193 protein-coding genes, 7 tRNA genes, 2 rRNA genes, 1 other RNA gene and 9 pseudogenes (2 of these 212 running past the window's edge) are annotated in these 230,686 nt (G+C 41.0%); 107 read left to right on the forward strand and 105 right to left on the reverse strand.

Features of this window, described 5'->3' with window-relative positions:
• The 6 genes from L6494_RS00875 to L6494_RS00900 all read left to right on the forward strand — a co-directional run.
• A 23S ribosomal RNA gene (locus tag L6494_RS00875) occupies nt 1-17 on the forward strand; it begins 2,815 nt to the left of the window's first position.
• A 67-nt stretch (nt 18-84) separates the two neighbouring features.
• Nucleotides 85-202, forward strand: a 5S ribosomal RNA gene (rrf, locus tag L6494_RS00880).
• A 349-nt stretch (nt 203-551) separates the two neighbouring features.
• A complete protein-coding gene (locus L6494_RS00885; protein WP_237991009.1) occupies nt 552-2,459 on the forward strand; it encodes a Mu transposase C-terminal domain-containing protein in 1,908 nt (635 codons plus the stop codon).
• 5 nt (nt 2,460-2,464) lie between these two features.
• On the forward strand, nt 2,465-3,433 hold the full coding sequence (locus L6494_RS00890; RefSeq protein ID WP_237991010.1) for an ATP-binding protein: 969 nt from the start codon (nt 2,465-2,467) through the stop codon (nt 3,431-3,433).
• 46 nt (nt 3,434-3,479) lie between these two features.
• Entirely contained in the window at nt 3,480-3,737 is a 258-nt protein-coding gene (locus L6494_RS00895; protein ID WP_237991011.1) for a hypothetical protein, read from the forward strand.
• A gap of 151 nt (nt 3,738-3,888) precedes the next feature.
• Entirely contained in the window at nt 3,889-4,044 is a 156-nt protein-coding gene (locus L6494_RS00900; RefSeq protein WP_237991012.1) for a hypothetical protein, read from the forward strand.
• On the opposite strand, the gene L6494_RS00905 is transcribed toward L6494_RS00900, so the two are convergent.
• The 7 genes from L6494_RS00905 to L6494_RS00935 form a co-directional block, all read right to left on the reverse strand.
• A complete protein-coding gene (locus tag L6494_RS00905; protein ID WP_237991013.1) occupies nt 4,038-4,742 on the reverse strand; it encodes a M48 family metallopeptidase in 705 nt (234 codons plus the stop codon). The genes L6494_RS00900 and L6494_RS00905 overlap by 7 nt on opposite strands.
• Nucleotides 4,743-4,844: 102 nt before the next feature.
• Nucleotides 4,845-7,073 (reverse strand): type I restriction endonuclease, encoded by a 2,229-nt coding sequence (locus tag L6494_RS00910; protein WP_237991014.1) that lies wholly within the window; start codon nt 7,071-7,073, stop codon nt 4,845-4,847.
• 39 nt (nt 7,074-7,112) lie between these two features.
• The gene (locus L6494_RS00915; RefSeq protein ID WP_237991015.1) at nt 7,113-7,391 is read right to left on the reverse strand and encodes a type II toxin-antitoxin system Phd/YefM family antitoxin; all 279 of its coding nucleotides are present in this window, start codon (nt 7,389-7,391) and stop codon (nt 7,113-7,115) included.
• A gap of 65 nt (nt 7,392-7,456) precedes the next feature.
• Entirely contained in the window at nt 7,457-8,089 is a 633-nt protein-coding gene (locus L6494_RS00920) for a restriction endonuclease subunit S (protein ID WP_237991016.1), read from the reverse strand.
• Nucleotides 8,090-8,123: 34 nt separating this feature from the next.
• On the reverse strand, nt 8,124-10,967 hold the full coding sequence (locus L6494_RS00925; RefSeq protein ID WP_330911083.1) for a type I restriction-modification system subunit M: 2,844 nt from the start codon (nt 10,965-10,967) through the stop codon (nt 8,124-8,126).
• 6 nt (nt 10,968-10,973) lie between these two features.
• On the reverse strand, nt 10,974-11,183 hold the full coding sequence (locus L6494_RS00930; RefSeq protein WP_237991017.1) for a type I restriction-modification system subunit M N-terminal domain-containing protein: 210 nt from the start codon (nt 11,181-11,183) through the stop codon (nt 10,974-10,976).
• 197 nt (nt 11,184-11,380) lie between these two features.
• Nucleotides 11,381-11,545 carry a ribbon-helix-helix domain-containing protein gene (locus tag L6494_RS00935; RefSeq protein WP_010996845.1) on the reverse strand — a complete coding sequence of 55 codons (165 nt, stop codon included), beginning with the start codon at nt 11,543-11,545 and terminating at the stop codon, nt 11,381-11,383.
• 849 nt (nt 11,546-12,394) lie between these two features.
• Here L6494_RS00935 and L6494_RS00940 point away from each other — a divergent pair.
• The 3 genes from L6494_RS00940 to L6494_RS00950 are packed head-to-tail and all read left to right on the forward strand — an operon-like array spanning nt 12,395 to nt 15,626.
• Nucleotides 12,395-14,254 carry a transposase family protein gene (locus L6494_RS00940; RefSeq protein ID WP_237991018.1) on the forward strand — a complete coding sequence of 620 codons (1,860 nt, stop codon included), beginning with the start codon at nt 12,395-12,397 and terminating at the stop codon, nt 14,252-14,254.
• Between the two features lie 3 nt (nt 14,255-14,257).
• On the forward strand, nt 14,258-15,112 hold the full coding sequence (locus L6494_RS00945) for an AAA family ATPase (RefSeq protein ID WP_237991019.1): 855 nt from the start codon (nt 14,258-14,260) through the stop codon (nt 15,110-15,112).
• A complete protein-coding gene (locus tag L6494_RS00950) occupies nt 15,066-15,626 on the forward strand; it encodes a TniQ family protein (protein ID WP_237991020.1) in 561 nt (186 codons plus the stop codon). The genes L6494_RS00945 and L6494_RS00950 overlap by 47 nt, the downstream gene beginning before the upstream one ends.
• Before the next feature lie 92 nt (nt 15,627-15,718).
• Here L6494_RS00950 and L6494_RS00955 read toward each other — a convergent pair whose 3' ends face one another.
• Nucleotides 15,719-15,988, reverse strand: a complete 270-nt coding sequence (locus tag L6494_RS00955; RefSeq protein ID WP_237991021.1) for a hypothetical protein — start codon at nt 15,986-15,988, stop codon at nt 15,719-15,721.
• Between the two features lie 251 nt (nt 15,989-16,239).
• Here L6494_RS00955 and L6494_RS00960 point away from each other — a divergent pair, with 251 nt between their 5' ends.
• On the forward strand, nt 16,240-16,500 hold the full coding sequence (locus L6494_RS00960; protein ID WP_237991022.1) for a helix-turn-helix domain-containing protein: 261 nt from the start codon (nt 16,240-16,242) through the stop codon (nt 16,498-16,500).
• Nucleotides 16,501-16,543: 43 nt separating this feature from the next.
• Here the strand turns inward: L6494_RS00960 and drmC are convergent, their stop codons facing one another.
• The 6 genes and pseudogenes from drmC to L6494_RS00990 form a co-directional block, all read right to left on the reverse strand.
• A complete protein-coding gene (gene drmC / locus L6494_RS00965) occupies nt 16,544-17,341 on the reverse strand; it encodes a DISARM system phospholipase D-like protein DrmC (protein WP_237991023.1) in 798 nt (265 codons plus the stop codon).
• 5 nt (nt 17,342-17,346) lie between these two features.
• Nucleotides 17,347-19,209 carry a DUF1998 domain-containing protein gene (gene drmB / locus L6494_RS00970; protein ID WP_237991024.1) on the reverse strand — a complete coding sequence of 621 codons (1,863 nt, stop codon included), beginning with the start codon at nt 19,207-19,209 and terminating at the stop codon, nt 17,347-17,349.
• 198 nt (nt 19,210-19,407) lie between these two features.
• Nucleotides 19,408-22,893 (reverse strand): DISARM system helicase DrmA, encoded by a 3,486-nt coding sequence (gene drmA, locus L6494_RS00975; protein WP_237991025.1) that lies wholly within the window; start codon nt 22,891-22,893, stop codon nt 19,408-19,410.
• 163 nt (nt 22,894-23,056) lie between these two features.
• Nucleotides 23,057-23,461 carry an IS200/IS605 family transposase gene (tnpA, locus tag L6494_RS00980; RefSeq protein WP_237991026.1) on the reverse strand — a complete coding sequence of 135 codons (405 nt, stop codon included), beginning with the start codon at nt 23,459-23,461 and terminating at the stop codon, nt 23,057-23,059.
• 426 nt (nt 23,462-23,887) lie between these two features.
• The gene (locus L6494_RS00985) at nt 23,888-28,195 is read right to left on the reverse strand and encodes an Eco57I restriction-modification methylase domain-containing protein (protein WP_237991027.1); all 4,308 of its coding nucleotides are present in this window, start codon (nt 28,193-28,195) and stop codon (nt 23,888-23,890) included.
• Between the two features lie 321 nt (nt 28,196-28,516).
• A pseudogene (locus L6494_RS00990) lies at nt 28,517-29,878 on the reverse strand (DISARM system SNF2-like helicase DrmD); the annotation flags it as partial.
• A gap of 423 nt (nt 29,879-30,301) precedes the next feature.
• Between L6494_RS00990 and L6494_RS00995 the strand changes: the two are divergent.
• The 3 genes and pseudogenes from L6494_RS00995 (at nt 30,302) to L6494_RS01005 (ending at nt 33,295) form a co-directional block, all read left to right on the forward strand.
• The gene (locus L6494_RS00995) at nt 30,302-30,859 is read left to right on the forward strand and encodes a recombinase family protein (RefSeq protein WP_237991029.1); all 558 of its coding nucleotides are present in this window, start codon (nt 30,302-30,304) and stop codon (nt 30,857-30,859) included.
• A 16-nt stretch (nt 30,860-30,875) separates the two neighbouring features.
• Nucleotides 30,876-32,334, forward strand: a pseudogene (locus tag L6494_RS01000) (IS481 family transposase).
• Nucleotides 32,324-33,295, forward strand: a complete 972-nt coding sequence (locus L6494_RS01005; RefSeq protein ID WP_237989512.1) for an ExeA family protein — start codon at nt 32,324-32,326, stop codon at nt 33,293-33,295. Before L6494_RS01000 ends, L6494_RS01005 begins: the two are co-directional and overlap by 11 nt.
• Before the next feature lie 56 nt (nt 33,296-33,351).
• Here the strand turns inward: L6494_RS01005 and L6494_RS30815 are convergent, their stop codons facing one another.
• The 3 genes from L6494_RS30815 to L6494_RS01015 all read right to left on the reverse strand — a co-directional run bounded on the left by L6494_RS30815 (nt 33,352) and on the right by L6494_RS01015 (nt 35,080).
• Nucleotides 33,352-33,483, reverse strand: a complete 132-nt coding sequence (locus L6494_RS30815) for a hypothetical protein (protein ID WP_269139265.1) — start codon at nt 33,481-33,483, stop codon at nt 33,352-33,354.
• Complete coding sequence (locus L6494_RS01010) at nt 33,477-34,349, reverse strand: SNF2-related protein (RefSeq protein ID WP_237991030.1); 873 nt, start codon at nt 34,347-34,349, stop codon at nt 33,477-33,479. Before L6494_RS01010 ends, L6494_RS30815 begins: the two co-directional genes overlap by 7 nt.
• Nucleotides 34,350-34,918: 569 nt before the next feature.
• The gene (locus L6494_RS01015; protein ID WP_015115426.1) at nt 34,919-35,080 is read right to left on the reverse strand and encodes a hypothetical protein; all 162 of its coding nucleotides are present in this window, start codon (nt 35,078-35,080) and stop codon (nt 34,919-34,921) included.
• Between the two features lie 162 nt (nt 35,081-35,242).
• Between L6494_RS01015 and cas12k the strand changes: the two genes are divergently transcribed.
• Nucleotides 35,243-37,150 (forward strand): type V CRISPR-associated protein Cas12k, encoded by a 1,908-nt coding sequence (gene cas12k / locus L6494_RS01020; RefSeq protein WP_237991031.1) that lies wholly within the window; start codon nt 35,243-35,245, stop codon nt 37,148-37,150.
• Between the two features lie 492 nt (nt 37,151-37,642).
• Here the strand turns inward: cas12k and L6494_RS31070 are convergent, their stop codons facing one another.
• The 4 genes from L6494_RS31070 to L6494_RS01035 all read right to left on the reverse strand — a co-directional run bounded on the left by L6494_RS31070 (nt 37,643) and on the right by L6494_RS01035 (nt 40,166).
• Nucleotides 37,643-37,858, reverse strand: coding sequence for a hypothetical protein (locus tag L6494_RS31070; RefSeq protein WP_442946977.1), 216 nt, complete (start codon nt 37,856-37,858; stop codon nt 37,643-37,645).
• Between the two features lie 576 nt (nt 37,859-38,434).
• Nucleotides 38,435-38,507: transfer RNA gene (locus L6494_RS01025), tRNA-Ala, on the reverse strand.
• A gap of 29 nt (nt 38,508-38,536) precedes the next feature.
• Nucleotides 38,537-39,265: an HAD family hydrolase gene (locus tag L6494_RS01030; RefSeq protein WP_237991032.1), complete on the reverse strand. Its 729-nt coding sequence runs from the start codon at nt 39,263-39,265 to the stop codon at nt 38,537-38,539.
• Nucleotides 39,266-39,269: 4 nt separating this feature from the next.
• On the reverse strand, nt 39,270-40,166 hold the full coding sequence (locus tag L6494_RS01035) for a class I SAM-dependent methyltransferase (RefSeq protein ID WP_237991033.1): 897 nt from the start codon (nt 40,164-40,166) through the stop codon (nt 39,270-39,272).
• Between the two features lie 214 nt (nt 40,167-40,380).
• On the opposite strand from L6494_RS01035, the gene L6494_RS01040 reads away from it, so the two are divergent.
• Nucleotides 40,381-41,562, forward strand: coding sequence for an RtcB family protein (locus L6494_RS01040; RefSeq protein WP_237991034.1), 1,182 nt, complete (start codon nt 40,381-40,383; stop codon nt 41,560-41,562).
• Nucleotides 41,563-41,612: 50 nt separating this feature from the next.
• On the opposite strand, the gene L6494_RS01045 is transcribed toward L6494_RS01040, so the two are convergent.
• The 4 genes from L6494_RS01045 to psaA all read right to left on the reverse strand — a co-directional run bounded on the left by L6494_RS01045 (nt 41,613) and on the right by psaA (nt 50,079).
• On the reverse strand, nt 41,613-43,847 hold the full coding sequence (locus L6494_RS01045) for a glycoside hydrolase (RefSeq protein ID WP_237991035.1): 2,235 nt from the start codon (nt 43,845-43,847) through the stop codon (nt 41,613-41,615).
• A gap of 327 nt (nt 43,848-44,174) precedes the next feature.
• Nucleotides 44,175-44,405 (reverse strand): NifU family protein, encoded by a 231-nt coding sequence (locus L6494_RS01050; RefSeq protein ID WP_237991036.1) that lies wholly within the window; start codon nt 44,403-44,405, stop codon nt 44,175-44,177.
• A gap of 1,054 nt (nt 44,406-45,459) precedes the next feature.
• Nucleotides 45,460-47,691: a photosystem I core protein PsaB gene (psaB, locus tag L6494_RS01055; RefSeq protein WP_237991037.1), complete on the reverse strand. Its 2,232-nt coding sequence runs from the start codon at nt 47,689-47,691 to the stop codon at nt 45,460-45,462.
• A 129-nt stretch (nt 47,692-47,820) separates the two neighbouring features.
• Complete coding sequence (psaA, locus tag L6494_RS01060) at nt 47,821-50,079, reverse strand: photosystem I core protein PsaA (protein WP_237991038.1); 2,259 nt, start codon at nt 50,077-50,079, stop codon at nt 47,821-47,823.
• Between the two features lie 534 nt (nt 50,080-50,613).
• On the opposite strand from psaA, the gene L6494_RS01065 reads away from it, so the two are divergent.
• Nucleotides 50,614-52,005, forward strand: a complete 1,392-nt coding sequence (locus L6494_RS01065; RefSeq protein WP_237991039.1) for a hypothetical protein — start codon at nt 50,614-50,616, stop codon at nt 52,003-52,005.
• Between the two features lie 62 nt (nt 52,006-52,067).
• On the opposite strand, the gene L6494_RS01070 is transcribed toward L6494_RS01065, so the two are convergent.
• Nucleotides 52,068-52,979, reverse strand: a complete 912-nt coding sequence (locus L6494_RS01070; RefSeq protein ID WP_442946978.1) for a glutaminase — start codon at nt 52,977-52,979, stop codon at nt 52,068-52,070.
• Nucleotides 52,980-53,021: 42 nt separating this feature from the next.
• Here L6494_RS01070 and L6494_RS01075 point away from each other — a divergent pair, with 42 nt between their 5' ends.
• From L6494_RS01075 to L6494_RS01130, 12 genes are all read left to right on the forward strand, one after another.
• The gene (locus tag L6494_RS01075; RefSeq protein WP_237991041.1) at nt 53,022-54,539 is read left to right on the forward strand and encodes a thioredoxin-like domain-containing protein; all 1,518 of its coding nucleotides are present in this window, start codon (nt 53,022-53,024) and stop codon (nt 54,537-54,539) included.
• Nucleotides 54,540-54,891: 352 nt separating this feature from the next.
• Entirely contained in the window at nt 54,892-57,039 is a 2,148-nt protein-coding gene (locus L6494_RS01080) for a type I restriction-modification system subunit M (protein ID WP_237991042.1), read from the forward strand.
• A 184-nt stretch (nt 57,040-57,223) separates the two neighbouring features.
• Nucleotides 57,224-58,516, forward strand: coding sequence for a restriction endonuclease subunit S (locus L6494_RS01085; protein ID WP_237991043.1), 1,293 nt, complete (start codon nt 57,224-57,226; stop codon nt 58,514-58,516).
• A 32-nt stretch (nt 58,517-58,548) separates the two neighbouring features.
• Complete coding sequence (locus L6494_RS01090) at nt 58,549-58,710, forward strand: hypothetical protein (RefSeq protein ID WP_237991044.1); 162 nt, start codon at nt 58,549-58,551, stop codon at nt 58,708-58,710.
• Nucleotides 58,711-59,005: 295 nt separating this feature from the next.
• Nucleotides 59,006-62,038, forward strand: coding sequence for a type I restriction endonuclease subunit R (locus L6494_RS01095; RefSeq protein WP_237991045.1), 3,033 nt, complete (start codon nt 59,006-59,008; stop codon nt 62,036-62,038).
• A gap of 445 nt (nt 62,039-62,483) precedes the next feature.
• On the forward strand, nt 62,484-63,800 hold the full coding sequence (locus L6494_RS01100; RefSeq protein WP_237991046.1) for an efflux RND transporter periplasmic adaptor subunit: 1,317 nt from the start codon (nt 62,484-62,486) through the stop codon (nt 63,798-63,800).
• 93 nt (nt 63,801-63,893) lie between these two features.
• Nucleotides 63,894-67,058, forward strand: coding sequence for an efflux RND transporter permease subunit (locus tag L6494_RS01105; protein ID WP_237991047.1), 3,165 nt, complete (start codon nt 63,894-63,896; stop codon nt 67,056-67,058).
• A gap of 206 nt (nt 67,059-67,264) precedes the next feature.
• Nucleotides 67,265-67,978 (forward strand): rubrerythrin family protein, encoded by a 714-nt coding sequence (locus tag L6494_RS01110; protein ID WP_237991048.1) that lies wholly within the window; start codon nt 67,265-67,267, stop codon nt 67,976-67,978.
• 134 nt (nt 67,979-68,112) lie between these two features.
• Nucleotides 68,113-69,474: a guanitoxin biosynthesis MATE family efflux transporter GntT gene (gene gntT / locus L6494_RS01115; protein ID WP_237991049.1), complete on the forward strand. Its 1,362-nt coding sequence runs from the start codon at nt 68,113-68,115 to the stop codon at nt 69,472-69,474.
• Nucleotides 69,475-69,529: 55 nt separating this feature from the next.
• The gene (gene brnA / locus L6494_RS01120; protein ID WP_237991050.1) at nt 69,530-69,754 is read left to right on the forward strand and encodes a type II toxin-antitoxin system BrnA family antitoxin; all 225 of its coding nucleotides are present in this window, start codon (nt 69,530-69,532) and stop codon (nt 69,752-69,754) included.
• A 161-nt stretch (nt 69,755-69,915) separates the two neighbouring features.
• Nucleotides 69,916-70,140: a hypothetical protein gene (locus L6494_RS01125; RefSeq protein ID WP_237991051.1), complete on the forward strand. Its 225-nt coding sequence runs from the start codon at nt 69,916-69,918 to the stop codon at nt 70,138-70,140.
• 115 nt (nt 70,141-70,255) lie between these two features.
• Nucleotides 70,256-71,425 (forward strand): homocysteine biosynthesis protein, encoded by a 1,170-nt coding sequence (locus L6494_RS01130; protein WP_237991052.1) that lies wholly within the window; start codon nt 70,256-70,258, stop codon nt 71,423-71,425.
• Nucleotides 71,426-71,524: 99 nt separating this feature from the next.
• Here the strand turns inward: L6494_RS01130 and L6494_RS01135 are convergent, their stop codons facing one another.
• Nucleotides 71,525-72,601 carry a hypothetical protein gene (locus tag L6494_RS01135; protein ID WP_237991053.1) on the reverse strand — a complete coding sequence of 359 codons (1,077 nt, stop codon included), beginning with the start codon at nt 72,599-72,601 and terminating at the stop codon, nt 71,525-71,527.
• A 377-nt stretch (nt 72,602-72,978) separates the two neighbouring features.
• Between L6494_RS01135 and L6494_RS01140 the strand changes: the two genes are divergently transcribed.
• Nucleotides 72,979-73,833 (forward strand): tetratricopeptide repeat protein, encoded by an 855-nt coding sequence (locus tag L6494_RS01140; protein WP_237991054.1) that lies wholly within the window; start codon nt 72,979-72,981, stop codon nt 73,831-73,833.
• Nucleotides 73,834-74,079: 246 nt separating this feature from the next.
• Here L6494_RS01140 and L6494_RS01145 read toward each other — a convergent pair whose 3' ends face one another.
• The 3 genes from L6494_RS01145 to L6494_RS01155 form a co-directional block, all read right to left on the reverse strand.
• Complete coding sequence (locus L6494_RS01145) at nt 74,080-74,406, reverse strand: helix-turn-helix domain-containing protein (protein ID WP_237991055.1); 327 nt, start codon at nt 74,404-74,406, stop codon at nt 74,080-74,082.
• Nucleotides 74,403-74,777 carry a type II toxin-antitoxin system RelE/ParE family toxin gene (locus L6494_RS01150; protein WP_237991056.1) on the reverse strand — a complete coding sequence of 125 codons (375 nt, stop codon included), beginning with the start codon at nt 74,775-74,777 and terminating at the stop codon, nt 74,403-74,405. Before L6494_RS01150 ends, L6494_RS01145 begins: the two co-directional genes overlap by 4 nt.
• 293 nt (nt 74,778-75,070) lie before the next feature.
• A complete protein-coding gene (locus tag L6494_RS01155) occupies nt 75,071-75,700 on the reverse strand; it encodes a TMEM165/GDT1 family protein (RefSeq protein ID WP_237991057.1) in 630 nt (209 codons plus the stop codon).
• A gap of 422 nt (nt 75,701-76,122) precedes the next feature.
• Here L6494_RS01155 and L6494_RS01160 point away from each other — a divergent pair, with 422 nt between their 5' ends.
• Nucleotides 76,123-77,046 (forward strand): transposase, encoded by a 924-nt coding sequence (locus tag L6494_RS01160; protein WP_237988802.1) that lies wholly within the window; start codon nt 76,123-76,125, stop codon nt 77,044-77,046.
• A gap of 345 nt (nt 77,047-77,391) precedes the next feature.
• Here the strand turns inward: L6494_RS01160 and L6494_RS01165 are convergent, their stop codons facing one another.
• The 13 genes and pseudogenes from L6494_RS01165 to L6494_RS01225 all read right to left on the reverse strand — a co-directional run bounded on the left by L6494_RS01165 (nt 77,392) and on the right by L6494_RS01225 (nt 90,710).
• On the reverse strand, nt 77,392-77,976 hold the full coding sequence (locus L6494_RS01165; protein WP_237991058.1) for an ISAs1 family transposase: 585 nt from the start codon (nt 77,974-77,976) through the stop codon (nt 77,392-77,394).
• A gap of 199 nt (nt 77,977-78,175) precedes the next feature.
• Nucleotides 78,176-79,270, reverse strand: coding sequence for a glycosyltransferase family 4 protein (locus tag L6494_RS01170; protein WP_237991059.1), 1,095 nt, complete (start codon nt 79,268-79,270; stop codon nt 78,176-78,178).
• Nucleotides 79,270-80,073 (reverse strand): glycosyltransferase family 4 protein, encoded by an 804-nt coding sequence (locus L6494_RS01175; protein WP_237991060.1) that lies wholly within the window; start codon nt 80,071-80,073, stop codon nt 79,270-79,272. Before L6494_RS01175 ends, L6494_RS01170 begins: the two co-directional genes overlap by 1 nt.
• A 193-nt stretch (nt 80,074-80,266) precedes the next feature.
• The gene (locus tag L6494_RS01180; RefSeq protein ID WP_237991061.1) at nt 80,267-80,431 is read right to left on the reverse strand and encodes a hypothetical protein; all 165 of its coding nucleotides are present in this window, start codon (nt 80,429-80,431) and stop codon (nt 80,267-80,269) included.
• A complete protein-coding gene (locus L6494_RS01185) occupies nt 80,412-81,335 on the reverse strand; it encodes a glycosyltransferase family 2 protein (protein ID WP_237991062.1) in 924 nt (307 codons plus the stop codon). Before L6494_RS01185 ends, L6494_RS01180 begins: the two co-directional genes overlap by 20 nt.
• Nucleotides 81,336-81,360: 25 nt before the next feature.
• Complete coding sequence (locus tag L6494_RS01190) at nt 81,361-83,190, reverse strand: glycosyltransferase (RefSeq protein ID WP_237991063.1); 1,830 nt, start codon at nt 83,188-83,190, stop codon at nt 81,361-81,363.
• Nucleotides 83,191-83,235: 45 nt separating this feature from the next.
• Nucleotides 83,236-86,013 (reverse strand): glycosyltransferase, encoded by a 2,778-nt coding sequence (locus L6494_RS01195; RefSeq protein ID WP_237991064.1) that lies wholly within the window; start codon nt 86,011-86,013, stop codon nt 83,236-83,238.
• Between the two features lie 64 nt (nt 86,014-86,077).
• On the reverse strand, nt 86,078-86,818 hold the full coding sequence (locus L6494_RS01200) for an ABC transporter ATP-binding protein (RefSeq protein ID WP_237991065.1): 741 nt from the start codon (nt 86,816-86,818) through the stop codon (nt 86,078-86,080).
• Nucleotides 86,819-87,613: an ABC transporter permease gene (locus L6494_RS01205; protein WP_442946979.1), complete on the reverse strand. Its 795-nt coding sequence runs from the start codon at nt 87,611-87,613 to the stop codon at nt 86,819-86,821. It abuts the gene before it with no gap.
• Between the two features lie 350 nt (nt 87,614-87,963).
• Complete coding sequence (locus L6494_RS01210; protein WP_237991067.1) at nt 87,964-88,608, reverse strand: Uma2 family endonuclease; 645 nt, start codon at nt 88,606-88,608, stop codon at nt 87,964-87,966.
• 69 nt (nt 88,609-88,677) lie between these two features.
• Nucleotides 88,678-89,052: pseudogene (locus L6494_RS01215) on the reverse strand (DUF874 family protein); the annotation flags it as partial.
• Nucleotides 89,053-89,512: 460 nt separating this feature from the next.
• Nucleotides 89,513-89,902: pseudogene (locus L6494_RS01220) on the reverse strand (Uma2 family endonuclease); the annotation flags it as partial.
• Nucleotides 89,903-89,939: 37 nt separating this feature from the next.
• On the reverse strand, nt 89,940-90,710 hold the full coding sequence (locus tag L6494_RS01225; protein WP_237995743.1) for a Uma2 family endonuclease: 771 nt from the start codon (nt 90,708-90,710) through the stop codon (nt 89,940-89,942).
• 176 nt (nt 90,711-90,886) lie between these two features.
• Between L6494_RS01225 and petP the strand changes: the two genes are divergently transcribed.
• The 4 genes from petP to L6494_RS01245 all read left to right on the forward strand — a co-directional run bounded on the left by petP (nt 90,887) and on the right by L6494_RS01245 (nt 93,840).
• The gene (gene petP, locus L6494_RS01230; RefSeq protein WP_190706141.1) at nt 90,887-91,078 is read left to right on the forward strand and encodes a cytochrome b6f subunit PetP; all 192 of its coding nucleotides are present in this window, start codon (nt 90,887-90,889) and stop codon (nt 91,076-91,078) included.
• An 87-nt stretch (nt 91,079-91,165) separates the two neighbouring features.
• Nucleotides 91,166-92,266, forward strand: a complete 1,101-nt coding sequence (locus tag L6494_RS01235; RefSeq protein WP_237991068.1) for a Get3/ArsA fold putative tail anchor-mediating ATPase NosAFP — start codon at nt 91,166-91,168, stop codon at nt 92,264-92,266.
• Nucleotides 92,267-92,426: 160 nt separating this feature from the next.
• Nucleotides 92,427-93,425: a chlorophyll synthase ChlG gene (gene chlG / locus L6494_RS01240; protein ID WP_237991069.1), complete on the forward strand. Its 999-nt coding sequence runs from the start codon at nt 92,427-92,429 to the stop codon at nt 93,423-93,425.
• A gap of 127 nt (nt 93,426-93,552) precedes the next feature.
• Nucleotides 93,553-93,840: a hypothetical protein gene (locus tag L6494_RS01245; protein WP_237991070.1), complete on the forward strand. Its 288-nt coding sequence runs from the start codon at nt 93,553-93,555 to the stop codon at nt 93,838-93,840.
• Between the two features lie 188 nt (nt 93,841-94,028).
• Here L6494_RS01245 and L6494_RS01250 read toward each other — a convergent pair whose 3' ends face one another.
• The 5 genes from L6494_RS01250 to L6494_RS01270 all read right to left on the reverse strand — a co-directional run bounded on the left by L6494_RS01250 (nt 94,029) and on the right by L6494_RS01270 (nt 99,158).
• Entirely contained in the window at nt 94,029-94,982 is a 954-nt protein-coding gene (locus L6494_RS01250) for an MDR/zinc-dependent alcohol dehydrogenase-like family protein (protein WP_237991071.1), read from the reverse strand.
• A gap of 54 nt (nt 94,983-95,036) precedes the next feature.
• Nucleotides 95,037-95,606, reverse strand: a complete 570-nt coding sequence (locus tag L6494_RS01255) for a hypothetical protein (protein WP_237991072.1) — start codon at nt 95,604-95,606, stop codon at nt 95,037-95,039.
• Nucleotides 95,607-96,042: 436 nt separating this feature from the next.
• Entirely contained in the window at nt 96,043-96,639 is a 597-nt protein-coding gene (locus L6494_RS01260) for a hypothetical protein (protein WP_237991073.1), read from the reverse strand.
• A 260-nt stretch (nt 96,640-96,899) separates the two neighbouring features.
• On the reverse strand, nt 96,900-97,706 hold the full coding sequence (locus L6494_RS01265) for an inositol monophosphatase family protein (protein ID WP_237991074.1): 807 nt from the start codon (nt 97,704-97,706) through the stop codon (nt 96,900-96,902).
• Between the two features lie 24 nt (nt 97,707-97,730).
• Nucleotides 97,731-99,158, reverse strand: coding sequence for a BCD family MFS transporter (locus tag L6494_RS01270; RefSeq protein WP_237991075.1), 1,428 nt, complete (start codon nt 99,156-99,158; stop codon nt 97,731-97,733).
• Nucleotides 99,159-99,431: 273 nt separating this feature from the next.
• On the opposite strand from L6494_RS01270, the gene L6494_RS01275 reads away from it, so the two are divergent.
• A complete protein-coding gene (locus L6494_RS01275; RefSeq protein ID WP_237991076.1) occupies nt 99,432-100,325 on the forward strand; it encodes an SDH family Clp fold serine proteinase in 894 nt (297 codons plus the stop codon).
• A 3-nt stretch (nt 100,326-100,328) separates the two neighbouring features.
• On the opposite strand, the gene L6494_RS01280 is transcribed toward L6494_RS01275, so the two are convergent.
• Nucleotides 100,329-101,135, reverse strand: a complete 807-nt coding sequence (locus L6494_RS01280) for a peptidoglycan-binding domain-containing protein (RefSeq protein WP_237991077.1) — start codon at nt 101,133-101,135, stop codon at nt 100,329-100,331.
• Between the two features lie 265 nt (nt 101,136-101,400).
• Here L6494_RS01280 and L6494_RS01285 point away from each other — a divergent pair, with 265 nt between their 5' ends.
• The 9 genes from L6494_RS01285 to L6494_RS01325 all read left to right on the forward strand — a co-directional run bounded on the left by L6494_RS01285 (nt 101,401) and on the right by L6494_RS01325 (nt 112,386).
• The gene (locus L6494_RS01285; RefSeq protein ID WP_237991078.1) at nt 101,401-102,843 is read left to right on the forward strand and encodes a hypothetical protein; all 1,443 of its coding nucleotides are present in this window, start codon (nt 101,401-101,403) and stop codon (nt 102,841-102,843) included.
• A 621-nt stretch (nt 102,844-103,464) separates the two neighbouring features.
• On the forward strand, nt 103,465-103,926 hold the full coding sequence (gene rimP, locus L6494_RS01290; RefSeq protein ID WP_237991079.1) for a ribosome maturation factor RimP: 462 nt from the start codon (nt 103,465-103,467) through the stop codon (nt 103,924-103,926).
• A 185-nt stretch (nt 103,927-104,111) separates the two neighbouring features.
• On the forward strand, nt 104,112-105,398 hold the full coding sequence (gene nusA / locus L6494_RS01295; RefSeq protein ID WP_237991080.1) for a transcription termination factor NusA: 1,287 nt from the start codon (nt 104,112-104,114) through the stop codon (nt 105,396-105,398).
• A gap of 149 nt (nt 105,399-105,547) precedes the next feature.
• Nucleotides 105,548-105,817, forward strand: a complete 270-nt coding sequence (locus tag L6494_RS01300; RefSeq protein WP_237991081.1) for a YlxR family protein — start codon at nt 105,548-105,550, stop codon at nt 105,815-105,817.
• Nucleotides 105,818-106,307: 490 nt separating this feature from the next.
• Nucleotides 106,308-109,439 (forward strand): translation initiation factor IF-2, encoded by a 3,132-nt coding sequence (infB, locus tag L6494_RS01305; protein ID WP_237991082.1) that lies wholly within the window; start codon nt 106,308-106,310, stop codon nt 109,437-109,439.
• 130 nt (nt 109,440-109,569) lie between these two features.
• Nucleotides 109,570-110,181 (forward strand): low-complexity tail membrane protein, encoded by a 612-nt coding sequence (locus tag L6494_RS01310; protein WP_237991083.1) that lies wholly within the window; start codon nt 109,570-109,572, stop codon nt 110,179-110,181.
• A gap of 6 nt (nt 110,182-110,187) precedes the next feature.
• Complete coding sequence (locus L6494_RS01315) at nt 110,188-110,367, forward strand: hypothetical protein (protein WP_237991084.1); 180 nt, start codon at nt 110,188-110,190, stop codon at nt 110,365-110,367.
• Between the two features lie 147 nt (nt 110,368-110,514).
• Nucleotides 110,515-110,676: a hypothetical protein gene (locus L6494_RS01320; protein WP_237991085.1), complete on the forward strand. Its 162-nt coding sequence runs from the start codon at nt 110,515-110,517 to the stop codon at nt 110,674-110,676.
• 72 nt (nt 110,677-110,748) lie between these two features.
• Nucleotides 110,749-112,386, forward strand: a complete 1,638-nt coding sequence (locus tag L6494_RS01325; RefSeq protein WP_237991086.1) for a DUF1565 domain-containing protein — start codon at nt 110,749-110,751, stop codon at nt 112,384-112,386.
• Nucleotides 112,387-112,826: 440 nt separating this feature from the next.
• On the opposite strand, the gene L6494_RS01330 is transcribed toward L6494_RS01325, so the two are convergent.
• On the reverse strand, nt 112,827-113,093 hold the full coding sequence (locus L6494_RS01330) for a DUF3493 domain-containing protein (protein WP_237991087.1): 267 nt from the start codon (nt 113,091-113,093) through the stop codon (nt 112,827-112,829).
• A gap of 36 nt (nt 113,094-113,129) precedes the next feature.
• On the opposite strand from L6494_RS01330, the gene L6494_RS01335 reads away from it, so the two are divergent.
• From L6494_RS01335 to L6494_RS01345, 3 genes are all read left to right on the forward strand, one after another.
• Nucleotides 113,130-113,201, forward strand: a tRNA-Thr gene (locus L6494_RS01335).
• 178 nt (nt 113,202-113,379) lie between these two features.
• Complete coding sequence (locus tag L6494_RS01340) at nt 113,380-113,613, forward strand: hypothetical protein (RefSeq protein ID WP_237991088.1); 234 nt, start codon at nt 113,380-113,382, stop codon at nt 113,611-113,613.
• An 879-nt stretch (nt 113,614-114,492) separates the two neighbouring features.
• On the forward strand, nt 114,493-114,861 hold the full coding sequence (locus L6494_RS01345) for a hypothetical protein (RefSeq protein ID WP_237991089.1): 369 nt from the start codon (nt 114,493-114,495) through the stop codon (nt 114,859-114,861).
• A gap of 288 nt (nt 114,862-115,149) precedes the next feature.
• On the opposite strand, the gene L6494_RS01350 is transcribed toward L6494_RS01345, so the two are convergent.
• Complete coding sequence (locus L6494_RS01350) at nt 115,150-115,332, reverse strand: hypothetical protein (protein ID WP_237991090.1); 183 nt, start codon at nt 115,330-115,332, stop codon at nt 115,150-115,152.
• A 172-nt stretch (nt 115,333-115,504) separates the two neighbouring features.
• Here L6494_RS01350 and L6494_RS01355 point away from each other — a divergent pair, with 172 nt between their 5' ends.
• The gene (locus tag L6494_RS01355) at nt 115,505-119,722 is read left to right on the forward strand and encodes a CHAT domain-containing protein (protein ID WP_237991091.1); all 4,218 of its coding nucleotides are present in this window, start codon (nt 115,505-115,507) and stop codon (nt 119,720-119,722) included.
• A 433-nt stretch (nt 119,723-120,155) separates the two neighbouring features.
• Here the strand turns inward: L6494_RS01355 and L6494_RS01360 are convergent, their stop codons facing one another.
• From L6494_RS01360 to L6494_RS01380, 5 genes are all read right to left on the reverse strand, one after another.
• Nucleotides 120,156-120,536 (reverse strand): hypothetical protein, encoded by a 381-nt coding sequence (locus L6494_RS01360; protein WP_237991092.1) that lies wholly within the window; start codon nt 120,534-120,536, stop codon nt 120,156-120,158.
• 83 nt (nt 120,537-120,619) lie between these two features.
• Nucleotides 120,620-121,663, reverse strand: coding sequence for a M42 family metallopeptidase (locus tag L6494_RS01365; protein ID WP_237995745.1), 1,044 nt, complete (start codon nt 121,661-121,663; stop codon nt 120,620-120,622).
• A 22-nt stretch (nt 121,664-121,685) separates the two neighbouring features.
• Nucleotides 121,686-122,711 carry an SGNH/GDSL hydrolase family protein gene (locus L6494_RS01370; protein ID WP_237991093.1) on the reverse strand — a complete coding sequence of 342 codons (1,026 nt, stop codon included), beginning with the start codon at nt 122,709-122,711 and terminating at the stop codon, nt 121,686-121,688.
• Between the two features lie 169 nt (nt 122,712-122,880).
• Nucleotides 122,881-124,227 carry an S-layer homology domain-containing protein gene (locus L6494_RS01375; protein WP_237991094.1) on the reverse strand — a complete coding sequence of 449 codons (1,347 nt, stop codon included), beginning with the start codon at nt 124,225-124,227 and terminating at the stop codon, nt 122,881-122,883.
• 47 nt (nt 124,228-124,274) lie between these two features.
• Nucleotides 124,275-125,381, reverse strand: coding sequence for a glycosyltransferase family 4 protein (locus L6494_RS01380; protein ID WP_237991095.1), 1,107 nt, complete (start codon nt 125,379-125,381; stop codon nt 124,275-124,277).
• A 336-nt stretch (nt 125,382-125,717) separates the two neighbouring features.
• Between L6494_RS01380 and L6494_RS01385 the strand changes: the two genes are divergently transcribed.
• The 5 genes and pseudogenes from L6494_RS01385 to L6494_RS01405 form a co-directional block, all read left to right on the forward strand.
• Complete coding sequence (locus L6494_RS01385) at nt 125,718-125,885, forward strand: hypothetical protein (RefSeq protein ID WP_237991096.1); 168 nt, start codon at nt 125,718-125,720, stop codon at nt 125,883-125,885.
• A gap of 515 nt (nt 125,886-126,400) precedes the next feature.
• Nucleotides 126,401-127,354, forward strand: a pseudogene (locus tag L6494_RS01390) (histidine kinase); the annotation flags it as partial.
• A gap of 56 nt (nt 127,355-127,410) precedes the next feature.
• Entirely contained in the window at nt 127,411-127,782 is a 372-nt protein-coding gene (locus L6494_RS01395; RefSeq protein WP_237989128.1) for a helix-turn-helix domain-containing protein, read from the forward strand.
• A 19-nt stretch (nt 127,783-127,801) separates the two neighbouring features.
• Entirely contained in the window at nt 127,802-128,335 is a 534-nt protein-coding gene (locus L6494_RS01400) for an HARBI1 family protein (RefSeq protein WP_237989127.1), read from the forward strand.
• A 154-nt stretch (nt 128,336-128,489) separates the two neighbouring features.
• Nucleotides 128,490-128,753 (forward strand): annotated as a pseudogene (locus tag L6494_RS01405) (ATP-binding protein); the annotation flags it as partial.
• 85 nt (nt 128,754-128,838) lie between these two features.
• Here L6494_RS01405 and L6494_RS01410 read toward each other — a convergent pair.
• Entirely contained in the window at nt 128,839-129,879 is a 1,041-nt protein-coding gene (locus L6494_RS01410) for a response regulator (protein WP_237991097.1), read from the reverse strand.
• Nucleotides 129,880-129,947: 68 nt separating this feature from the next.
• Nucleotides 129,948-130,280: a hypothetical protein gene (locus L6494_RS01415; RefSeq protein ID WP_237991098.1), complete on the reverse strand. Its 333-nt coding sequence runs from the start codon at nt 130,278-130,280 to the stop codon at nt 129,948-129,950.
• A gap of 757 nt (nt 130,281-131,037) precedes the next feature.
• On the opposite strand from L6494_RS01415, the gene L6494_RS01420 reads away from it, so the two are divergent.
• Nucleotides 131,038-131,298 (forward strand): chlororespiratory reduction protein 7, encoded by a 261-nt coding sequence (locus tag L6494_RS01420; RefSeq protein WP_237991099.1) that lies wholly within the window; start codon nt 131,038-131,040, stop codon nt 131,296-131,298.
• A 110-nt stretch (nt 131,299-131,408) separates the two neighbouring features.
• Here the strand turns inward: L6494_RS01420 and L6494_RS01425 are convergent, their stop codons facing one another.
• Nucleotides 131,409-131,957, reverse strand: coding sequence for a DUF2854 domain-containing protein (locus L6494_RS01425; RefSeq protein WP_237995746.1), 549 nt, complete (start codon nt 131,955-131,957; stop codon nt 131,409-131,411).
• Nucleotides 131,958-132,121: 164 nt separating this feature from the next.
• Between L6494_RS01425 and L6494_RS01430 the strand changes: the two genes are divergently transcribed.
• Nucleotides 132,122-132,304 carry a hypothetical protein gene (locus L6494_RS01430; protein ID WP_237991100.1) on the forward strand — a complete coding sequence of 61 codons (183 nt, stop codon included), beginning with the start codon at nt 132,122-132,124 and terminating at the stop codon, nt 132,302-132,304.
• A 229-nt stretch (nt 132,305-132,533) separates the two neighbouring features.
• On the opposite strand, the gene L6494_RS01435 is transcribed toward L6494_RS01430, so the two are convergent.
• The 4 genes from L6494_RS01435 to L6494_RS01450 all read right to left on the reverse strand — a co-directional run bounded on the left by L6494_RS01435 (nt 132,534) and on the right by L6494_RS01450 (nt 137,975).
• The gene (locus tag L6494_RS01435; RefSeq protein ID WP_237991101.1) at nt 132,534-132,950 is read right to left on the reverse strand and encodes a response regulator; all 417 of its coding nucleotides are present in this window, start codon (nt 132,948-132,950) and stop codon (nt 132,534-132,536) included.
• A gap of 154 nt (nt 132,951-133,104) precedes the next feature.
• Nucleotides 133,105-135,318, reverse strand: coding sequence for a polyphosphate kinase 1 (ppk1, locus tag L6494_RS01440; RefSeq protein WP_237991102.1), 2,214 nt, complete (start codon nt 135,316-135,318; stop codon nt 133,105-133,107).
• A 213-nt stretch (nt 135,319-135,531) separates the two neighbouring features.
• Nucleotides 135,532-136,566, reverse strand: a complete 1,035-nt coding sequence (galE, locus tag L6494_RS01445) for a UDP-glucose 4-epimerase GalE (RefSeq protein ID WP_237991103.1) — start codon at nt 136,564-136,566, stop codon at nt 135,532-135,534.
• Complete coding sequence (locus L6494_RS01450; protein ID WP_237991104.1) at nt 136,563-137,975, reverse strand: sugar transferase; 1,413 nt, start codon at nt 137,973-137,975, stop codon at nt 136,563-136,565. Before L6494_RS01450 ends, galE begins: the two co-directional genes overlap by 4 nt.
• A 1,095-nt stretch (nt 137,976-139,070) precedes the next feature.
• Between L6494_RS01450 and L6494_RS01455 the strand changes: the two genes are divergently transcribed.
• The 14 genes from L6494_RS01455 (at nt 139,071) to L6494_RS01525 (ending at nt 154,825) form a co-directional block, all read left to right on the forward strand.
• Entirely contained in the window at nt 139,071-141,284 is a 2,214-nt protein-coding gene (locus tag L6494_RS01455) for a GumC family protein (protein WP_237991105.1), read from the forward strand.
• A 195-nt stretch (nt 141,285-141,479) separates the two neighbouring features.
• Nucleotides 141,480-142,634, forward strand: a complete 1,155-nt coding sequence (locus L6494_RS01460) for a glycosyltransferase family 4 protein (RefSeq protein WP_237991106.1) — start codon at nt 141,480-141,482, stop codon at nt 142,632-142,634.
• A gap of 15 nt (nt 142,635-142,649) precedes the next feature.
• Nucleotides 142,650-143,213 carry an acyltransferase gene (locus L6494_RS30940; protein ID WP_330911062.1) on the forward strand — a complete coding sequence of 188 codons (564 nt, stop codon included), beginning with the start codon at nt 142,650-142,652 and terminating at the stop codon, nt 143,211-143,213.
• Nucleotides 143,200-144,465: a glycosyltransferase family 4 protein gene (locus L6494_RS01475; RefSeq protein WP_237991107.1), complete on the forward strand. Its 1,266-nt coding sequence runs from the start codon at nt 143,200-143,202 to the stop codon at nt 144,463-144,465. The genes L6494_RS30940 and L6494_RS01475 overlap by 14 nt, the downstream gene beginning before the upstream one ends.
• A 7-nt stretch (nt 144,466-144,472) precedes the next feature.
• A complete protein-coding gene (locus tag L6494_RS01480) occupies nt 144,473-145,555 on the forward strand; it encodes a glycosyltransferase family 4 protein (protein WP_237991108.1) in 1,083 nt (360 codons plus the stop codon).
• 23 nt (nt 145,556-145,578) lie between these two features.
• Nucleotides 145,579-146,211 (forward strand): class I SAM-dependent methyltransferase, encoded by a 633-nt coding sequence (locus tag L6494_RS01485; protein ID WP_237991109.1) that lies wholly within the window; start codon nt 145,579-145,581, stop codon nt 146,209-146,211.
• Between the two features lie 80 nt (nt 146,212-146,291).
• A complete protein-coding gene (locus tag L6494_RS01490) occupies nt 146,292-146,939 on the forward strand; it encodes a class I SAM-dependent methyltransferase (protein WP_237991110.1) in 648 nt (215 codons plus the stop codon).
• A 10-nt stretch (nt 146,940-146,949) separates the two neighbouring features.
• The gene (locus tag L6494_RS01495; protein WP_237991111.1) at nt 146,950-147,609 is read left to right on the forward strand and encodes a hypothetical protein; all 660 of its coding nucleotides are present in this window, start codon (nt 146,950-146,952) and stop codon (nt 147,607-147,609) included.
• A 150-nt stretch (nt 147,610-147,759) separates the two neighbouring features.
• Nucleotides 147,760-149,073 carry a lipopolysaccharide biosynthesis protein gene (locus tag L6494_RS01500; protein ID WP_237991112.1) on the forward strand — a complete coding sequence of 438 codons (1,314 nt, stop codon included), beginning with the start codon at nt 147,760-147,762 and terminating at the stop codon, nt 149,071-149,073.
• Between the two features lie 29 nt (nt 149,074-149,102).
• Nucleotides 149,103-150,194 carry a glycosyltransferase family 4 protein gene (locus L6494_RS01505; RefSeq protein WP_237991113.1) on the forward strand — a complete coding sequence of 364 codons (1,092 nt, stop codon included), beginning with the start codon at nt 149,103-149,105 and terminating at the stop codon, nt 150,192-150,194.
• Nucleotides 150,191-151,618 carry a hypothetical protein gene (locus tag L6494_RS01510; RefSeq protein WP_237991114.1) on the forward strand — a complete coding sequence of 476 codons (1,428 nt, stop codon included), beginning with the start codon at nt 150,191-150,193 and terminating at the stop codon, nt 151,616-151,618. Before L6494_RS01505 ends, L6494_RS01510 begins: the two co-directional genes overlap by 4 nt.
• A 46-nt stretch (nt 151,619-151,664) precedes the next feature.
• Nucleotides 151,665-152,780, forward strand: a complete 1,116-nt coding sequence (locus L6494_RS01515) for a glycosyltransferase (RefSeq protein WP_237991115.1) — start codon at nt 151,665-151,667, stop codon at nt 152,778-152,780.
• 86 nt (nt 152,781-152,866) lie between these two features.
• A complete protein-coding gene (locus L6494_RS01520) occupies nt 152,867-153,661 on the forward strand; it encodes a class I SAM-dependent methyltransferase (RefSeq protein ID WP_237991116.1) in 795 nt (264 codons plus the stop codon).
• Between the two features lie 18 nt (nt 153,662-153,679).
• The gene (locus L6494_RS01525) at nt 153,680-154,825 is read left to right on the forward strand and encodes a glycosyltransferase family 4 protein (protein ID WP_237991117.1); all 1,146 of its coding nucleotides are present in this window, start codon (nt 153,680-153,682) and stop codon (nt 154,823-154,825) included.
• A gap of 753 nt (nt 154,826-155,578) precedes the next feature.
• Here L6494_RS01525 and L6494_RS01530 read toward each other — a convergent pair.
• The 3 genes from L6494_RS01530 to L6494_RS01540 all read right to left on the reverse strand — a co-directional run bounded on the left by L6494_RS01530 (nt 155,579) and on the right by L6494_RS01540 (nt 158,321).
• A complete protein-coding gene (locus L6494_RS01530) occupies nt 155,579-156,346 on the reverse strand; it encodes a ChaB family protein (protein ID WP_237991118.1) in 768 nt (255 codons plus the stop codon).
• Between the two features lie 511 nt (nt 156,347-156,857).
• Nucleotides 156,858-157,397 carry a Dps family protein gene (locus tag L6494_RS01535; RefSeq protein ID WP_237991119.1) on the reverse strand — a complete coding sequence of 180 codons (540 nt, stop codon included), beginning with the start codon at nt 157,395-157,397 and terminating at the stop codon, nt 156,858-156,860.
• Nucleotides 157,398-157,970: 573 nt separating this feature from the next.
• Nucleotides 157,971-158,321, reverse strand: coding sequence for a hypothetical protein (locus tag L6494_RS01540; RefSeq protein ID WP_237991120.1), 351 nt, complete (start codon nt 158,319-158,321; stop codon nt 157,971-157,973).
• A gap of 648 nt (nt 158,322-158,969) precedes the next feature.
• Between L6494_RS01540 and L6494_RS01545 the strand changes: the two genes are divergently transcribed.
• Nucleotides 158,970-159,215: a hypothetical protein gene (locus L6494_RS01545; RefSeq protein ID WP_237991121.1), complete on the forward strand. Its 246-nt coding sequence runs from the start codon at nt 158,970-158,972 to the stop codon at nt 159,213-159,215.
• Complete coding sequence (locus L6494_RS01550; RefSeq protein WP_237991122.1) at nt 159,196-159,480, forward strand: hypothetical protein; 285 nt, start codon at nt 159,196-159,198, stop codon at nt 159,478-159,480. The genes L6494_RS01545 and L6494_RS01550 overlap by 20 nt, the downstream gene beginning before the upstream one ends.
• A 167-nt stretch (nt 159,481-159,647) precedes the next feature.
• On the opposite strand, the gene L6494_RS01555 is transcribed toward L6494_RS01550, so the two are convergent.
• The 9 genes from L6494_RS01555 to L6494_RS01595 form a co-directional block, all read right to left on the reverse strand.
• Nucleotides 159,648-160,211: a hypothetical protein gene (locus L6494_RS01555; protein WP_237995748.1), complete on the reverse strand. Its 564-nt coding sequence runs from the start codon at nt 160,209-160,211 to the stop codon at nt 159,648-159,650.
• Nucleotides 160,212-160,231: 20 nt separating this feature from the next.
• Complete coding sequence (locus L6494_RS01560) at nt 160,232-161,770, reverse strand: TrbI/VirB10 family protein (RefSeq protein WP_237991123.1); 1,539 nt, start codon at nt 161,768-161,770, stop codon at nt 160,232-160,234.
• 10 nt (nt 161,771-161,780) lie between these two features.
• Nucleotides 161,781-162,473 carry a hypothetical protein gene (locus tag L6494_RS01565; protein WP_237991124.1) on the reverse strand — a complete coding sequence of 231 codons (693 nt, stop codon included), beginning with the start codon at nt 162,471-162,473 and terminating at the stop codon, nt 161,781-161,783.
• 136 nt (nt 162,474-162,609) lie between these two features.
• A complete protein-coding gene (locus L6494_RS01570) occupies nt 162,610-163,425 on the reverse strand; it encodes a hypothetical protein (RefSeq protein ID WP_237991125.1) in 816 nt (271 codons plus the stop codon).
• Nucleotides 163,426-163,446: 21 nt separating this feature from the next.
• A complete protein-coding gene (locus L6494_RS01575) occupies nt 163,447-164,514 on the reverse strand; it encodes a hypothetical protein (RefSeq protein ID WP_237991126.1) in 1,068 nt (355 codons plus the stop codon).
• 5 nt (nt 164,515-164,519) lie between these two features.
• Nucleotides 164,520-165,275: a hypothetical protein gene (locus L6494_RS01580; protein ID WP_237991127.1), complete on the reverse strand. Its 756-nt coding sequence runs from the start codon at nt 165,273-165,275 to the stop codon at nt 164,520-164,522.
• 96 nt (nt 165,276-165,371) lie between these two features.
• On the reverse strand, nt 165,372-168,119 hold the full coding sequence (locus L6494_RS01585; protein ID WP_237991128.1) for a hypothetical protein: 2,748 nt from the start codon (nt 168,117-168,119) through the stop codon (nt 165,372-165,374).
• Entirely contained in the window at nt 168,067-168,444 is a 378-nt protein-coding gene (locus L6494_RS01590) for a hypothetical protein (protein ID WP_237991129.1), read from the reverse strand. The genes L6494_RS01585 and L6494_RS01590 overlap by 53 nt, the downstream gene beginning before the upstream one ends.
• Before the next feature lie 21 nt (nt 168,445-168,465).
• Nucleotides 168,466-169,083, reverse strand: a complete 618-nt coding sequence (locus L6494_RS01595) for a hypothetical protein (protein ID WP_237991130.1) — start codon at nt 169,081-169,083, stop codon at nt 168,466-168,468.
• Between the two features lie 505 nt (nt 169,084-169,588).
• Here L6494_RS01595 and L6494_RS01600 point away from each other — a divergent pair.
• The 3 genes and pseudogenes from L6494_RS01600 to L6494_RS31075 all read left to right on the forward strand — a co-directional run.
• Nucleotides 169,589-170,566: an SDR family NAD(P)-dependent oxidoreductase gene (locus tag L6494_RS01600; RefSeq protein ID WP_237995750.1), complete on the forward strand. Its 978-nt coding sequence runs from the start codon at nt 169,589-169,591 to the stop codon at nt 170,564-170,566.
• Nucleotides 170,567-170,606: 40 nt separating this feature from the next.
• Nucleotides 170,607-171,431, forward strand: coding sequence for an SDR family NAD(P)-dependent oxidoreductase (locus L6494_RS01605; protein WP_237991131.1), 825 nt, complete (start codon nt 170,607-170,609; stop codon nt 171,429-171,431).
• A 306-nt stretch (nt 171,432-171,737) separates the two neighbouring features.
• Nucleotides 171,738-172,238 (forward strand): annotated as a pseudogene (locus tag L6494_RS31075) (low-complexity protein); the annotation flags it as partial.
• A 1,688-nt stretch (nt 172,239-173,926) separates the two neighbouring features.
• On the opposite strand, the gene L6494_RS31080 reads toward L6494_RS31075, so the two are convergent.
• Entirely contained in the window at nt 173,927-174,088 is a 162-nt protein-coding gene (locus tag L6494_RS31080; protein WP_442947000.1) for a pentapeptide repeat-containing protein, read from the reverse strand.
• On the opposite strand from L6494_RS31080, the pseudogene L6494_RS31085 reads away from it, so the two are divergent.
• A pseudogene (locus L6494_RS31085) lies at nt 174,027-174,152 on the forward strand (pentapeptide repeat-containing protein); the annotation flags it as partial. The gene L6494_RS31080 and the pseudogene L6494_RS31085 overlap by 62 nt on opposite strands.
• Here the strand turns inward: L6494_RS31085 and L6494_RS31090 are convergent.
• A pseudogene (locus L6494_RS31090) lies at nt 174,104-174,208 on the reverse strand (hypothetical protein); the annotation flags it as partial. The pseudogenes L6494_RS31085 and L6494_RS31090 sit on opposite strands and share 49 nt — an antisense overlap.
• Here L6494_RS31090 and L6494_RS31095 point away from each other — a divergent pair.
• Complete coding sequence (locus tag L6494_RS31095; RefSeq protein ID WP_442947001.1) at nt 174,162-174,542, forward strand: pentapeptide repeat-containing protein; 381 nt, start codon at nt 174,162-174,164, stop codon at nt 174,540-174,542. The pseudogene L6494_RS31090 and the gene L6494_RS31095 sit on opposite strands and share 47 nt — an antisense overlap.
• Before the next feature lie 586 nt (nt 174,543-175,128).
• Nucleotides 175,129-175,665, forward strand: a complete 537-nt coding sequence (locus L6494_RS01615) for a nucleotidyltransferase family protein (protein ID WP_237991133.1) — start codon at nt 175,129-175,131, stop codon at nt 175,663-175,665.
• Between the two features lie 25 nt (nt 175,666-175,690).
• Here L6494_RS01615 and L6494_RS01620 read toward each other — a convergent pair whose 3' ends face one another.
• Together L6494_RS01620 and L6494_RS01625 are read right to left on the reverse strand one after the other, a co-directional pair.
• Entirely contained in the window at nt 175,691-176,791 is a 1,101-nt protein-coding gene (locus tag L6494_RS01620; RefSeq protein ID WP_237991134.1) for a glycoside hydrolase family 3 N-terminal domain-containing protein, read from the reverse strand.
• Nucleotides 176,770-177,090: a hypothetical protein gene (locus tag L6494_RS01625; protein WP_237991135.1), complete on the reverse strand. Its 321-nt coding sequence runs from the start codon at nt 177,088-177,090 to the stop codon at nt 176,770-176,772. The genes L6494_RS01620 and L6494_RS01625 overlap by 22 nt, the downstream gene beginning before the upstream one ends.
• A 181-nt stretch (nt 177,091-177,271) precedes the next feature.
• On the opposite strand from L6494_RS01625, the gene pds reads away from it, so the two are divergent.
• From pds to L6494_RS01645, 4 genes are all read left to right on the forward strand, one after another.
• Complete coding sequence (pds, locus tag L6494_RS01630; RefSeq protein WP_237991136.1) at nt 177,272-178,711, forward strand: 15-cis-phytoene desaturase; 1,440 nt, start codon at nt 177,272-177,274, stop codon at nt 178,709-178,711.
• Nucleotides 178,695-179,627: a 15-cis-phytoene synthase CrtB gene (crtB, locus tag L6494_RS01635; protein WP_237991137.1), complete on the forward strand. Its 933-nt coding sequence runs from the start codon at nt 178,695-178,697 to the stop codon at nt 179,625-179,627. Before pds ends, crtB begins: the two co-directional genes overlap by 17 nt.
• Nucleotides 179,628-180,098: 471 nt before the next feature.
• Nucleotides 180,099-180,190, forward strand: a tRNA-Ser gene (locus tag L6494_RS01640).
• Between the two features lie 162 nt (nt 180,191-180,352).
• Nucleotides 180,353-181,672 carry an ABC transporter substrate-binding protein gene (locus L6494_RS01645; RefSeq protein ID WP_237991138.1) on the forward strand — a complete coding sequence of 440 codons (1,320 nt, stop codon included), beginning with the start codon at nt 180,353-180,355 and terminating at the stop codon, nt 181,670-181,672.
• 168 nt (nt 181,673-181,840) lie between these two features.
• Here the strand turns inward: L6494_RS01645 and L6494_RS01650 are convergent, their stop codons facing one another.
• The gene (locus L6494_RS01650) at nt 181,841-182,653 is read right to left on the reverse strand and encodes a hypothetical protein (protein ID WP_237991139.1); all 813 of its coding nucleotides are present in this window, start codon (nt 182,651-182,653) and stop codon (nt 181,841-181,843) included.
• 198 nt (nt 182,654-182,851) lie between these two features.
• Complete coding sequence (locus L6494_RS01655; RefSeq protein ID WP_237991140.1) at nt 182,852-183,796, reverse strand: serine hydrolase; 945 nt, start codon at nt 183,794-183,796, stop codon at nt 182,852-182,854.
• Between the two features lie 6 nt (nt 183,797-183,802).
• Here L6494_RS01655 and L6494_RS01660 point away from each other — a divergent pair, with 6 nt between their 5' ends.
• The 3 genes from L6494_RS01660 to L6494_RS01670 all read left to right on the forward strand — a co-directional run bounded on the left by L6494_RS01660 (nt 183,803) and on the right by L6494_RS01670 (nt 186,878).
• Nucleotides 183,803-184,504 (forward strand): C40 family peptidase, encoded by a 702-nt coding sequence (locus tag L6494_RS01660; protein ID WP_237991141.1) that lies wholly within the window; start codon nt 183,803-183,805, stop codon nt 184,502-184,504.
• 125 nt (nt 184,505-184,629) lie between these two features.
• A complete protein-coding gene (locus L6494_RS01665) occupies nt 184,630-185,598 on the forward strand; it encodes a glycosyltransferase family 2 protein (RefSeq protein WP_237991142.1) in 969 nt (322 codons plus the stop codon).
• Between the two features lie 44 nt (nt 185,599-185,642).
• Nucleotides 185,643-186,878: an MFS transporter gene (locus tag L6494_RS01670; protein ID WP_237991143.1), complete on the forward strand. Its 1,236-nt coding sequence runs from the start codon at nt 185,643-185,645 to the stop codon at nt 186,876-186,878.
• A gap of 95 nt (nt 186,879-186,973) precedes the next feature.
• On the opposite strand, the gene L6494_RS01675 is transcribed toward L6494_RS01670, so the two are convergent.
• Nucleotides 186,974-187,047: transfer RNA gene (locus L6494_RS01675), tRNA-Arg, on the reverse strand.
• Nucleotides 187,048-187,084: 37 nt separating this feature from the next.
• On the opposite strand from L6494_RS01675, the gene moaC reads away from it, so the two are divergent.
• The 4 genes from moaC to L6494_RS01695 all read left to right on the forward strand — a co-directional run bounded on the left by moaC (nt 187,085) and on the right by L6494_RS01695 (nt 188,862).
• Entirely contained in the window at nt 187,085-187,594 is a 510-nt protein-coding gene (moaC, locus tag L6494_RS01680) for a cyclic pyranopterin monophosphate synthase MoaC (protein ID WP_237991144.1), read from the forward strand.
• Nucleotides 187,595-187,715: 121 nt separating this feature from the next.
• Nucleotides 187,716-187,973: a hypothetical protein gene (locus tag L6494_RS01685; RefSeq protein WP_237991145.1), complete on the forward strand. Its 258-nt coding sequence runs from the start codon at nt 187,716-187,718 to the stop codon at nt 187,971-187,973.
• A 120-nt stretch (nt 187,974-188,093) separates the two neighbouring features.
• Entirely contained in the window at nt 188,094-188,402 is a 309-nt protein-coding gene (locus tag L6494_RS01690; protein WP_237991146.1) for a DUF3181 family protein, read from the forward strand.
• Nucleotides 188,403-188,643: 241 nt separating this feature from the next.
• Complete coding sequence (locus tag L6494_RS01695; protein WP_237991147.1) at nt 188,644-188,862, forward strand: acetyltransferase; 219 nt, start codon at nt 188,644-188,646, stop codon at nt 188,860-188,862.
• A gap of 94 nt (nt 188,863-188,956) precedes the next feature.
• Here the strand turns inward: L6494_RS01695 and L6494_RS01700 are convergent, their stop codons facing one another.
• From L6494_RS01700 to L6494_RS01715, 4 genes are all read right to left on the reverse strand, one after another.
• Nucleotides 188,957-189,409 (reverse strand): ABA4-like family protein, encoded by a 453-nt coding sequence (locus tag L6494_RS01700; RefSeq protein WP_237991148.1) that lies wholly within the window; start codon nt 189,407-189,409, stop codon nt 188,957-188,959.
• A 151-nt stretch (nt 189,410-189,560) separates the two neighbouring features.
• Nucleotides 189,561-190,598 (reverse strand): cobalamin biosynthesis protein CobW, encoded by a 1,038-nt coding sequence (gene cobW, locus L6494_RS01705; RefSeq protein WP_237991149.1) that lies wholly within the window; start codon nt 190,596-190,598, stop codon nt 189,561-189,563.
• A 128-nt stretch (nt 190,599-190,726) separates the two neighbouring features.
• A complete protein-coding gene (locus L6494_RS01710; protein WP_237991150.1) occupies nt 190,727-191,980 on the reverse strand; it encodes a GTPase family protein in 1,254 nt (417 codons plus the stop codon).
• Between the two features lie 273 nt (nt 191,981-192,253).
• Nucleotides 192,254-192,931 (reverse strand): sugar transferase, encoded by a 678-nt coding sequence (locus tag L6494_RS01715; protein WP_237991151.1) that lies wholly within the window; start codon nt 192,929-192,931, stop codon nt 192,254-192,256.
• 457 nt (nt 192,932-193,388) lie between these two features.
• Here L6494_RS01715 and L6494_RS01720 point away from each other — a divergent pair, with 457 nt between their 5' ends.
• Nucleotides 193,389-193,691 carry a hypothetical protein gene (locus L6494_RS01720; RefSeq protein WP_237991152.1) on the forward strand — a complete coding sequence of 101 codons (303 nt, stop codon included), beginning with the start codon at nt 193,389-193,391 and terminating at the stop codon, nt 193,689-193,691.
• Between the two features lie 79 nt (nt 193,692-193,770).
• Here L6494_RS01720 and surE read toward each other — a convergent pair whose 3' ends face one another.
• Nucleotides 193,771-194,451 (reverse strand): 5'/3'-nucleotidase SurE, encoded by a 681-nt coding sequence (surE, locus tag L6494_RS01725; RefSeq protein ID WP_237991153.1) that lies wholly within the window; start codon nt 194,449-194,451, stop codon nt 193,771-193,773.
• 60 nt (nt 194,452-194,511) lie between these two features.
• Nucleotides 194,512-195,420 carry a M48 family metallopeptidase gene (locus L6494_RS01730; RefSeq protein ID WP_237991154.1) on the reverse strand — a complete coding sequence of 303 codons (909 nt, stop codon included), beginning with the start codon at nt 195,418-195,420 and terminating at the stop codon, nt 194,512-194,514.
• Between the two features lie 436 nt (nt 195,421-195,856).
• Here L6494_RS01730 and L6494_RS01735 point away from each other — a divergent pair, with 436 nt between their 5' ends.
• Both L6494_RS01735 and L6494_RS01740 read left to right on the forward strand, forming a co-directional pair.
• On the forward strand, nt 195,857-196,006 hold the full coding sequence (locus L6494_RS01735) for a hypothetical protein (RefSeq protein ID WP_237991155.1): 150 nt from the start codon (nt 195,857-195,859) through the stop codon (nt 196,004-196,006).
• Nucleotides 195,987-197,303 (forward strand): site-specific DNA-methyltransferase, encoded by a 1,317-nt coding sequence (locus L6494_RS01740; RefSeq protein ID WP_237991156.1) that lies wholly within the window; start codon nt 195,987-195,989, stop codon nt 197,301-197,303. The genes L6494_RS01735 and L6494_RS01740 overlap by 20 nt, the downstream gene beginning before the upstream one ends.
• On the opposite strand, the gene L6494_RS01745 is transcribed toward L6494_RS01740, so the two are convergent.
• Nucleotides 197,278-198,138 carry a hypothetical protein gene (locus L6494_RS01745; protein WP_237991157.1) on the reverse strand — a complete coding sequence of 287 codons (861 nt, stop codon included), beginning with the start codon at nt 198,136-198,138 and terminating at the stop codon, nt 197,278-197,280. The genes L6494_RS01740 and L6494_RS01745 overlap by 26 nt on opposite strands.
• A gap of 154 nt (nt 198,139-198,292) precedes the next feature.
• On the opposite strand from L6494_RS01745, the gene psb32 reads away from it, so the two are divergent.
• Nucleotides 198,293-199,030, forward strand: a complete 738-nt coding sequence (psb32, locus tag L6494_RS01750; RefSeq protein WP_237991158.1) for a photosystem II repair protein Psb32 — start codon at nt 198,293-198,295, stop codon at nt 199,028-199,030.
• Nucleotides 199,031-199,113: 83 nt separating this feature from the next.
• Here the strand turns inward: psb32 and L6494_RS01755 are convergent, their stop codons facing one another.
• The 3 genes from L6494_RS01755 to L6494_RS01765 form a co-directional block, all read right to left on the reverse strand.
• Entirely contained in the window at nt 199,114-199,497 is a 384-nt protein-coding gene (locus L6494_RS01755) for a DUF4346 domain-containing protein (protein ID WP_237991159.1), read from the reverse strand.
• Nucleotides 199,498-199,588: 91 nt separating this feature from the next.
• On the reverse strand, nt 199,589-200,767 hold the full coding sequence (locus L6494_RS01760) for a GNAT family N-acetyltransferase (RefSeq protein ID WP_237991160.1): 1,179 nt from the start codon (nt 200,765-200,767) through the stop codon (nt 199,589-199,591).
• A 117-nt stretch (nt 200,768-200,884) separates the two neighbouring features.
• Nucleotides 200,885-201,577 (reverse strand): RibD family protein, encoded by a 693-nt coding sequence (locus L6494_RS01765; RefSeq protein ID WP_237991161.1) that lies wholly within the window; start codon nt 201,575-201,577, stop codon nt 200,885-200,887.
• Between the two features lie 514 nt (nt 201,578-202,091).
• On the opposite strand from L6494_RS01765, the gene L6494_RS01770 reads away from it, so the two are divergent.
• Entirely contained in the window at nt 202,092-204,059 is a 1,968-nt protein-coding gene (locus L6494_RS01770) for a sensor histidine kinase (RefSeq protein ID WP_237991162.1), read from the forward strand.
• Between the two features lie 39 nt (nt 204,060-204,098).
• Here the strand turns inward: L6494_RS01770 and L6494_RS01775 are convergent, their stop codons facing one another.
• From L6494_RS01775 to corA, 5 genes are all read right to left on the reverse strand, one after another.
• Nucleotides 204,099-205,139, reverse strand: a complete 1,041-nt coding sequence (locus L6494_RS01775) for a Gfo/Idh/MocA family protein (protein WP_237991163.1) — start codon at nt 205,137-205,139, stop codon at nt 204,099-204,101.
• Nucleotides 205,140-205,217: 78 nt separating this feature from the next.
• On the reverse strand, nt 205,218-205,940 hold the full coding sequence (rnc, locus tag L6494_RS01780; protein WP_237991164.1) for a ribonuclease III: 723 nt from the start codon (nt 205,938-205,940) through the stop codon (nt 205,218-205,220).
• 121 nt (nt 205,941-206,061) lie between these two features.
• An RNA gene (rnpB, locus tag L6494_RS01785) (RNase P RNA component class A) lies at nt 206,062-206,503 on the reverse strand.
• Between the two features lie 47 nt (nt 206,504-206,550).
• The gene (locus tag L6494_RS01790; protein WP_237991165.1) at nt 206,551-207,252 is read right to left on the reverse strand and encodes a hypothetical protein; all 702 of its coding nucleotides are present in this window, start codon (nt 207,250-207,252) and stop codon (nt 206,551-206,553) included.
• A gap of 61 nt (nt 207,253-207,313) precedes the next feature.
• On the reverse strand, nt 207,314-208,450 hold the full coding sequence (corA, locus tag L6494_RS01795) for a magnesium/cobalt transporter CorA (RefSeq protein ID WP_237991166.1): 1,137 nt from the start codon (nt 208,448-208,450) through the stop codon (nt 207,314-207,316).
• A 511-nt stretch (nt 208,451-208,961) separates the two neighbouring features.
• On the opposite strand from corA, the gene L6494_RS01800 reads away from it, so the two are divergent.
• The 4 genes from L6494_RS01800 (at nt 208,962) to L6494_RS01815 (ending at nt 212,056) form a co-directional block, all read left to right on the forward strand.
• Nucleotides 208,962-209,735: a DUF6816 family protein gene (locus tag L6494_RS01800; RefSeq protein WP_237991167.1), complete on the forward strand. Its 774-nt coding sequence runs from the start codon at nt 208,962-208,964 to the stop codon at nt 209,733-209,735.
• Nucleotides 209,736-209,886: 151 nt separating this feature from the next.
• The gene (locus L6494_RS01805; RefSeq protein WP_237991168.1) at nt 209,887-211,707 is read left to right on the forward strand and encodes an ABC transporter ATP-binding protein; all 1,821 of its coding nucleotides are present in this window, start codon (nt 209,887-209,889) and stop codon (nt 211,705-211,707) included.
• Nucleotides 211,708-211,841: 134 nt separating this feature from the next.
• A tRNA-Tyr gene (locus L6494_RS01810) sits at nt 211,842-211,924 on the forward strand.
• 60 nt (nt 211,925-211,984) lie between these two features.
• Nucleotides 211,985-212,056: transfer RNA gene (locus L6494_RS01815), tRNA-Thr, on the forward strand.
• Between the two features lie 462 nt (nt 212,057-212,518).
• On the opposite strand, the gene nadA is transcribed toward L6494_RS01815, so the two are convergent.
• On the reverse strand, nt 212,519-213,493 hold the full coding sequence (gene nadA / locus L6494_RS01820; protein WP_237991169.1) for a quinolinate synthase NadA: 975 nt from the start codon (nt 213,491-213,493) through the stop codon (nt 212,519-212,521).
• Nucleotides 213,494-213,611: 118 nt separating this feature from the next.
• Here nadA and L6494_RS01825 point away from each other — a divergent pair, with 118 nt between their 5' ends.
• The 6 genes from L6494_RS01825 (at nt 213,612) to L6494_RS01850 (ending at nt 217,485) form a co-directional block, all read left to right on the forward strand.
• Nucleotides 213,612-214,562, forward strand: a complete 951-nt coding sequence (locus tag L6494_RS01825) for a TIGR04168 family protein (RefSeq protein ID WP_237991170.1) — start codon at nt 213,612-213,614, stop codon at nt 214,560-214,562.
• A 110-nt stretch (nt 214,563-214,672) separates the two neighbouring features.
• A tRNA-Ser gene (locus tag L6494_RS01830) sits at nt 214,673-214,757 on the forward strand.
• 89 nt (nt 214,758-214,846) lie between these two features.
• Nucleotides 214,847-215,059, forward strand: coding sequence for a hypothetical protein (locus L6494_RS01835; protein WP_237991171.1), 213 nt, complete (start codon nt 214,847-214,849; stop codon nt 215,057-215,059).
• A gap of 474 nt (nt 215,060-215,533) precedes the next feature.
• The gene (locus tag L6494_RS01840; RefSeq protein ID WP_237991172.1) at nt 215,534-216,766 is read left to right on the forward strand and encodes an RNA-guided endonuclease InsQ/TnpB family protein; all 1,233 of its coding nucleotides are present in this window, start codon (nt 215,534-215,536) and stop codon (nt 216,764-216,766) included.
• A 175-nt stretch (nt 216,767-216,941) separates the two neighbouring features.
• Nucleotides 216,942-217,118, forward strand: a complete 177-nt coding sequence (locus tag L6494_RS01845) for a hypothetical protein (RefSeq protein WP_237991173.1) — start codon at nt 216,942-216,944, stop codon at nt 217,116-217,118.
• A gap of 214 nt (nt 217,119-217,332) precedes the next feature.
• Complete coding sequence (locus tag L6494_RS01850) at nt 217,333-217,485, forward strand: FitA-like ribbon-helix-helix domain-containing protein (RefSeq protein WP_237991174.1); 153 nt, start codon at nt 217,333-217,335, stop codon at nt 217,483-217,485.
• 82 nt (nt 217,486-217,567) lie between these two features.
• On the opposite strand, the gene L6494_RS01855 is transcribed toward L6494_RS01850, so the two are convergent.
• Nucleotides 217,568-218,470, reverse strand: a complete 903-nt coding sequence (locus L6494_RS01855; RefSeq protein WP_237991175.1) for a S1 RNA-binding domain-containing protein — start codon at nt 218,468-218,470, stop codon at nt 217,568-217,570.
• 216 nt (nt 218,471-218,686) lie between these two features.
• Entirely contained in the window at nt 218,687-219,436 is a 750-nt protein-coding gene (locus L6494_RS01860; RefSeq protein WP_237991176.1) for a dienelactone hydrolase family protein, read from the reverse strand.
• Nucleotides 219,437-219,670: 234 nt separating this feature from the next.
• Between L6494_RS01860 and L6494_RS01865 the strand changes: the two genes are divergently transcribed.
• The gene (locus L6494_RS01865) at nt 219,671-220,654 is read left to right on the forward strand and encodes a GntR family transcriptional regulator (protein WP_237991177.1); all 984 of its coding nucleotides are present in this window, start codon (nt 219,671-219,673) and stop codon (nt 220,652-220,654) included.
• 99 nt (nt 220,655-220,753) lie between these two features.
• Here L6494_RS01865 and L6494_RS01870 read toward each other — a convergent pair whose 3' ends face one another.
• The 5 genes from L6494_RS01870 to tig all read right to left on the reverse strand — a co-directional run bounded on the left by L6494_RS01870 (nt 220,754) and on the right by tig (nt 226,740).
• Nucleotides 220,754-221,710, reverse strand: coding sequence for a DUF4351 domain-containing protein (locus L6494_RS01870; protein ID WP_237995752.1), 957 nt, complete (start codon nt 221,708-221,710; stop codon nt 220,754-220,756).
• 205 nt (nt 221,711-221,915) lie between these two features.
• On the reverse strand, nt 221,916-222,833 hold the full coding sequence (locus tag L6494_RS01875; RefSeq protein ID WP_237991178.1) for an alpha/beta fold hydrolase: 918 nt from the start codon (nt 222,831-222,833) through the stop codon (nt 221,916-221,918).
• 71 nt (nt 222,834-222,904) lie between these two features.
• The gene (gene clpX / locus L6494_RS01880; protein ID WP_237991179.1) at nt 222,905-224,245 is read right to left on the reverse strand and encodes an ATP-dependent protease ATP-binding subunit ClpX; all 1,341 of its coding nucleotides are present in this window, start codon (nt 224,243-224,245) and stop codon (nt 222,905-222,907) included.
• 9 nt (nt 224,246-224,254) lie between these two features.
• Nucleotides 224,255-224,956 carry an ATP-dependent Clp endopeptidase proteolytic subunit ClpP gene (gene clpP / locus L6494_RS01885; protein ID WP_237991180.1) on the reverse strand — a complete coding sequence of 234 codons (702 nt, stop codon included), beginning with the start codon at nt 224,954-224,956 and terminating at the stop codon, nt 224,255-224,257.
• A 368-nt stretch (nt 224,957-225,324) separates the two neighbouring features.
• On the reverse strand, nt 225,325-226,740 hold the full coding sequence (tig, locus tag L6494_RS01890; protein WP_237991181.1) for a trigger factor: 1,416 nt from the start codon (nt 226,738-226,740) through the stop codon (nt 225,325-225,327).
• A 469-nt stretch (nt 226,741-227,209) separates the two neighbouring features.
• Between tig and L6494_RS01895 the strand changes: the two genes are divergently transcribed.
• The 3 genes from L6494_RS01895 to L6494_RS01905 all read left to right on the forward strand — a co-directional run.
• Nucleotides 227,210-228,250 carry an aspartate-semialdehyde dehydrogenase gene (locus L6494_RS01895; RefSeq protein WP_237991182.1) on the forward strand — a complete coding sequence of 347 codons (1,041 nt, stop codon included), beginning with the start codon at nt 227,210-227,212 and terminating at the stop codon, nt 228,248-228,250.
• Between the two features lie 179 nt (nt 228,251-228,429).
• The gene (gene dapA / locus L6494_RS01900; protein ID WP_237991183.1) at nt 228,430-229,314 is read left to right on the forward strand and encodes a 4-hydroxy-tetrahydrodipicolinate synthase; all 885 of its coding nucleotides are present in this window, start codon (nt 228,430-228,432) and stop codon (nt 229,312-229,314) included.
• Between the two features lie 286 nt (nt 229,315-229,600).
• Nucleotides 229,601-230,686, forward strand: partial view of a ribonuclease J gene (locus L6494_RS01905; protein WP_237991184.1) — the 5' portion only. The gene runs 684 nt beyond the window's last position; only the first 1,086 of its 1,770 coding nucleotides appear in the window; it begins with the start codon at nt 229,601-229,603; its stop codon lies off the right edge, out of view.

Genomic DNA, 230,686 nt, shown 5'->3' on the forward strand with positions numbered 1-230,686 from the left:
ACCGAGGGCTTGACCTCACAACAATTAATCATTCATCTTCTCGCTTTTCTTGCAGTCTTCAGGGTCTCTGACCCAACGGTTTTTCCTGGTGCTTATGGCGCGATGGCACCACACTGACCCCATCCCGAACTCAGAGGTGAAACATTGCTGCGGCTACGATAGTTGGAGGGTTGCCTCCCGCCACAATCGCTCAGTGCCAGGTTCTATTTTTAACTACGATACAAAAAGTCATCCCCGCTAATTATGGAGGGTGACTTTTTGTTTGGCTAGTATTTTTTATATGTTGAAACAACACCTTGAGCTTCTAATACAGATGCGACTTGTAAAATAAACGCTTCATTGTAGGGTTGTCCATTAAATAATTATTGTCCACTTTAAAGAATTTTTGTCATCTTTGCATTGAAGAATAACAATCGCCAAAAGCCTTTATTAGTAAAGGCTTTTGGCGATTTTGTCATCAAATCACTCAATCAAAAATTTTTAAATCAAATGATGTCATAAATAGTGTAAAATTTTAAAGTAAATTATGTCATATTTTTCAAGAGTAGCTTATGCCCAGAAAGTCTACCAGTCAAGCCTTTTCAGTATTTGAGACTGAAGACACAGCACAAACTGAGGAAAAAGAAACAGAGTATCTACTAGTTAACGAAGAATCACCAGAATATCTCAAAAAAGTGGACTTGATCGATGCTATTCGTCAAGCACCTAACAAAGCAGCTCGTAGGGAGGCGATCGCAGATGCAGCGAAAGCTCTGGGTAAAAGCACTCGAACCATTAAGCGCATGATAGAGAAAGTTGAACAAGTAGGAGTGGCAACTCTAGCTGTTGGACGCAAGGATAAGGGACAGTATCGTATTTCCAAGCAGTGGCATGATTTTATTGTGAACCTTCATAAATGGGGTAACAGAGAAGGTTCTCGGATCAATCACAATCAGATTTTTGGATATTTAAAAGCTTTAGCTTCTCAGGAAGAAAAGCTGCGACAACAGAAATATAATGAAAAATTTAAGGAATACTCACAGGTAAGAGAAGATTTAATAATAGGAAATTACCCTTCTCATGTCACTGTTTATAAAGTCATTAATTCCTATTTAGAAGAAAAACATAGTACAGTTCGTCATCCTGGTTCACCTATAGAAGGACAAATTATTCAAACAACTGAAGGTATTTTAGAAATAACCCACAGTAACCAGATTTGGCAGATAGACCATACTAAATTAGATATTTTGTTAATTGATGGAGAAGACAAACAAGTTATTGGTCGTCCATACATCACGTTGGTAATGGATAGTTATTCTGGTTGCGTTACAGGTTTTCATTTAGGGTTTGAAGCTGCTGGCTCACATGAAGTTGGTTTAGCTCTGCGTCATGCAATTCTGCCAAAGCACTACGAAACAGAATATGAGCTTCAAGAAATATGGGAGATTTGTGGAATTCCTGAATATGTAGTGACAGACCGTGCCAAGGAATTTAAGTCAGAACATTTAAAACAAATTTCACTACAATTGAATTTTATACGACGTTTGCGTGCTTTTCCTCAAGCGGGTGGTTTAATTGAATCGATATTTGACAAGATTAATAAAGAAATCCTGTCATTATATGGTGGATACACTGGTTCCAGTATTGAGGAACGTCCACCAGAAGCAGAAAGGACTGCCTGTCTGACGCTGGATGAGCTAGAGAAAAGATTAGTGAGATATTTTGTAGACCACTATAATCGTCATGATTATCCAAGGGTCAAAAATCAAAAACGTATTGAGCGATGGAAATCAAGTTTTCTGCTAGAAGAACCTGAACTTATCGATGAACGTGAATTAGACATTTGTTTAATGAAAATTGCGATTCGCAATGTAGAGAAATATGGTTCTGTAAACTTTCTTGGTTGGGTATATCAAGGCGATTGCTTGCTAAATTATGGAGGCAAGCAAATTTCTTTAAGATATGACAAGCGTAATATTACAACAGTTCTTGCTTATACTCGACCTATTAACGGTGAACCAGGAGAGTTTCTTGGTATTATACAAGCTAGAGATTGTGAACGGGAAAGGATGTCTCTGGCTGAATTGAATTACATTAAGAAAAAATTGCGTGATGAAGGTAAAGAAATTGATAATTCTTCTATTTTGAACGAGCGGCTATCTAGATTTGAAGATGTTGAACAAACTCGTAAGGAGCGACGCAGACAACGCCAGAAAAAAGCTCAACAAAAACACGAGGTTAAGACTAACAAGTCCAAAGTAGTCGAATTATTTCCTGAAAATGAAATACCAGAAGAAGTTACAACTTCAGAAGAAAATTTAATAAACACCAGTTTTGACGCAGATTCACCAAACATTGTAAATTCGATAGATAAGCAATTTACACAGAATAAACCTGATGCTAATGAAATAAGTAAAGCTAGACGACGACCTAGAGTAGATGTCAAAGATTGGAATCAATTCATGAGGGATAATTGGTAAGTGCAATGTCAGAAACAAATTTAGCCCAAGCGAATCCGGAATTTCAGCAGCAGTCTAATGCAGGTTTTCAAACTGCTGAGGAACAGAGGCGATCGCCTGAAGTCCAAACTGAGGTTGAGCGGATTGGTAAAGCTAACACTTACCTTCCCCTAGACCGTGATACAGAATTGTTTGACTGGCTTGATGACCAACGTGATGCAAAACTCTGTGGTTATGTTACCTCCGCTACTGGTTCTGGCTTATTAAAAGCCTGCCAACTGTACAGGACGCAATACGTAAAACGAAGAGGAACGCTGTTAGAAATCCCTGCAACTGTTCTCTATGCAGAAATTGAGCAGCATGGTGGCCCAACCGATTTGTACTGCTCTATTTTGGAAGAAATTGGTCATCCGCTTGCTTATGTTGGAACACTGCGAGATTTGCGATCGCGTGCATGGGGAACTCTTAAAGGATACGGTGTCAAAATACTCATCATTGGTAATGCCGACTACTTAACGTTGGAAGCTTTTAATGAGCTAATTGATGTTTTTACCAAAATGCGAATCCCCGTTATCTTAGTTGGGACTTACTATTTAGGGGACAATATTCTTGAACGGGCAAGTCTCCCATACGTGCGCGTTCATGACTCATTTTTAGAGTCTTATGAGTTTCCTAATTTAATTGAAGAAGAAATTAGTGAAGTCGTAGACGATTGGGAGATAAAATTTCTGCCAGAACATCGTCGATTAAATCTTACGCAAATTGATAGTGCAATTTCTTATTTACGAATCAAGTCTGGAGGTTTGATTGAGCCTTTGTATGATTTGCTTCGTAAGATTGCAATACTAAAAGGCGATCGCATGGTTTGGCGACTGGGCGATAAGCCTGACGGCATGGCTACGCTTACCGCCTTTGTTTTGTTACTATATTGTAGTTACTTGTTACTACTAAAACAAGACCGTTACTACAAAATTTTTCAAACCCTGCAAAATTGAGGTAAATAGAGTTATTACAGATTTAAGGTTTGAAACGATAACTAACATGGTAAAGCGTCAGACAACAAAGCTGAACAATCAAATCATCGTCAGAATGGATGATGAGACGAAGGAAGCTTTTATGGATAAAGTTCAGTCTGAAGGGAAAACAGCTTCGGAATTAATTATGGGATGGATTCGTTCTTACCTTGCGGAAGAACGTCACGAAACGCCAGATTTAACCAAAATGCACAATGAATTGGAGAATCTCAAGCAGCAAGTTGCATTAATTCAGAACGAACTCTTGGAAAAAACCGCAGCCTGAGAGATGAAAATGATTCTCTCAGGCGATGGATAGACGAAATTATTAATTCTGCACCCAGGATTCCAAAAGACCCGTCAGACACATGACGGGTTTGGTTTTCTTAAGGGTAAATTTTGTTATTACTAGTATATATAAGTAGTAACTGATAAGAGTGTTTGCGATCGCTCAAATTATTACTCTTTGTATCTCAGCTTTTATAGAAATTCCTGTAATTCTTTCAATGATGAGTGTAATGACGGCAAGTATAACTGAAGTGCGATCGCCTGCTCCTTATAAACAAAATCTGGCTGAAAGTCTAACTCAATAACTTCCAAGGGGGGAACGGTTTAATTCATCCTTGTAAAATTTCCAATTGGGCAGAAATTTATTCATCAAAGCTACGAAGCGATCGCCATGATGACGTTCTAACAAATGTACCATTTCGTGAACTACGACATACTCTAGACAAAGCTTGTCTTTTTTGGCTAGTTCCAGGTTGAGCCAGATGCGTTTGGCTTGAATGTTGCAAGTACCCCATTTGGTTTTCATCAGTTTTATCCCCCAGTCTTCAACCTGAACACCTATGTTCTTTTGCCATTTGGCGATTAATGGGGGAATCTCCTGTTTTAGTTGCTGTCGATACCAGGACATCATCACTTGTTGGCGTTGCGCTTCATTACTTCCTGGCTTGATATAAAGGTCAATATATGTATTGTTTCTAATTTCTACTTTGGGAGTTCCCTGACAATAGATGACATTTAATAAATAGCGTTTACCTTGAAAATAATGGCTTTCACCAGAAACAAATTCTCTTGGTGATTGGCGTTCTTGTGTGGCAAAGTTAGCTTGATGCTTTTTAATCCAGGCTAATTTGGAGATAGCGAATAAACGCACAGCTTGGTCATCCAGGTGTAAGGGTGTGGCGATACGTACTCGACCATCAGGGGGATATACTGCCAAGTGTAGGTTTTTAATATTTTTTCTGGCAACGTCTATGACGAGTTCACCGACTGTTATTTGGTGCATTTTAATACTCGCTTTGGCTTTTGACTATTTCAAAAATGCGTTCTACATCTTCTGGCAAATTTAGATATTGTTTAATGACATTTTTCACTTCGCGTTCTTTGATTATGCTTCCTCGCCAACTATCTTTTTTGGTTTTGCGAATTGCTCATCTATCGCTAGAGCTAATACTTCATCTTGATTAAGGTTGTCATATAAAGCCCTTTTAGCGGCAGAGTTCAATGATTGAGGATACTGTGATGAGTTGCTAGGTTGAGCAACTTGTTTACTTAACGCAACAATTTTCTGCAAATAGGCTTTATAGTCTTGGCTGGCTGCTTTCCGTGCTTGGATTAACTCATCCAGCAGTGTGGACATTTTGTCGAAATATTTCGGGTTGGTTGGTTGTTGATCGATAATGACTTTGCGTAAGTTGTTTTCGATGGTTTCTGCTACAGCTTTTTGGTTTTGTTTGATGCCTTTGGGTAGTGCGTCAACTGCATTGGCACCGCGTTCGACAATCAACTGAATTAGTGTCATGTCGTCGAAGGCGGAAATTATTTCGCTGTCTTCTGCACCGATGTAGGTATCAATCAAGTGACGCATGGCGGGTTCGTAGGCTTTCAAGTCAATGTAATCGCCACTGGCTAACTTTACTTCTGCGCGTACCTGTTCGTAATGCTTAACTTCTTGTTTAATTACTTCAGTTTCTGCCTTGCTGTATCCTGCTTCTGCCATGTCATTGGATAAATTAGCATAGGCTCGAACTAAAGCTGAAGTGTATTTATAAAGGGCAATGCGCTGTTGTTGATTTTTTTTGATGATATCTGGGTTTTCAGAATCGGCACCGCAGAAATAGCGAATATAGGCATGGGTATCACGAGGTCGCTCTACAGGTTCGCATAGGGCTTTGATGCTTTCTCTCACATCTTCTAGGCGTTCTCTGCCTTTGGCGATTCTATCACTTAATAATCCATCAATGTCGTCTGGTTCGTAGTCTTCAAATGCTTCGCTGGTGTAATCGTTAATTGATTTTTCTAGGCTTTTAAATAGGTCTTTGTAGTCGATGATGTAGCCATATTCTTTATCTTCACCATCCAAGCGGTTAACGCGACAAATGGCTTGAAATAGTCCGTGGTCGCGCATGGTTTTGTCGATGTAGAGATAAGTAGCAGAAGGTGCATCGAATCCTGTCAGCAACTTATCGACTACAATCAGCAACTTCATTTGCGCTGGTTCTTCGACAAATTTCTTTTTAACGTCATCTTCAAATACTTCTGGTGGTTTACCGTTGAGCATTTTTTGATAAATTTCGTACTGGCGTAATTTTTCCGTCAGTTCCTCTTCTCCTGTACTTTTGCCTTTGATGTCTTTCGGGGAAGGTTTGTAGGAGGTGACAATGGCACATTTGCTAAAACCAGCACTTACGAATAACTCGTAATATTTACAAGCTTGGTAAATGCTACCAGAGACGAGCATGGCGTTACCATGACCACTTTGCAAGCGGTCTTTAGTTCTGCCTTGAGTGTGCCAGATAATACCCCCTTCCCGGCGACGGAGGTAAGATTGGGCAGCATTAACCCCAAAATACTGATTGTGGCGGCAAACTTTTTTAATACCCCTGTCAAAAACAATAAAGTCGTGAATTAACTCTAAAAAGCGTTTTTTGGTGCAGAGTTGCAGCAGGTGTTTATCTAAAGGGTTGGCGATGTCATTGTTAGTATCTTCTTTCCAGGTGAGGAAGTATTTTTCTGGGGTTTCAATTGTGGCGTAGCGGAGTCCTTCGGTGTCGTTACCTGCCATGACAAACTGCATGGTATTAAAGAAGGATTTAATAAATATGGATTTTTGGTTATCGAGGTTTTGGCGGATGCCTTCAGATACGGAAACGGTACTGCGTTTAAGTTCGAGTACACCGATCGCAATACCATTAACATAAAGTACGATATCTGGGCGTTTGGTGTTTTCGCCTTTAACTGTGACTTCTTCTGCGATCGCAAAATCATTTTCTAGAGGTTCTTCCCAATTTATCAGCCAAACGGTTTGGGTGTTCTCGCCAACTTCTTCTTTGACATTAACCCCATAGCGCAGGAGGCTATAAACTTGTTTGTTGATGTCATAAAGGCTTTTGGTTTGGTCGCCTGCGACTTTGTTGAGTTCATACAAGGCTTTGGTGATGAGGCTGTTGCTGTAGCCTTGTTTGTCGCGTAGGAAGGTGCTGAGGATATCGGTTTCGATGTTGCTGTTGTTCAGTCGGTCTTGCCAATTACCCAGATAGCGATAGTTTAATTGTTGCTGGAATATCTGCACGATGCGGTTTTGGGTTTGGCGTTCTGGTTGTCCGACTTGGTTCATCAAATTTCCCCCATTGTCTGAATCACGGATTGATACGGATTACAAGATGGCACAGATTCTAACTCCGTGTAATCCTTTAATCTGTCTAATCCGTGATTCAGACGTTTGAGGGATAACTGGAGCAATCACGTCTCCCAATATTTCGCCGCTACCCTTCATTGCTCCAAATGCTGGGCGTTGGGGTTGAGGGGTGGCAGGATAGATAATAACTAAGGGTTCTCCGTCATGGGTGACGGTTACAGGTGTTTTAGTGCGTTGTATTTCTGTAAATATTTGTTGCAGGGTTTCAGGTAGTTCGCTGGTAGCAGTGTGTTCCATAGTAAGGTTTAACTTTTGTTCTTGCTTCTATTCTAGAGATTGGCGGTTGAAAACCCTAACGTTAATCAAGAACTGCTAATTAGTCTCGTTTTTCCGGTGAGAAGTTCTTGCATCATGCCCTGTTTTATGGCTTTGTATTTATCGCGCTTTTGTTCTAAGGCTGTAATTTCTGCATCCATATCGCTGAGGATTTGCGCGATCGCTTTTTGTTCTGGGAGAGAAGGCAAATATGCTTTGTAATTTCCTATAGCTTCTTGTGTTATCCCAAAAAAAGTTGAGCCTGACTTATTAAGGTCAACATAGTCTGCAAACTGCTTAGAACTCAGTTGGTAAAACAGAAATTTAGGTTCATAAGTATGATTTAGCGGACGAAAAACAAGCAAGTGACTATTTAACGATGCTTTGCCAGGAAATGGTATATTTTCTACATACAGTAATTTCCCAATAGTGCCGTCTTTAGTCATTAAAATGTCATCTTCTTTTAATTGAATATTTTTTGCTTCTTGATATCTTTTTTCGGGAATATGGTATACCTCCCCCCATCTAATTTTTCCATCCTTAAAATTCATGCCTGTAATCAAAAAAGGATCGCCTTCATTAAAAGTAAACTCTTCTTGCTTTAAGCCTTGCCAACCGATACGCCCATTCATAGAGCTAACAGTTTTTAAGGGTTTAATTATCCAATCTTCAGGAATCACTCCCACCTCAGTCTGCTTATAGCTGTACCCATCACTAAAACCAGGCTTTTTTGCCCGTGAGGAGTTCCTGCATCGTGCCTTGCTTGGTGTTGCGCTTTTTGGTGATTAGCCGATCGCACTCTGTAATCAAGGCATCGACATCGCTGAGGGATTGGGCGATCGCTTTTTGTTCGGGAAGCGGCGGAAGGGGAATCTTTAAGCCTTCAATATGATTAAGAAATAAATTTGCTTGAGCGCCTTGATTTAAACTTTGTAAAATTTGAATTTGTCCAACTCTGGATTGTAAAATATATTGAATAAAATAACTATTTACTTTAGCTTTATCTGGTTTTATAAGTGCAGCACTTCTAACCATTACACATTCAAGTCCAGACGGTACAATTGATACTCGTCCAATAGTTCCAGAACAGGACAGAACTATATCATCAGGTTCTGGGTTACATCTTTTTCTTATTCTTTGATATTCATCTTCACCAACAAAATCTACATCAGTCAAATCAATGCGTCCATTATGAATATTCCTTGCTGATAGTAAATAGTACCCTTCAGTAGTCCTTCTTGGGGTAGCGTGTTCACCGTCAGTTATTTTTTTAGCAATCTCAGATATATAATAAACTTCCCAATCATTAGGAATAATCCCCACCTCAGTCTTTTTATAACCTTCTGGTATGTCCATGCTCATCACCACACCATCCCCATTTTTTTGAAGATGAGCCTCAACCTTAGTTGTCAAATCCTCAAACTGAGTTGTCAACTGTGGTAAAGGTTTCTCATATCGTTCTGCCAATTCCTTAATCCTCTGCGCCAACCGTTGCGAAATTCGATCCATCTCTGAAGCGATCGCCTGTCTTAACGCCTGCATCCACTTATCATCAACTACTAGGTTTTTAATTTCATCCTCTGTTAATTCCCGATATTTTTTTAACCCCTGATTATGTAAAGATTGGGTAGCCTCTTTAATTTCTTTATTAAGTTCCGCTTCTGACTCAATCAATTTTAAATAAGACTTTAGAACTTTCAACTCATCCACATCCGCAAAAAGAGGATTTTTCTGAATTTCCTTAATGCGAAGATTGATGTTCGCTTTAGTGATTTTCCCACTATCGTTAGTGACTTCTTCCAGCAAACCCTCCTCACCGCCATGTTCTTCTTGCAGTTCCTCCTGCTGGCGGACAAATTCATCCTTTTTCGTTTCCAAAGTTTCAATTGCTGCCTGTTCAGTTTGAAAATAGCGGTTAATCATCAACTCCTTGGGAATCAGTTCGCAGACATAATCTGTTACTACACCTTTCTTATTCGTCACCGCCGTCAGTTCTGCCTTCCAGCCATCTTCTACCAAAATATAAACATCGTCCTTCATGCTTTCCACCCAATAGGTCATTAGGTGCTGGTAAACATCGTATTTATCAATCAGACTTTTACCCGTAAACCCTTGCAGCAAGTCTTCCGAGAGCGCGTAAATAATCGCCTTGGGCTTATCTCCCGGCTGGATGGCTTTGAGCAAAGGCGTGTGTTTCCCTTGCCACGTCTCAAAAACCGCTTGAATGTCTTTCCCATAGCTGATAAATTCAGGATGGGTAAAAATACAAGCTTTGACTTCTGAACCTGGAATTTTGAGCATCAGGTATCCTGGGCGATTCGCTGCCTCAAATAATTCCTGTTGCAGCGTCGGGTAAACCTGCCAGTAATCGCTCAAAGCTTCAATATCTCGCTTCGGTATCCCCCCCAACAGATGCGCCTCAATATCCTGTATATCTTCTTCTTCCTGAGAGTCGATATAACGCGGAATATTCAGGTTGTACTCATTCCCCTCAATTTCCTGAACTGGAACCATCCGCGAATACTTCGCCACCTCAAGCTGTTTGTTGAAGACATCAACAATTTTATGAATGTCCTGCTCCCGCAGACGGTTTTTATTGCCGTCTTTAACAAACCCCTTGCTGGCATCAATCATAAAAATGCCTTGGCGATTCTCGGCATCTTCCTTGTCTAACACAATAATGCAGGCAGGAATCCCCGTCCCATAAAACAGGTTCGGCGGTAGTCCAATAATCCCCTTGATAATGCCCTTGCAAATGAGATTTTTCCGAATATCCGCCTCCGCATTCCCCCGAAACAGCACCCCATGCGGCAGAATAATCGCCCCTTTGCCATTACTTTTCAGGGAGCGCACCATGTGCAGCAAAAAAGCATAGTCCCCATTTTTAGCCGGAGGGATACCATAGTTATCAAATCGTTGAAACTCATCCTTAGCTGGATCAAGTCCATTACTCCAAGCCTTAGAGGAAAAGGGAGGATTAGCCACAGCAAAATCAAAAGTTTTCAGGCTACCATCGGCATCTTTGAAATAAGGACTTGATAAAGTATTATCCTGCCAAATCTCAGCAGTAGGGTGTCCGTGCAGGATCATGTTCATCCGAGCCAAGGCGCGGGTAGCGTTATCCATCTCTTGCCCGTAGATAGTTAAGCCCCGTTCCGCTTCATCCGCCGACTTTAACAACAGAGAACCACTACCACAAGTCGGATCGTAAATCGTCTGACTCTGGCTTTGGGCTGAATTAACGCCAATAACTTGAGAGATGACACGGGACACTTCCGCCGGAGTATAAAATTGACCCTTGCTTTTACCCGATTGCGTGGCAAAGTTCCGCATCAGGTACTCATAAGCATCGCCTAAAATATCATCACCATCAGCACGGTTCTTACTAAAATTCAAAGCAGGGGTTTCAAAAATTGCCACCAAGTTGGAAAGCCTATCCTGCATTTCCTTACCTCTGCCCAGCTTGTCGGCATTATTGAAATCAGCGACATCAATGACACCTTTTAAATCATTGGCTTCGGCTAACTTGGTAATAATTGTGTTGATACGATCTCCGATATCTTTCTATCCTTTGAGAGCAACAATATCCTGAAATCCGCCACCTTCAGGCACTTCAATTAGCGCATCTGCGACCCCAGCATATTTATCAGATACATATTTAACAAATAATAATACCAGTACATAATCCTTATACTGCGAGGCATCCATACCACCCCGCAGTTCATCACAGCTTTTCCATAACGAACTATAAAGTTCACTTTTCTTAATTGCCATTTTGTGTAGCCTTTAAAAGACCTCCCCTGATCAACTTTGCCAGACGTTCTCAAGCCCGTCTGACACTTTGCCTTGAAGTTTTTACATTGTGCAAAGAACCAATAACATACCACGCACAAGGACTTAGCTCATGTAGTGGCTGAGGATATATCGTATCCCAGGAATGCTCAAGTTGGCGTAAATGCAACAGCTACATATTATTGCGGTGGATTCTGCTTCTCTCGCTCTTCAACTGCCTTACTGACAATTCGCACCACAAGATTACTGATGGGACGGTCTTCTTCCTGCGCCCATCTCACCAAAGCATCGTGGATATCTTTGGGGAAATATATCGAAGTTTGCACGCGATCGCTCTGGCTCATTAATTTTTAAAACATTTATCGCCAGTTCATCATAACCCCACTACCTTGTTACAAGGCTAAATAATGTTTAACAATGTTTTACAAGGTTTGCAAATGTTCCGTGATAAACTTAAAACATTGTTGAACATTAAATAAAGGTTCAGCAATGTCAAATTCGGCTATATCTTGAAAGTCCAAGCTATGCGCCACTTAAGTAATATTTGCTACTTAGCTTGTATTAATTTTGAGCAGCTTTCTTCTCTGCAAAGTTGTCAGCAGATTTTGCCGATACTGCCACAACGCCGAAATTTTTAGATGGCGATCGCATCAAGTGGCGATCGTTGTCTGGTGAAGGTAAATAGGTGATTGGTTTTAATCACACAAATAGAAAAGGGTGTATTTGCTGGAGATATTGTCACTATGAGCCGCGATCTTAAAAAGGGTTTCAAGAGTCCAAGCCTAAGAACTATACGATGTCATCTACATACCAACGAAGATGTACTTCGTAAAGTATGGGAAGAAATGACTCAAAAAAATACTCCTTTAATTGTTGAATTGCTGAAGAGTGTGAGCGAACAACCAGAATTTGAAGCTAATAAAGATGTACATTCGCTAATTAAATGTCGCAATTCGCATATAGTGTCGCAATAGCATCTAAATGACTGAAACGTTTGTCCTGCAAGAATTATAGGCTATCTAATAGAACAGAAAATAAATTTGTTTAATTCGCATTTTCTATGTCGTAAATCCTGTATTCTCACATTAAATGTCGTTTGTTAATATTTAGGCGTTTTTCAAATTAAATGTCGCATTCTTAGTCAATTAATGGTACATTAGTACCTTAATTATTCATGAGTGTTTTTCACTCCAATGGCAGACAAACAATTTGAATTCACGGAAGAATTAACGCAGACTCCAGATGCTATTTTTCTTGACAAGAGTAATTTTGTTGTAGATCCATCCCAAATTATTCTGGAAACATCAGATAGGCATAAACTGACATTTAATCTGATCCAGTGGCTTGCTGAATCACCGAATCGCACGATTAAGTCTCAGAGAAAGCAGGCTATTGCAAATACTCTTAGTGTTTCTACTCGCCAGGTAGAACGTCTCCTCAAGCAATACCATGATGACAAGTTATCAGAATCATCAGGAGTACAACGCTCAGATAAGGGAAAACATCGAGTCAGTGAAGACTGGCAAGAATTTATCAAAGCAATTTATGAAGAAAGTATTAAAAACAAACATCCAATTTCACCAGCATCTATAGTTCGCGAAGTAAAGCGACACGCGATCGTTGACCTGAAGCTGGAACCAGGAGATTATCCTCATCAAGCTACTGTTTATAGGATTTTAGAGCCTCTAATTGCACAACATAAACAGAAGACGAAAGTCAGAAATCCGGGTTCAGGATCTTGGATGACAGTTGTAACACGAGATGGACAGCTACTGAAGGCTGACTTTAGTAACCAAATTATTCAATGCGACCATACCAAACTGGATATTCTCATAGTTGATAGTGATGGTAATTTATTGTCTGACCGTCCTTGGCTAACCACTATTGTGGATACTTATTCAAGCTGTATTGTTGGTTTCCGCTTATGGATCAAACAACCAGGTTCTACAGAGGTGGCTTTAGCTTTAAGACACGCTATTTTGCCCAAAAACTATCCTGATGATTATAAGTTAAATAAAGTTTGGGAGATATGTGGAACTCCTTTTCAATATTTTTTTACTGATGGTGGAAAAGATTTTCGCTCAAAACATCTTAAAGCCATTGGAAAGAAACTAGGATTTAAGTGTGAACTACGCGATCGCCCTCCTGAAGGCGGTATTGTAGAACGCATTTTTAAAACTATTAATACTCAAGTTCTCAAAGATTTACCTGGTTATACAGGGGCAAATGTTCAGGAACGACCCAAAAATGCAGAGAAAGAAGCGTGTTTGACAATACAAGATATAGACAAGATCCTAGCTAGTTTCTTTTGTGATATTTATAACCACGAACCATATCCCAAAGATCCCCGCGAAACAAGATTTGAGCGATGGTTTACAGGAATGGGAAGAAAACTACCTGAACCTTTGGATGAGCGAGAATTAGATATCTGTTTGATGAAAGAAGCTCAACGAGTTGTTCAAGCGCATGGATCTATACAGTTTGAGAACCTGATTTATCGAGGAGAATCACTCAAGGCATATAGAGGTGAATTTGTAACACTTAGATATGATCCAGATCATATCCTGACTTTATATATCTACAGTTGCGAAACTAATGATAATGGAGAAGATTTCTTGGGCTATGCTCATGCCGTCAATATGGATACCCATGATTTGAGTGTAGAAGAATTGAAAGCCTTGAATAAAGAGCGAAGTCAAGCTCGTAAGGAGCATTTTAACTACGATGCCTTATTAGCATTAGGTAAACGGAAGGAACTTGTAGAGGAACGTAAAGAAGACAAAAAGGAAAAAAGACGCTCAGAACAAAAGCGTCTACGTTCAGCTTCCAAGAAAACCTCAAATGTTGTTGAACTGAGGAAAAGTAGAGCTAATGTTTCTTCAAAGAAAGATGACAAACTGGAACTATTGCCAGAGAGAGTTTCAAGGGAAGAACTACAACTTCAAAAAATAGAACTGCAACCAGAAGTATCTGGTCAAGCTGACACTCAAGAGCAGGAGAGACACAAGCTGCTTATCCCTAAGCGTAAACAACATTTGAAGAAGATTTGGTAATTTATGGCGCGATCGCAACTTGCTATTCAGTCCTCCGTTGAAACCTTAGCTCCTGAGCTAGATTTAAATGCTCAACTTGCTAAAGTCGTTGAAGTTGAAGAGATATTCAATAATTGCTTCATACCAACTGATCGTGCTTCAGAATATTTCAGATGGTTAGATGAGTTGCGAATATTGAAACAATGCGGTCGAGTAATTGGCCCCAGAGATGTGGGGAAAAGCCGAGCGTCTCTTTACTATCGGGAAGAGGAAAGGAAAAAACTTTCCTATGTAAGAGCTTGGTCAGCATCAAGTTCCAAGCGTCTATTTTCGCAAATTCTTAAGGATATTAACCACGCAGCTCCAACAGGTAAGCGGGTAGATTTACGTCCAAGATTGGCTGGTAGTCTTGAATTATTTGGGATAGAACAGGTCATTATTGACAATGCTGAAAATCTCCAAAAAGAAGCACTGCTAGACCTCAAGCAACTTTTTGATGAATGTCATGTCCCTGTCGTCTTAGTTGGAGGACAGGAGCTAGATAAAATCTTGATCGATTTTGATTTGTTGACTAGCTTTCCAACACTGTATGAGTTTGACCGCTTAGAATACGATGATTTTAAGAAAACACTAAGTACAATTGAATTCGATATTCTGGCTCTGCCTGAAGCTTCTAATTTATCTGAGGGAACTATATTTGAGGTTCTAGCTGAAAGTACAGGTGCGCGGATAGGACTGCTAGTCAAAATACTCACTAAGGCAGTTTTACATTCACTCAAGAATGGCTTTGGCAAAGTTGATCAGGGCATTTTAGAAAAAATCGCTAGTCGGTATGGCAGAAAATACATTCCCCCAGAAAACAGAAATAGCAATAAATGAAGATGATGAAATTCTGCCAAGGTTGGGCTATGTTGAGCCATACCCAAATGAAAGCATCAGTCATTATCTGGGACGCTTGCGCCGATTTAAGGCTAACAGTCTTCCTTCAGGATATTCTTTAGGAAAAATTACTGGTCTTGGTGCTATCACAACGCGATGGGAGAAGCTTTATTTCAATCCATTTCCGAGTCTTGAGGAATTAAAAGCTTTGAGTAAGCTGATTGGTGTGCAGGTCGAGAGGTTATATGAGATGCTGCCACCAAAGGATATGACTATGAAACCCAGACCAATTCGGTTATGTGGTGCTTGCTATGCAGAAGCTCCTTGTCACCTCATTGAGTGGCAGTATAAGGATAAACTTAAATGCGATCGCCACAATTTACGCTTATTAACAAAATGTACTAATTGTGAAACACCTTTCCCAATTCCCGCAGATTGGGCAGAAGGTGAATGCCCTCATTGTTTTTTGTCTTTTGCTAAAATGGCGAAGCTTCAGAAAAAGCTTTCAAAGTAGTGTGATCAATAGACAATCGCACTACCATTCATAAATAAAAAAGAGACGGGTATGAACCACGTCTCCAGGCGATGGGAAAATTTTTTAAGGTTCTATGCTACATCTGCAACCAGCAAGCCATTAACAGCTATGATGAGCAACTGCGCTTGTAAAGGAGTATCACAACAAGGTCTCTTATCTCTATTACAAGGCTGCGCTATCCATTTACCCTCAAGATTTTGATAAAAAGTACCTAACAGTTGTGAACCGTTCCAAACTCGATAAAGTTCTCCAAAATCATCTGTCACAGAGTCAATTTCTATTTCTGGTGGTGTTGGGTCAGTTAGCTGGTAAACATATCCTTCAAACTCTGATTGCGTCAAAGTTTGGTCATCAAATGCCTCTTGTGAATCATGTGAATGACCTCATCGATGGGGTTTTACAAAATGCGATCGCGGACTCTTCCCGGAGAGCGATCGCATTTGTTTTGTCTACCATTTAATCTACGCGACACGTAGATTTACGTCAAGTGTAGATTAATAAAACTTAGAATGTTATATATCTACTTGTTAAATAGAATACTGACGAGTAGATAAATCTACATCTAGCAGCGACTAAACTAGTGATGTAGTCTATGTCTGAGAATCAAGTGATTCGCTGGAAATTAAATGAAGTGATGGCGCGAAAGCGGGTTAAAAATAAGGATTTAGCTATGATACTTGGTATAACTGAAAACTCAATTTATAGATTGCGTAAGGTTGATGAAATGCCAAGATTAGCACCGGAACGATTGAATGGCATTTGCAAGGCGTTGAATTGTCAACCAGGGGAACTATTGGAATATCTGCCAGATGAAGGTGGAGGAAATGTTATTTCTCAGGCTGATATAGTTTAAGTGCGATGGACTTACGCTTCACTGTAGGCGATCGCAAAAACAATCAAATCCCAGGAAGAGGACGCAGTATTTTGTGAGACAACAAACTGTCAAACTGCAAGCGCAACGCTTGGGCTGTTGCTGAGTCAGTGAGCAAAACACCTGCTTCAATATTGCGTTCCTGGGCGGCTTCTGTAAAATTAGCTGAAGTTATCAACACAGATTCCTCATCTACAACAATGCACTTAGCATGGAGAGATGATTTTTGCTTAACATCCACTGCCAGCGATCGCACATCATAATAGACTTCTGGTAATCTCTCCCCTACCCAGATATCGCAGCGAAATGTGCGTGCAAATTCCCTCAATAATACTGACTCTGCTACTTCGCTGTGATGTGGACGTTGGATGTTAAGAAACATTTGTACATATAGTTCTGGGTTGGCATCCATGCGTTCCGCAAGTACCTGGAATAATTTTCTTGCTTTCTCACCTTTATCAATGGCAAAGCTGGAGATGAGAACACTTTTTTTCGCTTTACTAAACAGTTCGCGGACAACAACGCTAGTATCACGGCTTTGAGAACCAGTCACCTCTGGGCCAGTCCATACCAACTCAATGCGATCGCGTATTTGTTGAGATGCGCTTCGTTCTGCTGCTAGCAAGCGGAGGGTATAAGCAATATAGCTGCATTTTACGCCTTCACCAGTAAGATGATTAAGTTCATCAACTACTATTTGACTTAAAGTTGCGGGTACGTAGTTAATGATTGCTGATATCAGAAAAGGAGGGGATAGCCTGCCGTTTTCTAATGCTGTTGCTAGTTTCAGTAAAGTTGGGCGGCTCAGTTGCAAAAAAGCCATTGTGTTTATTCGGGGAAAAACTCTGCTCCAAAACCTTCAACTGTAGAGACAACCAAGGCGCGGTCAAGAAATTCGTTGCGGCGTTCGCAGGATGTTTCTGCAATTAGCAAGCATCCGTGACAAGCCGAACCGTGCAGAAAACGCTCCTCTTGCTCATTATCTGGGCGATGTTGAGCGCATACTGGGTCATTGGAACATAATCTTCCTTGCTCTAGGGCTACTTCTAAATGGTGTTCAATGCGTTTGCCAACTTCTACCAGTCCGCCTAAAGTCCCTTCTGAACCAGTTGAACCAGTGTATAAAAGAATGCCATAACCAGATTCACCAGCATAGATGCGTTCGCGGATGGAACTAGCCGCATAGCCGCATTCTAACGATACAGCCACAATTAATAAATGTGATAGAGAATGCAGCATAATATACGGCAAGCCAGGAAACTTAACTTTTTCTTTTTCCTGGTCGATACCTTTACGCGTACACCAGATATCAAAACCTCTTGATAATTCTCTTCCCCGCTTTTTAACGGCTTCTCGTTTTAACCAATCTTCAATAGCTTCCTGACGGAAAGCAATAAATACACCCTCGCCTTTATTCTCAATTGCAGGAACCCAAGTAGTTTCAATATCCAGCAAAGCACGCCTGACGCTGATATCAAGTTCGCCGTCGATATCTGGCATTTCCGCTTCAAAGCGAGTAAAACCCACCTGGGCAATTACTTCACGTAAACGATGTACTAAAACAATTCGTTCAATGCAGGAGGCAAACGCAGGCTGTAAGTTGTCCAAACTACGCGACCTACCATAAAAATCTTTGTCTGGGACATCTTCCCCAACTTCAAGGGAGCTAGAAAGCAATGTCTCTATTTCCACTTGCTTAATGCTTTTATGTGGTTTTCCTTGCCCACTTTGTCGCCGTTGTACTTCTTCCCAGACGGCTTCATCACTAAATTGTTCTAAAGCTACAGCTACCTTTTGTTTTTTGCGCTCCTTTTTCACATCGCTGACGCTTTCCGCATATTGGAGAAAATCTTCGTAAACTAAATTCACTGCATTTCGTAAACCCTCATCTAGGTCAGGGAGGGAAATAACGCTGAGAATTTGCGAAAAATAAGCGTTGCTGGCAGACCTAACTAATAAGCGGTTGTATTCTGGTAGACCTGTAGATTCACGAATACAGTAAGGTTCTTGGGCAAAAGAACCAAGCCAAGGGCGATGTCCCTGACATGGGCCTAACACTTTACCGTTGCGGACTGTAGCATCGGCAAGGGGACGGCGTTTTTTACAGGCTTCGCAACGCACATAAATCTCAGCGAAGTCGTTACCTGAACCACCTTCGTCTAACCATAGCTGACCTCGACACTTATTTTCAGCGTCATTATGGGCAAAACGATACCAGTCAATATCGCTAATATGACCTTTAACGCAGGCTTGCACAAAGCGGACAGGTACAACTGGTATAGACTTTTTTTCGGCACTCAGATATTTACCACTTACCAAATTACCCCACGGTAACAGAGGGCGAGTGCGGAATGTTTTTTTGGTTTTGGTGTCGTACCAAGTTTCCTTGACTTGGGCTAAAAACCAAGTAGGGAACATGAAAGCATTAATCCCTGTGCGGGGGGCTTTGGGGTCTTGTTCGTCAACTGGCGGCGCATACAGCTTAATATTGTTGACTTCTAAAATTTCAGCAACTCTAGTTGCTAATCGGTCTTCAAAGATGCGCCTTCTCTCACCACGCCAATGATTTAAACCAGCAATTAACACGGAATGTTCGGGTAAGTCTACCATCGCCCCAGGCCCAAAGGTAGAAAGGATTTGGCTTTGGCGCACTTGTCCGGCTGGGGGAATTTTTTTGTGAGATTTATTCATAATATGTATTCAAAAATATTGGGTAGAGTTAGCCAGATAGCCAGAGATTGAAAATCTCTGTCTCATAGCTAAATTCCTCTGGAAGAGGAATCAATTATGATTTTATTTTTCGTTTTTACAGTCGTCTTCAGACGACTTTTGCTTTCAGAAAGGGATTTATAATCCCTGGCTAAATGGATGACAGGATGGCTAGCTAACTCATTTTCCTTTCTCCTCTACCTCATGTCCGTAAGGATTAATTACCCAGAGATTGACTGTTGGTTCGACATCACGCAAACTTCGCTGTGCTTTAAACCTTTGTGCTTTTTGTGGTTGATTCCTTAATTCGGGGTCGAGGGGGTCAAATATTAGTGGTGGTGCTTCGCCTACTTCCCGTTGATATTGCAGGCTAATTTTTCCATTGGCGATACTTGTCCAATCATCGAGTAAATCTATGACTTGATTTTTCACTTTATGGCGTAGTGCTTCGGCTTCATTTGCATCCAGTTCCTTATCGTGCATTTCTGCTCTTTGTGCAATGGTTTCCACAACAAACTCTAGTTCTTGGCGATGTTGGGTAATATCGAAAGCGCGAGTTGGTGCTGTCATTCCTGGATGTCCTAGCCGTGCCAAAGCAACGGTAATGGCGGCAATACCTCGGTCAATAGCGCGGGGAGAAAAGGGCGTTACGCTGGTAGCTTCTACTGCTCGGTAAAATGTTGAATGCCAAGCAAAAAAGCGTTCATAATGAGAGCGATCGCGTGGACGATGAATGTTCAATAACGTCACTACTAAACCCGGTCGTTCCTCATCCCGTCCTACACGGCTGGTAGCTTGGATATATTCGGCGGCTGTCTTGGGTTGACCGAGAACTACCATTAAACCCAAGCGGGTAATATCTAAACCTACGGAAATCATATTGGTTGCTAAAACTACATCAACCTTGTCGTCTTGATCAAAAGTTAATTCCATTCGCCGCTTAGTATCTGCAACTTCGCTAGTGCTGACACGGGAGGTTAGTTCTTCTGGTTCATCATCAATTTTCCGGTCAGCAAATAACCCTGAAGTTTCGTCAACTCGCTGATGCTGGCTGTAACGTAATAGACGAGATTTGACTTCATCTTCTACAATGCGCCGACTACCACCTAGTTCACGTAGGGAGTTAAAGTAACCTAACAGCGTCATGTAAGGGTCGGCTGGGTTCTTATTATTCTTCTTGCCCCCTTGTTCTAGCCAGTGCTTTTGGGCTGCGCCTAACAATGCTAAATAGCTACGCAATAACACTACCTTTAAACTGCGTCCTTGAGCAGCAATTCCTACATAAGTACGGGCATTTTTGACTGTGGCGGGGACGGTTTTAGCAAAGAATGAATCGCGTCTGTCTGGCCCTGGTGGTGGAAATATATCAACTTCACTACGACCGAATAAAGCTTGAATTTGTTTGCTGGCGCGGCGGACTGTCGCAGTGGAAGCAACTATTTTCGGACGAATTTTTTTACCCTCTATCTCTTGGCTACACAAAGCATCAATGGCTGTTTCATATAGACCTACCATTGTTCCCAAAGGGCCGGAAATTAAATGTAATTCGTCTTGGATAATTAGGTCTGGTGGTGGTAAATAACTGCCAAGGGGTTTACCGCGATTTAGTTGAGTGGGTCCGTAAAAACCATCACTGTCGTAGCGGTCTACTCGTCCAAATAATGCACCTGTTTCTCCCACCCAAGGCAGGGTGGCGAATTTATCTACTGTAGAGATAATAAAACAAGGTAGACGGCGGTATAGTGGCTCGTCTACGGTGACTATTGGTAAAGGATTGTCACCACGGAAATTACACCGACGGTTAGCACAAAATACTTGTAAATTGGTTGGTTGGTCGGGGTTTGGCTGTAATTGGAATGAGTTGCGATTAAATTTTGTCCCACACCAAGGACAATTTTCTAAGGGAATGGGTGAGGGGTTGCGATCGTTATTTTGAAAAGCACGAGTACGTTCTCTAGCACTGTTTTCGTCGTTATCTCCCTTTTTACCCATGCGGTTGGGTGTTGCGGCTTGTCCTACCCATAGCCCAATTTCAAACGGCCAAGTTCCTAACTTCTGCGGGTTTTTCTGGCGTTCCAATTCTAAGGCGCAAATCATCGTCGCCGCCCGTCCGAGTTGGTCGAGAGTTAAAAGACGCAGGGTATAGCGCATGAGGACGCTTAAACCAGCCGATTTGATACCGGGATAACGCAGTCGCCGCAGGACAAGGGTAAAGGCTGCGAGTCCTAAGTATGCTTCGGTTTTACCACCACCTGTGGGGAAGAATAGCAAATCGACTAATTCACGATCGCCATTTTCGGGGTAAGCTATCCCTGCTAAGTTCATCAGTAAAAATGCTAACTGGAAGGGTCGCCATTTTGGTGGTGCTACTATTTCAGGCGTGATAGTTTTACCATGAGTAGTACGCTGACGAATGGCTGTAGCAATGGCGCGATTAGCAATGCAGAAAGCTTCAAATATTTGTGGGTCATTTAACGCTTTGATACCAGCGTCGATGCGCTTGTTAGCAATTTCCGCACGACGGAGTAAATCTAGGGCGACATTTAACCGCTTGGGTTCGGTGGGACATTTTGTGCGTTGTTCTTGAATCCAATCAGCGTAAGCATCCACCATTGGACTCAGCATTTTTTGTAATGCTGCTGGTGTGGGTGCATTAGCTAAAGCTTCCATTCTCAATTCAACGTCTTTTAGTTCCTCTTCTGTAGCTATCACCTTTTCCACATCAGTCGTAGGTATCCATGCTGTACGTATTTCTTGACAGCTACTATCAGGATTGGTAAGTGCGATCGCACTAACGTTATGACCCACTGCATATTCATAATCATCGCGGTATTGTAAATCTGCGACGTTTTCATCCCAATCATGATTATCTCGTCCGCGTAAGTTGGGACGGGCTACTAATGGTTCTGGGGTATGGATGATTAAACTGGCTTGAAAAATATAGCTAATATCGCGCTGTTTATCTGAGGTGGAGAGGCGATTATTAACTAGAAATACGGAAACAGAACGAGTTCCAGCCAGGACAAGTTCCTTAGATGTTACAGGACGGATGGAGACGACGAGTTGTAAACCGTTACTATCAGGTATAGGAATAGTTTTGGTCGATTGGCTTTGATGAAGCGGTAATTTTAAAGGAACAGTGATTTGGGCTTGGCGTGGAATCCGCTTCCAGCATCCAGATAAACCTTTATCTGCTTCTGGTTGAGGGATTGTCGTTTCTATTTCCAAGGGTGATAGAATTTCTTCCGCACCAGAATCATTCTGAGATTCTGCTACAGAATTATCTTTGATTGGGAAATAATCACCCCATTGCACTGTGAGATTAAGTTGACTGGCATTTTCAGCAACTAGAAAACTTAAACCCATCGATGAAGGGAAAAAAGCTTTCTTGGCGAATGGTTTGTCTGGGACATTTTCATCTTCTCCCGCGCTACCGCCTTGCATTACGTCTAAATCATCATCGCCAGTATCATCTCCACGCTGTTCGATGGGTGCGCCATGTGGAACAAGAAAACCTGTAAGATACCATTTTGATGGTGCTTGGTCGAGAATTTCTTCTGCGTGGTCAATATCATCGGGGGTGGGGCCTATAAGGTCGAGTTGTAAGGCTTCGATGAGGCGCGATCGCACTTCGTCCGAGGTTAGATTTATCGTTTTATTTATCATTTAATATTTAGCTTTTGCATAACTTAATTTAATTGCGGAGGTTAAAACCCTTAAATTAATTAATCAGTCCTCTTCCAGAGGACTTTAGCTATCAGACAGGGATTTTCAATCCCTGGCTATCTGGCTATCAAATGGTTGGCTATCAATCTGACTATCAATCAATTTAAATATTTTCCAAATGAGAATTTGTTGTCCCTTGTAAATGATGTATTTTTTGATTTTTAACATAATTAATAGCCTGCTCAAGTTGCTTACTACCTAAAGAGAAAACCCCATAACCTTCCTGCCAAGAAAATTTATCCGACGTGGCAGAAATATTATGATTGAAATAATAAGAACTACTGCCTTTAATTTTTTTAACAAAATCTGCAATTGCTAGTGTTGGAGGAATAGAAACAACTAAATGAATATGGTCTTCCATGCCACCTATCCCATGAACAATACAATTTAGTGCATCTGATTTACCAATAATATAATTATGAAGATCAGATTCTTTGCTGGGCATAATCAGAGGTAGGCGTTGTTTTGTTGCCCAGACAATGTGATAGTAAAGCCGCCATAAGGACATATTTTTTCCTAATTAGCACTTACATTTACTAGATTGCCCATATTTAAACAAAAAGCATAAATGTATTTAAACTAGATTTACCACTCGGCAAGATTTAACAGATTTACCATCCAGCCAGCCAGGGGTTCAAAACCCCTGTCTGATAGCTGAAGTCGGATGAATCCGACTCGCTCAAAATTGGAAAACCCCGCCTAGTCCTCTTATAGAGCCAGGGGTTTAAAACCCCTGTCTGATAGCTGAAGTCGGATAAATCCGACTCGCTCAAAATTGGAAAACCCCGCCTAGTGTTCTTAATTTTCTCAGTCCTCTTATAGAGGACTTTCGCTATTAGACAGGGAATTACATTCCCTGGCGGGTTGGCGGGTTGGCGACTGGCTGATGGACTGGCTGATGGACAGGCGAACATTAGGGAAAACATAAAAATTTTCAAATGATTCCTGGTATTGCTGGTGCATTTTCAATAACCTTTTTAGACTTTCTTTGATTAGATTTATTTTTCCCTCCCTTACCCTTCCCCTTCTCCGCACCTTTACCGCCTAAAATTTCTGCTTCGGCGCGTTTTTGGTTTAAATCAAGCAAGCGTGCTAAAACTTCATCGTGGATTTCTTCGCGCCAACGATAACGCCAGGGTTTTTTCTTTTGTCGTCCACTGCTGTTTTCTGTGTCTTCTTCCTCTTCGTAGTCGAGAATAAAATCGCAGTCGGTGGGGATATCTGACCAGCCGTAAGCGTCGAGGACGGCTTTATCCATTGCGGTGTGGAGTTCGCGGAGTTTGAGTATTTCGGGAGCGTACTCGTCGGGGTCGTGGAAGCGGTTGTAGGTGTCGGTGAGTCCTTGGTTGTTGCGAACCATTAAGGCGGCGCGGTATTCGTAGTATTCTTTGCCTATGGTTTCTAGGGTGGGGTTGGTTTCCCAGTTTTTGGGGAAGGGGAAGGTTTGGAAGCAGTCAGACGGAGTATAACGTAAACCATCTCCTAACGTTGAGGAAAAGAACCTAGCCCAAATTTCATGAATATATGATTGCACAATGCAAAAAAATGAATATCTTTGGTCTGCAAAAATACCTAAAGCGTGCGAGAAAACGCAGTTCGCTGGTAAAAATGCAAATAATAAATACTGTGAGTGCAGAGAAATAACTAACACACGTTCGAGAGGTGCGATCGCTTTAAACAATTCTCCTCTTACTCGTTCAAATTGCCACCAAGAAGCAGTTGAATGCTTGCCACGCTTTCCTTTAACCTTTTCTTCTACAATCTGCATCAAATCAGGATATTCTCTAGCCTCAGCCTCACTCATTTCACCAAAATTAATCACATACCGATGATGTTCATGAGTTGGACTAGAGTTAACCTCCTCCCCACCGATATAAGGAAAAATTCGCTCTTGATTTTTAGTGTTTTGTGCAATCAAACGTTGCATTTCTGCAATTGATGTAGCGTCAGGGTTGGAATCATCAAATGTAAAACCCATACCCAGCACATAGCTACCAATAAAACTTTTATCAGCATTTGCTAACAACACAGCAGGGTTTTTATTTCCACCAGACTTAAATAAAAATGCCGAGATGAAATCAACTTTTTTACCGTCGAGAATTGGTTGTAAACGTTTATCATTTTGAGAATCATTTTGATTTGCATCCACACCCGCCCGGAAATCAATTTCCGGTCTAATAGCAGAAGTCGCTTGAAACCGACTAGAATTTTCACCAATATATTCATCAATCCTCTTCAGAGGATTTTCGCTTTCAGACGGGGAATTAATTCCCCGGCTTTCTGATTGTTGATGATTTTTTTCAATTCGTTGTGCATCCACACCCGCCCGGAAATCAATTTCCGGTCTAATAGCAGAAGTCGCTTGAAACCGACTAGAATTTTTACCAATATTTTCATCAATCCTCTTCAGAGGATTTTCGCTTTCAGACGGGGAATTGATTCCCCGGCTTTCTTGTTTAATGTTTGTATGTTCTTGTTTAATAACATTAACCACGCTCACAACAACGGCGGCTAAACCAGGCCACTTTAACCGCTTTTGAGCATTGTAAATAGTACCGCCATTTTCACAAATATATCTCAAACCAGTGCTGCGAGTATCACCTTGAGCAATGGTATTTGTCGCAATCAAACCAAAACAACCTGATTTTCGTAAAAGCGCAAATGCCCTGCGGTAAAAGTGAGCAACTAAATCAGAATTTCCATGTGATTCTGGATTAACCACTTTTAACCAATCCATATATCCATCAGCATGGGCATTTATCGCTGTATTCTTACCCGCAAATGGTGGATTACCGACAATCGCATCAAATCCTGGATTATCCCTATCAAATACCTCTGGAAATTCTAATTCCCAATTAAAAGGATTTACAGGTTTTTCAGCTTGTCGTAATTGCTTACTAATTTCTAAAATTTGCAAATTATTATCTTGATTTATTTGCCAATTTTTAAACTTTAACTCAAAAGCCTTAAGTTCATCTTTTCTAGCTTTATCTTTATCCGCCGCAAAGAAAGAAGCGATAACTAAATCACCTTTAATACGAGCATCATGTAATAATTCCTCTGTTGCTTGATAAAAATCACGCTTCGCATCGTAATTCTCATCACCTAAACTTTGAATTTCATCACGGTTAAACTTAACCTTATTTATATGCTCGTTAAATAAAGGCAGATTTGGATCATCATAAGTAGTATCTTTTTCCCAGTTAAACTTAACAAGTTGGTCGCGGGTTAAACCTACCAACGAATCACCACATTTCAGCGCATGGTCTAAAAATGTAAAAGGATGCTTCTTCGCTAAAGTTACCAACCACAAAGATAACTTCGCCAAATTCACCGCAAACGGGTTTTTATCCACTCCATACAAACAACGCTGCGCCACCAAACGCCGCGCATACAGTAACGGTTCTTCATCCGATGGAACTTCGGAAATCAAGTCATGTTGATTCCAAGCTTCCACCAATTTTTCTGCCAACTGACGACAAGCTTCCACCAAAAACGCACCTGAACCCACAGCTAAATCGCATACCTTCAAAGCCAAAATTTGCTCTGGTGTGGGACGTTCGCCCAATGCTTCTAAAACAGGTCTGAGGGTTTCTTTAACTATCGGTTCTGTCAAAGCACGGGGCGTATAATGAGAACCACTACGCCGCCGTTCTTCTCCTGGTTGCAAATACAATGAACCAGTAGCCAGTAAAGCGGGTGTTTGCGGCGATATCTTCCGTCCTAAAGCTGCAATTAAATCCTCGGCAATTTTCGCTTGCTTTAACTCAGCCAGTGATTTACCGGAGATTTCACAACCTGCAACTTCTTTTAAATACTTCGCCCTGTCATTGGCTTTGGTGTTTAAAACTTCATCAACGCTAACAACGACAGTAACAGAGGTTTTCGCACCCTTGGGTTTACTCCATACACCAATAGATGATGTAGTAGCTTTTTTGACTTCATAGCCCATGACCGCCTCGTAAACCGAACCGATTTGTTCGACATCGAGCGATCGGTATGACAAACGTTCACCATCAAGAACGAGTAACCCTTGCAATACTTTGTGAATTACTCCATCAGAAATGCGTGGCGGTTCAATCAACTCCCATTCTTTATAGGTAGTATGGCGAGAACGACCTTCTAAAAATGCGTACTCATCTGGGTCAAAAAGCTGTCCATGACGTGCTGGCAAATATAAATCAGCATGACAACCGCCATCATAAACTAAGCGAAAAAGACTGAGTAACCAAGCCCAAGCACCATAACGCTGTTCCATTGTGTCAGGATAGTTACCCGCATCCTCGCGCAATCTCTCATACAGTCCAGTTACCGAATAGTTGCGCGTGTAAATCGAACCCTGCGGCATTAAACCTTCATCTTCCGCATACAGCAGAAACACCAACCGCAACAAAACTGTAATTAATCCTCCGTAAATATGCTGAGGTTCGTTTTGAGCAATGTCATCAAGCAAGAATCCTTTAGCATGATCATTTGCAGCTTGAAAACCACGCAGTAATTCCCACAGCGCGTCTAGTACCTGTTCTGATAACTTAGTAGAAACTTCGTTTTGATACTTGCGGCTATTTTGCAGCAACGCCACTAAACGGCGGTCTGTGGGCGCATTGAACACTCGCTGTTCTTCCAACAACATCTGCATTGCACCCAAAATCAACCGTCCCGATACCTCGCACATCGCCTGTACCGGAAAGGTCAGATGTCCAGAAGATTCACCCCGTGGGGCATATACCAAACGTAATTCTGTACCGTTACACAAAATACCTACAGGAATTTCCTTCTCCCGCAACAGTCGCTCAAACTTCGCCTGGGGCGTGGCGTGCCATCCCGTAGATTTGATATTCTCACTGACTCTATCAAGGTCAGTACCAGAGGAAATGACTTGTACCAGCATCAACCAACCACCTTTATCTGGGTCAGGTACGGTATATGTTGGTTGTAAAATTTCACTGTATTCTGGTAGCGATACCGCCAAATCCTCTGGACTCTCGACTAAATCTGTCGGTTGCCAACCCAGAATTTCTACTGTGAAGGTGGGAAAGTCAGAAATTACAGAGGTGTAGTTGCTGCTGTCATCAGGAAAATCTCGGCGAATTATTTCGCTTAACCGTTGCTGTAACTCAACAACGTTGCGATTTACCGACATTTGGGCATTATTTAACGCCGTTGGCGACACTACCAACCCCACTGGCTGAAGGAAGCCCAACCATTCCTTATGCGCTTGAATTTCTCTATCCTTAACCACGACCGCCTCATTTGTTTTTAGGTGTCGTTGTTAGTTTGCCCATCAGTCAGTTAGTAATTACTTAGTTGTGAATTTTCCTGCCAGTTATTTAGTAGTTAATTGTGAATTTCCCCACCAGCCACAGAGCCAGGGGTTATAAACCCCTGCCTGATAGCAGAAGTCGGATAAATCCGACTGTAACCGTTTACACAGTCCTCTTGTAGAGGACTTTCGCTGTGAGACAGGGAATTACATTCCCTGGCGGTCTGGCGATCATCGGGCTATGAATTGGGGAATTACATTCCCTTGCGGTCTTCGGGCTATGCGCTGGGGAATTACTTGTCAACCCGAAACTGGCCATAAATAAATCAACCCCACAGGTTCAACTCGCACCGCCCTAACTTCGTAGGAAGCCTCAATTCGGGCAGGTTCAGAAATAATTTCTTCAGCAAGTGCTTTCAGTCGCTTCTCCCAGTGACGACAGTCTGCGTCTAACTGCCGTTTTTCCTCTACAGGGAACTCTACAAACGGAATCGATAGCTTGGGAATCGGTAACTGGATTGCTTTGGTATCTTCAATTTCCTGCTTACGTTGGCTAATACGCTGCTGCTGCTGTTCGAGAATTTTTTTCATCTCTACAGCTTCTTTTTTGCCCCGTTCGGTTAACTTTTTCTCAGCCCTTTGAGCCAAAATATTGGCACGGCGTTCTAAATGGGGAATCAAATCAGCAATATCTTGGGCAGCATTCTGCTTCAGCAATTCTTTAATCGTCTGGGATGCTTTTTGCAAACGAGGAGAAGCTAAAGAATCTTCCAATAAAGCCAGTACGTTGTCTTTCTGCCCTTCGTTTAAGGGTTGTAGTTTCTTGCGTCCTCTAGCGGCTGGGTCTGACCATTCTGCCGCGATCGCAATTACTTCGTCATGCAGCCGTGATGCACCCTGTCCGTAAACAGATAAACGTCCCAAGGCGATAACTTTAGGAATTGGGTCATCAGTCAAACAAACGCAAGCGCGGGTTAACTCATCATGTAAAAACCCTTGGGCTAAAAATCTCCCTAAAAGACGCTGTACAACTCGGTGTTCTAAATGCAGGTGAACTACATCCCCATCCAATGAACCAGGGTCACGAAATACTACCGGACGAATCGCTGCTTCCCGTCGCCATTCCCAAGGCTTTTGTCCTTTCTGGCGTGGCGGTCTTAAGGTATCAAGAGTATTCGCCCATGTAGGGTCTGCGCGTTGGTCAAGGGGCGGAAGCGTCCAGCGTGCAGTAGCCGAATCTTGACAAGCTTCTTGACTATCAACTGGAGTCAGAGGAGTCGCGCCGAGAATTTCTAAAGAAGCGGAAATAGCATTGCGGAAGTGTTCGTCACTCAGTCCCAACCAATCCCGCGATGTTTTCAGCATCTCTTGCAACTGGGATAATTGCTTGGTTAATTCTTCTCTCCGCAGTCTATTTTCTTCCAGTTCTTCACTAATTACTGATACGTTAGGTAAATCAGCTTGTTCTATAGAAGCAGTAATATTAGTTACCTGATTGTGGCGAATACCACCTTCCAGTAACCGCGATAAATTCTTCTGCACCACTGGCGAAAGCGTCCCCAATTCTTTTTGAATTGTTTCAGTCTTCTTCACCAGCACTTTCAATACTTTGTCCTCTGTCCGTTGCGCTAAAACAAAGTAGTAGCAGTGAACAATAGGTGTAGCGACCTGCAATGCTAATCGCTCAAACCTGCAATCATGACATTTACAAACCAGGATTAAATGCAACTATAATTACGCTTCAGCCAGGATTATTTGCAACTGAGCCAGGATTAATTGCAACCAACCTGCAATCATCGGTTTGAGCCAGGATTATTTGCAACTAACCGAAAGTCCCATCAAACGGTAGGCAAGAAAGTTTGCTCAAAAAACCCTTTGACTTATAAAAAAAAATAGTTGAATTTCAGCCAGGATTAACTGCAACTATAAAGGTAAAAGAAACGACCGTTTTCTTTACCACTATGATTGATATCCAAGTCCCCCTAGAATCGGCTCAAGTTTGGTAACGAAACTCGGTAAAAATATTATCGGCAACATATACTGTGAGGTAACGGGTTTATTTACTGACTTGTTGGGGTTCAAGTAATGTTGATCGGCTACGCGCGAGTTTCAACAGATGACCAAAAATTGAACCTGCAAATGGATGCCTTGCAGCAAGCTGGTTGTGCAAAAATTTACTCAGATCATATAAGTGGAGTGAAAGCAGCAAGACCTGGACTAAACCAAGCACTGGAAGTAGCAAGGACTGGTGATGTCCTAGTGGTGTGGAGGTTAGACCGCCTGGGAAGGTCGCTCAAAGACCTAATCGAAATCATATCCCAGTTAGATGATAGAGGAATTGAACTCTCTAGTTTGTCAGAATCCATTACTACCACTAATAACAGTGGCAGGCTAATTTTCCATCTGTTCGGTGCATTGGCAGAATTTGAACGCAATCTCATCCGTGAACGCACAACGGCGGGTCTTGTAGCAGCGCGTGCGCGTGGTCATAAGGGAGGTAGACCAAAAGCACTAGACCGAGCAAAACGCCAATTAGCAGTAAAGCTTTATACCGAAAGGCAACACACCATTGTTGAAATCTGTAGACTCATGGGGATTTCTAAACCAACTCTCTATAACTACATCGCTGAGATAAAAACATAACATGGCACACAAGGAAATCCCGGTAGAGGCACTCATCAACTTACGCCACCGCCTCGACGGATTACCAAGTCGTTGCCAAGAGCGTCGAATTCTCATTGAACAGACATCTGCTCTATACGGTGTGTCAACAGATACTCTGTATCGCGCTCTGCGTAACTTATCACGCCCCAAATCCATCAACCGCTCAGATAGTGGAACACCTCGAAAGCTATCACAGGCTGAAATGGAACTTTACTGTGAAATCATTGCGGCGATGAAAATCCGCACCAGTAATAAGAAAGGGCGACACCTCTCAACTGCACGGGCGATTGAACTACTGGAAGATTTTGGGATGGATACACCAAATGGCTTTATCCAACCGAGCAAGGGTACGTTAACTAGAAGTACCGTCAACTATTACTTGAAAGTATGGGGATATGACAATGAACGAATGACCCGGCAACCTCCGGCGGTGCGTTTTCAGGCAGAATACAGCAATGAATGTTGGCATTTCGACCTGAGTCAGTCTGATTTGAAACACGTAAAGCAGCCATTGTGGGTGGATGCGGGTAAAGGTAATCCCCTGCTGATGCTTTATAGCGAATGTCATGGACTGCCTAAGAATCAAGCTAGTCACGCATCTGCCCAATGGCAAGGATGGTCGTCGGGTGACAGCTCGTTCCAAGGGCAAAGTAGAAAGACCGTTTCGGACGGTAAAAGAAGCTTACGAAACTCTGTATCACTTTCACGAACCGGAAAACGAGGTAGAGGCTAACCTTTGGTTGCGCCAGTATCTGTTGCTTTACAACGATAAGCCACACCGAGAGTCCCCACATTCGCGCATAGAAGATTGGCTGCGAAATCTCCCCAAGTCAGGTTTACGCGCAATGTGCAGTTGGGAGCGATTCTGTAACTTTGCCCGCGAACCGCAACGTAGAAAGGTTGGTTCCGATGCCAGGGTATCAATTGAAGGCGTAGCTTATGAGGTAGAGCCAGACTTGGCTGGTGAAACTGTCGTCCTTTGGTGGGGTTTATTTGACAACGAGCTATATGTTGAGTTTAGCGATCGCCGCTACGGCCCATTTTACCCGGTTGATGGGCCAATTCCATTACATCGCTATCGCAAACACAAAAAAACTAAAACCGAAGAACGGGCAGACAGGATTGCGGATTTAGCAAAGAAACTGGGTTTGCCACGGACAGCATTGGACAAAAATGCCGATCTCCAATTTCTAGTGGACAAGTATAAAGAACTTGAGCCGACTGTCACACCTTTTAACGACCCAGACCCATTCCAAGAATTTACATATCCCAGCATAATATTCGCTAAATTGGCGATTTCAGATTATCTAGCGCAGCCGTTGGCCAAATTATCTCCTGAACAAATGGCATTTATTAATGCACTGCTAACTGAAACCCTCAACAAAAAAGTGATTATTGACCGGGTAAGGGAGTATTTCCAAAAGCCAAAAGGAGGGGAACAAAATGCTTACTGAGGTCATGGAACACTTTAGTTTGGTTAAGGAGTTTCCCAAAGCTGGGTACTACGAGACTGAACACCAAAAACAAATGTTCAAGGATATTAAAGTGGCAATTCATTCGGGGAAGTTGGTTGCCATTACAGGAATTATCGGGTGTGGTAAAACAACGACTTTACGACGTTTGTTTGACGTTTTGGAGAAAGAAGGTAAAATTACCGTCTCAAAATCGCTTTCTGTGGATAAAGACCGAGCGACACTACCCACTCTGATTGCTGCCTTATTCTATGATTTATCCACAGATAAGGAAATTAAAATTCCGAAAGACGGCGAAAAACGGGAACGGGAATTACGTGACCTGATTAGAAAAGGTAAAAAGCCTGTAGCACTGTTTGTGGATGAGGCTCATGACCTACATTACAGTACGCTGACGGGACTTAAACGTTTAATCGAGGTAGTTGAAGACGGTGGTGGCACACTTTCGGTAGTGCTGGCTGGTCATCCCAAACTGAAAAATGATTTGCGCCGTCCCACGATGGAGGAAATTGGGTATCGGGCGACGGTCTTCTCTTTGGAGGGGATTGTCGGTAATCAACGAGAATATATTGAATGGTTGGTATCTGAATGTACTACGGATGATACTTCTATCAGTGACATACTAGAGGCCTCTGCTATTGAATTACTTGCTGCGCGGTTGAGAACTCCACTACAAATCGAACAACATTTGACACTAGCTTTAGAGGCTGCGTACCGAGTTGCAGTCAAGCCTGTTACTACGGTGATTATTGAGTCGGTGCTATCGAAGCTTCTTGATGATTTGGAACCAACTCTCACTCGGCATGGCTATAACGTGAGGGATTTGGCTGAACAGTTCAATGCCAAACCGGCTGAAATTAAGTTGTTGTTTCGTGGTCAACTTGACCCAATGCGTGCGCGGGAGTTGCAGGAGCAAATGTTGGCGGCGGGATTGCCACTTTGAACTAATTGAAAGCGCAATTTCCAGCAGGTTCATTTATAGTTGCAAATAATCCTGGCTCAAACCGATGATTGCAGGTTGGTTGCAGATAATCCTGGCTCAGTTGCAAATAATCCTGGCTGAAGCGTAATTATAGTTGCATTTAATCCTGGTTTGTAAATGTCATGATTGCAGGTTTGAGCGATTAGCATTGCAGGTCGCTACAATTATGGGGCGTAGCAGAAAGGAACAACTTATGTTCAAAGCGTGGTGCAATATCGCGGACAGTGCGTGTGAGTTGAGAATCGACAGCATACTTCGTACCACTAGCTGGGGCTGCGTTGTGTGCTTCATCGAGAATCAGCATTGATGCGCCTGTAAAATCTCCCAACCAATCACGCAAAGGAGCAGCATAGGTTTCATCACGTAACAAAGCATGAGAAATAATGAAGCGGCTGTGAGTTGTCCAAGGGTTAATTCCATAACCGCGTTCTTGACGACGACTAGCTACAAACTCACGGTCAAAAATCACAAAAGTTAGCCCGAAGCGGCTTTCCATTTCTTCTTGCCATTGCCGTACAACCGATGGTGGACAAGAAATCACAACACGGCGAACTTTTTGCCGCATCAACATCTCTCTTAAAATCAGACCTGCTTCTATGGTTTTCCCTAAACCAACATCGTCAGCAATAAACAAAGCAACTCTAGGCATTAATAAAGCCTTACGTAGCGGTTCAAGCTGGTAAGCTTTGACCTCAATACCTGCACGGTATGGTGCTTGAAACAGTTTTGGGTCAGTTGAGGTAACACAATTCCAACGCAGAGTGTGGAGATAAGCCGAAAATAGACGGGGATTGTCAAAACCTCGGTTTGCTATGGACTCCCACGAAGTTTTACCTATGACTTTGGCATCAACTTCTCTTTCCCAAAGAACTTCTAACTGTTCTCCTAACGCATCATCTTCCAAACACGAAAGGCAAACTAAAGTGTCTTCCTTCACCAAAGGTTTAGCCACTACATCTTCTACAAGATACTGCCGCGATCGCACCCGCACAATTTGCCCAGTAACAACACTCATCCTCTACAATCCTTTGCTCTGCTAAAACCCCTACACCAACTACACAGAAGCTATTTTTTGCATGAAAAATTACCCGTGAAGCGATCGCTTACAGTTACAAATCCGCAGATTTTGATTGAGTATAAAAATTTAAGATTTAACCCACTTGTAAATGTAGTTAGCCAAAAATTAATGTATTTTTTAATACTTAATCTAAGAGCCTATTAATTTACATTCTTTAAACCATTTGAGTCTATTTAATAAAAGTATCGATATATTTTGCCCATCAAAGCCCTACATAATTATGGCTATAAGCGTGAGCAAGCATACCAATTTGTATGTTCAAAATGTAGCAACACATCCTTTTAAAAGCATTAGTATTAATACTGAGTGTTACTATAAATTCAAACTCAGTTAGTCAGACTTATATGTGATTGTGGTAGTCAGATTTGATAAGAAATGGCGATCGCATTGCACCGTCTATTGAGGATTTTGATAGGAATTACCAGAACCAAAACGCTTCCAGAATATAACCGCCATTACGAAGAATTAGTTAATCCACAAACAAATCCTATTGCTCATAACTCAATCTATTTGTCACTAGACGTAGATTCATGTTTTTTCAACCATTCCTTGATAGCCTCCTCTAAAGCCGCAGTCTGCGTCAATTCCAGACGCGCACAGGCAATTTCAAACGCGATTTTTAAGTCTTTAGGGAGTCTCCCCCGAACTTCTCTAGTTTCTTCTGCCATCCTAATTTGAAGCCAAAGCTTGCGGCTTTCATTTTTGCACAGCCTCTCAGCAAAAAAACATTTGCGGCATTGCGCTATTACGTCATTGCGCTATAATATAGTAAGCAAAAAAACAATTAACAACCCTGTCAGTATTACCGAAACCACAAAGCTGAGGACACCATGAGCGTTATTACAATTCAATGTCGCTTGGTTGCTGAAGAAGACATCCTCCGCCAACTGTGGGAACTGATGGCAGAAAAAAATACACCACTTATAAATGAATTATTGGCACAGGTAGGAAAACACCCAGAATTTGAAACCTGGCTAGATAAAGGCAGAATACCTACTGAATTACTCAAAACACTTGTTAACTCCTTCAAAACTCAAGAGCGTTTTGCTGGTCAACCTGGACGGTTTTATACTTCAGCGATCGCTTTAGTAGATTATGTGTATAAATCCTGGTTCGCCTTACAGAAACGAAGAAAGCGGCAAATAGAAGGTAAAGAACGTTGGCTCACAATCCTCAAAAGTGATCTACAACTCGAACAAGAAAGCCAATGTAGCTTAAACGTAATTCGTACTAAAGCCAACGAAATTCTTACCCAATTTACCCCCCAGTCCGACCAGAATAAAAACCAGAGAGAGCGAAAAAAGACTAAAAAATCCCCAAAGCCTCAGAAGTCTTCAATTTTTCAAATTCTTTTAAACAGTTACGGAGAAACACAAGAGACTCTAACTCGTTGTGCGATCGCATATCTACTAAAAAATAACTGTCAAATCAGCGAACGCGACGAAGATCCAGAAGAATTTACTAGAAATAGACGCAAAAAAGAAATAGAAATCGAGCGATTAAAAGACCAACTCCAAAGTCGCATACCTAAAGGTAGGGATTTGACAGGGGAAGAGTGGCTAGAAACTTTAGAAATTGCTACAGCAAATGTACCTCAAAATGAAAAAGAGGCAAAAGCTTGGCAAGCAGCACTTTTAAGAAAAACGGCTGATGTACCATTTCCTGTGGCTTACGAATCTAACGAAGATATGACATGGCTGCAAAATGACAAAGATCGTCTCTTTGTTCGGTTCAACGGCTTGGGAAAAATGACTTTTGAAGTTTACTGTGATAAGCGTCATTTGCATTACTTTAAACGCTTCCTAGAGGATCAAGAAATTAAACGCAATAGTAAAAACCAATACTCAAGCAGCTTGTTTACTCTGCGTTCAGGAAGGCTTGCTTGGTTGCCAGGAAAACAAAAAGGTGAACCCTGGAAAATAAATCAACTACATCTTTACTGTACTTTGGATACTCGGATGTGGACTGCTGAAGGAACTCAACAGGTAGTGAATGAGAAAATTACAAAAATTACCGAAACTTTAACTAAAGCAAAACAGAAAGATGAACTCAACGATAAACAGCAAGCTTTTATCACTCGTCAGCAATCCACTTTAGACCGGATTAATAATCCTTTCCCTCGTCCCAGCCAGCCTAATTATCAAGGGCGACCCTCAATCCTAGTTGGTGTTAGTTTTGGTCTAGAAAAGCCAGTAACACTAGCTGTAGTGGATGTTGTTAAAAATGAAGTTTTAGCTTATCGCAGCGTCAAACAACTGCTTGGCAAAAACTATAACCTTCTCAATCGCCAGCGACAACAACAGCAACGCCTATCTCATGAACGTCACAAGGCTCAAAAACAGAATGCGCCAAACTTCTTTGGTGAATCAGAGTTAGGACAATATGTGGATAGATTATTGGCTGATGAGATTGTGGCGATCGCCAAAACCTATCAAGCAGGCAGTATAGTTATCCCAAAACTCCGCGATATGCGTGAGCAAATCAGTAGTGAAATCCAATCCAGAGCAGAGAAGAAATGCCCTGGTTACAAGGAAGTTCAACAAAAATATGCCAAAGAATACCGGATGAGCGTTCATCGCTGGAGTTACGGTCGATTAATTGAGAGTATTAAATCCCAAGCTGCAAAAGCTGGAATTTCCACTGAAATTGGTACACAGCCAATCAGAGGCAGTCCACAAGAAAAAGCGCGAGATGTAGCAGTCTTCGCATATCAGGAACGTCAAGCCGCTTTAATTTAATTCACTTTAATTCACTAATCCGAACCTTGACAATATAATATTTTTATAACCGCGCCGCAGTTCATGCTCTTTTGAGCCAATGTGCTGTGATAAATCTGGGTTAGTTTGGCAGTTGGAAGACTGTCATGCTTTCTGACCCTGGTAGCTGCCCGCTTCTGATGCTGCCATCTGTAGAATTCTATAGATGGGATAGGTGCGCTCCCAGCAATAAGGAGTAAGGCTTTTAGCCGTAGCCGTTATTTATAACGGTGTGGATTACCAAAGTGGTGGCTACTGAATCACCCCCTTCGTCGGGGGAACCCTCCCAAATCTTTTTTTGGCAGACCATAAGCGGGGTCAAAAACCCTGGAGGTTCGCCAAAACCTTGAATCCCTTGTCCAGTATTAATTTGACTCATTTGAAGAGTGATGAATGTCCTCAATTGAGAGCAAAAAAACAGATATTTTAACAGGTTTGCCAAAATCGCATCTGGAAACCTGTACTGGTAAGGGTCTAGACGGGCGCGGTTTCAACTACCATCCCGACTAGGGGTGGGTTGAAAGTCTTACGATTGGCGATCGCATAGAGATTCAATTGAAGTGTTTCAACTACCATCCCGACTAGGGGTGGGTTGAAAGATACTAGAAATATGAAAAGCCTGTGGCGAATATTCGTTTCAACTACCATCCCGACTAGGGGTGGGTTGAAAGGATTCCCCGTTCTAGACATGATAATCTAGAAATTGGTTTCAACTACCATCCCGACTAGGGGTGGGTTGAAAGGTAACTTCCGATGATAAATTGTTAGCTGCTCAAGCTGGTTTCAACTACCATCCCGACTAGGGGTGGGTTGAAAGAAATCTTAGAAAACAACAATTTTTGCAATTTATCGGAGTTTCAACTACCATCCCGACTAGGGTGGGTTGAAAGGTGAAATTGTATTTGCTATTAACGGCAAACCCAGGTTTCAACTACCATCCCGACTAGGGGTGGTTAAAAATATAGGTTATTGACTTGCGTTAACCATTAGAATGGTTGCAAAGTAGAACTGATCATGGGAGGGTTGAAAGGAGTGCTGCGATCGAACACATACAAATTGACCACATATAAATCGAACATATATAAATAATCAAATAATGCCCTTGCAGCAACAATTTATTGTATAGTCAATGTTAAGTTCAGACGACATTAATTTGCGAAAACTCAGAATAATTAAATTGACTCTGAAAAACAGTCACTGCGACACTAATTTGCGAATAACGACACCAATCTGCGAATTGCGACATATAATTCGCGAATGTACAAATGGAGAATAGGAGACTCGAACCCCTGACCTCTGCGGTGCGATCGCAGCACTCTACCAACTGAGCTAATTCCCCTAACAGTATTGTTAATACATTACCCTATTTTAACATTCAGTTATGCTGGTCTGGGGCTGTTTACCAGAAAATACTTGTTGTATTCGTTCTAGTTCTAATTCACTCAGGTAATCTACCGTCCAGTTACAGCAACGCTGGAGCATATGGAAGGGATAGGTATTAGCTACACCCACTACTTGCATCTGCGCGTGTTTTGCAGCTTGGATACCTGGGGGGGTATCTTCAATCGCCAAACATTCTGGGAGTTGCAGATTTAATTCAGGATATTCTTGATTGAGACGTTTGACTGCTAATAAATACCCATCTGGCTGGGGTTTACTGGTGGTGATGTCATCACCGGCGACGATAACAGTAAAATATTCTGCTAGTTTGGCTCGTTCTAATACCAGTTCAATTTCCTGATGTAGCGCACCACTGACTACAGCTAGCTTGAGATGTTGGGAACGCACCTGATATATCAAGTCTTCTACACCTGGATATATAGGGAGTTTTTCTAGTTTCTCTAGTTCCAACGCATAGGCTTTAGCTTTGCGGTGAAGTAGTTGGGTTAAGTATTCTTCACTCGCCACTCTACCACGATTGACGAGTAATTCTTGAAAACAAGCGCGATCGCTCCGTCCTAATGAAGCTTGACGCTCTTGGACTTTCTGGGGTTGGAGATTTTCCTGAAGGAGAATTTCATCTATCAGTTGTAGGTGGATGCGCTCATCGTTAATGATTACGCCATTAAAATCAAACAGAATTGCCTTTAAACTCATGCCGTTATATGCCGAAAGCTGGAGACTCTAGACCCTCCAAATTATTATTATCTATTGCTGGTCTATATTGTCTCACTTTTCCTTGAGTAGTTGCATCTGTTACGGGAATTGGTTTTACACCGCTAGTTACTTGATGTATCCACCAAACTTCTTCGGTTCGCACAGCCTCAAACCCTACCGCACCCATCCGCGCATCTACACTATCCCCCCCATACTCACGAATGTAAGGCTCTTCAAACACATTATTGAGCCAATCTAATTGACGCAGGGTTTTCTGATTCCCATCGAGAATTAATACTTGTCCACCGGCTACCAACAACCGAAAGCATTCTTGGAGGATGGTTTGGGATACTACAACTGGTGTTTCATGAAATAGCAAAGTACCTGTCACTAAATCAAAGGAAGCATCTGGAAAGCTAGTTTTCTCGGCGTTTCCATGTCGCCAGATGATATCTAAACCCGCATCTTTGGCTTTATCTTCGGCTCTCACCAGCATATAGGGTGATAAGTCCAAACCGATGACTTCAGCTTGGGGGAAAGCTTGCTTTAACATTAAAGTTGTAGAACCTGTACCACAGCCTAAGTCAAGTATGCGCCGGGGTTTGACTTTGACTGCATCAATTAAGGCTTGACGCACCCAAGTTTCATTGGGTGGTAGTACGTATTCGGTAATGGGGTCGTAGGTGACAGCAGCACTAGGATTAAGATATCCCCCCTCAACACCGTGAAAGTTTTGGCTAGTGTAGTATGCAGGAAGTTTAACATCAGCACGCCGGAAGCGATCGCTTTCTTTCTCCCAGTCGATACTTTTAGCATACCGATGCAATTTCTCTTCATCAATTAAAAACCGGACTACAGGCGATAAAAAGCTTTCCCAAATAGTATTTTGACGTGTCGCCATAGGTTTGAGTGAGGCTTGGTCATGGACTTTACAAATTGTAGTATATCTGGCAAAAGTCTGCTTTTTTTTGGCAGACTTAACTAGCCAGGGAGCAGGTTGACATTCAAATTCATCTATACTACACTTGTAACATATAAATAAAATTTACCCATCTAAAACATGACAATTATTCTTTCCTATTCCCCATTCCCTATTCCCTATTCCCTTTAAAAAAATGCCCTACGAAAAGTTAGAAATTAAGACAAAATCACCCGTTTTATCTTGGGCAAATCACCCCTTGGGGTCTGAAGAAACCAAGATGGCTAAAAATGTGGCATCCCTACCTTTTGTATTTAAACACGTAGCATTAATGCCCGATGTTCATTTAGGAAAAGGTGCTTTAGTTGGTTCTGTAATTGCTACAAAAGAAGCCATTATGCCTGCTGCTGTCGGCGTGGATATTGGTTGCGGTATGAGTGCTATTAAAACACCATTTACTGGTGAACAATTAGAAGGCAAACTCAAGAAAATTCGTCTCGATATTGAAGCAGCAATTCCCACAGGTTTTAACGAAAATAAAGATGTCGAAAAATCTGTTACTAATTGGCAACGTTGGCGAGATTTTCAAGACTTGCATCGTGGTGTGCAAGACTTACAAAGTAAAGCGATGAAACAAATGGGTTCTCTCGGTGGAGGTAATCACTTCATTGAAGTTTGCCTAGATACAGAGAACCAAGTTTGGCTGATGTTACATTCCGGTTCACGCAACATTGGGAATAAACTTGCCCAGTGTCATATTAGTACAGCTAAGGAATTAGCGAAAATGGCGGGTAATCATTTACCTGATCCAGATTTAGCCTATTTTATAGCTGGTACACCAGAATTTCGAGCTTACTGGAACGATTTACAATGGGCGCAAAATTATGCGCGAGTAAATCGTGATGTGATGATGACACGTTTCCAGCGCATTATGGAAAAGCATCTAACAGGAGGAAAGGCAATTAAGCCTTTATTGCAGGTAAATTGTCATCATAACTACGCTGAAAAAGAAATACATTTTGGCGAAGATGTCTATGTAACTCGCAAAGGTGCAGTCCGCGCAGATAAAGAAGATTATGGCATTATTCCTGGTTCAATGGGAGCAAAATCTTTCATTGTCAAAGGTAAAGGTAATGCACATAGTTTTTGTTCTTGCTCTCATGGTGCTGGTCGTTTAATGTCGAGAAGTAAAGCTAAAAATGTCTACACTCTCGATGATTTAATTGAGCAAACCAAGGGTGTGGAATGCCGACAAGATAGTGGTGTTTTAGATGAGATTCCTAGTGCTTATAAACCTATTGAGCAAGTCATGGAAAATCAATCAGATTTAGTGGAAGTTGTCGCCACACTCAAGCAAGTTGTTTGTGTGAAAGGTTAATTTCAATGTTTGTAGTGAGGGCTTTAGCCCTCATTCTTACCAAAGATGATTTACGGTACTTCAATCGTAATCAAAGCATTTTCTGGTAAGTATTTTTTGTAACAGCCTTCATCAGCCAGCACTAAAACCAAGCGTAAAGGATAATCTGGCGGTACTTGTAAATCTGCCCAAGGAATTGCCAATTCTAAACAGGTTTCTAAAGCAACTTGAGCGCGACTAGTGCGGGAATGCCATTGATAATTATCTCCAGCTTCTCGAAATTGTACTGATTGGGTGAGTAAATTAATTGCTAAATGGTGGTGGTACAGGTAATTCAGAGGGGCTGTATCCGGCACATCTGCTAAAGGAATAGGGCTGTTGTGCATTGTTCTATCGGGATAAAACCACAGCAAATTTAACTCTGCTGGTAAATCTTTACCTGGTGCAACGCCACTTTTAAAGTCCAACCGCAAATAGAAATTGAGGTGATCGACTCCATACCAAAGACGCTGAATGCTGCTGCTGACGTGCATTGTTCCCCGCGCACCGCCAATTTCTATGCGTCCAGCTTTGTCCCAGTCTTGTTCATCACCTTTACCGTCAATCACAGGATGAATAAAACTTTCGGGAGAATGGTCTGTCCTGGCTTCGTGAACCTCAACGGCGTGTCTGAGATATGGGGGTATTGGTTCATTTAATGCTTTGTAGATACCGCACAGATGTTCGCGAAATAATTGGTCAAAGATGGCATCTTGATTAGAAGAATGTCCTTCCCCAAACCACCAAAACCAGTCAGAACCTTCGGCAGCATACAAAGCTTCCCAGGCTTCGGGGTTGTTTTCTTCTGTCGCTTCGGGATGGCTGGCTAGCATGGCTCTAGCTTCGGTGAGGTACTCCCAAGCGCGGTTTTTAGCAGGATCACCAATCCAAGTGGTAAAGCTACCATCGACCCAAGAACCACTATGTAGTTGCTCGCCGGGGATGGTGGCTGTAGCGGGGAATTGTTCGAGGAATTCGGAGACGGTAACGAGTTTGATGTTGGGTTCGTTACTTAAACGTTGATATAAAGCTTCTAAGAAGGGTTTACCGTCTTGGGGATAAAACTCCCAACAATTTTCCCCGTCCAAAGCGATAGTAACTAACCAAGGTTGTTCGCTGGGACGTTCTCTTTGCATTTTCGCGATCGCTTCTAGATGTCCCACAAGATCAGCTGCGGCTTGTTTTGCTGGCATTGACCCATAGGTAAAGCCAATTAAATCTGATAATCTGTGGTCACGAAAGACAATGGCTAAATCGCCGGCTGGGGTTGTCAGGCGATAGGGCTTGTACATCAATTCTGGTTCTAGGACATTCCCCGCGCCATCTCGATGGAAAAAGTGTTTTAATGTCCACCCCAGAACGGCTTCATCGGAACAAATCCAGTTAAATCCCTGTTTAATAATATACGGCAGGATTTCTGGGCTGACTGACTGTTCTGAAGGCCATAAACCCCTGGGTTCTTGTCCAAATCTTTCTTTATATAATTCCCACGCTTTACGCAAGTGGCGAGGAATATCTTCAGCCCACTGAAAGCGAGACTCTGGTAGTGCCATATGTGGCACTGCAACCCGTCCAGAGTTGGTATCAGCTAGCAAGGGCAAAATTGGGTGAGTATAGGGTGTAGTGGTAACTTCCAATTGCCCTGATGCTTGCATCTTACGATGTTGGGGGATGATGCGGCTGAGGATATCGCGCTGTTTGGAGTAAATGCGCTGGCGATCGCTTAATCTAAAATTACGCCCCTGTTCAAACCAAGCGGCAATTTCTGGGTCATCCCAAAACAGGGGATCTATCCATGCCAAATTATGCCACGCTAGCAAATCACCATACTCAGCCAAGCCCCAATTAGCTAAACACCAAGCTGCTCCTTCTTCTTGCCTTTGATAATACAACTCGGCATAGCGGGGATGGGGATCAATCAAGGTGTGGTGATTAGCATCAAAAAAGTGTTGAATGATAAATTCTTTTTGCTGCTGAGTCAGTTGTTCCGTGGGTGTCAAACTGGCTTTCAGGTAAGGATCAAAAGCAGTCCCAGCAATATAATCTTCTAGTTGCAAGATTAAAGATGGCACTAAATTCACCGTTTGGTGTAATTTAGGGTATTTTTCGAGAATTAACACCAAATCCAAATAATCTTTTGTACCATGCAACCTTACCCAAGGCAGACGATATTGTTGACTTGAAGACGCTGAAACGCCGTTTCCAGGAGATTTATATAAAGGCTGATGTTGATGCCAAACAAAGGCTACATAGAGTGGATGAGACATATGATGTAATTAGGGATTGGGTATTGGTCATTGGGCATTGGATATGGAAAAGAGACAAGTTAGACAAGGTAGAGGGAGGAGACAGGGTAGAATTGCTTCCTTGTTCTCCTTGTCCTCCTTGTCTTCCTTGTCCCCAATCCCTAGTCCCATTCGGACTTTTGGCGTTCTCTCCAAGACTCATAGCGTCCCGCAGGGAAGCCTAGTCCCTACTCCCTAGTACAGATCGACGGAAATAAAGATACCATTCTCAATCGTTCAAAGCCTTAAAATACAGGTCTTTTGACTTTTGATTTTTGACTTTTAACTTCCGCGTAGCGGTACTAGTCCCTAAATTATTTGCTCAACTTCGGCAATTTCAGGAATCATTTCCCGCAGACGGCGTTCAATACCCATTCTCAGGGTCATGGTGGAACTAGGGCAAGAACCACAAGCACCTTGTAACCGCAGTTTAACAATAGGCCCATCGAGTTCTACAAGTTCCACGTTGCCACCATCTGACATCAGATAAGGACGCATCTCATCCAACACTGTTTCAACGTTTTCAGATGTTAATTCCATCGTGTGATACCTACTAAGTTAACAATGGTGATAAGGAATTAATGTGTAGTAGTGCTAAAGTCTACTACAAACCCATGATCCAAAATGTTATTTTTTGGCTTTATTAAATCGATCGTAGATCCAATTGTCACTAGATTGTCTTTTATTCAGAGTTTAGCAAATAGTCAGACCTGACCCAAGAAGCAGGGGGCAGAGGCGAAACATTTCATATTCCCTGACATAGGGTTTTGAGAGGAAAAACATTTATTTCGAGATAGGAAGCCCGTTTGCGTAGCGTCTCGTAGAGAGAGATAAGCCTTGCTTTAGTTGGGAATATTGTAGTGATTCCCGATATGTGAATATTTTGCAGAAGCCACCCCAACCTTGCGGTCGGGGCTACTTTTGCTACACCCCTTGCACTAAATAAATAATACCAGTATCAGCAACATTATGGTTGCCAATTTGGCAAAAACTCGTTTTTGGGCAAGTGACTAATGATATTTTGGCGATTGAGGTTTATTTTCGGCAAAGTAGTATACTTTACTCTGTTCTCGTGCAGATGATCGCAAAGAGTCGCTGAAATTCAACAGTTTTATAGAAAATATGCCGAAAACCCTTGAATAACAGCAACTTAGTTGCGTATTCCGTACTTTAGGCAAGGGATGTTCGCCCTTGGTGTCTCCCCTTGGGAGAAGGCTAATTGAGTCCTTTAGGACTCAGCCATGTTAAAATATTCTCATCAGTACAAGATTTAAAAACCTACCCCCGGACTGGGGGAAAGTCTACGCCCGAAAAACCTTGAGGAGATATCAGCACGCCCTAAAGGGCGAACGTGTTGAGCCTGGGAACCTGAGAAATCAGGATATTAAGAGCGTAATCTCTTAAGAATCTCCGCACCTTTAGGTCGGAGAGTGTCAATCAGAACGTTTGACTCGTGTACAGCATTTGCTCTAAATTAGCAGCTAGGCGATCGCTTCGACATCTTTTAAAATGTGAAGAAAAAATTTACCTAATAAAAAATCCCCTACCGTAAGGCAGGGGATTTTTTTACTTACCTACAAAACTAGCAGCCAGATCAACCGAACTTACCAGCCGTGGAGGCGATGAGGAAAGCAGCGTAGGTGACGACATAGCCAACGGTGAAGTGAGCTAGACCAACTACACGAGCTTGAACGATGGATAGAGCAACGGGCTTGTCTTTCCAGCGAACTAGGTTAGCGATAGGAGTACGTTCGTGCGCCCAAACTAGGGTTTCGATCAACTCTTGCCAGTAACCTCTCCAGGAGATGAGGAACATGAAGCCAGTAGCCCAAACTAGGTGTCCGAATAGGAACATCCAAGCCCAGACAGACAGGTTGTTCACGCCGTAGGGGTTGTAACCGTTGATCAACTGAGCAGAGTTAGCCCAGAGGTAATCACGGAACCATCCCATTAGGTATGTAGAGTTTTCGTTGAACTGAGCAACGTTACCTTGCCAAATACCTAAATGCTTCCAGTGCCAATAGAATGTTACCCAACCTATTGTATTTAAAGCCCAGAACAGAGACAGGTAGAAGGAATCCCAAGCTGAGATATCGCAAGTACCGCCACGGCCAGGACCGTCGCAAGGGAAGGCATAGCCGAAGTCCTTTTTATCGGGCATCAGCTTAGAACCACGAGCATCCAAAGCACCTTTGACTAGGATGAGGGTGGTGGTGTGTAGACCTAGGGCGATCGCATGGTGTACCAAGAAGTCGCCAGGGCCAATTGTTAAGAACAGGGAGTTAGTACCAGAGTTAATGGCATCTAACCAGCCACTCAACCAAACGTTACCGTAGTTGGGGTAGGCTGTGTAGGCAATACTATCTGGGTTAGACAACAAAGCGTCTAAGCCGTAGAGTACCTTACCGTGAGCAGCTTGAACGAACTGGGCAAATACCGGCTCAATCAAGATTTGCTTTTCAGGTGTACCAAAAGCAACTACTACGTCGTTATGGACGTATAGACCTAGGGTGTGGAAGCCCAAGAATAGCGACACCCAGCTGAGGTGGGAGATAATCGCTTCTTTGTGCTGTAACATCCGGTCGAGTACGTTGCCCTTGTTTTGTTCGGGGTCGTAGTCGCGCACTAAGAAAATAGCACCATGTGCAAAAGCACCAACCATCAAGAAGATGGCAATGTATTGGTGGTGCGTGTAAAGCGCTGCCTGTGTTGTGTAATCCTTAGCAATAAATGCGTAAGGAGGCAGGGCGTACATATGCTGCGCCACCAATGAGGTGATCGTTCCCAAAGCTGCCAAGGCTAAAGCCAGTTGGAAGTGCAGGGAGTTGTTAATAGTGTCGTACAGACCTTGGTGAGGCAGGTTGAACTGACCTTCACTCTTGCTACCAGGTACTAAACCGGACTTGGAGTTCAGCATTTCTTTGATGCTGTGACCAATTCCGAAATTAGTGCGGTACATATGACCGGCAATGATAAAGATAACTGCGATCGCCAAGTGGTGATGAGCCATGTCAGTCAGCCACAAGGATTCTGTCTGAGGATGGAAGCCACCCAAGAAAGTCAGAATCGCAGTACCTGAACCAGTGGATGTACTAAATACATGACCAGCTGTATCAGGGTTTTCAGCGTAAACACCCCAGTTGCCAGTAAAGAAAGGTGTCAAGCCTGCTGGGTGGGGCAAAGTGGTCAGGAAGTTATCCCAACCTACGTGCTGTCCGCGAGATTCGGGGATGGCAACGTGAATCAAGTGACCAGCCCAAGCCAAAGAACTGACACCAAACAGAGCTGACAAGTGGTGATTCAGGCGGGGTTCAGCACTCTTAAACCAAGACAGGCTAGGACGGAACTTGGGTTGTAAGTGCAACCAACCAGCAAACAAGAATAATGCTGCCAACAACAACAGACCGACTGAACCAACGTACAGTTCGCTGTTTGTCCGCATACCGATGGTGTACCACCAGTGGTAGACACCAGAGTAAGCAATGTTTACAGGATTACTAGCACCAGCTTGGGTAAAAGCTTCAATAGCGGGTTTACCGAAGTGGGGGTCCCAAATCGCATGGGCGATGGGGCGGACGTGTAGAGGATCTTTGATCCACTGTTCAAAGTTACCTTGCCAGGCTACATGGAACAGGAGGCTGGAAGCCCATAGGAAGATGATTGCCAGATGACCGAAGTGGGTAGCGAAAATCTTTTGGTAAAGATTTTCTTCAGTCATGCCATCGTGACTTTCAAAATCATTGCCCATGGCGATCGCATACCAAATGCGACGCGTAGTCGGGTCCTGTGCGAGATCCTGGCTAAATTTTGGAAATTTTGTTGCCATAGGTGTGATATTTCCTCTGACCTTTAGCCATCAGGTTTCAGCTTCTGGAGTTCTGAGTTTTGAGTCCTAAGTTTTGAGTTTACACTCAGCACTGACTACTCATCACTCAGCACTCCATACAACTGATTGCTATCCTACTGAAAGAATGTGTGCGTGGAAGAATGCCCAAGTGGTAGCAATTCCTCCTAGGAGGTAGTGAGCTACACCAACCGCACGGCCTTGAGTGATGCTCAAAGCGCGTGGTTGGATTGCTGGTGCTACCTTCAGTTTATTATGAGCCCAAACGATAGACTCAATTAGTTCTTGCCAGTAGCCACGACCACTGAACAGGAACATTAAGCTGAATGCCCAAACAAAGTGAGCGCCTAGGAACATGAGTCCATAAGCAGACAGCGCACTTCCGTAGGAGTTGATTACTTGTGAAGCTTGCGCCCACAAGAAGTCACGCAACCAGCCGTTGATGGTGATGGCACTTTGGGCAAAGTTACCACCAGTAATATGAGACACATTACCAGCTGCGTCTACTGTTCCCCAAACATCAGATTGCATTTTCCAACTGAAGTGGAAAATTACAATTGACAAGGAGTTGTACATCCAGAACAATCCGAGGAACACATGATCCCAACCGGAAACTTGGCAAGTACCGCCACGGCCAGGACCGTCGCAAGGGAAGCGGAAGCCTAAGTTGGCCTTATCAGGAATCAAGCGAGAGCTGCGAGCGAATAGTACGCCCTTCAGCAGAATCAGAACAGTTACGTGGATGGTGAAGGCATGGATGTGGTGAACAAGGAAGTCAGCAGTACCCAAAGCGATGGGCATCATTGCGACTTTGCCACCTACAGCCAAGATACCGCCGCCAAAAGCATAGCTAACTGGCTCTAAGGCATTGGGAGCTGTACCACCAGGAGCTAAGGTGTGCAGGTTTTGCACCCATTGAGCAAATACTGGTTGCAGCTGAATTGCTGTGTCGGAAAACATGTCTTGAGGACGACCCAAGGCACGCATCGTGTCGTTGTGGATGTACAGTCCAAAGCTGTGGAAGCCGAGGAAAATACACACCCAGTTCAGGTGGGAAATGATGGCATCCCGGTGACGAATCACCCGATCCAGGACGTTGTTTTGGTTAACAACAGGATCGTAATCCCGCACCATGAAGATGGCAGCGTGAGCGGCACCGCCCACAATTAAGAATCCGCCGATCCACATATGGTGGGTGAACAAGCACAACTGAGTTGCGTAGTCAGTTGCCAAGTAGGGATAGGGGGGCATCGCGTACATATGATGCGCGATGATGATTGTCAAAGAACCTAAGAAAGCTAGGTTAGTTGCCAATTGCGCGTGCCAGGATGTGGTCATGTTCTCATAAAGACCCTTGTGACCTTCCCCGGTGAAGGGGCCTTTGTGGTTTTCGAGGATCTCTTTGATGCTGTGACCAATACCCCAGTTTGTGCGGTACATATGTCCAGCAATGATGAACACTACTGCGATCGCTAAGTGGTGATGGGAGATATCAGTCATCCATAAACCACCGGTCACTGGATTTAAACCACCCTTGAAGGTCAAGATGTCAGCGTACTGACCCCAGTTCAAGGTGAAGAAAGGTGTTAAACCACTGGCGAAGCCGGGGAATTGCTCAATCAATAAGTCTTTGTTCAGGATGAACTCGTGGGGCAAGGGTACGTCTTTTAGGGGTACACCTGCATCCAGCAGCTTGTTGATTGGTGCGGAGACGTGAATCAAGTGACCAGCCCATCCCAAAGAGCCGCAGCCTAGCAGAACTTGCAGGTGGTGATTCAACATCGACTCCACGTTCTGGAACCATTCCAGTTTAGGAGCGCGTTTGTGGTAGTGGAACCAACCAGCAAACAAGAACAAACCTGCTAGCACTAAGCCACCGATGGCGGTGCAGTACAACTGGAAGGAGTTTGTTATACCCCAACCTCGCCATACTTGGAACAAGCCGGAGGTGATTTGAATACCGTGGAATCCACCACCAACATCACCATTCAAAATGTCTTGTCCCACGATCGGCCAAACGACTTGTGCGCTGGGCTTCACATTTAGTGGGTCGGTCAACCAGGCTTCGTAGTTAGAAAACTTCGCGCCGTGGAATATCATCCCGCTTAACCAGATGGTCACAACGGCCAGGTGTCCGAAGTGAGCAGCAAATATTTTGCGGGATATGTCTTCTAAATCGCTTGTATGTGTATCAAAATCGTGGGCGAGGGCATGAAGGTTCCAAATCCATGTGGTGGTTTTGGGACCTCTAGCTAGGGATCTGTCGAAGTGTCCAGGTTGCGCCCATTTTTCAAATGAGGTTGGAACTGGATCTTTATCAACGATCACTCTGGCTTTTTTTTCCTCTCGCTCCGGAGGACTAATCGTCATTCGACCTCCTCTCAAGATAAGGAATGAGGAATCATGAAACCACAAAGAGAACCACTATCGCTTTCCCACAGAATTTTTCTGGAGGGGCGACGAAGACGCTATGTGGAAATGAAATTTGTTTCTGTTGAATTATAAAGTCTTAACTTGTACATTGTTAGACAGATTTTAACAATAATTCAAAATAGCCAGAATAATTGTCTTACTTACCTTTTAACTGCAAACTCTTTTGCAAAAAGTCAATAGTTTATCCATTTAATTTACAAAGCATAACAATTCGTAAAACTTATCTTTTATGACACTGTAAGCCTTACCCACTAGGTCATCTAGCTTTTGGTATATTTGTTTCTCGATACATTTGATATGGTATTCAAATACTTAACCAATAAAAGATGTAAATAAAATAACTCTTACTCTGTAAATTATAAAAATTCATGCTATGCAGGCAGATTTGATTTTTGAGACCATAGCGTGGAGTCAATAATTTCAATCAGAATAATCTATACAGTTGTGACAAACCATCGCTGGGTATAAGCCATGAACCTTTGGCATCGGCAGGCTTTAAAAAAACATTTCCCTAGGAGTTTAGCTATTTTTAAGTGGCTAATTATACTAGTGCTAGTCTTGGGCTTGACTAGTTGTGGAGAAAAAAGCGTTAGTCAGGAAGTGTCTATTAAGAATAAAGACCAACTTCAACAAATTTCTCAGCAATTTTCCGAAGTATCCCCACCAGCAGTTATTCAAGAACTGCGCTCAACTTTGGAAATGTATCGCCCACAAGTCAAAATAGTTACGCCTCTACCTGATGAAATTCTCAATGACAACAAAGTCACAGTCCGTTTTCAGGTTAAGGATCTACCAATTTTTCAGCACCCACAATGGGAACTAGGCCCCCATCTCCACCTAATTGTTGACAATCAGCCTTATATTCCCGTTTACGACTTAGAACAGCCTCTAGTATTTTCGGATTTATCCCCAGGTACTCATACCCTGCGCGTCTTTGCTTCTCGTCCTTGGGATGAGAGTTTTAAAAATGAGGGTGCTTATGCTCAGACAACATTTCACCTCTTTACTAAAACCGACGATAATAATCCCGACACATCTCTACCTCTGTTAACCTACAGCAGCCCTCAAGATAACTACGGTGCAGAACCAATCTTATTAGACTTTTACCTGACTAACGCGCCTCTACACCTGAACGCCAACAATAATGACAACGACACACTCAGTGATTGGCGTATTCGCTGCACAATTAACAATGAAAGTTTCGTATTCGATCGCTGGCAGTCAGTTTACCTCAAAGGCTTTAAACCTGGTATCAACTGGGTCAAGCTAGAATTCCTCGATAACCAGGGAAACCCAGTCAAAAATGCTTTTAACACCACAGTTAGACTTGTTAACTACCAACCCAAGGGTAAAGATACTCTCGCCAGAATCACCAGAGGAGAATTAACAGCTGATCAAGTACGCGGCATTGTAGATCCAACCTACGCTGCTAAACAACCAGTTGCAGAACCTACGCCTGAACCCCAGCCCCAAGAAGAAAAACGACCCACACCTGAATTTACAGAAACACCGCAACCAGAAATAACACCCACCCCTCAACCTACTGAATTACCTGAAACAGCAACCCCCGAACCATCCCCTGTAATTCCTACACAACCAGAGGTAGTTGAGTCACCTACACCTGAGCCACAGCCAGAGGTAACACCCATACCATCACCAACAATTAGTCCTGAACTACAACCAGAGGTAGCACCTGAGCCTCAAGTTCAGGAAGAATCGCCACCATCACCCACCACTACCCCAGAACCACAACCAGAGGTCAAGGAGACTGAATCACCTGAAGAAGCAGTTAAAAAACCTCAAAAAGTCAACTTAGGAGATTATTTCAAACGGCGATCGCATCCCCTACAAACACCAGAATAGACCTCTGTGTCTCCGTGTCTCTGTGGTTAAAAATTCTCTTTAAACACAAAGACACAGAGCTTTTAACCAAAAATACTCAATCCCAAATTTCGAGATAAAGCCTCCACCAAAGCGATCGCCGCGACGGGATTACCTACACTATCCAACGTTGGACTATAACAAGCGATCGCACCTTCCCCCGGTACTATTGCTAATAATCCTCCACCTATCCCCGATTTCATTGGTAGACCAATTTTGACAGCAAATAAAGGGGAAGCCTCGTATAAACCGCAGGTTAACATCACACCATTCACCATCTGACGGTGCTGTAACTGTATCCGCTCATACTCCCAGGTTAAGAGTTTTCCGAGTAAAGCTAAATCTTTAACTTCTCCAGAAAGACAGCATATTTGCTCGTATGTGTCAAGGGATGAGTTAATATTTGTGATATATCTTTTTTCACCCAGATAATTGGCGATCGCCTGATTAGAGGGTGATCGAGATGCTCTCACCGAAGTCAGCATGACTTCATCTAACTGGATGTGACAGCCAGCCAATTTATTTAACCATTGACAAAAAGATTGAGTGCGCTCGGTAGCGGTCTTTCCTGGTAACTTATCAGCCAAGGTAATTGCCCCACTATTAATCATGGGGTTGCGGGGTCTACCGCCATCAGCTATTAATTGTTCTAAGGAATTGAATGGTGCATCCGATGGTTCTACACCCACCCATTGCAGCAGTTGTTCTGCACCAAAGTGTTCTAACAGATACAGTAGAGAGAAAGGCTTGATCAGACTCATGAGTGGGAATACACAAGCCATATCTCCAGTGCTGTAACTTTGTCCAGATTGACAGCAGATGTGAACTGCAAACCAATCAGGATTAGCTAAGGCTAATTGTGGAATGCGATCGCACACTCTTCCCCGATGGGTCTGAGTTTTCGCTAGTTGTACCCAGTTAATTAACTCATTTGGATCTAATTTCTCAAGTTTCATCACAACAGATATAGCCCTGAATTGCCTCATTTTGAATAATTTATGATTCCCCGTGTCAGATCGCCAGAACTACCGCAGAATTACACTTGGCTAAACACTGACAAGCCCTTATATCTGAAAGAACTTAGGGGTCGAGTCGTAATTTTGGATTTTTGGACATACTGTTGTATTAATTGCCTCCATGTACTACCAGACCTTAAGTATTTAGAACAGAAATATAAAAATAGCCTGACAGTTATCGGCGTTCACTCCGCCAAATTTGACAATGAACAAGAAATTGAAAATATCCGCCAAGCTATCTTGCGCTATGACATTGAACACCCAGTTGTAGTGGACAAAGGTTTTCGCGTATGGCAAGAGTATGCTGTGCGTGCTTGGCCTACTTTCATCGTTATTGACCCCGAAGGTTATGTAATTGGTCAGGTTTCTGGTGAAGGTAATCGTGATATTTTAGACCAACTGATTGAAAAATTAATTCGAGAACATCAAAAGAAAGGCACAATAAATTTCCAAGAAATCAGCCTAACTTTAGAAAAACAGCGTCAACCCTTAATCACACCACTAGCTTTCCCTGGTAAAGTTTTGGCTACCCCAGAGGCTTTGTTTATTGCTGACTCTGGACACCATCGCCTTGTAATGAGTTCTTTAGAAGGTGAAATTTTTCATCTAATTGGTAACGGTAAACCTGGTTTAACGGATGGTAATTTTTCAACAGCACAGTTTTTTGCACCCCAAGGAATGGCTTTTGATGCAGTCAATCAGATTCTCTACGTTGCTGATACCGAAAATCATGCTGTGCGACAAGTTGACCTCAAACGCCAAATAGTAGAAACCATCACCGGGACTGGTGAACAAAGCCGCAACATTCATCCTCATGGCGGTGCTGGCTTAGAAACTCCGCTCAATTCTCCTTGGGATTTGGTAAAAGTGGAAAATAGCCTGTTCATCGCAATGGCAGGTTCACATCAAATCTGGCAGATGGACTTGGATAGTGGGATGATATCCACCTATGCAGGTACAGGTACAGAAGGTTGTGTTGATGGTTCACTTCGTGAAGCTGTCTTTGCTCAACCTAGCGGAATCACTACAAATGGAGAAGAGTTATTCATCGCTGACAGTGAAATTAGTTCAATTCGTGGTGTGGGATTAATAGAACCCTACCAAGTCAGGACTATTTGTGGGAGTGGAAATTTATTTGGTTTTGGTGATGTCGATGGACAAGGTGAAGAAGTAAGGTTACAGCACTGCTTAGGATTAACATATGCTAATAATTTTTTATGGGTGGCAGATACCTACAACCATAAAATTAAATTAGTCAGTCCCAAAACAGGTAATTGTCAAACTTTTATAGGTGATGGTTGTGCTGGGTTACAAGATGGTCAAAGTAAGAGTACCCGCTTTTTTGAACCTTCAGGATTGAGTGTTATAGATTCCCATTTATATATAAGTGACACCAATAACCATGCCATCATGTGTGTAGATTTGAATACGCTTGAGGTGAGAACCCTGCAATTACCTGGGTTATGTGCGCCTGATGTTTGTATTCAGAAAAATTTTTAAGCTTACATACAGGGGCAAAGATACACTGATTTAAATAATTTTTTAAACAATTAGATACAGCAATAGTTACTAAAATGCCCTGATCAACTTTGCCAAAGCCATTCTTGAGTGAATGTAAAACTGCCTTAGTGAGTATTTTGACTAGCAGTCCTATCCTTGTAGGAGAGAGGTTTGGAGAGAGGTCAGAGTGTATTGCATATAAATGAGAATCGCTATATCAGCAGTTGCGTCAAAAGTTAGAGAAAAATTAAGACACTTGATATAAAGCAGATACCACTGTACCTTAAACTGTTACAACTATTGGGATGCGATCGCAAAGCTCTCCGTAGGAATCGCCTACTGTACTGACAATATGAATTACACGACACACAACACTATTGTTAATTTTATTTGGGGTATTGCCGATGATGTATTGAGAGATGTCTATGTACGCGGTAAATACCGAGATGTCATTTTGCCAATGACGGTACTACGGCGTTTGGATTGCTTATTAGAACCCACTAAAGATAAGGTACTTGAACTTCATAAGCGGCTGGAAGAAGGCAATTTTGGACAAAATGCCATAGCGCAACAGCTTCCTAGAGTAACGGGTTATGTATTTTATAATACTTCTCAATTTACTTTTAAAACCTTGCTCGACTTTCCTAGCGACATTCGGGCAAATTTTGAAAATTATTTAAATGGTTTTAGCGAGAACGTACAAGAGATTATTGCTAAGTTTAAACTGCGAAATCAAATTGAGACTTTAGTAGAAAGTAATCGGCTTTATGCTCTAATTCAAAAATTTGTGGCTAAGGAAATTAACCTTAGTTCTGAAGCAGTTAAAAATGAGAATGGCGAGATTATTCATGAGGGATTAACTAACCTGGGAATGGGTTATGTGTTCGAGGAATTAATCCGCAAGTTTAACGAAGAGAATAACGAAGAAGCGGGAGAACACTTTACCCCTCGTGACATTATTCAGTTAATGGTGAATTTGATATTTCTGCCAGTTGAAAATCAGATTCAAGGTGGTACTTATTTGGTATATGACGATGCTTGTGGCTCTGGGGGGATGTTGACTGAATCAGAAGCATTTATTCAACAGCTTGCGGAAAAATTAGATAAAAAAGTCACAATTGAATTATACGGTCAGGAAGTTAACCCAGAAACATACGCTATTTGTCAATCAGATATGTTAATTAAGGGTCGTGACCCTGACAAGATTTACTATGGTTCAACCATTTCTAATGATAAATTTGCAGATTTACAGTTCGACTTTATGCTTGCTAATCCTCCCTATGGCAAGTCTTGGACTGTAGACCAGGAAGCTGTGTTTGATGGCAAAAAAAAGGAAGTTAAAGACCCGCGTTTTGCTGTAGAACATCCAGGTTTAAAACCAGGAGAAAAGCTAACTCTGTTACCTCGTAGCAGTGACGGACAATTGTTATTTTTGGTGAATATGCTTTCTAAAATGAAGCAGTCCACCACTTTGGGTAGTCGCATAGCAATTGTTCATAATGGTTCAGCTTTATTTACTGGTGATGCAGGTGGTGGAGAAAGTAATATTCGTCGCTGGATTATTGAAAATGATTGGTTAGAGTGCATCATCGGTTTACCTTTGAATATGTTTTATAACACGGGTATTGCTACCTATATTTGGGTGCTATCTAACCGCAAACCTGAACACCGTCAAGGGAAGGTACAGTTAATTGATGCCAGTGAATGGTATGGCAAGTTAAGAAAGAATTTAGGTAAGAAAAATTGTGAATTAACACAAGCAGATATTCAGCGCATTACAGAAACATTTTTGGCTTTTGAGGAAACAGAACAATCTAAGAGATTTGATAATGAGGATTTTGGTTATCACAAAATCACTGTTGAGCGTCCTTTACGGTTGACATTCCAAGTTACACCAGAACGATTAGAGCAGTTTTTAGCGGGAAGCTTGAGTAATTCATCTCCTAAAAAAGATAGTGGAAAACAACAGGAAATACAGCTAAATATTACCTCTGATACGAAGCATGGGTTAATTTTGGGGATATTAAAAGACTTGTTTGGCTGCGAACCTCACAAAGATTTTAATCGAGTCAAGCAGGAATTTGAGAAAGCACTGAAGGTGGAAGGAATTAAACTGACGGCTAAAGATTTGAAGTTAGTTTATGACACATTCACAGAGAAAGACGAAACCGCAGAACCTGTAATTAAGAAGAAAACTAAGGATGAGATAATTTATGAGTTTGATTCTGAATTGCGAGATACAGAGAATGTGCCATTGAAAGAAGATATTGAGGAGTATTTTGCTCGTGAAGTGCTACCTCATGTACCAGATGCTTGGATAGATTACGAGAAAACGGTAAGGGGTTATGAAATTTCTTTTACTAAATATTTTTATAAGTTTAAACCGTTGCGGAGTTTGGAAGAAATAGCAGCAGATATCTTTGCTTTGGAAGCAGAAACAGAAGGTGTTTTACGCCAGATTGTTAGCGAGGAAAAATACACTCAATCCTCAATGTTATGACCATAATTCCGGTTTTTTGAGATATAAGAAACGCTCATGTCTACCATTTCAGCCTCATAAGAAGTTTAAAAAAGTTGATTTGGATGCACGTCAAAAGCTTTATCAAAAGATTGCTGAGTAAATTTGGAATCCAGAGCGTTTAAACAGGGTAGTTGAGTCGTAATTCTCTTGAGGAAGTCGTGGAATGAAGTGTTATTCAAATTATAGGGATTCAGGTTTAGCTTTTGTCGAAAAAATTCCTCAGCATTGGGACTTAAAACGAGCAAAGTATTTCTTTTACGAAATAGATGAGCGTTCAGAGAAAGGAGATGAAGATTTACTTTCTGTTTCTCACATCACTGGAGTAACGCCACGAAGCGAAAAAAATATCACTATGTTTATGGCTGAATCTTATGAAGGCTATAAAACTTGCATTCCTAATGACTTAGTTATAAATATTATGTGGGCTTGGATGGGAGCGTTAGGAGTATCTAAATATCAAGGAATTATTAGTTCTGCATACGGTGTTTATAGGCAAAAAAATACAAATAACTTTTATACTGACTATCTTGAATATCTTGTAAGAATACCAGAGTACATCGCTGAATATACGCGTAGGTCAAAAGGTATTCGCTCCTCAAGACTACGTATGTATTCTGATGATTTTTTTCAAATACCTATTATTTGTCCTCCAATTGAAGAACAAAGAACGATCGCCCACTTCCTCGATCGCAAATTAGAACAGATAGACCACTTCATCAGCAACAAGCAAAGGCTTATCGAATTACTCAAAGAGCAGAAAAGTGCGATCGCTAACCGTGCAGTAACCAAGGGACTTAACCCCCATGCACCTATGAAACCTTCTAGTATTGAGTGGTTGAGGGAAATACCGGAGCATTGGGAAGCGAAAAGAGCAAAATATTATTTCTATGAAGTAGACGAACGCTCGGAAACTGGTACTGAAGAACTTTTATCTGTTTCTCATATTACAGGGGTTACACCTCGTAGTGAGAAAAACATCACAATGTTTCAAGCAGAATCTTATGAAGGTTATAAAACTTGTCAAGTAGGTGATTTAGTAAGCAATATTATGTGGGCGTGGATGGGGGCTTTAGGTGTCTCTAATTATAGTGGCATTGTTAGTTCTTCTTATGGAGTCTACAGACAAAAAAATCCTGATAATTTTGTATCAAGATATCTTGACTATTTAGTTAGAACAAATTCATACATTTCTGAGTTTATTTGTAGGTCAAAAGGAATTAGATCATCTCGGCTACGAATGTATACAGATGACTTCTTTGATATTCCAATTATTAAGCCTCCTAAAGAGGAGCAAGAAAAAATTCTTAGCTATATAGACGCAGAAAGCGCAAAAATTGATCTTGCGATCGCCAAAATAGAAAAAGAAATCGAACTAATCCAAGAATACCGCACCACCTTAATTTCCAACGCTGTAACGGGAAAAATAGACGTAAGGGAATTGACCTATAGTAGATAGAGAAAATACCAACTCATACCCATGAACCTACCATGACACAAGTTAACATTTCCTTGCCCCCAATAGTAGAAGAATACCTAAACCAGCAAATTACCCAACTAGGCTACAACAACCTAGAAGAATATATATATCAACTAATCTTAGAAGACCAAAAACGCAACAACCGAGAAAAGCTAGAAACAATGTTAATATAAGGTTTAGACAGTGGCGCACCCATAGAAATTACAGAAAACTGGTGGGAACAAAAAAGAGCCGAACTACTCAAAAAAATGCCCTAACCAGAACAATGAACCAACGCATTTTTATTACTCCCAAAGCCAGCCAAGATATAGATGATCGACTTACCAAAAATTCTTGAACTAGAATAAACCATAATAAAAACCCCGTAAAAATTCAAAATTGCTTAATTTCCGACGCTGTGACGGGAAAAATAGATGTACGCGAACCTTCAGCAGTTGAACCCACCCTTACAACCGCAGCAATTTAGCCATGACCACAACTGACACTTCAGAAAAAGGCTTAGAAGCCCTCATAGAAAAAAGCCTACTTACAGAAGCAGGTTACATCAAAGGGCAACCAGTGGACTATGACCGCAACTACTGCATAGATAAAACTCAACTGCTGCAATTCCTCCGCCAAACCCAACCCACCCAAATCACCAAACTAGAAACCAGCTACGGTAAACGCTTTGAAGACAAGCTGTTTCAACGCATCTCAGACCAAATCAAAACCAGAGGTGTTATTGATGTTCTCCGCAAAGGTATCAAAGCCCAAGAAGTCAGCCTGACACTCTACTACAAGCTACCCCCATCCCAACTTAACCCCCAAGCCATCCAAAACTATAACCAAAATATCTTCTCCGTTACTCGTCAACTCCAATTCAGCAACGATAAAAAGCGACTATCCCTAGATATGGGGATTTTCATCAACGGCTTACCCCTCATCACCTTTGAACTCAAAAACAACCTCACAAAGCAAAACGTCCAAGATGCGATAAAGCAGTACAAAACTAGCCGTGACCCCAAAGAACCCCTATTTAACTTTGCCCGTTGCTTAGTTCATTTCGCCGTTGATGATGAGTTAGTCTACATGACTACCGAACTGAAGGGAGAACAAACAGTTTTTCTTCCCTTCAACAAAGGTCAAAAATCTGAACCCCACTTACTTTTCCCCGACAGTACAGGAAACCCCATCAACCCCAACGGACTCAAAACAGATTACCTATGGAAAGAAATTATCACCAAAACCAGCCTCAGCAACATCATTGAAAAATATGCTCAACTGGTAGAAGAGAACCTAACCCCCCAACCCCCTTCCCTACAAGGGAAGGGGGAATATGTAGAGACGTTGCAGGAGAGAGGTTTGGAGAGAGGTCAGAAAAAACGCAAACTAATCTTTCCCCGTTACCACCAACTCGACCTAGTGCGAAAACTCCTAACCAATGCCAAAACCAACGGTGTAGGACAGCGTTATCTAGTTCAACATTCCGCAGGTTCAGGTAAAAGTAACTCCATTAGTTGGCTAAGTCACCAACTCGTAGAACTCACCGACACCAGCGACACCAACCCCGTATTTGATTCCATTATTGTAGTTACAGACCGCAAAGTCTTAGATAAACAAATCCGCGATAACATCAAACAGTTTGCCCAAGTCCAAGGCGTAGTTGAAGCCATCACCGAAGGTAGTAAACAACTAAAACAGGCACTAGAAGACGGCAAAAAAATTATCATCACCACAGTTTTTAAATTTGCCTATATTGTGAAAGAAATTCAGTCATTAAGCAATCAAAAATTTGCCATTGTCATTGACGAAGCCCACTCCAGCCAAAGTGGTACAAGTGCAGCCAAAATGAGTGCAGCCCTGAATAAAGAAACAGGTGAGGAAGAAGAAACCACCGAAGATAAAATTCTCCGCATCATTGAAGAACAAAAACTCTCTCCCAACGCCAGTTACTTCGCCTTCACAGCCACACCCAAAAATAAGACCTTAGAAACTTTTGGCATTCAAAATCCAGCAGATAACAAATATTATTCCTTCCATAACTATTCCATGAAACAGGCAATAGAGGAAGAATTTATCTTAGATGTACTGGAGAACTACACCACCTATAGAAGTTACTGTAAGCTTGAGAAAAAAATTGAAGACGACCCCCAATTTGATACCAAACGAGCAAAGAAAAAGCTCAAGCAGTACATAGAGGGACACCCCCACGCTATCCGCCAGAAAGCAGAAATTATGATTGACCATTTCATGCAAGAAGTAATTGGTCAACGCAAAATTAATGGACAAGCAAAAGCAATGGTCGTCACCAATGGTATTAACAGTGCCATTCGCTATAAACTAGCCTTCGATGCCTACCTACAGGAAATCAACGCACCTTACAAAACTATAGTTGCATTTACAGGCAGTAAAGAAGTTGACGGAAAAAAAGAGGATGAGTCCTCAATGAACGGCTTTCCAGGGAACGACATTCCCAAAGAGTTCAAAAAAAGTGAGTATAGATTCCTGATAGTAGCTGATAAATATCAAACAGGATTTGACCAACCCCTATTACATACCATGTATGTAGATAAACCTCTAGCCGATATCAAAGCCGTTCAAACCTTATCTCGCCTCAACCGTGCTTACAAACCCGATAAAAAAGATACATTTATCCTAGATTTCGTCAACTCAGCCGATGCAATTAAAGAAGCCTTTGACCCCTTTTATAAAACAACAATCCTCAGTGAAGAAACTGATATAGACCGCCTCAACGACTTACAAGATGCGCTTGACAATTTCCAAGTTTATTCCGAAGAACAAGTCAACGAATTAATGACCCGCTTCATCAACGGTGCTGAACGTGACCAATTAGACCCCATTCTCGATGAATGCAAACAAAACTTTATCACTGAATTAGATGAAGAACAGCAAATAGATTTCAAGAAAAAAGGCAAATCTTTTGTCCGTAACTATCAATTTCTAGTCCAAATTCATCCTTTCCGTAATCCCTACTGGGAAAGCCTGAAAACCTTTCTCAAATTCCTCCTAGCCAAACTTCCCAACCTTAACAACACCGATTTATCCAAAGGTATTTTAGAAAGCGTTGACATCGACAGTTACCGCATAGAAAGACAAACAACCCTAGCCATACAACTTGAAGGTGATGGAGAAATTGCACCCGCACCCCCTGACCCTCCTGGTAGACAAAATCAGACGGAATTAGACACACTCAGCAATATTATCCAAGAATTTAACGATCTCTTCGGTAATATTGAGTGGACAGAAAAAGATAAAGTGCGTCGCTTCCTGTTTGAAGAGTTACCCGCCGAAGTCAGCAAAGACGAAGAATATCAGAACGCCAAGAAATACTCAGACCGCCAAAACGCCAGAATCACCTTCGAGAAAAAGCTAGTCGATAAGTTTCAGGAGTTCATCTTCGACCATACAGAAGCATACCGTAAATTTACTGATGATAATGAGTTTAAAACATGGTTAGCCAATACCCTGTTCGATAATGATTACGACCAAGGTGCAGCATAGGCAATGTGCCAAAAACTACTTTGAGACAAATTGAGGTCAGTTTTCTGAACTACTCCATCATCCAATCTAAAGATTTGGTTGCTTATCACTGATGATATTTTTGTGCTGTTAATTTTGAACAGTTTGCTGGAATTTTTAGATAAAAAATATTCTTTTTTCGACATTAAATAAAAAAAGATGCTGATTGTAAAGTTAGTATATTTTTCACCAGAAAGAAGAAGACAGCGCGATAGTCTCCGCCCGACGGTCGGTCATCGCTTGACTTGTAAACTATTTTTTATCATTCTCCTTTAGGTAGATTAGGGAATAGCCATAAGACAGTATATTTGGATGAGTTAACACAAAATGGAGCAAAAATCTTCATGCTAAATAAGTAAACTTCATTACAAAATTTTCGATTCAGATTTAGTTCCATTTATCTTGTTTTGTAGGTTTGCTGTCAGCTATGTCATCCCCTGATTCTCACACTGATTTTCCAGAAAATCTTCCTCGTCCATCCTATGAGCCACCCCCAGAAAACTGGCGGTGGTTGAAGTTATTAGTAGCCGCCATCCTACTGTTGATAGGTGGAACAGCCGTAGTTTGGCGATTACTCACTCCCATTAATCAAGCACCATTGGCTGCCAATGCTAAATCATCAGGGGTACGAGTTAAAATATCACCAGTACAAATAGGCACAATTGAAGACAGTACAGACTTTGTTGCTAGTCTAGAATCCCGGCAATCTGTGAAGCTGCAACCGAGAATTGAAGGGCAAGTTACTCAAATATACGTCAGATCAGGAGATGCGATCGCCGCCGGTGCAGTCGTGATGCAAATCGACCCCAGACAGCAACAAGCCGCATTGATAGGTAACGATACCGCCGCCGATGCAGCTAAAGCTCAGTTAGAAAACGCCTACGCCACACTAAAATCACTAGAAGCAGAAAGGTTATCGAAGCTGGCAGATTTAAGCCTAAATCGGCAAGATTATCAAAGATATGCCAGTTTAGCACAAGAAGGGGCAGTATCTCGACAAACTAGGGATCAATCAGCTAACAGACTAGCCATAGCTACAGCTAGTCTCAACGCCATAGATTCCAGCATTCAAGCTCAAAAAGCCAACATTGCCCAAGCCCAAAAAAGTTGGCAGCAAGCCAAATCTAATACGGCTCAACAACAACTGCAACAGTACAGAATTACCGCCCCTTTTACGGGTACTGTGGGGAATATTTCTGTAAAACTGGGTGATTTTGTCAATACATCTACACAATTAGTCACCATCACTCAAAACCAACCATTAGAAGTTAATGTTTCCGTCCCCCTAGAACGCGCCTCCCAATTGCGTAAGGGAATGCCGGTGGAGATTATGAACGCGCAAGGTCAAGTTTTGGGTACAAGTCGGGTATTTTTCATTGCTCCTAATGCTACCAACGATACCCAAACTATCCTGATGAAAGCACTATACACTAACTCTAATAATCAACTCCGGGCAGACCAATTAATTAGAGCTAGAGTGATTTGGAGTCAGAGGACTGGTGTTTTAATTCCTACTACAGCCATTTCTCGTATAGCTGGCAATACCTTTGTCTATGTAGCGCAAACGGAAACATCACCGCAAGGCGTTTCTCAATTAGTCGCCCGTCAAAAACGGGTGCAACTAGGCGATATTAGACGCAATCATTACCAAGTTCTATCAGGGTTGCAGCCACAAGACAAAATCATCGTCTCAGGGTTGCTTAATCTCCAAGACGGTGTGCCGATTGTTCCTGATTCTCTGTAGTATTGGGGATTGGGGAAAAATTAATTCAAAATTCAAAATTCAAAATTCAGCCTACAAATCCCCCAATACCCAATCCCTAATCCCCATTCCCCAATGTTCGTCAACTTCTTTCTTAAACGACCTGTATTTACCAGTGTCTGCACTATTATTATTTTTTTGGTGGGTGCAATTAGTATCCCAACGCTACCAACTGATAGATATCCAGAAATTAGCCCTACACAAATTATTGTTAATGCTAACTACCGTGGTGCGAATGCGGAAGTTGTAGAAAAAACTGTCACTAATGTCTTAGAACGCCAAATTAATGGTGTCCAAGGCATGAAGTATATGACTTCTAGCAGTAGTAATGATGGCGGTAGTACGATTACAGTCACCTTTGATGGGTCACGGGATCAAGACATTGCTGCTGTTGATGTGCAGAATCGTGTCTCTCTCGCCCAGTCGCAGTTACCGGAAGCGGTGCAACGTCATGGTGTGACTGTCAGCAAGCACTCTAATAATATTTTGCTGGCGATCGCATTTTATAGCGATCGCCAAGAGTATGACAATATATTTTTGAGTAACTACGCCGACTTATATCTAGTAGATGCCCTGAAAAGAATTAATGGTGTCAGCGAGGCGCGGATTTTTGGTGAACGTCGTTATGCAATGCGGCTGTGGCTTGACCCCAATCGCTTGGCTAGTCGTAAATTGACCGCCCAAGATGTGATTGATGCACTGGATGAACAAAATATTCAGGTGGGTGTAGGGCAAATCGGACAGCCACCAATCCCAGCCGATCAGATGTATCAAATCGACCTTATGGCAGTTAGTAGATTAACGGAAGTCTCGGAATTTGAGAATATCATTCTGAAAACAGGTGCAGATGGCTCACTGATTACATTTAGAGATATTGGCAGGGCAGAACTGGGGGCAGAAAACTATAACTCCTTTCTGCGCTTTCGGGGTAAGGAAGGTATAGGGATTGGCATATTTCCACTTCCTGGTAGCAATGCTTTGGAAGTGGCTGAGGCGGTTAAAGCGGAAATCTCACGCTTGGCTAAAAGTTTTCCCCCAGGGATGGAATATCAAGTGGCATTTGATACAACTGACTTTGTAAAAGAGTCTTTAGGGGAAGTGGTGACAACACTATTAAAAGCGATCGCTCTTGTTGTCTTGGTGATTTTTATTTTCCTCCAAGATTGGCGTACTACCCTGATTCCCGTCATTACTATTCCCATATCATTAATTGGCACTTTCGCTTTTATTAAAATTTTTGGCTTTTCTATCAATACTTTGACGCTATTTGGTCTGACCCTAGCCACAGGGATAGTAGTTGATGATGCGATTATCGTAGTTGAAAATACCTCCCGCTTAATTCAAGACCAGGGAATGTCACCGCGTCAAGCTGCTGCCACAACTATGCAGGAGTTATTTGGGGCTGTAATTGCTACATCTTTAGTATTAATGGCAGTATTTGTACCAGTGGCTTTCTTCCCTGGTTCGACTGGTCTGATTTATCGTCAATTTGCTTTCACGATCGCCTTTTCTATTACCATTTCTACTTTTTTAGCTGTCACCCTCACACCGACTTTAGCGGCTGTATTACTACGAACTAAACCCCAACCACGGGGAATATTTGGCTGGTTTTTTGGCAGGGTGAACTTGTTTCTCGATTATATACAGAGACAATATAAGCGATCGCTGCATTTCTGCAACCGGATGAGAGCGATCGTTATTGGTTTATTTATCGCCTCCTTAGCATTGACAGGCTGGCTGTACATCACTGTCCCGACAGCATTTATCCCCGATGAAGACCAAGGTTATTTCATCACCATTATTCAAGCACCGGAGGGAGTTTCCATCAACTACACAAGCAAAGTGATGGCGCAGGTAGAAGCCGAAATCCTGAAACTACCAGAAATTACCGATACTTTTGCCTTGGGTGGGTTTAGTTTTAGCGGTAACACAGCTAATAGTGGTGTGATTTTTAGTACCCTCAAACCGTGGGGTGAACGCCAGCAACCAGGACAATCAGCCGATGCAATAATTAACAAGTTACAGGGGGTATTATCTAATATCCCCGAAGCGCGGATTTTCCCTGTTAATCCCCCATCTATTCAAGGTTTGGGCAGTTTTAGCGGTTTCCAATTTCAATTGCAAGATAGATCGGGGACTACTGGCTTAAACTCCATGTTAGAAGTTATGGGGCAGATAATTGCAGAAGGTAATCAAACCCCAGGATTACAAGGCGTGTTTAGTACCTTTAATGCCAACACACCGCAGATGTTAATCGCAGTAGACCGCAATAAAGCTAAGGTCTTGCAAGTTCCGATAGACGATATCTTTAAAACCTTACAAAGTTACTTGGGTTCGCAATACGTCAACGACTTTAATTTTCTCTCACGGACTTATCGGGTATATGTGCAAGCTGATGCTAAGTTCCGTTCTGAACCTGGGGATATCGGTAAATTATATGTCCGTTCCCAGACTGACCAAATGATTCCCCTGAGTAACTTAGTCAAGTTAACACCTACCACTGGCGCGCAAACCATCAACCATTATAACCTGTTACGGTCGATAGAAATCAACGGTGGGGCTGCTCCTGGCTACAGTTCAGGTCAAGCGATCGCCAAAATGGAACGTCTAGCCCAGCGTTTATTACCAGCTAGTATGGGTTACGAATGGTCAGGGATTACCACTGAAGAACAAGCATCTAGTGGTCAAGCACCTTTGATTTTTGGTTTAGGATTGGTGTTTGTATTCTTGGTATTAGCTGCACAATACGAAAACTATGTAGACCCCTTAATTATTATGCTGTCCGTCCCCTTAGCTATTTTGGGAGCGTTAATAGCCCAATCTATGAGGGGTTTGAGTAACGATGTCTTTTGTCAGGTGGGGTTAGTAATGTTGATTGGCTTGGCTAGTAAAAACGCAATTTTGATTGTGGAATTTGCTAATCAATTGCGTGCTGAAGGTCTGAGTATCACTAAAGCTGCAATCCAAGCCGCGCAAGAACGCTTACGCCCGATTCTGATGACTGCGTTATCGACAATGTTGGGGATTTTTCCGCTTTTAATTGCTGTGGGTGCAGGTGCGGCTAGTCGTCAATCTTTAGGGACAGCCGTGTTTGGGGGAATGTTGGTGGCGACTTTCTTAAGTTTGTTCGTCGTGCCGATTTTGTATATTGTGATTGGTAAAATTCGCGATCGCATTAAACCAAGCGGTAAGCCTCCTTTTACTGGTTCTGATAAAGTTCCTTCTGCTACTCATCGGTAATTTAAACGCAGAGGTTTGACGAAAGTTATATGTTGCGATTTTGCCTCATGCTGTAATTTTCCTGTCACAGCTAAGAAAACGGGTAAATAAATATGGGCTGAAAAATTTGTATAAAAAACTGTAAATTATACAAGTGGTAGCTCATCTACTCGATTTTAGAGTCTGTTTTTTAACCTAAATAATACTTCTCAGGCATCAAAAAAATTATGGATCTTTCAAACTTTACTACTCTGCAAAACTTGGAATCTGCCTTCGGTGGGGAATCAATGGCAAACCGGAAATATCTATTTTTTGCTGAGGTTGCGCGTAAACTGGGGTTTAAAGATTTAGCTAAACTGTTTCGTGAAACCGCAGAACAAGAAACCGAACACGCCTTTGCTCATTTTGAGTTGCTACACCCAGAACTAGTTGTAGAAGATCCAGCTACGTTAACTGACGAACAAAAACGGGAAGTTGTCTCTCGGTGTTTATCTTTAGCCATTGAAGGGGAAACTTACGAATACACTACCATGTATCCTGACTTCGCCGCAGATGCTCAACGCGATCGCGACAATCCCGCCGCCGAAGAGTTTCTTAAACAAGCTCAAGAATCTAGCGAACACGCTGACACCTTCCGCGCCGCAGCACACCGTTTTGGTTTATTAAAGTTTATCGAGAATTACCACGCCGATCGCTACACTGAAGCTTTAGAAGTAATCAACGGTGGACAACCTACAACCAGAGTTGCGAGTGCAGATCCCAGCACCCGCAAATGGGTTTGCAGACAATGCAGTATGATTTACGATCCTGTAACTGGTGATCCTGATTCGGGTATTGCACCTGGTACAGCCTTTGAATCCATCCCTGATGATTGGAAATGTCCCATCTGTGGTGCTACCAAAAAGACTTTTATCCCCCTTGAGGAAAAAACTGCTGCGTAAGCAAGAATGTAGAGACGTAGCATTGCTATGTCTCTACAAAGTTTCTGGATAACGCATATTTAACTTCTGGAGTTACCTGTCGCCTACACTAAAATAGTGCCAATTTCTATAAATCACTCCAGTACAGTCAAATTATGAGATTTGCAGCAGTCTCACTCCAGTACGACTTCTTACCTCGCTTTTACAAAATGGCAAGCATTAACGTGCTTTCCAACATGATGGTCCCTTTAGCGGGTATTGTTGACATTGCCTTTTTGGGACATTTAGCAGATATCCGTCACTTAGCAGGAGTCATTCTCGCAACCATACTCTTTGACTATCTTTATCGGGTGTTAAAGTTTTTACGCTCTAGTGTGAATGCACTAACTGCACAAGCCGTGGGGTTGGATGACCAAAAAACCATATTATTAGTAGGGATGCGGAGTGCTTTAATTGCCGTGGGGCTGGGGTTAATAATCCTATTGCTGCAATACCCAATTCAAAAAATGGGGTTTTTGATTTTAAGTGGTTCACCAGAAATTGAAAGTTCTGGAAGTGAGTATTTCTATGCCAGAATTTGGGCAGCCCCGGCTGTGTTGCTTAACTTTGTATTGATTGGTTGGTTTACGGGGCGAGAATTGAACGGCTTAGTGCTGTTGATGTCTTTAATTGGCAATGGTTCTAATGTTTTGCTTGACTATTTGATGATTGTCAAGTGGGGTTGGGAAAGCATGGGGGCGGGACTGGCTACAGCCATTAGTCAGTATTTGGCGTTAGTAATTGGTTTGGTGGGGGTGTGCTTTAGCATTCAGTGGGCAAAAGTAGCAGCCGCCTTACAAGAGGTTTTTGATTGGGTAGCGTTGAAGGAGACTGTTGTCCTCAAAACCAATATTTTGGTGAGATTTTTAGTATTGATTTCCACCTATGCAATTTTTACAAATCTGAGTGCCACGATGGGAACAATCACCTTGGCAGAAAATGGGTTGCTGTTGCAAATTGCGCTGTTGAGTCAGTTCACCATTCAAGGCGTAGGAATGACAATGCAAACCTTGACTGGCAACTTTCAGGGTAAAGGTACAACAGAAAAGATGATCCCATTGTTGAGTGTTTCTGTAATTACCAGTTTATTTATTGCCCTAGGTTTTGCGATCGCATCTGTGATTTTCCCAGACACCATATTTGGATTACTGACTAATCATACAGAGATAAACCAACACATCAGTAGTTATGCCATTTGGCTATTGCCACTTTTGGGTTTAACTGCGATCGCTTTTATGCTGGAAGGATACTTTATTGGCTTAAAGGAAGGTGCTATCATCCGTAACGCCGTTCTGTTAGCCTTTGGATTCGGTTTTACCCCCCTAGCTGCTACAGGATGGTATTTGCATAATAATCACTTGTTATGGATGGCTCTGGTTGGTTATATGACCATCATGATTTTAGTGCTGGGGTCACAATTACCTAGGACGCTGGTTAGTAAAAATCTACCAAATCAAGATTTGCTGACTAGTCCTTGACTTGTGGAGAAAGAGCGATCGCCACGCCGAGCAAGAGATGAAGAGGTAAAACTATATGAAGGCTGAAGAGTTTGATGAAAAATTTGATGCAGGCGAGGACATTATCACATACCTGGATATGAATACGATTCGTCGTCCGGGTTATGAGCAACGACGGGTAAATGTTGATTTTCCTACATGGATGATTGAAGCACTTGATCGAGAAGCCTCGCGAATAGGCGTAACCCGACAATCAATAATCAAAGTATGGATTGCCGAGCGACTTGAGCAGCACGGCTAAACTATGTATCGTTAAGCAATATTTTCCCAAACTGATATTCTTCCTCACAAGTTCCTCAAATTTTCGGTTTATAAAAGCATTTAAGGTGTTGATCAGAAGTGAGAATTTTGATTAATTCCTCGTATTAATACTTAGAAAACAAAAATACAGGCGTTATCTTTATGAGTCACTACTTGTTTCACGACGAAGTTACCTTAGCAGAAAAAACAGAAGAATTAGGCAGGAAGGCAGTAGAGTTGAAACTCATTCCTTCCTTTGTAGTGCGTTACTACCCAGATAGCTGGGAATTTTGTATTCCTGATGATAACAGTTCCACTTGTTTGACACCGCCAGAAGCATACATGAAATTAAAAAAATTAGTTGACGGTTCTCTATCAAAAGTGTAGACAAATCATCTAGCACCCCCAGGATACTCCCGCTACACCCAACTAGTTAGCGGGAAGTCCCAGGGAATTCCCAAGATTCACTCTAGAATTAGGATGTGAATCTGCTACTTGAAAAATGCGAACTATTGCAGAAATTAACGAGAAAATTAACCGCCAAACTGCGGTAGTCTTAACGGCTGAGGAATTAAAAGCACGGGTTGCGGAAGTCGGGGTGAAGAAAGTTGCCGAAGAGGTTGATGTTGTTACCACTGGCACTTTTGAACCGATGGAATCAAGTGGAGCAATTATTAATCTAGGACACACTGACCCGCCTATTAAAATTCGCCGTTGTTGGGTGGATGGAGTTCCTGCATACAGTGGTTTTGGCGCAGTCGATTTATATTTAGGTGCTAGCTGTGTTGTAGATACGATGGATGGCGAAGAAGTCCGGGAACGGGGCGGCGGTCATGTGATAGAAGATTTGATTGCGGGTAAGCCTGTGCATATCCGCGCCCAAGGACAAGTCACTGATTGTTATCCTAGAGCAAGTTTTGAGACTTCTATTACCCGCGACACGATAAATCAGTTTTATTTATTTAATCCCCGAAATCTTTATCAAAATTTTATTGTAGGGGTGAATGGAGGCGATCGCCCGCTTCATACTTACCTCGGCCCTCTGCAACCGCGTTTAGGTAATGCTGTCTATTCTAACCCCGGTGCAATTTCTCCCCTATTAAATGACCCAAAATTACAAATTATTGGCATTGGTACGCGTATTTTCTTAGGCGGCGGTATTGGTTACGTTGCTTGGGAAGGGACGCAACATTTTCCTTTACAAAAGCGGCTAGCCAATCAAACACCCATTGGCCCCTCTGCGACTTTAGCCTTAATTGGTGATGCCAAACAAATGGATGCGCGTTGGGTAAGGGGTTGCTATTTTAAAAGTTATGGTTCTTCGTTGATGTTGGGTGTAGGTGTACCCATACCCTTATTAAACGAACAGGTAGTAGAAAACTGTGCAGTTCAAGATCAAAATTTAGTTGCGCCAATAGTAGACTTTTCCATTCCCCGGCGCGTGCGTCCGACATTTGGTTTGGTGAGTTACGCCCAACTAAAATCCGGGCGTATCACCATCGAGGGTAAAACTGTTAGGGTTGCTCCTTTAGCTAGTTTGTTTTTATCTCGGCAAGTTGCCATAGAGTTAAAACAATGGATTGAAGCAGGCAGTTTTACCCTCACTGAACCAGTAGCATCAATTCCAATGGAGAGGTCATTTCTTCCTCAAGACCACTGGAGAGAGTTTTAAAACAAGTGCTGAGTGCTGAGTGCTGAGTGCTGAGTGCTGAGTTGTAAATGATTTTTTACTCATTACTCATTACTCATTACTCAGCACTCATTACTCACCTTACTCCTGAGTAGGTTTCGGTCGTTTGATTGGCTTCGGTGCTGGTGTAGAACTAGGCGAAGGCGATTTTGGTAATGGTTTGGAAATTACCGAGGGATCGCTGCTTGTTCTCTTGACGGGGCGTGGTGGAGCTTCTCCTGGTCGTCTGGGGGGGAATGGTCTTCTTCCTGGACCACCACCTGCACCGCGAGGACCACCACCGCCACCGCCACCTCTGAAGGGTGGTCTGCGTTTTTTGGGTAAGTCAGCGATCGCTTCTGCTGTTTCTATGACTAATGCGTCGGCTTCTCGCTTGGCTTTGAAGTCCCAAAACTTGCCTACGGCTTTGGTTGTTAGCACACCCCGCAATTTCAACTTGAAATATTTGGGTTTGTCATCTCGTTTACGTGGAGCTTGCTTAATTTTTACTACTAAGCTCTTTTCATCAAAAGACTGGTAAACGACCTCCCCACGGACGGAGAAACCGCCATCAGGGATGTTAGATGAACGTGCTGAGAGGCTTGTAGTTTTTTTACTCTCATCTACTAAGCTTTCATCGGGTGTCTGTGATTCTTGTGACTCCGAATCGGCTTGGTTTTCTTCTGTTGACTGTTTAGCCAGACTTTCTGGCTCCCATACCCCTACAATTTGAATGTGTAAGCTGTCATTTTCTTGTCTGGTGCGGGGATAAACTACCCACAAATGTTCTTTTTCTAGGTCTAGATGATTTTTGACTAGGCTCATAATCCGACCCAGCAAGACGGAATTGAGTTCTACACCATCTGGGGTCAGTAAGATACCTTGGGTAAAATGCTCGTCACTGGCTTGGTAACGACCCCGGACTAGTCCGATGGCGCGGTATTGCATCGGTTCGCTGGGAGGCGGTATCGGTTGTTGGCGATTGGCTTCGCCACTTTGTAGATGATCTGCTAGGTTCTCATTAGAGTCAGTTTCTGTAGATTTGGCAGGTGAAGTCTCAAGCTTAGAGGGCTGGGTTGCTGCTATGTGAACATTAGCAGCTGCCTCTTTGGGAGTTTGAGGTTCATTGGAAGCAAAAGAGTTGGCGGAATCAGGCGAAGGCATCAGGTCGGAATTCATAAAAACTCCTTGCGGCGGAGACACATCCCATTATGGGATTTTAATAAGGCAGCTGGAAATAGCGTTTGTGTGGCTGATGAAAGTATATTGGCTTTTCACAAAATCACAACAGAACGCTCTATACAATTGTAAAGACGCTAAATTGGTCATTCATCATCTAAATGTGTAATTTAGCGTCTTTACGGCAATTTCGGAAGCATATCATAGCTTTTAATATGATGGCTCTCCCTAAAGTAATCACTTAATTTAGCAGTCAAATAATCATTTGTTATAAAATTCACTCTTAATTGGCGGCATTCCGCACAGTTTTTGAAATTTTTAACTTTCTAGTTTGTGTCAATAATAATGAGATGAGAGTTTTGGAGGGGGACAAAATAGTGTCTCAACCGCGCAATCGCTGGATAGTTCAGATCATTCTAGCACTGGCAGTTCTTACTTTTGTAGGTATTTCGTTAGTTCCCATTATTAGTGCGCTCAATGATACGTCATCCTCAACCCCGAATCCGACCAACCCTAGTGATGTCGCTACTTCTAACCAAACATCCAAGTTGCAAGATGAGGTGCGAGGTTATGAACTGGTTTTACAACGAGAGCCAGAAAATCAAACCGCACTCAAGGGTTTATTAGAAGCCCGGCTACAGCTATTGAGTTTAAAACAAGGTGATATCCAAGGAGTAATTCAACCTTTAGAAAAGTTGGCGAAGCTTAATCCGCAGCAGTCAGAGTATGGTGTGCTGTTGGCTCAAGCTAAACAGCAGATTGGTGATAACGAAGGGGCTGCTCAAGCTTATCGAGCCATTTTAGACACGAAACCAGGAGATGTGAAGGCTTTACAAGGAATGGTGGCTCTGCTTGTGAGTCAACAACGTCCAGAAGCTGCTGTAGGCTTGCTGCAAGAGACTCTAACTAATGCTGCTCAAGCTAATACTATTCAACCGGGAAGTGTCGATGTGGTAGCTGTACAGGTATTACTAGGCAATGTTCACTCTAGCCAAAAACGCTATCCTCAAGCTATTTCTGCTTTTGATCAAGCAATTAAGAAAGCTCCCCAAGATTTTCGCCCAGTTTTGGCTAAGGCGATGCTGTTGAAGGAACAGGGTAAAGTCACCGAAGCTAAACCTTTGTTTGATAGTGCTGTTGCTTTAGCTCCTGCTCAATACAAAGATGAGATTAACAAAGCTGCTACTGCATCACCTCCCCCTACCCCTACCCCTACAGCTACACCTAAATAGTATCGCAAAGGTGGTAGCCACTTTCGCTATCTTCGTCCCGAAGGGAAAGTTGAGGGTCAAGGAATTAAAAGAATTGACCCTCAACTGTTATTTATCTAGCTCCATTTTAAGGATTTACTGTGTCAGAATTACTTAATGCTTTCAATCGTATTCATGCCTATCTAGAGAGTAATTATCCAGATGTGGTAGCCAAATTACCTCTAGGTTTACAAGTAGGTCTACCGAAAAGCTGCTTTCCATCCATCCCTATAGCGATATCACCGTTTCAGCAGATTCGCCCTGCGCGTGACGAGAGCGAAGATGTAAAGTGATTTCCGTATCGAGTCGCTTAAGGAAAATGAGCAGTTTACCCTCGCTAAACCGTTGAAACTCTCCTTTCATCAAATGAGATACTTCTGGCTGCGGAATGCCAAGAAGTTCACTGATTTCACGCTGTTTCAGGTTGCGTTGTTTCAAAAGGCGGAGTACCTGAATCCCTATCTTTCCCCTAGTAAAAAGTTCATCTGCATTCGACAAACCGAGATCAGCGAATACATTGCCACTGCTTTCCTCAAAAACGGGTTCTTGTGTCATTCTTGTTTCTCCCTTGCTACCGCATCCTTATAACGTTGTTTAATCAGGTCAACATCAGCCTGTGGGGTTTTAATTCCCTGCTTTGATTTCTTTTGAAAAGCGTGCAGGACATAGATTTTTTCTCCAATCTTTACTGCATAAACAGCCCTGTAAGTATCGGTATCGTAGCGTTTGACGATTTCATACACGCCACTGCCAACCCCCTTAAAAGGCTTGGCATCCATTGGTGTTTCCCCTGCTTGCACCAATTGCAGTGCATACCCTACTGATGCACGCACCTCAAGAGGAAATGAGCGGATATTTTTGAGAGAGTCTCCCATCCAAACAAGAGGTCGTAAAGGAATTTCTATAATATCCTCATCATCTGCCATTTTATATGAAATTTCCTATAAAATCAGTCAGACAATATCATGAAATGTCCCCCGCACCACTAGACAGGTAAATTTTATTTACAGTTGATTCCTGTCTAGATATAGTGTAGACGCTGGTGGAGAGAAAAATGATATCGGTTTTGATAGCAACAATTGATCTTGCAGGGGTACTTGCAGGGGTAAAGAAGCGAGTATAGACAATTAATGCCAGCCCCAACAAGAGCCTCTGCTATTGGTGCAGACTATAAACTTCCAGTCCCCAGTTCTAGTACATTATTTTGAATTTTGAATTGTTAAGCTCCCTCAATGGCAGCAAAAACCCCAAAAATCAAAAATAGGCATCCGCCAGCAAAGGTAAGTTGACGCTCAGAAATACGTCCAGCGATCATTTTGCCACCAATAACGGCGATCGCAGCACAAATGGCATGACCTAAAATAGCCCCTATGGTGACACCAATGACGTTATTCCCTGCGGCTAAGGCAATCGTGGCGATTTGCGTGCGATCGCCCCATTCTGCCATAAATGTCAAAACAAAGGCTTCTATGACAATCGAGAGGGAATTTTTTTGCTTGGGTAGCTGCAATTCGGCTTTTTCTACTGCGGCTTTGGCTTCTGCGATTTCTTCCATCATTTCGCCTTGTTCAGCAGTAGCCGTCATCTTAATAGCTTGGTATAACAGCTTAATACCAAAGGCAAAAAACAATACGATTACAGCATAATGAGTATAAACTTTGGGTAATAGAGAGGCTACTTGTCCAAATAATACCGAAAGAATTGTCATCGCTGCTAAAGCAGCTACCACTCCTATAAATACCAATCGCCGTGAATGGCGCATTGCCAAAATCATAGCGATAAAAAATGTTTTATCCCCTAACTCTGAAACTGTAATTAGTAATAAACCTTGGGTAAAAGCCGTTAGCACTCTCTCAAGCTCCTGAAGAATTGTTTAGGAATGTGAGCTTGATGAATGCCAAAAGACCTCACCAAGCTCACATTTTTGTGAACTTAGTGAAGGTCTCGCTACCAAATATTAATTATTTGTCATTTGAACCAGGCTCATCGCCAGTATGTTGATTCAAATGTACTGGCTGGGAAATTCTTTGCCAGTTGCTACTCCCCTTCTATGAGACAAATATTATATCTATTTGTAGGTATGAGTCAAGCAAGAATTTTCTGACTTTGAAAATTAGCTGACTTTTCACGGGATCTGGAAAACCCCTCTCCAAACCTCTCCCCTACAAGGCTACGGTGTACACACAAGTGCTACCCACATACATTAGACATCTCCAAAATAGTATTATTCTGTGATAAAAGAACATTAAAGCGTTATTTTGACACAGAAGCATGAGCAATATACTGAATTACATTGAAGAGAATCCTAAACAAACCCAAAGGTTAATAGGTCTGGAATATGAACAGTTACAACAATTAATCATAAATGGGGAAAGATTATATCATGAAAAAAAAGCTTTACTGGAATCTAAGAAAGTGAGAATTATTGCTGGTGGAGGAGGTCGGAAACCAAAATTATCTATTTCTGAACAAATCATTTTAACTTTAGTGTATCTCCGACATCTGACAACCTTTCAACTTCTAGGTATTCAGTTTGAAGTAAGTGAGTCTACAGCCAACGATACGTTTAACTATTGGTTGCCTAACTTGCGAGAATTACTGCCATCAAGTTTGCTTGAACAAGTAAAAAAAAACGCTTCTGACTATGAAGTAGTAAAAGAAATGCTCACAGAATATGAATTAATAGTAGATAGCTATGAACAAGTCAGAGAAAGACCTAGAGACAATGATGAACAAAAGAAATATTTTTCAGGTAAGAAGAGTAATCATACATTTAAAACTCAAATGATTATTTTACCTGATGCTAGTGATATCGTTGATGTTGTGGCAGGTGAACCTGGTCCAAAAAGCGATATAACTTTGTTCCGAGAATATCGTTCAGAGTTTGATGCCAAACAAAGATTTAAAGGAGATAAGGCATATCTTGGAGAAGATTTAATTACAACTCCAATTAAGAAACCAAGAAATCAAGAACTAACAACTGAACAGAAAGAACAGAACAAAATATTTTCATCTAAACGAATCTTTGTTGAACATCGAATACGGTCAGTCAAAATCTTTCGAGTTGTCCAAGAGAGATTTAGGTTAAATACCCGCAAATATAAGCAAGTAATTTTGACGATTTGTGGGCTAGTAAGGTTACGGATTCGAGGGCTAATATTACCATTAGAAATATCAGCTATATCATCAGGTTAAAATTATCGCATATAACTAGATATTTTTGCCTAATTATCAACAGCAAATATCTCAAAGTCTTATTTCATCGTACAGAATAGCTAATTTAAGATGATTGCATTTAGTGGCTACAGCCTAGCCAAACAAAGGCTTTGACTGTTTTCGGAGATGTCTATTTCAGAACGATTCGTTTTAACCCAACCCAATCATTGGAGATATGATCCAAATTATCAAACACCGATACCCGACGTTGAGTCAAGAGATCGCGTGTTTGCTCGAAACTTCTATCGACGCTAGTAGGCTGGGATAACTTGAGATTTTGCTGTATCTGCTTGTATAAATTAGGTTGATTACCTTTAACTGCAATTACGTAATCATTGCAACGGTCGATAATTTGTTTGATAGTTTTTTTTGACAATGAAGCGCATCAAAACTAAAGACTACATCTTTTAAATTCAATGCTGCAATTAAATTTTGGACTGTGGCAATTTCACTTGTCTGCTTGTTGTTCATGGTCTGTAACCCAACAACGAGACCTTGTTTGCTACTAAATATTGATACCACACTTATAAATGATTGGTAGGCACTACTATAGTCTTTGACTGTAGCTTTGATGCTTTTACCATCAGTCGCTAGCCATTCAAATTCGCTTAACTCCACGTACTGGTTTGCCCAACAATTAAATACTTGTGTCAAGTCATTAAAGTTCACACGCATCATTACACGTCGAATTGTTGAATAAGATGGGACTCGTTCTTTAGGTATCTCCAATGTTTCAATTAAAGATTGTTTATGCCGTTTGACGAAATCTCCCAACCCTCTGTAACCAAGACAACCACTCATTGTTCCCATGATTACTAGCAACAACACAAACCATAATGGATGTCTTTGTCCCTTTTTCGTGCGAAAATCCCTAACTTTTTTGAGTTCTTCAATCAAGCCTGCTGTCATAGATACCCCCGGACAAGAAAGTCGAAAGTCTGATTGGCACTTGGGTGCGGCGTAGCCGCACCCTCGCTTAAGTTTGTTGCCTCAGTTTCGATTAAATCATTTTTCTTCCAAGAATGAAACAGCCCTGCTAGTAGGGAAGGGGGTTAGGGGGTTAGGTTTCACGTTAGCTTTTTCACATAACGTGAAAAGTCAATGAGAATTAGAGATATCGAGATAAGACTTCGACCGTAGCAAGTCCAGTTTTTTCCCAACTAAATTGATTGGCTCTAGCAATACCTTGGGTAGAAAGATGCAACCGCAATGCTAAATTAGCAGCAATCATCTGCATCGCGTCGGTGATTTCTGCTGTGTTGTAGGGATTAATGAGAATCGCTGCATCACCAGCCACTTCTGGAAGCGAAGAAAGATTAGAAGTAATCACAGGAGTACCGCAAGCCATTGCTTCTAGGACAGGGAAACCGAAGCCTTCCCACAGACTGGGGAAAACAAGTGCGATCGCTTGATTAATAATGGTGGGTAATTCACTGTAAGCTACATAGTCGAGGAACTTGACCTGATGAGTTATCCCTAATTCTTCAATTTGTGTTTGTAGAAGCGGGGTATAACGGTTGTCAGTTGGGCCTGCTAGCCATAGTTCGTAGTCGTCGTTATGAGGTAACGCAGCAAAGGCGGCGATAAGACGATGTAGATTTTTGTGTGGGTCGTGTCTACCAATGTAGAGAAAGTAATTGCGAGTTGGTAAATTGAGATAGCGAAAGTGAGTGTGATCGTGCGCTAGGGGGATGGGAGTAATTTTGCTGGCTGGGATTTGGTAAAAGTCGATAATGTCACTAGCTGTAGCCTGAGAGTTACAGATAATATGTTGCGACTGCTGCAAAACTTGAGGAACGTAGTAACGATGATACGGCGTTAACGGTGAGAAACGTTTGGGAAAACGCAACGGTATTAAGTCATGAGACATCACCACAAAACGGCAATTAGTATAAAGCGGTGCTTCTGGTAAAGGAGAGAATAAAAGATGGGATTTTAACTCGTGATAAATTCTCGGTACTTGCAACTGTGTCCACACTAAGCGGCGAAAATGTCCTTTAGTACCATGAGCAGGTGTTAAATTATTTGGTACAGAATAGCACTTAAATTCAGGGTAATTGTTAGGTGTTAATAAAGTGGGGTTAAGAGATTTTAAATAAGGAAAAAGATTATGAGCATAGTTACTTATACCTGTGGGTTGGGATAAGAGTATAGATAAGTTAATAATTAACTGATTAGATGAGTAAATCTCTGCTATATTCATCAAATAATGGTTCTATAAGCCTTTAATGTTTCTCTTGCAGTTCGTTCCCAAGTAAATAATTTTGCTCTTTCTTTACCTCTATTAATTAAATCTTGTCGTAACTGGCGATCGCTAATTACTTTTAATATCGCTTCTGCTAGTTGCATAGAGTCTTGAGGGTCAATCAAAATAGCTGCATCTCCCGCAACTTCGGGAATTGAGGAAGTATTAGAACTAACAACCGGCGCACCTAATGTCATTGCTTCCAATACAGGTAGACCAAATCCCTCATAATGAGATGGATAAACAAAAACATCTGCTTTTGAGTAAAATAATGCTACTAATTCATCGGATAAGTAATCTAGATGATGAATTTCATTTTTCCAAGGCGAACTTTCAATAGCAGCAAATATTGGTTCATAACTCCAGCCTTTTTTACCAATTAATACTAATTGATGTTCAATTTTATAATTCTGCTTCAATAAATTAAAGGCTGTGATTATAGAATTAATATTTTTTCTTGGTTCTATAGTGCTAACAAAGAGTAAATATGGTTTATTAAAATCATATTTACTCTGTTTTTCTAAACAATGAAGATTGTTATTATATAAATAGTTATGATGGTAACGACTAGCTAAAGGAGTAACATAAACCTTTTCTGCTGCTACTCCTAAATATTCAATAATGTCCTTTTTAGAGCTTTCTGAAATAGTTAAAATTAAATCTGTCCATTGAAGGTTATGCTGAATTTGGACTTCATATTTTTTAGCCCCTGAGTCTACATATTCTGGGTATTTCTGAAAAGTTAAGTCATATATATTCATAACCTTGAGACTTTGAGAATATGGATAAACACTATGATTTGTCCCATGAATTATTTCTGGATTATTTAAATAGTTATTTAAGTGATAGGAGAATAATTGAGGTAATAATTTTATGCAAAGATTAGATAATCTGACTGGACAAGGAATGATATCAATCTTGCTATATTTTCCTAGTGATGTAGGAACAGAACTATTACCCTTTAACCAGTTTTTTGAAGCGAGGTTGATAAACTATGGATAATTGAAACTGCTCAGAAGACTGTAGCTGAAACAGCGCATCTATTAAATTTAATACGTAAAAACCTACGCCAGTTTGCTCTAATGTTATAGGTGTAGCATCAATTGTTACTTTCAGCATTCGGCCATTTCGTTCTTCTAAACCAAGATAATTTCGGGAAAAACCACCAAAATACCATTTTAGCAATGATAAGAGGAGATATAAACTTTTTCTTAGTTTTGTATTCTAATAAAGTTGTTTGAATCAAAGCTTTACTAAAATCTTTGAGTTGACTGTCATTAAATCTATTTAAATTGGTTGTTTCCTCTACTTTAACTAGGGCATATCCTAGCAACCAACTGTCAGGTATTCTTCTAAACTTATTTTGGAACATATCAGTGATTTCACGATGAGCCACTAATCTACTACCAAGTGTTTTATTGGAAGAATACATCCGTGAACCAGCAAATGTATGAGTAATATATTTAAATTTATGATGTTCTCCATAGCGCAACCATAGTTCATAATCCATACAGTAGTTTAAGGATATGTCTAAGTTGCCTAATTTTTCAACTAAGGTTCGTCTAAAAAAAACTGCTGGTTGACAAACATAACAAGTTTCTTTGAGCCTTTGATAATTCCAAGGTTCTGTAGGAAAAGGTTGTATGATTTTATCAAATTCATCTATCCAATTTGCATTGCCATAAATAACTTGTACATCCGAGTTATTTTCAAATACTTGTTTAACAATTTTAAAAGTACCTGGATAATAAATATCATCCGAATTAATCCAGGCGATAATTTCGCCAGTAGTCATCGCTATTCCTTTATTGATAGCATCGGATTGTCCCTGATCCGGTTCTGATATCCAGCGAAGTTGGCTATTATATTTATTTAATATACTTATAGTTTCATCCTCACTACCACCATCACAAATCATGTACTCCATGTCATCAACTTCTTGACATAGCACACTTTGTATAGTTCTTTCAATAAAACGACCCTGACGAAAAGAAGGTGTAACAACACTAAATTGTAAATTCATACAAATTCAAAATGCAGAGAGAAAGTTAATTTTCTTTTTCTAAGCAGGCATACAAACAATCTCCTAACAAAAGTCTATCTAATACTAACCAAGAAAATATATTCGCACCTTTTGCACCTTGCCACACATCTTCATCTAAATTGACAATGTTATGAGAAGCAATGCCGCCAAGCCCTCTTACTGCTAATTGGTCGCTAAGATATATCCAATGAATGGGAGTAGATGTTTTGAACCATCTGATTCTATAGCCTGATTTTTTTGCCAGATATTTAATTGACTGACGATGAAAGGCAACTGCATGAAATGGAATATGCCAATGAGCCCATACAGGACCATAATATTGCCATAACCAAAAACTGCCGAGATTGGGTACTGAAATGTATATACTACCACTTGATTTTAATTTTGATCTTAAAATTTCAAGTGTTTTTCCGGGATTGTCGAAATGCTCTAATGCTTGATTAAGGACAATGGCATCAAATGCTTCCGAAGGTATTTCTGAATTAGTAATATCCCCACAATAAATTTTAAATCCTTTTTTTGCTGCTGTTTTAGAAGCAATTGTATTCAATTCTGTACCTGATAGATTGTTATAACCACAGTAGCGATACCACTCTAAAACTCTACCTTCAAAGCATCCAATTTCTAAAATAGCTGCATTTTTATTTTCAAAAATTGGCACTATATCATCGTGATTATTTTTGAATGATTTATGTATAAATTTAAAAGTTTTACCAAGTAATTTCCAAGGTTTACGATTTAATAGACTGGAACGTCTATAGGGACTGTAATAGACTGCTGGCGGGTCTATGTTGTCTATAATAGAAGATGAAGAATAAGTCTTTTCATATAATTCCTGGAGTGTCCCTGCTTCAGGGAAAGGAAAAGTGTAAACAGAGCGACAATTACTGCATTTGTAGAGGCGGTAAATTGTGCGGTCTCCAAATCTAGTATCTGGGGTGGAAAATAACAACCGTTCAGGTTGAGACTGGCAAATAGGACAAATATTTTTTTTAAGAGACTTTTCTTGCGGACTAATAACACTTGCCCATTCTAAATCTGCATTTTCCAAATACCATACAGGAGTACGAAATAAGTTTAAGTAAATATTTTTAAATTTGCAAAAAGCCCCTATGAAAAAAAATTTGATTTTGTCTTGTACACTAATGGTTTTTAAAAAAGCATCAAGTGCTTTATGTACTTCATCCATGTAAAATGTCCAGTTACTTATGGAAAGTTGTCCTTTACGGATGCGAAAACAACTTGCATGGCCTGGCAACATTTCTAACTTGAACTTAGCTGATATCCTTAACCATAAATCATAATCTCCAGCTAGTTTAAAACTTCGATTAATTCCTCCTACAGCTTGATAGGCAGTTTTTCTAAAAAAACAGCCATCTTGATAGAGAATATGTCCTCTCATAAGCTGGTAAGTACTAACATATTTTTGTGGTTTGTTAGGCACTCTCCATCCATCTTTAATTACAGTATCTTCAAAGTATATAAACTGAGATTGTTTAAATTTTTGAAAATGCTCTCCTACTCGAAAAAGAGCATTGGGTTCAAACAAATCATCACTATTGAGCCATGAAAATATTTCACCTGTTGCAATTTCAAATCCCTTAGCAACAGCATCATACATTGTCTTATCTTTACCTATAATAACTTTGGAAAAATGTTGACTGTAGGAGTTGATTATATCAATAGAAGAATCAGTTGAACCGCCATCAACAATAATATATTCTAAGTTTGGATATCCTTGCTCAATAACTGATAGAATTGTCTCTTCTAAAGTAGAAGCTTGATTTAAATTAGGTGTGACTACCGTAATTTTTGGAAGTTGATTCATTTTCATTTAAAATTTTTGTAAATAGACTACCAAATTACTAACAAATTCTTACTAACGATGAATGGTTAAAATTACTTTAATTTTTTTTACAAACCTATATAATAAACCTGAAGCTGGTATTTTTTTAATTAATTTCTTATACCTTTTAGCTTTTTGTAGAAGTTGTGAATCTTGATGTAAGCTAATCAATACTTCCTCTAAAGAAGAACGTGATGATAGTTGTAGTGCATTAGACTCAATATTGGGATTAAGTTTTTTTTGATTTTCTATATATGCATCCATCAAATCATTAAGTCGTCCAGTTGCACTAAAATAACTCGGTAGTTTTTTGCGATAAAAACTTTGAGCTATTTCTTGATATTCTTGTTCTTTTCTACAGGCTAGCCAGTGCGTGATTGCAAATAAAAATTCTAACTTTACCCCTGCACCTAAATTCTCTTGGAAATATTTTGTTGTCCAACTCGATGGGTGTATTCTGTAGTAAATTAAAGGCTCGCTAATAAGAGGGATTGACCACTTAGTTGAAATTTTAGTAAATAGAATCCAATCTTCTGCTTGATGAGCAATAGACTCAGGTAATAGACCTGACCACAATAAAACACTACGATGAGTTATGAATGTAGAATTAACCACAGGACAACCATTTTGTAGAGAATCAAAGGTATAAGGTGCAGGAATTCTGTGTTGCAGATCAATAGTTTGATAGTCACCTGTAATCTCATTACTGTTCCACCCAATCACAGGTTGACCGTCGGAATCAACATTGTATCCATAACTACAAGCACATAAATACTCAGGATTCTGCCTCAGCCACTTGACCTGAGTTAATGTTTTATTAGGTAAAAAAGCATCATCAGCATCTAAAAATGCAATCCATTCTCCTTTGGATTCAATTATGCCTAAGTTTCGAGAAGCAGCTACTCCCTTATTCAATTTTCCGGGATGAGTTAGTACCCGCATCTGGATAGGCGAAACTTCTGCTAACAAATTAGCTAAGTTGTAGGTTTCATCAGTAGAGCCATCATCAATAACAATAAGTTCCAAATGAATATTATCTGTAGTTTCTTGTCGCCATACAGATATAACTGCATTACTAAGAAATTTTTCTGCATTGTAAGCAGGTATAATAACTGAAACCAGCCCCTCTTCGTAGGGATATTTAAATAAAGGAGGCTTTTCAACACTACGAGACTGAGCAAGTAATAGCCATCTGATGGGATTATCTACAATATCTTGCAACTGTTGGGTTAGGCTATCGCAAGTTTCTTGTATAACTTGGTGTTGCTCTCTATAATAGTTAAGCTCTGATTGCGTTTTTTGTAATTGAGATTGAAATTTATATAAATCTTGTCGTAAATTTTGAATTATGTCTTCACTTTTCAAGTAATCTGCAAACATTTCTTGTGGCGATAATTTTTCAAAAATCCCACTCAATTCGCTACCAACATAATTATCTGGTAAATTGGATACTAATTCAACGTTGGTATCCTTTTGAATATTCTTATCACTAGAAATATGTTCATTAGATAAAGTCATAGATATGTCTTTTTCATAAGTTACTAAATCCTGATATAGCTCTAAATATCGTGATGCCTGAACTGAGAGGGGATATTTTTCTTGAATAACCTTGCGGCTATTTTCTCCCATCATTTGACATTTGTAAGGAGACAAAGCGCAATCAACAATTGCCTCTGCCATTTTAAACGTATTTCCGACTGGGATAATCTTACCTGTAATATCATCTTCAACTACGTCAGGAATAACTCCCACATTGAAGCCTATTACTGGCGTACCGCAACTCATTGCTTCCAATGTAGTAAAGCCAAAATTTTCTTCTAAAGAAGTTTGTACAAAAATATCAGCAGATGAGTATATTTCTTGTAGTTGTTTATCTGATTCCGTATAACCTATATTTATTAAAGGTATGGGGATTGATTCTAATTTCTCTAATGCAAGATAACCAAAACAAACTAATTTAATTTTATTATTTAATACTAAGTTGTAAAATTTTTCGTTTTCAAGACATTGCTGAAGAGATGTCAATAACTCTGCAAACCCTTTTCTCTTTTCTTCACAAGAGTGAGCACCAAAAAGTATGATGAAATCCTCACTATTTGCTCCTATATTTCTCTTCGCTTCAAGTTTTGATAAAGGACTAAAAATATCAGTTTCTAAAGAATTAGGTATTACTTCAATTCGATTATTTTTGAATAATTTGCTCTGTCTTACATGATCTGCCATCCATTTGCTAGGGGTTACAATAGTCAGATTGTAATCGGCAAAAAGCTCTAGCTTTTCTTGCAATATACTTCCAGGCAAATTATAAGGGTCATGAATTAGTTGAGGACATTTCACACAATCTTGTTTATATTTTTCACAGCCAGCAGCGTAATGACATCCACCTGTAAAAGGCCACATATCGGGAAATTTCCAAATTACAGGTTTCCCCAAGGAAAAAAGTTTTTGCAGTGTCAATGGAGATTGAAAATTAGTAATCCAATGTAAATTAATAATATCTGCATTTATTATTTGTTCATTACTAGTTATATCTATCCCAGGATAAGGAAATGAAAATAAAGTATTCGATATAGAAGTTCTATTAGAATTTATATAACTCTTCTGAATCGCAGAAATATATAGTTTTTGAATATCGCTAGGTTCTTCTGTATTTGTAAAGGAAACACAAGTAACTGTAGGATCTAGCGAATGTTTATATTTTACAATCACATGAGAATTTTGCCCAGATTCAAGTAATCCTTTGTGTAGTCGATAAGTACCTCTGGCTGCTCCACCTTGAATATCGTATGTATTGACATGAACTATTTTCATTACTGCTGTTAATCCTTATATATAAATCAAATATTTCTTATTGAATGAAGTTTATCAAAATTATTTAACTTGAATTAACTTGCTGTAAGTATGAATTTACTATTTGATGTGATGTTCCCATCAATTTCACCTTTCCGTTATCTAACCAAATTGCTTGCTCGCAAGATGTTTGTATAAACCCTAAATCATGCGAAACTACCAACACTGTCGTATCTCCATTCCAAAACTTATCAATTCTTTGCTTACACTTATTTTTAAAACTTTCATCTCCTACAGATAAAACCTCATCTAAAATCAAAATATCTGGCTGTATGTCAGTAGCAATAGAGAAGCCCAAACGAGCCACCATACCCGAAGATAACCCCTTCACTGGAACTAAAGCATAATCCTCTAATTCTGCAAACTCTAAAATAGACTGCACTCTTTCTTTCATCTCCGCTCTGGAAAAACCAAGTAATACACCATAAAGGAAGATATTATCCATTACAGAAATTTCTGGATCAAATCCTGCACCGAGTTCAATTAGAGGGGCAATTTTGCCTCTAACTCTGATTGTGCCGCTTGTTGGCTGTAAAATCGCACAGATTATTTTTAGTAGTGTTGATTTACCTGAACCATTTGCGCCGATAATTCCTACTTTTTCGCCCGAATTGATAACCAAATTAATTTGATCAAGAACTAATTTGCGTGCAGGCTGACGATACTTACCTTCAATAATTGATAAAAGTGTTTTCTTGAGATCGTAAGAAAACTCCTCTTGAGTTCGCCGCAACAGTGAAACTTGATCGAGACGAATAACTTCCATTTATAGTAAATCCATAAACTGATGTCGCCACATATGAAAACAAGCCCATCCCAAGGACAAAATTATTATGCCACTGAGTAAAGCCCCCCAAATTAAACTCAGATCAGGTAAATTTCCAGATAAGGTAATTTGACGTAGACTTTCAATAATGGGTGATAGAGGATTTAATCCTAAAAATGGTTTTACCTGGGGAGGTACAATGGCTGCTGGGTAAAATACAGGGCTACTAATCCAAAGGACAAAGACAACTAATTCATAGAAGTAAGGTAAATCTCTAAAAAACACATACAGCGCACTAACTAGAAATCCTACTCCAGTACAAACTAAAATTAACGATAGGAAAGGAAAAAGTAGTGCTAGGACATTGACGAAACTTTTAGAATTAATAAGAGCGATCACTGCCAATAATGGAAATGCTCCGACTGCAAACTGAAAGACATTTGCTACAATCATTGAGACTGGGAAAACACTGACAGGTAAGCGAATTTTGTTTAGCAATGCCCCATTGCCTACTACACTTGACAAAGCTTGGGATGTAGAGGCTGAGAAAAAATTAATCACCACTAAGCCAGTGAAGGCTGCTAGCACGTAGTTCAGTATAGAATTGCCATAATAAGAAGCAAATGTTGCTCCGAAAATCGCACTGTATAGTGCTGTCATAATTAACGGGTTCAATAGCGACCAATATACGCCTAATAAAGAGCCTCGATAACGCACTTTGAGATTACGCGTGACCAAGACGTGCAGCAACTCCCAGTAGCGGCGCACTTGTAGCCAATTTATACTTTTTTGCATTGAAAGCGTCATTCGCAAACACCACCACACTCAAGTCATTCGCGCATTCTATCGTATTAGCAAGTACATTGCTGCATGAGACTAGCACTATAAAGTATATTTCTCAAAATCTGACGGAGTATCAGTCACATTGATCAAAGTCTTGCCTCAATCCATCACCACATAATACATCCGCACGACCAGTTTAATGATCAGTGTAGTTCCTCAAACTATTTGTCGAAATTATTAATTTCTTTAAACATATAAATTCAGGAAAGTCAACCACAATAACAAATATACTCTGGTTATCTTTCTCACTGTAGGTTGTCTGGATCAATTCCTCGCGATGTCTAAAGACAAGCCGCTTCGCGTCAACGCAAATACTCTGCCAGTCTATCAGCTCGTTGGCGTTCTTGTTCAGCTCGTTGACGTTCTTGTTGTAATTGTTGAGCTAGTTCTGTAGGTATCAGTAATTTATCAGCCGTATCTAGACGATAAAATCCCAATAATTGCTCCTCAACTCTCACCTGCAATTCTAAAGGTTGACATATGCCATCAGTAATTAATTGATAAGTCTCACCCTCTAATCTATATCCCTTTAACTTTTCTGGAATCCATTCGCCTTTGGGGTCAAATAACCAATATTCTAGAATACCTAACTGTTCATAGAGGTTTTTCTTTTGCTCCTGGTCTTGTTTTTGTGTTCCTTGAGAAGTCATTTCAAAAACTACCTGGGGAACTTGACCTTCTTCCCAGACTTTATAACTGTCCCGACCTCCTGGTGGTACATCAAAAATTACCATCACATCTGGTGCAACTCTTAACCTAGGAAAACCTTGAGCGTAGTAGAGAAACTGATTAGCCAGGACAGTTGCTTGTCTGCCTGCCAAGTATTGTTTTATAACTTCTAGAGTGGTAAGAATTGCGTAGAGATGGATGTAAGATTCTGCCAATGGTTCACCGTCTGCACTGGGATATTCGATGTTGGGATTGACTAATTTGATGGTTGTTGTCATAGCTACCTCTTGCTAGGGTAGATTATCTGGCTCAATTCCTTGCGATGTCTAAAGACAAGCCGCTTCGCGTCAACGCAAATACTCTGCCAGTCTATCAGCCCGTTGACGTTCTTGTTCAGCCCGTTGACGTTCCTGTTCAGCCCGTTGACATTCCTGTTCAGCCCGTTGACGTTCCTGTTCTACTTTCTCATTGAATGTTGGTAGCCAACCTGCTGTATTATACCAACGCAACCATAAACCACTTGTCTGCTGATAAATACCCTGCCAAAGACCTAAACCTAGTTCTAACTCTTCCAACCAAAATCGTTTTTCTGCTAAAGGTACGGCTTCATAACGAGTACCATTGAGTCGAAACGCCCGCAAATTATTTTCGTAGCGGTCATAGACAACGTAGTAGGGAACGCGCAAAATCCGTTCATAAACTTCCCACTTAGTTGGAGGTTTATACGGTGTAGGTTGAAAACCCCGGAGAGAGAGCAACGTAGTTGCAATTTTCGTGCTTTAGACCGGGGATGAAAACCACTCTGGCAGGGTTTACCCTGCCGTGATGCAATATGGTAAAATTGAGAACGTGGAGGGGTAATCAACCACATTAAAAACCCTACACTGCTTAACAGCAATCTGTACCTTGACAATTGAAGATATGGGTTCTATTCCATAGTTCTAGTTTCTTGCCCAGGAATAGGTAAAATCTTCATGGGAACTAGACGACACAGAATTTTACGGGGATATAGCAATATGCCCCTAACAAACAAATTCTTGGAGCAATCCAACTACGGTAGGGCATACCGAAAGTCAACGCTTGAGGAGAGAACCACCTCTGGGTTAGATACCGCAAGGGGTCTAATCTAAGTGGACTCGTAGAACCAAGAATCTCCGTGTCTTTAGACCGGAGAGTGTCAATTACTTCTCGTAGTGTTGTCCCTAAATCTTCCTGTTCTGTACCTGGGGAGAGTAATTCAACTACTAAAAATGGAGCAACCCCCTCTTGCCAAATAACATAACTTAAACGTAAGTCTTGCTGTTGATTAGCATTTGGTACTCCCAAAACCATGTACCAATCAGGACGCTTGTACCACAAAGTACGGCGGGGATCATAGTAAAGGTTTAAGTCGCTAGCAAGTAAAATTTCCTCCGGTGAATAGTTAGGAGGCTGACAAGTCTCACTCAGCAAATCTGCCTGTATGCAATGAAATTCGTCTGGCAAACCTGATTCCCCTACTAATTCACTGGGTAAATCATACATCGTTGGCATAGTTTCTTGTGGCGGACGAGATGGATTAGTTTGATACATGATTGCTACCTCAACGATATTAAATGCCAGTGTTCGCTTAACTTAAACTATCTGGGTCAACGCCTAGAGAACGCAAATATTCTACCAAACGATGCGATCGCTCCTGTTCTTGTTGCAATCGTAATTCAGTACCCGATACCTGTTGTTGTACCTCAGATAATTGTTGCTGTACCTCAGATAACTGTTGTTGTGCTTCAGATGCTTGCTGTTGTATTGCTATAGCAACTTCTTGTGGTGTTGGTACTAAATCGCCGTCAGCAGTAAAGTAACGAAGTTTACTATTTTCTACACCCAAATACAGACCAAGTACCTCACTCCAACGCCAGCCACGCTCATCAGCTAGGATTTCTTGATATCTATTGCCTATCAACTCAAAACCAGCAAATTCTAAACTTTCCGGCGAAAACCAAAAATATTCCGGTGTATGAAATCGATTTTCATACAGGCTTTTCTTCAAATTCCGGTCAATATCAGCCGTACTCTCAGAAAGTAATTCAATAATTAAATCTGGATAACGCCCATCTTCTTCCCAAACTACCCAGGAATTGCGGGGACGTTTTTCGGTGTCCTTGACTAAAAAGAAATCTGGTCCACGGAAATCTCGATTTCGCAACTGCTGACGGCTAAAGTATATTGTCAGATTTGCACCGATGAAATAGTCATTTTGATCGCGCCACAGCCATTCTAAACAAGTGACTAATAGCAATAGCTGCATATAATGCAACGAAGTTTCCATTTCTGGCTCATCACTTAATAACCGAGTTGCATCGGGCATTTGTTGTTCTAGCTGTTGCGCTGTGACAAACATGGTCTTATACCTGACTGCGTATTGATTTAATTTTAAGCTAGTATCTGTCCCCAGTCCCCAGTCCCCAGTCCCCAGTCCCCAATCCCCAATCCCCAATCCCCAATCCCCAAATCCTGTAACCGATGAGTACCAGATTCAGCTAAACTGATTGTTGGTTTATTGCGTTTTATGTCGGTATGGAAATCGGACAAAAGGTTAAGGTGTTTCGTTTGCGCGATCGCGTTTCTGCTCCCATCGCTCAGAAACTAGGTAAAGTTGGTATTATTGAAGGCTACAAAGTCACCGATGGTCAAGGCATTGGTGTAGTGGTGAAGTTTGACGATAATAGTTCCACTTGGTTTTTTGATGATGAAATCAAACCAGTGTAGTCATAGCCACTCTAGGTAGAAGCTAAGGTTATTTGCCTAGTGCTAAGTTGGAGTTGAAAAGATCGGCGGTTATTGGAAATCAAGATAATGTCCCAGATATTGACATTTTTGGGCGAAAGCAGCATTGCTCGTACCAAAATAGCGATCGCTGCTGCTAAGTCATTGGCGAGTCAAGGTAAGCGCGTACTTCTAGCAGGATTGGCAGAACCAGTATTATCAATCCTGTTAGATCAACCCCTAACACCTGACCCTCAAGAAATTACACCCAATCTAGAAGTAGTACAGTTCCAAGCATCTGTACTACTAGAGCGCAATTGGGATGAAGTAAAAAAACTTGAGGCGCAATACCTCAGAACCCCTATCATCAAAGATGTCTACGGTCAAGAACTGGTAGTATTACCAGGCATGGATAATGCCCTGGCTCTTAATGCCATCCGTGAATATGATGCCAGTGGTAAGTATGATGCAATTATCTACAATGGCACAGGTGACGCATCTACCTTGCGGATGTTGGGTTTACCAGAATCTTTGAGCTGGTATATCCGCCGATTTCGGCAATTAGTAGTCAACTCTGACTTAGGTAAGAGTATTGCAGAATCACCCTTGGTTCAACCGCTAATTAGCAGCTTTTTTAACTTCAACTGGACAGCAGATAACTTTGCTCACCCTACCAATCAAGTTAATAATTTCTTAGATAAGGGAAGAGATGCCCTAGCTGACCCCAACCGCGTAGTAGCTTTTTTAGTGACTACAGGAGATCCCTTAGAAGTAGCAAGCGGCCGTTATTTGTGGGGAAGCGCGCAACAAGTCGGTTTAACAATTGGTGGCGTAATTCAAATCTCTAGCCAGGGAAACACTGACTTGTCGGAAGAATTTACACCCTTAAAGGTAAGTGTTGTTCCTGACTTGACAAATGGTAATTGGCAACCATTAATAGATGCTCTACCTAATTTTGTCGAGCAAGCAGTACAAGCCCCCAACCCAATTACAATCGATGTCCACAACCTCCAGGTACGCTTGTTTTTGCCTGGATTTGATAAAAAACAAGTCAAACTCACCCAGTATGGGCCAGAAGTCACTGTGGAAGCAGGCGACCAACGGCGGAACGTCTTCCTACCACCAGCATTGAGTGGTAGACCAATCACTGGGGCTAAGTTTCAAAATAATTATTTGATCATTTCTTTTTAGGATTGGGGACAAATAAATTCAAAATTCAAAATTCAAAATTTAAACCCTTTTAGGAGGAAATTAATAGGTAAAAGGTAACAAACCAAAAACAATCTTTTTACCTTTGACTTTTGAATTTTGACTTTTTCTTGCCCAATTCCCAAATTCATAATTAATCCTTATGTCAGAACTCACTCCCATTACTCCCGATTCTAAATCTGAAGCAAGTGACCGCACTGCTAAAACCCGGCAGTTACTGGGGATGAAAGGTGCAGCACCGGGGGAAACCTCGATTTGGAAAATTCGCCTGCAATTGATGAAGCCGATTACCTGGATTCCCTTAATTTGGGGTGTGGTCTGTGGTGCGGCTTCTTCTGGTAACTACACTTGGACTTTGGAAAATGTCCTCAAGGCTGCTGCTTGTATGTTGCTATCTGGGCCGTTACTGACGGGTTATACTCAAACCCTAAATGATTTTTACGATCGCGAAATTGATGCCATCAATGAACCCTATCGCCCCATCCCTTCCGGCGCAATTTCCGTACCTCAGGTAGTTAGCCAGATTATCTTCTTATTTATTGCTGGCATTTCCCTGTCCTTTGTGTTGGATTTATGGGCAGGTCATGAATTTCCCAATGTCACAGTTTTAGCGATATTTGGTACTTTTATTGCCTTTATCTACTCTGCACCACCTCTGAAGCTAAAACAAAACGGCTGGTTGGGTAACTACGCCTTGGGTGCTAGCTACATCGCCTTACCTTGGTGGGCTGGTCATGCTTTATTTGGTGAACTCAACTGGAAAATCATGGTTATCACCTTGATTTACAGCATGGCAGGATTAGGAATTGCCATTGTTAATGATTTTAAGAGTGTAGAAGGCGATCGCCAACTCGGTCTACAATCTTTACCTGTAATGTTCGGTATCGATAAAGCCGCCTGGATTTGTGTGGTGATGATTGATGTCTTTCAAGGCTTGATAGCTGCTTATCTGGTGAGTATCCATGAAAATTTGTATGCAGCGATTTTGGTACTGTTAATCATTCCCCAAATCACCTTCCAGGATATGTACTTTTTGCGTGACCCTTTAAAAAATGATGTGAAATACCAAGCCAGCGCACAACCATTCTTGGTTTTAGGGATGCTAGTAGCAGGTTTAGCATTAGGTCATGCTGGAATTTAAAGGTGACAGGTGATAGGTGACAGGTGACAGTTATTGATGCCCAATCAATACTTCTGTAGCGAGAAGCTAGGTTGAAAGAGTTAGGAGTTAATATACTTCTAGCTCTTCATTTTTATCAGAAATTGCCGTGCTGGAATTGATAGTTTTACTAATCAGAGGCATCCAACCATTTTTAGTACCCATTTGCTTTGTTGGTGCTTGGATGCTCATTTCTCTTGTTGTTTGGGGTCTATGGACAGCTGCACGAGACAGTATCACCACAGCCAAACAAATGCACCAGATACCCTGTACAGGTTGCCAGTTTTTCACCGATGACTACCGCCTCAAATGCACTGTCCACCCATCTAAAGCGAATACAGAAGAGGCGATTCATTGTTGTGATTTTCAACCCAAGACAAATCCTTATTTGTACTAGGGATATAGGGGACAGGGGACAGGGGACAGGGGACAGGTGACAGGTGACAGGTGAAAAGAAAGCAGGGGAAGCAGGGGGAGCAGGGGGAGAAAAATACAATGCCCAATAATGCCTACTCATTACTCACTACTCATTACTCACTACTCATTACTCATTACTCATTACTCATTACTCAGCACTCCCCACTCCTAACTAATTTCCAACAATACCTTTAAAACCCCTCGGCGTTGGGCTTGTGCAAAAGCCTCTAGTGCTTCGTTGAGGGGGTAGCTGGCATGAATTAGCGGTTTTACGTCTACTTTCTCTGCTGCTAATAAATCCAGTGCTGCTGGAAAAGGGCCACAACGAGAACCGATAAGAGTAATTTCATCTACTACCAAAGCAGAAGCATCGAAGCTGAGGTTGCCTGCATAGGTACTTTTCAGTACGAGAGTACCACGAGGACGTAGGGCGCGACGAGCGATCGCAAATCCTTCTGGATTGCCAGTACATTCTACGGAAATATCAAAAGTTCTATCTGTAACAGTATCAACTAAACCAGTTTTTATTCCCCTCGCCTCTAAATTAGCAAGTTTGTCTTGGTGACGACCAACCACTAAGAGTTGACAACCAGTTAAAGCTAGTGTCTGCGCTACTAACTGCCCCAGTTTGCCATCTCCTACTACTAGCACACGGTCATCTGCACATATGCTCACTTGCTGCTGAATTTCTAGTGCAGCTGCTAAAGGTTCGGTAAAAGTTGCAATATCTGTTGGTACATTTTCTGGTACGGGATGAAGATTTTCTACTGGTAAACAAAGATAGTCAGCAAATGCGCCGTGACGATTGACAATACCCAATACTGTGCGGTTTTCGCAGTGGGTTGGTTGTCCCCGACGACAGAAACGGCAATGACCACAAACAGCATTAATTTCACCGACTACGCGCTGATTAACGAGATGTTTTGGCCCCTGTTCAACCAACCCGACAAATTCGTGTCCTAAAACACCAGTATAAGGATAGTAGCCCCTCAGTAATTCTAAGTCAGTATTACAAATTCCCGCACGTAAAACGCGCACAAGGGCTTCCCCTGCTGGTGGTTCAGGAATTTGTATATCTGTACGCAGTTGTAATTGGTTATTTTCCAGCCAGAGTCCTTTCATAATCTTTTCTAGTCAGACACTCACAGGCATTTTAACCACAATCGATGTTAGGAATTAACTTTCTAACTCAGATAGACTGGGAAATTTGAGTTCAGCTTTGCTTAACCAAATTATTAGATCATTGGAATGCACTGCAATCTCGCTTCCCAAGGTTTTGATATATAAAAGTCCGTCACTAATAATTAAGTCTCGAATGGGATACCAAGAACTACGTGTACGGATCAATAGATCCATCGGAATACCTAACTGTAATTTATTTTTACGAAATCTCCACCAAGCCCGCCACAGATACACTGATTTAGTACAGTGCATACGATATCCTTTGGGCAATGGACAGTATTGATACTGGTAGCAATAGCGTTCATCCATTTGCCCTGTGAGAATATAGCTGTAATCGGCCAAGGCCTCGTTCATTAATTCCCAGTAGGATGAAGTCGATTTAATGGAAAATTCCAGTGTTTTCTGCGTAAGTTGGGCAGTAGCAATCACACCTTCAGCTTTAGCTATGACTTGGTTACTTTTATATGCTGTTTGCGCCTGTAAAGAAGCGTTGGCTAACAAAACTTCTTTCTTTTGGATAGATTGATCAACAAACTCTCTTAATAAATCTAAGTTAGATAACATGGCTGTTTTATATTGAATGCACCATTTTTACTTAAGCCGTGGCTTATTGTCAGTAAGCAATTACCGTAATATCACTATTACTAAATAATCGTTGTAATTATGATTATACCCAAACCCGATTTTAAATTTGTAAATATACGGTGAACTATTTTGATTCTTCAAAATAGTCTAGGACAGGTATTAAAGTTTTCATGAACAACTCTTATATCGTTTTTTTAAGATATTTTGTAAACTACTATTTGATAATTTGTTAGATAAAAAATAAAGTTTTTATATTAATTTAGTATAAATACTGAAAGTATTTACATTTCAGTAACAATCAAGCAGATAATAGAGCGATTCCTATCATCACTATCTACTTAAAAAGTTAAAATCTGTCTTGCAAAGGGTAGTAGGTAATAGAGAATTGGCAATAGGGATAGGGAAGGTTAAAAATCTACTGACTAATGACTAATGACTCTGGCATATTTTCAATACAAATATCTGGTTGAGAATTTGCTTCAATTTTGCTTAACCAAATAACTAAATCGTTAGAATCTAATGACATTTCACTAACTAAGGTCTTAATATAAATCAGACCATCACTAATCATTAACTCTTTAATTCCATACCATGAGTTCCTTGTTCTGATTAAGATATCTAATGGAACTTGTATCTGGGAAGCATATTTACGGTATTTCCACCAAGTTTGCCACAATCCAACAGATGTAGTACATCGAAGTTCATAACCTTGTGGTATGGAACATTGTTGATATTGATAGTAACCCTGGTTATCTACTTCCCCTGTACATATATAGTTGTATTCTGCCAATGTTTCATTCATGACTTCCCAATAAGATGAAGTTGCATAAATCAAAAAATCAGATGGTGTGTGATCCATTTTGGCAGCAGCAATCACACCCTCTTTTTTAGAAATTAATTGGTTACTTTTATAAACCATCTGCGCTTTCAAATAAGCATTTGCTAATAAAACTTCTTTCTTTTGGATAGATTGGACAATAAACTCTCGGATTAAAGCTAAATTAGATAACATAATTTTTGATACCCAACGAGCAACTTCTGTTTATAAAAAAGGAAATTCAGTGTGCCAGTATTAATTAAGTTGCTATTGACAGTTAAAAGTACACAATCAACAGCTAGTGATGTCATCAGCTAATGACACCATCTAATTACATATACGTGGTAAACCTGTAAGATCCTGAAAAAATACCCAAGTCACCTGTAAAAATTTTTGCGGTAGGTGACTTGGGCTAATAGGAAGTAGTTGGTAACAAAAAAAGCTGTAAAAATTTGTTAGATTTTTATCTTTTGGGTAAAGGGGGTAAAAAATGGCACTAATTCCGAGCGACTGACAACAAGGGTAGGGAAAGAGCGATCGCTATAATCTTCTGCTGATACCAAGGGAAATGGCTGTGAGTCCAGGGATATCCAGCTACCGCCAGCCGCTTGCACAATCACCCAAACCCCAGCTATATCCCATACTTTGGGTGTTGCTTCCACACCTCCTAAAGTCGCCCCAGCCGCAACGGTGAGGAAATTATAGCTAGCTACACCCAGCATCCGAATTTTGCAGGGAAAGCCTTGTTCCACTACAGCCAAGCTGCGGGAACAGAGATTAAAAAAATGATTGCTGCTGGGAGCATCAATACTGGTATGAATGGGGTGATGATTGAGAAATGCTCCCGATGGTGTAGTTAAACCAGAATTACCTGCCCAAAATCCGTGAAAGGCTTGATTGAGAGGTGGGACATAGACATAACCAAAAATTGGGACACCTCGATACAATAAAGCTAGAGAAATTGACCAGATGGGAATACCCCGTGTAAAGTTGGTTGTTCCATCCAGAGGATCAATTACCCAGCACCATTCTGTCCCAGGAAAAACCCGTTCTCCTTCTTCACTCAAAATTCCATAACCAGAGAAAGTAGAAGCGATCGCATCCCGAATTTCTTGATCAGCCCATTGATCAGCCTGTGTCACCAAGCTACCATCAGCTTTTTGTACAGCCTGTACCTGGCCATAATCTTCCATTAGTCGCTTTCCCACCCTGGTAGTAGTGGTTTGGGCGAAATCGAGAACTGTTGTCCAAAAGTCGTTCATTGATAAATTCTCACCAAAGCCGTTTTAGTCTAAATCACTTTGTAATACAGAAGCGATCGCTTCCTTGGTATTGGTTTGAAATTCTGTCACGTTGACCCGATTGAGAAACCAAATCGACACCACCATACCTAAAGCTTCCAAAGCAAATACTAGTCCATAGGCTAATTCTAATGTTGGTAGCACTCTCCGGCCTAAATCTAAAACTGCTCCACCTGCAACTACTGCTAGTCCCCTAGAAATAGACTGCGCCAATCCCCAAGCACCAATAAATGTCCCTGCACTTTCCGCAACAGTGAGATCCAGCATCAAGCTAATTGCAGCTGTCGTTAAAAACCCAGTCGCTAACCCAAATAAAACTAGAGCAAACTTCAAAAAGGTAGGATTCGCTGAAAATCCCGACGCACCCAACAATAACGCGGCAAATGCTACCAAAACACAGCCCAAGCGTGCAGTTCTGCGTTTACCCAAACGCGGTACAATCAAAAAGCCTGTGACTCCGTAGGCAATCAACAGACCTGTACCATAAAAAACGTTGAGTTTGGTACTTTCACTCAAGGGCATTTTAAATACTTGACCCGCAAAAGGTTCGAGAATCGGGTCTTGCATGAACAAGGAAAATGTCATCACCAATAAAAAGGTGAAAAACAACCCTGTTTGGGGACTAGCTGTTAAAATCTTCCACGCTGCACCCAAGGTGATGCTGTCTTCGCGGTTGCTGAGACTAGAACGGCTAGTATAGAAAGAATACTTTTTTTCTACGCCCCAGGTTGCCACAAACGACAACCCAAACACAATCGCCGGCACAATCACAAACAGTCTGTTAACTGCTGCTTGTAAAATAACTATATTGGCTTCTGGCGTTAATTGTTCGAGCAAACTAGAACTAATAATTGCCCCGACAATAATCCCCAGCATCAGCATTGACCACACCACACCGACTACTTTGGAACGGTTATCTTCCTCGGAGACATCCACCAATAAAGCCGCAAAAGCCGTACCACTAGCGCAAATAGCTAGACCGTAGACGGCAAAAACTAACCCTAAAACTGCTGTCCAGCCAATAGTAGCCGTTGTCCACACCCAGCCATTAGGATCATTGGCTACACTATTTAACTGCCACATTACTTGTACAGCTAAAAAAGCCGCGATCGCAAATATTGCTGCACCTATCCAAACATAAGCTGTACGGTGATAACCCCACAAAGGCTTGGCATCGGAAATCTGACCAAACCAAATCCGCGAAGGAGACACAAAAGCAGGCAATGCGAGTACCAACGCCACCAACGTCGCTGGAATTGCTATTTCTTGAATCATGACTCTGTTCAGTACACCCAGAGTCAAAATAGACATCATGGCCAATCCCATTTGAAATAGGCCCAGTCGAAACATTGTCAAGAGATTCACTCTCTTAACTGACTCAGGTTTTATTGACTCAAAATTGCTGGTTGCCATTGATAATTCACTGAAAACACTACAGAATTTCGTCGTTCTTTAACTTAAGATAAACCGCAATTACCAGTCTTGAACAATTTCCTGGCTAGATGCTAGTGGGTTCTGCTCCTAGGAAACTGAACATTTAGAGATAATAAGAGCCGCAGGAATATCAAAATTTAGCTGACGAGAACTAGGGGTGAATTCTGATGAGTGAGATTAACCCGTAGATAGAAATGCGATCGCTCAAAATTTGTCAAAATTATAACTATGTTGTAATTTTTGACCTAACCTATGGGCTTTGGTATCGGGGATTTATTCTGGATTTTCCTGCTTCTTTCTTCCTTACAACCCATCTGGCAAAAACGCCAAATGGAATATCGACGCTTTCGCGCTTTGCACGAATTTCAACAACAACGCAACAGCCGTGTCATTTTATTAATACACCGCCAAGAGTCTATCAGTTTGCTAGGTATTCCCATTTCTCGTTACATCACAATTGAAGACTCAGAACAAATCCTGCGGGCAATTCGCCTCACGCCCCCTGATGTTCCCATAGACTTAATTCTGCATACTCCTGGCGGTTTAGTGTTGGCTACCGAACAAATCGCTAGAGCATTAATTCGTCATCCATCAAAAGTCAGTGTGTTTGTCCCTCACTATGCCATGAGTGGCGGCACAATGTTGGCTCTCGCTGCCGATGAAATTGTCATGGATGCCAACGCCGTCCTAGGGCCTGTTGATCCCCAACTTGGTAACTACCCAGCCGCCAGTATTCTCAAAGTCGTTGAAGATAAACCTATCAGTGAGATTGATGACCAAACCCTAATTATGGCAGACCTAGCAGGCAAAGCTATTCAACAGGTACAACGCTTTGTGCGGACTCTGCTTAAAGATAATATCCCCAGACAAAAAGTTAAGCCTGAAGATATCGAACCAATAATTGAAGCCCTAACTACTGGGCGTGTTACCCATGACTACCCCATCACCGTTGAGGAAGCTACAGAAATAGGGCTGCCCGTAACTGTAGGGCTGCCCCGTTCCATATATGAATTGATGGATTTATATCCACAACCACAAGGTGGAAGACCTACTGTTCAGTATATTCCCATGCCTTATGATGACCGTCGTCCAATTCTACCAACTCCCAAAGGTAGACCTATGGAAGAACCCAATCAAAAAACTTGATGTTTAGGGTGTTGGAGATGGCGTTGCTGTTGGAGTTGGTGTCGCTGTTGGAGTTGGTGTCGCCGTTGGAGTTGGTGTCGCTGTGGGAGTTGGTGTCGCTGTGGGAGTTGGCGTTACTGTTGGGGTTGGTGTCGCCGTTGGCGTTGGCGTTGCTGTTGGAGATGGTGTCGCCGTTGGGGTTGGTGTTGCCCTTGGCGTTGGCGTTGCTGTTGGGGTTGGTGTTGCCCTTGGCGTTGGTTTAATTGTCGGTGTAGTCGTGGGTTTAGAAGTTGGTGATGGTGATGGTTTTGATGTTGGCGTAGCCGTCGGTGATGGTGATGGCTTCGTATTGGACTGATTAATAATGTTCTTCGCTTCTTGATCTAGCTTTTGACGGAGTGCCAAATTAGCTATACCAGTTTCTTGTAGTTGATTTTTTTTCTGATACTCTTTGACTAACTCTTCTGTGCGATCGCTGTAAAATTGGTCACGAGCCAATGGAGATTTAGGCTTGAGTACAGCATTTAAGTTACCTTGAAGAATTTGCACGATAGTAGCAGCAAAATCTTGGGTTTTTGGCCCGGCTATACCATCTATAGGGAGCTTATAACCTCTCTGCAATTCACTAATTGCTTTTTTCGTTTCCTCATCAGTGAGAGGTGAATTTGTAACTTTAACGTTGTAGCCTAGACCCCGCAATACCGAACGGAACTCTTGCGGTGTATAGTTACGTTGACGCGCTGCAAAGGTTGTATTTGATATTACTACACTAGCAGTAACCAAACAAGCAGCACCGATAATCATGCTTGATTTTCTGAAACCACACCACATAATTTCACACTCCATTCAATTAAGTCAGCATTATAAACGTTAACAGAGAAATTTGATATTTCCTTATATTTTTTTCTTAAAAATTCATGATTATTGATTAATCAAGGTCATGTTGATAAAATTTAACACTTAATACCAAAAAAAGTTTTTTGCCCTCTATCTAAAGAAACAAATTAACTGATATATGATGCTACTGTGCAATTAGCTAAATGTAGTTTAGGTTAGTTAAAATATTGTATTAAAGCCTGTATAATTTGCAACAAAAATGGCTAATAAAAAAATACCAAAGAAGAAAAATTTATATTTTGAAAGATTGATGGCAACTATTGCCACAATCAACCTCTGCTTAGTTTTATTTGATTTAAGTTATGTACCCTGGCGGACTTTATATTTACGTAATCTTCCCCAAATTACTCAAATATATGACCCCATTAAAGGTATTGAACCCCACAGAGAAACAAACAATTATCTAAAAACACTAAACGCGCTAGAAGCACAAGTTAGTCAGACAGGCTTAACATCACCAGAAGCCAAAGCCAAATTACAGGAAATTAGCCGTTTGAGCAGCGAGATGATTGATAGTAATCCATTTGTAAATGCTAACAAAAGTGGAAACTTAGAAAAAATCAAAAACCGAATGCGCGATCGCATCGGTAAAGAATCAGCGAAAGAGTCATTTGATACATTTTGGAGTCAACCATACTTATCCCAAAATGGTTGGCAAAAAGAAATGATTTTTTTTAATCGGCAAATTCGACCTTTAATTGCTGCTAACTACTATCGCCAAATTGGTGAAAGTGGTGATTTTGTAGATATGTTTTGGGTGATTGATTTACCATTTGTTTTCTTATTTAGCATAGAATTTTTGACGCGTATATTCTATATTAAACGTCGCCATCCTAGTTTTAGTTGGTTCAATGCTATTTTGTGGCGGTGGTATGATCTCTTTCTGCTTATACCTTTCTGGCGTTGGTTACGAATTATCCCTATCACTATCCGTTTAGATCAAGCAAAGTTAGTAAATATTCAACCATTCAATAGACAATTTCACCAAACAGTAGTCGCAAATTTTGCCGAAGACATCACAGAAGTCGTAATCATTCGAGTCATCAACCAGATGCAAATTTCTATTCAACAGGGTGAAATTATACGCTGGCTATTACAAAAAGAGAATTTACGCCCTTATATAGATATAAATAATGTAAATGAAATTGAAGCGATCGCAGGTCTTTTGGTCCAAACCATTGTCTATCAAGTATTACCCAAAATTCAACCAGAACTCACCGCAATTTTAGTCCACAATATTGAAACTGTACTCCATCAAGTCCCCCTTTCCCGTAACCTGCAAATCTTACCTGGAGTTGCAAAGATACAAACTCAACTTAGCGAACAACTAGCCACTCAACTCACTACTAATCTTTACAAAGCACTAGTCGGTGCTGTAGAAGATCCTGTAGCCGCAAAACTCACCAATCAACTTGTAGAACGCTTCAGCCAAGCTTTAGGTACTGAAATACAGAAACAGCAAGTCATTTCTCAAATCCAAAGTTTACTTGTTGATTTTCTAGAAGAAGTCAAACTTAACTACGTGCAGCGTTTATCTCAAGAAGATATCGAGCAAATCTTAGAGCAAACCAGACAACTCAAAACCCAACCACCCATCCATCCAGTAGCAAAACAAGCTACTCTCCCAAAGATTAGGTATTAGCGACTGGGGAGAAATTAAACCAATTCGCAATGGACTAACGTCCCGCTCCGCTAACGCAATGGACTAACGTCCCGCTCCGCTAACGCAATGGGCTAACGCCCCGCTCCGCTAACGCAATTCGCTTTTTCCGTGTTGTAAGGGAGATTTAGACCCCGCCACAACACTTGCGGCTTTATAGAAGCCGGGGATTTGAACCCCTACATTTTGTTAAGTCAAAAGTCAAGTCGCTTCGCTCCAATTCAAAATTCAAAATTCAAAATTCAAAATTAAATACCCCACGGATAAATCAGGGGGCTTGAATTAATGCTGTTTCACTTTTTTTCTTCTCCATAAATAAATTTAGGGGCTTGCATCCTTTTTTCTTTGGTCAAAACTAAATAACTCCTTGAGACTCGGTACAAAAACTAGCGGAGTCACGCAAAGAGAGTAGAGGAATTAAATTTTACCCCAATCCCCAATCCCCAATCCCCAATCCCCAATCCCCAATAACTATTGACTATCAAAGAAATGCGCTACACTCAGATGAGAGGCGAACCAATCATGGTTCGTCACAATACTTCTTGGAAGATATTTCTATCGCAGGAAGTGGGTTGATGCCCACTTTTTTTATTGGTTTCGGACATGGCTCATCCTCTAGTTCCACAAATTACAGATTTGGCAATACCAGTAGCAGAACAACTGGGATTGGAAGTCGTTGGCATAGTTTTTCATACTAACCAACGTCCACCAGTATTACGGGTAGACATCCACAATCCCGTGCAAGATATTGGCTTGGATGATTGTGAGAGAATGAGCCGTGCGCTCGAAGCTGTCTTAGATGCTACAGAGATTATTCCAGATGCCTATGTTTTGGAAGTTTCTAGCCCTGGTATTTCACGGGAATTAGTAACAGACAGGGAATTTATTTCCTTCAAAGGTTTTCCTGTCATTGTCTCCACTTCTCCATCCTACGAAGGACAACAAGAATGGAATGGTCAACTGATTCGCCGCGATGAAACAAAAATTTACTTAAATCAAAAAGGTCGTGTCATTGAAATTCCTCGCTCCCTCATTACTAGGGTGCAGTTAGATGAGCCGCGATAAGTAAGTAGTGAGGGACTAGGAACTAGAGACGGGGAACTGGGGATTAGGGACTAGGGACTAGGGACTAGGAACTGGGAACTAGAGTACAAATTTGCTCTAATCCCAGTTCCTTAATGCTTAATTTTTATTCTTTTGCCATGCCCAATTCCCAATAGCCAATTCCCAATTTTTAAAGGAGATTGCTTATGTCAATGGTTAGTTTACCAGGATTAAAAGATTTAATAGAAAGTATTAGTCGTGAGCGTAATTTGCCTCGCCTGGCTGTGCAATCAGCGATTAGAGAGGCACTACTTAAAGGTTACGAACGTTACCGCCGCGCTCAGAATTTAGAACGCAAACAGTTTGATGAAGATTATTTTGATAATTTTGAAGTTGAATTAGATATTGACGGAGAAGGATTTCGCGTCCTTTCCACAAAAACTATTGTAGAAGGAGTCAATAATTCCGATCATCAGATATCCTTAGACGAAGTGCAGCAAGTAGCACCTGAAGCCCAGTTGGGAGACTCCGTAGTATTGGATGTCACCCCCGATCAGGGAGAATTTGGGCGGATGGCAGCGATGCAAACTAAGCAAGTGCTAGCGCAAAAGCTCCGGGATCAACAACGGCAAATGGTGCAAGAAGAATTCCAAGACTTGGAAAGCACTGTATTGCAAGCTAGGGTTTTACGGTTTGAACGCCAATCAGTGATCTTGGCAGTCAGCAGTACCTTTGGGCAACCAGAGGTAGAAGCCGAACTACCCAAGCGGGAGCAATTACCCAACGATAACTATCGTGCCAATGCTACATTTAAGGTGTATCTCAAAAAGGTTTCCCAAGGTCAACAACGGGGGCCGCAACTGCTTGTATCTCGTGCCGATGCTGGGTTGGTAGTTTATTTATTTGCCAACGAAGTACCAGAAATTGAAGATGAAGTAGTGCGGATTGTGGCTGTAGCCAGAGAAGCCAATCCTCCCTCCCGATATGTAGGCCCAAGGACTAAAATAGCGGTAGATACCCTTGATCGTGATGTAGACCCAGTAGGGGCTTGTATTGGTGCGCGGGGATCACGCATTCAGGTAGTAGTTAATGAATTACGCGGTGAAAAAATAGACGTAATCCGTTGGTCTCCAGACCCAGCCACATACATCGCCAACGCTCTGAGTCCAGCGCGGGTAGACGAAGTACGTCTGATGGACACGGAGAGCCGGCAAACTCACGTATTAGTAGCCGAAGATCAACTGAGTTTAGCAATTGGCAAAGAAGGGCAGAATGTACGTTTAGCAGCTCGTTTGACTGGCTGGAAAATTGACATTAAAGACAAAGCCAAATATGACCACGCTGGAGAAGATGCCAAATTTGCTGCGGTTCGCGCCCAATATACACCAGAGGAAGATGACACAGAATTTGAGGAGCTAGAGTATGAAGAAAATCAACTAGACGAAATGGAAGATTTAGAAGATGAACCTTTTGACACCAATGACGAAGAGTGATTTATCAGCTTAAATAAAGTTCTGGTAGGATTAATTTCAGTACCAATCTTCATGATTACTTAAAATTTGGCAACTTTATAGGAATAGAGATTGGCTCAACTTACTTTAATTATTACCGACCAAAATTCTGTTAAATGCTCAGAATCTCGATGAAACCTAATTATCGGAGTTGCGTCAGTTGTCGTAAAGTAGGCTTAAAAGAAGAGTTTTGGAGGATTGTCCGTGTCTTTCCTTCCGGGAAGGTACAATTAAATCAGGGCATGGGGCGTTCAGCTTATATTTGCCCACAACAGAGCTGTTTGCAAATAGCTCAGAAAAAAAATAAACTAGGGCGATCGCTACGTGCATCAGTACCAGAAACACTGTACCAAACATTGTGGCAACATCTAACCCCAAACAATTCCCAAAAAGAAATTTAGGTTTGAATTGCTTTTTTAACCCTAATTTCTAGGGGAATTTCGCCAAAATTCCAACTATTCGAGGGATGACATCCCCTCTGCAATTGTTAGGCTTAGTGGCAAAATAGTAAATGGGTGTAGTTAGCAAACAGCTCTCCTGAAAACTAAAGAAGAGCAAAGCAGTACTCCCAACAAGTGTCATTCAATTGTGTTGTGGAAGACTCAGAATCAACAAAACAAAAAACCACCGAATGGCAACCTGGTAGCGTTCAGGCTCAGTTCGGCATCATCGGCAATCATAAAGACCTTTTCTTTAGAAAAAATTTATGGTTGTCAGTTAACCACCATTTACAGTGGAGATGCCAACATTAAACCGACACATCTCTCTTTCCTGATTGGAGGCACCGGCAAACAAACCAAGGGCAACCTAAAAACAGTAATCGAAGGATGGAGATGTCGCACTCCCAGGCAACCATCCGCAAAAAAACTGTAAATTAAAGGGGAAGAGTGGATGAACAACGGCAAAGTTAGAATCTATGAATTATCAAAGGAATTGAATTTGGATAACAAAGAGCTATTAGCAATTTGCGACCAGCTCAACATCGCGGTCAAAAGTCATAGCAGTACAATTTCAGAAACAGAGGCAGAAAATATTAGGGCGGCTGCTGAAAAACTAGCAGCTACACATGGAACGCCCAAAAAAGAATTCAATACATCCAGTCATAAACCCAATTCATCACCCACCGGCTCGCGCAACCGCCCTGCCCAACCTCACAAACAACAAATTTTGGAAATTCGCAAACCCAAAATATTGAAAAATCCTACTTCTAATGCCCCCGAAGCCTCAGTAGCTAGCAATAATCAAATTGCTTCATCTGACGTGAATTCTCCTGCACCACCAAAGCCCTTTGCTACACAAGTCTCACCCATGAAGCCGACGGCTCCTCCTACTCGACCTGTTCCCCGGAATCAATCTGAAACTTCTCAAGTACAAGCTGCCCCAGAAACAGAGCCAACACCTAAAACACAGGCATCTGAAAAAATCGCAGCTGAGAAGCCAGAAAAAGTAGTTTCATCCAGACCAAGACCAGAAAAACCCCAAAAACCCCAACTGGTCGCTCCACCTGCTAGGCCTTTAGCAGAACAGTCAGACGTAGCTGAACAGGTAAGTCCTTCAGGAAAACCGATCCTCAAACGCGAACGCCCACAGCGTGCGGAGGACGATCGCGATCAACCAAGGACAAAAGTCTCTAAACCTACACAAACAGAGACATCTCCAGCACCAGTACAAAAACAGCTACGTACCACTCCATCCCCATCCAAACCGGAACATCGTGTTAATCGACCCGGCGCACCAGGCGGGGAAGGGCAACGTCCTAGTAGACCAGCACGTCCATCAGAAGTGGTAGCAGCAATGCCAGTGGCAACTCCGCCAAAACCGATGGCAGGAGGACTATCGAACAGAGGAGAAGCTCCTAATGATCGAGCTACACCTGATCTACTTGATTTGAAACGCCCGACACCACCCCGTCTAGCTAGTAAGGGTGGCAAGAAGTGGCAAGAAGAAGAGATCATCGATGAAATTAAAGAAAAAGCCGGTAAGGTAGGGGTCAAAGGTAAGCGAGTCAAGCCCATCCTCGAAGATGATTTACTCGATGAAGATGATTTACTCGATGAAGATGGACTAGAAATACCAGCTGCCGTTCAGGTAAGCCTTTCTATTGCTCGTCCTCCCAAACCCAAAGCAGCCCGACCTGCACAGCCTTCTACCGTAGCTGTGGTTAGTTCCCCCACTACCAGAAGTAAAAAGTTTGGCTCTCGTGACCATAATCGCCGTCAACAAGAAGTTGAGGTCAAACGGGATCGTCCAAGCAAACTGGTAGTTACCGGCCCCATGACGGTGCAGGAACTAGCTGAAGGTTTAATAGTAGCCGATACAGAGATTGTCAAAATCCTGTTTATGAAAGGCATGGCGGTGAGTATCACCCAAAATCTGGATATCCCGACAATTACTTTAGTTGGTAAAGAACTAGAAGTAGAAATCGAAACCGCCGAACCAGAAGCTGAAGCCCGCAAAGTCACAAACATGATTGATGTTGGCGACCAGGAACATCTCATCCGTCGTCCACCAGTAGTGACAATTATGGGTCACGTAGACCACGGTAAAACGACCTTACTCGACTCGATTCGGAAAACGAAGGTAGCAGCTGGTGAAGCTGGTGGGATTACCCAGCACATCGGTGCATACCATGTAGACATCGAACATGAAGGTCAGCCACACCAGATAGTCTTCCTAGATACACCTGGTCACGAAGCCTTTACCGCAATGCGGGCAAGGGGCGCAAGGGTGACAGATATAGCAATTTTAGTAGTGGCTGCGGATGACGGTGTGCGTCCCCAAACAGTGGAAGCAATTAGCCATGCTCAAGCCGCAGGCGTACCCATTCTTGTTGCCATTAACAAAATTGACAAAGAAGGGGCGCAGCCCGACCGCGTCAAACAAGAACTCACCCAGTATGGTCTAACACCAGAAGAATGGGGCGGTGAAACGATTATGGTTCCTGTGAGTGCCATCAGAGGAGAAAACCTCGATACACTCCTAGAGATGATTCTCTTGGTCGCAGAAGTTGGAGAACTATCTGCCAACCCAGATCGTTCAGCTAGAGGAACTGTAATTGAAGCGCACTTAGATAAAGCTAAAGGCGCAGTGGCTACCCTACTGATTCAAAACGGTACTCTCCATGTCGGAGATATGCTCGTTGCTGGTTCAGCCTTCGGTAAAGTCCGGGCAATGGTGAACGATCGCAGCAAACGGGTAGATATTGCTTCTCCTTCCTTTGCTGTTGAGGTACTGGGTTTAAGTGACGTACCCGCCGCAGGTGACGAATTCGAGGTCTTCCATAACGAAAAAGAAGCCAGATCGATCGCCTCAGACCGTGCCGACAAACAACGCCTATCGCGTCTGTTACAAGGACGTGTCACCCTCACCACCCTATCCGCTCAAGCTCAAGAAGGCGAGTTGAAAGAACTCAACTTAATCTTGAAAGCCGACGTACAGGGTTCTGTGGAAGCCATTGTGGGTTCACTCAAACAAATTCCCCAAAACGAAGTCCAAATTCGGATGCTGTTGTCTACAGCCGGGGAAATTACTCAAACAGATATTGACCTAGCCGCAGCCAGTGGCGCAGTCATTATTGGCTTTAACACCACCTACGCCAGTGGTGCAAGACAAGCCGCCGACGAAGCAGGTGTAGATGTGAGAGAATACAACATCATCTACAAACTCTTGGAAGATATCCAAGGTGCTTTAGAAGGTCTGTTAGAACCAGAGTTGGTAGAAGAACCCCTCGGTCAAACCGAAGTCCGCGCTGTCTTCCCAGTCGGTCGCGGTGCTGTTGCTGGTTGCTATGTTCAATCTGGCAAACTCGTCCGCAACTGCAAAGTACGGATACGTCGCGGCAGTAAAGTCGTCTATGAAGGCGTACTCGATTCCCTGAAGCGGATGAAAGAAGATACGCGAGAAGTCAACGCTGGCTATGAATGCGGCGTGGGCATGGATAAGTTCCATGACTGGGCTGAAGGTGACATCATCGATGCGTACCAGATGGTAACTAAACGCCGTACCCTGGCGTTAACAAGATAGTGCTGAGTACCAAGTTCTGAGTGCTGAGTAAAAGTGATGAGTAGAGAGTTGTAGAAATTTTCTCAACTCACAACTCACAACTTGAAAATCAACACCCAGAACTCAAAACTCAAGACTCAGGACTTTTATTATGCGCTCATTTCGTTCTGAACCTATTTTGTGGATTCATGTTGCTGGCTTGGCAACACTACCTGTGTTTTTACTGCTGTGCTTGTTGTTTTTGTCAGTGGGGCAGCCGTTATTACCCATGTGGATGGAGCTTTTGCTAGTAGCAGGAATTGGTGTGATGCCCCTTTTGTGGATGCAGTTACGCCGTCCTTTTTACATATATGCCATTTTGGGCGTAGCTCTCAAACCAGAAAATCTGACTGAGCAGCAAAGAAAAATTCTCTGTTTAATTAATACAAAGTTAAATCGGGTGCTGGCACTGCTGGCAGCAATAATATCAATTTTGATCCTATGGCAACTCTACCAAGTAACGCCCTTAGTGGTGAATGTAGCGAGTTTTTTACCACAATGGCGGAGTTTGGCATTATTAATGGCTGGCTTAACCTTTTTGGCAAGTAATTTATTTCTTCAAATTCCACTGAGCGTAGCACGAGTTTTAGTGACAAATGACACAGAATTTGCTGCCCTAGAACCGTTACCTTTAGAGAAGATTAACCAGGATTTCACGATTTTAGGGGTGCGGGTTAATAAAATCTTGCCCCAGTTGACTGTTAAAGTTGAAACTGAGGAATAGGGGAATATGGCTAAACTTCAATTTTCTCGTGATTCAGACATTTGGCAAAATCTCCAATACGCGATCGCTGCTAGTTCTGGTTTCCAACGCTGGCAAGTAGAAAGCTACACTCAATTACAAGAACTGCGCCTAGAACAGCAGGTGCAGCGATATTTAAGGGAAACTTTAGAAACATTAGCTTACTAACAAAAAAATTCCAATTAGTTTAAAAAACAATGCCAGGCATATAGAAAGGGGATCTATTTATCTAGATCCCCTTTCTGTTGTTTTTGGGCTGGATTCCTGAAGTATCTAAATTTTTATGAATTAACAACATAGATTGTAGCGAGCGATTTGTTCACTAATATACCAACATTAGGTGCGATCGCTAAAAGTGCAGCATATCTCCATGATGACCCTCAAAGTTATATTTTTAGACCCAATCTAGATAATTTATGTATTTTCTTGCGAAACTTAGGTGCTGAATCGCTAGTCATCCGCTATAGTTTTGCATAAGTTTTGTAGCTAGATATCCGCTACATAACACCCATTCAACTAACCCATATTCAGCATTCCACAGAAGTAAAAATGAAACATCAGGGCTTAAATATATATTCGGCGAAACCCCTGTCCACAGGAATCATCGCTTTGTTCTTGGCTACCACTGGAATAACCCTAATTTCCAGCCAAGTAAGTGCCAACCCACAACTAATCAACCCTAATCTCACAGCGCAAGTTCCCACAACTGCACCTGTGATTTATGTCAACTCCGCTACTGGTGCAGATACAGCCGGTGCTGGTAATACCACCACCCCTTACAAAACAATTACCTACGCTCTCAATCAGGCTCAAACAGGTACTACTATTCAAATTGCACCTGGAAACTATAACAGTGAAACTGGAGAACAATTTCCACTCGTAGTAAAACCAGGGGTGACACTGCGAGGTGATGAATCTAGCCGAGGACAAGGAATATTAATTACAGGTGGTGGTTTTTATACCAGTCGCACCTTTGCCAGACAAGATGTAACCATTTTAGCGAGTGAAAATACGACAATTGCAGGTTTAACAGTCACCAACCCCAATCAACGTGGTACTGGTGTCTGGGTAGAATCAACTAATCCCACCATCAAAAACAACACTTTTACAAAAAACGTTAGGGATGGCGTTTTTGTGACCGGTACAGGAAACCCGAAAATCGAAAGTAATATCTTTGTCCAAAACACAGGTAATGGACTTTCTATTGCTAAATCGGCTCAAGGTGAAATTCGCAATAACTTATTTCAGGACACAGGTTTTGGCATAGCTATTGGAGGTGACTCTACACCTTTGGTAGTAGAAAACCAAATTGTCCAGAACCAAGATGGTCTGTTTATCTCAGAATCAGCCAAGCCCATCCTGCGTAAAAATGTCATTCAAAACAATAAGCGAGATGGCATTGTAGCTACTGTTAATGCTCAACCAGATTTAGGTACTAACGAAAATCCTGGTGGTAATTTGATTCGCAGTAACACTCGTTATGATTTGAATAACGCCACTAGAACAAATCGCATTTTGGCTGTGGGTAATGATATCGACCAGAAAAAAATTCTTGGTCAGGTAGATTTTGTCGCCGCCACTGTTGAACAACCGGTTTCAGGAACAGGATTTAAAGATGTAACGGCAAATTATTGGGCTAAAGGCTATATAGAAGCCTTGGCTGCACAAAATATTATTGCGGGCTTTCCTGATGGTACATTTAAACCCAACGACCCTGTAACCCGCGCCCAATTTGCCACCATTATCACTAAAGCCTTAACACCACCAGTTAAACGGCCTGCTATTCAGTTTAGAGATGTCAGTAGTAATTTCTGGGCTGCTGCTGCTATTCAAGCTGCATACCAGAGTCAATTTGTAGCTGGTTATCCTGATGGAAATTTCAAACCCCAGCAACAAATCCCCAGAGTCCAAGCTTTAGTAGCCCTAGCTAATGGACTAGGATTAACTGCTGATAATCAGAATGTTATTTCTATTTACACTGATGCTGGTCAGATCCCCAATTATGCACGTAGTCCAGTTGCGGCTGCAACCGCCAGACAATTAGTAATTAACTATCCCAACGTTAACCAACTTAATCCCAATCGGGAAGCTACTAGGGCAGAGATTGCTGCTTTTGTTTATCAAGCCCTAGTCAACGCTGGACGCGCCCAACCACTACCTTCATCTTATGTAGTTAGAGTTCCGTAAGTTGATGATTTAAAAATTGCCAGTGCCAGAATCAGCAAGAACTGACCTGGCACTGGCAAAATTGTTTGTTTTCTTAAAATTGGGGTCTTTAAATTGCTTGACCCCTGTTTATATTATGGGTTTATGTTCAGGGTCTTTATTTAGCTGACCCCGTTTCAACAAATATTAGTGTCGCAGAAATTTTTAGATTTTTTGATTTTGTAATATTTTTTTTATTTTTTCTCTCTTAATATTTCAAAATGTATCAAAATATCAATTACCTGAGTTAAATTCTAAAAAAATAACTAAACAAACATCATACTTGTATTTTCAAAAAACTAAACAATATTACCTAATTCTCTGCTCCCTGTGCGTTTATCTTCTCTGGGAGACGCTGCGCGAATGCGCCCCTCTGCGTTTAAATGAATTTTTCCTCTCAATTCGCCTTGTCTTTACTAACTTTAGCGACGTTGGCGGCGTTGCTCCCAACGCCAGAGAAAAATCATCAGTGCTACTATTCCCACTTGGAGAGCAAAGTTAGGTAAAGCGTTTTCAATATCCCTACCAGCCAGAAGTTGAAAAAAGAAGACAAATGCACCGATAAAACCAGAAGCACCAAAACCAATATAAATAAATTGCCTCAAGCCGCGATAAGGTGTTACTGTTTCGGCTTTGAGGCGGGCATATTGTTCTGAGTTTAGGCGTTTTTTGGGATTTGGTTCAACCATAGGTAAATAATAATGCTATAATATTCTATCGTGTATGCCGATGTGGCTCAGTGGTAGAGCAGCTGATTCGTAATCAGCAGGCCGTGGGTTCAAATCCCATCATCGGCTTTGAATACAACTACTCAAACTCAGTTTTAAAAAGAACCACCCCCAACCCCCTCCCCGCAAGCAAGGAGGGGGCTATGATATAGCTTATGTGATAAGGAAACGCGATCGCCTTTTCTTTCTTTTGTCTTGTTCTTGACTATGAAAGTAAAATCAAATTATCCTCTACCTCAGCGCGATCGTGGTTGTCCCAGAACTCGAACAACAACTCCTTCAGCTTTCACCAGACGATAAACTTTATATTATTCAACTTTTAGCACAAAGCCTGACTACACACAATAACAACACTCAGCCTGTGCAAACAAGCAAAATCCCAGAATATCCCCAGCCTCATTTCTACGGATGTCTCCAAGATGAGTCATTTTTTCGCCATCCCCAAGGACAACAACCAGAACGCGAACCAATAACTTGCTAATTGAGGATTGGAAGATATAGCAGCGATCGCTTTGTTACAGGTGCGATTGTTAATTGCAATAGCTATACCTAAAATGTAATTTGCTACATTCATAATGTATAGCCTTGCATTCATAATGTATTGCCTTACATTAATGATGTATCGCTTTACATTCGCAATGTATTGCCCTACGGAAAAATAATATTAACTCTCTTTAATTAAAACTCAAACCCAAAACTATACTTATAGACTCTCTGGGAAACCTGTTATTGCGATCGCGTTGCAGAGGACATTTGCATGGCTGGGTTTCCCTCGCTGTAGCAACTGGCGTGAGAGGTTGTCTGAAAAGTAGAAATTTTTACCCCCCTTAATTCCCCCCTTGGAAAGGCTAGGGTGTACACACATCTTTGTGCTAGGTGCAAAATGTGGTTTGATCCCCCTAAATCCCCCTTAAAAAGGGGGACTTTGATTCTTGTTCCCCCCTTTTTTTAGCTACGGTGTATACACAAGTCAGATTTTCTTTCTATATAAAGGTTTTACCCCCCTTAATCCCCCCTTGGAAAGGGGGGAAACCGGAAAATCTAGTTCCCTCCCCTTTCTAAGGGGAGGGTTAGGGTGGGGTAATTCGAGGACAGATAGTGATTCGATAACTTGTGTATACACGGTAGCTTTTTTAAGGGGGGTTAGGGGGGATCAAAACGTTGTAGGGCTAGGTTATTAGACTTGTGTGTTTTCAAACATCCTTTGAGGGGTACTCTGCGAGTAGCTGCTTTGCGTCTTTGGATAAGGTGTGTCAAAAATTAAGTTGCAGATGGCGTTAATTACGTGTATTTTCTCAAGCAATTTCAGGTTTAAATTGACACGCTAAATATATAGTCCACTACGGATATATTAACAGCCATGCAAAACACAAACCGCCGTCTCTCTCCTCCTAGCATTGATCAAGATATTAATTCATTCCACGGTTTGCAAACCATCAATAATTATCAAACCAGCCGAGATGATGCTTCCACGAGCAAGTTAGAGGAATCTTATCAAGCAATGTTAAATGCTCAAAAAGCCGAGGTTGAGAAACTAACTTTATACCGTGCTGCGGCTGATGCGGCTCGATTAGCGGAGTGGGAATTTCACAATGCGGTGTTAGCTATGAAAGAAGTTGTACGGGGACAGTATGGCTCAGATAGTGATCAGGCTCAAGCTGTGGGATTGAAGAAAAAATCAGAGCGTAAGCGTCCTAGCCGCAAAAAGTTAGTTGAGGCTATGAGTTAGTCGTTAGACACCTCCAGAAATTAGTTCTGCGTTACCCGAAACCTTTGTAGAAACGTAGCATTGCTACGTCTCTACATTGATTTTCACTCCTATGTCTATTAGAGGGTGTTTGAAAAGTCCCCTTTTATGTCATGCTGACGAAGGAAGCATCCCAGTATAACGGTGAAAACGCGGATTCTTTCCTACGGAACGCTTCGCGTTAAGCGCAGCTATGCCGCAGGCTTTACCTTCCGCAAAGCTCCACTCAGAATGACAAAGGATACCTGACAAAACTTTTCAAACAGCCTCTTAAGTTTTATGCAACAAAGAAACATCTTTCAATAACTTTGGAAGATAAGAAACAAATTTTTTCTTGCTCTTTCTTTCTTGTGCTTTTAAATCTTGATAAATTGCTTGTAAGTCATTATTAAATTGATTTGAATGAGCTTGTCTAGCTTGATAAACTTCTTCGATAATTGGATCTTCCCACATAACTTTTACCTTTCTCTCAGTTGACTGAAGTTTCTACATAGACTTTTTCTTTCATGAGATTCTTGCATCGTCAGAAACACATCACCTGTGATGAAATTCTACACTTTTATGGAATTGAGGGCGTTGGTGTTGAATTTATCTTAGGATCTAGTTGTATCTCACGCCCTCACTCATGAACGAACAGCGTCAGCAAGCCTATCTCAACCTCATTCGTAGCCTGTTAGATGCTCCCAGTGGTGAAGAACCAGAGATTTTAGCAGCACACCAAGAATTACTTGATGCTGGCTTTGTGCAAACGGTAGAAGAAGTAGCACAGATGTGTTTTCAACATGGAGATGAGAATACAGCGAATAGGTTGCGAAATTTGGTAATGCAAGTAGGGGAAGGGTTGAATCTAGATAATAAAGTAGATTTGCAATCGCTCAGTGAGGAGGAGAAACAAGCATATTTCCAATTCTTGATGGAGGTACTACAAGCAACCGCAGACGGTAGTGGTAATCGCCAGTTAGTTTACCCCTTACTGGCAAATAATACAGACAAACTTGATGGCGTGTTAGCAGAAATATTACGTCATTGGGGGACAATAGAACCAGCAGATAAGGCGGAATCTATAGCAGCAGTTATTGTTAAATTTAGCGATTTAATTCAGCAATTCCCCTTGGGTGACAAAGCCAGTAATATGGAAATTGCCATCACTGGCTATAAAGTCGCTTTAACTGTCTACACCAGAGAAGCTTTGCCTCAAGATTGGGCAGCAGTGCAAAATAATCTCGCTGCTGCCTACAGCGATAGAATCAAAGGAGACAGGGCAGAGAATATCGAAAATGCGATCGCTGCTTATACTGCTGCTTTAACTGTCAGAACCAGAGAAGCTTTGCCTCAAGATTGGGCAGCAGTGCAAAATAATCTCGCTGCTGCCTACAGCGATAGAATCAAAGGAGACAGGGCAGAGAATATCGAAAATGCGATCGCTGCTTATACTGCTGCTTTAACTGTCAGAACCAGAGAAGCTTTGCCTCAAGATTGGGCAGCAGTGCAAAATAATCTCGCTGCTGCCTACAGCGATAGAATCAAAGGAGACAGGGCAGAGAATATCGAAAATGCGATCGCTGCTTCTACTGCTGCTTTAACTGTCTACACCAGAGAAGCTTTGCCTCAAGATTGGGCAATGACGCAACATAATCTCGCTGCTGCCTACAGCGATAGAATCAAAGGAGACAGGGCAGAGAATATCGAAAATGCGATCGCTGCTTCTACTGCTGCTTTAACTGTCTACACCAGAGAAGCTTTGCCTCAATATTGGGCAGGAACGCAACATAATCTCGCTGCTGCCTACAGCGATAGAATCAAAGGAGACAGGGCAGAGAATATCGAAAAAGCGATCGCTGCTTCTACTGCTGCTTTAACTGTCAGAACCAGAGAAGCTTTGCCTCAAGATTGGGCAATGACGCAAAATAATCTCGCAAATGCCTACAGCGATAGAATCAAAGGAGACAGGGCAGAGAATATCGAAAATGCGATCGCTGCTTCTACTGCTGCTTTAACTGTCTACACCAGAGAAGCTTTGCCTCAAGATTGGGCAAGAGTGCAACATAATCTCGCAAATGCCTACAGCGATAGAATCAAAGGAGACAGGGCAGAGAATATCGAAAATGCGATCGCTGCTTTTACTGCTGCTTTAACTGTCAGAACCAGAGAAGCTTTGCCTCAAGATTGGGCAGGAACGCAAAATAATCTCGCAATTGCCTACAGGGAGAGAATCAAAGGAGACAGGGCAGAGAATATCGAAAATGCGATCGCTGCTTTTACTGCTGCTTTAACTGTCAGAACCAGAGAAACTTTGCCTGTTGACTGGGCAATGACGCAAAATAATCTCGCTGCTGCCTACAGCGATAGAATCAAAGGAGACAGGGCAGAGAATATTGAAAATGCGATCACTGCTTATACTGCTGCTTTAACTGTCTACACCAGAGAAGCTTTGCCTCAAGATTGGGCAAGAGTGCAACATAATCTCGCTGCTGCCTACAGTAAGAGAATCAAAGGAGACAGGGCAGAGAATATCGAAAATGCGATCGCTGCTTATACTGCTGCTTTAACTGTCAGAACCAGAGAAGCTTTGCCTCAAGATTGGGCAATGACGCAAAATAATCTCGCTGCTGCCTACAGCGATAGAATCAAAGGAGACAGGGCAGAGAATATCGAAAATGCGATCGCTGCTTCTACTGCTGCTTTAACTGTCTACACCAGAGAAGCTTTGCCTCAAGATTGGGCAAGAGTGCAACATAATCTCGCAAATGCCTACAGGGAGAGAATCAAAGGAGACAGGGCAGAGAATATCGAAAATGCGATCGCTGCTTTTACTGCTGCTTTAACTGTCAGAACCAGAGAAGCTTTGCCTCAAGATTGGGCAATGACGCAAAATAATCTCGCAAATGCCTACAGCGATAGAATCAAAGGAGACAGGGCAGAGAATATCGAAAATGCGATCGCTGCTTTTACTGCTGCTTTAACTGTCAGAACCAGAGAAGCTTTGCCTCAAGATTGGGCAGGAACGCAAAATAATCTCGCAATTGCCTACAGGGAGAGAATCAAAGGAGACAGGGCAGAGAATATCGAAAATGCGATCGCTGCTTTTACTGCTGCTTTAACTATCTACACCAGAGAAGCTTTGCCTCAATATTGGGCAGGAAATTTGTGGGGACTGGGATCTGCTTACCAAGACGCAAATAAGTTTGACTTAGCATACAATACTTTTGAGTCTGCCATTGACACAGTAGAATCGTTACGGGAAGAAATAGTTTCTGGTGAAGAGAGCAAACGCAAACAAGCGGAAAAATTTAACAAAGTTTATAGCCTCATGGTAGAAGTTTGTCTGGAATTGAGCAAAGATATCGAAGCAATTGAATATGTTGAACGGAGTAAAACCCGCAATTTAGTTGAACAAATTCTTGAACGTGACTCTAAAACTATCTTCCCTCCAGAAGTATTCACTCAATTAGAAAAATACAGGGATGAAATAGCCGCAGGACAAAATAAAATCCAAAATGGTAAAGCGGAAAATCCCCAAGATTTAGCAAAACATCTCCAAGAATTGCGACGACAGCGTAACGAATTACAAAACGAATATTTACCTGTTGGTTATGGTTTTGATTTTAATTCATTTCAGGCTACGTTGAATGAGAATACAGCCATCATTGAGTGGTATATTCTTAATGATAAAATATTGGCGTTTATTGTCACCAAAACAGGAAATGTAACAGTTTGGCAATCCCAAACAAAAGACAGAGAAGATTTGGGAAATTGGGGAAATCAATATTTACAAAATTACTACTATCAAAAAGACCAATGGCTTAATAAATTAGGAGCATCACTCCAAGAATTAGCCTCAACTCTGCACATTGATGAGATATTAACCCAGATACCAAAGCACTGCGATCAACTCATCCTCATTCCCCATAGATTCTTGCACTTATTCCCCCTTCATGCACTCCCAGTAAATCAATATTCTGAAAATCCGTCTTGTCTTCTAGATTTGTTTCCTGGTGGTGTCAGCTATGCACCCAGTTGTCAACTACTACAACAGGTACAACAGCGCAAACGTCCTGATTTTCAATCTCTATTTGCAATTCAAAACCCTACAGGCGATTTAAATTATACAGATTTAGAAGTACAAGTTATTCAAAGCTACTTTAATACTGCCAACGTCCTGAAAAAAACAGATGCGACACTCACCGCAATTAATAATTCTGACTTAAATACTTACCACTGCGCCCATTTTAGCTGTCACGGGTATTTTAACTTAACAAACGCTGGTAAATCAGCCCTAATTTTAGCAAATGCACCCACCTCAGATACACCAACAAAACCAGACTCCGAACGTTACTTAAATGTGCGAGCAGGAGAAACCCACGATTTAGAAGAATGTCTTACCCTAGATAAAATCTTCGCTCTACAATTAGGAAAATGTCGCCTCGTCACCCTTTCCGCTTGCGAAACTGGATTGATTGATTTTAAAAATACCAGTGATGAATATATTGGTTTACCTAGTGGTTTTCTGTTAGCTGGTAGTAAAGCTGTAGTTAGTAGTTTGTGGACTGTCAGCGATTTATCTACAGCATTTTTGATGATGAAATTTTATGAAAACCTGCAAATAATAAATAGTGTCTCTCTAGCACTTAATCAAGCACAGGAATGGCTACGAAATTTAACGACAGAAGAATTTGCAGCACTATTAGCTAAATATGATGCACAAATTGAAGAAATTTTTGCTCAACTTCCTAAAGGAGAGCGTCCTGTTGCAAGAGCGGAATTAAGAAGAACTTGCGAGCGTAAACCCCACCCTTTTGCAGCACCATTTTACTGGGCGGGATTTACAGCTACAGGGCTTTAACAGTGAACAGTGAACAGTGAACAGTGAACAGTTGATTCTGTTCACTGATTTAATGTGAGTTCGATGACCTCTCCCCAACCCCTCTCCGACGCGGAGAGGGGCTTAAATATCTTGAAATATCAACGAAAAATGAAGCTTTTAAAGCCTCTCTCCTTGCAGGCTACGGTGTACACACAAGTATTAAAATCCCAGTCACCACTTGCTTTATAGCCCTGAAATGTCATTCTGAGTGGAGCGGAGCGGAAGGAAGAATCTCGGACTTGCACCGTAGTCTCTAGATGTTTCATTTCGCTGTCGCTACATTCAACATGACAGTTGAGAATTTTGTCAAGGTTCTGAAATGTATGCTGGTAGCACTTGTGTGTACACCGTAGCTCCTTGCAGGGGAGAGGTTTGGAGAGGGGTTTTTTTAATTCGTCGAACTCACGTTGATTTAAGATTCAGGTTTGGAAGTTTTACAAAACTGCTTCACGCCAATTTTGGCAACATAAATTACTACCGGCGTTGCCAAGGCTATAGGAATATTACCACTTGCTGCTAGGTAGGCGATCGCAGCTGTCAATACGCCTGTCATCAACTCATCAAATTCTTCCTGACAGATGATGTTGCTGAGTTTTTCGGCTAATTTCTCTAAATAATTTGAATCTCCTCTTAAGCTAACTTCTGCATCAGTTGTCTCAACAGCAATCAACTGTGCTGCTGCTTCCAGATTTCCCTCACACTCTTCTATAGCATCTAAAGCCGCTAAAGCCTCTGGACTATCCGCCAACTGGCTGCGAAACTGACTAATTTCTTCTGGTGTAACGGTAAGCATTTAAGAGTTTTAACCAGTAAATATACGAAAAACTAGATAATTATACACTTCATGGCTTTTCCCTAGATAGGGTTCTAGAATAATTAGTCAAACTCAGTTTCACAAAAAGCTTTCAATAAAATAATACAGTTGGAAATTGCACCCAAATGAGCAATTTCATAACCGTGGGTGTTTTGGGTAGGAAATGCCAAACAAGCAGCACGTCCCACATGACCAAATTTCATTGCTATAGAAGCATCACTACCAAAGCCACTTAAGGTAGTTAGCTGTACAGGCATATTTAATTGCTTCGCACATTGGCGCAATTGTCCATTTAGCCCTTCATCATATATCCCATAGGCATCCTGAGCTAAAAGTACCGGATTTTCGCCGTCTTTAACCGGATATTCCTCAGATAACGGACAAATTTCTAAAGCAATCAAAGCATCTAAACGCTGATTTTGGGTAAAAAATAATGCCCCAATTGCGCCTACTTCTTCTTTGGCGGAAGCCACTAAATAAACATCCACGGCTGGCTGTTTTAAGTGCTGTGCTAACGCCAATAAAATTGCCACAGATGCTTTGTTATCTAAGGTGTAGCTAGCAATGTGATTTTTAAGCCTGATGGGCTGTTTACGATGCTTCCCAATTACCATTCTTGTTCCCGGACGAATCCCAGCCGCTTCTAACTCATCCGTAGTCAGTTTAGTTTCAATCCAGGCATTTTCCCATTTAATCGGAGTCTCTTCTTGCTGGACTTTTTGCGGGGATTCGTGGGAGACGTGGCGCGAACCAAAACTGAGAATACCGCTAATGGTTTCGTTGTCTCCTAGTAAATCAACAACACCTTCCCCGTAAACCCAAGGGAAAGCACCGCCTAACTTGCGGACTTCTACCCTACCCGCATCACCAATATTTTTAACGATCGCACCAATTTCGTCTTTGTGGGCTGTAATCGCCACTGCTCTATCAGAATTTTTACCGGAAATCTTCGCAATAATATTATCGGCGCGATCGCACCAAACTTCTACACCCAGCCCAGTAAATCGCTGCATCAGCAATTGATTGATTTCCCCTTCTGCACCGCTAGGAGAATGGTGCATGACTAATTCCGTGATAGTTTCAAATAAGCGATCGTCAGCCCACATTGGTCTTTTCAGTTCCAAAAATTTACTTCACAATAGCAGTCAAAACTGACTTTTTCCGTTGACGCTTGAGCTTACCTGCTATACCCAAAGCACCAAATCCTAACATCCCCATCGTGACTGAAGGTTCAGGTACGAATACCGCGTCTGCTATCAGTTTATGGGCTTTGCTGGAAGGATGAACATCGTCCCAATATAAATACTCGTCTGGATTATCACAAGTTATATAAGTTGTGGGGCTGGTGAATTGCAAGCAAGCATCAGTGACATTAGTAAAACCGAATTTCTCTGGAGATTTACGCCAACTATTAACTAGAGAATAAACATTAACTTCGGTGAGGTTAACGTTTGGGTTTTGACGAATAATTGCTAAATCCTTGGCTAGATTTGAATTGAAATCTTTGCTCGCGCCAGTCAGTTCATCAGCATTGCGTCCTGGTATACTAGCCCCTGGAAGCACACCCAAATCTGTCAGGTTGAATACCACAATGTTTTTAGCACCTGCTGTGACTAAGCTATTTACAGATTGGAAGATGTTAGTGTAAGGCTTTGGTTGATTAGGATCGCTAGGTATTTGTGGGAACAAGTAATCATTTCCACCTCCCGATAAAGCATAAAGTGCATTAGGATCTACGATGTTTCCATTTCCTTGTACAAAACCCTGAACTTGCTCTAAGACTCCAGGTAAGGGTGCGTTAGGAACAAGTCCATTACCAAATCCTGAATTAGCCCCACCAATAGCAAAGTTAATTCCCTGAGTAGGAATAGCATTATTCAGCAATATATCAGTGACTAAAGTTGGTTTTAACCCTAACTTGTCTCCTAAATAATCAACCCATATCAAGTCATTAGCAAAGCGTCCCTGAAAATATGGTGGAGGTGGAGTAGGCCTTGGAGGTTGTAAAACCTGACTTGTCAAGTTCAATATATTACCAGTATCAGCCAAACTATCGCCAAATACATAAAAGCTGCTAAACTTTGCCGCTTTAGCTTCAAGCGGAATGATGACAGAACAGATTGCAAATCCTGCCGCTATGATTTTGGTTTTCATATTTGATTTAATGCTGAAATGTTATTGTTATGCCTAATTAAGAAAATGACAGCTAGCCGATTTCAGGCTTGCGTGATTTTGTTTAAGTGACTTTACTTAGCCATCAATAACATAGCAGGAAAAATCACAGGCAAGATTTATATTTACGTGATTTTTACAATTCCAGGGCTTATCTCGTCTGCTTTAATTTCAATGCCTCATTAGCCGATATACCCTCACCCTGAGTGCCAAAATACCACAACGCCGCCGCCGCTTCTGCACGAGTCACGGGTTTTTTCGGTTGGAACAAAGTTGTATAGCCAAACACCCGACGAATATTTGATTGTTCGCCATTCTGGAAATCAGCTAAAACTGCTCTCAAAGATTTGGGGTCTATTTTACCCGCATCCTGAAAACCCCAAGTTTCCTTAACAGCCTCTAAATTAGCAGTTGGTAAAGCTTGGCGGGTATCTAGGGGTACTTTCCACAAGACTAATTGTTCTCGTGTGAGTGGTGCATCAGGGCGAAACAGAACGGCTGTAGAGTCACCAGACAAAGGACTAGGAATTAATCCAGCTTCCGCTAATCCTTGAATTGCTGGAAAATCAGGGTCTTGACGCGACACATCACTAAAAGTTGGTTGTACACTTTCTGATGCTGGGCGAATTTGCTTGGCGGGATTGTTGGCATACATGGCATTGTTAGCAGTCACTAGCCAACGGGCATATTCTCGCCGAGTGATAATTTTACCGGGTTCAAATTGGTTAGTTGTGGTAGGAGAATTAGTTTTATTGTTGGCAGTATCTGACGAAAATACCCCTAATGCTGCTAAATCTTGGATATATTGCTGTATTTGTTGCGGGGCTTTATTCAAATCGCTAAATTCTTGAGCCGTGGGTGTCTCAGATGTACTGGGTGATTGTGTTACCCAATTTGCTGGAGGTACTGGGCCAATAAACTGCGAATCGCCTGGTTGGGGAACATTATTAGTAGTTGAGGTAGCTGTACTATTTGGTACGTACTCAATCTTTAATAATGTAGAGGTTTGTGGTTGATTGGGTGCAGGATTTGTGACTGATTGCGGCTGAATAGACACATTCACTAACAAATCATTGCGACGCACTTCAAAAGTACCTTCTACATCATCTGTGGGCTGTTGTAGAATTTGCCAGTTGTTAGATTGAAACTGATTGCGGTAAAAACTAGTAATAAAATTGCTAGGTTCAGAACTTAGCCAACGAGTCAACACCCTATTGTCTGTAGCACTAGCAGGGGTAATTTCCTCTAGTTTGGCGTTGGGATATATGGGGATATCTTTGGGAAAATCCGCAGGTAACTGCACTGATGGTTCGTTTTGTCCAGATGGCGATTTATCTGCTGGAGATTGACCTAAAACTGTTGGGTTATTTTTTAACCTGGGGTCTGCTGCCAAAGACTGTTCCAGGTTTTTGGCAGTTGGCACGTTAGCACAGGCTGTTAACGAAGTTAGAAAAACAGCCAAACTTAAAAATACAGCTGGACGTTTAAACAAAAGCACAGGAAATCACAAACGCGTGTCAATTCCTACCCTAGCGCATACTGCCGTCATTGAATTGTAGTTTGCGGTTTTAGTTGCTCACAAATCTCTAGAAATTGAGTAGCAACAAGGGTTGAAGAAAAATTTTCTGCAACATACTGACTAGATAGGAAACCACGATTAATTACTTCATCTGGATGATCCAAGCAGTATCTCATGCAGGTGGCTAACTCTTGTATATCTTCATTTTTAAAGAAAAAGCCGTGTGTTCCAGCCAGTTCTGGTAATCCTCCCACTTTTGAAACAATCGAGCAGGTTTGGGTACTAGAAGCTTCCAATACTACATAGCCGGCTGGTTCTTGCCACCGCGAAGGTACTACCAAAGCCAAAGCATCCTGTAATTGTGCAATCACTTCTTGATTAGAAAGTTTCCCTAAAAATCTGACGTAATTTACAATTTCTAAACTAGATGTCAGTTGCTGTAATTTATTGGCTGTTCCTCCATCGCCTATAATCAAAATCTGAAAATGACGATTTTCATCTTTTAAAATTGATGCGGCTCTTAATAAAATATCTACTCCTTTATCTGCATCTAATCTGCCAACAAAAATAAATTTATAAGGCGTAGATAAGTTATGCAGATTTTTTGGCTGACTTTCAGACTTAATGACAATAGGATTATATAAAGTAACTACTTGCCAAGGAAAAGCACAAGATTCCCCTAGAAAATTGCTACAAGCTGTGTGACGATTTGCTATGAGTGCAGTACCAAGTCTAGTCCCTAATCTTGCCCATTTAACAAAGGTGAATAACTTCCATTTTAAAGGGTAGTTGGGTTTGGGTAAGGTATATTTGAATTCAGCTTGTAGCCTTTTGCCAAAGGACATCTGCTCATATTGAGAGTGAATAGATTGATAAAAACAGTAGTGATATTTAATAATAATTTTTTTATTGAGGATTTTACATAATAGGGCAAATATTAAATCATTAGAATTCATATGCACAATATCTGCCCAAAAAATAAGTTTTATCCAATTATTGATCTGCTCTTCTCTGGTAGAGATTGTTTTAACTTCTACACCTCTTGTTTCTAGTTCTGGTATGAGTGCATTAATGTATGTTATGACTCCAGCGATTTCATTCTTAAAATGTCTGTGTTGGATTAAAAGCTTCATAAAAAGTAACTATATTGATAATTTGATCGTAAATTACCTTGCAAATTAATCGAGTCAGTTAGTTTTGTCAAACATACTTATATTAAATCAGCTGTTTATAATCCCAGAATTTGCGGTGCAGTTATCCCAAATCGACTATAAAACTGTAATCTACTCCAAAATGCTGCCTTTGAGAGCGATCGCTAACTAATCTTCAGTGCTAAACTAGTTTTAAGACTTCCTTTAGCATTAGCTAAAGCTGCAAAATTAGCAACTCTGCTGATAATCGGTAATGTAGAAGAGTCAGGGGACGTGGGAGACTGTTGTGCTAGATTTAGTTCCCAGGTTGCAAAGGGTGTGTCCCTGGCTAGTCAAGATGCAGATGCGACACAGGTGCAATTTCTCATACTGGATCTAATTGATGTTCGCCACTCAGTAGGGGTAACTTTCTCACCAAAGCTAATTCACCCCGGTGAGATCAACTCATATCCAGCACAGGTGCAAGTTTTACTAATTCCTGGCTAGAAGCAGACAAAGAGCAATAAATTTGTATTTGTGGCTTGGTTAAGTTATCAGATACAAGTCAAGCATCTGGGGAATTACAGAAAATTTTCGCGCTGAAGTGTTGACACTGAAGAAACCCTTCAGTGGCTTTAGCTTAGGAAATTAACTATCCTCCTACAGATTGCATTCGATTGGCATCAGGAATTACTAGTGCGGCTCAATGCGTGCAATTAAATCCAGATGTTGCTGTATGATCTGATTTGCCTGAGTATAAAAATTTTCATCTGTTGACTCTACAGCCAGAGTATGATTTACAGGAGATGGAGGTTTAAATTACACAGCAAAAACCTTTCCATTCCAACAAGTTAGCCCAATTGGAAACAAAAAGCTCAAAAAGATGTATCTCATGTCAAAAACTCTGATCAGATGGGAGTATGAAAAATCTAAAATAGATATTAAATTGAGAAAAAAACGAACGACCATCGACAACTGTCAGTCTAGTCTAAGTTCTGCAAAACGTCGCCAGGTTGTTACCAGTGCTGAAACACGATTACATGCAAGTTTCCCAGGATCAGCCGAGCTATTCTGATGCTCCACTCCAACTGCTACTGTTTATTGATGGACGACCCAAGTCCAAACAACAGGTGCAGCGTATCCGTGCTTACTTAAAAGAATTACAGGCTGAGTATAACTTTGAACTGCAAATTATCGATGTTGGACAACAACCTTATTTAGCAGAACACTTTAAGTTAGTAGCGACACCAGCCTTAATCAAAATTCATCCAGAACCTAGACAAGTTCTAGCCGGTAGTAACATCATTTCTCAACTGAAAAGCTGGTGGCCTCGTTGGCAAACGGCTGTAGAAACTTACCTCAAACTCCAAGAGGACTTACAAGAACGTGTAGAGGAGAATGGGCGCATCTCACAACCGAAATCTACCATCCGTTCTGTTGCGGTTTCTGCGGAACTGATTCGACTTTCCGACGAAATATTTCACCTGAAACAAGAAAAAGAAAAACTTCTAGAGCAGTTACAGTTTAAAGATAGGGTAATTGGGATGCTAGCCCACGACCTCCGCAATCCCTTAACAGCTGCGGCGATCGCCATTGAAACCTTACAATCTAACTACAATCTAGAAACTGGTGAATTTCAACGCCTCAAACCAGCCTTAATTGCCCATTTATTAAAACAAGCCCGCAGTCAAACCAAGACAATTGACAGAATGATTGCGGATCTGTTACAGGTGGGTAGGGGTCATGATACAGAGTTAACAATTGTACCACAGAAGACACATCTCGGTCAACTCTGCTTAGATGTAATAGAAGAATTGCGCGATCGCTACATTACCAAATCCCAAAAGATAGAAACCGATATCCCTCAAGACTTACCCTCTGTCTATGCTGACCCAGAACGCATCCGCCAAGTCTTGATCAATCTTTTGGATAATGCCATCAAATACACCCCCGAATGTGGCACAATAGACATCTCCAAAATAGTATTATTCTGTGATAAAAGAACATTAAAGCGTTATTTTGACACAGAAGCATGAGCAATATACTGAATTACATTGAAGAGAATCCTAAACAAACCCAAAGGTTAATAGGTCTGGAATATGAACAGTTACAACAATTAATCATAAATGGGGAAAGATTATATCATGAAAAAAAAGCTTTACTGGAATCTAAGAAAGTGAGAATTATTGCTGGTGGAGGAGGTCGGAAACCAAAATTATCTATTTCTGAACAAATCATTTTAACTTTAGTGTATCTCCGACATCTGACAACCTTTCAACTTCTAGGTATTCAGTTTGAAGTAAGTGAGTCTACAGCCAACGATACGTTTAACTATTGGTTGCCTAACTTGCGAGAATTACTGCCATCAAGTTTGCTTGAACAAGTAAAAAAAAAACGCTTCTGACTATGAAGTAGTAAAAGAAATGCTCACAGAATATGAATTAATAGTAGATAGCTATGAACAAGTCAGAGAAAGACCTAGAGACAATGATGAACAAAAGAAATATTTTTCAGGTAAGAAGAGTAATCATACATTTAAAACTCAAATGATTATTTTACCTGATGCTAGTGATATCGTTGATGTTGTGGCAGGTGAACCTGGTCCAAAAAGCGATATAACTTTGTTCCGAGAATATCGTTCAGAGTTTGATGCCAAACAAAGATTTAAAGGAGATAAGGCATATCTTGGAGAAGATTTAATTACAACTCCAATTAAGAAACCAAGAAATCAAGAACTAACAACTGAACAGAAAGAACAGAACAAAATATTTTCATCTAAACGAATCTTTGTTGAACATCGAATACGGTCAGTCAAAATCTTTCGAGTTGTCCAAGAGAGATTTAGGTTAAATACCCGCAAATATAAGCAAGTAATTTTGACGATTTGTGGGCTAGTAAGGTTACGGATTCGAGGGCTAATATTACCATTAGAAATATCAGCTATATCATCAGGTTAAAATTATCGCATATAACTAGATATTTTTGCCTAATTATCAACAGCAAATATCTCAAAGTCTTATTTCATCGTACAGAATAGCTAATTTAAGATGATTGCATTTAGTGGCTACAGCCTAGCCAAACAAAGGCTTTGACTGTTTTCGGAGATGTCTAATCAGCATCGCCGGCTTACACCGCACTACCCAAAAAGTTCAATTCAGCATAGGTGATACTGGCCCTGGTATCCCAGTAGAAAATCGCGATCGCATTTTTGAAAACCACTATCGCCTAGAACGAGATGAAGGTACTGAAGGCTACGGTATCGGTCTTTGTTTATGCCAACGTATCGTCAGAGCGCATTACGGCCAAATTTGGGTAGACTCTAACCCTTATGGCGGAGCATGGTTTCACTTTACTTTGCCAGTTTACCCCTCTTGACGAATTACGAATTACGTAAAGCCTGCGGCATGGCTGCGCTTAGAGCGTAGCGGGGCGCAGCCCATTACGAATTACGAATTACGAATTACGAATTATCTTCACTGTCTGATAACAAGCAAATCCGATTACGCCCTTCCTCCTTTGCTTGGTAAAGGGCTTTATCTGCTGCGGCTATTAAATCTGAGGGGGAAGACTCCCAGCTTGGGATCATAGTCGCTACACCCATACTCAGAGTCAGATATTGACTCACAGTAGATTTTTCATGGGCAATATGTAAATCACCAACGCCATTTTGCATCATAGTGGCAACATGAACTGCACCGGATGAGTGAGTATAGGGCATAATCACAGCAAATTCTTCACCGCCATAACGGGCTACTAAATCTCGGTGTTTCTCTGCTTTCTCGTTTAAAGTATGACCTACTTTTTGTAAACAAGCGTCCCCTGCGGGATGTCCATAGCAATCATTGTAAAATTTAAAAAAGTCGATATCGCACAAAATCAGCGATAAAGGCACTCTTGATTGTGCTAGGTTAATCCACTGGGTATTCAAATAGTTATCAAAACGACGGCGATTAGCCAAGCCAGTTAAGCCATCTACATGAGCAAGTTCCTGCAAAGCTAAGTTTGCCGCTTCCAATTGTTTATAAACTTGTGCTTGTTGTAGCAGTCTACGTAAACGTTGACGTAATACCGCCCAATGAATTGGCTTGGTGATGTAGTCTGTTGCTCCTGCTTCAAAAGCACGATCAACCGATTCTTCATCATTCAAGCTGGTAATCATTAATATAGGAGTACGCTCCCATAGTTTTGAGATCACGGTATTACCTAATCCAGAATCAGTATCTAGATTTGCCAAAGCTGACATTAAATTATTTCTAGCAATTTGTAGTAGTTGCTTACAACACGTAAACCCATCCATAATAGGCATCACAGCATCTAACAAGACTATATCTGGTTTGACAGCCTCATACGCATCTAAGCACTGCTTTCCGTCTGTAACCTCAATGACTCGATAGCCTTCTTGTTCCATTACTTTACGCAACATTGTTCGGATGGTTGTGTCATCATCAGCCACCAAAATTACAGGAGGTTCTTTAAGAGAATATGGGCTTATGCGTGACATGAGTTGCGTTCCACAGAAATTCTCAAAGTTGAAGAGGAGCAAACCTAGAAAAATCTTGCTCTTGTAAATTAATTACTTGTAACCGAAATTTGTTTAAAGTAGCCACGTCCTGGTGACTCAATAGTTGGATAGTCAAATAGATACCTAGTTTTGATCAGGTCATCAGCAATATGCACAATATCTTTTGCTAATTTACTCTTGAGTAGCAATTGTGTTACTGTCTGATTAAATAATGTGTGTAAACAGTGACAAGCAATAATGCGATCGCCTAAGAATAATCGCCCACTCATCGATATGGGAGTTCTGAACACGCATTTATCCGACCTGCCTCGAAAACTTGTGTGGATGTAAACCTGTTCGATAATCTTTAGCCAAGAAAACAGCATCATACTAGTTCGCATAGATAATCTATCGATTTATATAGAAAGTTAAGGGACTTATTACCTTAATACTCATTTCTAGCCATACTAAGAAATGTTACTTTTATAGTTCCCGCTTGATCACATTTAATTGCGATTGTAGGTAAAACTTCAAATACTGGCTTTATGTCTTTACAGACTTAGTTATTTTAGACACTAGGCCAATAATGTAGATCCATCACCCTATGACCTGAAAACTCAGCATTATCATCATGTTGATTGATGAGATGCTATTTATCCGACATCTTTAAATAGATAGATTTGAGAGCTTCTTTTGTGGTAATCACATAATTTTCATCATGCTATTATCAAGTTATTAACAATGCTGGTCAATTATTTATATTTTGCAATTAATCTAGTATAATTACGTAGGCATACAGTTCATTAATATATGTTATATCAGAGAATTAGGTTAATTTCTCTGAAAAATGTCGGTACTATGTCTAAAATAAAGATGAATACAAACAAGCTGGCGTAATTAACAATTCAAAATTCAAAATTCAAAATGACGCTCGCGGACTCGCTAACGCTGCGCTAACAAAATTAAAGACAGTTGGAGTTAGGGATTTAAACCCCAACTCAACTGATACTACGTGTAGACGTAAGGGTCTTAAACCCTTGAATTTACGATAAATAAATATTTATGGTTAGGAAAAAGTAGGGGTGTAGGGGAGACAAGAAAGTAAAAGTCCATCGGCAAATTAATTATGTCCACGTATTAAGTTAGTCTATTTTATTTATGCCAGATCCATTAATGTATCAACAGGATAATTTTGTTGTTCTAGAAACAAATCAACCAGAACAGTTTCTCACAACAGCAGAGTTATTAGAAAAGCTCAAAATGGAATTGCAAAAAATTGATTTTCAAGATTTACCATTTGAGCTACAACAATTTGATTCTCCCGCAGATCAAGCCCAACATTTAATTGACACAAGTTGCGAATTAGATGTTGGGATTGGCAAATATTTGCAATGGTATGCAGTACGTTTAGAAAAGTAGGTGTTTAGTAAAGCTATTTTAATCGAGTTCGTAGTAAGGACTTTAGTCCTAAAAGAAGGACTAAAGTCCTTACTACAAACCTTTAATGCCCCATAACCAATCAGTAATGATTATTGACTATCAGTAATCACTGCTAATTCAATTTTATCCTCATTGACTAATGTGATTTTTACTTCTATTCCTGGACCAAAGTATTTGGTCATTTTTTCATGTTTTTCCTGCCAACCGCTAATTTGTATAGATGGCGAGTCAAATTCTAAAATCAAGGCATAAGCACCATTAATTTCTGTTTCTCGTAATGCTGTAACTACAGGTCTTTCGTCATCTGAAGGGCTTAAACCCAGATAAGAAAGCGCACTATCTAAATGGGCATCTTGTCCATAGCAATAGCGGGTAATATCTTTACGAATTTTATTTTGGGTAACAGTTGCTTGCTGTTCTCGCAATAATAAAACTGAAGGTTCAGTTGGTTGACTGAAGGGAATAGGCTTGATTTCATTAGCTTTGAGTGCTAATCCTCCTAGAAATAGTGGAAAGCCGTAGAAAAATCCCACTAAATTGAGTGTAGCGTTATCTAGAGCGTAAGCAACAAAGCCTACGATAATCAATATGCCACCGACGCTTAAACCAAGAGTTCCCAGAGAAATTTTACGTAACATAATCTCAGAATCGTATAAATTCTTAACACATCTAGCTTTATTATCATCACAATAGGCACTAAAATTCTTGATGCGATCGCTAGCTGCACTACTGGAGATCAGTTCCAAGGGTGACTTTTTTGAGTTAAGTTTAAATTTGGAGATAATATCAGGACAAAAAAACAATGGATTTACAGACACTCAAAGAGCGGATTGCGATCGTTGAAAGCAAGCGTGAGTACCTACTGAGCCTTTTAGAGCAACCAAACTTGGGAATTTTGAGAGTTGATGTGAATCAAGCCTTGGAAGAACTAGATGAATTGATTGAAGAATTTAGACGGACTATTCCACCAGCAGAGAATAATTAATATGGTGTAGCCCCTTTTGTCTACCTAAGTAGCCATCATGAACTGCGTACACAAGAAAACATGAAAAAGTCTTTCCCTTACACCCCTATACCCTTACACCCCTACACCCCTTCTTCAAGTCAGAACGACTTGAAAAAACCAAACTATGTTAAGTAATGTAAAAAAATAGGATTGAGTTCGTAGTAAGGACTTTAATCCTTACTACGAACCTTTAATTATTTACGCCGTTCTACCTAGAAATAGAATTATTACCTGCAATTTTTCCTAGTTGTCTGACTAAAGCAACTAGTTCACTGGTAGGGACATCTTTCTTACAAACTTCATCAAAGTTAACCATTGTGTTTTTGTCAGGTAAAGCAGCTTCTTCGACTGAAGAATAAGCCAATATCTGAGTGTTGGGAGACAGGGCTTTAATATGTCCAGAAGCACTCCAACCATCCATGATTGGCATCTGTAAATCCAGAACAATCACATCGGGATGAAAATCTTTTACCATTTCTATAGCTTCTTGACCGTTACTGGCTAAACCCACAACTTGAATATTTTCCTGACCTGCGAAAGCTAATTTTAGTGTTAAACGAGTCAGTTCATGATCGTCAACCACTAGAACGCGTAAGGTAGAAGACTCACAGGAGAACATTAACATTCCAGGGAAAAAGTAAATACGATAATCCCTCTAGTTTATGGGAACAACTACTAACAATTACTCTATCTTATGGTTGAATAATTACTACATAAGCAGAGGAATTTATAAAACTTCTGATAAAGAAATTGAAGTTTTGATAAAGAACCGACTTGATTTAATTATCTGTTGGTGAAGAACTTTTTTTAGCATCAATAAAATTTGCTGTTATTCCAGTGGAACGTAAGGCCATATTCATCAGTGTGATTTGGGAGTGAGATTCAGGGCAATCATCTCCAGGACGGCGTTGAATATAAGACCCATCACCTTGTAAATCCCAAGCTTGACGATTATCTGCTAGCATGATTCCCAAGATTTCTTGTAAGTCTTTAGCAATATCTTGGTCTCGGATAGGGGTAATTACTTCCACTCGTCGGTCTAAGTTCCGGCTCATCCAATCAGCACTGCCAATATAAATTTCTTCTTGGCCATTGTTGTAGAAATAATACATTCGGGAGTGTTCTAAAAACCTGCCAATAATACTAATCACACGAATATTTTCACTCAAGTCTGGCAGCCCTGGACGTAAGCAGCAAATGCCCCGGATAATCAAGTCAATTTGTACGCCAGCGCGAGAGGCTTCATACAAAGTAGTGATGATTTGCGGATCAACAAGGGAATTCATCTTGGCGACAATCCGACCTGTGCAGCCATTTTTGACATTGGTGATTTCACGACGAATTAATTCTAAAAAGCGATCGCGCATATTCACAGGCGCAACCAATAATTCTCGATAGGATTTCTGCCGGGAATATCCTGTCAAGAAATTAAATAAATCTGTAATATCAGCACCTAATTCTTCTCGACAACTAAATAATCCTAAATCTGTATACAGTCGGGCTGTTTTAGGGTTATAGTTGCCAGTGCCAATATGTACATAACGACGCATCCCATCTTTTTCTCGGCGTACTACCATGACAGTTTTGCAATGGGTTTTTAACCCAACCAAACCATAAACAACGTGTACCCCCACCCTTTCTAATCGCCTAGCCCAGTAAATATTATTTTCTTCATCAAATCGGGCTTTTAATTCCACCAAGACTGATACCTGTTTGCCATTTTCCGCCGCCGCGATTAAGGCATTAACAATTGGCGAATCCCCAGAAGTGCGGTACAAAGTCATTTTAATGGCTAGTACATTCGGGTCGTGGGCCGCATGGGTGATAAAGCGTACTACTGTAGCTGAAAAAGATTGATAGGGATGGTGGACAAATAAATCTTTTTCTCTAATCACAGAAAAGAAATCTTTACCTTCGTCTAATTCCAACACATTGGGGTCTAAACTGGGTTCTCGCAATCGTTGCAACCGCATTGGTACTACAGACTGACGGGGTGGATCTTTGAGTTCTGATAAGGGTAAGGCCATAAAATACATCAAATCCCGCAGTCCTAGCAGGCCTTCCGCTTCGTAGACATCATTTTCTGTGAGTTCTAAATCTTGTAATAACCGAGTGCGTATTGCTTCAGGTGTTTGGGATTTAATTTCGATGCGGACAGGGTTTCCACCAATGCGGCGTTTTCGTAATTCTTGTTCGATCGCGAGTAATAAGTCATCAGCTTCGTCTTCTTCTAAAGCCAAATCAGCATCGCGGGTAATACGGAAAGGATGATATTCCTGGATATTCATCCCTGGAAACAAAGATTCTAAATTATGTGCGATCGCCTGTTCTAAGGGTACACCAGTCCAGTGAGCTGGTTTACCATTTTCCATCTTTAGCCCCAACTCTGGCGGTAGGGGTAAAAATCGCGGTAAAACACTGGGAACTTTCACCCTGGCAAAAAATTCCTCATCTGTGTCGGGATTTTTCACTAAAACAGCCAAATTCAAGCTGAGATTAGAAATATAGGGAAAGGGATGGCTGGGGTCAACAGCTAAGGGAGTCAGAACAGGGAAAATTTGCTCTTCAAAATAATTATCTAGATACGTGCGCTGTTTTTGAGTCAGGTTAATGTAATCCACGATATGAACACCCTGATCTGCCAACAACGGCCGGATGAGTTGTTCAAATTGTTGGTGTTCTTTGGTTACTTGGGGTATGAGGTGTAAGCGAATATCATCAAGCTGTTGTTGTGGGGTACGTCCATCGGGGGTTAACTTACTAACCTTCGCTTCTACCTGTTGCTTCAGGGCTGCAACCCGCACCATGAAAAATTCATCTAAGTTAGAACTAAAAATTGCTAAAAACTTCAACCGTTCTAACAATGGTGTACGTGGATCGCAAGCTTCATGTAATACCCGATTGTTGAATTCTAACCAGCTTAACTCTCGGTTAATATAATATTGTGGATCGTTTAAATTAATAGAATTAGAGGTTTTTTTAGGTTTAGGCATGGCGATCGCAGGCTAGCCTGATGTAGCCCATTAAGAGGGATGACAATACACATGGTAATTGAAATCCGGCATCCGGTGAAGCAGCCTGAAATATTAAATGGGTTGAGGACTAAAGTCCTCACTACAAACTTTATCGTAAATTCAAGGGTTTAATTTTGAAGTAATAAGTCATGGGTATTACTCATTACTCATTACTCATTACTCATTACTCATTCACGCTACTTGTTGTTGAGTTGTGAGTTTGGGTTGCGGTAATAAATTGGGTATTGCACCTTTCTGACGCATTTCCCAGGCTAGGGTAGTATATACAATTAGATCCAAGTCATTATATTGGGGTTTCCATCCCAATACTTGACGGATTTTGTCGGCGCAAGTGATGACACAAGCTGGATCTCCAGGGCGGCGGTCTGTTTCGATGACGGGGAAATCTACCCCAGATATAACTTTCACCCGTTCGATGACTTGCCGCACACTATACCCTTGTCCATAACCACAATTGAGAATTTGGCTCTCTTGACCTGCTTCTAGGTAGCGCAAAGCGTCTAAATGTGCTGTTGCTAAGTCTTCAACGTGAAGATAATCTCTAATTGCTGTGCCATCTGGGGTGGGAAAATCTGTACCAAAGATGCGTATACCTGGTTGGCGTTTGAGTGCGGCATTACAGGCTACGCCAATTAAATGGGAGACATCTTTGGACATTTGCCCTAGTCTGCCTCCTGGTTCTGCGCCGGCGATATTAAAGTAGCGTAAAATTACGTACCGCAGAGATGAGGCTGTGGCATAGTCTCGAATTAGCCATTCAGAGGAAAGTTTTGAGCGTCCGTAGGGGTTAATGGGTTCGGTGGGTGTGGACTCGGTGACAGGGTTGGTTGCTGGTTGCCCATAGACGGCGGCTGTGCTGGAAAAGATGATTTGGTTAACGCCCATATCGCTGCAACAACGGAGTAAATTAAGGGTGTTACGGGTGTTGTTGGCGTAGTATTCTAGGGGATGAGCGACTGATTCCGGGACGTTGAGACTAGCAGCAAAGTGTAGGACAGTGGTAAATTTATGCTGAAAAAACACCCGATAGAGAGTGTCTAAATCTGCTAAATCTCCCACGATTAACTCACCGTGGAGGACTGCTTGGGGTGAACCTGTAGAGCAATTGTCATAGACGACGACATCATAGCCGGCTGCACCCAATTGGCGGACTACGTGAGAGCCAATATATCCTGCGCCGCCTGTCACCAAAACTTTCTTTTTCATCTGCCTTTACCTAATAACACGACCCGAATGGTTTTGAAGGCGATCGCTAAATCTAAAAATGGTGAATAATTTTTGATGTAGTAGAGGTCGTAAGCTAACTTTTCGTCAGCGTCTTCTACTGATGCGCCGTAGGGATACATCACCTGCGCCCAGCCAGTGATTCCTGGTTTGACGACATAACGTAAGTCATAGTAGGGAATCTCTTGTCGCAGCTTGACATCAAACTCCGGTCGTTCTGGACGAGGGCCAATTAAGCTCATTTCTCCTGATAAAACGTTGAAAATCTGTGGTAATTCATCGATTCTCAACAGGCGTAGCCAGCGACCGACTCTAGTAATGCGCGGATCATGTTCATGCGCCCACTGCACCCCACGCTTTTCGGCATCCTGATACATGGAACGAAACTTGTAAACCCTAAAGGTGTTTCCTTGTAACCCTGTTCGTACTTGACTGTAGAAAATAGGGCCGGGGCTATTTAATTTAATGGCTAGTGCTGTCAGCAACATCAGAGGGAACAAACCCACAAATAACAGCAATGCCAAAATTATGTCTGTGACACGCTTGATTTTTTGACTAATGCTGTTAGAGGTGAGATGATACCCTGCACTGAATACCAGCAAGTTATCTTGCAGTAGAGAAGAGGGGAGTTTATACCAGAGATTTTCACAAATATCGGGGATGCTGTAGATGGGGATACCAGCCACCTGCAACTGCATCAACTGCTGCATCTCGATGTCAGATAATTGCGTTGGTGTTGCTAATACTACCCCTGACCACGGTTGGTAAATCCATTGGCGTAAGTCATGGAGACTACTAACGGAAATTCGATGATTTTTCGCTAACTCATGGGTGTGTTGGTCTGATGCTGCTAAAATCACCAGCCGACCCAATGTATTGTGCTTGAGAAATATCTTTCCTAATTGGATGGCTTGTTTGTTAGCACCTAAAATTAACCATCTACGGTTTTGAGCTTGCGATCGCGCCCATTTTGCTGTCGATACTCTTAAGCATATCGTCCAGATGGTAGATATACTTAAACTCGGAAGTAAAATCTCCCATTTCCAGAGTGCTAGCTTTTCTCCAGTTTCCATAATATGGAGGATGGCAAAAAAGATGCCACCTACAAGCATATTAGTAATTAAAATCCGAGCCGGAGCGCGTAAACCGGAAATTTGGTTATCTGGATGGTAGCTATCTGCTACATATAAACCAGTAATGATTAATAAGCAAAATAATAAAGAAATAACAGGTTCAAAAACTTGAGAATTGTCTTCCCAATTTATCCAAAAGGGGAAAAATAAAGCTAACACTAAACCCACAATATCCCCTAGCAGTAGCAATATAGAGAGGATGTTGTGGTTTTGATGTAACTTGCTTCCTTGATTGCTAATACTAAGAGTAAAGTGCATTGGCATTATTTCCAAATATTAAAAATGGCAAAATTAGCATCACCATATGGGATGCCTGCCATACTTACTCTTGTGATATTTGCAATTACAGTTATTAGCTGTAATTAAGACTAAAATGCTGCAAAATACCCAAGAATAATACTGAAATAAATTCGTCAAATTTCCACTTAGATAAGTATTTATATACTTTTCTAGGTTTTGAGCCGCGTCTAATCTAGAAGGGCATTAAATTGTTTTAGTCTTAGTACCTTATTTTTTTATTACTGATTGCCTTGATTTAGCTATGTGGAGATTACTTAAATATTTGGTCATAGCGGAAAAAGTTTATGATTAGGAATCTTATAGCGGTTCTCGCTTTAGTGAGGTAGAAGAACCCCACCCCCAACCCCCTCCCCGCTTGCGGGGAGGGGGCTATGATGTACACACAAGTCGAATTACCCCCCTTAATCCCCCCTTGGAAAGGGGGGAAACCAGAAAATCCAGTTCCCTCCCCTTTCTAAGGGGAGGGTTAGGGTGGGGTAATTCGAGGACAGATAGTGATTCGATAACTTGTGTATACACGGTAGGCTTGCGGGGAGGGGGCTATGATGTACCTCATGTGATTAGGAAACGCTATATCATGTTTGCTTGATGGGTGATGAAACCTGAAGAACCCCACCCCGCCACAGCTACGCTTTGTCTCCCCTCCCCGTTGACGGGGCTACGGTGTACACACAAATCGGAGTTACTTTGATATCTGGGTTTTACCCCCCTTAATCCCCCTTGGAAAGGGGGGAAACAAGAAAATCCAGTTCCCTCCCCTTTCCAAGGGGAGGGTTAGGGTGGGGTAATTCGGATTACTCACCGCAATCATGATTATTAAAAGTAAAGAATTGATACTCCGCAAAAAAATATAGTGAAAATACGTAGGATATCCGGCAAGAAAAGCTTGATAATGCCTTATTAAAAGAGCATGAAGATTAGGGAATCGCATCTACTAGCAAATTACTCATACCAATGTAATTGGAGCTTATACATGATAAATCATGATTATATGTAGCCTCACAAGTGATTGGTATGCAATGAGAACTCATAAATGAAATTATTAGGTGTATTATGCCTTCTGATCAAGAAGAACAAGATTTTATTAACTTTCAACAATATTGGTTAACTGTAAAAAGACGTTGGCTGTTGATAGCCCTGATTATTGGGTCTGTGTTTGGTCTAACAGGGTTGGTAACTTTCAGCAAAAAACCAGTTTATGAAGCCCAGGGCAAACTACTGTTTAATAAGCAAAGTGGTGTCTCCTCCCTCACGGGTATTAGTGAACAGGTGGGACAACTCAGTGGGGTGACAAACCTTTCTAACCCTTTGGAAACTGAAGCTGAGGTGATTCGTTCCAACACTATTTCTCAGAAGACTATTGATAATCTAAATCTGACAGACGGGGAAGGCAACCCCTTGGAATTGGATGCTTTTCTTAGTCGCTTGTCAGTGAAAAGTGTGCGCGGGACTGATATTTTACAGCTTTCCTACCGGAGTAAAAATTCTGAAGAGGCGGCTGAGGTCATCAATGAATTGATGAGTGCTTATCTGGACAATAATATTCTGGTTAACCGTTCCGAAGCCAGGGCGGCGCGGGAATTTTTGGATAAGCAGTTACCTCAAGTGGAAGCCAAAGTTACAGAATCAGAACTGGCTTTGCGTCTGTTTAAAGAAAAATACCAAGTTATTTCTTTGGAAGAAGAAGCGAAAGAAGGGGTCAAGGGGTTGAATGATTTATCAAACCAAATGACCCGACTTCAGGCGCAACTGGCGGATGCTAGAAGCCGTTCTGGTGCGTTGCAAAAGCAATTGGCTTTGACGACACAGCAGGCTGTAGCACTGAGCAAATTGAGTCAGTCGAATGCTGTCCAGCAGGTGTTAACAGAATATCGGAAGGTACAAGACCAGTTGGCGGTGGAGCGATCGCGCTATACTGACGAGCATCCTGTAATTACGAATCTGTTAGAGAAAGAACAAGCTCTCAAAGCGCATTTGGAACGGCGAGTTTCCCAAACTGTGGGAATTGATGAGTCGATAGAAGAGCAAGATTTACAAGTTGGACAACTCCAGCAGACTTTAACTGCTGATTTGGTACAGATAGAAGTACAACGGTTGGGGTTAGAAAATCAAGTTGGTGTCTTGATGAAGGCTTTTGTGCGTTATCAAGCACGCATGAGAAGTTTACCCAGACTGGAACAAACACAGTTACGTCTAGAGCGACAGTTACAGGTAGCACGCACCAGCTACGAACAAATGCTGAAACGCTTGCAAGATGTTCAGGTGGTAGAAAACCAGAATGTTGGTAATGCTAGGGTGATTTCTGAGGCTTTGATACCTAAGAAACCGATTTCTCCGCGTATCGCTTTAAATTTAGCTTTGGGAGGATTTTTAGGTATTTTCGCAGCTTTGGGAATCGCCTTATTACTAGAATCTGCGGACAAGTCTGTCAAGACAGCAGAAGAAGCCAAACGCTTACTCAATTATCCTTTGTTGGGTACAATTCCGGTTTTCAACCAAAAAGCGAGATTGGCTCATGGTGAAAAAGGCACAGAGTTACCTGTACTGAATAACCCTTATTCTTCCGTGAATGCGGCTTTTGAGATGCTGCAAATTAATTTAGGTTTCACCCTTTCTGATAAAGAATTGAAGGTGATTGTCGTTAGCAGTTCTGTGATGGGTGAGGGTAAGTCTTTTATTGCGGCTAACTTAGCAGTAGCTACCGCCCAGATGGGTAAGCGGGTGCTATTAATTGATGCAGATATGCGTCGCCCTCATCAACATGATGTTTGGCAAATACCCAATATGATGGGTTTGAGTAATGTTTTGGTGGGACAGGCGGAGTTTGCTAAAACAGCCAAGGAAGTAGTGATTAATCTAGATTTATTGACGGCTGGGACAATTCCCCCTAACCCAGTGGTCTTACTAGATTCCCAGCGTATGACTAGTTTAATTGCCCAAGCTAAAGAAGATTATGATTACATCATTATCGATACGCCACCGTTGAGTATGTTGGCTGATGCCATGATAGTTGGTAATTTGGCTGATGGTATGTTGTTGGTGGCTAGACCTGGTGTAGTTAATTCTGTGGCTGCTCAGGCTACCAAGGATTTGCTAGCGCATTCACGAACAGAGGTTTTGGGGTTGGTAGTCAATGGCGTTGAGATTGACCGTTATCGTCATAATTACTACGATTACTACTACTCTGATTCTGGAGAAAAGCATTCTCACAAGCAGGATAAGATTAAGTCTGGCTTGAGTAAGATTACTGGTTTGCGCCTGCTTTGATTGGTTGAAAGTCAAATTAATCAGTGTTTTCTCTGAGGTGTTCAATATTTAGATTGTGTAAAGTCATGGGCATAAATAGTTAGTAATCTAATAAATATTACTAGCTATTTATGTATGACTAAATTGACACATTGTATATATTCAGAAAAAACAATTGGTGTCCATTCGTTTTTATTTGGCATAAAAACAATCTAAATGATGAAGATATGTATAATAAGTGGAATTTTTCCACCTGATATTGGGGGACCGGCTAGTTATGTTCCGAGGATAGCAACTAATTTAGTAGAGCAGGGTCATTCAGTAAATGTGGTTTGCCTCAGTGATATCTTAAATGATAATGATGGTGATCAATATTTATTTCCAGTCATCCGCATTTCCCGTCAATTATTCAAACCTTGGCGTTTTTTAAAAACTATTATTACCATTTGGAAATTCGCAAAAAATGCTGATTTACTTTATGTTAATGGGTTGAATTTTGAGTCGATGCTAGCGGCTAGTATACTCAATATCCCAACTGTGTACAAAATTGTTGGTGATTATGCTTGGGAGCGATCGCAGCTTTGGAATCACTTTAATGGCACTTTAGATGAATACCAAGTTGCTCACAAAGGATTGTTACTTAAATTTCTCGATTGGATTCGTACTCTTCCCCTAAAAAAGACTACAAAAATCATTGTTCCGAGTTTATATCTTCAGCGCATTGTAGAAGGATGGGGTATCTCATCCGACAAAATTGTTCTTGTTTATAATGCTGTTGAAGTTCAAGAAGCACAATCAGCGATCGCCTTACCACCTTTTCCGGGAAAAACAATCATTACTGTTGGTCGTTTAGTACCCTGGAAAGGTCTGGAAGCAATGATTAAAACCATGCAGTATTTTCCTCAAGACCGTTTGGTTGTAATTGGTAATGGTCCATTAAAAAGTAATTTGGAAGAATTAATCCAAAAACTACGTATTGGCGATCGAGTGTTGTTTATGGGTAGTTTGCCTCAAAAACAAGTATTTTCTTGTCTAAAGCAAGCTGATGTGTTCATCTTGAATTCTTCTTATGAAGGACTACCTCATGTAGTATTAGAAGCAATGACTGCGGGTACTCCAGTAATTGCTACAAATGCAGGCGGTACTCAAGAGGTAGTAGAAGACTGTAAAACAGGCTTGTTAATTCCTGTAGGTGATGAACTAGCTTTAAAATCTGCTATTGAAAAAATATTCAACCAGTCTGATTTAGCTCAAGTTCTAGTATCTAATGCCAACGAATATATTCAATCAAGATTTTCTAATTTCAATATGTTGGAACAACTAGAAAATGTATTATCTCAAGTAAATTTTCTGGCTAAATCTAGCTTTTAATCACGCAAATCAATTATGATTCAAACTACTTCATTCCGAGGTCAAGAATCAGAAAAAGTCCCAACTTTAGAAAAATTAATAGGAGGAGCAAGGGGATTAATACTGAAAACAATTTTCAAACAATGTGGTTTTCCTGTTTCCATTGAAAAAGCAGTCAAATTTTCTCAATCTCGCACTGTAGAAATAGGAAACTGGGTACGTATTCGTTACAGCACTCAAATTTTAAACCATGTCCATATACACAATCATGTATTTATCGGTAGATATTGTGATATTGGCAATCATGTGGTCTTAGAAGAAAATGTTACTTTAGCTGATTATGTTTGTATCTTAGGTGATACTCACGATCATAGTAATTCCGATAAACGAGCCGGAAAACTTTATTCACCAGGTCAAAAAGTTATTGGTAAAGGTGCTTGGATTGGTTATCGAGCAATTATTCTGCCTCAAGTGAGATATATAGGTTGTGGTGCTTTAGTTGGAGCAGGTTCTGTTGTAACTAAGGATGTTCCTGATAATTGTGTAGTAGTTGGAAATCCTGCCAAAATTATCAGTAATCTAATGAATGAAATTTTCTGAAAAAGATTTGATTTTAAAAGATGAGTCTAATTTAAGTAAAAGTAAATTTATTTTAAGCCCAATGAATATTTTAATTATTGGTAAAGATCCAACAGTTTTTGAAAATAGTCCATATGTCTTTGGTGATACCCAAAAACGACATCAAAACTATGCCCAAGTTCTACAAGAGCATTGTGGAACGAATAGTAGCATTCGGATGATTTCTTACACGCCTAGAGACTCCAAGTACCAAGTTCAGCAATTACAACAAGGTTTAACCCTTTACCCAACGCGATCGCTCCATCGATCAACCTTTATTATTGATGTTATACGTCTTTTACCATCAGTATTATATAATTGGCAGCCTGATGTAATAACAGTACAAACCCCTTGGGAAGAAGGGATTTTGGGCTATGTTCTAAGTCGTATATTAGGTGTTCGTTTTTTACTTCAACTTCACTTTGATTTATTTTCTCCAGATTGGCAAAAGGAACATTGGCTCAATAGCTGGCGGAAATTAATTGCTTCCCAACTAATTCGTCGTGCTGATGGGGTACGCGTTGTTTCAGAGATTCTACAAGACAAAGTTGTAAAATTTTTAAACTTATCTGTAAAGCAAGTGTTTGTTGTCCCAGTAGGGGTCAATTTTACTCCGGCTAACAGTCTAGTAGATAAGAACGACTATAAAGCTAAACTAAATCCCAAAATTGCAGGTAAACCTGTTGTGCTTTTTGTAGGTCGAATCTGTATAGCCAAAAACTTACCACTTTGGATCGAAGTAGCAAGTCGGATAACCCAGTATTTGCCTGAGACCCAATTTATCATGGCGGGTGATGGTTTACTCCTCACAGATATACAAACCTTAGTAGCAAAAAAGAAATTAACTGATCAATTTCACTTTCTAGGAAAAGTTGGTTATGAATCTTTACCAGAAGTATATGCAGCAGCTGATGCTTTCTTATTAACTTCCCACAACGAGGGTTATGGAAGAGTAATTGTAGAGTCTTTATTATCAGGAGTACCTGTAGTTTCTACTGCTTGTACAGGGCCAGAAGATTTGATAGTTGATGGTATCAATGGCTTTCTTTTGCCATTGGGAGATGTAACTGGCTTGTCTAACAAGGTAATTAAATTACTGCAAGATAAACAACAAGCCCAATCTATGGGAAACGTAGGACGTGAGCGGATGCTTGCAATGTTCTCTAATACGAGTTTAGCTGAACGCTTAATTGAATGTTGGCTAACGGTAACGCGATCGCCTGTGGAGGTTTAAAAGTATCATGCGTCTTTTACTATTTAACCTAGCCACAGATATCGATCATCCAATATTAGGTTTTACAAGTAAATGGATAAGTGCATTAGCTGAACGTGTTGAGCATATTGACGTTATTACTATGCAGGCGGGACGGATTGAAATTCCTGATTCTGTCAATGTCTATTCTCTAGGTAAAGAAAAGGGCTATAGCGAACCCCGTCGGTTAGTAGAGTTTTATCGGCATCTTTTCCACATCTTGCGAAAAGGCAAAATTGATGGGTGCTTTTCTCACATGAATCCACTATTTACTAACTTAGCCGCACCCATCCTTAAAATCAAGGGAATTCCAATAGTTACTTGGTATGCTCATCCTAGCCTAACTTCTACCTTGAAACTAGCTCACCATCTTTCTGACCGAATGGTAGCCAGTGTAGCAACAGCGTATCCCTACAAACTGGACAAGTTAGTTGTAATAGGTCAAGGGATAGATACGAACCTTTTTTGCACTAATCAGCAAAACATAGATAATAAAACACCACTAATTTTATGTGCAGGTCGAATATCCCCAGTGAAAAACCATTTGACACTATTAAAAGCTACAGCTTTATTACGTCAAAGGTGGAATAGACAATTCAAAGTTTTAATCCTTGGTAGTATCCCCAATCGTGAAGGTGAGTTGTACTTTCAATCACTTAAAGCAATAACTGAACAACTTGGAATAGGAGACATAGTTGACTTTAAACTTGGTGTACCAATGCTAGAACTACCACAGTGGTATCAAAGATGCGTGGTACATATTAACCTCACCCCAACTGGTTTCGGAGATAAAGTAGCTTGGGAAGCAATGAGTTGTGGCAAACCCTGTTTAGTGGCGAATGAGGGGTTTAAAGAAACTTTGGGTCAATATCAGGAAGAACTTCTTTTTAGATATGAAGATGTAGAGGATTTAGTTAAAAAACTCATGAATATACTAACACTACCTACGCAAGAACAGGAAAATATTGGGTACTACTTACGCAAACAGGTTATTTCTAGACATAGTTTGGATAATCTTTCCCAAAATATACTTTCATTAATCAAGCAACTAATTGCCTGTAAAGTAAATTAATAAGATTGTTAGAGGATGTTTTTATGTTAACAGGCGGCAAACCCGAAAAAATATTTGCTAGTTATCTTAATCAAATTACTAATAGTTCTGAAAAAATTTTAGATGTAGGTACTTCTCAACGTTTCGCAAAAGAATTACGCCCATATGAATCTTGGTTTAACGGAAAAGAATACATAGCTGCTGGCTATAACCCATCTTCACAATATGGAAAGTATAACTGTGATTGCCATCAAGACATAGAAGCGATGACTTTTGAAAAAAATCACTTTGATGGAATCATATGCTTAGAAGTTTTAGAACATGTAGAAAATCCTTTTCAAGCCGTGAATGAGATAAAAAGAGTTCTTAAAAAGAATGGTATGCTCCTACTTACTGTTCCATTCCTCCTCCAATATCACGGCAAGGGTTCAAGTTCTCAAAGTCATGAAAATTATCCAGATTTTTGGCGATTTACTCATGAAGGTTTGCAGCAATTATTTAAGGATTTTCAAAAACTTGATGTTGTTCCTCTTGGTGGACCCATTGAATTTCGTTTACGTCAATTTTATCTTTCTCAGTATCTGAAACTCCACCCTATTAGATGGCTAGTTGATTTGATTGATAAACCAATATTGGGAAAAGCTACAACTCGCCATTTAATATTTGGAGTAAAGTAAATACAGCAATTAAATCAATGTATTAATTGGATTAAAAAGTAAGTTTTCTTTGAAAATATTGATAAATAAATGGTGGGAAAATGAGTATAAATGAAAGCAAATTTGAGTTAATCAGAAATCATGTTCATAAAAAAATAACAAATAATTCACAAAGAAGGCTTTCACTCTTAGATGTGGGGTGTAGAGATTGTAAGTTAAAGAAATATATTGGTGATGTAGTAGATTACAAAGGTGTAGACCTTTTTCAAAATTCCGAGGGTACTGTAGATTTTGTATTAAATGTAGAAGATGGTTTACCTATAGCAGATAAAACTTATGATTTTGTCGTTGCTTTAGATTTAGTAGAACATTTAAATAACGTGCAGGAGTCTTTACATGAGTTGCTTAGAGTATCTCGCCGCCATTTAATTATAATGTTGCCTAACATGGCTTACGCTCCCTTAAGAAAGGAATTCTTAATTAAAGGAACATTTAGTGACTTAACAGATAAGTACGACTTAACTTATGGATCTGCTCATAAGGGAGTAGATAGACATCGCTGGTTAACAGTAATTCCTCAAACAGATAATTATATTAAAGAATTTGCTGTTAACAATAATTTACATCTAGATATTGTATGGTTTACTGGTTCTCAAAAAAGAGTTTTTTTTGAAACCATATCAAAATTGTTGAATTTGTCCCCTTCATGGTGGGCAACAGCTTCACTTTACGTTTTGACTAAACCTTGAGGATTTACTTATGCAAGAACAATTTAGATTAGAGTATATGAAAATAATCAAACAAGCTTATAAAGATACCTTCATTTTTGATTTTGTTCAAAACTTGCGAGGTAAGCAGCAACTACAAACTTGGAAAAAATCCGGAACTCCATCAAAAATACCTCATTTCGTTAAGGAACAGACGGTACTAAATTTTGCTCATAAGTTCTCAATCCAGGTATTGATTGAAACAGGAACTTTTAAAGGAGATATGATATCTGCCTGTAGAAATAAGTTCTCTAAAATTTACTCAATAGAGTTGGATCAGTCGTTATATAACCAAGCAAAATTAAGGTTTAAGAAATTCAAACATATATATTTATCTCAGGGAGATAGTGGTGTGGTTCTTCCACAACTTATGAAAGAAATCAATGAACCTTGCCTATTTTGGCTTGACGGTCATTACTCTGGAGGAATTACAGCAAGAGGTGATATCGACACGCCTATTTCGGCAGAGCTGAATTGCATTTTAAATCATCAAGTTTCTAATCATCTCGTACTCATTGATGATGCACATGAGTTTACTGGTCAAAACGGATATCCCAAAGTAGAAGATTTAAAGTCTTTTATTAACCAGAATTATCCTAATCTGAAAATAGAGGTTAGCAATAATATTATTCGCATTTATCCTCGAAGTTAAAATGTTTTAAAATTTATAATAATCAGAATCATAAACTTAAATAGAACCCAATTTATGATGCTTGATTACAATGTTTAAATAACATATCAATAACAGCCAAAATAACAACAGTCCACCAAAATAAAATGCTGATTTTTAGCTATTTACTTCATGAAACAATTATTGCTTAATAAGAGAATTAAAAGTGCATTTTTTCTATCTATTATAAGTTATTTGGCTTTAGGAATTGGTTTTATAACACAGGCTTTTGCTGCCCGTATTCTCGGAGTACAAGATTACGGAATAGTATCATTAGCTCTTGCTTATCCTTCTATACTTTTCTCCATAACCAGTCCAAAATCGGTATCAGTATTAACGAGATATATTGCTAAGTATCGTGCAGAAAATAAGAGAAATTTAATATTAATTACTTGTCTTCTAGGTTATACATTAGATTTAGTTACTTCATTGATAGCCGTAATAATTATTTTATTGACAAGTCAATATATTTCAGCAAATTTTTACAGAACAATAGAGGTAACTAGTTTAACTAATATATACAGCCTATCACTTCCCTTGCTTGCAATTACTAGCACCAGTACAGCTATAATCAACGGATATGAAAAGTACAGTAGTTTAGGATGGTTTCAACTTCTGGAAAAGCTTTCTATGCCATTATGTTTTTTGTTTATTTTACCAATTATTAAATCTAACTCACTGAGTTTTATTTGTGCATATGCAGCAGCAAACTATTTTTATGGATTAATATGCTTAGTATTTACGATATACATTTTATATAAAAATGGGTTGCTTAAAAATATTGTTAGTGTTGTTACACAATTATCATTTAAAAATGAACTAAGAAAACTAGCCTATGAATTAGCAAGCTCTTATACATGGAATTTTATTTTGGTAACGATCACTGGTTTTATATCTCAATTACCTGTCATAATTCTTGGATCATTAGGAACTCCCAAAGATGCAGGCTTTTACAAACTTGGTTCAATGATTGCAGTTGCAGCAAGCTATCCAAAAGTAGCGATGGGTAGAATTTTATTGCCAAAGCTTTCTGTAGAGGCTAGCAATTTGACTTGGATTCAGATGTTGCAAAATTTGAAGAGATGGACACTCAATTTAGGTATTCCGATAAGTTTAATCATACTAATTTTATCTATGCTAATATATCCTGCTATTAAAACCTTTTATGGTTCACAATATATCTCATCAATACTAGGTATTCAGATACTTATTGTTGCTTCAGCATTTCTAACAACTTTCTTTTGGTTAGAACCATTTTATTACGCTTATGCTAAGTATAAGTTATTTACCAATTTACATTTTGCATACTTTTTTGTTTTTTGTTCTTCTAGTTTTATATTAACCTTAGCATTTGGGTTTACTGGTATGTGTTTTGCAGATTTATTATCAAAACTATTTTTAATTTCATTACTACTTGGTTATTCACGTAAATGCCTAGTTAACTAAAATAATGAGCAATAAAAATTAATATTTTTATGAAAATAAATATTTTAATGTCCAGTTATGTAAAAAATCCTGGTGGTAGCCATAGAGTTGCATATGAATATGCTAACTACTTAGCTACTACTTCCCATCAAGTAAAATTAATTTATCCAGAAAAGTTATCTAGATTTGCTAGTAATAAATCATATTTTAGTTTTTGGAAACGCTCAATTCACAAAATTCAAAGAACCATATCAGGTAATGAGATAAACTGGTTTAAATTCAACAGTAATGTAGAAAAACTCTTTGTACCAGATTTAACTCAAAATTATATTCCTGATGCTGATATAGTTATTGCAACTGCCTGGCAAGTTGCAGAATATATGGGAGAGTATAGTGAAGCGAAAGGAATCAAAATGTATATTATTCATCATGATGAATCACTTAGTGGATATCCAATTGAAAGAGTTAGGGAAACTTGGCATCTACCAGTTAACAAAGTAGCCGTTTCACGTTGGACATATGAATCTATACAGCAAGCAACAAAAGAAAGTATTACATATATTCCAAACGGCATTAATCATAATTTATATAGAATAATTGAACCTATTGAGAATCGGGATTTATGCGTTTGTATGGCATATTCTCCGAGAGCAATAAAAGATGCCAAAACTGGACTCAAGGCACTTTCTATTGCTAAAGAACGCTTTCCAAAACTCTCTGCTAAATTATTTGGGGTTTTTCCAAAAGATTCCTCAATACCAGATTGGGCTGTATATTACCGTAATCGTCCTGATAGTTTTCTTGTGAAAGAAATTTACAATCGAAGTGCAATATTTATTTGTTCCAGTATTTATGAAGGGTTTGGTCTACCTGTAGCAGAGGCAATGGGATGCGGATGTGCGGTAGTGACAACTGACTGTGGAGGTATCACAGACTTTGCTTTACATAATAAGACAGCCTTAATTTCTCCAGCCAAAAATGCGACAACTCTGGCGGAAAATCTTTGTTTTCTTTTGGAAGATGCTGAATTGAGAATTAAATTAGCATATACCGCAAAAGATAATATAAAAAATTTTAGCTGGGATAGTAGTTGTAAACAGTTGGAAATACTCATCCATAATTCGATGGAGGGAAATAAATGAATTCTTTTCTCCTCTTCCTTACATCTTTAATATTAGTAATGGGATATGGTTATATAGCTATAGGCCTTAAACAAGAAGTAATAGGTGTTAACCAATCAATTCAGCTTTATATAATAATTGTATTGTCACTTATAAATATTTGCTTGGTTATTATTAAATGCGTAAAAAAATATCAAGATATATTTAATCCACTGCTTTTATTTGTAACTTCAGTGCTGATTCGTGCAATCCTACCTACTCTATTACTGCTAGTTTTTCCCCCACCGGAATATCTCGCTTGGATGAATATTTCTAACAACCAGTGGTTACTAGGTGGAGTACTTGCAATTTTAGCAATTATGAGTTTTATACTTGGGTGGCTAATTACGCCTAAATATTCAATTCAGTCTGCTTCAAAATTGGCAAATTGGTTAGCAAAATATTTCTCAAATGATCGTACACATATTGCATCTGCTGTAATTACAACCTTGTTAGGTATTCTTTTGATGCTTCTTTTTTATGCAACTACTGGAAGCTCTGGATTAGCAGAAATAATTCAAAGTGGCTCTTTAAGAGCAACGAATGAAAGAGAAAGTGGTACTTATAGATTTGCTTATTTAGCAATTGGAATTCTATATTGCTCTGGTACATTTTTATGTGCTGCTTTGTTGAAAGATAAAAGTAGGCCTGCTTGGCGTGGCTTCAGACCATGTTTAATTGCTACATTACTCTTGCTACCAACAGGCGGTAGAATTGTTTCTCTAAATCCGCTTATTTTTGGATTGACTGCTTTTTGGTATATTAGATTAATTAATAGAAGATTAAATTTTAAAAAGCTTATAATATTATTATTGTCATTAATTCTATTTCTAAATTATTCTTTTTTCTTAATCAATTATAGAACAGGCTTAGGAATAAGTTATGCGTTAAGCCAATTTGATTGGTCAAATTTTATTAGCTATTTTGAAAGTTTTTTTTGGGCAGATGTCGCAACTCTTCCTGTATATGCGCTTAGTGCAACTCATATACCAGGAGCAATGGAGGGTAGTACTTATCCCCTGATTTTGGGTACTCTTTTGAAGTTTTTCTTTCAGCTTAGTGGAGAAGTACCTGGTGTTTTTCTGATACAAGATTTTTTTCCCTTAGGAAATAGAGTTTGGGGACCTCATACTGGTATCTTTGTAGACCTTTATCTTAACACAGGAATTATTTTTGCAATAATGGGCTGTGCCATTTTAGGTTTAACTTTAAGAGTAATATATGAAGGATTTAGTAATTTCTTTAACACCCCAATTATTGTAACAATTTATGCTTTAGTTGCTTGGAGTTTTTATTGGATATTCTTTGAATCAATCATGAGTTCTACAGATAATATATATAGAATTATTATTGTTTTTTTAATGCAATATTCTATATTTATTTTATTGCCAAAATACAAACAATAATTAACTAAAAATATTAACTTAATTATGCACTACATTATTTGTTTTTATGAATATACTTCATGTAATTACCTCACTCGTTAGAGGAGGCGCAGAAAATCATCTTGTTACCTTAGCTATAGAACAAGCAAAGCAGAAAATCTCGGTAACTATTGCCTACTTGAAGAGTAAACCATACTGGCTAGAAACCTTGGATAAAAATCATGTCCGTGTGGTTTCTCTAGGTATGCGTTATTATGGTGATTTTCAGCCAATTATAAAGCTTCGTTCATTAATTAATGATTTACAACCAGATATCATTCATGCACATTTACCTCCTGGAGAAATATATACACGAATTGCTCTACTGGGAACATCTTCCAAAAAGCTACCATTGATTATCTCCAAACACAATGAAGGACATTTTTATAATGGTTTTGGTCATCGTTATATTGGCTCATTGGTTGCTAAAAGATCCAACCACATCATAGCGATTTCTAATGCTGTAAAAACAAATCAATGTATTAATTATTTAGATTATCCTTCAGAAAAAGTTAAAACAATTTATTATGGAATAGATCCTACACCTTATCAAAATATCTGTGATGAGAAGATAAAAAAAATTCGGTCGCTTTGGTCTGTAACTGATGAAACCTATCTCATAGGTACAGTAGCCAGACTTGTACCTCAAAAGTGTTTGCATAATTTATTAGAGGGATTTAGTCTTTATTTACAGACTGCCACAAAACCTACAAAATTAGTTGTCGTTGGTGTTGGTGCGTTAGAAGCTGATTTAAAAAACCAAGCTATTGAGTTAGGTATTCAGGAAAAGGTTATATGGGCTGGGTTTCGAGAAGATATTACTGTAGTTATGAATGCCTTAGATGTATTTGCACTGACTTCAATCTATGAAGGGCTTGGTTTAGTATTATTAGAAGCAATGTCAGCAGGTAAACCTGTGGTTGCTAGTAATATCAGTGCAATTCCAGAAGTGGTTATTAATGGGACTACAGGGATTTTATTCACTCCTAAAAACTCTGTTGGATTAGCTGAAGCTTTTAAATATTTAGAAAATGAAAAAATCCGTTTACACCTTGGAGATAGAGGAAGGGAGAGAGTAAAAATAAACTTTACTTTAGATAAGATGATCGATAAAACACTAGCTGTTTATAATGCTTGTATTTAATGGATACTAATGTATAGTATGTTGACTAATAAACATATGACTATTCTCGTGTTAAATGTAAACTTTCATGAATCCGGTTCAAAATTATGAATATTCAACAAAAAAATCTTTACTGGTTGGGTAATTGTGCGAAAACAAAAATCATTGGAGAGATTTTAGAAAAAATACATCATAGTCAAGAAGTAGTCATATTTGATTACGGCTGTGGCACTGGAGGAGATTGGCCATCAATTTTAGCAAATCACCCAAATATAAGATTTATTGGCTATGAGCCATCTAAAAAGTCTTTTGCATTAGCTCAAAAAAGATTATCAAATTTTAATGTTCAATTATTGACAGCTGAATCTATACAGCAAGTGACATTCAAAGCCGACTTTATCGTTAGCTTTAGTGTTTTAGAACATGTATATGATAAAGCTTTTTATTTAAAAACAGCTAAAAAAATTCTTGCAGATCAAGGAATATTTTACCTTAATTATGATGATGGTCATTTCCGAAATTACCTTGATCTTAACGAACTAAATCTATCGTTTTTACAAGCTAAAGAATGGATAAATAATCTATTGGCACAACCCCTAGCATCAGTGGGAGTTGTATCTTCGTTCCAAAAGCGAGTTGATCGTAGAGATATAGACAACCTGGTACAAGAAATTGGGTTTTCTATTCTACAAAATTTTTATAGTAATCTGAATTCATTCAAATCCTTGTGTAAAACACTATCACCAGATAAACAACAAAACTTTGCTCATCTGTGGTTAGAAGTTGAAAATGTTTTAAACGAAAAATTTCGCCAAGAAGGTGAAACTTATTACGGTGACAGCACAAATCTATGGTGGCAGATGGGTTCAAGGACTTTAGTTCTGCAACATAAATGTGATTGAAAGCAACAAAGAAATCAAATGCTCAAAGTTCTACACATTATTACACAGCTAGTTTTGGGTGGCGCACAAGATAATACACTTATTACGATAGCTAAACATGACCGTTCAAAATTTCATGTTCATTTAGCTTCTGCTCCACATGGCTTATGGTTAGAACGTAGCAAAAAAGTAGCTGATGTTTTTTATCCAATTTCTCATTTAGTAAATCCTATCTCGCCTCTTCAAGATATTATTGCCCTGATAGAAATTATTAGATTACTACGTCGAGAAAAATTTGACATTATCCATACCCATAGTTCCAAAGCAGGTATTTTAGGGCGTTGGGCAGGAAGGCTTGCAGGAATTCCTGTTATAGTTCACACTGTTCATGGTTTTTCTTTCCATGATTTTATGCCAACTTGGAAAAAGCAACTCTATATATTTCTGGAACGAATTAGCCGTTCATGTGGTGATTTTTATATAACTGTGAGTGAACTTAATAGACAAGAGGCAGTTCAACTTAAATTTTTCAAATTGGATAATTCAATAACTATTTACAGTGGCATTGATTTTAAGAAACTTGATCGAGAGGTCGATCTAACTTTAGTTAAACATCAAATAGGAATTCCAGACAAATGGCAAACGATTGTCTCAGTCGGAAGATTGGATGCACAAAAAGCCCCTCATTTTTTGATTGACGCATTTGCTCAAGTGCTTAGTTACTATCCTGAAACTGTTCTTTTATTAGTTGGAGATGGCGAACTACGGCAGGAATTAGAAGCCCAAGTAAATAGATTAAATATTACGAGCAAAGTATACTTCCTTGGTTCACGAGAAGACGTACCAGAAATTCTTAAAATCGCTGATATTTTTGCCCTATCATCCCTATGGGAAGGACTAGGCAGAGCAATGACTGAAGCTATGCTAGTTGGTAAACCAGTGGTTGTACCTGCAATATATGGAATTCCAGAAATTGTTCATCATCAAGAAACTGGACTGCTCTTTGAGGCTAAAAATGTAGAACAATTAGCAACCCACTTAGTTTATTTACTTCAGCACCCGGAAGAACGCGATCGCTTGGGACAAAATGCCAAAAACCTGACGAGAAAACTTTTTGATGGAGATGCTATGGTAAGGCAGATTGAAGAAGTTTATGAAAAATTACTACAGGAAAAAATACATTAATGTGATTTGAACGATAATTTAGCCAAACGGTCACGAAATACTTCACTCTGTACTAGGACAACATATAGTTCAAAGCTATAAATGGAGTTCAAAAAACTCAAAACTTAATTACAGCAAGAAACATGGTCAAATAGTTCATTTGTACCGTACCGTGATGAGAGAGAAATAAAAATTCAGATTTCAGGCGATCGCTTTATCACTCAATTTTTGGCGAAACTTATTTTTGAACCATATTGTGGACATTTTGAATTATATTTTGACCGAAAGTTTAAAATTTTCGACTAAATTAGTGTGTCTTACTCGGCATTTTTTACCAAGTCTAAAAATAAAACTTTTGGTCGTATTATGGTTCACATTTAAAACACGCGGACATAATTTGATTCATAAAGCTAAGTTATTGATTGGCTCAAAAGCTTGAAATTACGTTAACTTTTGGTCACGTTATAGTTCAAAATTTGGTCACGCAGGGGGTAAAATCACAATTAACCCACCAACATTATATTTATTTATACTCATCTACTGACTTACAAAAAATTTTTACAAAAAACACTATTACAAAAGTTACATAGTTAAATCAACAACAATACACGATCGCAATCCTCACAGGAATTATACTAATTAATAAAAATGCGATCGCTACAATTAACCACATTAATATATGCTTGCGTTTCATTCACCATAGCCTCGCAAGCAGGGAGGAGGCTATGATGTATCTGATGTGCTTAAGAAACGCTATAGCATTGCTACTAAAGCTTAAACACCAACTTTAGCTTTTGACCAAACACCGTTTTCGTCTTCATCAAATTTTTGATGAACATCCGCCCAAGCTGCTTGTTCAGATGTAAACTCATCGCTGGTTTCATTTAACACTGCATTGTAGCGTTGAATAAATGTTTTTTGTGCTTCTGATGAAAGATGAGAACGGACTTCAGGAGACAAGTCTTCTGGACTGTTGCAAGGCCCTGGACAGGGATGATTTAAAGTTTTGTCAATAGTATGAATTTCTTCCGCACCAGCACTTTCGAGTAGTAGCTGAAACTCACCAGCGCGATCGCTGGGAACTTCTACCATGAGTAAAAATTCTCCCGCTTGTAGACGGGTTTGGTAGATAGCGGCTTTATCTTCAGACATTCCCAAGGTAGTCAAGACAGATACTAACCCAGCACCAGCACTACCTGCGATCGCACCACTAGCAGCCCCTAACAACAAAGCACTAATGGGGCCGGCTGCGACAATTGGGCCGACGAAGGGAATAAACAGTACGCCGACACCCGTTAGCAGGCTAAGAAATGACCCAAACAAAGAACCAAAAATTGCCCCTGTTCTTAAACCTCCCAGAATTACATCTTTTTTAGTGATGAATCCTGTAATCCGAGTCTCTGACTCGAAGTTTCTACCCATAATCGAAATATGGTCTCTGGGTACACCTCTATCTAATAAACGTCGAATTACATCATCAACTTGCTTCTGTTCTTTAAATATGACGGAAATTGTCCGTTCTGCTTGATAAACTTCTGGCATTCGTATACTCCTTGAAAATTGGGGATTGGGAATTGGGGATTGGGGACAGGTGAGCAAATATAGCGGTTTGCAGTTGAGTCTAATGCAAACCTAACCCCCAACCCCTTCCCTACAAGGGAAGGGGAGTAAGCCTCAAAGCCTCTCTCCTTGTAGGCTACTGTGTACAGACAAATCGGAGTTACTTTGATATCCGGGTTTTACCCCCCTTAATCCCCCCTTAGAAAGGGGGGAAACCGGAAAATCTAGTCCCCTCCCCTTTCCAAGGGGAGGGTTAGGGTGGGGTAATTCAAGGACTGGTAATGATTCGATATGTGTGTACACCGTAGCCTTGTAGGAGAGAGGTTAGAGCGCATTGCATACAAACGAGAAGTGCTATATATTCATGACTTCGTTGTGGAATATCACACCTCATTGAGGGATTTTGCATCATTCCACCAGATACATAGACCTAGCATTACTACATATCTCTACTCTTTGCTGTCACCTGTCACCTGTCCCCTGTCACCTTCCATTACACACCTACAGGGGTTTGCATTTCTGCTGCTGGTTGTGTGCCATTTGGTTGTATTGGCTGTCCTTCAATAAATGAACGCAGCATCCAAGCAATTTCTTCATGATCTTCCATTAGTTCGGTGAGAAAATCGGCAGTTCCTTGGTCATGGAACTCTTCACCAGTGCGGTCTACATGATCTCTTAAGTTCCTAATGACCTGCTCATGATCTTCCATCAGTCGCGCTACCATCTCAGTAGCAGTGGGAACATCACCGCCATGTTCTTTGAGAGTGGTCATTTGAAGAAATCCGTCCATTGTGCCTATAGGATAACCACCCAAAGCACGAACTCGTTCAGCCAACGCATCAATATTTTCTGTTAACGCTTGGTAATGTTCTTCCCAGAGTTCATGCAGACTACGAAATTGAGGTCCAACCACATCCCAATGGTACTTTTTGGTTTTTACTAAAAGGAGGTAAGAATCTGCTAAATCTTGATTTAACAAATTAATTACACCTTGACGCTGTTCTTGTGTTAAACCAATGTTGATAGTACGCATTGCTTTTAATTCCTAAGCTCACTTATATACTAAATTCACAAATATTACGCATTATTTACATCAATCAAAGGAAAGATTATAAAATAGCAATTTACTATAACTAAAGTCGCAGCAGATGTCTTAATATCTAAATAAGCAAGAGATTTGTTAATCTGGTATTTTAAAATTACTTTCAATATTTACTAAACAATTCAAAGTACAAATAGCCCCCTCCCTGCTTGCGGGGAGGGGGTTGGGGGTGGGGTTCTTGTACCTCACTAAGAGGATGTTTGAAAAGTCTTGATTGATGTATCAAATATTTTTTTACCCCTCCCTAACCCTCCCCTTATAAAGGGGAGGGAACTAGATTTTTCTTGTTTCCCACCTTTACAAGGGGGGATTAAGGGGGGTAATAATGTAATTAAAATCACAGCAAACCCCTTTCCAAACACGCTCTAAAGCGAGAACCGCTATTAGGTCATCAAATTTGAATTGAGGGATAAGCTTTTTTTGTAGTAAGGACTTCAGTCCTTAGAAAAATCAGGACTAAAGTCCTTACTACGAACGGTCAAAACTAACTTGATAGATTACTAGTTACTGATTACCTGTAACTTTTTCCAAGAAACTCTTAACTTCATCCTCTACAGAAGTAGCACTCTGGGAATTTTCTGGACGCTTCATCTTATCTATATCAGCAGCACCTTGTACTTCATTCAGTCCCTCGTTGGACTTTTTCTGCACCTCTTTGAGTGTTGGGGGTGGAGACTTAGCCACTTCGTCAGTTTGGCGTTGCGTTTCTAGAAGTTGCGTAGTACCTTCCGTTGTTTCACTTTGGTAACTTTCAATGGCAAAAGCTGGAATGGCACTAGATATAAATAACAACGCACAGGTAAAGGCTATAATCACAAACTTGAATGGATTTAGAACGGAGCTTAAAATTTTCATTGTTAATCCTCAATCACATTTTACAAAATTCATAACTTAATTTTCTTGATAGAATTTTGTTGAATTAAAAAATAGTTTCTATCTATTTTGATAAAGTTATGATTGTTTAGACTATGTTAAAAAATCCTGCTATTTTCCTATATGATTTAAATAGGTAAATAATAAATTAATTCTGTTTCAGGATTGTTAATTAACAGAGTTTCCGCAATGGTTCTATTTTTACTGAGAAAAAGATATTAAAAATCGACCCAGAGAAGGAAATTTAGTGTTTTCATCTAAAAAATAAAATCATTCTTGTGATATATCGACTGAATAGATTTAACTATTTTGTGACGAAAAGTGTAACTTTAAAGAAGTGAAAATCAATAATTCTCTATTACTTTAGGTAGAGGTTTTGTTTCAGTAAAATCACGGCAAGAATTTATTGATACTACTTAGTATATACTCAGTAGAAGACTAGGAACACTTATAGGATTTTTGATTAATTTCATGATATTTTTAAGAGGAAACCGCGATCGCCTCTAATCTGTTTTACGCGAATGCGCTGATGATTTAGTATCCCATCTTCATAAATTCCGCAAAAACACGGTTACGCTAGTTTGTGCTTTTGATCAACACTGCAATCATCAAGTTTATGAGGGTACAGTCATGATTAGCCCTGTAACTAACTTCATCCGATGCAATGTAGAAAAAGCTAAAGAAGTAGGTCTCAAGTGGGAAAATGCTTCATCTAGCGAACTGAGAGTTTATTGTTTAGAAATTCTCTCAGAAATTGGATGTAGCGATACAGAACTCCCGGATAACTTACAAACACGGGAACAACAATTAAATTTTATTACAGGTTTTGCATCTTTTGCTTTTGGGGAGGTGCAAAATGTCCAAAGCTGTAATTGAAGATATTTTTTACGATCCCGAATCGTCAGAAGAGACTACTTTTCCCGCAACCGATAAAGATTTATTGCTTCTGACGCAAAAGCTTTGCGATGAAGAAGTTCCCACCAAGGTTTTCTTTCAGGCGATCGCGATCGCTGCTTACGATGGTGAGGCTGCTTTCCGTTATGCTGATAATTATCTAACTAGCGTTAAACATAAGCGTAAGGGTAAGCGGAAAAATGTAGTTTTGTTAAGACAATCGTTGTTTAGTTTTAGCCAAAATTGATTACTTACTATTCACCAAAAAGTTACAGTTGTAGGTTTTTCACACCACGGCGAATTTAATTCCCATTCAAAATTTAAAATTGTTTTTGTTACATTTATTTGAATTGTTTGTAAAAAACCTACACACATACCAACTCCCTGCAAACCTCTGCATCTAATTCAGACTAATTACCGAGAAACTCTGACACATGATTCTCCACCAGAAGGAGGATCAGCAAAAACTGCTAAGGTATGATATTCCGGTGCTTCATCTCCATAGAGAACTCTAAAAGTATATAGTTTTGGTTGACCTTGAGCATCGGTAATTACTGTCAAAAGTGTATTATTCGTGTTGGGCAATCCGGGAATTTTCAGTTTGGGAATGCGTCGCAGTTGAATGACATTAGCTCCTGAGTTTTTACAATCTCCTGTAGCACCACTTTCTTGACCAAACTGCATACACATAGGGCCATCAAAGTCCAATATCACCTGTGATGGGTCGTTGAGCCAGACTTTTCTAATAGTTTCGCCTGCGGGGATAAAGCTTAAGTTTGTTCCTTGTTGATACCAAACTTTGATAGTTGGTACAACTCCGCTTAAACCTTGGGCTTGACAGGAAAAAATTGAGCGAAGAACAGCATTATTAGCTGTAGCCCGACCTGCCAATAATAAGATTGCACCTGCAAATATAAGAGAAACACAGTTACCGAAATGACGATGTAACCGGGTATTCGGTAAGGAAAGAGGTTGCATAAACTTGCATTCTTTCATAATTAAAATTGCATTGATTGGTTAACGTATATTTCAACTTCAGTTCCAGCCGATAGTAGCCAAATGTTGCTTTGTTGTTGCGTCATTTGGGCTATTGCTTGTTGATTGCGCTGGGAAATTTGGGGAACGACGGAGCTTAAACCACCTTCGAGTACCCCAGCCCAAATATTTCTGCGGTTGGAGTCGTTGGTGACAACGGTACTACCACCGTTAACAGTGACTTGGGAATCGGTGCGATTATACAACTCTGCGGCTTTGGCAATCCCACCTAACACAAATAATCCTGCATCCATTGAGGCGATTGATGAGCTGCGATTGGGATATTGCTGTGCTACCAGGGGACGACCTCCAGACGCACGGATGAGGAGCGCGTTTTCGGGTACATCTCTTTCTGTGAGGTTGCCGTTATCTGGGATGATGACTTTGACTATCTTCAGCTGGACTAAACCCTGTTCAGAAATCGAGCTGACTTGGATTAATAACTCAGTTTTAGCAGGTAAAGCGATCGCGCCATCTCCGTCTTTAAGTGCTTCTCGCAACTGCACAACAAACAAGTTGGGATTGTCGTTATTATTCTCATTACCTCTACCTCTAGTATTTTCACCAAACACAGCCGTTGCGAGAACAGCTTTGGCACTAGTTCCTACCTTGAGAGATTTAGGAGCTTGATATCTTGCTTGACTGATGACTGGGGCTGTTCTTTGTGGTGGTTGGGATATATTCGGATTAACATTCTGGGGTGGATAGCTATTATTTTCCGGTGGTGGAACAGCAGCCGTTACTCTAGGTACATCACCAATATTTACCTCACCATAACTACCCAACTTGGCTAACCTTGACCATTCTTCAAAGGGGTTGGGTGTCGGTGGTGCAGCCGTTGGTTGAACTGGGGGTGGTGGTAGCTGGGGAATAGCTGCATTGGCTACAGGGATAGGTGGCGGTAGATAGGGGTTAGCTGCAACTCGCTCAACTATGACGGTGCGTGGTGCAGGCTGCGCCGATAATCTGTCAGTTGTTGCACTAGGGTTATTTTGTGCCGTCGGGGTGACAGTTGGACGTGCAGAGGGTGAGGTGGCATTTCTCAGGTTTTGTTGTGCAGTCTTCACCGCCTGAGCTTGTTCAGCCAGAGCTAATTTAGTCTTGAGAGTTTCTACTTCTTGCTGTAGGTTTGCTTCTGGAGATAAATTAGCAACTGGTGATGGCGTTGGCGACGCAACTATAGGTTTTGGCTTTTGATTGCTACCGCTCATCATTTGCGATAAAAACAACCCAGCTACTACCACTATAGTTAAGGTAGCCGTACCGACTAAGGCTAATTTGGCAAAGGGGTTAGAGGCTAGGGGTTGTTCTGTTTGAGCTTCTGGTGGTGTAACAGGGGATACTTCATCTACAAAAGATTGACGATTAACATCAACAGATTCTTCTTCCAAACCAACCAACTGCGCCATCTTTGATTCCCAATCATCTAATTGGTAATCCTCAGTGGTTAAAGGGGTGAGTGGTTTCGTGGGTGTTTCGGAAATAGCAGAATAGGGAGTCATAGTGTAGTGCTTAGTTGGAATTACCTGAACAGTTCTTGTTTTCGAGGTCGCAGACATTGTAAATTTCTAACCGAGCTTCACCCAAACGGTAAGCAGCTAAATGCCAGGGTAGGGGTGTAGGGGGTAGAGAAATTGCTGATTCATCGATAGCTCTGACTAAAACTTGTTTATTAAAGGGAATTGACCTGCCTAAGTTATCAGAATTATTAAAAATTAATTGATTAGACAAAATTTCTACCTTCCATTTTCCTTCACCAATGGGAGTTGGCTGGGAAATTCGCTGGATGATGAATATATGTTGATCACTTCTATTAGTATTGCCAAATTTCTGAGAAAAATTCAAATTATTAATCTCAGATAAAAATTTTGATTGAAAATTACTAGCTAATAACGAAGAACTAGTTTCCCAGATGGTTGCTTGTGGTTGTTTGGATGACCACGTGAGCATCAGGGTCATAGTTTCACCCACAAAGCGGCGAATTGTTTCTGGATGACGCTCCACACTTGATTTTGGGTCTACTGTAATCGCATTACCGTTGACAAGTTGTACTAAACTGCGTGGTGTTAATCGCTGATTTAATAGCTCTAACATCGACCCGTGAAACATCAACAACATTAAAGTAAACAGGTGTAACCCAAATGTGCCGACAGCCAACATAGGGAGAATACTACTTTTTCTAGTTTCAGATTTCAGTAATTGCATAATAAGCGTGACCAGAGAATAGAATCATGCTGTCTTACTCTGTGCCTCCGTGTCTCTGTGGTTAAATCTTTCCACCACAGAGGCACATTCGCGGAGCGTCCCGCAGGGAAGACACAGAGAAAAAATAGTCTTGAATTTATTTAATGAAACTATCATTTGTACATGGATTTGATTGATTTGTATCTCCATTGTTATAGTTATCTATTAAACATAAATTCCGAATTTCATAAATTTCTAATTTATCAGTGCGACTACTATAAATGGCTTTTTGCAAGTCGGTACTATTTTCCGCTAAGGGATAGGGAAAATAATCTACTGCACGTACCAATAAGTCTTTATTAAACGGAGTAATTAATCTTTGACCATCAGCTTGTTTTTTTTGGATTAAATCGGCTACCATGCCTACGCGCCACTGACCGGGTGAGATTTGTACAGGGGGATAAACTCGCTTGATGATTAGTTGTGCGGTCATGGCTTGGTTGGGGTTACTAGCAAAAACCTCTGGTGGAGTCATGTCAGCTAATACGCTTAAAAAACCTTTGCGAAAATCTTCAGAAATGGCGAAACTTGCTACCCAACTGCTAGTAGTAACTTTCTGGCTACCGCCGGTTGGTGTTCTGACTAAAATTCCCGCGTCGGTTTTGGGTTTGGCGACTTCTTCAATGGTTTGTGGGGGTAGAGTTCCCGACCAATTAAACATTGACATCATCGTTTTACTCACAAACTGACGAATAGCTTGGGGGTCTCTGGCTAATTCATCAATATTATTAATCGGTTGACCATCAATTGTCTGCACAAAAGTAGGGGGTTTTCGCAGGCTCAATTGGCGGATATTCAACCCTTGTACTATGAAAATTAATAATACTAAGAAGTGTAACCCGAAAGTAGCGATCGCAAATATTGTTAAAGCACTGATTTTTTGTTCTTTTTTTCTCGTCAACAAATTAGCCATCGCTAATTCACCCCCGTATTTTTATATTCTGTCTCTCACTAATTCCGATGAATTACTAATAGCATTAAATACTGACATTCCCCCTAAACCAGCTAAAATTAAAGATAATAGTGGTGCTAAAATGCCCAAAAAGATGATAAACCACATTAAATCAGGATTGGCATTTGGGTCTTGTGCTGGGCCATTCATGATGACTGCGGCAGTTAAAACGGCAATAATGTTAAAGGATATTTTGGCAATTCCCGCCGCTAAAAATCCTGTCACCCAAGCGAAAATCGGTTTACCAGCTACAGGTAACAAAGAACCACCTACAGCTAAAGGGCCTAATGCTGCTATTAACAACATGGTGGCTTCAATTAAGTTTTGAAAGGCATATTGCAAAGAGATGAGAAAGTTTTTAATTGTGGTTTGAGCGGTATTACCCAACAAGGAATTAAAGTTAGTTTCGGTAACAATTCCTGTGCCGAATCTAATCTGATTAACTTGATTTTCTAGTCTATTAATCCAGGTTTGATTACCATATAAATTTCTATATTCCCGCCAGAGGTTATCAATTCTTTCGCTGGCTTTGGTTAAGCATTGGCTTTGTTGTTCTCCCGTGAGTGACTGACAAGGACGTAGTAATGAACCAGCTACTTCTTCGGCTACACTCATATTTAATGCTTGCTGATAAACTTGATTGGCATTGGCTGTAGTGATAACTTGCTGGTTGACTGTATTAATGAAGTTTCTCATGCCTAATGTCAAGTTTGAAAGAATGCTACCATTACCAGGATTACTGAGTAAAACTACGACGATAAAAGGCCAGACAAGTGCTGATATGGGACGGGAATATTCACTGTGAATTACGTCTTTTAGCCATTGCATCATGAAAAATAAAAGTGTGCCAACGGCGAAGAATACACCTAGGTTGGTTAATGCTCCATAGAGGTTGTTATTGGTATTATTTTGGAGTAGGTCTAGCCATTGATTGTCCCAGCTTTCGGCTAGGCGGCGCGCTGTTGTTGCACCGCTATTTAGGGTGTCGGTGATGCCAATTTCGGCTAGGATTTGTTTCGCGCAAAGGCGCAAAGGCGCAAAGGTAGTCATACATATTAATTCTCTGGTTTTGTACCAAATAATTCTATCTGGGAGGTGGTGCGTAATAGTCTGGATGCTTCTGTGGCTGAATCTAATCTCCTCGCTCGATTTGATTCTTCTATTTGTTGGGAAATGTTGGCTAAGTTTAAATTGGAGTATTGAATAAATTGATTAGTTTGCAAAGTTTGGGCTAAGTTTTCAGCTATTATTTTTGATTGTTCACTCTGGATTTTAATACTTTGAAGCTGCAAGTTGGACTCTCCTCTTTTGGCAACGGTTTCTGCAACACCAGGAGGTAAATTATTGACAATTAGATCGAATATACTATTGGATTCATTATTAATATTAGTAATATTCTCTATGGTGCGTTCAGTATTTTCTAGTTTATTTTTTGTTCTGATTTGGGCATCTCTCCCTAAAACACCTACTACTGAACTACGAGTTATTACTCGATTAATTTCGTTGTTGACTGAATTAGAATGTACTGCTTGATTATTCTCAAATTTATCAGGGATAGAATTAAAGAATAAAATACCTTGACGGGCTTGCTTTCCTGCATCTATGGGATTAGGTAAATTCAAATCACCACGAGAACTATTTACAGCATTTTGTGTATTATTCTCTAAACTGTCACTTAGGTTATTTCTCAGATAGTTTTGGAAGTCTGTAGAGTAATATTGAAAGTCTGTCCAAACTTGACCTAGTTGTGCGATCGCTGGCAAAATTAATAAGGCTGAAAATGTCAGAGTTAATAAAGTAGTTTTTTTCATATATCTATCACCCCAGTCACATAACTTAATTTTGAATTTTGTTAGCGCAGCGTTAGCGAGTCCGCGAGCGTCATTTTGAATTTTGAATTGATACGACTAACTACCACGCAGCGAAGCCACTAACTGACGGGCAAATATAGAAATTGCTTCATATTTATTGCTATAAGTTTGCATTGCTTGTTGACGGGCGGTTTGTTCATTGGGATTATTCGCAACTACTGCTAATTGTTCGTAGCCGGGATAGTAACGACAGAAGGTAGTGATACCGTTATCGTCTAGTAGCCATTGACTATATACTCCTTCTTTGCGGGGAAAAAAGCTTTCGGTGGCGTTGCGGGATATAATTTCGCGGGGATATTTCAAGATGCTGACAAAACTATCTACGGCGACTGGTTGAATACGCCCAATTAATCTGGTGGTGAGGTTTTGTAAAATCTTGGATGCGGCTCTAGATTTGGCGATGGTGTCGGGGTCTTGGGCTGATAAGATGACTCTAATACCGGCTTTTGCACCGTTGGCGCACATTCTGCCCACTAAATCAGAAATTTGGTCAAATTCAAATAAAATTGGGGCTTCATCAATAAAGAAGATGGACGCGGGACTACTTAAGGCGCGGCGCAAGGCGGCGGAATAGGCACTTAAGGAAAGTACGGCTGCATCTTCGTTATCGGAGAGGTTTCGTAGTGCAAATACTAATAGTTGGGCATCGGTAGGAAAGCTGGATGGTGCAGAGATGGCTTGTCCCACGCGGCTAGATAGCCAAAACCTTAACCGGAGGTGAATTTGACTCAGTGCATCTTCTACTCTACCACTTACGGCATCTAGTCGCAGATGTTCGGGGGAACAGAAATGCAGAAAGTCTTGTAGGGTAGGGGTTTTCTGCCAAGCTGGACTACCAAAACCTGCTTCTATGGCCATCCGATAGCGTTCTTGAATGCCGATATCAGCAAAGAAGGCTGTTAAAGCTAGGTTGAGGAGAGAACGCACGGTTTGGGTGAGGAGTTGATTATCGCTGGATGACCCTAACACCATTGTCATGAGGGCTGATTCCAAAAAGGCGGTATAATCGAGTAAGCGATCGCGTTGTTGTTCAGGATCGAGCGATCGCAAGTCTGGTTGCTCAAATAAGTTATTGGATTGTTTAGAAATATCAAAGTAAGCCCCGTTCCCTCCCATGAACTCGGTATAGTCGGTAAATGTTGATGTGCCGTCTGGTTTGGGAAAGTCTAAGGCGACTACAGGAATACCATGCGCCAAGGCTTGGGTTAAAATTCCTGAAACTAACACTGATTTACCTGCACGGGTGGTAGCAAATAAAGCTAAGTTTTTGTGCTGATTAAATAAGTCTAGATGTATCGGTGTACCGCCTTCTTCTGCTACTAATTCAAAGCCTTGTTTATCTCCAGCTTTGGTTAATACTAAAGGCATCAACCCCGCCACTTCACTAGTTAAATATAACTGACGACGGTTAAATGGTTTGACTAATAAACCTTCCCAAACTATGGGTAGAGACTGTAACCAAATCTTCCAGGCGTATTCTATTTCTCTCACTACCTGGGCTGGACGTTGAAAACAGTTTTCAATATATCTTGTCGCTTCGTCTAATTTTTCTACTGTGGGACGATGGACAAAAATTGCCACCCCCGTATAAATGGGAACTGCACCTTCATATAATTGTTCTTGGGCTGCGACGGATTTTTTTAATTTTAATTGAGCATTAACATCAATAGTTCTACTTTTTTCTTGCGCCATCATTGCTGTCATATTTGACTGCTTTAGCACTCGCTGCAAGGTAGTTTTGACCAAAGCTGGATTTGCTGGTGTTAGTTCACAAACAATTTCTGTATCTACTACCGTTTCCCTAGCTAGTAGTTCCCATAAATACCGCAGTTGAGCGAATTTATTCGGCCAACCACCGGGTTTTTCTAAGAAAGTCAATGCGCCAATATATTTATTGTTCACATTTACCCATCTGCGATCGGCACAAGGTACGCTAGAATCCATCAGCATGGTTGTACTGTGGATATTTTCCATCAGCAATTTTGTACTAGGTAAATCGGAAGAGACTTCTTCGTGCAGTCCATTTTCATCTAAGTTAACTAATTGGGGAATTGGTATTGCTTGGGTATCGTTAAACCGCCGCCAAATATTTTCCCAGAGTTCTCCAGCATTCAGGGGTTTAATATCTAAACCCATTTTGTTCGATAACAACTGTTCCCAACGACAAAACCCTTGTTGGTAAGCTTTGATAATAACTGTTTCTATCCGTTGATTTTCAATATCTGCCAGTTCACCCTTAAATTTTAACCACCAACCTTCAGCTTGACCTAACAGCTTTTCAATCCAATCATTGGCATTGGTGGAATTTGGCTCAACGGTGTACGTCACATAAATTTTGAGGAATTTTGGCTTACGCAATCCGGCGTTAGTTAGTTCTTTAATTCTGGCTCTTTCTGCCATCAATAAATATTTAATATCCCGTGAAGGAGCAGATTTAATTAAGTCTGTTAGTTCTGCTTGTCTCTCCGTATCAGAACTAAAAGAACCCATGTGTAATGTCATTCTCTCCCCATCGGGGATGTCTTTTAAGCCAGATTCAATATTATCAAAAATTGTGTCTATTTGTTCATTTCTTAAGGTGGTGTGGATACCTCGACACTCAAAACCAAAAACAAAGCAGAATCTATCTTTTTGAATGCCTTTAGTTAAAATATATGCGCCCACATCCCGCCCATCTAATAAGATACGCAGCATGGTTGATAAATGCAGAGCATCTTCAAAAGGCGTTAACCTACTTTCTTGTCCGGCGATACCGACGCTTTGTTTTCCGATTTTTTGCTTCATGGTTAACTTCTAACAAGCTTTGATAACGAGCAAAGCCTCTTGTCCAAGTGGGAACTCCGATGAATTTACTTAAAAAACGCCAACTTCTACCACCAGTTAATATCCACCAAGTTGCTATTCCCCAACCAGCAATTAATGCAGTCCATAACCATCGTTGAAAGTCATCTTGGAAAACTCCCCCAAAAATTCCATTGATGATAAAGTATGATGCTAGGACAATTACTGTCCAAGGAAATATTTGATCGGCGGGAATAGGGCCTAATGATGGTTGTGAACCTAAAATTTGATTGACTGGGCGAAATTCTTGTTGTCGTTCCTCAGACATAATCAATTAATACAGTGTACTTTATTTATTACTATCACCAATCACAAATCCTGTGAGAACATCTGCAACAGTCACAGCCACAACCACTAATAAAGGAGTTCTCGCCATACTTTGCCAATCTTCATCCTTCCGAACTGCGTTGATGACACCAATTAAAGCCACAGCTATATACAGTAAATAAATCGCGCGTAACACATTAAAGATTAAACTAACTGCGGGTTGACTGTTGTTAGTGCTTGATGCTCCCTGGGTTAATGTATTTATAAAAAAATCTTCAGCCCTTTTGAAAAATTGAGCATTAGCCGGAGCAGCAAAATAATCTAACCAAAACAGGCTCATAATCATAGCTACAGCTAAAACTTGACCAATGATCAACCAACGTTTTGGTAGATGTGACTGTTGCCCAATTTGTTGAATTACTATGGCGATTAAACTACCAGCCAGTAAACAAAAAACCAAGAAAGGACTTTTTAAGCTAATCACGCTTAAAAATACAGCACAAGCCAATAAAAACGGGACTGATTCGATTAATTTTAGCCACCAAAATGCTAATATTTTTCTGAATTTGTCAGTAACTTGTACTAGGTTAGCTGTTAAACCTCGCTCATTTTTTTGAACAGGAAGACTATTCTTAAGCATTTAGTAATTTCCTTACCAGTTGTTGCAAATATAGGTTCGTTGTGATATCGAAACTTTGATAATTTAACATGATATAACACTCGTTATTCAAAAAAATTTAGACTCTTACTTAGAATATCCATCCCTCCTATTAACTATTGTTAAAATTTAGTTAACAACATCTTAACATTATGTTAAATAAAAGTTTTTGCTAGTATCCAAATTCCAGATTTTATAAATGCTGTAGATTGATCAGACTAGTAACGCAGTGAAGTTAAAGTTCAAAATAAATGTCAATTTTTAAGAAAAGTTTTTTGGATAAATTGATCAATTAATGCTATGATTAGTTCAAAATGTCATTCATATTAACGTAAATACACTAAATCTAGAATCACTCCTCTTTTTTTCTCGGTATAGATATAGATTTACCGATGATAAGCAGATTGATTAAATTTTGGTATCTATAGCGATCGCATTCCTGATAACCTTTGCACTAGGTTAATGGATAGGGGGCAAAATGTCTAGTCTGAAACACCTTGAGGGAAAAGTGGCATTAGTCACAGGTGCGACACGGGGTATTGGCAAGGGAATTGCGATCGCACTTGGTGAAGCCGGAGCGACTGTATATATTACAGGACGCAGGTTAAACCAAAACTCTAGCGATGATATTGCAGGTAGTCTGAGTGAGACTCAATTAGCCGTAGAACAAGCAGGGGGCGTATGTATTCCCGTGCAGGTAGACCACAGCGATGATGAGCAGGTGCGGTTACTGTTTGAGCGTATCGAAGATGAGCAGCAGGGAAAACTCGACCTACTGGTGAATAACGTTTATGCAGGAGTCCCGGCATTAACGGATGCTCAAGGTAAACCCTTTTGGGAATGTGAACCGAGTCTGTGGGATGCTTGTAACAACGTTGGTCTGCGTAGCCATTATATAGCCAGTGTATTTGCTAGTCGCATCATGGCCAAGCAAAAACAGGGGCTAATTTGTAACATTTCCTCTTGGGGTGGTCTGTCCTATATATTTGGTGCAGCTTATGGTGCTGGGAAAGCCGGCTGCGATCGCCTCACATCTGATATGGCTGTAGAGTTAAAACCATACAATATTACTGCTGTTTCCATCTGGCCGGGAATCGTGGGTACAGAACTCTTTTCCCAACTCGCCTCAGAAATGGCGGAGCAAAATACCCATAATCAAACAACCTCAGTCATCAGTGAGCGATATAACTGGGAAACTCCCTTATTCACAGGACGCGTAATAGCTAAATTAGCTACAGAACCAAACATCATCCGCCGTACAGGACGCGTACAGATTGTAGCTGAATTAGCTCAACAATACAGAATTGTAGATCAAGATGGCAACCTACCTGCATCCCTACGTTCACTACGATTTCTTATCCCTTCTGCCCTACCTAGCCTCAGAAAACATTCCTGGCTCATCCCAGATATTAAAGTACCTTGGTCACTCTTACTATTAACCGCCCTCAAATCCCCTAAAATTTAATCTGAATTTTGAATTTTGAATTTTGAATTTTGAATTGTCCATGACTCAACTATCCCAGACGGTTATTCTCATTACCGGTGCATCCGGTGGGTTCGGACTGGAACTAACCCGACAGTTATTAGAGGCTGGTAGCCGACTGATTTTAACGAATACAAACGAAACTGTCTTGCGTGAGCGAGTCGCAGAAATTCAACAAGAAGTCAAAACAGGTGAAGTCCTAGCTTGTCTGAGTGTTGATTTGGCTACACGGGAGGGATGTGAAACCCTTTATAGACAAGTAAAAGCACTAAATATCCCCGTTGATATTTTAATTAACAATGCTGGGATTGGCTTATTTGGTCGCATGGATGAAGTTCCGAGTGAGAAATGGGAACGCATTATACAAGTAAATCTACTAGCACCAATGCGGTTAAGTGCCTTATTTGCGGCTGATATGATTGCTCGTCAACAGGGTCATATTGTTAATATTTCTTCCTTAGCGGGGTGGACAGCATTTGGTGGAATGGCTCATTATGCAGCCAGCAAATTTGGCTTGCGTGGTTTCAGTGAGGGGCTGTTTAACGAAGTCAAAGACTACAATGTCAAAGTAACAGCCGTTTATCCTTTCTTTAGCCGTACCCCCATTCTGAAGTCAGAACGGTATGGAACTATAGCTAAAAAATTCCAAGGTTTTCCAGAAGATTTGGTGACAAATCCAGCCGATGTCATGCGTGAGACGATACAAGGAATCGTTCGCAATCAACTGCACGTATTTCCAGATAAGACTGCTCAACGTGTCCATCTGCTCAAACGATATTTTCCCCAGTTACTTGACTGGATTATTGCTAGGTCTGGGAGGAGGTTAAAAAGTGGTCAGAGCAAATAAATGTAGTAGTGCGGTTAATTTTGCCTGACTACTTATCCACCGCTTTAAGCTGCCAAGAAAATGTTACCCTAGGCTCTATATCAGCAGTAATTACACGGGTAGCAGCGAATGAGCAAACGCTTATCGCAAATTTGGCAGAATATTCGGGAGTCTTTCTCTATACAAGAGAGTGTGAACACAGCCATTGAAGGTAGTCAGGCGGTTTTAGAAGCTGCAAAGACACTCCAAGAACAGGGTGCTAGTTTAGCAGTCTTAAAACCTGTACTGCAAAACTCATCTTCTTTACTAGATGTGTTATGTTCACCGATGGCGCAGGTAATAGGTGCAGGTTTACCGTTTGTACCAATGGGTATCGCTTTACTCAAGGCGACTCGTGATATAACCAAGCAAAACCTATCTTTAGAAGACTGTGTTTTGATAGTTAGTCAAGCTGCTTATTTAGAAAGTACCAATGATATTTTAAAGAAATACCAGATTAATTGGGATGCCAAGGTAGATGCTAAGGCAGTTAGTAAACAATTAGAAAAAATTAACGATTTAGAATTAGATTATGACAGTGCGAGTCAAGTAATTAATTGTTTTCATAAATCACAATTAGCCGAGGCATTTAATCAAGTCTTACTCACAAAATTAACCGCAGTTCAAGCACATACATCTCAGCTTTTAGTAGATTGTATTGCTCGGAATACTCACCGCTATATTCTCAAAGCTTGGATAGAAGCTGGGGATGTGGTTAATAATATTCTTCGACCTTCCTTTGGTGATTGGCAACAAGAACAGAATAGATTTCAGAGTATAGATGAATATTTAAAAGATTATATTGCTAATAAACCTTTAGAGAAGGTCTTTGATGAAAGTTTTATTTTTCAAGATATCTATGTACCTCTTAATGCCAAGACTGTAGATAAAAATGGTAATATCAATGAACAAGCTGACTCTTTTTCTTTAGAAGTCTGGGCGAGAAAAATTCTGCTGAATCCAGATAACTTAGATAAAGTTATGTTTATCCAAGGAGGTCCCGGACGAGGTAAAAGTGTTTTTTGTCGGATGTTCGCGGATTTTGTCCGACAACATTTATATCCCCTTTGGATACCAATATTAATTCGTTTACGGGATGTTGATACTTTTGAATCTCGCTTAGAAAATACCCTGGAATCCGAATTAAAACTTGGGTTTATTCAAGATAATAAAAAATGGTTAACCAATCCTAATACACGGTTTTTATTTATTCTAGATGGGTTTGATGAATTACATATTGAAGCCCGAAATAATGTCAATTTAGAGGCATTCATTAAACAGGTAGCGGGATTTCAGAAGGAATGCAAAGATTACCAGGAAATGGGGCATCGTGTGATCATTACTGGTAGAGCAATGGCTTTACAAGGTATCTCATATTTACCACCGAATTTAGAACGTGTGGAGATTGTCGCAATGGATAGACAACTCCAACAGCAATGGTTCAATAAGTGGGAAGCAGTGCAGATTAATAAAGGTAAATCTGCTGCATTTAAAAAGTTTTTAGACAGTTATAAATGCCCTGATGAAGTCAAGAAATTAGCTCAAGAACCGCTACTACTCTATTTGTTAGCGGCGATGTATCGAGATGGGAAGTTAGAGATTGATAAATTAGAACAAGCTAGCGATGACCTCACAGCTAAAATTATCATTTACCAAGAGGCTTTAACTTGGGTACTGACCAAACAACGTTCTGAAAGAGATGGTACTAACTTAAACATTGAGTTCACCCAACAAAAACCCGAAGATTTAAAACGCATTCTCACAGAAGCGGCTGTTTGCGTGGTGCAATCTGGGGGTGAATTTGCTTCTATGTCAATGTTAAAAGCACGTTTACAAGAAGATGAAATAGCCAAGGCTTTTATTGAGAAAGCCAAACAAAAACTTGGTGATGAGGCTCTCAAAACAGCTTTAGCCGCATTTTATATTCGTCCGGCGGACAAGCAAGAAGGTGGGGTTGAGTTTTTCCATAAAAGTTTTAGTGAGTTTCTGTTTGCTGAACGCTTAAAATTACGGCTCAAAGCTTGGACGCAATATTACGATACAGAGGAGGGGAGACAGCCGATTATTTCTGATGCTCCGATGAATTGGGAAATCTATGATTTACTTGGTTACGGTGGGTTAACACGAGAAATTGTTGATTACCTAATGGGGTTGTTGATTGAAAGTCAAGATTTCCCCTGGGTGGAGTTATTTAAACGGTTAGACAAGTTTTACAGTAAATGGTGTGAAGGAAAATTTATTGACTCGGCTGAGGAGACTTTAGCTCAGAAGAAGTTGCGACAGTTGCAAAATTATGGAATTACAGGGTTAGGTCAGCGTCAGGTTGATGTTTATGCAGGGTTAAATGTGATGATTCTGCTCTTGGAGTTGCACCGTTATGCTCAAGGGCGAGATGATCTTAAAACAGAAGTTATCTTTTATCCATCTGGTCAACCACAAGCAAATACTCTGACAAACCAACTACTTTGCATCATTAATTACAGCGATGGTCTTGAGCCTAAAAACTTTATCAGTATAGTTGGACAATTTCTCAGTGGCGCAGACCTCAGTGGCGCAAACCTCAGTCGCGCAAACCTCATTCGCGCAAACCTCAGTCGCGCATACCTCAGTGACGCAGACCTCAGTCGCGCAAACCTCAGTCGCGCATACCTCAGTCGCGCAAACCTCAGTCGCGCAAACCTCAGTCGCGCAAACCTCAGTCGCGCATACCTCATTCGCACAAACCTCAGTGGCGCAGACCTCAGTGGCGCAGACCTCATTCGCACAAACCTCAGTGGTGCAGACCTCAGTGGTGCAGACCTCAGTGGCGCAAACCTCAATGACGCAAACTTCAGTGGCGCAAACCTCATTCGCGCAGACCTCAGTGGTGCAGACCTAAGTGACGCAAACCTCAGTCGCGCAGACCTCAGTCGCGCAAACCTCAGTGGCGCAGACCTCAGTGGCGCAGACCTCAGTGGTGCATACCTAAGTGACGCAAACCTCAGTCGCGCAGACCTCAGTCGCGCAAACCTCAGTGGCGCAGACCTCAGTGGCGCAGACCTCAGTAGTGAAATCGGGGGAGATATGCGTTGGGATGAAAATACAAAATGGTAGAATGTGCGAGGACTGGATACAGCGATTAATGTACCAACAGCCTTAAAGCAACAGTTGGGGATGGTGGAAGAAGCAGGGGAGCAAGGGGACGCAGTTTAAATACTCGTTAATGGCGTTCTGCGGCTGATTAAATATAATGTGCGTTATATGAGTATTTTTGACCTCTCCCCCAACCCCTCTCCGACGCGGAGAGGGGAGTAAGAAGCGTAATTTTGCTTTGTTTTTCTTTACTTTCTTCGCAGGCTACGGTGTACACACAAGTCTGATAACCTTATACCGTATCGTTTTGATCCCCCCTAACCCCCCTTAAAAAAGGGGGGAATTAGGATCAAAGTCCCCCTTTTTAAGGGGGATTTAGGGGGATCAAGCCACATTTAGCACCTAGCACTCCAGATGTGTGTATACCGTCAGTAGTCACAGGAGAAGGAAAGGTCATTGCGATCGCCTTTTCACCAAATTGGTAATTGGTAATTGGTAATTATGTGGGTTTCAAGCCCCCACTGATTGCAAATTGCGAATTGCGAATTGCGAATTGCGAATTGCGAATTGCGAATTGGTTTCACCCCCACCATTCCACGTCTAACTTATGGATCATCGAACTCGCTTACAAATGATTTTGGCTGATACACCTGTGGGTCAAGTATTACCTGCGATAGCTCAATTACATCTCCCCAATTGGTGGTTAGCTGGGGGTGCGGTGAGAAATACTGTTTGGCGTTCCATCTTTGGAGAGGAATGTGGGTTATTTATTAAAGATTTTGATATTGCTTTCTTTGATCAAACAGGCGATCGCACCCAAGAATTAGCCGCTAAAACCAGCTTGACACAACAGTTTCCCGATTATGAGTTTGATGTCAAAAATCAAGCTAGTTTCGCCCGTTGGCGTTCTGGCCGCCGTCCCTACACTAGTACAGAGGATGGGATTCAAGATTGGTTACACACGGCGACGGCTGTCGGTGTGAGGTTAAATACTCAAGGGGAATGGGAATGTTTTGCCCCCTACGGATTTGATGATTTATTTAATGGCATCATTCGACCGACACCAGCACATATTGATGATCCTGATGCTCACAATAAAGCATCTACCTTTTTAGCCAAGTGTCCGCATTTGATTAATTCGTAATTAAAGCGCGTTATCCATAACGTAATTATGAATAACTTGCTTCAAAAGCACAGGCGATCGCTAATTGGGCGTGCTGTAATAATGTATCTTTATCTAAAGTTTTCACATCATATTGTGGTGTAATTGCTAATAATTTTTCAATTCTGGCTCTAGCAGCTTCAACTACAAATGTAGCCAAGCTACCCTGACTTAACGCCGTAGCAAAATCTTCAGCTATTTTATAAGTCCGTTCCATAGATGATGAATGAATATTGCGCGACACGATAAATAAATCACACCCAGCGTTAAATGCACGCGCTACTGTTCCCTGTTGAGTAAACATATCGGAGACAGCTTTCATATCTAAGTCGTCAGACACCACCACACCCCCAAATCCCAATTCTTCCCGCAGGATGGTTTTAAGAATGGCTGGTGAGAGAGTCGCAGGCCAGTCAGGATCTATTTTGGGAAAGAGAATATGAGCTGTCATCATGATGGGAATTTGTGCCTCAATCAAAGCTTTAAATGGGATTAATTCTCGTACTCGTAAGTCTTCTATACTGAGATTGAGGATTGGTAATTCCACATGAGAGTCTTTACTAGTATCTCCATGTCCGGGGAAATGCTTGGCAGATCCCACAATTCCCGATGCTTTGAGTCCCTTGTAATATTCACAGACAGCTTTAGCAGTAGTTTCAGGGGTGCTACCAAAAGCGCGAAATCCAATAATAGGATTTTGGGGGTTGGAATAAATATCTGCTACAGGAGACCAAGATATATTAATCCCCAGTGATTTTAATTCTCTACCTGTGGCTTTGGCTACTTCCCGTGAGTGCGATCGCAACAATATAGCATGAGGAAACCTTGTAATTGGTAAAGGTGTCCGCACGACTCGCCCGCCTTCATGGTCTAATGTAAAAAACATCGACTCACGTCCAGCATATTCTCTGATTTGATGGTGCAAATCCCTAAAACTTTCCAGCCACACCTCATAAGGGACACCATCCAGAAAATTTTTGCCGAAAAATATTACCCCTACAGGTTTCAATTCACTCAGAGCGCGTTTATCCTCATCACTTAAGGTAGTACCAGAAATACCAAGAATGAGGTGATTGCCAAAGCTTTCTATTTGTTGTGATACTGGCATAATAATTTACTAAGCCCCGTTGGGGCGGGTGTAGGGGTGTAGGGGTGTAGGGGTGTAGGGGTGTAGGGGTGTAGGGGTGTAGGGGTGTAGGGGTGTAGGGGTGTAGGGGTGTAGGGGTGTAGGGGTGTAGGGGTGTAGGGGTGTAGGGGTGTAGGGGTGTAGGGGTGTAGGGGTGTAGGGGTGTAGGGGTGTAGGGGTGTAGGGAAAAAAGACGCTTCCCCAACAACAGAGCTTGTTAAAAGCCTCGCCCCAAAGGACGACTGCGCCCTTACGTTAGCGTAGCGGGAGTCCGGGTTCAATCCTCGTCCAACGCCTTAGACCCTTAGACCCTTATACCCCTACACCCTTATACCCTTATACCCTTAACAAATAGATGGAAATTACTAATTGTAAATTAGTAGCAATGCCAAATGTAACAGATTGCAACGTATAATGAGAACGATAAAACGATTAAGAAATATTGAAAAACAGTAGGTTTAAATGCGAGTAGCGATCGCTGGTGCTGGTTTAGCAGGACTTTCCTGCGCGAAATATCTCACAGACGCAGGTCACACTCCCATTGTCTTGGAAAGCCGAGACGTACTGGGTGGTCTTGTGGCGGCGTGGAAAGACTCTGACGGCGACTGGTATGAGACTGGATTACACGCCTTCTTCGGTGCATATCCCAATATGCTCCAATTGCTCAAAGAGTTAGGTATTGAAGACCGACTCCAGTGGAAAGAGCATACACTGATTTTTAACCAACCAGACAAGCCTGGAACACTATCACGGTTTGATGTTCCCGATATTCCCTCTCCTTTCAACGTGATTGCGTCGATTCTTCGCAACCAAGATATGTTGACTTGGGAGCAGAAGATTCGCTTCGCCATCGGCCTAACTCCAGCAGTGGTTCGGGGTCAGAAGTATGTTGAGGACATGGACAAGTACAGCTTCTTAGAGTGGTTGGAAAAACAAGGTGTTGATGAGCGCGTGACAAGTGATGTGTTTATCGCTGCGTGTAAAGCACTGACCTTTATCAATCCCGATGAAGTTTCTGCCACAATCCTCTTAACTGCACTCAATCGCTTTTTGCAAGAACGATATGGCTCGAAAATAGCATTTTTGGATGGTTCGCCGACAGAAAGGCTATGCAGTCCGATTGTAGATCACATCACAGCCGGTGGTGGCGAAGTGCGGCTGAATGCACCCATCAAAGAAATTGTCCTTAATGAAGATGGTAGCGTCAAGCACTTTGTTATTAGGGGATTAAACGGTGCAGATGATTACATTGAAACCGCCGACTTTTACGTTTGTGCCACCTCAGTAGACGTGATCAAAGCAATATTACCCAAGCCTTGGCAGCAAATGGAGTTTTTCCAGAAGCTAGAAGGATTGGAAGGAGTGCCAGTTATTAACCTGCACTTATGGTTTGATCGCAAATTGACAGAAATTGATCACCTATTATTTTCGCGATCGCCCCTCCTCAGCGTTTATGCTGATATGAGCAATACTTGTCGTGAATACGCTAATCCCGACCGCTCAATGCTGGAATTAGTTCTAGCACCGGCAAAAGATTGGATTAGTAAATCTGACGAGGAAATTGTCACCGCCACTCTTGCAGAATTAGAAAAACTCTTCCCCGATCATTTTGGGGGAGAAAATCCAGCCAAACTGCTGAAATCTCATGTAGTGAAAACGCCGCGTTCAGTTTACAAAGCGACCCCCGGTCGTCAACAGTACCGTCCCTCCCAAAAAACTCCCATTGCCAACTTCTTGTTATCTGGGAGTTACACCATGCAACGCTATTTAGGCAGTATGGAAGGAGCTGTACTTTCTGGTAAGCTAACAGCGCAGGCGATCTGCGAATCACTGCCAGTGGCCAATGCCTCTAACCTGCAAACGCTAACCCGACCGCCTGCAACGAATGCTGCAACTGCCTGATTCCCCCCCGCGCATGAAAACGCTGGTCTCTGTAGATGAGTCCTACAAAATTTGTCGGCAACTCACAGCCAAGTATGCCAAAACCTTCTACTTGGGTACTTTGTTAATGAGTCCGGCAAAACGTCAAGCTATCTGGGCAATTTATGCTTGGTGTCGCCGTACCGATGAACTAGTAGATGGTCCTACTGCTGCCATTACCACACCAGAAACCCTAGACCTATGGGAGCAGCATCTAGAGTCAATTTTTGCGGGTCATCCCGTAGAAAACTATGATGTAGCTTTGGTAGATACCCTGCAACGCTTTGCCCTCGACATTCAGCCCTTTCGGGATATGATTGCCGGGCAGCGTATGGACTTATACCGTAGTCGCTATGAAACCTTTGAGGAATTATACCTCTACTGTTACCGCGTCGCTGGTACAGTCGGCTTGATGTCAACATCTGTCATGGAAATAGACACCACCGGCAATACAGCCCCGTGGCATCAGCGTAAACAACCATATATTCCCACAGAAGAAGCGATCGCCAATGGTATTGCTCTTCAACTCACTAACATTCTCCGGGATGTTGGCGAAGATGCTAAGAGAGGGCGGATATATATTCCCCTAGAAGACTTAGCACAATTCAACTACACCGAACAAGAGTTCTTCGACGGCGTAGTCGATGACCGTTGGCGGGCGTTAATGCGCTTTCAAATTGAGCGGGCGCGGCAGTTCTACACCAAGGCTGAACAGGGCATCACTCATTTAGCCCCAGACGCACGCTGGCCTGTGTGGGCAGCATCCATGCTGTACGGGCAAATATTGGACGTAATCGAACGCCAAGATTACAACGTCTTTAATCAGCGTGCCTACGTCCCCCAATGGCAAAAGTTTCGCACCCTACCCATGGCTTGGATGCGATCGCAAGTGTTATGAAGAGTGCTGAGTAATGAGTGCTGAGTAATGAGTAATGAGTAATGAGTAATGAGTAATGAGTATCTTACTCAGCAATCTTCTTTTACCTGACTCATTATTAAGTGCTGAGTAAACTAAAAATCACTCAGAACTCAGAACTCACTACTCAGAACTCAGAACTCAGCACTCATTACTCAGTATGGGTACAATCCCCCACTCCTAAGTCTTCAACTTTGAATTTTGAATTTTGATAGGACTTATGCAACTGGCATATTTTTTGCGTAGGGTGTGTGACGCTGCGAAAGTATTTGAACGTAGTCATGAGACTTATAGCGTCACGCACCAACTGTCGATTGTGACACTTGAGTAAGTCCTGTTTTGAATTTTGAATTTTGAATTTTGAATTTTGAATTTTGAATTTTGAATTTTGAATTGGAGCGCAGCGACTTGACTTATCACTAAACATCTGCTACTATTAGTATTCGTGACCGTGGAGAGGTGGCTGAGTGGTCGAAAGCGGCAGATTGCTAATCTGTTGTACGGCAGGCAACTCCGTACCGAGGGTTCGAATCCCTCCCTCTCCGTTTTCCCATATCATAATGACACAGATTTTTTTGTGTTGTTTTATATCCAAAGGTAGATGTTATCATTTAACCTTTGGAGACTTGATAGGATACAGCTAAATTTAAAAATTTAGTTTGAATCTTACTTTCAAGCTCCCCTAGAATTGAGGAGTGAAAGTAATCATGACAAGAATTAGTGCCGCTCTTGCCCTAAGTTTAACTACCCTCGCAACTGGGTTTTTAATGGCAGCTTGTACAACCACCAATACAACTGATGGTACAGCTAGCAACACCACAGCTAGCCCAGCCGCCAACACAACAACTAGCAGTGGTACAGGATTAAAAATTGGCTCTTTATTGCCAACAACGGGTGATTTAGCATCAATTGGGCAGCAAATGGCCCCGGCTGTTCCTTTGTTAGTGGAAACTGTTAACGCCTGTGGGGGTGTTAATGGTCAACCAGTGACTCTGATTGAAGTAGACGACCAAACAGACCCCAAAGTCGGTGCAGCTGGTATGACTAAACTAGCAACTGTAGATAAAGTTGCTGGTGTAGTTGGTTCATTTGCTAGCAGTGTTTCCACGGCGGCGGTGTCAATTGCAGCGCAAAATAAAGTCATGCTGATTTCGCCTGGTAGCACCAGCCCCGTATTTACCGAAAAAGCACAAAAAGGTGATTTTCAAGGTTTTTGGGCGCGGACAGTTCCCCCCGATAGCTACCAAGGGCCAGCCTTAGCCGAACTTGCCATAAAAAAAGGCTATAAGCGAGTTTCTACAGTTGTCATTAACAACGACTACGGAGTTGGGTTTGAAAAAGCATTTGTCCAAGCCTTTGAAAAATTGGGCGGGACTGTAGTTAACAAAAATAATCCTGTCCGCTACGACCCAAAAGCTACTACCTTTGAAACCGAAGCAACTGCGGCTTTTGCGGGTAAACCCGATGCCGTCTTGGGTGTTTTTTATGTAGAAACGGGTAGCTTATTATTAAAATCAGCTTATCAGCAAGGTCTAACCCAAGGCGTACAAGTCATGCTCACAGATGGTATGAAATCAGATGAATTTCCGGCTCAAGTGGGTAAAACCAGCGATGGTAAGTACATTGTTTCTGGCGTTATTGGCACTGTACCCGGTTCTGATGGTAAGGCATTAGAAGCTTTTAAAAAACTCTGGCAATCTAAAAAAGGTGGTTCTCCTGGGGAATTTGCGCCCCAATCTTGGGATGCAGCCGCTTTGTTGGTATTAGCAGCACAAGCCGCTAAGGATAACACAGGTGTTGGTGTGGCGAATAAAATTAAGGAAGTATCTAATGCACCTGGTGTAGAAGTCAGTGATGTCTGTGAAGGGTTGAAGTTACTCAAAGAAGGTCAAGACATTAACTATCAAGGTGCTAGCGGTAATGTAGATGTTGACGCTAACGGCGATGTCATCGGTGTCTACGATGTTTGGACAGTACAAGATGATGGCAAACTAACAGTGATTGATAAAGTTACTCCAAAGCAGTAGAGAGTGCTGAGTGCTGAGTGCTGAGTGCTGAGTAGAGAGTGCTGAGTAGAGAGTGCTGAGTAGAGAGTGCTGAGTAGAGAGTGCTGAGTGCTGAGTGCTGAGTGCTGAGTGCTGAGTAAGATACTCATTACTCATTACTCATTACTCATTACTCAGCACTCACTAAAGTTAGAAGCCAGAGAAATTGTAGCCAACACCTACTAACAAGCCAATATCTGTTTCATCAAAAAATCCCGCATTGACCGCAGCAGTGGCGGTAAATTGAGCATTGATTGGTACATCAACACCACCAGATACTAAAACGGCAGTTTGGGAATTATCCCCAGTTTTAATAACTGCACCGACTCCTATATAAGGAGCGATCGCTAGCGGTTCATCAAATGGATCTGCTTGTTTAAAGGTAAAATCGTAGGTGACAGGAATTAAAATTGTGGTGTTATCCCCAAATATGGCTGAGGGTCTAATGGAGATACTGTTGCTTATTCCAATCTTGCTGATGGCTGCAAAATTGCCATCACCCAATGATGATTCACCGCCATTTATACCGATGTTACCAGCAACGCCGATATAGCTACTGCCGCCACGGGTACGTCTACCGACATTAATATCGGATTGTGCCACTGTGTTAGCAGCTGGTAGGGTAGCAGGTTGTGTAGATTCAGGGGAAACCAGAATACTTGATGTGGTTGCTACTGTTCCTGGGATGGGTGTAATTATATGATCTTCGGTGATGGTGCTAGAAAACTGTTGTGATACAGTCGCATCATCAGAGGTGGAACTAAGGATTGTTGCACTGGAGAAAGAGAAGTTTTGCTGTTCAGTTTCTAGTTCAGCATTTGATTGGATGGGAGATATGGTATTGGTAGCAGCTTCAACAGGAGATATTGTTTGAGCGTTAACAGATACACTAGTACCTATAACAGCTACAGCCGCTAAACTAGATAAGCAATAAAAGCCTTTACGCACAAAAATAGTATTCACATTCACTCCTAACAAAATGTTGCCACAATAGATAAATTATTACTCTGGGATTAATTCGCCAGAATTTTTTGTTTTGGGGCAATATCCAAACTTTAACACCAGACAATCCCTTCCTACATCCTGACTTGGATGTAAATACATAAACCACAGAGGCACGGAGACACAGAGATTGAAAATATTGAAATGAGAAGTGATGGGTTATACTCTGCTTTTGGCGATCGCTTCTTCTACTAAATGGGATATAAAAGGTAATAGCTGCCGATTTTGGGCGTGGTCTTTGCCTTCTGTAAATACTACCAATAAGTAGGGACTTTGATTTGGTAACTCGATATAGGCTGCATCATGACGTACTTGACTTGTCCAGCCAGCTTTTGACCAGATTTGAGTAGATTGGGGTAGTCCGCCACCTAAAAAGCCGGTTACTTGGTCTTCTTCAACATTTTTGGGTAAATCATCTCTGTTGAGACTGCGTTTGAGCAAAGCCATCATGTTTTGCGATCGCTCACTAGAAACCGCTACGCCTCCTACGATACTATGTAACAAACGGGCGATCGCATTTGTCGTCAACATATTGCGATTTTCAAACATCTCCCCATAAAATGCTCTATCCCTTCCATAAGGGCCATCACCCCAAGTTTTTTGACAGACGTTAATTGTTTCCATCTCTTCCCACCCCAAAGATTGGAAGTAGCGGTTAATCATATAACGCTGCTGTTTCCAAGTTTCAAAGGGGCCTGGTGGTAACTCCGGGCCGGATGTAGTCCCAGTCAAAATATCGACAACTAAACTGGTAGCATCATTGCTAGAATCAACAATCATATCGCGCAAAGCCCGCTCCAATTCCTTGGAGGTTTGGATCATGCCTTTTTCTATCCATTCATTGGCTGCTACTAAGTAAAACAGCTTAACTATACTCGCCGGATAAATACATTCCACACCACGATAATTAAAACCGCGTACAGGATGATGCCAAAAAGCATCGGGAGTTAAAGCCCCACCAGTATTAACTGGGACTGGTGGATCATAAACAATCCAAGTCAATGCTATTTGATTACGGGCTAAGGTCGGAAATGCTGACCAAGTAGCCTCTAAAATGCTATTACCCAGATTTTCTAGTTGTTCGTCTTTGCTAAAAAAAACCATTGCAGAATGCTCTCTAATTTAGAATCACAAATCCTCAACTTGACCTCAGATGAGTACCAGTGTCTAGCTGATTTAAACTTATATGATTCTTCTGAATGTACTCGCCTAGCAACTCAGGCCGCAGCTGGGCGACATTTGCGGGTAACATCAAATCAGCAAGGTACAGCAATTGAGGTGTATTTATGTGAGGATGACTATCCAGGTTGGGTATCTTTTAGTGATGTTGGTTTATTACAACCTGCTACTGTACTTTATCAGGCTCAGTCACTTTCCGAAGCTGAAATTCAAAAACTTCTACCAGAGGTGATTGCTTTTACTCAACAAGCTATGCAGCAGTCTAATTATTATCTCTGGGGTGGCACAGTGGGGCCAAATTATGATTGTTCTGGGTTAATGCAGGCGGCTTTTGTTTCCGTCGGGGTTTGGTTACCCAGAGATGCCTATCAACAAGAAGCTTTTACTCAATCTGTTACTATCACTGAACTAGCACCAGGGGATTTAATATTTTTTGGCACTCCGATAAAAGCTACCCATGTAGGGTTGTATTTGGGGGATGGTCATTACATCCATAGTTCTGGCAAAGAACAAGGACGTAATGGTATTGGAATTGACATCCTCTCGGAACAGGGAGATGTGGTCAGTCGGTCATACTATCAGCAGTTACGAGGGGCTGGGCGGGTTGTGAGAAGTTATGAGGGTAGGGGATAGGTGACAGGTGATAGGTGACAGGTGACAGGGGAGACAAGGTAGAACTTTTTAACCAATCCCCAATCCCCAATTTTGAATTTTGAATTTTGAATTTTGAATTTTGAATTGCTTATGAGGAGCATGGTTTGATTTCTGCTATTGTTCCAGATGTATCGGTGGTTGTGCCGGTGCGGGATGAGGTTGAGAGTTTGCCTTTGTTATTGGAGGCGATCGCTTCTTCTCTCTCTACTAGTGAGTTAAGCTATGAAATCATCTGCGTAGATGATGGTTCTAGTGATGGTTCGGCTGAGTTTCTCAAAGAACAAGCCCAAAGCCGCCCTGATTTAAAGGCGGTGATTCTGCGACGGAATTATGGACAAACTGCGGCGATGGCGGCTGGTTTTAAATATGCCCTAGGGAATGCGATCGTCACTTTAGATGCTGATTTGCAAAATGACCCAGATGATATCCCTATTCTCTTAGCCAAGCTAGAGGAAGGTTACGATTTGGTGAGTGGTTGGCGGCAAAATCGCCAAGATGGGGCATTAAATCGCTTGCTGCCTTCTAAAATTGCTAACTGGCTAATTCGTCGGACTACTAGCGTCTATATTCATGATTACGGCTGTTCGCTTAAAGCCTATCGAGCGGAACTATTAGCAGATATGAATCTCTACGGTGAACTACACCGCTTTCTACCTGCACTAGCTTACATCGAAGGCGCAAGAATTACGGAAATGCCTGTGCGTCATCACGCGCGGCGTTTTGGTCAGAGTAAGTATGGCTTATCGCGGACTTTCCGGGTATTGATGGATTTGCTCACCATCCTGTTTATGAAAAAGTTCCTCACCCGTCCCATGCACGTCTTTGGGTTGTTGGGGCTAATTTCGATGATTTTGGGGGCAGGTATAGGCATTTACTTGACGTTTATGAAGTTAGCGATGGGTGAGATGATTGGCAATCGTCCTTTGCTCATCTTGGCGGTGCTGCTTTTAGTTACGGGAGTACAACTATTTAGCTTTGGTCTGTTGGCAGAGTTATTGATGCGTACCTACCACGAATCCCAAGGAAGGCCTATATATCGCGTCCGGGAAGTTGTGGCAAAAAAAGATAAATAACGTAACAATATGTATGAAGAATCCAGAACTCAATTGCATCTGCCTTGAAAGCTTTTCATACCTTTGACGCAAATCTAAGACGTAACCTGCTGACTCTATTTACAGCAGGTTTATTATTCTGGTCTAGTACGGCGATGTTTTTGCCCACACTACCTGTTTACATGGAAAGTATAGGTAGCAGCAAGCAAGAAATTGGCATTGTCATGGGAGGTTTCGCCATTGGGTTGTTGCTGTTTCGTCCCATCTTAGGACGGTTGGCGGATCAATATGGTCGTAAGTTGCTGTTATTGATTGGTACAACAGTAGCCGTTTTAGCTCCCTTTGGCTATTTGGCGTTTACATCAATTCCTATGTTGATGTTGGTGCGAATCTTTCATGGTATTAGCGTTGCTGCTTTTACTACAGGCTATAGTGCATTGGTAGCAGATTTAGCCCCTATTGCTATTCGTGGCGAAATCATTAGTTATATGAGTTTAACTGCTCCTCTAGGCTTGGCAATTGGGCCGGCTTTGGGGGGATATTTAGAAGCTGAAACTGGTTACTCATCATTATTTCTGCTATCTGCGGCATTTGCTTCTATAGGGCTTTTAAGTGCGGCACAAGTTATCAATCCACCAGTACAGAAATATGAGCAAAATACGGGTAGCAATCAGAAATTTTGGCAAATTTTGATCAGTCCACGGGTGAGAGTACCAGCTTTAGTTATGTTGCTGGTTGGTGTCTCTGTCGGTGCTGTACACGTATTTGTATCGCTGTTCATCAAATCAACTCAGGTGGATTTTAACGCTGGGTTATTTTTTACAATTGCGGCGATCGCTAGTTTTAGTTTTCGATTATTTACAGGTAAAGCTAGCGATCGCTTTGGCCGTGGTTTGTTTATTACCTTTGGGATTAGTGCCTATACACTAGCCTGTCTCATCTTGTGGCAAGCTAACAGCACCTATGCTTTCATTTTGGCAGCCTTAGCTGAAGGGTGTGGCGGTGGTACAGTCATGTCCATGATTACTACGTTGATGACAGACCGTTCCTTACCACACGAACGAGGACGGATGTTTGCTCTTTGTATCGCTGGCTTTGATTTAGGACTGGCGATCGCAGCTCCCCTGTTAGGATTTGTAGCTGAAAAATTTGGCTATCAAACTATGTTTGGCTACAGTGCCGGTTTGACCTTCTTAGGACTCCTCATCTTCCTTACCCTATCCAGCAAAAATTTATCCCAATCCCTACGTTTCGCTTTAGGTCGCACTGAAGATACCTATTCGTTGAATAATGGGGAGTAGGGACTGGGGAATGGGTACTGGGGACTGGGTACAAACCAATGCCCAATACAAAAGGCAAGAGTAAATTATTAATAACTTACTCTTGCCTTTTCAAGCGGGCGAGGAGGGATTCGAACCCCCGACACCGTGGTCCGTAGCCACGTGCTCTAGTCCACTGAGCTACACGCCCCTACAAGAAATATATAGTAACACGCTCTTTGGGAATAATGCAAGACAATTTTCAAAAAAATTCTCCAAACCTTACTCACCTTGATAACCAGGGTCAGGCACAGATGGTAGATGTCTCAGCTAAAGCCTCTACTGTCAGGCAAGCTGTCGCGGCTGGCCAGGTGCGGATGCTACCAGAAACCTTAGCGGCTATTCAAGCTGGGAATACTCCTAAAGGGGATGTTTTAGCGACTGCGCGGATAGCTGGGATTATGGCAGCTAAACAGACTGCTAATTTGATTCCTCTGTGTCACCCCTTACCACTGCAAAAAGTCACCGTCGAAATTACACCTGATTCTGAACTCCCTGGTTATCAAATTCAGGCTACAGTCAAAACTAAAGCTGAAACAGGCGTAGAAATGGAAGCTTTAACGGCTGTTTCTATTGCTGCTTTGACTTTGTACGATATGGCCAAAGCCTTAGAAAAATCCATGCAAATTGAATCGATTCGATTAATCAGTAAAATCGGCGGAAAATCAGGAGATTATATCAATCATAGTGGGACGTAAACTAAAATTCAGTAAAAATTAATACTCAATATCATCCTCATCGAATGTTTCATTTAAATAGCAACTACATCCCTAAAAACTTTAAAATAATCAAGTGTATTAAAAATCGTAATAAATATTTATGCCTCCTCGTTGGCCTCGCAAACCCGATCGCAATGACCCTGAATTTCGCAAGTTAGACGATCGCATGAATTTCGCGGTTCATGTAGCCGTTGCTGCTACCATTAATTCTGGCTTATGGTTCTTCCATATCTTGAAAACAACTACTTGGGAGTGGTTGCCGTTGTTGACGGCGGGTTGGGTTTTAGTATTGTTGGTGCATTTAATTTACATTGTGGCGATCGCTAATTATTCACCTACACCCCCAAAATCCACCTAAAGAGGGAACACTCAAGCTGGGGCAATTGTAACCTGTGGTTGTGTGTTTGCCTGATAAATTGCGCGATAATGTTAATTAGTTCGAGACTTCGCGCTCTTTTTTTGATATAGGGTAATTTTTATGGCTAAGACTAACACCACAGAATTACTAGAAGCCCTAGCAGCTGAAATTGGTGACAGTATTTATTTAGATATTGCTAAATGGCATCTCTATCTATCTAATGCCAAGCTGCATACCGTCATTGCTGAACAGTTATATCCTTTAATTACTTCCAAGGCTGTCACTGAAGACCGAGTAATACAAGTGTTGGAATCTATCCCGGTAAAAATTGGCGGTGGTAGGAGAGAACTGCCTTTGCTCGATTTATTACCTCTGCAATGTCAAGTTAACTTGGTAGATATTTTAGAGAGATATCAACGCGAGATATAATTATAAGTGTAGGCAGGCAATTATATACACAATTTGATCAGCAAGGATTTCTACAATAGTTTTATTTATTGTGATTAATCTCCTGGCTTCAAATATTTGTGTTGGCTTGAGAAAATTTCAGAAAAATTAATCTTAGATAACCGCAGATAAATCAGATTTGTCTTTGTGTTCTGTTGCTGTGGAAATTTTAGTTTCCCTACAAATATAGTTTTCTAGATACTTTTTGATCGGAGGTAGTGAGATGTTTTTACAAATCAAAAATAGCCAAGATTTAGTCAAAATTCTTGATCTTCAAGAATTAATCGATCCAAATTTAGATATAGTTCATGGACAAGACCAAGAAGGTCAAGAAGAACAAGAACCTGATACTTTTAAAAAAGAAAATCTTGTCTTCCCTTCTGGAGAAGGTCTACCACGTTGTTGGTTAGATGCAAATTATAGAATGGCTAAAGCTTCTTGAATTTGAAAATTAATATCTTGATCAGAACCCTGGTTTATTAAATAAACTAGGGTTCTGCGTTTGTGTTTATTGAAAATTCTTAACTACTCCCCACTCAGGACTCAACACTTAATTCAGTTTCAGATTGGGGAGATATGGCTTTAGTAATCCAAACTGTGAAAATGTGAGATAGCACTCCCAAAGGGCCGGCAAATAAACACAGTATTAGAGAATGAATTGTCCAAATTCCAGTTTTCTGTCCTTCCCGATATATAAACCTACCGACAAATAAATCCATCACTAAAAAATGAATCCAACCTGTCGCCGCAGCTGTTTCATCAGCAAAGAATCGCGCAATATCAGCTAGTTGTGGATTAGATAAAGCTTGGGCATTTTCTGGGGTAATACTAGTAATAAATAGATATAAATATGCCCCAGCTAAAGGTACAAATGGAATGTATGATTCCATGACTCGGCGTGTTACTTTCCAGTTGGGGAGAAGAATCATTAAAGCCCAAAAAGGCAACACAAAAAGATTAGCAACGTTGAATAATTGCGTGATGTTCATAATCAAAAATTTCAGAGAATAAAGGACTAGAAAGAAAATTAACCAAAACTTTAGTGAAGAATTCTAATTTCTTCTTTGTGCCTCTGTGGTAAAAAAGAATCTTTACAACACAGAGAAACAAAAAGCAATTTCTCCATTCTAGAATTCTTTCTTAACTTAACAGATGTGATTCTATCTCTGTTGAGTCTAAATTACGCCCAATAAATACTAAACGGGTTTGCCGTGCTTCTGTTAGTTGCCAAGGACGATCATAAAACTTTTCAAAGCGGTTTCCTACACCTTGCATTACTAGGCGCATGGGTTTATTCTGCACGGCTACAAAGCCTTTAATCCTGTAAATTTCTTGTTGGTGTACTAGTGCTTCTAACTGTTTTTGCAGTTTTTCTGGGTCAAAAGCACGGTCTAAAACTACGTGTGTTGAGTTGATTTCGTCATCGTGGTCGTGGTCTTCTTCGTTGTCGTGATGACTAGGACGACTATCTAAGTTATCTTCAACAGCAGATTGCCATCCTAATAGTATAGATGGGTCGAGTTGACCGCGATCGCTCTCTACCATTTTCACAACTCGCGGTAATTCTTGCTTGACTAATTGCTCAACTTGTGATTTTGTGGCTGCATCGATTAAATCAGTTTTAGTTAAGACTACCAAATCTGCACAAGCTAATTGGTCTTCAAACAATTCTTGCAAAGGTGTTTCATGTTCTAGACTATCATCGGCTTGACGTTGAAGTGTGATCGCATCCAAATCGCTAGCAAACGTCCCGGCGGCGACGGCTGCACAATCTACCACTGTAATCACGGCATCAACTGTAGCGGCGTTGCGAATTTCTTGCCAGCGAAAGGCTTTGACAAGGGGTTTGGGTAAAGCTAACCCAGAGGTTTCAATTACAATACAGTCAATACTATCGCGCCGTTTGATTAACTCCTGCATTGTCGGATAAAACTCTTCTTGGACAGTGCAGCAGAGACAGCCATTAGTTAATTCAAAAATATTACTCCCGTTTTCCTCATCTTCTGGGCAAACTTGACAGGATTTCAACAACTCGCCATCAATACCAAGTTCGCCAAATTCGTTGACTAAAACTGCAATGCGGCGGCCTTGATTGTTTTGGAGGAGGTGGCGAATTAGGCTGGTTTTTCCACTACCTAAAAAGCCTGTAATGACAGTGACGGGAATTTTTGTAGCCATTCTAAATATCAATTCAAAATTCAAAATTTCAGAACGACACTTTTTAACCCGCCTAGGTGGGTTTTACGTCTGTGGTTCTTCCTTAATATATATGACTTATCGTCTTGAGAAGTCCATTACTAATTGGTTTAATGCTTGATTCCCTTAAACCGTTCCTTGGCTTTCTCAAACGCCTCTTGCATTACCGACTGAATTTCTTGGGGATCGGGTTTATTACCTCCCATTAAATCACCAAAATAGACACAGGCGGTTTCCCCTAATGACCAAGTGTAAGCAGCTGCCCAAGATGCTGCGATCGCACTACCAAAACCTGGTACAAATTTAATTAATTCTCTACCAATGGCTTGGGCTAAGAAACCACCTGCGATCGCACTCACAATACCACCAGCTTGAGATGGCGACAAGTTTTGCCCGTAGAGTTTTCCCAATATAGTTACCATCGACACTTGCAAGGCGGTCAATACAGGCATAGTAGCAAAGGGTAATGGTACAGCCGAGAGGGTCGCTGCCATCACAGCGAATGATAAAATATAACGTCTACCTACATCTCGGTAGATATTGCCAAGTTTCTCTGATGCTTGCTTATCTAATAGCTGGTACATTGCCTGCGCTTCTGCTTCAGGAAGTAATTCGGCGAGGCTATCCCTGAGTGCGTCTAAGCCATAAAACACGGGATTATAGCCATCTTCCTCTAAGGTAAAGTCAATGAGAACCGAGCGATCGCACAATCCAGCAAAGGCTTCTTGAATCGCCATAAAAGCCCGATTCACCTCTTCATAGTCGGGGGGATAACCTGGATGGTCAGAGACGCTAGGAGGGTAAATTTCATGCAAGCAGGTAACTGCTAGTAAACAGGGTACTTCTGGGTATTTCTGACGCAACTTTTGAGCAATCTGGCGTAGAGTATCAGTAGCAAAGTCATTAATTTTTACTGTCAAAATTAAGACTCTGGCGCGTTTGGTTTCTTGTTGTAAATCTCCTACCAACTCTTGAATAATCGCCTGAGTTTCTTGGTTGATATCTCCTAGCCCTACTGTATCAGTAAAAATTAGCAATGGCAGTTCATTGGAAGGATAAGCATACCGTTCAGTGTTTTGTGTGTGGGGACGATATCCTTGACCGACAATCTCAGCCGAAACCCCTGTTAATCCCCGAACAATGGAACTTTTGCCAGCTTGGGGTTTACCAATTAACAACGCCTCTGTTGTTGGTAGTTCCTTGCGGACTCTCTCTAAAATTTCTGTAATTTCAGTTTCGCTAATGCTAAACCACTGTGCTACTGTCTGTGCAACTTGGTCTACAGGTAAGCGTTGTCTTAAGCCTCCTGCTGTCTTGTTCCAGACACCAGTCAGGCGATTTTTCCAAGAGTTTGGTCTAATCATCGTAACTAATTCGTAATGGGTTGCGCCCCGCTACGCTAAAGTAATTTTTTCGGTTATTGCTTTCAACTACAATTTTGCCGTTAATGGAGTGGAAACGCTAATTTTATGAGTATCAACAAGACTGAAAAAACCGGGTTTCTCAAGAGTTATCAAGGCTTTCAACCTCAAATATACTCAAGAAACCCAGTTTTTGACCCAGATGCAAGATGTCAGCCTCACACTAGTACCGCCGTGAAGTCAAAAGTCAAATCCTTTTGGTTGATGCTTCCTGGCTTAAAAAGCTCCAATCCTACCAACGATGACGTAGATGGTCTTAAAAATCAGATGTACATCGTATAGTGGATGCCAATTGCTTTGATAACGTAAGTCTAATTCAACTATTTGTTCAAAATCTTTTACTTGCGATCGCCCATGAACTTGCCATTCACCTGTTAAACCTGGTTTCACGTTTAAACGTTGCCAGTGGCGATTATTATACTTTGCTACTTCATCAGCAGTGGGTGGACGTGTTCCCACTAAACTCATATCACCCATCAACACGTTCCAAAATTGGGGGAGTTCGTCTAAACTAGTGCTGCGTAAAAAGCGTCCTACTTTTGTGATGCGGAAATCATTTTTGTTCTTAAATACCAGTCCGTTGGCTTCGTTGTCCACTAAGGATTTGAGGTTCTCCGCATCATTGACCATTGAACGGAATTTCCAAATGCGAAAGGGACGACCATAAACTCCATAGCGTTCTTGAGAGAAGAAAATCGCACCGGGACTATCGAGTTTAATAGTGATCGCGATCGGCACAAACGCAATAGCCAAAATCAACAGTCCTACCAGACTCCCTAAAATATCTAGACAACGTTTAAATTTTGACTGTACTGATGGATGTTGTGCAAATTCTAATGTCCAGTCTTTACAAGTATTACTTTGCAAGATTATTTGTACAGGTGTTGGGTACATGGTACATTCTCTAGCCGAATCTTTAGGAATAATGGTAGTATTACTGATTTTCACACAGGATATAAACTTAAGAACATATAAAACCTGATGTTTTACGGTATATTTACTTAATCTTCATCTAACTTCAGGGGATCATGAAGTTTGATGAATTTAAGATCAAGACAGATAAACATATTTCATGGAGGATGATTGGCACAGATTAATATGTGTGAAAGAATTTATGCCGTTTAAAAATTGCTCATAGTGCAAGCTAGCAGGTTAAAAAATTAACCCAAACTAGACAAACTATCACTTTATTTGCAAAAATGCTCTATCATCTGCCAGACGCAGCAATAAGCAAAGCAGAAATATTATTAAAACAGCGATTATATCAGGCTGTATTTAGTAAATTAAATCAACCAATTATTATTGATATTCAACTACAAAAATGCTCTCTCACTATCGGGGTAGTCAAGACATGATTTCATCTGGGATCGAAGTTAAAATTAGCCGCCTAGAATCGATTGTTGAGCAAATTGGAGAAGCTGTACTCTCTACAACTGAAACAATTGAACGACTGGCAGACAGATTAGAAAATCTTAGTTGCCAAGTTGAAGCACAAGGCAAGCAGTTACAGCAACAAGGATATCAAATTTTTGCTTTGTGTGATGCAGTCCAAAGTCTGGCAGAATCACAGGATGATTCATTACAAAGATTAACTCAACTTACACAAACTTTAGATAAATTGACTTCATTAATTCAGGGATTAGATGAGTGCTGAGTTGTGAGTTGTGTTAGCGGTAGCGCGGCGTTTAGCCGGTTGTGAGTTGTGATTCATTTTTCTCCAATACCCAATACCCTTAAACCTTTAATTGAGTGACCGCAATATTACCAGAAAAACAAACATCTACATCACTACCGGGAGTGCGATCGCGTTTGCCATATTCCCCTACATAATAAAAATCATCACCATCAATCCGATAGTTGACTGGTAAAGGTTTATTACAAGGTTGGCAGAAAATCAACTCCGGTTCTGCTTCTCCTGGTTGTAGATGGGGTAAATTCACATTCCAAAAACATCCCGGTTCTAGGGGACGGTGTAATAAGTCGGTTAAAATCTCAGCCGTTAACTTAGCTGCAAACTCCCAATCAAAATTTTGCTTGGCTTTACGATAATGCGAGATAGCGATACCGGGGATACCGTGCATTGCGGCTTCTCTTACAGCCGCAACAGTACCAGAAATATAAGCATCAACTCCCAAGTTACCGCCGGCGTTGATTCCTGACAAGACAAATTTAGCATCTTGGCACAGTTGCGTTAAGGCAATTCTGACACAATCAGCAGGAGTACCAGCGATCGCATATTCAAAATCAGAACGCCGCTTCAAATTAATTGGACGCGTCGTAGTCACTTGATGACCACAACCAGATTGATGGTGTTTGGGTGCAGCAATCATTACATTGTTACCGTTGACAGCTTGAGCTAAAGCTTTGATCCCAGGCGCATCAATACCGTCATCATTAGTTAAAATTATGGTCACGTCGCTTCACTCCGAATTCAAAAAACTCTTCCCTGTCACCTGTCACCTGTCACCTATCCCCTAGCTATTTCCGTCCCACGCAGAGAGAAAGTTCCAGTTTTCGTCATCTTCTTGATTTTCAGGTTGCTGACTTCCTAGTTCTTTTCCTTGCAGCAAATCTTCATAGTCGCCTGAGTCTACCCACTTCAAAAGTTCAGATGCTCTCATTACTGTCCAGGGTAGAAGATGTTCCATGAAGCTAAAAGTTTTAGCAAATTGACCCAAACTATCCAGATTATTAAATTCAAAAGCACGAGCCTGAGTTACAAAATCATTGATGGTATCTTCATTCAAATACTCTTGTGGTAATCCACCCAATTTCATCAAAGCAGTAATTGCCACATCAAGATTTTGACAAGCTAATAAACCAGCGCGATCGGCGGTAAATTTAGCCATAATCATCCAGTTATATAAGGCAATTTCTATCCCATTAGCAGCTAGTCCACCTATCCCCAATGTTGTACTACTAATCAAGTTCTTCACAACAGGCATAACGTGAGCCATTTGCTGGTATGCCAGATACTTGCCTTTAATCCTTGCAACTTCGTGTCCAAACACAAATAATAGTTCATCATGGGAAAGCCATTCCATTCCTTCCAGATTGATCCCCACTACTGGCTTTTCCACTCCCACAGCGTAGGCTTTAATGTACCCCGTACCGCGAAATAGAAAAAGTTCTGGAATGGGAGTGATATCTAGGATATGACAGGCTTCCAAAAAAGCATCATGGAGACTGGGAAAATTACGAGGTGTGACTTTAAATTCACCACCAGTTATTTGCATCCGCAGTAATCTATCAATGCCATATTCATTGACTTTTTTCAACAATAGAGGTAGGACTGGAGTCCGTTCTAAAGACATCAGTGCTTTGTGGTCAAATGGATGCTCATAAAACTCTGTTTTCAACCCAGTAAATTGTTTTTTTGCCATAGGTTTGTGTGTTTAACACAATAAATCTAAATAAAAACTGTGCGAACCCCATAATACTGGTTAAGTTAGCCATAAAAAAGAGTAAGTACGATAATGGCGACCTAATTGGGGTTTAGGTGTGAACTCAATCGGGTTGCTGTGTCCAAAATTCTAAATAATAGAAAGATAGCAGAAAAATCTCTTGAAGCAAAAAGTCAAATCTTATAAGTCTTATCAGGTAATCAGCGATCGCGCTTTTTCTCTATTGCCCTTCGTTACTCTGTGTATTTGAAGATAGCAAAAGCGACAGTTGCGACACAAACATCTTAGATGTAAAATGCAATAAAAGCAATTTCTGCGACATAAGCGATATAATCCAGAGGGTAATAGTGGGGAGAGTAAACAATTTTTAACAACTAATGAAATAGCCGAGATTTTAAGAGTGCATCAGAGAACGGTGCAAAGATGGATCTCATCCAATAGCTTGAAAGCAAAAAAAGTAGAGACAAAAATATTGAGAGTGCGTAGGCGGGATTTTGATGAGTTCCTCGATATTCAAAATAAAGATCACCAAGACGGAAATTTAGATGGCAACTGGAATCCCTAGTAAACTCAACCGGAATAGCACTTTAAAAAATAGTAATAATATCTCCTTCAGGTTAGAGTATGAGGGTAAAGTAGCAGTTGAAAATATTTTGAATATCTCTCCAGCGCAGTTGTGTTGCGTTGCTAGTGTAGAGAAGCCGCCTAAAAATAGATTAATTTATGGCGAAAATTTAAGGGTTCTTAGAGCTTTATTAGATGACGTTAATATTGCTGGAAATATTAGGTTAGTCTACATTGATCCACCCTATGCCACGGGTGCTGACTTTGAATCTAGGGAACAGAATCATGCTTATCATGATCTGATTAATGGGGCTGATTACTTAGAATTTCTGCGCCAACGGCTAATTTTGCTGAGAGAACTAATGGCTGACGATGGTTCTATCTATGTCCATCTAGATGATAATATGGCTTTCCCTGTCAAGGTTTTGATGGATGAAATTTTTGGCTCTAAGAATTTCCGTAATTGGATCACAAGGAAGAAATGTAATCCCAAGAACTATACGCGGAAGCAATACGGCAATATTTCAGACTATATTTTGTTTTATACAAAAAGTGAAAGTTATGTATGGAATCAAGCCTTTGAAGGTTGGACAGAAGGTACTGCTAAGAAAGAATATCAATACGTAGAAGAAGAAACCGGAAGACGTTATAAAAAAGTTCCTATTCATGCGCCAGGAACAAGAAATGGTACTACTGGTCAACCCTGGCGCGGGATGCTTCCCCCTCCTGGTAAACACTGGCAGTATAAGCCTGAAACTCTAGATGAAATGGATGCAAGAGGTGAAATTTATTGGTCACCAACAGGTAATCCCAGAAGAAAAGTATATCTTGACAATAGTAAAGGGATTCCTGTTCAGGATATTTGGCTTGATTTCAAAGATGCCCATAATCAAAATATCAAGATTACAGGTTATCCAACTGAAAAGAACTCAGAAATGCTTAAGCGAATTATTATTGCCTCTTCTAATCCAGGAGATATAGTACTAGATGCTTTTTCTGGAAGTGGTACGACAATTGCAGTTGCGGAAGAACTAGAAAGGCAATGGATAGGGATAGATAATTCTCTGTTGGCGATAGAAACTACTGTTAATCGCCTAGCTAAAGGTACTGAAGCTATGGGCGACTTTATTAATAGCAATGGAACTCAGATAAAACAAGAATGCTTGTTAGATACCAATAGAGTTTTACGCAGTGGACTTGATTTATATGTTGAGGTAGCCTCAGACTTACAAAGTATTCCAGAAACATCTATTCAGAATTGGCAGAGTCAACTTAACTTTCAAGCCAATCTCTGGTAAATCTTTCATCTAGCATTTTGAGAGTACATATCATGACTCTTCCTTTGCCGTAGTTTTCTAGAGAAGCATAGTCATTCCACATAGAACCGAGTGTAAGTCCTGGCCCATCATTTAGAAAAAATACTTTTAGAGGTAACTTATAAGTCTCAGCATATCTCAGGATGTCGGTTACTTTATCTCTATTTCCACCTGTACGATCATCCTCTTGCGATCCTCCTCGATCCGAATCGTAACGAGCAAAGCCTATAACTAGTGGCGTTTCATGATTACGAGAAATAAGAATATCTGCGGGTGTTTTTGCATCCCAATCTTTTAAAACTTCATTAAGCATTACATCTCTTCCAGCACGTACTGGTCCTTGAATCAAGTACTCCGAACCAAAACTTGACTCAAACCATAAAAAGAACGCTTCGGTTAGTTCATATCCTTTCTGTCCACGACTTTTATACTCCATAAGAATAGCCATGAGTGCTTCATCAGGCTTGGGACGGCTTGCCAAGTTGGCTTTAACTTCCTCTAGTGTTCTAAATCTATGTCCATAATCTGCAATAATATTTGATATTTTCTTCTTGACTTTCAACATCTCAACAGACGTGTCTGGTGATACATATTTGCGAAAAACCCGTAACAACTGAGTTCGGGATGGATTTGGTTTACTGGTAATGCTTCTTAGCAAGTCAGCCGAGCTGCTAGCCAGATCAGCTAACTCTGTAAACTGCTCTATAACACTGCTATAAATAGTTTTCGCTTCATCAAGATAGTCTGGATAGAATTCTGAGTCTATGAAAGTAATGTATTGAGAAGCTCTACTTTTATAGTCACCAAATGAGATCAAGGGATATCTCCTTAAATAAAATTGTATGTTTGAGTAAACAGGATGAAATTTGGTTGAGTGAATGAGCCAATAGTTAGATAAATCTGTGAAAGGGGTGATTTGGGCATTAGTTGTATAGTATTTTTGGTGCTAGTCGGTATTATAGGATCATTAAATGAAACAGCTCCTCAACCAAGTTTTTAGGATGAAGAAAATTTTCATCCGGCTGATTTTGCCCTTGCTGACGGTGATTCTAGCTTCTTCGCTATTTACCACCTCTGCATTAGCGACAAGTGTATATCAAATACCCAACCTGACAGCAGGTGATTCTACCTGGGTTGTAGATCAAAGTGAAGTTATTAGCCGTATCAACGAAGGTCAGATTAGCAGAACCTTTGATGACTTGGCAAAGCAAACGGGTAACGAAGTCAGATTTGTGATAATTCGCCGCTTAGATTATGGGGAAACCCCAGAAAGCTTTGCTAAGGCACTATTTGACCAATGGTTTCCTACAGAGGAAGCCAAAGCAAATCAAACTTTGTTAGTGTTGGATACAGTCACTAACGGCACTGCAATTATTTCTGGGAATCAAGTCAAATCTCTATTAACAGATGAGATTGCTAAGAGTGTGGCTGATAAAACATTAGCTGCACCCTTGCGGGATGGTAACAAATATAATCAGGCATTTTTGGATACGAGCGATCGCCTAGTTGCTGTTCTCTCTGGTCAACCTGATCCCGGTCCGCCCCAAATCGTTGACAAAGTACAGGTAGAAGGTACTTTCAAAAAAGCAGGCGAAACTGACAAAGATAATGCCACTGCTTGGGTAGTGGGACTTTTAATCGCTGCCACTATTATTCCGATGGCGACTTACTATATATATTTGGCAGTTCAACCGTCATCGGAAGGCTAATTAGGGACTGGGGAAATTTCAATCAGTGAACAGCTATCAGTCACTTGATAACTGTTCACTGTTGATGCCCAATACCCATATTCTTAATCTTGGATATACTCTTGCCCTGCAACTAAAGCTACTTCAGCGCGGACAAATTCACGCCCCAAATAAGCTGCGTGGTCTAGCTGACCTACTGGACAGGGCTGAGTTTCTTCAAAAATCCTGACGCATAATTCTTTAGCTGTTCTACCGCTAAACACTGTTGTGTGGGTGCGTTCGACTTTACCCTTGGCAGGAATAACTTTTCCTGTTTCCGGATCTACAGCTAAACCACGGTCATCAATGACATTTGTAAAATGTTTGGCATAAATTAAACCCTCTGCTCGATCCAAGTAGATAATAAAATATCCATAAGGATCAAGCTCAATATGACGCTGAGAAAGTCTATCATCAATTGCTGCCAAATTTTCCAGTATCAAATCCATAATCAGTCTCAAAATTAAATTTATTTATTCCGGGTTTTTACACTCCATATCAAGTGTAAATCTTTCTCAGCCATCATTTACCAATTATCAATTACTCTTGTTTACTAAAAGGTAACTCTGCATTAATCGCCTCAATTTCCTGTTGTTCGAGTTGATTTACTTCCTTAATGTAGGGAAGTAATATTTGTGATAGACGGCTGTTATAGAAGCGATGCAGACTGTAATTAGGCGCAGCCGGAAACCCGCGACGTTTTTTATGTCGTCCACCAGCACCGGGATCAAATGATTGGATGCCGTTAGCGATCGCCCACTCAATCGGTGCATAATAACAAGCATCAAAATGTAAGCAATCAATTTCTTGAAAACTTCCCCAATAGCGACCATATAATCTATCGTCTTTAAACAAACAAAAAGACATCCCTACAGGTTGACGTTCATCTTGTTCGCTATAAGCTGCAAAAAATACCACTCGATGACGATAATTAGTGTGTAACTGCTCAAAAAACTGTTTGGTTAGATATTTGCTACCCCACCAGCCAAACTTATCACAAGTATCAGCATAAAACTGGTACATCAACGGAAACAAAGATTTAGGAATATCATCCCCAGTTAGGGGTTGTAGTTTTAACCCTACTTTTTTTACGGCTTTGCGTTCTCGCTTAATATTACGACGCTGGTTAGCATTAAAACCTAACAAGTAATCATCAAAACTTTGAAATCCTGAATTTTCCCAAATATAACTATGGTGTAACCAAGGGGTAAAGCCTGTCTGTGCCAAAATTTGTCGCCAATCAGGGTCAACATAGAGAAAATGACAGCCGGAAATGCGATTTTTGAGACAAAAAGCATCAATTTCATGTACCATCATCGCTGTAATTTCATGCTCATCTTCCCCAGGAGCAATTAAAAACCGATAGCCTTCAGCTGGGGTAAATGGGGTCATACCCAAAAGTTTCGGGTAATATTGTACACCGATGCGTTCCGCTAACTCTGCCCACTGGTGATCAAAGACAAATTCGCCATAACTATGACCTTTGAGATATAAAACAGCAACAGCTATCAGTGTTTTGTCGCGCCACAATGTCAAGTGATTTGGTAGCCAGCCAGTTTTAGCTGTAGCACTCTGGGAAATTTCCAGATTATGCAACCAATCCCACTCTAAAAAAGGAGTTTTGAGGGGTAAAGCTAAAGCATCCCAGGCATCTTGGGGTACTTCGGCAACTGTATTGATCCAAACGCTAGAATAACGCGGCTTGAGTTGTTCTACCATTGTTAGGGGATTGGGGATTGGGGATTGGGGACTGGGGATTGAAGATTGGGGATTGGGGAAAGCATAATCCTTACCCTTTACCCTTTCACTTTTCTACTTTTCAATCAATAGCGTAATCTAATCTATTGGTCGTTGCAGACGATAATGGAGAAAAACTTCTTGGTTTATTGTTTTAACTTCTAAAAGTTGCAACCGAGGAGCTAAATGTGACATAAATCCTTGACCATCTACGGGGGTGGGTGCGGTCACACCACCTAAAATTAAAGGGCAAACAGTCAGCCATAGTTCATCTATTAAATCTGACTCCAGCATAGAAGCTACCAATGTTCCCCCTCCTAAAACAGCCAAGCGTGTTATATGTAGAGAATCCAAGTATTTTAAAGCAGCGATCAGGTCAATTTTTCCGGTTGGTGTTTCAAAAACTAAAATTTGATCAAATTCTGATCTTCCTTGCCAAGATTGTGCGCCTACCGTAGTTGTGAGTAACCAGCGTGTAATTGCTTGCTGAAAAAATTTAATTTCCGGATTGAGGTTGCCAGACTGTGTAGTAACTATATGAATCGGCTGGTTAGTTTTACCTTCTTGTTGTCGATGCTGTAAAAGCATCGGTTGTGATATTGTCAGTGTTGTACCGTAGGCGCGCAGAGTGCTTGCACCCAATAACACGGCATCGGCGGTAGCAATTTGCTGTTGTAAGTGTGTTATATCTACATCTGAGCCAAATCGAGCAGGCGATCGCTTAAAATCTGCTATTTTGCCATCTGCACTCATGGCTAAAACTACTGTCGTATGTGGACGATGTTGCACCATTCGGTTGGGTTGCTAGTCTGCTTGTGTGACTGAAGGCAGGAGGCTCTAAGGAATAGGATTATAGCGTATTTGATATTCTTAGGCAGCTAAAAAATCATGTAAAAACTCATAAACCTTCTGCCTCCGTTTATCAAGATGGCTCTGAAATCAGTTAAGCTGTTATCAGCTATCAGTTAAGCTGTTATCATGCGTATGGTTGGGAATTTAGACCCACCACCAACGCATTCCACCTTTAGGGTGAGGGACAAGACATCCAGGGATAAATTACTGTTAGTGTGGAAAATTTTTAATTTGAAATTCTTCCCCGCGATAGTTGATCAATATGCAGCACAAGTCCATCTCACATCTACCGACTACAATTTTTGGTATAGCACATTGCTTTTTGTTGATTAAATCTTTGATACCTTTGGGGGCTGATTATCAAGTATGGATAAATTTATAAAATGTCTCCTTTAGCTGGTTTAGTTGCATATCTAGACTGTTGTGGTTTTGCAGTTGTGAAGTGAGACACTCGATGGCTAATCCCCGTCAATCATCCTTTAGACGTATTTTAGTAACAAGAATTTTGTTGCTGTTTGTCCCTGTGTTAATTCTTGGGCAAATAGCGGCTTTGAATAAGGCACGTTCTAGTTTATTGAGAACCGCGCGTCAAAATCTGACGGACAGTGCTGTAATCAAAGGGGAGAAAATTTTAAATGCGATCGCTAATCTCAAAATTAATTTATCACTTGCCAGTCGCACGACAGTTGTTCAGTCGGGATCACCAACGGAAATTCAAGAATTTTTCACCCAGTTAACACAAGAATTGCCCAGCTACGTTGAGTGCTTGCAATTAACTAATTTGCAAAGTGATAAAATCGTTGCCAGTAGCTGCGGTAATGAAGCCATTACGCCAATTAATCTACCTTTCCCCAGTAACGGGGTAGATATCAAAAGCATCCCACCGCCACAGTCAGGAACGACTGGTCAAAAAAGGCCACAAAAACAACTAGGATTAGTTATCTTAGCACCTGTTTACAATCGTTCTGGGCAATTGCGGTATGCTTTGAGTTTACAATCAGCCTTATATGAACAAACTAAAAATAAACCTGGGTCGTTGACTGGTTCAACCCTAGTCATTGCTGAAGACGGGACGATATTAGCACACCCATTAGCAGAGTTGGTGGGAAGTAATATCAGAGAACACCCAGATGCAGCTCAACTCAAAAGTATTCTCAAAAATGCGATCGCAGGTAAAAGAGAGTCAATAAATTTATATTTTCGAGATGGAAGAGAATTAGTTGTCGGTTATACAGCCATTAATGACCCCATCACCATCCAAAAACGACAAAAATGGGTAGTGCTGGCTGTCACAAGTGTAGATAATGCCCTATTAGGCTTAGAAGAAATCAAACTCATTCTGATTGTATTAACAGTGGGTTTGATTGGTGCTAGCTTATTGGCATCTTTTTATTTAGCTCCTTACTTAGCCAGCCCTGTAGAAGCATTACGAGACTACGCGTTAAATATTCACAGCCACCACGTCGCCAATCCCATACCCCACAACTTCAAAATTCGAGAGTTTAATCAGCTAGCACAAGCACTAGACCAAATGGTTGATAGGCTCAAAGCTTGGTCAGAAGAAATAGAAATTGCTTGGAAAGAAGCAAAAACTGCCAACCAAATTAAAAGTCAATTTTTAGCGACAACTTCCCACGAATTACGCAATCCACTTAATATCATTATCAACTCTATCCGCTTTGTTAAAGATGATATGTGTGATAGTCGGGAAGAAGAAATCGAATTTCTCGAACGTGCTGATGAAACAGCTATCCACTTGCTAGGAATTATTAACGATTTACTAGATATTTCCAAAATTGAAGCAGGTAAACTATCTGTAGTTACAGAACCGCTTGATTTTAGACAAATACTGCTGGAAGTGATCAATTTGCAATCAGTGAATGTTCAACGCAAAGGTTTGCAGCTAAAAACTAATTTGGGTACTGAAAAAATTCCTGTCAAGGCAGATGCAGCCAAACTTAAACAAGTATTAATCAATATTATTGGCAACGCTACGAAATTCACCGATGAAGGTGGTATTACAATTTCGACATTTTTACATAATAGTGGGGGCAAATCTCAAGTCACTGTCACTATCACAGATACAGGTTTAGGAATTGAACCCACTCAACAACACAAACTATTTCGTCCTTTTGTGATGGTGGATGGTAACAACACACGTGAAGGTACAGGCTTGGGTCTGGCAATTTCCCGTAACTTAATTGAACTTATGGGCGGTACTATCACGTTAGAAAGTGCTGGTCTAAATATGGGAACGTCTGTAAAAATTACTTTACCTGTAATTGAGATATCAAAACTTACCCCAGTAGCAGAAAGTTCAGAAGATTCTTTTGCTACGCAGCTAGAACAGACTCCTCTCAACGGTAACGGAGTTTATAAGTCTAATCAATCTCAATTAGCTCCCCAACCAGTCCAGAAATAAAATTAAACGCAGAGGACGCGGAGGTACGCGGGGAGTTTGTTAGGAGTTGTTCAGGGAAATTGATTGACCACTGTGATTGAGGGAGGTTGTTAGTGCAGAGAGGATTTTGACTAACTCTGTACCTACCCAACCTGATGAAACTTTTGGGGTGGTGTTCTGGAGGATAGAAGTAACAAAGGTGCTGCAAACTCTTTGTAAAGGTTCTCCTTTTTGTAATTCCAGCACTTCTTGACTTTGATTCACTGGTAAAAAGAGATTTCCCTGCTGTTCAAATTCACCATGTAATAGAGTTAAGGGTGATGATGGTGACATTTCATCAAAGACCAAAGTACCGAGGCTACCTACTACGGCTAACCGACGCTGTTTATCAGGATTTAACCAGCACAGATGAATAAAGGCTTGAAACCCATCTGGGTAGGTGAGTGTTACCCAAACTAAATCTGCTAAACCTGATGGTGAGGTGTTAGTTTGCTTACTTTCTTCAGCTTGTAGCCACACCTTACCCGTAGCCTGTACGCTGGTGGGTACTTGACCTAACCAGTTGTTGAAGATGGCAATATCATGAATGGCTAAATCCCAGAGTGCATCGACATCTTGGCGGACAGGGCCTAAATGGGTACGCGCTGCATAGCCGTAACGCAAATCACCTAACTTACCTGCTTGTACTACAGATTTTCCGCCCTCAACGGCTGGGTGGAATAAATAAGTGTGGTCAACCATCAGTATTAATTGTTTCTGCTCTGCCAGTTGACAAAGTTCCTTACATTCTACTGGGTCTAGAGTTAAGGGTTTTTCTGCTAAAACATGACAACCCCAGTTGAGAGCATCTTTGACTAAAGTATAGTGGGTAGTAGCAGGAGTGGCGATCGCAACTGCTGTTAACCCTGACAATTGCTGTAAATCTTGCCACTGTGTCGTCAATACAACATTTTCATCTAAGTTAAATTGCTGCTTGACTACCGCCAATCTTTCTGAGTGCGGATCTACTACCGCCACAACATTAACTTGAGGTAGTGCTAAAAAATTCCGCAGTAAATGCACTCCCCAACGCCCAACCCCAATAACAGCAATGTTAATCATGAGTTATTAGTTAATAGTCATTAATTAATAGTCATGGGTAAATTATTAAGCGTCAACCCCTGAATAGCAATTCAAAATTTATACAGGATCGTCCTTGGGAATAACTGCTAAAAATGCTATTTTGGCGGCGGCTTGTTCGGCTGCTTTGATCGAGCGTCCTTTACCTTCACCGAGTTTTTTATCATACAACCAGACTTCAGCGATGAAACGCTCTTGAGTGCGGTTGGCTTGATTGACTTCCACCACTCGATATTCTGGTAAAACTTTGTATTGGGCTTGCGTCCACTCTTGGAGAGCTGCTTTGTAATTGAGCCTAGCGGGATCAAGGCGAATTTCTGCCGCCAGTTGGCGAAAGTGGGGGTCTAACCAACAGTGAATCAATTCTAAATTATTGGTACTGAGGTAAAACGCGCCTAAAACTGCCTCAAAAGCATCTGCTAGTCGTGATTCTTGACCAATTTTATCACTGGTGGCACTACCGGCGACTAGTAAGTGTAACTCTAAACCATATTCTCTCGCTAATTGTGCCAGGATGCGATCGCTCACCAAAACTGAACGAATGGCGGCAAAATCTCCCACAGGGCAATCTGGATAAGTTTCCCATAGCACCACAGCCGCCGCTAATCGCACTACTGCATCACCGACAAACTCCAGTTGTTCATAATTAGCTGAATCGGAAACCGTAGGATGAGTCAAAGCTAAGTCTAGTAATTCCCACTTAATCGGTGCAGTGGTTGGCAGACCTAATTTTCTCACCAAACTTTCAAGCTGTCGCTGACGACGTGGATAAACAAGGCTCATTAGTTATTAGTCATTAGTCAACAGTTGATAGTTGACAGTTGATAGTTGACAGTTATTAGTCATTAATCAACAGTTGATAGTCGTTACTTTTGACTATGGACTATTGAGTATGGACTAAAAGAGGAGAGAGTCGGTAGTAAGCCGGGTTCTGTTCTCTATGTAGATTACTCTACATGATGGCGGTTATCTATCTGGGACGTTTGTTACCAAACGCCTCTAGCGGCTCTTTTCAGGCGGAACTGGTAAAAGACCAACCATAGTTCCTACGGCCTTGCTCCCAACCGGGGTTTACCGAGCCAACGCCTCTCGACGTTGCTGGTGCGCTCTTACCGCACCTTTGCACCCTTACCAAGAGAGGTGACAGGTTACAGGTTATAGGTGACAGCAGAAATTTACTGTCACCTGTCACCTCTCATCTGTTCCCTAGTCTTGGCGGTATCTTTCTGTGGCACTATCCTCACGATCGCTCGCACTGGACGTTATCCAGCAAGTCTGGTCTTTCGGGAGTCCGGACTTTCCTCAAACCAGGGTTAACTGATCTGCAACCACCTACGCCTACTCTCTCCCTCTTTCCAGTGTAGTCCCGGATGATATCATCTGTGCGGTTTGGTTATTTCTTTTTATTCCAGGGGAGAGCGTAAGTCCACGGTAGTTTTTTGACGGTGAAGGGACAATCAATGATACAGATGGGGGGATATTCTGAACCGAGAGCTATACCTGCTCGTAATTCCGATAGGCGTAGTACCAGTTGTAGGGAAAATTCTAACTCTTTGCCCCTATTCATAAAGTCGCCATACAATTTTTTCTGCGGTGGACCACCTTTTTTTAACCCCCCAATATCAACTATGGGTTTTTTCACTGCATAAATACCAGTGTCTTTATCCCGTCCAAATAAATCTTCGGCGGTAATTGCTTCTGATAGTGACTTTTTAGGAACAATCAAGCTGGGACTTTGGGGTAAGGCTAAGTCACGGGTTAAATCTGGTGATTTTCTAATGACTCGGCATGATTTGTTGTTGAGGATTAAAGCACTATTGTCCCAGTCTACATAGATGGCGAGACTCTCAGACTTATTGTCGATACTCATTGATAGTTCCTTGAGTTCGTCCATCGGATCTGAGGATTTGAATTTAAAGGAAATGCCTATCTTGTCATCCAGACCTTGCTCTTTGAGTTGGTCGTCCACAACTCCTTTTTTAAATTCATATTTAATGCGATCGTCAATGGATTCAACCATCATATTAAAGACGTAAGCAACACCGATAATGTAAATGGTCAATACCACTAAATTTTGGTCGCTACTTGTAGCCATAATTCAGCGTCCAGACTCCCTATAATATTTCTTCTCTGTGGCTACTGCCAACTGCTAATATTTAATCACGCTTAATGGTTGTAGAATTTTCTAGCCAACCCCGTCGCCAAAATAAAAATAGTAACCCAAACCCGATAAATCCCATAATTGCTAGACAAAGTGGATAACCCCAATACCAATTCAGTTCGGGCATATTATATGGTGATTTTTCGGTATTGAAATTCATCCCATAGATACCCGCAATAAAAGTTAGGGGAATAAAAATAGACGAAACTACCGTCAGCAGCTTCATAACTTCATTCATCTTGTTACCAACAGCCGAGAGGTATACATCCATCAAGCCAGATGCTAGCTCTCGGTAAGTTTCTACCATATCCATGACCTGTACTGCATGGTCGTAGCAATCTCTTAAATAAATTTGCACTTCTTCACTAATTAAGTCACTGCGATCGCGTATTAAAGAATTGATCGCATCCCGTTGCGGCCAGATAGCACGACGCAGTTGCAGTAATTCTCGTCGCAAGTGATAAATCTTTTGTAGGGTTTTGCGAGTAGGTTTGACTATGACTTCTTCCTCTAAGTCTTCTAGTTGTTCCCCGTAACGTTCCAAAACCGGGAAAAATCCGTCAATAATCGCATCTAGTAAAGCATAGGCTAAGTAATCAGTTCCCTTGCGGCGAATAGTCCCTCTCCCTTTTTCAATTCTTACCCTCACCCCCTCAAAGCAATCATGTTCTGGTTCTTCTTGGACTGTCAGCAAGTAGTGTTTCCCTAAAATTAAACTTACTTGTTCACTATAAAAACCATAGGTTTTTTCTTTAGGGACTACCATTCGTGCAATAAATAGTAATTGGTCATCGTAATCCTCAACTTTAGGACGCTCAGATACATTTACCACATCCTCTAAAACCAGAGGAGATAATTCAAACACTCGCCCCATTCGTTCTAAAATGTCCTGATTACCTAAACCTTGGACATCTACCCAAGAAATGGATTCTTGATCTAGATAGGGGATAGATTCTTCCGGGGTGGCTATTTGTTGACGAATAAAATCCGTTTGGTTGTAGTCAATCAACAAAATTGTCGGTGGTGGAGCATCTGCATCGATAATTATTGTGCCTGGTACAGTCCCTGGGTGATGATAGAACTCGTCTCTATGGGATTTAGTGGACTCTCGGCGACGCAGTTTTTTGAGCATTCTGACCATGCACTGTCACCTGTTAGTATTTAGCCTAATTCTGAACACTCTTCATTCTGCACAGCAAAGGGAAAATTAACAACCAAAAATATAAGATCAAATAAATCAAACTATATTAAGCAATGTAAAATTATTATCATTGAGTTCGTAGTAAGGACTTTAGTCCTTGTTTTCACTGACTTTTCACGTTATGTGAAAAAGCTAACGAGAAACCTAACCCCCTCCTAACCCTACTAGGGAAGGGGGAATATGTAGAGACGTTGCATACCCCGGATTTCTCACCAATTATTGCAACCTCAGTCCAGAGTCCGTAGGGGCGGGTTAAGCGAAATATTCGTGAATGATTCGAGCATATCTGTGAACCCGCCCCTACTGTTTGTGAGAAATGCGGGATATAACGTCTCTACAGTTATAGGGGAGAGTTGTTTTGGAAAGGGGTTTTCTATATCCCGTGAAAAGTTAGGTTTATTTACGCCGTGCTGTACTAGTACCTACTAATAACTAATAACTAATGACTAAAAAAGCAATTTTGAGTATCTGCTTAATTTTTTTGTGTCTATTGGGATGGAATGATCATGCAATAGCAGGTGAATTATCTCAAAGATTGACTAACTTTCCTCACTGGGAAAAATTAACCTCAGTACAACCAGCAAAAGGAGATTTAGTTTACCCTGAATGGATGGCTGGAACTTGGCAAGTTAAAAGCACCTTAGTAGATTTAGCCGCACCGTTAGCACCAGATATCGTTACACCTGGGTTTGAAGGAAATCGCCAACAACTCAACAAACCTGTGAGTTTTTTAGTCCGGTTTATTCAATCAAAAATAACTAACTCTGGCTTAAAAATTCTTCCTAAAATCAATAATAATTCTCAAAATGTAGTTGCAGATAGAGCATTTAACAGCCTAAATTTAGCCAGGGCTTATTTAGGAGATGAAACGGTGTTATCAGTCAAAGTTGATCCTGATTTACCTAATCGTCAGATTACATTTTTACGCCCAGAACGCCAATTAATTTCGATTGTGACTGCACGCGCCACAGAAACTAACTCAGATAAAAAGTTCATCACCTCAGAAGTATTTCAACAAATATTTAAAGGTGGTTCTAGACCTTATTTAAACTCAGTTGAATCTACCACCGCTTATCATCAACTTTCTACAACGAATCCAACAATTGAAGCAGATCAAGTTACTGCTGTCTACCTCTCACCCCAAGACCCAGATTATTTTCAAGCCGCTTCTCAACCCGTAGCCCTTTATCGCTATCGGTTAGAATTTTATCCCTAGAAATAACAACCCCCACACCCCTACACCCCTACACCCCTTAAATTTCTCATCCATTTGGGTGATTTATTAATTGAGCTATTGACTACACTTGTATTATATATGTAATATTGTAATTCCAAGCTAACACTCGCACTCTTGGGCAGTGTGCATCATGGCTAAATTTCGAGACATTCTCAATTACTTTCGTCCCGACTGGAAGCTGAGTGTTTTCAGTATTGTAGCTTCTAGTATTTACGAAATTATTGACTTGGTTGTCCCTTATGCAATTGGACAGATTTTAAATGTTCTGTCTGGTCAACCTTTGGATCGACCATTAACACAAGCGATCGCAATTTTTTCTAACTTGACTAATTATCCAGTCAATAAAACTCTATCTTTAGGTGTATTGCTAGGGATAATTTTTCTTGTGACTGTAGTTAAAGCACCTACACAACCTTGGTTAACTAGTTGGTTTCACTGGGATATTGCTTTAAGATCCCGTCGGGATAAAATCCAAATTGCCATCGAGAAAATTCTGACTCTCCCCCTAGAATTTTATGATGAAAATAACCCCGGACGGATAGTCGGCAGAGTCGCTAGAGGGATTTCTAACCACACTTGGACATATCCAGAAATCGCCGGACAATTAATTCCTAAAATGTTTCGTTTACTAGGAATCTTTGTATTTATCGTCTTGATTGAATGGCGAATTGCGCTGTTATATTTGATTTCTTTTGTAGCTATACTTGGCTTTAGCTTAAAGGAATTACAACGGATAATTTGGCATGAAAGCAAATTAGATAAATACATGGAGGATACGGAAAGTAGAACTTCCGAATTAATCACGAATATCAAAACTGTCAAAGCTTTTGCTACTGAAACCAAGGAATTAAAACGCCAAAGGCAACGTTTAGATAGAGAGCTAACAGTAGTTGATTATCGCATCCACAAAGGTTACATAAAGCTGCTGAGTTGGCAAAAAACCGTAATTCAGTTTTGTGTATTTACCATCCTAGGTTTAACATTAGCAGCCACAGTCAACGGTAGAGTTTCTATCGGTCATTTTGTCATGACTTTAACTCTTTCGAGTATGGCTTATGCTGAATTAGAACCAATTAGCACCCTAGCGGAAGTTTTTTCTCGGCGTTATTCTTCGATGTTGCGGTTTCATGAATTTCTGCAAGAACCAATTGGTAATGAATCAGTAGGGATTTTAGGTGAGGAAAACGAGACCACATCACCCTATAAATTCACTGGTAAAGTTGAATTTGCTCACGTTGGTTTTGGTTATGATGCTAACCGTAAAGTGCTGCAAGATATCAACTTGTTGATTGAGCCATACCAAACAGTCGCCTTGGTCGGACGTTCTGGTTCTGGTAAGTCTACCTTGGTGAAACTACTGTTGCGTTATTTTGAACCCCAAAATGGACAAATTCTCATTGATGGTCAAGATATTCGCACCTTGAATGTAGGTAAGTATAGACGTAGACTGGCGATCGTTCACCAAGAGGTAGACGTGTTTAACGGGACTGTGTTGGACAACCTCACCTACGGTAGACCGACTGCTACTTTAGAAGAAGTTCAAGAAGCCTGTAGAATTGCCAGAGTTGAAGAAGTAGTCCAGCAACTACCCAAAGGTTATTACACCGTTGTCGGGGAACGTGGTGTCAGGTTATCTGGTGGACAAAGACAGCGTTTGGGTATTGCAAGAGCCTTGCTAGTACAACCCGATGTGCTGATTTTTGACGAAGCTACCTCTAGTCTAGATTACGAGTCTGAGCGTTCCATTCAATTGGCAATGCGATCAATTCAGGGGACTTGTACCACAATCGTTATTGCTCACCGTCTGAGTACAGTACGAGAAGCAGACAAGATTATCGTTCTAGACCAAGGAAAGATTGTAGAAGTCGGTAGCCATGATGAACTCTTGCGTCATCAAGGTATTTATCGCCGCTTGCACTCCTTGCAAGAAACTGGAGAAATTCTAGATTAGACAGGTTTGTAGTCCAGACTTTAGTGCTAAGAGACGTTCAGGACTTTAGTCTTGACTACGAACTTTCTAAAATTTTTCTAAACCCCTTGCCATTCCCAAAATATGCTGCTATTATTGTAAATCGTGGGACATACGGGTCGGTGTCCGAGTGGTTAATGGAGACGGACTGTAAATCCGTTGGTTTACGCCTACGCTGGTTCAAATCCAGCCCGGCCCACCTTCGATTTTAGGTTTTGGATTTCATGCAAATTCAAAATCTAGAATTTTCAAAAAATTCGCCCGTGTGGCTCAGTGGTAGAGCACACCCTTGGTAAGGGTGAGGTCACGAGTTCAATCCTCGTCACGGGCTTTTATGACTAACAAGCTAATCAAAAGTTAAGCAAGGCTTTTAGTGTTAACTCGGCACTTGGATATGTAAAATATTAGCCGCTTATTCTTACTCATGAATATGATATCAGAATTTTTGGTATCAAATGTTTATTATATTTTTAAATATCCTTGAATATGACAAAAAGGATATTAGACCTGCCTTGAAAATAGGGAGTGGGGAGTAGGGAAAATAAATTTTTATTGCTCCTTATGAGCGCAGCTCATGGAGTCTCTTGCAAAATTCCGAAAATTAGATGTGTCATTCTGAATGAAATGTATAATCTTTGAGATGTTTCGCTTCGCTCAACATGACAGCTTCAGCATTTATGCAAGAGGTCTATTGATAACTCAATTTATAGAACCAGTTTGGGACTAAAGATCCCAAACTGGTTCTATAGAGATGGGAAATTGCATTTTCTTTACACTAACGGGTCTCTACTAACTAAAAACTCATCTCTAACATCCGTTGCATTGGTCGCAGTGCAGCGAGGCGGATATCTTCTGACATAGTGATTTCAGGAGTCCGGTTTTTCATCGCCCAATATAGTTTTTCTAAAGTATTTAACCGCATAAATGGACATTCATTACAAGCACAATTATTTATTGGGGGAGCAGGAATAAAGTGCTTATGAGGAGCTACTTTTTGCATTTGGTGAATGATACCTGGCTCTGTAGCGACGATAAATTCTTGGCTAGGGCTGGTTTGACAATATTTGAGTAAAGCGGCTGTAGAGCCAATAAAACTGGCGTGACGCAAGACGCTACTTTCACATTCTGGGTGTGCGATCGCCTCTGCTTCTGGATGAGTTATCTTTAATTGGACAATCTTCTTCTCTGAGAAGGTTTCATGCACTATACAGCTACCTTGCCATAACACCAAATCCCGCCCAGACTGTTCCATCACATACCGTCCCAAATTCCGGTCTGGGGCAAAAATAATCGGCTGTTCTTGGGGGATTTGCTGCACAATCTTCACAGCATTGGAACTGGTGCAGATAATATCACTCATCGCCTTAATTTCGGCAGAGCAGTTAATATAAGACACTACCAAATGATCAGGATGGGCGGCTTTAAAAGCAGCAAATTCTGCTGGTGGACAACTATCAGCTAGAGAACAACCAGCATTTAAATCCGGTAACAGCACCAACTTGTTAGGATTGAGGATTTTCGCTGTCTCCGCCATAAAGTGAACCCCAGCAAAGACAATCACCTCTGCATCTGTTTTTTCTGCGGCTCTAGCTAGTTGTAATGAATCGCCAATAAAGTCTGCAATATCTTGAATATCAGGCTCTTGATAATAATGCGCCAATATCACCGCGTTGAGTTCTTTTTTTAGACCTTCAATCGCAGCAAATAAATCTAGTGGTAGTCCACCTGGTTGAGTTTGTTCGCGTTGAGCTAAAGCAGTGGTAAACACAGTTAAGAGTTAATTTTTTGTTACAAGTTTTGGCTGTGCATTAATTATAGTAGTTTTTACCAAAAATAGTTGGGGGGTTAATACCCCAAAATTGTGTCCAAATTTGGCTGAGTTGCCTATGCTGGAGATATACGGCAAGGAAAGTGGCATGACCAGTCAAAAATCGCAATCAACAACTCTCAAAATTGCTGTAGTGGGAGACGTTCACGACCAGTGGGAAACAGAAGATGGCATTGCACTCAAGCATCTGGGTGTTGACTTAGTGTTGTTTGTGGGAGATTTTGGGAACGAGTCGGTGGAAGTAGTCAGAGCGATCGCTTCCCTCGACATTCCCAAAGCAGCAGTTATGGGCAACCATGATGCTTGGTACACTGCGACAGAGTGGGGACGGAAGAAATGTCCTTACGATCGCACCAAGGAAGACTGGGTACAGGAACAACTTGATTTACTAGGTGTAGCTCATGTCGGTTACGGTAAACTAGATTTCCCAGAGTGGAATTTAACTGTCGTTGGGGGTCGTCCCTTCAGTTGGGGTGGTCATGAATGGAGGTTTGCGGACATCTGCAAACAACGTTACGGTGTGACGAGTTTAGAAGAATCAGCAGAGAAAATCTTGGCGACGGCGAAGAGTGCAGCTTGTGACACAATCATTTTTCTCGGTCATAACGGGCCAAGTGGATTAGGCGATCGCCCCGAAGACCCCTGTGGTAAAGATTGGCATCCTGTAGGTGGCGACTTTGGCGACCCCGATTTAGCTGAGGCGGTTTCTTTAACTATCAATGCTGGTAAACAGATTTCTTTGGTGACGTTTGGGCATATGCACCATACCTTACGGCACACTAAGAAGGAACTGCGAAAAACAGTCTTTAGAAGCCCAGAGGGGATAATTTACTTAAATGCTGCCCGTGTCCCCAGGATTGTAGAGCATGACGGCGAAAAACTACGAAATTTTTCCCTAGTGTCCCTAGAGGCGGGTGTAGTTACCAAAGCCGCCCTAGTTTGGATTGACAAGGATTTCCAAGTCGCATCAGAAGAAATTTTTTATGAGCCTTCACGTAGTTTATCGTAGATATTCGCCTTCAGTAGTACCATCTGCGTAGATGATAGGATATAGTATTATCTGTCAGCTTTATTGCTAACCTAAAAATGTAGGAAAAGCAGTAGCTCGACAGGTTATTTGGAGAGGTGGCAGAGTGGTCGATTGCGTCCGACTTGAAATCGGATGAGGCTAAAACCTCCGGGAGTTCGAATCTCCCCCTCTCCGTTGATTTCTGGTTGTTGTAAAAATCTACAGATATTTTGCATCTACAATATATCCAAATGGATGCACAAGCAGTATTTGGTTAACCAGTGATGAAAAATCTCAATATCAAACAAGAAGCCCGCAAATTAATTGACAGATTACCAGAAAATTCCACATGGGATGATTTGATGTACCAAATTTATGTCCGGCAAACTGTTGAAGCTGGACTAGCTGATAGCAAGGCTGGTAATCTGATTTCTGTACAAGAAGTGCGGAAAAATATTGGGACTGCCAGAGTGAAAGTTTACTTGATATCAGGTTAAATGCTTACATAGCCAGGGATTCAAGAGGAACAAAGTAAATTTTTATTAACTCTTTGATTCCATTTTAGACCAACCTCGTTATAGCAATCGTTTTGGCCGTTTTTTAGTGTTAATTTATCAAACCAACTCTGGGAGAGCCATTATTCTTAATTTTTCCGCTCTTGCGTTGGTTTTATGGTAAGGCATTAAAATAGCCGTTTTATAGAAAGGCTCAAAAAATTCAAATCCAGTCATAGCAAGGAACATAGGCTATGATTAGATTTTATTTATTATTCGACTCCGTAAAAAGAACTGAAGAGCCATTTTTTCTTGTTGCTTATCGAAAATTTGGGTTGAAAACCCCGTCGTTCTACGACGGCTTTATCCTTTTGTGGTAGCATAAGAGTGTGGTTAATTGGTCGTACCACTTTGTCGTTCGCGGTAGCTTTGCGTAGCAAAGCAATCTAAGCGGAGCGTCCTTGCCAGGAGAAAGCCATGATTGTTTACGAGTTTAAGGTTAAGGGTAAAGAAAAGCAATATCAGGCAATAAACGAAGCAATTCGTACCAGCCAATTCATTCAAAATAAGTGCTTGCGCTACTGGATGGATAACAAGGATTCAAAGGTAGATAAGTATGCTTTGAATAAATATTGTGCTGTATTAGCTGCGGAATTTCCTTTTGCTGACGAACTTAACTCAATGGCTAGACAATCTGCTGCTGAACGTTCTTGGAGTGCAATTTCTCGGTTTTACGACAACTGCAAGAAAAAAGTTAAAGGTAAAAAGGGGTTTCCTAAATTTAAGAAAAACTGCCGTTCAGTTGAATATAAATCAACGGGATGGAAGCTAACTCTTACTCGTAAGTCGATAACGTTCTCAGACAAGAAAGGTATCGGAACTCTCAAGTTAAAGGGGACTTACGACCTTAACTATTACGACATCAAGCAGATTAAGCGTGTCCGTTTGGTACGTCGTGCTGATGGCTATTACGCCCAATTTGCAATTGACGCTGATGCCAGGATAGAAACTCAACCTTCACATCAATTAGTGGGTATTGACTTGGGGCTAAAGTATTTCATTGCTGACAATAAAGGCAATGTAGAATCATCCCCCCAGTTCTACCGCAAATCAGAAAAACAGTTAAACCGTGCAAATCGCAAAAAGTCTAAAAAGTTCAGCAAAGAAAAGAAGAAAGCTCGCGCAAGGCAATCCAACAATTACCACAAAGCTAGAAATAGATATGCTCGTAAGCATTTAAGAGTAAGTAGGCAACGAAAAGAGTATTGCAAGAGATTAGCGTACTCCGTCATCCAATCTAATGATTTGGTGGCCTATGAAGACTTGAATGTCAAAGGGTTGGTACGTAACCCGCAACTGGCAAAATCAATATCTGACGCTGGTTGGTCAACTTTCCGAGAGTGGTTAGAATATTTTGGTCAGAAATATGGGAAAGTAACAGTTGCTGTTCCTCCCTATAATACGAGTCAAAATTGCTCTAACTGTGGCGAGAAAGTGCAGAAATCTCTGTCTACCAGGACTCATGTTTGTCCACATTGCGGATATGTGGAAGATAGAGATATCAACGCAGCAATCAACATTTTGAGACTAGGACTCAGTACGGTAGGGCATACCGGAACTTACGCTACAGGAGATTTGCCCTCTTGGGCGATTGGCCGAGGCCTGTCGTCTAACGGCGAGTCTGTGAATGTAGAATCCCCATGCCTTTAGGCTGGGGAGTGTCAAGGATATCACTCACATAGGTAAGAGCATAACTGAAAAAAAGCATTGATAACAAAGCGAAATCTTTAAGACATTTTCGGTAATTACGCTGACGAAACAACAATTGTAGCAGACGAAAATATTTACAAGGAGAATGGATAAGCTAGTTTACAAGGAGTTAAAAATGACAAAAAGTTGGAAAGAATATGCTGCTGATTGGGCAGTACATACTACATCTGGTATTGTAGTAGGTGTTGTAGTCGGTGTTGCAGTTACTGCACTTACATCAAATCCTGCCTTCGGTATAATAGCTGGTAAAGCGACTGCGGGGGGTGTTATCGGTGGTGGTGTGCTGTCCTAATACTTCTCAGTGGCTTCATTTTTAACCTGAGTATTTACGATTACAGCATAGTAGTTTTTGTGGATTCAATTAATTTACTCTGTGATCGCACTTTCTGATTTATTTGAAAATCAAAGTGCGATATTTTTATCGCCTGTATGCGATCACACCCTCACCTCTTCCCCCAAAATCAATCGTGCTACCATGAGCAATAAATTCTTGTAGGAAGTCAAGAATGGCTATTGTAAACGTAAACATACCCGATGATTTATACGCACAACTGCAAGAGTTAGCCAATGCTGAAAATTGCTCACTTGAGGCTATAGTAATTAAGATTTTGCAGAACGCATTGCAGGCAAAAGCACAACAAATCAAAGAATATAAGTAAAAAATTTTACCATCAATATAAAAAAGCGATCGCTCTCTTCATCCTTGCATAAAAAAAGCGATCGCAATAAATTCAACAAAACTTATTCAGCCGATTTATTAGCAGATCGATGAGCGCGTGCTTCTGCTGAGTTCATAACTTCCTCTAGATTTTCTACCACTTCACCAGGGAAGTTTTCTAACACTCTGGTAGAGATAGCAATGCGACCTTTCCCTTCATCTAAGTCAATAACTACAGCTTTAATTTGTTGACCGACTTGGAAGACTTTTTCAAGGGATTCAATAAATCTTTGACTGACTTGCTTGATGTGCAGTAAAGCACCCATACCTTCAACATCAACAAACACACCAAAAGGTTTAATTCCTGTCACCTTACCTTCTACTAACTGACCTATTTCTAATAAGTTGAAGTTACTAGAACGGGTTGCTAAACGCTGAGAAAGAATTAATTTCTTGTTATTGCGGTCTACTTCCAAAAAGCCAACGGAGAGAGTTTGACCTTTGAGTGCTTCTAAGTTATCACGTTCTGCCAAGTGCGATCGCGGAATAAATCCTCGCAATGATTGTAAATCAACGGTGACACCACCTTTATTCACACCTGTCACCCGTACTTGCACTGTCTGGGAATTTTCTTGCATCTGCACCAATTTTTCCCAGATGTGCTGAATTTCTAACTGTTTTCGAGACAGAGTTACTTGACCTTCTGCATCCTGTTCGCGGATAATCAAGAATTCTAATTCTTCATGTAACGGCAATACCTCCGATAAATCGGTAACACTTCTCAAAGAAGCCTCATCACGGGGAATATAAGCTGACGATTTGCCGCCAATATCAACATAAGCCCCATCAGGATCAAGCTGAAAAACTTTACCGTGAACAACCTGTCCCTTTTGAAACTGGTAGTCGTGTTTTTCTAACGCCTTAGCAAAGTCATCCATCGTAAAAGGCGAGTTGGCTTTTTGAGAAAGTTGCGATTCGGAATTCATGACAATTGACAATAAATTGTTGTTATTTGATTGGATACCAACGGAGTTTGTAATTCGTAATTCGTAATTCGTAATTTAGAAAGGCTTTTGAAAATATTTAATTCACTATTAGAAATTACAAATTATGAATTTTGACTAAATATCCAACATCTTCTGATTAACAGCAATGTTGAATTTACAAACCTGTAACCGTGGTGTAGGCAAGTAGATCACTTTCTATTTTGCCAAAATATTAGCAAATAGTTGCTGTACTTGCTCCCAAGCATCAGCTGCTGCTTGAGGATGATAGCTAGGACGACGGTTACAGAAAAATCCGTGGTCAGCTCCATCGTAGCTGAACACACGATGGGAAATGTTGTATTTTTCTAACTCTGCTGTAATCTGCTTGATGTGTTCTGGGGGAATACTAGCATCTTCTTTACCAAAAAATGTATAGATTGTACCTTTGATTTCGGACGTGTGGGTAATAGTTGAAGTGCCTCCTCCTGGTGTACGAGTGGGTATTCCCGCACCATAAAAGGAAGCTGTCGCAGTAATATCTGGTAGAGTAGCAGCAAGATAGGCTACATGACCACCAAAACAAAACCCTATACAACCAAAGCCATCTTTCTTTACGTTGGGTAAGGTTTTAAGGTAGTCAATGGCGGCTTGAATATCGCTTAATAATTCTGATACTGTAGTTTGCTCCCAAGCATATTTTCTACCAACTTGAATATCGGCTGGGGTATAACCTGTTTCAAAACCAGGTGCAACTCGTTCAAATAGTGCTGGTGCGATCGCTACATATCCTAACTCAGCAATGCGTGCTGTCACCTCCCGAATATGCTCATTTACACCAAAAATCTCCTGTAAAACCACAACTCCTGGGTAAGAACCCGGTGCTTGGGGTTGTGCTAAGTATGCAGAGATTTGTAAATTATTGTGCGGAATCTGCACAACTTTAGTATCTAATGCTTGCTCAGTCATAATAATTTTTACCCATGCAACCTGATAAAGCTTTGTGATTATTTGATATAACTATGCCAGTATGTTTAGTCCATTGCCAATTAAATCTCAATTACCAAGAGTCAATATAATTCGTAATTCGTAATTCGTAATTCGTAATTCGTAATGGGTTGCGCCCCGCTACGCTCTAAGCGCAGCTATGCCGCAGGCTTTACGTAATTGATTTCGTGATACTAGTATTCAGGAGTGTGGGTGATGATTCAATTCCGTATTCAGCCAGATAGTGAAATTCCCGCATCAACCCAGCTATTTAATCAAATGCGGTTTGCGATCGCCTCTCGGCAATATTCGCCAGGTTACAAGTTACCCAGTACAAGGGCTTTAGCCATGCAAACGGGGCTACACCGCAACACCATCAGTAAAGTTTACCGTCAGCTAGAAGAAGACGGTTTTGTAGAAAGTCTGGCTGGTTCAGGAATTTACGTCCGCGCCCAAGGACACGAAGGCGGAAGTCGGCTACAATCACCCATTTTGCAACAACATCCTGAAGCCTCAAAAGTTTTGCAGCAAGCCCTTGACGAACTAATTGGCCAAGGATGTTCACTTAATCAAGCACGAGAGATATTTTTAGCAGAAATTGACTGGCGTTTACGTTGTGGTGCGCGGGTATTAGTTGCAGCCCCTTCTAAAGATTTGGGTGTTGGTGATTTAATGGTCTATGAATTGGAAGACACCTTGCAAATACCCGTACAATTAGTAGCAATAGAAGAGTTAGCGGCAATACTCGATAAAACTACCTCAGCTACGGTAGTTACCAGTAGATATTTTATCAACGACGTGGAAGCGATCGCAGCACCTAAATCTGTGCGGGTGATTCCTCTCGATATCTACGACTACAGCAAAGAACTCAACCTCCTGAAAACCCTACCTAAAGATAACTGTGTAGGTATAGTTAGTCTCAGTTCTGGAATTGGTCATCAAGCGGAGGTAATCTTACACGGTTTACGAGGTGATGACTTATTAATTATGACTACCCAACCACAGGATAGTTATAAATTGCAAGCCATTGTCAAACGCGCCGAGGTAATTATTTGCGATCAAGCTTGTTTTAGCATAGTGCAGACAGCAGTCCAAGCAGCGTCTGAAGATATCATTCGTCCACCCAAGCTGATTAAAGTAGACAGTTACATCGGTACAAATTCAATTAACTTACTCAAACGAGAATTGGGATTGGGTTGATGTAGAAATGATTGCGTAGGCTTTGTCCGTCGTAGAAATCGCCTGACATTATTGTTGATGATTTTATCAGGCGATCGCTCATCTTAATTGTGATTAAATTTATTGATTTGTGGTGTCTTGTTGTTGGTTTAACCAGAGTTCTAAATCTGCGACTGTGGCAAAATCTAATAATTCTTCCCCTAGTATTTCTAACTGTTCAATAGATAATTGTTGAATTTGCTCGATGAGAGATAAATCAATGTTTCCCAGCCTTCGATTTAATAAGCGAATAATTAACTGTTGTTCTCCTTGCTGTAAACCTTGTTGTAAACCTTGTTGCAAGCCTTGTTGCAAGCCTTGTTGTACACCTTCTTGTCTAGCCCGTTCTCTGTCTTCCTGATACAATGGTGCTAATCTCATCATTAACTCCCGGTCTTCTGTTTCGATATTTTGATTGATTCGCAAATTTTGTTGCAGACTATAAAGTAATTCTAGCGTCACTCTTTTGAATGGGTGAGTGGTTGGGAGCGTGACTAATTCATCAATCGCTTGCTGCTGTATTTTACCACGTCCTAGTATTCTCAGCCATAGTGTTTCGGAAATAGACGGTAACTGATGAATTGCAACTATGGCTGTGCGGAAATGTTGGGGTAAAAAGTATATTCCTTTGAACCAATCTGATTTCGGCTCTCCTCCATAACCGGATATGATATTTTCTGATGCGGTGGGTGTGAGTATCCACAGTTGGGGAATTTCTGTGTCTGATATTTTAATTTTATTGCGCTTTGCTTCTCGTTGAATTTCGCTCTTTACTTCTGATAATTTAGAGATACAATCGCCAATTTCGTCTACTGATGCGGGGTTGCGGAATGGTTCAAATATAGCTGGGGTTGTTGCCATTGAGCCTAATATTCCCAAGGTGTTTAAGTTGGCTGTTTGTGTGGGAATTGGTGTGAATAATACGTCTATTTCTTTGACTTCTGCTGCTACTCGACTTGGTGCTTGAACTGTTCCGAATGGTTTTAGTAGTTCTTCTAGGTAGTCTTTGGAGAATTGGTCATGGATGAATCTGGTCATTCCTTTGGCTTGGGCAAGGATAATTAATTCTATTTTACCAAAGCGTAGGCTTTGCCCGTTGTAGATATCGCCTGCCAGAGCAATGCCTGTGATGTCCACAGAAGTCAAGAAATCATTGGAAAAACTATAGTTTACCGCGATCGCAAAAACTTTGTCTACGGCATTAATCTAAGTCATAGATAGAGTGAGAAGATAAGCTTAAAACCTAACTCACTTGCAACTCCGCTACAGGAACTTGCAAAAACTCCCGCACGCGCCGCAGGTAAGTTGGTGCGTCCTCCAGCATCGGAAAATGCGCCGTATTAGGAATCATGACAAACTCCACCTTGTCATTTAATGCTGCTGCTTGTCGCCCCATTTCCGCCGGAATAATCTTGTCATACTCCCCAGCAATTAGTAGCGTCGGCACTTGCAACTTAGCAAACTCATGGGGCATTAATTCCGCCTGTGCCTTACTTACCGAAGTAAAAATAGTACCTAAAGCCGTATCATAATCAGCGTCGAGAAAATCTTGTAAAAAAGCCTGACGCTCATATTTGGGGATGGGACGATGCAAAAACCTCGCCATAAACATCCTGTCAACAAATGGTATTTTTCCTAACCAATTGGGACGGAATTTAACTACATAGCCCCCAAATTTATGGAAGGATGTAAAGGCTTTTTCGTCGTATTCAAAAATTCCGCTACAGGTCAAGATTGCTTTTTCGACTCGTTGGGGATAAAGGTTAAAAAACAAGGCTGCAACAGAAGCACCCATTGAGTGAGCATTAATATAAACACGCTGGAGGTTTAATTTATCTAACAAAACTGCCAAATCTTCCGCGTATTCTTCTAATTCATAACTTAACTCTTGAACGGCCTGAGATTTTTGTTGGCTTGACTGTGACTCAACAACAGACTCACTAACTTCGACAACCGTTGGTTTACCCTGAGAACGCCCAAACCCACGCATATCGTAGAGTAGACAATCAAACTGGTCTACTAAAGCATTAGCCGTACTTTTCCAGTACCTAGCAGAACCAGCCCAACCATGAATGAACACCATCACAGGCTTTGCTCTGTCAGATGGCTGTTTCACCCACTCATAATAATGCTCAACGCCACGAACATTGATATAAGGCATTTTTCAAGAGTCCATAGTCAAAATAATTCGTAATACTAGCAAAGCGAGTATTACGAATTACGAATTAGTAATTATGCTGATTCTGGCTTGGGTAGTGAAGATGGGTGTACGATAAGTTCGGCTGTGGAACGCTTCTCAACCATTTCTCGTGTGACGGTGCAGAGCGTTACATCTTTACGGGATGGTAACTCGTACATCACATCTAGCATGAGTTCCTCTACAATACCGCGTAAAGCTCTCGCACCAGTTTTCCGCCGATAGGCTTCTTGAGCGATCGCTCTTAAGGCATCTTGTTTAAAATCTAGTTGGACGTTATCCATCTTCAGCAGTTTTTGGTACTGCTTGACTAAGGCACTGCGTGGTTGGGTGAGAATTGCCATTAAAGCTTCTTCATCTAGGGGGTCTACCACGGCTACCATCGGTACGCGTCCGATAAATTCGGGAATCATGCCAAATTTGACTAAATCATCTGGTTCAAGATGACGCAGTACATCTGCCGCCCGCTTTTCTTTTGTTTGCACTTCTCCCGGTTGCACAAAGCCTATTGCCTTTTTGCCTCCTCTCTGCTCTACCACCTTTTCTAAGCCAACGAACGCTCCACCACAAACAAAGAGAATGTTGCTGGTATCGATTTGGATACAGTCTTGATAAGGGTGCTTGCGTCCGCCTTGGGGTGGAACATTAGCGATTGTGCCTTCCAACATCTTGAGTAAAGCTTGCTGCACACCTTCGCCGGAAACGTCGCGGGTAATTGAGGGGTTCTCACTCTTACGGGCAATTTTATCGATTTCGTCGATGTAGATAATGCCTCGCTGCGCTTCTTCTACATCCAAATCAGCTACTTGTAGTAGTCGCAGTAAGATATTTTCGACATCTTCCCCTACATACCCGGCTTCTGTCAAAGTAGTGGCATCAGCAACGGCAAAGGGAACATCCAAAATTTTGGCCAGGCTTTGGGCTAGGAGAGTTTTGCCACAACCAGTAGGGCCAATTAAGAGAATATTGGATTTTTGCAGTTCTACAGCATCATCAGCACCATTTTTGCCACTGCCTTTACCTTGTAATATCGCTAGCCGTTTGTAGTGATTGTAAACGGCAACTGATAAAACTTTCTTGGCTTCATCTTGACCTATGACGTGTTCGTCGAGGTATTTTTTAATCTCTCTAGGTTTGGGTATTTGGCTCAAGGAGAGACTGGAAGAACGGGTGCGACGTTTTTGAGGTGGTTCTGATTTTGGTGCTGGTTGCGCCGCCGCCCCATTAGTATCTAGTAACTCTTCATCTAGAATTTCATTACACAAGTCAACGCATTCATCGCAGATGTAGACTCCCGGGCCTGCGATTAATTTACGCACCTGCTCTTGAGACTTGCCACAAAACGAACATTTTAAATGGGAGTCGTACTTAGACATACCAGCCTCTTATTTGACAATGGTGACATTTTCCCCTGCGGTGGGAAGATTTTGTCTGGAGATGACTTGATCGATCAAACCGTAGTTTTTTGCTTCTTCTGCCGACATAAAGAAGTCGCGGTCAGTATCTGTTTCAATTCTTTCTAAGGGTTGACCAGTGTGTTGAGCCAATAACTGATTCAACATACCCTTAATATAAAGAATTTCTCTGGCTTGGATTTCTATGTCAATTGCTTGACCTTGTGCGCCGCCCAGAGGTTGGTGAATCATGATGCGGGAATCAGGTAGAGACATACGTTTACCCTGAGTTCCTGCTGTCAGCAAAAATGCCCCCATGCTTGCGGCTAATCCAAAACATATGGTAACAACATCGGGACGGATCTGCTGAATTGTATCATAAATTGCCATGCCTGCGTAGACAGCACCGCCGGGAGAGTTAATGTACAGTTGGATGTCTTTTTCTGAATCTTCAGCATCTAAGAACAACAACTGGGCAACAATCGTGTTAGCTACGGCATCATCTATGGGCGTTCCCAGAAATATAATTCGCTCGCGCAGTAGGCGGGAGTAGATGTCAAAAGCCCTTTCTCCCATGCCCGATTGTTCCACGACCATAGGCACAATATTGCTAATGCCATGCAAATTGGAGGAAATTCCTCCGATTTGACTTAAACTGCTGATGGGGTAGTTTGCCGACTGCGATACAAGCATAGGAGAACTTTTAAAGATAGGTTGATTACAGATATTGTGCTAGCGATCGCTGCTAGGTAGGAAATAAAGTAAATTTTGATTTTACCTATGTGTATTATGCCTCATCTATATTCTTCTCGTGTAGCAGGGTATCAGGCAAGTAAGATCACAAGTATTTGTTCTTTACTGGGAATGGGGTATAGGGCATAGAAAAATAGGCCTATTTACTCAATCCCTCATTTAGCATTTATAACCCAGTATTTGCGGTTTGTGCGAAGGGTTATTACCCCTGACAAGTACAGGTTTTTCATCGATAAATGAATGATGAGTGTAAAACCAAGGCAAAATCATCATTTTCCCCACTCTTACACCCCTACACCCCTATACCCTTACACCCCTGATTCTGTTGTAGATTCTGGGGTTTCTGCCTCAGTCTCAGGTTCAGTTGTTTCTGTAGCTTCCTCTTCGTTGGACAATGAACCTTCTGGCACAAGTTCCACGGTAGAATGTTCTAAGAGCCAATCCATAATTTTTTCGGTTAACATTTCGTTTTCTACTACAGAGCGCAGTCTGTCTTCGTCAATCTCTTCGTCTGCGTACTGCTCTAGTAGTTCTGTAACTCTGGCTTCAATTTCTGCGGGAGTTAGTGAAATTGACTCGCGCTTAGAGACTTCTTGTAAAGCCACAGACCGCTTGAGACGTTCGATGGCTTCATCACGCGATCGCTCCCGTAACTGCGGAATGATATCTTCAGTAAATAACTTCCTGACATCTAAGCCCTGCTGTGACAGCTTAATTGCTGTTTGTGTCAGCATCGTATCAATTTCTTGGTCGATCATGGTTGCTGGTAAATCGACTTCTACGTGCTTAACTAATTCTGTCACCAAGGCTTCTTGCTTGTTAGCTTTGGTTTTGTCCTCGGCTTCTTTTTGATATCGCTCATCTAAAGACGCACGCAAAGCTTCTAAGGTGTCGAAGTCGCTAACTTCTTGGGCGAAGTCATCATCTAATTCTGGAAGTTCTTTTTCTTTGAGTTCTTTGAGCGTGATTGTGAATATTGCTGGTTTCCCGGCTAATTCTTCGTTCACGTAGGGGTCGGGGAATTGCGCCGAAACTTCTCTGGTTTCGCCAGGATTCATCCCCATCATGCCAGAAACAAAGCCAGGAATAAATTTATCTTCTTCTAACTCTACTTGAAAATCACTAGCTTCACCGCCAGGAATTGGTTCTGGTTCAGCTTCCGGGTCTGCGTCTTCGGCTTTGGCGATGACACCTCGAAAATCTACTACAGCTACATCACCAATTTGGGCTGCACGTCCTTCCACGGGAATTAATGTGGCCATTTGCTGACGTTCTTTTTCTAGAACCTCATCTACCCGATTGGAGTCATGCTTGATTTCTTCAGCTTTAGCTTCCAGCCCAGTGTACTGGGCTATGTTAACTTCTGGTTTGACATCAACAGCCGCCGTAAAGACCAGGGGCTTTCCCGGTTCATAATTATTAATTAAATCATCAAAGGAAGAGCGCAAACGGGGTTGACCAATCGCCTCGATGGATTCTTGTTCTACTGCTTTTTCAATCCCATTTTGGATTAATTCTTCCAGTGCGGTGGCTTTGATGCGAGCATTGCCCAATTGCTGTAACAATATTTGCCTAGGTACTTTGCCTTTACGAAACCCAGGAATATTGACGGTTTTGGCTAAGTTTCTGATAACCTGCTCGTAAGTTTGCTGAGTGCTTTCTGGTGTAATCTCTATTTCCAGCCCAATTTGGCTAGCGGGAAGTTTTTCCTGGGTAACTTTCATGCTTCGTCTCTAATTTTCTGGTGTTTGTGACTCCAAGTACACACAAGATGCGATTTACCGCTTCTGGATTTGATGTCTCTTGGGTAGAATGGGAGGTGTCTACAAGGCATATTTCCTGCCTTTCAGTAGAGATCCAGTGTACTGCCAATGGCAAAAGACTGGACACTTTGCCGCTATAACTTTACTGGAGGGAATTACCCACAGACTTATGTTTAAGCTACTATAGATTTTCTGCTTGAGAGCAGGTCATTGTACAATGTACTTAATTTTTTGATATTAGTGGTAAATTTCAGCCAGAAATACAGTAAACTTTACTATTAACTTATGTCATGTAATTGAAACAATATTTTTATCTGTCAGAGATATTCAGTGAGATTAAAAAAAATTTTAACCTCTGTTACTGCTATTTAATCTTCAATCTTACCAAAACATTAAATTACCCATAACCTCTTAGAAGGAGGAAGTCAGTTTGTCAAAGTTGTATCGTGTAGCTATTTTGGGGGCAACTGGTGCTGTAGGCACAGAGTTGTTGGAATTACTAGCCAGTCGGAATTTTCCGGTAGCGGATTTAAAATTATTAGCATCAGCCAGAAGTGTAGGGCGATCGCTCCCGTTTAAAGGCGAAAATATACCAGTAGAGCTTGTGAGCGATCGCGCCCTGGAAAATGTTGATATAGTCTTAGCTAGTGCTGGAGGTTCGACATCCAAAGCTTGGGCAAAAGTCGCCGTCGAAAAAGGCGCAGTCGTCATCGATAATTCTAGTGCCTTCCGTATGGACACGGAAGTTCCCCTAGTAGTCCCAGAAGTCAACCCCCAAGCCGCCGCCAACCACAAAGGGATTATAGCCAACCCCAACTGCACCACGATTTTGATGACCTTGGCAGTTTGGCCTTTACATCAAATCAAACCAGTGCAGCGCATCATCGCCGCTACCTATCAATCTGCTAGCGGTGCAGGTGCAAAAGCAATGGAAGAAGTGAAAATCCAAAGTAGTGCCATTCTCCAAGGAGAGTCACCAATTGCTGAAGTTTTACCCTACCCATTAGCATTTAACTTATTTCCCCATAACTCCCCCATGACAGATTCAGGGTATTGTGAGGAAGAAATGAAAATGGTCAACGAAACCCGCAAAATTTTTGACGCACCACAAATTAGAATTTCTGCAACTTGTGTACGAGTTCCCGTATTGCGGGCGCATTCGGAAGCAATTAATCTAGAGTTCGCTGAACCATTTCCCCCAGAAACAGCCAGGGAAATCTTAAGCCGCGCTCCTGGAGTAAAATTAGTAGAAGACTGGGGCAAAAATTACTTTCCTATGCCCATCGAAGCCAGTGGTCAAGATGAGGTTTTAGTGGGTAGAATTCGTCAAGATATTTCTCATCCCTGTGGGTTGGAACTGTGGCTATGTGGCGACCAAATTCGTAAAGGTGCTGCATTGAATGCAGTCCAAATTGCTGAGTTGTTAGTAGAGAAAAACTTACTCCAACCTGCGAAGGTATATGCTTCTTAGGGGTGTAGGGGTGTAGAGGTGTAGGGGAGAAGAACTAGTCATTGTCTTCTCAGCACCTGCTAAACGCCGCGCTACGGCTAACAGCACTATAAATCTTGTAAACAACTCATAAATAAGTTATTACAATAAAAACCACCAAGACATAAAAACAAAAAAAGGTAGTTAGGAGTGAAAAAAGGGTGGGAGATTTTGGCAGAGTTTTAACCGCTATGATTACGCCGTTCAAAGCTGACGGTAGTGTAAACTATGCTGTAGCGGCAGAACTAGCAGCACATCTAGCTGACAACGGTACAGATACATTGGTAGTGTGTGGTACAACTGGGGAATCCCCTACTTTGAGTTGGGATGAAGAGTACCAGTTGTTTGTAGAAGTTTTGCAAGCAGTAGCAGGCAAAGCACAGGTAATTGCTGGCTGTGGATCTAATTCCACCAAAGAAGCGATCGCAGCGACGCAAAAAGCAGCTAAAATAGGTGTACATGGTACTTTACAAGTTGTACCTTACTACAACAAACCGCCACAGGCAGGACTGTACCAGCATTTTCAGGCGATCGCCCAGGCCTGTCCCGATTCACCGATATTGTTGTACAACATTCCCGGACGTACTGGTCAAAATCTCTCTCCAGAGACAGTTGTACAATTAGCTGCAATTGAGAATATAGTAGGCATTAAAGAAGCTAGTGGCAATCTCGACCAAGCCAGTGAAATTCGCAGGTTGACACCAAGAGAGTTTCAGATTTACGCTGGAGATGATTCGTTAACCCTCCCCTTGTTAGCGATCGGGGCTAAGGGTGTTGTAAGTGTCGCCTCTCATCTGGTAGGCAACCAAATCCAACAGATGATTCAAGCTTTTGATGCAGGTCAAGTGGAAGTTGCTAGTGAAATTCATCTACGATGTTTCCCATTGTTTAAAGCATTATTTCTCTCTACAAATCCTATCCCTATTAAACAAGCACTAAAACTTCAAGGCTGGGAGGTTGGCTCGACTCGTCTGCCACTATGTGACACTGACCCTAGTGTGAGTGAAAAATTAGCAGCAGTCATGAAAAAACTCGAATTAATTTAATCATAATTACCATTATTGCGGTATTTGCTAATTGCTACTATTTGTCAAAACTGTATATTGATTAAATCGACATAATTGTGACTAAATTTCTATGGCAACGCCTGTTGAAAAATTTGATAGCTATACAATGAATTATTCAATGTAAATTATCTTTTCTATTGCACCAAAACTTACATATTTAATGAAAATTTGGCTGCTGGCAAACAGCAGGCTAATGTTGTCATTCATACAAGATTAATAAGTTTGAATTTATTAACCCTAAAACAACAAACAACCTCAGGAGAAAATGGCTAAAAACGAATCTACACCTGCTCTAAAAATTATTCCCTTGGGCGGTTTACATGAAATTGGGAAAAATACCTGCGTTTTTGAATACGATGATGAAATCGTCTTATTAGATGCAGGACTGGCTTTCCCCACCGAGGCGATGCACGGAGTGAATATAGTTCTCCCAGATACTACCTATCTGCGGGAAAATCGCCACAAAATTAAAGGCATGATCGTAACTCATGGTCATGAAGACCATATCGGGGGGATTGCTTTCCACCTCAAACAATTTGATATTCCTGTAATTCATGGGCCAAGACTCGCCATGGCCATGTTAGAGGGGAAATTGGAAGAAGCTGGAGTGCGCGATCGCACGGAATTAAGAACAGTCCTTCCCCGTGATGTGGTCAGAATTGGCAAACACTTCTTTGCAGAATACATCCGCAACACCCACTCCATTGCTGATAGCTTCACCGTTGCTATTCATACTCCCTTGGGTGTGGTGATTCACACAGGGGATTTTAAAATTGACCACACCCCCGTTGATGGCGAGAAATTTGACTTGCAACGCCTCGCAGAACACGGCGAAAAAGGTGTACTTTGTCTGTTAAGCGATTCCACTAACTCCGAAGTACCGGGATTTACCCCTTCGGAAGCGGCGGTTTTCCCTAACCTAGATCGAGTATTTGGTCAAGCCACTGGGCGATTATTTGTCACTACCTTTGCTTCCAGCGTGCATCGCATCAACATGATTTTGCAACTGGCTAAAAAGCATAATCGTGTGGTGACAGTGGTGGGGCGTTCCATGCTGAATTTAATCGCCCATGCCCGAAATCTGGGTTATATCAAGTGTGAAGATAAACTGTTCCAACCCTTGCATACAGTTCGCGGTCTTCCCGACGAAAATGTGCTGATTCTCACGACAGGTTCGCAAGGTGAGACAATGGCAGCCATGACCCGGATTGCCAATAAAGAACACCCCCACATTAAAATTCGTCAGGGAGACACAGTTGTCTTCTCGGCTAACCCCATTCCTGGTAATACTATTGCAGTCGTCAACACCATCGATAAGTTGATGATTCAGGGGGCAAAAGTTGTTTATGGA

The organism is Nostoc sp. UHCC 0870 (genome assembly GCF_022063185.1).
In the GTDB taxonomy this organism is placed as follows: Bacteria; Cyanobacteriota; Cyanobacteriia; order Cyanobacteriales; family Nostocaceae; genus Trichormus.

What these genes read in the sequence shown, in the direction of transcription:
- L6494_RS00885 (WP_237991009.1), top strand. Translation starts at nt 552, where the DNA reads ATGCCCAGAAAGTCTACCAGTCAAGCCTTTTCAGTATTTGAGACTGAA.
- L6494_RS00890 (WP_237991010.1), top strand. Translation starts at nt 2,465, where the DNA reads ATGTCAGAAACAAATTTAGCCCAAGCGAATCCGGAATTTCAGCAGCAG.
- L6494_RS00895 (WP_237991011.1), top strand. Translation starts at nt 3,480, where the DNA reads ATGGTAAAGCGTCAGACAACAAAGCTGAACAATCAAATCATCGTCAGA.
- L6494_RS00905 (WP_237991013.1), bottom strand. Translation starts at nt 4,742, where the DNA reads ATGCACCAAATAACAGTCGGTGAACTCGTCATAGACGTTGCCAGAAAA.
- L6494_RS00910 (WP_237991014.1), bottom strand. Translation starts at nt 7,073, where the DNA reads ATGAACCAAGTCGGACAACCAGAACGCCAAACCCAAAACCGCATCGTG.
- L6494_RS00915 (WP_237991015.1), bottom strand. Translation starts at nt 7,391, where the DNA reads ATGGAACACACTGCTACCAGCGAACTACCTGAAACCCTGCAACAAATA.
- L6494_RS00930 (WP_237991017.1), bottom strand. Translation starts at nt 11,183, where the DNA reads ATGGCAATTAAGAAAAGTGAACTTTATAGTTCGTTATGGAAAAGCTGT.
- L6494_RS00935 (WP_010996845.1), bottom strand. Translation starts at nt 11,545, where the DNA reads ATGAGCCAGAGCGATCGCGTGCAAACTTCGATATATTTCCCCAAAGAT.
- L6494_RS00940 (WP_237991018.1), top strand. Translation starts at nt 12,395, where the DNA reads ATGGCAGACAAACAATTTGAATTCACGGAAGAATTAACGCAGACTCCA.
- L6494_RS00945 (WP_237991019.1), top strand. Translation starts at nt 14,258, where the DNA reads ATGGCGCGATCGCAACTTGCTATTCAGTCCTCCGTTGAAACCTTAGCT.
- L6494_RS00950 (WP_237991020.1), top strand. Translation starts at nt 15,066, where the DNA reads ATGGCAGAAAATACATTCCCCCAGAAAACAGAAATAGCAATAAATGAA.
- L6494_RS00960 (WP_237991022.1), top strand. Translation starts at nt 16,240, where the DNA reads ATGTCTGAGAATCAAGTGATTCGCTGGAAATTAAATGAAGTGATGGCG.
- drmC (WP_237991023.1), bottom strand. Translation starts at nt 17,341, where the DNA reads ATGGCTTTTTTGCAACTGAGCCGCCCAACTTTACTGAAACTAGCAACA.
- drmB (WP_237991024.1), bottom strand. Translation starts at nt 19,209, where the DNA reads ATGAATAAATCTCACAAAAAAATTCCCCCAGCCGGACAAGTGCGCCAA.
- drmA (WP_237991025.1), bottom strand. Translation starts at nt 22,893, where the DNA reads ATGATAAATAAAACGATAAATCTAACCTCGGACGAAGTGCGATCGCGC.
- tnpA (WP_237991026.1), bottom strand. Translation starts at nt 23,461, where the DNA reads ATGTCCTTATGGCGGCTTTACTATCACATTGTCTGGGCAACAAAACAA.
- L6494_RS00995 (WP_237991029.1), top strand. Translation starts at nt 30,302, where the DNA reads ATGTTGATCGGCTACGCGCGAGTTTCAACAGATGACCAAAAATTGAAC.
- L6494_RS01005 (WP_237989512.1), top strand. Translation starts at nt 32,324, where the DNA reads ATGCTTACTGAGGTCATGGAACACTTTAGTTTGGTTAAGGAGTTTCCC.
- L6494_RS30815 (WP_269139265.1), bottom strand. Translation starts at nt 33,483, where the DNA reads ATGCTAATCGCTCAAACCTGCAATCATGACATTTACAAACCAGGATTA.
- L6494_RS01010 (WP_237991030.1), bottom strand. Translation starts at nt 34,349, where the DNA reads ATGAGTGTTGTTACTGGGCAAATTGTGCGGGTGCGATCGCGGCAGTAT.
- L6494_RS01015 (WP_015115426.1), bottom strand. Translation starts at nt 35,080, where the DNA reads ATGGCAGAAGAAACTAGAGAAGTTCGGGGGAGACTCCCTAAAGACTTA.
- cas12k (WP_237991031.1), top strand. Translation starts at nt 35,243, where the DNA reads ATGAGCGTTATTACAATTCAATGTCGCTTGGTTGCTGAAGAAGACATC.
- L6494_RS31070 (WP_442946977.1), bottom strand. Translation starts at nt 37,858, where the DNA reads ATGTCTAGAACGGGGAATCCTTTCAACCCACCCCTAGTCGGGATGGTA.
- L6494_RS01030 (WP_237991032.1), bottom strand. Translation starts at nt 39,265, where the DNA reads ATGAGTTTAAAGGCAATTCTGTTTGATTTTAATGGCGTAATCATTAAC.
- L6494_RS01035 (WP_237991033.1), bottom strand. Translation starts at nt 40,166, where the DNA reads ATGGCGACACGTCAAAATACTATTTGGGAAAGCTTTTTATCGCCTGTA.
- L6494_RS01040 (WP_237991034.1), top strand. Translation starts at nt 40,381, where the DNA reads ATGCCCTACGAAAAGTTAGAAATTAAGACAAAATCACCCGTTTTATCT.
- L6494_RS01045 (WP_237991035.1), bottom strand. Translation starts at nt 43,847, where the DNA reads ATGTCTCATCCACTCTATGTAGCCTTTGTTTGGCATCAACATCAGCCT.
- L6494_RS01050 (WP_237991036.1), bottom strand. Translation starts at nt 44,405, where the DNA reads ATGGAATTAACATCTGAAAACGTTGAAACAGTGTTGGATGAGATGCGT.
- psaB (WP_237991037.1), bottom strand. Translation starts at nt 47,691, where the DNA reads ATGGCAACAAAATTTCCAAAATTTAGCCAGGATCTCGCACAGGACCCG.
- psaA (WP_237991038.1), bottom strand. Translation starts at nt 50,079, where the DNA reads ATGACGATTAGTCCTCCGGAGCGAGAGGAAAAAAAAGCCAGAGTGATC.
- L6494_RS01065 (WP_237991039.1), top strand. Translation starts at nt 50,614, where the DNA reads ATGAACCTTTGGCATCGGCAGGCTTTAAAAAAACATTTCCCTAGGAGT.
- L6494_RS01070 (WP_442946978.1), bottom strand. Translation starts at nt 52,979, where the DNA reads ATGAAACTTGAGAAATTAGATCCAAATGAGTTAATTAACTGGGTACAA.
- L6494_RS01075 (WP_237991041.1), top strand. Translation starts at nt 53,022, where the DNA reads ATGATTCCCCGTGTCAGATCGCCAGAACTACCGCAGAATTACACTTGG.
- L6494_RS01080 (WP_237991042.1), top strand. Translation starts at nt 54,892, where the DNA reads ATGAATTACACGACACACAACACTATTGTTAATTTTATTTGGGGTATT.
- L6494_RS01085 (WP_237991043.1), top strand. Translation starts at nt 57,224, where the DNA reads ATGAAGTGTTATTCAAATTATAGGGATTCAGGTTTAGCTTTTGTCGAA.
- L6494_RS01090 (WP_237991044.1), top strand. Translation starts at nt 58,549, where the DNA reads ATGACACAAGTTAACATTTCCTTGCCCCCAATAGTAGAAGAATACCTA.
- L6494_RS01095 (WP_237991045.1), top strand. Translation starts at nt 59,006, where the DNA reads ATGACCACAACTGACACTTCAGAAAAAGGCTTAGAAGCCCTCATAGAA.
- L6494_RS01100 (WP_237991046.1), top strand. Translation starts at nt 62,484, where the DNA reads ATGTCATCCCCTGATTCTCACACTGATTTTCCAGAAAATCTTCCTCGT.
- L6494_RS01105 (WP_237991047.1), top strand. Translation starts at nt 63,894, where the DNA reads ATGTTCGTCAACTTCTTTCTTAAACGACCTGTATTTACCAGTGTCTGC.
- L6494_RS01110 (WP_237991048.1), top strand. Translation starts at nt 67,265, where the DNA reads ATGGATCTTTCAAACTTTACTACTCTGCAAAACTTGGAATCTGCCTTC.
- gntT (WP_237991049.1), top strand. Translation starts at nt 68,113, where the DNA reads ATGAGATTTGCAGCAGTCTCACTCCAGTACGACTTCTTACCTCGCTTT.
- brnA (WP_237991050.1), top strand. Translation starts at nt 69,530, where the DNA reads ATGAAGGCTGAAGAGTTTGATGAAAAATTTGATGCAGGCGAGGACATT.
- L6494_RS01125 (WP_237991051.1), top strand. Translation starts at nt 69,916, where the DNA reads ATGAGTCACTACTTGTTTCACGACGAAGTTACCTTAGCAGAAAAAACA.
- L6494_RS01130 (WP_237991052.1), top strand. Translation starts at nt 70,256, where the DNA reads ATGCGAACTATTGCAGAAATTAACGAGAAAATTAACCGCCAAACTGCG.
- L6494_RS01135 (WP_237991053.1), bottom strand. Translation starts at nt 72,601, where the DNA reads ATGAATTCCGACCTGATGCCTTCGCCTGATTCCGCCAACTCTTTTGCT.
- L6494_RS01145 (WP_237991055.1), bottom strand. Translation starts at nt 74,406, where the DNA reads ATGACACAAGAACCCGTTTTTGAGGAAAGCAGTGGCAATGTATTCGCT.
- L6494_RS01150 (WP_237991056.1), bottom strand. Translation starts at nt 74,777, where the DNA reads ATGGCAGATGATGAGGATATTATAGAAATTCCTTTACGACCTCTTGTT.
- L6494_RS01160 (WP_237988802.1), top strand. Translation starts at nt 76,123, where the DNA reads ATGAGCAATATACTGAATTACATTGAAGAGAATCCTAAACAAACCCAA.
- L6494_RS01165 (WP_237991058.1), bottom strand. Translation starts at nt 77,976, where the DNA reads ATGACAGCAGGCTTGATTGAAGAACTCAAAAAAGTTAGGGATTTTCGC.
- L6494_RS01170 (WP_237991059.1), bottom strand. Translation starts at nt 79,270, where the DNA reads ATGAATATAGCAGAGATTTACTCATCTAATCAGTTAATTATTAACTTA.
- L6494_RS01175 (WP_237991060.1), bottom strand. Translation starts at nt 80,073, where the DNA reads ATGAATATATATGACTTAACTTTTCAGAAATACCCAGAATATGTAGAC.
- L6494_RS01180 (WP_237991061.1), bottom strand. Translation starts at nt 80,431, where the DNA reads ATGCTGAAAGTAACAATTGATGCTACACCTATAACATTAGAGCAAACT.
- L6494_RS01185 (WP_237991062.1), bottom strand. Translation starts at nt 81,335, where the DNA reads ATGAATTTACAATTTAGTGTTGTTACACCTTCTTTTCGTCAGGGTCGT.
- L6494_RS01190 (WP_237991063.1), bottom strand. Translation starts at nt 83,190, where the DNA reads ATGAAAATGAATCAACTTCCAAAAATTACGGTAGTCACACCTAATTTA.
- L6494_RS01195 (WP_237991064.1), bottom strand. Translation starts at nt 86,013, where the DNA reads ATGAAAATAGTTCATGTCAATACATACGATATTCAAGGTGGAGCAGCC.
- L6494_RS01200 (WP_237991065.1), bottom strand. Translation starts at nt 86,818, where the DNA reads ATGGAAGTTATTCGTCTCGATCAAGTTTCACTGTTGCGGCGAACTCAA.
- L6494_RS01205 (WP_442946979.1), bottom strand. Translation starts at nt 87,613, where the DNA reads ATGCAAAAAAGTATAAATTGGCTACAAGTGCGCCGCTACTGGGAGTTG.
- L6494_RS01210 (WP_237991067.1), bottom strand. Translation starts at nt 88,608, where the DNA reads ATGACAACAACCATCAAATTAGTCAATCCCAACATCGAATATCCCAGT.
- L6494_RS01225 (WP_237995743.1), bottom strand. Translation starts at nt 90,710, where the DNA reads ATGTTTGTCACAGCGCAACAGCTAGAACAACAAATGCCCGATGCAACT.
- petP (WP_190706141.1), top strand. Translation starts at nt 90,887, where the DNA reads ATGGAAATCGGACAAAAGGTTAAGGTGTTTCGTTTGCGCGATCGCGTT.
- L6494_RS01235 (WP_237991068.1), top strand. Translation starts at nt 91,166, where the DNA reads ATGTCCCAGATATTGACATTTTTGGGCGAAAGCAGCATTGCTCGTACC.
- chlG (WP_237991069.1), top strand. Translation starts at nt 92,427, where the DNA reads ATGTCAGAACTCACTCCCATTACTCCCGATTCTAAATCTGAAGCAAGT.
- L6494_RS01250 (WP_237991071.1), bottom strand. Translation starts at nt 94,982, where the DNA reads ATGAAAGGACTCTGGCTGGAAAATAACCAATTACAACTGCGTACAGAT.
- L6494_RS01255 (WP_237991072.1), bottom strand. Translation starts at nt 95,606, where the DNA reads ATGTTATCTAACTTAGATTTATTAAGAGAGTTTGTTGATCAATCTATC.
- L6494_RS01260 (WP_237991073.1), bottom strand. Translation starts at nt 96,639, where the DNA reads ATGTTATCTAATTTAGCTTTAATCCGAGAGTTTATTGTCCAATCTATC.
- L6494_RS01265 (WP_237991074.1), bottom strand. Translation starts at nt 97,706, where the DNA reads ATGAACGACTTTTGGACAACAGTTCTCGATTTCGCCCAAACCACTACT.
- L6494_RS01270 (WP_237991075.1), bottom strand. Translation starts at nt 99,158, where the DNA reads ATGGCAACCAGCAATTTTGAGTCAATAAAACCTGAGTCAGTTAAGAGA.
- L6494_RS01275 (WP_237991076.1), top strand. Translation starts at nt 99,432, where the DNA reads ATGGGCTTTGGTATCGGGGATTTATTCTGGATTTTCCTGCTTCTTTCT.
- L6494_RS01280 (WP_237991077.1), bottom strand. Translation starts at nt 101,135, where the DNA reads ATGTGGTGTGGTTTCAGAAAATCAAGCATGATTATCGGTGCTGCTTGT.
- L6494_RS01285 (WP_237991078.1), top strand. Translation starts at nt 101,401, where the DNA reads ATGGCTAATAAAAAAATACCAAAGAAGAAAAATTTATATTTTGAAAGA.
- rimP (WP_237991079.1), top strand. Translation starts at nt 103,465, where the DNA reads ATGGCTCATCCTCTAGTTCCACAAATTACAGATTTGGCAATACCAGTA.
- nusA (WP_237991080.1), top strand. Translation starts at nt 104,112, where the DNA reads ATGTCAATGGTTAGTTTACCAGGATTAAAAGATTTAATAGAAAGTATT.
- L6494_RS01300 (WP_237991081.1), top strand. Translation starts at nt 105,548, where the DNA reads ATGAAACCTAATTATCGGAGTTGCGTCAGTTGTCGTAAAGTAGGCTTA.
- infB (WP_237991082.1), top strand. Translation starts at nt 106,308, where the DNA reads ATGAACAACGGCAAAGTTAGAATCTATGAATTATCAAAGGAATTGAAT.
- L6494_RS01310 (WP_237991083.1), top strand. Translation starts at nt 109,570, where the DNA reads ATGCGCTCATTTCGTTCTGAACCTATTTTGTGGATTCATGTTGCTGGC.
- L6494_RS01315 (WP_237991084.1), top strand. Translation starts at nt 110,188, where the DNA reads ATGGCTAAACTTCAATTTTCTCGTGATTCAGACATTTGGCAAAATCTC.
- L6494_RS01325 (WP_237991086.1), top strand. Translation starts at nt 110,749, where the DNA reads ATGAAACATCAGGGCTTAAATATATATTCGGCGAAACCCCTGTCCACA.
- L6494_RS01330 (WP_237991087.1), bottom strand. Translation starts at nt 113,093, where the DNA reads ATGGTTGAACCAAATCCCAAAAAACGCCTAAACTCAGAACAATATGCC.
- L6494_RS01345 (WP_237991089.1), top strand. Translation starts at nt 114,493, where the DNA reads ATGCAAAACACAAACCGCCGTCTCTCTCCTCCTAGCATTGATCAAGAT.
- L6494_RS01350 (WP_237991090.1), bottom strand. Translation starts at nt 115,332, where the DNA reads ATGTGGGAAGATCCAATTATCGAAGAAGTTTATCAAGCTAGACAAGCT.
- L6494_RS01355 (WP_237991091.1), top strand. Translation starts at nt 115,505, where the DNA reads ATGAACGAACAGCGTCAGCAAGCCTATCTCAACCTCATTCGTAGCCTG.
- L6494_RS01360 (WP_237991092.1), bottom strand. Translation starts at nt 120,536, where the DNA reads ATGCTTACCGTTACACCAGAAGAAATTAGTCAGTTTCGCAGCCAGTTG.
- L6494_RS01365 (WP_237995745.1), bottom strand. Translation starts at nt 121,663, where the DNA reads ATGTGGGCTGACGATCGCTTATTTGAAACTATCACGGAATTAGTCATG.
- L6494_RS01370 (WP_237991093.1), bottom strand. Translation starts at nt 122,711, where the DNA reads ATGAAAACCAAAATCATAGCGGCAGGATTTGCAATCTGTTCTGTCATC.
- L6494_RS01380 (WP_237991095.1), bottom strand. Translation starts at nt 125,381, where the DNA reads ATGAAGCTTTTAATCCAACACAGACATTTTAAGAATGAAATCGCTGGA.
- L6494_RS01395 (WP_237989128.1), top strand. Translation starts at nt 127,411, where the DNA reads ATGAGCAATATACTGAATTACATTGAAGAGAATCCTAAACAAACCCAA.
- L6494_RS01400 (WP_237989127.1), top strand. Translation starts at nt 127,802, where the DNA reads ATGCTCACAGAATATGAATTAATAGTAGATAGCTATGAACAAGTCAGA.
- L6494_RS01410 (WP_237991097.1), bottom strand. Translation starts at nt 129,879, where the DNA reads ATGTCACGCATAAGCCCATATTCTCTTAAAGAACCTCCTGTAATTTTG.
- L6494_RS01415 (WP_237991098.1), bottom strand. Translation starts at nt 130,280, where the DNA reads ATGCGAACTAGTATGATGCTGTTTTCTTGGCTAAAGATTATCGAACAG.
- L6494_RS01420 (WP_237991099.1), top strand. Translation starts at nt 131,038, where the DNA reads ATGCCAGATCCATTAATGTATCAACAGGATAATTTTGTTGTTCTAGAA.
- L6494_RS01425 (WP_237995746.1), bottom strand. Translation starts at nt 131,957, where the DNA reads ATGTTACGTAAAATTTCTCTGGGAACTCTTGGTTTAAGCGTCGGTGGC.
- L6494_RS01430 (WP_237991100.1), top strand. Translation starts at nt 132,122, where the DNA reads ATGGATTTACAGACACTCAAAGAGCGGATTGCGATCGTTGAAAGCAAG.
- L6494_RS01435 (WP_237991101.1), bottom strand. Translation starts at nt 132,950, where the DNA reads ATGTTAATGTTCTCCTGTGAGTCTTCTACCTTACGCGTTCTAGTGGTT.
- ppk1 (WP_237991102.1), bottom strand. Translation starts at nt 135,318, where the DNA reads ATGCCTAAACCTAAAAAAACCTCTAATTCTATTAATTTAAACGATCCA.
- galE (WP_237991103.1), bottom strand. Translation starts at nt 136,566, where the DNA reads ATGAAAAAGAAAGTTTTGGTGACAGGCGGCGCAGGATATATTGGCTCT.
- L6494_RS01450 (WP_237991104.1), bottom strand. Translation starts at nt 137,975, where the DNA reads ATGCACTTTACTCTTAGTATTAGCAATCAAGGAAGCAAGTTACATCAA.
- L6494_RS01455 (WP_237991105.1), top strand. Translation starts at nt 139,071, where the DNA reads ATGCCTTCTGATCAAGAAGAACAAGATTTTATTAACTTTCAACAATAT.
- L6494_RS01460 (WP_237991106.1), top strand. Translation starts at nt 141,480, where the DNA reads ATGATGAAGATATGTATAATAAGTGGAATTTTTCCACCTGATATTGGG.
- L6494_RS30940 (WP_330911062.1), top strand. Translation starts at nt 142,650, where the DNA reads ATGATTCAAACTACTTCATTCCGAGGTCAAGAATCAGAAAAAGTCCCA.
- L6494_RS01475 (WP_237991107.1), top strand. Translation starts at nt 143,200, where the DNA reads ATGAAATTTTCTGAAAAAGATTTGATTTTAAAAGATGAGTCTAATTTA.
- L6494_RS01480 (WP_237991108.1), top strand. Translation starts at nt 144,473, where the DNA reads ATGCGTCTTTTACTATTTAACCTAGCCACAGATATCGATCATCCAATA.
- L6494_RS01485 (WP_237991109.1), top strand. Translation starts at nt 145,579, where the DNA reads ATGTTAACAGGCGGCAAACCCGAAAAAATATTTGCTAGTTATCTTAAT.
- L6494_RS01490 (WP_237991110.1), top strand. Translation starts at nt 146,292, where the DNA reads ATGAGTATAAATGAAAGCAAATTTGAGTTAATCAGAAATCATGTTCAT.
- L6494_RS01495 (WP_237991111.1), top strand. Translation starts at nt 146,950, where the DNA reads ATGCAAGAACAATTTAGATTAGAGTATATGAAAATAATCAAACAAGCT.
- L6494_RS01500 (WP_237991112.1), top strand. Translation starts at nt 147,760, where the DNA reads ATGAAACAATTATTGCTTAATAAGAGAATTAAAAGTGCATTTTTTCTA.
- L6494_RS01505 (WP_237991113.1), top strand. Translation starts at nt 149,103, where the DNA reads ATGAAAATAAATATTTTAATGTCCAGTTATGTAAAAAATCCTGGTGGT.
- L6494_RS01510 (WP_237991114.1), top strand. Translation starts at nt 150,191, where the DNA reads ATGAATTCTTTTCTCCTCTTCCTTACATCTTTAATATTAGTAATGGGA.
- L6494_RS01515 (WP_237991115.1), top strand. Translation starts at nt 151,665, where the DNA reads ATGAATATACTTCATGTAATTACCTCACTCGTTAGAGGAGGCGCAGAA.
- L6494_RS01520 (WP_237991116.1), top strand. Translation starts at nt 152,867, where the DNA reads ATGAATATTCAACAAAAAAATCTTTACTGGTTGGGTAATTGTGCGAAA.
- L6494_RS01525 (WP_237991117.1), top strand. Translation starts at nt 153,680, where the DNA reads ATGCTCAAAGTTCTACACATTATTACACAGCTAGTTTTGGGTGGCGCA.
- L6494_RS01530 (WP_237991118.1), bottom strand. Translation starts at nt 156,346, where the DNA reads ATGCCAGAAGTTTATCAAGCAGAACGGACAATTTCCGTCATATTTAAA.
- L6494_RS01535 (WP_237991119.1), bottom strand. Translation starts at nt 157,397, where the DNA reads ATGCGTACTATCAACATTGGTTTAACACAAGAACAGCGTCAAGGTGTA.
- L6494_RS01540 (WP_237991120.1), bottom strand. Translation starts at nt 158,321, where the DNA reads ATGAAAATTTTAAGCTCCGTTCTAAATCCATTCAAGTTTGTGATTATA.
- L6494_RS01545 (WP_237991121.1), top strand. Translation starts at nt 158,970, where the DNA reads ATGATTAGCCCTGTAACTAACTTCATCCGATGCAATGTAGAAAAAGCT.
- L6494_RS01550 (WP_237991122.1), top strand. Translation starts at nt 159,196, where the DNA reads ATGTCCAAAGCTGTAATTGAAGATATTTTTTACGATCCCGAATCGTCA.
- L6494_RS01555 (WP_237995748.1), bottom strand. Translation starts at nt 160,211, where the DNA reads ATGCAACCTCTTTCCTTACCGAATACCCGGTTACATCGTCATTTCGGT.
- L6494_RS01560 (WP_237991123.1), bottom strand. Translation starts at nt 161,770, where the DNA reads ATGACTCCCTATTCTGCTATTTCCGAAACACCCACGAAACCACTCACC.
- L6494_RS01565 (WP_237991124.1), bottom strand. Translation starts at nt 162,473, where the DNA reads ATGCAATTACTGAAATCTGAAACTAGAAAAAGTAGTATTCTCCCTATG.
- L6494_RS01570 (WP_237991125.1), bottom strand. Translation starts at nt 163,425, where the DNA reads ATGGCTAATTTGTTGACGAGAAAAAAAGAACAAAAAATCAGTGCTTTA.
- L6494_RS01575 (WP_237991126.1), bottom strand. Translation starts at nt 164,514, where the DNA reads ATGACTACCTTTGCGCCTTTGCGCCTTTGCGCGAAACAAATCCTAGCC.
- L6494_RS01580 (WP_237991127.1), bottom strand. Translation starts at nt 165,275, where the DNA reads ATGAAAAAAACTACTTTATTAACTCTGACATTTTCAGCCTTATTAATT.
- L6494_RS01585 (WP_237991128.1), bottom strand. Translation starts at nt 168,119, where the DNA reads ATGAAGCAAAAAATCGGAAAACAAAGCGTCGGTATCGCCGGACAAGAA.
- L6494_RS01590 (WP_237991129.1), bottom strand. Translation starts at nt 168,444, where the DNA reads ATGTCTGAGGAACGACAACAAGAATTTCGCCCAGTCAATCAAATTTTA.
- L6494_RS01595 (WP_237991130.1), bottom strand. Translation starts at nt 169,083, where the DNA reads ATGCTTAAGAATAGTCTTCCTGTTCAAAAAAATGAGCGAGGTTTAACA.
- L6494_RS01605 (WP_237991131.1), top strand. Translation starts at nt 170,607, where the DNA reads ATGACTCAACTATCCCAGACGGTTATTCTCATTACCGGTGCATCCGGT.
- L6494_RS01615 (WP_237991133.1), top strand. Translation starts at nt 175,129, where the DNA reads ATGGATCATCGAACTCGCTTACAAATGATTTTGGCTGATACACCTGTG.
- L6494_RS01620 (WP_237991134.1), bottom strand. Translation starts at nt 176,791, where the DNA reads ATGCCAGTATCACAACAAATAGAAAGCTTTGGCAATCACCTCATTCTT.
- pds (WP_237991136.1), top strand. Translation starts at nt 177,272, where the DNA reads ATGCGAGTAGCGATCGCTGGTGCTGGTTTAGCAGGACTTTCCTGCGCG.
- crtB (WP_237991137.1), top strand. Translation starts at nt 178,695, where the DNA reads ATGCTGCAACTGCCTGATTCCCCCCCGCGCATGAAAACGCTGGTCTCT.
- L6494_RS01645 (WP_237991138.1), top strand. Translation starts at nt 180,353, where the DNA reads ATGACAAGAATTAGTGCCGCTCTTGCCCTAAGTTTAACTACCCTCGCA.
- L6494_RS01655 (WP_237991140.1), bottom strand. Translation starts at nt 183,796, where the DNA reads ATGGTTTTTTTTAGCAAAGACGAACAACTAGAAAATCTGGGTAATAGC.
- L6494_RS01660 (WP_237991141.1), top strand. Translation starts at nt 183,803, where the DNA reads ATGCTCTCTAATTTAGAATCACAAATCCTCAACTTGACCTCAGATGAG.
- moaC (WP_237991144.1), top strand. Translation starts at nt 187,085, where the DNA reads ATGCAAGACAATTTTCAAAAAAATTCTCCAAACCTTACTCACCTTGAT.
- L6494_RS01685 (WP_237991145.1), top strand. Translation starts at nt 187,716, where the DNA reads ATGCCTCCTCGTTGGCCTCGCAAACCCGATCGCAATGACCCTGAATTT.
- L6494_RS01690 (WP_237991146.1), top strand. Translation starts at nt 188,094, where the DNA reads ATGGCTAAGACTAACACCACAGAATTACTAGAAGCCCTAGCAGCTGAA.
- L6494_RS01695 (WP_237991147.1), top strand. Translation starts at nt 188,644, where the DNA reads ATGTTTTTACAAATCAAAAATAGCCAAGATTTAGTCAAAATTCTTGAT.
- L6494_RS01700 (WP_237991148.1), bottom strand. Translation starts at nt 189,409, where the DNA reads ATGAACATCACGCAATTATTCAACGTTGCTAATCTTTTTGTGTTGCCT.
- cobW (WP_237991149.1), bottom strand. Translation starts at nt 190,598, where the DNA reads ATGGCTACAAAAATTCCCGTCACTGTCATTACAGGCTTTTTAGGTAGT.
- L6494_RS01710 (WP_237991150.1), bottom strand. Translation starts at nt 191,980, where the DNA reads ATGATTAGACCAAACTCTTGGAAAAATCGCCTGACTGGTGTCTGGAAC.
- L6494_RS01715 (WP_237991151.1), bottom strand. Translation starts at nt 192,931, where the DNA reads ATGTACCCAACACCTGTACAAATAATCTTGCAAAGTAATACTTGTAAA.
- L6494_RS01720 (WP_237991152.1), top strand. Translation starts at nt 193,389, where the DNA reads ATGATTTCATCTGGGATCGAAGTTAAAATTAGCCGCCTAGAATCGATT.
- L6494_RS01730 (WP_237991154.1), bottom strand. Translation starts at nt 195,420, where the DNA reads ATGGCAAAAAAACAATTTACTGGGTTGAAAACAGAGTTTTATGAGCAT.
- L6494_RS01740 (WP_237991156.1), top strand. Translation starts at nt 195,987, where the DNA reads ATGGCAACTGGAATCCCTAGTAAACTCAACCGGAATAGCACTTTAAAA.
- psb32 (WP_237991158.1), top strand. Translation starts at nt 198,293, where the DNA reads ATGAAACAGCTCCTCAACCAAGTTTTTAGGATGAAGAAAATTTTCATC.
- L6494_RS01755 (WP_237991159.1), bottom strand. Translation starts at nt 199,497, where the DNA reads ATGGATTTGATACTGGAAAATTTGGCAGCAATTGATGATAGACTTTCT.
- L6494_RS01760 (WP_237991160.1), bottom strand. Translation starts at nt 200,767, where the DNA reads ATGGTAGAACAACTCAAGCCGCGTTATTCTAGCGTTTGGATCAATACA.
- L6494_RS01765 (WP_237991161.1), bottom strand. Translation starts at nt 201,577, where the DNA reads ATGGTGCAACATCGTCCACATACGACAGTAGTTTTAGCCATGAGTGCA.
- L6494_RS01770 (WP_237991162.1), top strand. Translation starts at nt 202,092, where the DNA reads ATGGCTAATCCCCGTCAATCATCCTTTAGACGTATTTTAGTAACAAGA.
- L6494_RS01775 (WP_237991163.1), bottom strand. Translation starts at nt 205,139, where the DNA reads ATGATTAACATTGCTGTTATTGGGGTTGGGCGTTGGGGAGTGCATTTA.
- rnc (WP_237991164.1), bottom strand. Translation starts at nt 205,940, where the DNA reads ATGAGCCTTGTTTATCCACGTCGTCAGCGACAGCTTGAAAGTTTGGTG.
- L6494_RS01790 (WP_237991165.1), bottom strand. Translation starts at nt 207,252, where the DNA reads ATGGCTACAAGTAGCGACCAAAATTTAGTGGTATTGACCATTTACATT.
- corA (WP_237991166.1), bottom strand. Translation starts at nt 208,450, where the DNA reads ATGCTCAAAAAACTGCGTCGCCGAGAGTCCACTAAATCCCATAGAGAC.
- L6494_RS01800 (WP_237991167.1), top strand. Translation starts at nt 208,962, where the DNA reads ATGACTAAAAAAGCAATTTTGAGTATCTGCTTAATTTTTTTGTGTCTA.
- L6494_RS01805 (WP_237991168.1), top strand. Translation starts at nt 209,887, where the DNA reads ATGGCTAAATTTCGAGACATTCTCAATTACTTTCGTCCCGACTGGAAG.
- L6494_RS01825 (WP_237991170.1), top strand. Translation starts at nt 213,612, where the DNA reads ATGCTGGAGATATACGGCAAGGAAAGTGGCATGACCAGTCAAAAATCG.
- L6494_RS01835 (WP_237991171.1), top strand. Translation starts at nt 214,847, where the DNA reads ATGAAAAATCTCAATATCAAACAAGAAGCCCGCAAATTAATTGACAGA.
- L6494_RS01840 (WP_237991172.1), top strand. Translation starts at nt 215,534, where the DNA reads ATGATTGTTTACGAGTTTAAGGTTAAGGGTAAAGAAAAGCAATATCAG.
- L6494_RS01845 (WP_237991173.1), top strand. Translation starts at nt 216,942, where the DNA reads ATGACAAAAAGTTGGAAAGAATATGCTGCTGATTGGGCAGTACATACT.
- L6494_RS01850 (WP_237991174.1), top strand. Translation starts at nt 217,333, where the DNA reads ATGGCTATTGTAAACGTAAACATACCCGATGATTTATACGCACAACTG.
- L6494_RS01855 (WP_237991175.1), bottom strand. Translation starts at nt 218,470, where the DNA reads ATGAATTCCGAATCGCAACTTTCTCAAAAAGCCAACTCGCCTTTTACG.
- L6494_RS01860 (WP_237991176.1), bottom strand. Translation starts at nt 219,436, where the DNA reads ATGACTGAGCAAGCATTAGATACTAAAGTTGTGCAGATTCCGCACAAT.
- L6494_RS01865 (WP_237991177.1), top strand. Translation starts at nt 219,671, where the DNA reads ATGATTCAATTCCGTATTCAGCCAGATAGTGAAATTCCCGCATCAACC.
- L6494_RS01870 (WP_237995752.1), bottom strand. Translation starts at nt 221,710, where the DNA reads ATGACCAGATTCATCCATGACCAATTCTCCAAAGACTACCTAGAAGAA.
- L6494_RS01875 (WP_237991178.1), bottom strand. Translation starts at nt 222,833, where the DNA reads ATGCCTTATATCAATGTTCGTGGCGTTGAGCATTATTATGAGTGGGTG.
- clpX (WP_237991179.1), bottom strand. Translation starts at nt 224,245, where the DNA reads ATGTCTAAGTACGACTCCCATTTAAAATGTTCGTTTTGTGGCAAGTCT.
- clpP (WP_237991180.1), bottom strand. Translation starts at nt 224,956, where the DNA reads ATGCTTGTATCGCAGTCGGCAAACTACCCCATCAGCAGTTTAAGTCAA.
- tig (WP_237991181.1), bottom strand. Translation starts at nt 226,740, where the DNA reads ATGAAAGTTACCCAGGAAAAACTTCCCGCTAGCCAAATTGGGCTGGAA.